This window comes from Chthoniobacterales bacterium (assembly GCA_039930045.1).
Taxonomy (GTDB): domain Bacteria; phylum Verrucomicrobiota; class Verrucomicrobiia; order Chthoniobacterales; family DASVRZ01; genus DASVRZ01.
In genome coordinates this window covers 1-210,914 of record JBDSQB010000017.1, presented here as the reverse complement: position 1 = coordinate 210,914, position 210,914 = coordinate 1, and the positions used below count along the sequence as shown (strand labels likewise).

Below are 210,914 nucleotides of genomic sequence, written 5' to 3'. Positions count from 1 at the left end.
GGAAGTCGGTTGCCCGTTGGGGGAAGTCGGTTGCCCGTTGGGGGAAGTCGGTTGCCCGTTGGGGGAAGTCGGTTGCCCGTTGGGGGAAGTCGGTTGCCCGTTGGGGGAAGTCGGTTGCCCGTTGGGGGAAGTCGGTTGCCCTGATAGTGGCGTGTTCAGATAACATCGGCAAAAGCACGTTCTGTTTTACGAAAATACCAAATTCCGCTCACTGCCACAGCCAGCACCACTCCCATGGATAACGCAAAACCGGGAAGATAAATGGCTGTTTTGGAGCCAGTTACACAGAAACGGAAGCCTTCAATAACCCCCACCATGGGATTCAACGAATAAAGCAGTCGCCATTTCTCGGGAACGACGATGCTGCTGAATCCCACTGGTGAGACATACAGTCCGAACTGCACAATGAAGGGGATGACGTAACGAAAATCGCGGTATTCCACATTGAGTGCGGCCAGCCAAATGCCCGCACCAAACGCAGCTATGAAAGCAATGAATGTGAACACCGGCAGCAGCAGAATGTGCCAGGTGGGTGTGAATTGGTAGTAGATCATCATCACTGCCAGAATGGCGCAGGAGATGAGGAAATCGACAAAGGCCACGATGACGGAGCTTGTGGGCACAATCAGGCGAGGAAAGTAAATCTTGGAAACAAGATTGGCGTTGCCGATCAGGCTGTTACTGGCCTCTGAAAGGGCAGAGGCGAAGAATTGCCAAGGCAGCATGGCGGAGAAAACGAGCAGGGGATAAGGCACTCCGTTGGAAGGCATTTTGGCCAGTTTGCTGAAAACAAACACGAATACAACGGTGGTGAGCACTGGGCGAAGAATCGCCCAGAGGAGGCCGATAACAGTCTGTTTGTAGCGGACCAAAATATCGCGCCAGGCCAGAAAGGCGAGCAACTCACGAAAACGCCAGAGATCTCCCCAGTAATGGCGTTCCGCGCGGCCTGCTACGATGTGTATGGTATTGCTTCGCATGCGATTTCGTTTAACTAAGCAATCTTTAGATTTTCGCGATATTGGATTAGAGAATTTTTAAGCATGCTAAAAAGGCCGCTTGTGAATAACAGATCCGGGAAGGCACTTTCATAGCCACCAAAAATAAAGATAAAAAATAGCGGCAAGTATATCATGGGCATAATGAGAAAAAGAGTGGCAGGGAAATAAGGAGTGCCCCGTGCCAGCCGGATCAATTTGGGCGCTTGAAAACTGAGGTGGAAATTCCATGCCAAAAACAAGATCAAGCCAACGACGCCTGCATAGCGGATAGTGGAGAGAGGACCGCTGTGGAACGTGCCATTAATCATAAACGCCTCCTGAACCGCTCCGCCTATGAAGCCAGTGCCGCCAAAATCCGCTTCAACCATGATATTTAATTCATAGGCTGTGAACCCAAAGCCATCGCCCCAGACCTTGTCGTTAATGTATTTCTTCTCATTCAACACCATCTTCCACATGTCGATGCGCCATTGAGACGAGTCGTCTGCATCTGCCTTGGCCTGCTCATTCCACGGAATGAGGGGAATAAAACTCAATGCCCGTTGAGCCTGTAGCGGCAACCCAACGAATAATTGAAAAACCAATAGTAATACCAGGCCGGAAATTCCAACGAAAATGCTATTAAACAGGTCGCGAGTCCCACCTTGAAAATAGGCTGCAAAAAGAAAGAAAAATCCCGAGGCTATGATGGAGCTTCGGAATCCCGAATAGAGCATTCCAAGGCCGCCGAGAAAAAATAGTATTGTCCTAAAGGGATGGGTGGGTACCAATAACGAGAGCGGGCGAAAATAAGAGCATAATATCTGTAAGATAGTCGAGCCAGGCCCTACGAGTTCGCCATAACGCTTTACAGTGGGATCAGCTGCACTTTTATACCCCTCTGCCTCCATATACCCCTGCACATTGATTCCAGAATATAAAGGAGCAATGATCGCAACGAGGGGCGGGAACAACCTTACAATTAGATTGAGCACCGTTACCATCAACGAACCCGCCAAGAGGAAAAAAGGAAAGATTCTGGCTTGCCGGGGAGAGATCGTGACGCTGCGCAAAACCAAGAAAGTGATCAGCGCGATTAATATGTCAAAATAGGGGCGCCCGCCCACCATGACTGAGCCAAATGCGCTAGTCCCAACCGGGTGCCTAATAAACATGGACGCGACGTAGGTCACATTGATCGCGACTAAAACCTCCAACCATCCTGTCTGTGACTTAAGACGCACCATTTTCAGCGCAAACAAAACTCCAAACATTCCGGTGACGAGAAGCACACTCAAATCGCGGACGCTGAAGGGCAGGGGAAGGAGGCTGATTTTCCCCGTCAGCCCCCAGCAAAGGGGGATAAGCAGCCAAATGCGGGTTTTAAGCCAAAGGCAGACACAAATGACTGCGATACCGCCAAAAATCATGGCCAGCATCCTTGTGTTGGATTCACCCACAAGTCGGCCTAGGAACAAAGCCAAAAGCAGGCCGCCAGCAGTGATCAAAAAAGGAAAAATCCGGAAATTAGAATTCACAAGATAAATGCAACGTCGGAACGACAGGGTGGCGAGATTTATTCCACGTCTTCATTCATCGCGCTACTCGTTTAGTCGCAAGTATGAGTTAGCGAGCGTCCTCCCATATCGTGAACGACTGCAAAGTAGCGGTTTGTTTCAGCGGCACATCATGCAAGTAGCGCAGGAGATCACCATGTGAATCGTAAACATCGGGCTTGGATAAAAGGATCAGATTTGGAAGGGGGGATTTCGCGAAATCCTCGAAACGGCTTTGTCGCACATCCACAGCAGACCCGGCTCCCGTGAATGGGATTTGGTAATATTTTGCTGCGGCAAGATCGGCCGCCCACCAGACAATTTTATTTTGTGCAAGAGCTGACTTCGCCAGTTTCGCCGCCCCCCGGTAGTTGTCTTTTCCATGGCGCGGACTCAGGCGAAGGCACAGCGAGGATGTTAGCATCAGGAGAAGGAGCAACGTGCCTAACCCTATCGCAGACCGGGGGTTTTTACGATGCCAGACGGCCAGGCAGCTTGCCCAAGCCAGAAGAATAACCGGGAGAACGGGTGTGAAATGCCGCCCCAAAACACGAAAATCTTTAAAGACTCCAATCATTAGAATCAATAAAACTGGTGGCAACAAATAGGTCGCCCAGACGACGACCATCTTTGAACCTAACTCTCGGACAGTGGCCACAAGCATCACGCAGCTGGCGAGGCCGTATAAGGCAAGTTCAGGCAGATAGGGACGCAAGGCACCCGCGCCATTTTGCCGCAATTCGATGCGAGAGGGGCCCACGCCAGAAAACCCTAAAAGCTCATAGCTCACATAGAGAAGGTTGCTCCATCCGGTGCCGCCGGTTCCATTGGTGGCCCTCGCGCCAATGCACAACGTCCAGAGGTAATAAATGCCGGTCGCCGAAAAAACAGCCAGCGCGGGCACGATGCGCAGCCAAGTTTTTGGCTGGCGGGTTGATCGTTCAGACAGAAGCAGAAATGTCAGCACGATCAGGCCAGTTCCCGAAAACAGAAAAGCTAGCAAACTGGTAATCCCCATCAAAACGGCCCCGCAGCTGCCCCACAAAAACCAATTTTTAATGGAGCGCTCCGGGTTTTGAGCCTCGAAAATTCCGATGGCCAGCAGAGTCGCCCCTGCCATTTGCATCGCATAGGGACGGGCTTCATCCAGATAGTACCAAACAAAGGGATGCAGCAGAAAAAGTAGGCTGCCGACCCAAAAGAAGCCGGATTTTTTTCCAAAAAACCGGATTGTCACCCCTTGTGCCAGCAGCCACCAGGGCAGATTGGCCAGACGCAGCGCGTACTCGCTGTGACCGAAGATTTTTTCCCAACCCCAGAGCCAGAGCATGTATCCGGGCATTTGCAGGTCGGAGCCGCCATCTGAAACCAGCGTCCGAAAAAATGAGGCGAGATCGGGTTGCATCGCCTTCAAGGCACTATGAGCCTCATCGATCCAGAGGCTTTGCTGGCTGATGATGAAAAATCCTGCTGCCAGGCTAACGCAAAAAAGAATGCGCTCCTTCACAGGCCCCCACGTCATCTGGCCACTGCCCGTCATGGTTCGCGCCGGAGACGCTTCAAATCCCCCAGCATCTCCCATCCGAGGCTGATAATATTCAGATAATTGATACTGTTGGAGCCGCCCTGCCTTGGACGGAATTTGATGGGGATAAATTTCCAGCGCACCTCCTTCTGGCGAAATAAGCGGAGGGTGAGCGCGATATTTTGCAGGTTAAAATCTGCGGGTATTCCCGCGATGGCTTTTTCCATCACCTCCCGGCGCATGAGACGGTATGGAACGTTTGGATCTTTCAAGTCTTTCAACGTAGCAAAACCCGTGGCCCAGCGGCAGCAGATCTGAATGAGCTTCCGACCCATGCCATCGCCGCGTTCCGAGCGAAACCCAAAAACGCAGTCATGCCCGTCCTTCTGCGCCCAAAATTCGGAAAAGTAGGATGGGTCGCATTGTCCATCGGAGTCGATCTGGAAAATCCAGCGGGCTCCTTCCCGAAGCGCCATTTCGTATCCGTGACGGCAACTGCGCCCGTGGCCTGAATTCGCCTTGTGGATGGCGCGGATCGCGGGGATTTTTGCGGAAAGCTGGTCAATCACAGCCGCTGTGCCATCGCGTGAACCATCGTTGATCGCCAGAATCTGAAAACTGGCACCCGTTGAAGCCAAGGCAGTGTTCCATTCCAATGCGACCTTCTGGATATTGGCTTCCTCATTATAGATAGGAATCACCACGATAATGTCTGGGCCGGGCTGGGTCATGAAAAAGGGGGAGAGCCAATAGAGAGGCTTGCCGTGAGGATGCCAAGCAATTTGCAGCAGAATCCGTGTTACGTTTTCGTCGCAGCCGGCTTGCGGGCCACGACGAGAAACTGGCGGCCAAACCACTTCCAGAGAAATGGCAGTTTCAGGAAGAGTGCCACAAAGGCGAGCGGGGGCTGCCAGCCGCGCGCCATGGTGTAGGGGAGGAAACGCGGGATCGATTTCTCGATGGCCATCGTGCGGTTGGTGAGGGCTTCCTCAAGGGAAAGTTCAGTGAGGGCCAGATGGTGATCCCAGAAATCCCAATACGTGCCGGGGAGATATTTGATATTGGGGCCCAGCGCAATCAGGCGTCCGCCTTCTTTGAGACAGCGGCACGCTTCATCGAGAGTGCGTCCGAGGGCGGATTTATCCGGCAGATGCTCGAAGAAATTGCTCGTGAAGACGACATCCAGCGAATGGTCCGGCAACGGCCAGCGGGTCGAGCAATCCTGCTCCAGAAAGGTCACCTCTGGCGACAGTCTCTGGCGTGTGTCCGGGTTCAAGTCCATGCCGTAACGCTGGGCGGCCTGGACTTGATTGATAAATTCTCCGTAGCCACAGCCGAGATCGAGGACCACGGCGTCGGGACGAAGATATTCGGCAAAAAAGCCGGAGATCAAAGTCTGCCAGATGGCTTTGCGGTAGGCCAGGCTGGCCTCGAAACGCTGCTGGTAAATTTTGCTGAGATCGGTCGGTGAATTGGCGCTCATGGTTTTTTGTAGTCGCCGCGGCTGAAGTATTTTTCCAGCCAGACGTAGAGACAGATGAAGAGGTAGCGGCTGCCCATTTCGCGGATTTTGAGTTTGGCCACGCCGTGTCGGCGGTTGCGCCAGGTAATGGGCATCGTGGTATAGCTGTAGCCGCGGATGATGGCTTTCAAGGGGAGTTCCACCGTGATGTTGAAGTGCGGCGAAAGGATCGGGCGCACGCCGTCGATGACGGTTTTACGGTAGGCTTTGAAGGCGTTGGTGGTGTCGTTCAGGCCGTGCCGGAAAAGGATGCGGATAAAGGCGTTGGCCATCCGGTTCATGAAAAGTTTGATCCGGGGATAATCGATGACGCCGCCGCCCTTGGTGAAGCGGCTGCCGAAGACGCAGTCGTAGCCTTCGTTGAGTTTCTCCCAGTAACGCACCACGTCGCGGGCATCGTCGGATTCATCGGCCATCATGATGACCACCGCGTCGCCGCGCATGGCATCGAGTCCGAAGGTGATGGCGCGTCCGAAGCCGTGCAATCCGTCATTTTGCATGGGACGCAGCTCGGGCATTTGCGCGGCTTCGGTTTGTAGAATCTCCCAAGTTCGATCGGAACTCCCATCATCGACGACGATGATTTCATGGGGAACGCCGCGGAGTTTCAGTTCCAAATGCAGGTGGTGAACGGTGGAGGCGACGCAGCCTTCCTCGTCGCGCGCGGGGATGACGATGGAGAGGAGTTGCAGTGGAATCGGGGTGTTCATGGGGAGGAAAGTTGCATCCAGCCGGGGTGTTGCTCGGCGTGCGCGGCGATTTCCTCGAGGATGTCTTGAATCGGAGTCGCAGGCTGCCATTGCCAATGCTCGCGGGCGGCGGAGGAATCCAGCACCATCCAGCCGATGTCGTAGGGACGCGGAGTGTGGTCGGAGGCGATGGCGTGTTCGCCGAAACGCTGGCGGCACCAGTCGCTGAGTTGTGCGAGGGAGATGGAACTCGCCTCACCGCCGCTGAGGTTAAGTGTGCGCGGACGAGTCCGGTCCAGGCCGGCGGTGAATTGCTGCGTGAGCACAGGCAGGAGATCCCGCGGATGCAGGCAATCGCGCACCTGATGTCCGTGGCCGCCGAAGCCGATGTATTTCAATGGCAGCTGGCGCAGCCAGGAATTTAGCCAAAAACTGAAGATTCCCTGATCGGCGCGTCCGAATTGTCCGGGGCCGGCGAGGACGCCGCAGCGGTTGATCCAGACGGGGAAGGAAAAGGCCTCGCCGTATTCGAGCGCCAGCGCCTCGGAAGCGAGCTTGGTGCTGCCGTAGAGCGAGACCGGAGCGGCAGTGGAAAATGTTTCCGAAATGCCTCGGACGGAGGCGCCAGGCGGAAGCGATTGGGTGTCATCGAGGGCGAGGGCGTTGTTTCTGGCAACGAGTGGGAGATTTGCCAACGGCGGAATGGAATAGACCCGGCTCGTGCTCAAGAGAGTAAAAGTCGCCTGGTGGCGCTTGCAGTATTCGAGGAGATTGATGGTTCCGAAAAGGTTGTGCTCCATGACTTGGCGGCTGCTGCTGCCATCGACGCCGGCGAGCACACTGGGATTGGCGGCGGCGTCGATCACCCAATCGGCCTGGGGCAGGGCGTCGATATCGGTGCTGTTGCGGATGTCGGCGTGGAAAACGGAGATGCCCGCGAGCCGCAGACGCTGGCGATTGGTCTCGCTGCCGGGGCGGATGAAATTATCGCAGCCGAAGACCTCGATGCCTTCGACAGATTCGCGGAGGGCGAGGGCCAGGGTGCTTCCGACGAAGCCGCAAATACCGGTGATGAAAACGCGCATGGGGAGATAACAATGGAACTCAGCTCATCCGCTTTTTCCAAGCCTCGACGATTTGGCCGATGGTTTCCTCGACTGAGATTGTGATGTCCCACGACGGATAATGGGAGCGCATTTTGCGGAGGTCGCTGTAGTAAACGATGTGATCGCCGATGCGGTTTTCGTCGAGGTAAGTCGAGTGTTGCTCCAGTCCGGTGAAGCTCGTGGTGATCTGAAACGCCTCCAGGATCGAGACCGAGTTGGCCTTGCCGCCGCCGAGATTGTAAACCTCCGCGCTCCGGGGATTTTCCACAAAGGCGTGCATGAAACGGCTGACGTCGAGCGAATGAATGTTGTCGCGCACCTGCTTTCCCTTATAGCCGAAAATCTTGTATTCGCGACCCTCCAGATTGCAGCGCACGAGGTAGCTCAGAAAGCCATGCAACTCGACTCCGGTGTGATTTGGCCCGGTGAGACAGCCGCCGCGCAGACAGCAGGTCGGCATTCCAAAATAACGGCCGTATTCCTGCACCATCACATCGGCCGCGACCTTCGACGCTCCAAAGAGCGAATGCTTCGACTGGTCGATGCTGAAAGTTTCCGCGATGCCACCCGCGTATTCCGGATCGGCGAAATCCCAGCGCGTGTCTTTTTCGACGAGTTGGATTCGATTCGGGGCGTCGCCATAGACTTTGTTGGTGGACATGTGAACGAACGGCGCTTCCTGCGCAAACTGCCGGGCGGCTTCCAATAGATTCAAAGTCCCGACGGCGTTTGTGTCGAAGTCGTCGAAGGGAATCGCTGCCGCCCTGTCGTGCGAAGGCTGCGCCGCCGTGTGAATGATGACATCGGGCCGGAGAGTTTTCACTAAGTCCAGCACGCCCGCGCGATCGCGAATATCGAGTTCGTGATGCGCAAAGTCGGGCAGATCTCTTAGCAGCCGCTCCTGATTCCAGCGCGTATCGCCTTGGGCGCCGAAAAAAACAGCGCGCTGATTGTTGTCCACGCCATGGATGGCGAAGCCCATTTTGGAGAAATAAGAACAGACTTCGGAGCCGATAAGGCCGGAGGAACCCGTGACGAGGAGACGCTGCATCCCTTACAAAAAAACCAAAAGAAACTTTTCTGCGAGGGAAAACGCTCCAAGCTTCAAGCGAATGAATTTTGTCAGTGTCGAATTTTGGCTTCTGCTCCTGCTCTGCCTGGGCTCGATCCTATCCTTCCGCGCCGTGTTGGCGGCCCGGGGATTTTCTCATCTGGCGCAGTTTGACCGGGCCAGTCTGCTAGGAACGAGCCTGCTCCTTTTCTATTTCGCGGACCGGCTCTCTTTTGCGATTCACGTCGCTGAGTTGGGTTTCAGCTTCATCGTGCTGCAGGCCGCGCTACGATCCGGCAAACGCCGTCGGCTGGTTCTGGAAATCCTATTTATCACTGTGAATCTGCTGCCGCTGGTCTGGTTCAAATACGGCGATTTCCTGCTCAACCGAGTGCTGCATCTGGGGTGGAATGCACCGAGAAATTACATCCCGGCGGGTATCTCCTTTTACACTTTTCAATTGATCGCGCTCGGCGTGGACACCTTGCGCCGGAATGAAAAACTGCCGCGGCTGCTCAACTTCTTTAATTTCGTCACTTTTTTCCCGCAGATCGTGGCAGGGCCGATCGAACGGCGTGCCTCGCTGCTGCCGCAGATCACCGGTTTTCGCTGGAGAGTCTCGGTGGCTACCCTGCTAGACGGCTGCCCCTGGCTGGTCCTCGGTTTATTCTACAAGCTCGTGCTGGCGGACAATCTCAGTCCGTTTATTTTGCGCGGGGTGAGTGATAATCCGTGGACAGTCTGGCTGACTTCGATCCTGTTCGGGCTGCGAATTTATTTCGACTTTGCCGGTTACAGCTTTATTGCACTAGGCGTGGCGAGAATCCTCGGTGTGCGGCTGACAATGAATTTCCTTGCGCCGTATTCGGCCTGCAGCATCCGAGAATTTTGGCAGCGCTGGCACATCACGCTGAGCACCTGGTTTCGCGATTACGTCTATTTTCCGCTCGGCGGCAACCGGCGCGGAGTCTGGGAGTTCAATATTTTCGCCGTCTTCCTTATATCCGGCATGTGGCACGGCGCGGGTTTTAATTTCCTGCTTTGGGGCGCGGCTCATGGAGCGTTGCTGGTGATGCACGGATGGTTTTCCAAGGTCGGATATGCGATGCCGCGTGTGATCGGCTGGCTGCTCACATCGGTGGCAGTGACCTTTTCCTGGCTGTTCTTTTACGAGTCTGATCTTTCTCTTCTGGAAAAAAAAATCCGCCTGCTGCTGACGCCGTCCGCCTATTCAACGGGCAGCTTGCGCGAGGTCCGGCACGCCTATGCCATCACGGATTGGGCTCCGCTGATCGTGATCTGCTCCCTCTGCTTTTTCGTTCTGCTGATCGAAATGCTAGGGCGCAGGAAGGCGGAAAATCCCTACGCCGCGTTGCTCTCGTGGCCTGCATGTTTGGGGCTTGCGGCTGTCGTCGCCATCGGCGCCGCGAGCGGCGAGGGGCAATTTATTTACTTCGCCTTTTAGCCATGAAACGCCTGTTGCTTCTTCTTCTTGTGGTCCTGCTGGCGTGGTGTGCAGGCGCGGCATTCAACCTCCGGGTGAGCCCTGACACGCGCTGGCTGCTCGATCTGGTCCAAATCAAGGCGGATGCTTTGAAAAAAAGTCAGAACGCTCCCCAGCGGATATTGGTCGTGGGCGGCTCCAGTGTCCTCTTTGGAGTCGATGCCGTCCTCCTTCAAAAAGAGACGGGCCGAAGCAGCATCAACCTCGGGCTGGCGGCCAATCTCGGTGCCTTGTTCATGCTGGGCTACGCAGAGGATTCGGCAAAATCCGGCGACTTGGTCGTCCTCTCGATCGAGCCCGATTTGTTTGATTCGGCACCCGCCGCCACCCGCGATGCGGCCAATTTCACTGCTTCGCTGGGCAAGCGCCAGTGGATGTTCGGCGGCGATCCGGGTTACATCACTATGTCACCAGCGGAAACCCTCGGCTCCTGGTTCAGCGTCACCACCCCCGGTTTGCGGCGGATCGTTAATTACACCGCGCGACGCGGAATGCATCTCCCGTTGTTTCGCTATCGAGGCAAGCGGGTCGATGAGTTTGGCTATGCTGTGGAAAAAGTGACGTTTGAGCATCCGTTAGCCAGCGGCCAGCCTGTGGTCGCGATGCATCCAGGCTGGAAACCAATCTTGCGACAATTCCGCGAACGTATGCAGGCCAAAGGTGTGGAAGTCGTCTATCGGCTGCCGTGGTGCGAAGTCGCGCCGGAACACTTGGCGGAGGTTCGCCAGCAACTGGCCACCTTCCAGGCGAACATTTCAGAAGTGCTGCCGGTTTTGGCCGAGCCTGATTTCGGCCTCAAAACCGACCGGGCCTTGTTCTCCGATTTCATGCTTCATCTCTCCACGCGCGGCGGTAAGGAAAACACCCAATCGCTGGCGTATCTCATCCCGCCTCTTCACAAAAAATGAGTTGCGGAGGACTTTCTACCGGATGCCGTATTTCAGGATGCAGCGGATGGCGCTGAGGCCGTCTTTCCAGCCGATCTTTTTGCCTTCGGCGTAAGTGCGGCCGTGGTAGGAAACGGCGACTTCGTAGATGCGAACGTTCATTTTCGCGACTTTGGCGGTGATCTCCGGCTCGAAGCCAAAACGATTCTCTTCGATGGTGATGCGCTGGATGATTTCCCGGCGGAACACTTTGTAGCAGGTCTCCATGTCGGAGATGTTCAGGTTCGTGAACATATTGCTCAAAGTCGTGAGAAATTGGTTCCCCACCGAGTGCCAGTAGTAGAGCACGCGATGCTCTTCGGAGCCGAGAAACCGCGATCCAAAGACCACATCGGCGCGTCCTCGCAAGATCGGGCCGAGCAGTTTCGCGTATTCGCCCGGATCGTATTCTAAGTCGGCGTCCTGGATTAAAACGTAGGGCTGCGTGGCATTCTCAAAGCCAGTGCGCAAGGCTGCACCTTTGCCGGCATTCGTCTTGTGCTGATAGGCCTTGATCCGGGAGTCCTGCGTCGCCAGTTTTTCCAACACACCCCAAGTCCCGTCGCGCGAGGCGTCGTCCACGATGATCAGCTCGCCGACCATCGTTTGCGCGAGCACGGCGGCCACCACTTCGGCGAGAGTCTTTTCCTCGTTGTAGGCGGGCATCACGACAGACAGGCACGGATTCATGCGGGAAATTTCTACACGCTCGTTCACAACTGCGGCAAGTGGGAATGTCCGCGCTTGATTTGGCACGTCGGCTGCTCATACTTAAGACCCGATGATACAAGCTAATTGTCGGTCGCGGTTCACGGCGGAAGATTTCAGTTACATCGTCCGCACACTCTCCCAATCAGCGGAAAGCGAGGTCTCCCTCGTCGAGTTGCTCACCGATCAGGAGGCGCGGGATTGCATCCTCGATCACGATCGATTGCGCGACGCCGTCCTCAGTGGAATGGGCCATCTGACCATTTCGCCCCAGCTCTACTTCTACATTTTGACCAGAGCTGTCCTAAAAGACACAGCACTCGGTGACCGCGCCCTGGCCGACTACGTCGCGTCGCTGCTCACGGCGTTCTCCAACTCCAGCCAAATGGAATCTCCCACCGGCGGTGGAGTTACATACTTATCGGACCTTATGCTCGCCCTGCGCCGGGCCAACGATCACCAGACCTTCCAGATTCGTGCGCACGTCGGCAATTACTCGCTCTTCATCTCCGGCATCCTCCACGAGAATGTTCGCCGCCGTTGCGAGCGAGGCGCGCCGGATGTCAGTTTCTACGAGGAAATGGGCAGCGCCAGCTACAAAGTCGCCGCCGAGCACAGCGTTGCACGCCGTTGCGATCTGACTCCGATCTACCGAAACCTCGCCGAGCGTTTTCACGATGTCCGGCTCGCGCTCAACCGCTTGGCCGACCAATTCATCAATCTGGGCGACGACACCCATCTGCCTCTGATTTCCTAAAACCATGAGCACGCTCTTCAGCGAGATTCAGCGCCTCTTCGAGCGCACCTACGCCAGCGTCGGGATCAACCTCGAAGATTGCCTCATCGACACGCGCCGCTGCCAGCAACTCACCCGCCTCGCCGGAGCCAGTGCCGTGGAACTCAGCGAACTCGCCCGCACCTTCCTCCGCACCGCCGGCGACCAGCTTCACATCGGCATCTACTACTCCGGCTGGCTCATCGGGCAACTCGAAAAAAACGACCCGCGCGCTGGCATTAACAACGCCAACATCCAATCCCTCATCGCCTTCGTGGAAGAAATCAACCACGCTCTGCACGCCGCGCTCCAGTTCAAAAACGGCCAGCGCGTCATCACCGACGAAAGCTTCATCCGCAACCTCGAACTTCAGGCCCAGGTCGATACCTATCTCGTCCTTTTGATGTTCGTCGCCTTCTTCCGCAAAACCCAGCGCACCTCGCAGATGGACCGCCGCTGGCTGCGCTTTCATTTGTTTCAAAGCCAAACACCCCACGCCTACGCCGATCCGAATCTGCGCGGACGCTACCTCGAAACCGGCGAACTCGCCGAGACCTACACCCGCCACCTCGACACGCTGAACGGCGTCCGCCGCATCGAAGAAATCCGCCGTTTTCACAGCCTCACCTACGGCGAAAAGCAGACCCACATCCTCGCCCTCATGGACCGCCCGACACAGGATTGATCCGCAGTGGCCTGAAACTCGTATAACTCGGGAATATCTCGGGCGTTTGTCGCTCAACTCCAGTAATCATCCAACTATGAATCCATCACGCTCTTGGGAATTGCCTGACTCCGCCGTCACCTCGCACTCGGATTTTTTGCGACGGCGCGAATTCCTCGTCCGCGTCGGCATGGGACTCGCTGGCACCGCCCTCTTCCCATCGTTCGCCGACGCGGCTTCCCTCAATTCTTCCTACAAACTCGACGGCACCGCCCTCACCAAGGAATCCGACGTCACGAGTTACAATAATTTCTACGAATGGGGTCTCTCCAAGGAAGAGCCCGCCACACTCGCCAACCAAGGCTGGAAAACCCGCCCGTGGAGCGTCGCCATCGGTGGCCTTTGCGACAAGCCCGCCACCTTTGCCATCGACGATCTCCTCGCCGCCCTCGGCACCGTCGAGCAGCGCAACTACCGCCACCGCTGCGTCGAGGCCTGGTCCATGGTCATTCCTTGGGATGGCTACCCGCTCGCCCGGCTCGTCGATCTGGCCGCGCCCAAGCCCGAGGCGAAATACATCCAGTTTACCTCCTTCCTCGACCCCGAGCATTGCCCCGGCCAGCGCAATGGCAGCTTCCACTGGCCCTATACCGAGGGGCTCACCATTGCCGAGGCCCGGCACGAACTCGCCTTCCTCGCCACCGGCCTCTATGGTAAAAAACTGCCCAACCAAAACGGCGCGCCGATTCGCCTCGTCGTCCCGTGGAAATACGGATTCAAAGGCGCGAAATCCATCGTCAAAATCGACTTCGTGGACAAGCAACCCGACACCCTCTGGAACACCATGGCTCCCTCCGAATACGGCTTCTACGCCAACGTCAATCCCGAGGTCGATCATCCGCGCTGGAGCCAGGCCAGCGAACGCGTCATCGGCGGCGGTTTTTTCTCCAGCAAGAAACCCACGCTCAAGTTCAACGGCTATGAAAAGGAAGTCGCCGCGCTCTACACCGGGCTCGACCTCAAGAAAAACTTCTAACTCCGCCGCTGGATGCTCCTCCTCTCGCGCCTCATTGGCCACAAACTCACCGCGCTCGTCATCCTGCTCGGGCTCGGCATCGGACTCCTCATCGTCCCGCTCCTCACCGGCCATCTCGGAGCCAATCCCCTCGAAAAACTCCTCCACCAGTCGGGTCAGATCGCCATCTGGCTCCTCGTCGCCGTCCTCGCCCTCACCCCGTTGCGCGTCCTCTTTTCGAAATCGCCCCTCGTCGCGGCTCTCAACCGCCACCGCCGCTGGATCGGCGTCGCGGCCTGCATCTACGGCGTGCTCCATTTCGCCTGCCATGTGCTCTATGAGGGCGACCCCGCTGCCATCTTGAAAAGCTTCTCCAAGCCCTTCATTTGGTTCGGACTCGCCGGGCTCACCCTCCTCATCGTCCTCGCGCTCACAAGCAACAACTGGTCCATGCGCAAACTCGGCGGACGCACTTGGAAACGCCTCCACCGCCTCGCCTACGTGGCCGCCGCACTCCTCCTCTGGCACCAAACCATCGCCGGCAAGGGCCACTGGCACGACTCGCGCTGGCTCATTTTTCCGCTGATTGCACTGGAACTCGCCCGCGTCCTGAAGCCCCGCCTCTTCCCCAAATCGCCCGCGTCCAGCCCGCAAAAAGTTTAGTCCCGAAGAGCGCCGCGATGGGGATTTGCTCACTGGCCAACGAGCCCAGTCGCGTGCACAGTCTGGCCCATGCCTTCCCAAGAACATTACACCGTCGAGGACCTGGCCGAAGTTTTTGCCAAGAGTCATGAAGAGATCATTGCCGAATGGCGCTTGCAGGCTGGCAAGCTCCTCAGCGATCTGAATCTCGACAAACCCACGCTCACCGATCACATGCCCGACATCGTGGCGGAGATCACGCGCGCCCTCACACTGGTCCGCGAGGGCGACGTGTCCGCCCAACCCACCAACGGCAGTTCACCCGTCCACGGCGTCCAGCGTTTGTATGATGGCCTGGACGTGGGTGAAGTCGTTGCGGAGTACAATATCCTGCGCATCGCCTTCATCACCATTGCGGAACGACACGGCCTCTGCGTCGTCGGCGAGGCCGCCCGCATCATCCACCGCCAGATCGATGAAGCCGTGCGGCTCGCCGTCATGGGCTACGTGGCGCAGCAGGCGCACATCCGCAAAGAGCAGGAAGACGAGCACCTCGCCTTCATCGCGCACGACCTGCGCACCCCGCTCAACGCCGCCTCGCTCCTCGTGGACGAGTTGAAACTAAGCCTCCCCGCAGAGACCCTCGCCGACACCAGCGACCTCTTTGAGATCCTCTGCCGCAACCTCCAGCGCGTCGAAGACCTCGTGAAACGCGTGCTCGAAACCAACGTGCAACCCTCCGGCACCGGCACGGTTTTTCAACCCGACTGCCGCACCTTCGAGCTCTGGCCCCTTGTGCAACGCCTCATCATCGACCTCCGATCCATCGCGTCCAACCACGCCATCGACGTCATCAACGAGATCCCGCGCGCCCTCACCATCTTTGCCGACGCCGGGCTCCTCTCCCAAGTCTTCCAAAACCTCCTCGGCAACGCCTTCAAATACGCCGCCCAAGGCCGGGTCATCGTCAGCGCGAGCGCCGAAGCGGGCGCCGTCACCTGCGTCGTCCACGACAACGGCGCCGGAGTCCCCTTGGAAATGCTCTCCCGAGTTTTCGACAAAATGTCCACCGACCCCGAGAAGGAAGGCACCGGACTCGGCCTCGCCATCGTGAAACAAATCGTGGAAGCGCACGGCGGCACCGTCGCCGCCGAAAGCACCCAAGGCGCAGGCGCCACCTTCACCATCCCCGCCCCACCAGCGAGCTGACACTTCCATTTTCATCCTGCCAGCACCCGTCTGGTCCAGCGGAACCCCTCTTTCATTCCCACAAATGCCATTCCTATGGCCGGTTAATGACTAAATCCTAATGATTAATGACCAAGCTGTGGCCGGTCATTTCCTTGGGCTGGGCGACTCCAAGGAGCGCTAGCAACGTGGGGGAGACGTCGGCGAGGATGCCGGGTTCCATTTTGATCTGACTTGAATCGGCTCCGACGTAGATGAAATGCACGAGGTTGGTGGTGTGCGCGGTGTTCGGGCTGCCGTCGGGGTTGCGCATGAGTTCGCAGTTGCCGTGGTCGGCGGTGATGAGCAGTTTGCCGCCGAGCGCGAGCACTTTTTCCACGACGCGCCGGACGCAGTCGTCGATTTTTTCCACGGCTTTGATGCCCGCTTCGACGACGCCGGTGTGGCCGACCATGTCGGGGTTGGCGAAATTCAGGATGACGAGGTCGTAGCGGTCGATGACGGCGAGGAGTTCGGTGGTGACTTGTTCGGCGTTCATCTCGGGCTGGAGGTCATAGGTGGCGACTTTCGGCGAGGGGACGATCATGCGGTCTTCGCCGGGGTAGGCGATCTCCACGCCGCCATTAAAGAAGTAGGTGACGTGCGGGTATTTCTCGGTTTCGGCGATGCGGAGTTGCTTTAGCCCGGCGTCGGAGACGACTTTGCCGAGGATGTTGTCGAGGGTCTGCGGCTGGAAGAGGACGGGGACGTTATATTTTTTGTCGTATTGCGTGAGGCTGACGAAGTGGACCTTGGGAAAGACTTCACGCTCGAAGCTGAGGAAGTCGGGCACGAGGAGGGCGTCGGAAAGCTGGCGCGCGCGGTCGGCCCGGAAGTTAAACCACAGGACGACGTCGCCGTCGCGGATGCGAGTTTCATTTGGATGGGAGAAGATGGTGGGCGGGAGAAATTCGTCGCCGCGCGGTTCGCTGGCGTAGAGGAAGCGGACGGCCTCGGAGGGCTGCTTTTCGGAGAAGGTGCCGCGGCCGAGAACGATGGCGTCCCAGGCGAGTTTGTTGCGGTCCCAGCGTTTGTCGCGGTCCATGGCGAAGTAGCGTCCGATGACGGTGGCGATCTGTGCGCCGGTGCCGGCGATGCCCGCTTCGACGGTCTCGAGATAACCCGCGCCGCCGGTGGGCGAGGTGTCGCGTCCGTCGGTGATGGCGTGGATCATGATGTCGGTGACGCCGTTGGCGGCGGCGATCTTCGTGAGGGCGATGAGGTGGTCCTGGTGGCTGTGGACGCCGCCATCGGAGACGAGGCCGATTAGGTGGAGTCGGGTGGTTTTGGCCTGGCCGAGCGCGGTGAGGAGGACGGGGTTTTTGGCGAGTTCACCCTGCTGAATGGCGAGGTTGATGCGGGTGAAGTCCTGATAAACGATGCGCCCGGCACCGAGATTGAGGTGGCCGACTTCGGAGTTGCCCATCTGGCCCGGCGGCAGGCCGACGTCGAGTCCGCTCGCGCTCAAAGTCGAGCCGGGATAGGTGGCGTAAAGTTGGTCGTGAAACGGGGTGTGTGCGAGGAGGGTGGCGTTGCCATCTTCGGCAGCATGTTCTTTTCCACGGGGATTAATGCCCCAGCCGTCGCGAATAATGAGGACCACAGGTTTTGCCATGGGGGGAGTTTCCTCATTCGGGCGCGTCGGGCAAACTTAAAAATCGTCTGTTTACAGGGATGATGGAGTGGTGAACCATCCGACTTCCATTTGTATGAAGACCCGGAACCTGCTCATCGCCCTCACTTGCATCGCGCTCTTCATTCTGGCCGGCGTGCTCTATTTCAAGTCGTGGGTGGTGCAAAAACCCTTCGCGATCATCCTCATTACCGGCGACGGGCTGAATACGTCGTCGCTCGCGGCGGCCCGCATTTACGAGGGCGGCGCGGACAAAAATCTCGCGCTGGAGTCGCTGCCGCACCTGGGTTTGCTAAAGCTGACTTCCAATGAATTCGCGGTGCCCGACGCTGCCGCCGCCGCCTCGTCGCTGGCGACCGGTCGCCGGGTGAACCAGAACGGACTTTCAGTCGATTCAGACGGCAAAAAGATCGCCACTCTCCTGGAACTCGCCGCGCGCGCCGGACGCAAAACGGGCGTCGTCACGAATGCGTCGGTGGTCGATCCCGCCGTCGCGGCCTATTTTTCCCATCAGACCGACGGGCAAAATCGCACGGGAGTTGCATCCGAATTGCCCGACTTGGAGAACGTCGATCTGCTCCTCGGCGGCGGTGAGAAATATTTTCTCCCCGTGGATAAAGGCGGCGTGCGCACCGATGGCCAGGACCTCATTTTGGCCCTGCGCCAGAAGAACTGGACCGTGGCCCGCACCAAGGCCGAGCTGACTGCGATTCAGTCGTGGCTCGCGCCGCGCACGCTCGGGATTTTTAATCGTGGGGAACTTTCCAACAGCCGCGCCATGGCCACCGAGGAGCCGTCGCTGGAGGAACTCGTGAAATCCGCCATCTCGCTCCTGCAATACAATACGAAAGGTTATTTCCTCGTGATCGACGCCGGGTTGATCGAAAAAGCCGCGCGCGGCAACGACGGTGAAAACTTTCTCGCGGAAACCATCGCCCTCGACAACGCGGTCGCCGTGGCCCGGCGTTATGCGGGCGACAGTGCGCTCATCGTGGTCGCCGGCAAGCAGGCTCCGGGCGGTTTTCGGATGAATGGCTATCCGTTTCGGCAGGACCAAGGCGCCGCCGTCCTCGGCGTGAACGCTCACGGGATTCCGAGTCTCACCTGGAGCACCGGGCCGCACGCGCTGCCTCCCGCGCCTGCCGCGAAGCCGACGCCGAAACGCGAGGGTGAGGTGTTGCCGTCGCTGATTGTCCCCGAGCCGCCGTTGCCGGAACATCCGACGCCGGAGCCGACGCCGCCCCAGCTCCCGCCGAGCGCCGCCGTGGAGCCGTCCACGGTTTTCACGCCCGAATCGCTCAATGTGGTGGATGATCCGCTTATTTTCAGCAGCGGCACGGGCTCGGAGAAATTAACGGGTTATCTGGACGCGAAGGACGTGTTCACGGTCGTGCAAACGCAGCTCTGAGGAAGTGGAGCGTTTTTTGCGGTGACATTTTGGGTGGGCTTCCCTACGCTGCCTCCACCCCGCATGAGCAAACCCAAGAGCCCCACTCTGGCCCAGAAGAAGAAACGTCTGGTGCAACTTCGCGACGCGCAACGCCGCCGCCGGGAGCGTCTGCGGGCGGGGAAACAGTTTTTCGTGCAAATCATTTTGCCGGAGAAAACGCTCCAGCAACTCACCCGGATGATCGAGGAATCTGGCGAAACGATGCAGCAAATCATCGCCCGGCTAGTGCAATCCACGCTGCCAGTCGAGTCAGATTCGACTCTGGCCCAAGCCGCCGAGCCGATTGCCATGGAAGTCGTCCCGGAGCCCGAGGAAGAAATCGTGGACTTCCCCGAGGTGGAAGAGATCGAGGAAATGATTCCCGAGCCAGCCTTGGCGGCGGCGAGTGTGGAGGCGGAAGATTTTTCCACCGAGGAAGAACTGGAGGAAACTCCGCTGCCGGAGATTCAAGAGCCGCTCAGCCCCACGAAAGCGGGGCAATTGGATCTCTTTGGTTGAACATTTTCCGAGCAGGAATCGAAGCGCGGCGAGCCGTCGCACGGCTGGAAGAGAGACGGGAACCCTTAAAAACGCACGTATTTTTCGCTTCCGCAACAATTTTTGAACGAAAAGGCTTGGCGTGCGTCGAATCTTTTTGATAGTTAACATCCTTAACTAATTTGGAGATCGCACAAATAGCCAACGAAAACACCAAACCAAACGTATAACATGGTGAGAGGTAATCCCATTACTCTCTGAATTGAGCTAAACGCGAAACAAGAATATGGCTGCTGAAGATACAGATTCCGGAATTAAGATCTACCTGCGCGAGATCGGGCAAATCGCCCTTTTGACCCCAGATCAGGAGATCGAACTGGCCGCAAAAATCAAGAAAGGCGACAAAGAAGCCCGCTCTTTGATGATTCGCTCGAACCTCCGTCTCGTGGTCAAGATCGCCCACGATTACGCCAACTTGGGCCTGCCCCTGCTCGACCTCATTTCTGAAGGCAACATCGGTCTGATGAAGGCCGTGGAGCGTTTTGACCCAGCGAAAGGAGGCAAATTGAGCACCTACGCCGCGTGGTGGATCAAGCAGTCCATCAAACGCGCCCTGGCCAACCAGAGCAAAACGATCCGACTTCCAGTTCACTTAGTGGACAAGATTTCCAAAATGCGCCGCGTCTCGCTGCAAATGAGCGAAGAACTGGGCCGCGAACCGACCGATGACGAGCTGGCCGAGGAAATCGGCATCGCTAGCGGCAAGGTTTCGCAACTCAAGACCGTGTCGATTCGTCCAGCGTCGCTCGACGCGCCGATCAGCGACGACGATTCCACCGAATTTGGTGAGATCGTGGGCGATGAGGACGCGCAGACGCCGTTTGAATTGCTCCGCGACAAGGATTTGCGCGACGAGGTAGGCGACCTCCTCGATGTGCTCGACGAGCGCGAGAAGAAAATCATCTTTTCCCGTTTCGGCCTCGACGGGGGCAAACCCAAGACGCTGGAGGAAGTCGGCAAGAAATTTGGCGTCACCCGCGAGCGCATCCGGCAGTTGCAAAACATCGCGCTCTCGAAACTGCGCCGCGCGCTGGGCAAGAAAGAAAAGCCCATCGAAGCGTTACAGGAAATGGGCGTCGAATACTAAGTCCGGCCCCGAAATCACATTCAAGTCACAGGCGAATCGCGAGATTCGCCTGTCTTGTTTTACGGCTGAAGCCGGAAGGCGAGCAGGTAATCTTTTGCTGTATCCGACCGGCTCAGCGACACCGCCGCGCCCAGCAGACGGACGAGTTCCATCGCTATCTGGAATTCAGCCGAGGCCGTTTTCGGAGATTCCAACGGATTTCTGCCCTTAAAATGCACCAGCAAACCGCGGTCCGGTCCCTCGCCATAGAGCGAGCGCAACGCGTGCTGGTATTGACGCGGCGGCAGCAGACCAATGGAAATCTCCACCGATCCGAGTTCGGTTTGCATGTCGGTGATCAGCTCGGAGATGATCATCGGAAGCCAGGCCAGATTGAGTAAGACGCGTGCATCGCCGTCGGCTTTCGACTGTGCATTCCAGCCCTGGCCATCGCCGACAGCCCCGATGATGGCCTCGACGGCTTCCTGCAAACTGACGCTTTCCACCTCGACGGGGTGCATTTTGCGAATGGCATTGAATTCGGCGCAAGTGGCGGACAAACGATGAATCGAGCCGAAGAGCTTTTGCAGAAACTCCGCGACCTCGGGCGAACCCGTGGCCGGCAGGAATAATTCCGAGTTCGAGAGGACGGCCATCTGATTGTTCAGATCGTGGAGCTGGCTGGTAAAATACGCCCCGAGCAGCTCGAGCGAACTCAAACCCGGCTCTTTTTCGCTCTGCCAAGATTCTGGGGGCCGGGAGATCATGGGCTAAAAAACCGTCCGCTCTAGGGCCGTGCGGAAGACGCGCTCGATGCGGTCGCCGAGTTCGTCATTGCTGTTTTTGTCCACGATCACGCCCAAAGTCGTCCCTTTGGCGCTGATCATGCAGAGCACTTTTACGCGCTCAAAATTCCAGCTCATGCGCGGCGAACCCAGCTTGTGCAAATGCGCGACTTGGATCGTGTCGGCGAGGGCGCGCCAGATGGTTTCATCGATCGCCTGATCCGCCGGACTCTTGAAATCGGCGAAAATAACCATGCGATTGTGCAGGCAAATGCCCGCGCGCAGCACGCCCGGCAGCATCTCGATTCGGCGTTGGAGTTCGATGAAAGTCTCTCTCATGCCAGCGTGTTGGCTTGGGTAAATTCCGGTAAAACCTGCACCGCGTTGGCGACGGACGCGCGCAGATCGGCCGGGGGAACGCCCGCGCGGCGGACGAATCCAAACGCACCGATGCCGGTGGGAAACTCAACCGTGGCCGTGTAATCCCGGCCCTGAATGGCGAGATATTCGAGCTTGCCCCATTCAGGACGTCCCCCGAGCTGGCGCATTTTGTTGCTGAACAACTCTAGCAAATCGATCCGGCGTTGCGCGTTCATGCAGCCGACGTTTTTCAGAAGTTCGCCATCGGGCGAGCAAATCACGAGTTCGTCTAGACGCAGAATCGCGGGTGCGGTGGCGGGTTTTTGCGCCAGCCGTATCGGACTGAAAGCAATCGGCACGGTCTCGCGTTTTCGCTCGGGTTTGAGTGCGGTCGCGGTCGATTCTTCCTCCATTCGACTGTAACTCGGCACGGACGGCAGGCTGCCGTTTTCCAGAGGCGAGCGCACGAGCTTGATCAGCGGACTGGAGATGCGCTGGGTTTTTGGAATTGGAATGTGGCCGACGTGGGCCGGGGGTGCGCTGTCCTCCTGATCGAGTGCGCCACTCTCGTCGAGCAAACGGGCGGATTCCATCAGGAGATATTCCCAGGAATTCGAGATCGTGCATTTCGGCGGATCGGAATACGGCTGGGTGTGAAACTCGCCACCCCGGAGGGTCATCACGTGGTAAAAAGCGTCGTAGCCGTCCACGTTGCCGGAGGTGGCATGAATGACGGAACCCTCGCGAATGTAGATTTCTGCGATGCCGTCCTGCGATTTCACCTGAAGAATGAGCGAATTGCCGCCCGTGCAGAGCATTTGCAGCATGTCGGCCAGACTCGCCTGCTGAATGACGCCGCTGAAACCGCGTGTCTGCGGAAATTCCAAGAGCTGGACGAGCGCCGCATAGACGCTTTTCATTTCATCCGTGTTGCGTGGTTTCTCAAGAAAGAGAGCCGCGCCATGCGCTAGACAGGCCGTGCGGTAATCCTCTTCGGCATAGCCGGTGAGGATGGCTTTTTGCACATTCGGGTGCTTGCGATTGAGCAACCGAAGAAATTGCAGGCCGTCCACGACCGGCATCCGGATGTCGATCACGACCACCGTGACCGGCATTTCCTGGAGAATCATGATCGCGTCGCCCACGCTGTGCGCCGTCTGGATCACCAGCGGCGTGCCCGCGCTCCACGTCTTGAAAACGCGCTGGACCGATTCCAGAAAGGCGAGGTCGTCATCGACGAAAAGTAAGGTGCTCATTTAAATTCGGAGTAAATCTGCGCGGTCGAAGCCATCTCCAGCCACGGCAGCACTTCTTACATAGCAACTCGCAAGCCACCCGGCGGTTTATGGCGAGGTTTTGCAGAAATTTCGTTCTAGCGCGCTTTGCCTTTTGGTCCGGGCGGCGGATAATGCGACATGGCTGGCTGGCTCAATTCCCTCAAAGACACGGCTTTAGGTGCGACCGTGCGGCAATTTCTCGGCTCGAAACTCGAAGGCTACGGCAAGATCGAGCAATTCAAAATCGACACCAAAAATCACCTCATCGAAGTCGAAATCCGTCTCGAAGGCGAGAATGCGCCGGTCCACGTGACCCTTCGTGACTATGAAATCGTCGAAAAAGACGGTGTCACCCAAGTCTCCGCGCCAGCCGGCTCATTCACCGCATCGCGTGCTTGGCTGGGGAAATTGCTCAACGCCCAAGTCGCCGGACGCGCCTTCGCCATTCCCGAAAAATACGCCAAATACGCCCGCAGCCTCATCGGCTAAGATAAGTGCCTAACTCAAATGGAAGACCTCCTCAAAGCCCTTCAGCAACCTGAATACGTCCACGTCATTCTCAACCACCTGCCGATCACCGGGCTCCTCGCGGGCTTGCTCGTGTTGGTGATCGCCATTTTTCAGAAAAGCCGGGCTACCGCCATCGCGGCTTACAGCGTGATCTTTCTCATGTCGTTGAGCGTCATCCCCGTCACGGAATATGGCGAAAAAGCCGAGGACAATGTCGAAAGTCTCCTCGACGGCCCCGCTCACAAATGGCTCCACGAACACGAGGAGCGCGCGGAGAAAACGAGCTGGATTTTCTACGCCACGGCGGCCGCAGCGGCGGGCGGATTGTTTCTCCCGAGATACGTCCCCAAGTCCGGTCTGTTTTTTCTCTGGGTCACGCTTTTTCTGGGTGCTGCCGCTGTCGCGGGTGGCATGTGGGCCGCGTCTGCCGGGGGAAAAATCATGCATCGCGAGTTCCGGTATTCCCTGCCTCCCGGCGAGGCTTCGGCGGAAAATTGAACTGGCTGGTTTCGCGTTGATGTGACCCGGAGAGCGTGACACTCTAGTCGTTTTTTATGCTTCTTCTCGTCCTCGGAATGCCCCAATCCGGCGCCTCAGTCGCAGCGGAATGGCTCGGGCAAATGGGCGGGCAGCGACCGGACTTGCGTCGTCTGCACGAGGAGATTCTGCATTCCTGCGGCACCGAATGGCAGAAAATGGACGAGTCCGCCGCCCGCCAACTCGCCACAGTGGTGTCGTATCAGGATCGCGCTCGGGAAATATTGGACGAACTGGAGCCGCATCGGCCTTGGGTTTTCCAAGAGTCGAGTTTGAGTTTTCTCCTGCCATTCTGGCGGCCATTTTTGGAAAACCCGGTCTGCCTGCACATCGTGCGGAATCCCATGGAAGTCGCCTCGGCACTGAAAAAACACCACGGGCTCACCCTGCAGCACGGCCTCGCGCTTTGGGAACTTTCGACGATTTCCGCCCTGCAAAATGCCCGCGGTTTGCAGCAGATTTTTGTGCGTTACGAGGATCTGCGTGACCCGGCGTGTCTGGGCGAGCAACTGGCAGCCGCCGGCATCGAAGGCTTCCTTCAACCGCCGGAAAACAGAATCGAGTTGGAGTCGAATCTGGCATCGCAGAGCGGAGATTTTCTGAACCAGAAACAGCTCGCACTCTACTCAGCGATGCAAAACCCGTCGTCGACGCTGGCGGATGATTTTTCCCGCATTTCCGAGGGAGCCGCCGAGGTGCTGGCCCTCCAAAAAACCATCTGGAACACGTCGCAGGCCAATTTGCGCACACTTGCCGAAGTCCAGAAATCTTCCCGCACTTCGTGGAAAACCCATTGGAAGCTGACCCGGCTCCAGGAATCCGCCAAAAACAACCTCGACGACTCGCTTTCGCTCCTGGAAACCTTCCGCCAGGAACACCTGAAAACGCTCAACGCGCTCCCTTGGATCTTGGGAAATTTGCTCCATTTTCGCTGGCAAATCCTCAGCCGCACGAAGCGCCTCCGCCGGTTGCGCGAGTTGGAAACGTGCATTGAGGATCAGCGTTACAAAATCCAGCAAAGCAGTTCCATTTCGATGTCGGAAAGTGAGCAGTCGCGGCGCAACCGGCAGAAAAAACCACGTCCCGTGGCGGTCGTCATCCCGGTCTTCAACGCCTACGAGGAAGTCGTCACCTGCATCGAAAACCTCCTCCTCCACACGCGGCATCCGCACGAAATTCTCCTGATCGACGACCGCAGTACCGACGAGCGCGTCTGGCCGAAATTGCGGTCGTATGCGCGGGCACACGATCACATTCGCGCGATTCGGAATCGCAAAAATCTGGGCTACACGAAAACGGTAAACATCGGCTGCGAGTTTGCCCGGCCCTGCGATGTGATTTTGCTGAACAGCGATACGATTGTAACTCCGTTCTGGCTGGAAAAATTGACCGCCGTCGCCTACAGTCGCGCCGATGTGGCCACGGTGACGGCAGTGTCGAATGCGGCTGGAAATTTCTCTGTTCCCCTCAATAAAATCGACAATCCGATGCCCGACGACCTGAGCCCGTCCGAACTCGCGGGCTGGGTGGAGCGCCTGACGCGGCGGCGGCGTCCAGTGGTGCCATGCGGCAATGGATTTTGCCTGTTTGTGCTGCGCGCCGCGCTGGAAAAAGTGGGGCCGTTTGACGAGGTGTCGTTCCCGCGCGGCTACGGCGAGGAGAATGATTTTTGCATGAGGGCACGCAAGCTGGGCTTCCTCAGTTTGATCGACGACGCGACTTTCATTTATCACAAGCGCACGGCGTCGTTTGGCGCTGCGAAGGCTCCGCTGCTCGAGGCGAGCAAGCTCAAGCTCCAGGAGTTGCATCCCGATTACAAGGAACTGCGCAAGCAATGGCTGAAAAATGACCCCGTGGACGATCTGCGGGCGGAGCTGCAAAAAGCACCCTGGCGCTCCGGCTTTCCCCAGCCGGAGACGAAGCCGGTGCTGCTCTACGTGATCCATGCCAGCGGTGGCGGGACGCGGTTTACCTCGGAGGATTTGATCCGCGGCATGATGGATCATTACGAAGTGCTCCTGCTGGAAACGGCGGAATACCACTGGACGCTGCTGAGGGCGTCGCGCACGAAATTGACCCCGCTGCGGCGGTATCATTTCGCCGAGCGCTGGGAGTATTATCAGACTCTCAACGGCGAGCGGCTCGACGTCTGGGCGGAAATCCTGAGTGCGATGAAAGTCGGCCTCGTCCACTTCCGGCACCTCGTCGGCAATGGCCCGGAGTCGCTCGCCGTGGCGCGTCAAAAAGGCCTGCGCGTGGTCCTGTCGCTGCACGATTTTTACACGATTTGCCCGACGACGACGCTGCTCGACGAGAAGCTCCAATTTTGCGGCGGCCATTGCACTCCGGGGCAGGGAAAATGCGAATTGCGCGGGCGCTGGTTCGACAATAGCGGCCCGGTTTTGAAGCACGCCTATGTGCATGTGCATCGGAAATTGATGTCCGACGCCATCGCTTCGCACTGCGACGCACTGGTGACGACCTCGCTGTTTTCGCGAAATTTATTCGTCGAGCACTTCCCTCAAATCGCCTCGCGACTGCATGTCATCGAGCATGGCCGCGACCTTCAGCGCGAGGATTTCGTGGTCGCACCGGTGGCAGGACAGCCCGCGCGGGTCATTTGTCTGGGCAATATGAGCGTCCCGAAAGGCATGAATCTCATCCGCGAAATTATGGCGCTCGACCAGGCGGGCGCGGGCCGGTTCGAGTTCCATTTCCTTGGAAGTTTGCCCAAGGAAATCACCGATCTGGAGCCGCTCGGCGGCATTCTCCACGGGAAATACAAGCGCGAGCAGCTCAACGATCACCTCCGGAAAATCGGCCCGTCGTTCTCCATCGTTTCCTCGATCTGGCCGGAAACCTACTGCCACACGCTCACCGAATCGTGGGCCGTCGGGCTGCCCGTTTTCGCCTCAAACATCGGCACGCTTCAGGAGCGCGTCGAGCAGCACGGCGGCGGCTGGCTGCTGGATCATCGCAGCGCCGAGGCGTGGTATCGCGGCATGTTGGCGGCACTGGAAAACCCGGCAGAGTTTGAGCAGAAGCGCGAGCAAATCCGCCAGATGCCGGAGAAAACCGTCGCTGAAATGACTGGCGAATATCTGGAAATTTACCGTGCGCTCGAACCCGTTACAGGCGGTGGAAGAGAAAATCGAGCACGCCGCGTGGACGATGATCCTGCCCCGGCTCGGACGTAAATTTCCGGTCCTGCTCCTGCGCCAGCCACCAGGCGCGGACGATTCCAGCGCCGGATTGAGCGAGAATTTTTCGGCCGAGTTGGCGTCCATTCTCCTGAATCAGCCGCAGGCGTTCCGGGTCGGCGAGCAGCGCGGCGCACTTGGCCACGGCTTGTTCCGGCGTGATGAACAGGCAATTCACGCCGTCGGCAAACCCCAGTTTCTCCAAGATCACGCTGCGTTCCGTCACCAAGCCACTGCCATCCAGCAGGATCTCCAAAAATGCAGGCGCGAAACGTCCCTCGCTGCCGCCGCAGAGCGCAGTTAGATCGCATTGGGCGCGATATTCCCGTGCCGAGCGGCTGCAATTTTCGAGATAAGACAGACACGGAAACGTCTTCATCAGCGGCTCCACCACCCGGTTTCTCCACGGGTGCTCCGATTCGACTGCAAAATGGAAATCGGGCCCGACCAAGCCGAGCGGGAATGGTTTTTCCCGAGCCTCTCTCCGTAATATTCCGGGATAGTTGGCAATGTGAAAAACCGGGATGGCACCATTGGTTTTCAGGGCGGTGTCGCCGGCGAAGATCGCACTGCAACCCAGCTCGGCGGCGAGGCGGAGTTGCATCTCATTCACGCGACCCTCGGAGTCCGGCGGGAGCCAGGCAGCGCGGGTTTCTGCGGGCAATTTCTCCGTCACGCGCTCCGCATCGGGGGAAATGAGAACGAGTTCCAGTGCATTCGAGTCAGCCGTCTCCGTGAGCCCGGCCAATATCGCAGGCGGAACCGGCCAGTCGCAGACGCCGGAGAAATCCTTTCCGGTTCGACTTAGACTCAAATGGAGGCGCGGCAAACTCATGGTCGTGTCTGGTAAGCGGCAGCCAGAAAGGACTGCAACTCGTCTGTGTTGTGCCACGGCGGCAGCACGGCGGAAGGCGTCGCGTGGAGGGGAGTTTCAGTCGATTCACCGCCCCGGATCGCCTGCCGGACAGCATCCAAAGCCGGATGGCGAACCTCCGGGAAAGTCTCGCTGAGCGACTGCGACTGGGCCGTGTTTCCAGACAGATGCAAGCCCAGCAAATACGCGGCCCAAACGAGCGGGTCGGGGTTGGCCGCACCCCATTGGATGCAGCGAAGAATGATGGTTCTCAACGGCTGCAACGCTTCTGTCGCGTCGCCTTTTTTCAATGCCGCATACGCCAGTAACAGCAGAGGTTCGATGGTGAAGGAGAGCAGGTCGGTGGCCGCTGTGGCGGCGGTTTGGCAGGTGGCGAAATCATCTCGCCGCCACGCTTCCGACGCCTCGCGCATGGCCACGGTGAAGGGCGCATGCGAACTGAGCAAAATGCTGGTGCGCGCGCTCTCCGCGGGGACGAGTTCGAGTCGATTCATGACGTCCGGCTGAATGATGCGCTCGCCCGGTTTTTTCTGATTCCGGAGTTCCAGCCAGTCGGCGATGACGCGCCGGGCTTTGGCGCTGTGCCGCTCGAGGACGAAGGCGCGGCCACGGTCGGTGATTTTCTGGAGCGCGTCTGGGTGATCGAGAAGATGGCGGCATTTCTCGACAACGTTGTCGGGTTCGGCAAAAACGCAGTTCTCCATGTCGCGGAAGCCGAGGTGAATGAGCGTGTCGTTTGGCTCGGTGAGAAGGCAGCTTCGAGAAGCGGGAATCTCGAGGTCTTTCTTCATGAAAATATGCCGCGACGCCCCGCAGGCGAGTGCGATGGAACTCCGGTTGAGCATGCGTGCGTAGGCTTCGCCGACCATGCGGTGCGAGTAGCCGCGCGTGGGCCGGGGCGAACTGAAAACGGGAAATGCCTCACGCAGACGCGCGGCCACGTTGCGCCGCCACGGGTAGCGCCAGTCTTTGCCCGTGGAGACGAATCCGTCGCCAATGAGGGCGACGGGGATGACTTTTTTCTCGCCGAAATCGCGGCACATGTCCTCGTTGACGAACCACGGACAATAAAAAACCTGCTCCGCGAAGTCGCCGGCCATCTCCCTCATGCCGGTGTCGATGGTGAAGACGGCCTCGACACCGAGCCGCCAGGCGTGCTCGAAAAAGGGCTGCTTGGCCGGGCTGTGGCCATCCATCAAGGTGAGAGCGGCGATGGGAATGCCGAGCAGAGTCTGGAAATTGTGGGCCGGGCCGTCGTAGAGAAGCTTGTATTTGGCCCCGAAAAACAGCACGAGATCGGGCGCGAAACGTTCCGCCGCCGGGATCACATCCTGCGCCGCCGCCACGACTTCCACTTGAAAGTGATGCCGCAATCCATCGACCCACGGCAGGACGCCGGAGAGATAGAAATATTCCTCGATGCCGGATGTGGAGCCGGTGACGAAGAGGAGCCGGGGCAGACTGGAGGCGGCGACCTCGGGCGCGCTCATGCGTGACGGCCTTTCCGCAGAAAGCTCAGGTAACGACGACGGCGGAAGAGTTCCCAAAGCTGGAAATCGGCGATGTTCGCCTCGCGAATGATGCGCTTGTCCGCCGCGCTGAGAGAGGTTTTCGGCCCGCGATGGTGGGCGACAATGGGCGGGGAAACATTGAAAATGCCCGTCCGCAAGGTCCGCGCGAGCTGGAGTTGCGGTCCCATGTCGATGCCCTCCAAGCCGACCCAGGCGAAATGCTCCAGACGCCGGCGCGCATGCTCGAAGAGCCACGCGGGTTCCGTCTCCTGGCTGGCGGAGATGGTCAGGAGCTTGCTGCTTTGCCGGTTGCGTATCGGCTTGGAGATGGAGGAGGCAAAAAATTCCCCGATCGAGAGCTGCGCGCCGGAGATTTCCCCGTGCAGCGGGTGTTTAGAGTCCTGAAGAATGTGGCGATAGCTGTCCATCGCCCGCCAGAGTGGATTGCCGAGAAAAGTGATCCACGAGGAGCCGGCGAAGAGCTGCCAGAACCCCATCACTTCGCGGCCATGAATGATGTGCCCGCCGGATTGGTTGACGATGGCCCAGAAGCCGATGATCTGGTCGATGGCCGTGGCGCGCTGCTTGTCGCTGGAGAGCAGTCCTTCGTTCGCCCAATGGAATTCGGCGTCCGGGCAGGCTTCGCGCAGGGCATTTCCCAGCAAAGCGGGTTTCACGCCTGGAAGAATAAGGGAAATTACCACGGATTCTCTGGCCAGCTCATGCAGGTTAGCCTTGGTTGAGGGCAGAACCTGAATTGGTGGCATAAGGGGTTTTCATCTGGCAACACATCGGAAGCTCCATGGCAGGCGAGTTTTTTCAGAACATGCCCTTTCTGGCAAGACGGCACTTCGTTTCTTCTGCATGGACGGGGAACTGGCTGGATCGGAGTTAAATATTTATTGCGACTTTCAGGGGCGATTGCAGTTATATCCGGCGTATGCAACCTCATGAGGATCCCGCTGATCGCCCGCTTTGGGACTTGCTCGACCGCGCTCTGAATCCTGCGGACGAGGTGCGGGTGCCGGGGAGTTTTGCCAATGATGTGCTGCGCCGGATTCGCCTGGAGGCAACGATGGAACCCGTCTGGAGCTTCCACCTCTGGCTCGCGCAATCTTGGAAAGTACTCGTCGGTGTGACAGCGGCTGTGGCGCTGCTCGTTTCCGCGATCCCCGTGCAGGAAAATCAGACTCGCGCCCTGGCGCAGAATGCCGTGCCCGAGATGTCGCAATTGCTCGCGTCGGTTCCGGCTGGCGAGCTGGCCGACCTCGGCGACTTGGATACGTCCCTCGACGACAACGAATTATGGCTCGGCACCGCTTCCTACTAACTCTCGCCGCCTGCGCGGCCTGGCTCTCGTCGGTCGTTTGTGCCCAGGAAACTCCCACTCCCACGCCAGTGGAGCGTCCCGTGGCTCGTCCGCCCGATCAACGTCCACGCCAGGGACGCGATCCGCGTTTCCGGGAAATGCGCGAGGGTTTGGAGAAAATGCCCGAGGAGCAGCGGCAGCGGATTTTTGATAAATTTCGCAAATGGCAGCAGATGCCCGCCGACGAGCAAGCGCACTTCCGTTTCATGCAGGAGGAGCGTGAAAAACGCGCCCGCCAGGCCGTGGATGACACGATTCAGGCGAGCGGCTTGAAACTCGACGACGCGCAAAAGGTGAAGTTCACGGAAGTTTACAAACGCGAGCGCCGCAAGCTCGAGGAAGAATTGCGCGCCGAAATGGACAAGCGCCGCCAGGAACGCCTCCCTGAGTTGCAAAAAACTGTCATCGCCACCTATCAAAAAGAAGCCGCCGAGCCCACTCCGGCCGCCAGTCCGTCGCCGAGCGCGACTCCTTAGTTGGAACGTGGTTAGCTGGCGACGATGTTCACCAGCTTGCCGGGAACGACGACGATCTTCCGAATGGTTTTCCCATTCGTATGCTCCAGCACTTTAGGAAGTTCCAACGCCAGCTTCTCGATTTCCGGCGATGGCAGATCCTTTTTGATGGTGAGACGATCCCGCAGCTTGCCGTTGACTTGCACCGGTATCTCCACTTCATCCTCGATGAGGTAAGTTTCATTCCACTCGGACCAGGACTGTTCGCTAACCGTTTTCTCAAATCCGAGCCGCTGCCAGAGTTCCTCGCTCAGATGCGGCGCAAATGGATTCAGCAATACTAGCAACGTGCGAATTGCCGAAAGCGGGCGCACTCCAGTTCCAGTGAATTCGTTGGTGTAAACCATCATCGCAGAGATCGCGGTGTTGAAAGCGAGCGCGTCGATGTCTTCCGTTACTTTCTTGATGCCGGCGTGAACTACTTTGCGCTGGCGACTGTTTAGGTCCACGTCTTCTAACAATGACGACAGCTCCCATTGACCTTCCTGGTTTTCCTCCATCACGAGACGCCAGACGCGAGCTAGAAAACGATGCACGCCTTCCACGCCGCTCATGCTCCAGGGCTTCACTTGTTCGAGTGGGCCCATAAACATTTCGTAGAGTCGCAGCGAGTCGGCACCGTATTCGGAAATGATGTCATCAGGGTTGACCACATTGCCGCGGCTCTTCGACATCTTCTGTCCGTCGGTGCCGAGAATCATCCCTTGGTTCACCAGCTTCTGAAACGGCTCCCGCGTGCTAACATGACCGAGATCGAACAAAACCTTGTGCCAGAAACGCGCGTAGAGCAGATGCAAGACCGCGTGCTCTGTGCCGCCGACATAGAGATCGACGCCATTCTGCATCCAGTAGTTTTCGGCTTCGGAACTAACAAACATTTCACTGTTAGTCGGATCGCAGTAACGCAGATAGTACCAGCACGAACCCGCCCATTGCGGCATCGTGTTAGTCTCGCGAGTGGCCGTTTCACTATAACGAATCCAGTCAGTTGCGCGGGCTAGCGGCGGCTCGCCACTTCCGGTCGGCTTGAAGTCGTCCAGCGGCGGAGGAGTGAGTGGAAGTTCCAGTGGAGTTAGGGCGTGATGTTGTCCATTTTCCCAGACGATGGGGAAAGGTTCGCCCCAGTAACGCTGACGCGAAAACAACCAGTCGCGCAGCTTGTAGTTGATCATGCGTTTGCCAAGACCCTGACCTTCCAGCCACGTGGTCATGAAGCTTTTCGCCTCGGTGGTGGGTTTGCCGTTGAGAAACTTGGAATTGAATGCAACTCCGCTCTCGGCGAAACATTTCTCCTCGGTTTCCACAGGGCCGACCACGAAGCGAATGGGTAGATCGAACTTCTTTGCAAACTCCCAATCGCGTTCGTCGTGCGCGGGCACGGCCATGATCGCGCCGGTGCCGTAGCCTGTTAGTACATAGTCGGCGATCCAGATCGGGATGCGTTCTTCATTCACTGGATTCACAGCGTAGCTACCGGTGAAGACTCCGGTCTTTTCCTTGGCTAGTTCCGTGCGATCCATGTCGGATTTACCGGCGATGGACTTGCGATAGTTAGAAACTGCTTCCTTCTGCTCGGGCGTGGTGATCGCATCGACAATCGCGTGCTCGGGTGCGAGCACCATGTAAGTCGCGCCAAAAAGTGTGTCGGGTCTAGTTGTGAAAACCGAGAGGCGCAAACCACAATCTGGAATCTGGAATCCCACCAGTGCGCCTTCGCTTTTTCCGATCCAGTTTTTTTGCAGGAGCTTGATTCCTTCCGGCCAGTCGAGCGGAGCCAGCTCATCGATCAGTCGTTCGGCGTAGCTGGTGATTCGCAGCATCCATTGGCGCATGGGTTTTCTAACTACTGGAAAACCGCCGACCTCGCTTTTGCCATCGATGACTTCCTCATTGGCTAGAACCGTGCCTAACTCCGGGCACCAGTTCACGGGAACTTCGGCGACGTAGGCCAGGCGCACATTGTTAACATCCGTGCCGGTGTAAGTCTCGACCGGCTCGGCTTTGTTAGTCGTCGGATTAAACCATGAATTGTAGAGCTTCAGGAAAATCCATTGGGTCCACTTGAAGTAGTTGGGATCGGTGGTGTTAACCTCACGACTCCAGTCGTAGCTGAAGCCGATGCGCTGGAGCTGTTTTTTGAATCGAGCTACATTCGTTTCTGTCGTGATGCGCGGATGTTGTCCGGTCTTGATTGCGTATTGTTCAGCGGGCAAACCAAAGGCATCCCAGCCCATCGGATGCAGGACGTTGTAGCCGCGCATCCGCTTGTATCGGGCGATGATGTCGGTCGCGGTATAACCTTCCGGATGACCTACGTGCAGACCCTCGCCGCTGGGATAGGGAAACATATCCAGCACGTAGTATTTCGGCTTGCCGGCATCGAAACTTGGCTCGCCAGGGTTTGGCGTTTTGAAGGTCTCGTTGGTTTCCCAGAACTCCTGCCAGCGCGGCTCAAATTGATCGTAGGGATACGGTTTGCGTTTTTCAGAGAAGGACATGGCTGGTAAAATGGACGGGGGTTCAGTAAAGAAGTGCCGCCATGCCTGCGCAACCCCTTTTAATCGCCACCCGCAACGCCCACAAGACGGACGAAATCCGCCAGATGCTCGGCAGCGGCTTCGTGGTGGAGGATCTCAACTCCCGCGCCGACTGGCCCGATATCGCTGAAACTGGGCTCACTTTTTTGGACAATGCCACGTTGAAGGCGCTCGGCATTTCCGCGATCTACGACGGGCTAGTGCTTTCCGACGACTCCGGGCTGGAAGTGGATGCGCTGGAGGGCGCGCCCGGAGTTTTCTCAGCCCGTTTCGCCGGGGAAAAGGCGACCGACGCGCAAAACCGGACGCTGCTTCTGGAAAAAATGAGCGGAGTTGCAGTGCGCTCGGCGCGTTTCCGCTGCGTGATGGTCCTGGCCCGTGGCGACGCGGTGCTGGGGAGTTTTTCCGGCGCGGTCGAAGGCCAAATCATCCACCAAGAACGCGGCGGCCACGGCTTCGGCTACGATTCGCTCTTTGTCCCCGAGGGATTTGACCAGACCTTCGCCGAACTCCCCGCTGCCACGAAAAACCAGCTCAGCCACCGCGCCCGCGCCCTGGAGCAAGTTCTCGCCTATTTAAGGGAACTCCCGTAGGCACGCGTTCGGGATCGGCTTGGATGGAGTCGTCCATCGCGGCGGTGGCCTGCTGTTGGCCGAATTATTTCCTCAACAGACAAATAATCATCGCCCCCCAGTGTCGGGCCTGATAGCGTGCGCGCCATGGCTGCCCATGGCTTTCGTGCAAAACGTCCCGTTCGGTAAAGGCGGCCCCCGGCATCCCTGCCACCAGTGGCAGAATCGGATGCAACTCCGCTGGTTTTCAGTTTACCGGGGGCTTTCTCGCCGGCCAGATGACCTCTTTCCATCCCACCAGCACCGTTCCGGTCGGCCAGACGGCGCATTTCCATCCTGCCAGCACCGTTCGGCTGGAGCAGATGGCCTCTTTCCATCCTGCAAGCACCGTTCCTGTCTGCCAGATGGCCCATTTCAAAACGGAAAATGCCATTCCTGTGGCCGGGTCTTGCATTTGTGGGAGGAAACGTGTCCAGACTGCGGACTTTTTCGCCCATTCTTTGTCCAAACCGCTGCATTTCGCCCAAAACAACCATTTCGTCATTTCAACCTAACCCAACTCAAAAAACACCATGCCCAATCGTCGCCTGCCCAATAGCACCCCTGCCGTCCTCCGCACCTTCCAGACCGCCCACGACACGTATCTGCTGACGCCCGTCGCCAGCGAACGCGCCATTACTGCCGAGCAATTTGCCCAGCTCGATCTCACCGTGCCGACCTCGCTTTTCAGCCGGTTTAAGAAGGAAGCCAGCGAAGTCGATCTCGCGCTCGCCGCCCAAGCTCCGCTCAGCAGCGACCTCGCGGTGAAAGTGGCCCGCCTCACGCTTTTCGTCTCGCACTTCCATCAAGTGCTCGACCTCGGCATCGTGCGGGGCGATTTCGCCGTCGGCGCGCGGACGTTCTATGGGCGCGACATCACCGCGACCACGTTGCCCGACCTCACGACCTACGTGGCCGTGGCCGAGGCCGCGCAAAAGATCGTCGATGGAGAAACGGCGCGCGCGACTGCCGAAGGGGCGAGTTACCAAGCGATGGCGCTGCCCAGTGCAGCCGAAGTCGGCTCAGTTTTGACCGCCTACAAAGCCGCCGCCAGCGCCTCGCAAACCGCCACTCTGAAGACCGACCAGGAGCGCGAAAACGTGAGTGAACTCTACCCCGAAGCGCAGGAATTGGCCGTGGACCTCTGTGACACAATCGAATTCTTCTACCGCAAAGACCCATCCGATGGCTCCCGGAGAACCAAATGCCAACGCTGGGGCGTGGTCTATCTCTTCGATACGGCTGCAACTCCGGTGGTGACGCCGCCCGTGGTGGTGCCGTAAGAGGCAACAGAGTTGCGGGGACAAGTGCGTTCCCAAATGGAATTTGGGAACGAGGGGCCATCATTGGTGCACCACGATAGTGCTGTGCCAATGACGTCCCTCAGAACCTTCTCCCACGTCCCATTGCGGTAGCTGCCCAAGATACGAACGCCTGGTTTGATTGTCATAAGAGTCAGTTGTCTCCGAATAAACTACCTTTAGCGGAGTTCCTGCGAGGCTGACTGAGCGGGCAACATTGGTGGCAAATCGGATCGTGAAAGCGGCTTTGCCATTGTCGTCAGTCGTGACGGTGTGATCCTTAAGGATAGTACTGAAAGGGCCAAAGGGAACTAAGGTGATTATGGGAACTACCTCGAACTCCTGATATGCAACGACTGCGTGACAAACTGGCTGTTTGTTCTCATCCACGACTACAATTGTGACCGCACGTGGCTCTCTGAAATACGGAGCGTATTGGTTTACGACGATGGAAGCGAAAAGGAGCACGCCACACACAAGCGCCACCCATCCAAAACCAACACTTTGCCTCGTTATGGCAGGGCGTTTTGGTGCTTGGGAAAAATCATATCCGCAGTCGCAGAAAAGAAAAGCGACTGGAACCATCCGCTGACACTCAGGACATTGTTTCTTCAGGGCAGGACGACTCACGATAAACCAGCAGAGATGCTACACATCGACGTCCCAGAAGGACACCAGCCGCTTAAAGCCGGGCCTGGATGAGTTTTTCCAGCTTCACGATGTCGGCGCAGAAGGCGCGGATGCCTTGGGCGGTTTTTTCGGTGGCCATGGCGTCGTCGTTCAACTGCAAGCGGAATGATTTCTCGTCGAGTTTGATTTCGGGGATGTCGAGGCTCCTGGCGTTGGACTCGTTGAGTTTCTCGGTGAGCGGATCGGTGCTGGCTTTGAGTTCGGCGAGCAGGCTGGGGCTGATGGTGAGGAGGTCGCAGCCGGCGAGTTCGACAATTTGACTTTTGTTGCGGAAGCTGGCGCCCATGACTTCGGTCTTGTGGCCGTATTTTTTGTAGTAGTTGTAGATGGTGGTGACGCTTTGCACGCCGGGATCTTCGGCGCCGGTGTAGTCGCGTTTTTCGGAGGCCTTAAACCAGTCGTAGATGCGGCCGACGAAGGGGGAGATGAGCTGCACTTTGGCGTCGGCGCAGGCGACGGCCTGGGTGAGGGAAAAGAGGAGGGTGAGGTTGCAATGGATGCCGTCGCGTTCGAGGATTTCGGCGGCTTTGATGCCTTCCCAGGTGGAGGCGATCTTGATGAGGATGCGATCTTTCGAGATGCCGGCTTTTTCGTAGAGGGCAATGAGTTCGCGGCCTTTTTTCACGGTGCCCTCGGTGTCGAAGGAAAGGCGGGCGTCGGTCTCGGTGCTGACGCGGCCGGGGACGATCTTCAAAATTTCCAAGCCGAAGGCGACGAGGATGTGGTCGGTGATGGTTTCGACGGAGGCGTGCTGGGCTTCGAGGTCTTTGAGGACCTTTTGCAGGAGGTGGTCGTAGGCGGGTTTGCTAACGGCGGCGAGGATGAGGCTGGGGTTGGTGGTGGCGTCCTGCGGGGTAAATTCGCGAATGGACTCGAAGTCGCCTGTGTCGGCGACGACGGTGGTGAAGTTTTTGAGGGCGGAAAGTTGGTCGGTGGCTGTGCTCATGGGAGGTCTTTACTAATGTGGGATGACGGGGCTGGAAAGGGAATTTTACCGGTGCCACATTTTCCAAGCGAGTGCGATGGCGCTGAGGAGGACGAAGAGAGCGGCGACCAGGAGGCAGGTGAAGAGGGCGAGTGCGGCGAGGTGAATGCGGAGGGTCGGCGGGTGACTGAGGGAATAGGTGAGCTGGAAGTCAAGGTCGGTGATTTTTTCGCGAAGCGCGAGGACTTGGGTGAGGACTCCCGGCTGATTGAGCGGGGCGATGCCGACGTCGGCGAGTTCCTGGCCGATGTGTCCGAAATGGATGGTTTTCTTTTCGAGAAGCTCGCGGAGCTGGGCTTCGAGCGTGCGCAGATTGGTCTGGAGGAGGTCGAGTTCGGTCCGAATGTGGGCTTCGTCGCGAGCGAGGATTTCCTGCAAGCTCTGCAGCCGGGCGCGGGTATCGCGCAGGGCGGCCTCGTCGGCAGCGAGGGCTTTTTCGTCGCTCTCGATGAGGTAAAGGGCGGCTTTGCGAGCGCGCTCGGCCTCGAGCACTTGAGCGAGGCGCAGGGCGTGAGCTTCACGAGCAGCGGCGTCGGTTTCGCAGGTTTCGATTTGCTGATGAAGCTCGCTGAGGCGGGTGCGGGAGACGGATTTTAGCTCGGCGATTTGTTCCTTGAGTTCGGCGATGTCGAAAACCAGCCGGGCCTGTTCCTGCTCCTGAGCCTGCAATTCGCGCGCACCGCGGTCATTGGGATCAAAGTCGGCTTGCTGCCAGCCGAGTTCGCCGAGTTGACGTTCCGCCACACAGAGCCGGCGACGCAGGAGCCAAAGCTGCGAGCGCCAGGAGAAGCGCGCAGCCAGGCGGCGGCATTCCTGCCAGCAGACGGGCCAGAGGTGGTTCATTTTCGGGAGGGACGACGGGACGAGGCTAGCTGATTCGCCACGCAGAAGAAGCAAAACGTTTCGTTGCGTGCCAGGAAAAAGATCGGAGTTTGAACCCGATGGAACCCATGATCTGGCTCGTGATCGTCCTGCTGATGCTCGCCGGCGTCGCAGGAACGCTGCTGCCGCTGATTCCGGGTCACGTGCTAATCTTGGCGGGCGCGGTGGTGCATCGGCTGGCCTTTCACGAACGCGGGGTGAGTTGGATCGTGATCACGATTTTAGCGGCGTTGGTCTTGGTCGGACTCGCGGTGGATTTCCTGAGCGGCGCGGCGGGAGCGAAATATTTCGGAGCCACGAGATGGGGCGCGCTGGGTGGAATCTTCGGCACGATCGTCGGGCTGTTTTTCGGTCTGATCGGAATGATCGCGGGTCCGCTGATCGGCGTGCTCGCGGGGGAATTGCTCGGAGGCAAAGGGCTGCTGCCCGCTGGCAAATCGACTTGGGGCACATTCCTCGGCGGCGTCGCGGGGGCGGTGATCAAGTTTACGGTCGCCTTGTTAATGGTGGCGGTGTTTGCAACGGCGGTTTTTCTGATAAAGTAACGCCGTCCGACAGACGATCGCTGGTTCCGCGCAAGCGGGGCTGGAGGAAAGTCCGAACACCACAAGGCAGTCTGCCGCGTAAAGTGCGCGGGAGTTTTCAGCGAAAGCTGGATTCGACGGAAAGTGTCACAGAAAACAAACCGCCCCAGCGAGCAGTCGTCGGGGTCAGGGTGAAAAGGCGGGGTAAGAGCCCACCGGGCGCGTTGCAAAATGCGCCGCATGATAAACCCCGGACGGTGCAAGACAAAACAGGAGACCGGGCCGCCTGCCCATCCGCCGCAAGGCGGGATCTCCGGGTAATAGTCGCATTCGAATCGCAAGATTCAGCGGCGGGATTCGTTCCGCTGAGATAAATGATCGTCACGACTGCGGGCAACCGGAGTTGGACAAAATTCGGCTTATCGTCGGACAAAACGGCGGCCATTCGGAGCGATCCGGGTGGCCGCCACCTTTTTTAAGAGCGGAGTTCCATCGCATTCGGCGCGAGGATTTCTGTCATCCAGGTAAACATCGTTACCCAAAACGTCAGCGCCAGACAGAAGATCGGGATTTGCAGAATCTGCGGCAGGCAATAAACGATGCTGACAACAGGAATCCACACGCTCCAGGTCGCGATCAAACCCGGAAAGATACGGGTACGATACCAGTGCCATGTAAGAAATTCCCGCGACCAGCGGTAACCGCGATGTTTCCATTCGTAGAGCGTGACGCCGAAGGGTGCGGCGAGCAGGGGATTGTAGAGAAATTGATCGACGCAGACTTTTTTCAAGAGCGTGAGCGGATGGGCGTCGTTGCCAAACCAATCGGCCTGGCCGCGATAAAGCAGATCGACCCAGATACCTTGAACGCCCCAATAAGGAACAGCGAAGGCGAGATTCGCCCAGTTTCGGCGCAGCACGCGGCCTTTTTGGAAGAACACCACCCGCAAAACCTCCGGCAGCACGCCGCCCGCGATCATCGCCGAAACGGAGGAGAACAGCAGCCCTCCGTGCAGTTTCCAGAGCCCAATTTGATCAAAGACAGGCCGCGCCGTCGGCACGAAATAATAGACGAGCACGACACAAATCATGACGCTTTGCACCACCAGGCCGGGCAGAAAAGTGGCTCGCGCCGCCTCCCATCCTGCTCGCAGCGGATGAATCGGAGCGGGCGTGGACGACATGGCGCGGAACCTTGGCGTGAATCGAATGGAAGTCCAGTTACCGGCGAAAAATTTGCCGCCTATAAGATTCTTTAATAAGAGGCCGTATTTCAAATTGACCGGCGGCAGGAGCCCGGAATAAAAAAGAAAAATCCATCTTGGAAGAAATTTTATTGATAATGAAAAGCGGATTCATAATCTCTGGCGCGGCAACTGAAGCGATTCCTTGATTCTTCTGCTGAGCCAGCCTAAAAACACCATCTCAATTGTGAAAACCACCAGCCAAACCTTCATCAGCTCCCCGGTCGGGCTTGCGTGTTTCACGGTCGAGTCCCGCGGCTCCATTCAATAAGTCATGGCCAATATTTTTCCACGCTGGTCGAATCAGCTACCTCTCAAAGTCCTCGTCTGCGTAGCTGTCCTTGGCGCAGCCGTGTCTGCCGGAGTCGCCTACTACTTTACCCCGAAATACACCCGCGTCGGTTATCAGCCGATCCAGCCGGTGCCCTTCCAGCACGACATCCACGTCAACCAGCTCGGGATGGATTGCCGTTACTGCCATTCCAACGTCGAAGTCTCCGCGCACTCCAACATTCCCACGGCGCAGACCTGCATGAACTGCCACTCGCAGATCCAGAAAAACAACCCGAAACTCGCCGCGCTGAGGACTGCTTGGGAAACCGGCCAGCCGCTGCCTTGGGTGCGCATCCATTACGCGCCAGACTACGCGTATTTTAACCACTCCGTGCACGTCAATCGCGGCGTCAGTTGCGTCAGTTGCCACGGCCAGATCAATCAAATGGAAGTTGTCAAGCACGACCAGCCGCAGAGCATGAGCTGGTGCCTCGACTGCCATCGCAATCCCGAAAAACAAATTCGTCCGATGGAGCAAGTCTTTAACCTCGACTGGAAACCGGAAGGCAAGGACCCGCAAAAAGCTCAAAACGAAATCGGCACCCAGCTCGTGAAAGAATGGGCCATCCGCCCGCCGCAAAACTGCGGGGGCTGCCACCGCTAATCACCAGGTCAATGAAACGTATTTTACAACATCCAACCGAGGCCGCGACCGGCAAGAAATATTGGCGCAACGTCGAGGAACTGGCCGACACGCCCTCCTTCCGCGGCTGGCTGGCGCGTGAATTTCCCCAAGGCGCCGCCGAGTTGGAACTGGATGGACCCGATGGGCTGAGCCGTCGCAGTTTCGTGCAAATCATGGGCGCCTCGCTGGCGCTGGCCGGTTTTGGATTCAGTGGCTGCCGTCGTCCGGAAATCCAATTTGCCGCACTCTCGAAGAGCGTCGAATGGAGCATTCCTGGCAAGGCGCTTTACTATGCCAGCGCGATGCCGCGACGCGGCGGCGCAATGCCGCTAATGGTGACCACGAATGACGGTCGTCCCACCAAAATCGAGGGCAACCCGCTGCATCCATCGACTGGCGGTTCGACCGATTTACAGGCGCAGGCGACGATTCTCGACCTCTACAACCCAGAGCGCTCCCGGACATTTGTTGCCCACGGTCAAAAAGCCGAGCGAGCCGAGTTTGAGTCATATCTGAAGGATCTTCTCAGCAAAGCCGGCGCCGGCGAGGGAATGGCTTTCCTCTCCGACGTCAGCAATTCGCCGACGCGCGCCCGACTCCAGCGGGAGATTGCCGCAAAATATCCCGGCGCGAAATTTCACGTTTACGATCCCACCGGCAGCCTCCGGCACGAGGCAGTCGCCGCGTCTTTCGGTGATGGCGTCGCGCTGAAATACAATCTCGAAAAGGCAAACGTCATCCTCGCCGTGGACTCCGATTTCCTCGGCATCGACGCCGTAGGAACGGACGCGACGCGTCAATTTTCCCGCCGCCGCGATCCGGCTGGCAAAATGAACCGCCTCTACGCGGTTGAAAATCGCTACACAATTACTGGCGGCATGGCCGACCATCGCCTGCGTCTCAAGGCGGGTCTGGTTCCGGCCTTCCTCGTGGCTCTTGCCAAGGAATTGGGAGTCGCCGCCACTGCGACGGGCACTGCCGATCTGGGAGCCAGCGCCGATTGGATCAAGGAATGCGCTGCCGATTTGTTGACGGCGAGAGGGGCGAGTCTCGTTTTCGTCGGACCCCGCCAGCCAGTCGAAGTGCAGGCGCTCGGGTTTGCCATCAATCAGGCATTGGGCAACGTCGGCTCCACACTTCTCGGAGTCGCGATTCCTCCAGTCGCTGCTGGAACCTTGGCCGATCTGGCAGCCTCCATCAAAGCTAAGACGGTTTCGGCGCTTTTCGTTCTTGAGTCCAATCCGGTTTACACCGCTCCAGCCGACTTCCAATTTGCCGAGTTGCTCAAGTCTGTCCCCGACGTGATTCATGTCGGCCTCCGCACCGATGCCACAGCGCAAGCCGCCAAATGGCACGTTCCCGGCACGCATTTTCTCGAAAGCTGGGATGACGCCCTGACTCCCGATGGGACTTACGTTCCCGTGCAGCCGATGATTCTGCCGCTTTTCGGCGGGCTTTCTATTAATGATGTGCTTTCGCTGGTCGCCGGGCTTCCTGCCCCGACTGGAGCGGAACTCGTCCGTGCGACTTTCGACACGCTCGCTGCCGGAACTGACTGGCCAAAATTTCTCCAAAACGGTTATCTCGACATCCCGCCCGCAGCGGCTCCGCTGGCTTTCCGCAGTGCGGCGACGGCCATCACCTTGGCCGAAAACAAGGGCATCGAGATCGTTTTCCCGCCTGACTACAAAATTCCCGACGGCAACAGTATCGACAACGGCTGGCTTCAGGAATTGCCCGATCCAATCACCAAGCTGACTTGGGACAACGCGGCCCTCATCAGCCGCAAAACGGCCACGGATCTGGATCTCGCCCGCGCGAGCGATCCGCTAGTGCGTTCCGACGAGTCGCACCTCGATAGTGATGTGGTAAAAATCACGGTGAATGGACGCAGCCTGGAAGTGCCCGTTCTGGTCTGCCCCGGACATGCCGACGAGTCGATCACCCTGCCTCGCGGCTATGGTCATGCCCCCGGCACCGCTGGCAAAATCGGCACCGGAGTCGGGTTCAATGCCTTTCAGCTGATCAGTTCCACCGCTCCGTATGTCGCCGTGGCGGCTGTGGAAAGAACTGGCAAACAATACAAGCTGGCCCTTACCCAGGAGCACAATCAGATGGAAGGCCGCGCGCTCGTTCGCGAAGCTACCGCTGAGAAATTTGCTGAGGACCCAGAGTTTGCCAAAACGATGCACATCGACGGGCACATTCCGCCGAACATTTCGCTCTATAAATCGCCGCCTCTGAACATGCCTGAGCAATGGGGCATGATGATTGATCTGAACACCTGCACCGGCTGCAGCACCTGCACGATTGCCTGCCAGGCGGAAAATAACATTCCAATCGTCGGCAAGCAGCAGGTGATGAATAACCGCGAAATGCACTGGCTGCGCATTGATCGCTACTTTGCCACCGCTGGCGATGAGCACAATGAGACGGAACCCGAAATGATGATGCAGCCGATGGGTTGTCAGCATTGCGAAAACGCCCCGTGCGAGACGGTTTGCCCGGTCAACGCCACGGTTCACAGCGAGGACGGCCTCAATGTGATGGCCTATAACCGCTGCATCGGCACCCGTTATTGCGCGAACAACTGCCCGTTCAAGGTGCGCCGCTTCAATTTCTTCAACTACAACGAGCGCCCGATCGAGAAGATCAAGGTCGGCATCCTGCCCGAGGCCAGCGGTCTTTATTATGGACCTCTCGCGCCGAAAGGCACCGAGGAGCTCACCAAGATGCAGAAAAACCCGAACGTCACGGTCCGCATCCGAGGCGTCATGGAGAAATGCACTTACTGTATCCAGCGCATCGAGGAAGGCCGCATCAGCTCACGCATCAAGGCGGGCGCTTCGGATAAATTGAGAATCCCAACGGACTCGATTCAGTCTGCCTGCATGCAGGCCTGCCCGACGGACGCGATCACCTTCGGCGATTTGCGCGATCCGGACAGTGCCGTGGCCAAGCTGCTCGACAACCCGCGCCGCTATCGTTTGCTGGAGTATTTGGACGTTCGCACGCGCACCAGCTATCTGGCGCGCATTCGCAACCCGAACCCGAAAATGCCCGGTGCTGACAAAGTGGCCGACATTTATCCGGACGAATACGAGTCTCTCCACGGCCAGGGCGCTCCCGGTGGAAATGGACCCGCTAAAAACCCGGACGAGTTGCATCCTAATCACGAACCCGCAGGAGCACATCACTAATGGCTACTTCCGAAATGCTTGTCATGGGGCCCAACCCCACCGCCGAGGAACCGCTTCCGCGCATTCCTCTCGTCCTTAATAACCGCTCGATGGCCTGGGTCACCCAGCGCATCTGCGGCATCGTCGAAGGCCCGACTCCTGTCTGGTGGCTTGTCTCGCTAGCGATCTGCGGCACGCTGGCCCTGGTCTGTTTCTCCTGCATCGCCTACATGATTTCCACAGGCGTCGGCGTCTGGGGATTGAATCACCCCGTCGGCTGGGCGTGGGACATCACGAATTTCGTGTTCTGGATCGGCATCGGCCACGCCGGAACTCTGATCTCGGCGGTTCTCTTTCTGACTCGTCAGAAATGGCGCACGTCGATCAACCGCGCTTCCGAGGCAATGACCCTTTTCGCGGTGGTTTGCGCTGGTATTTTCCCCGGCATTCACGTCGGCCGCATCTGGATGGTCTGGTTCCTTGCGCCGATTCCGAATGCGAATGGCATCTGGCCCAACTTCCGGTCTCCGCTGCTCTGGGACGTGTTTGCGGTATCCACTTATTTCACCGTGTCCGTGATGTTCTGGTTTGTCGGCCTGATTCCCGATCTCGCCACGTTGCGCGACCGGGCCACGAGCAAAATTTCCCGTTTCGCCTACGGCTTTCTCGCCCTCGGTTGGCGCGGCGGCAACCGCCAATGGCGCCACTATGAGCTGGCTTATTTGATTCTCGCTGGCATCTCGACTCCGCTCGTGCTCTCGGTGCACTCGGTCGTGTCCTTCGACTTCGCGACTTCCGTCATTCCCGGCTGGCACACGACGATTTTCCCTCCGTATTTCGTTGCCGGTGCCATCTTTGGCGGCTTCGCCATGGTGCTCACACTCATGCTTCCAGCGCGGGCGATTTACGGGTTGCACGATCTGATCACCCCGAAACACGTCGATGTGATGTGCAAGATCATCCTGCTCACCGGCACCATTGTGGGTTACGCCTATTGCATGGAATTTTTCACGGCAGCCTATTCGGGCAATCCGTATGAAACCTGGCTCTTCCTGCGCAACCGCATGGCCGACCCTTACATTTTCAGCAAGCTCTACAACGTCCCGGTCGCCCCGTATTGGTGGGCCTACTGGGCCATGATGTCGCTCAACGTCATCTCGCCCCAGATCTTCTGGATTCCGCGGATGCGCTACAACATCTGGGTCGTCTTCGCCGTCTGCATGTGCGTCAACGCCGGCATGTGGTTCGAGCGCTTCGTCATCATCGTCACCTCGATTCACCGCGACTTCGTGCCATCCGCTTGGGGCATGTTCCATCCGACTTGGGTTGATATCTGGACTTTCACCGGCACGTTTGGGTTGTTCATGACGCTGTTTCTGCTCTTCATTCGTTTCCTGCCGATGATTGCGATTTCCGAGGTCAAAGGCGTTCTGCCCGAGGCCGACCCGCATTATCATCTGAAGAAGGGCGATCACGAAACCCAGCCTGTCACCACGGGATTGCATTACTAATTTTATGGCCGCCATCGCTGAACGACGCAAAATTTACGGACTGGGTGCGCGCTTTTCGAGTGCCGCCGAGATTTACGAAGCCGCCAAGAAAATCCGCGACAAAGGTTTTCGCCGCTGGGACGTGCATACACCGTATCCGGTGCACGGCATGGATGCGGCCATGGGCCTCGGGCATTCCATTTTGGGTAAGATCGTTTTCTGCGGCGGAATAACGGGATTTACCACGGCTGTTTGCTTGGAGTTTATCCCTTCCAAAATCCTGTATCCGCTCATCGTTCATGGAAAACCGACCGGTCTCTTCACGGTGCCAGCGTTTTTCCCGATCATGTTTGAGCTCACCATTCTTTTTTCAGCGTTCACTGCTGTTGGGAGCATGCTGGTGCTGAACGGACTGCCTCGCTGGCATCATCCTGTTTTTAATTGGGATGGTTTCGGCCAGTTTAGCGACGACGGTTTCATGATGATCATCGAGGCCGCTGATCCGAAATTTACCGAACAGGGAACCTCGGAACTCCTCGCCGAGCTGGGCGCCAAGGATATCACCCTGATCCACGAATAAACGACGATGCGTTACTTTTTTCTCATTCTACTTCTGGTCGGCATCGGCGTGGTCGCTGGCGCAGGTTTCCGTGGGGACATCTCCCGCAAACCGCCCACGGAGATTTTCCCCGACATGGATCGTCAGGCTAAATACAAGCCGCAGAAGACGAGCGAGTTCTTTGCCGATGGACGCGTCGAACGCCCGCCGGTCGCCGGCACGGTTCCGTTCGGATATAACGAACCCCGCAAACCCACTCCCGGCCAGGAAACCGGCCCTGGTCTCTACAAGGGATTCAGCCAGGGTGACGAATACATCGACACCGGTAAAATGGGTGCCAACTGGGGCACCGGCATACCTCTTCTTGTGAATGAGGCGCTCCTGAATCGAGGTCATCAGCGGTTCCAGATCAACTGCGCCGTTTGCCACGGAGCCACGGGTGCTGGCAACGGCATCACCACCCAATACGGGTTGGTCGGCGTCCCGAGTTATCATCAAGACCGTCTGCGCAACATGGCCGATGGTGAAATTTACAACACGATTGTACACGGTAAAAACACCATGATGCCCTATGGCGACAAGGTCACTCGTGAGGATCGCTGGGCCATTGTGGCTTACGTCCGCGCCCTGCAACGTGCGCAAAATGCTGCAAGAACCGACGTCCCAGCCGACGTCCTAGCCAAATTGGAGGCCAAGTGAGCGACCATTCTATTACCTTACCGAAAGCGGAGCAATTTGACTCCAAAACCACCAGCCGCCTCGGCTTTTCCGCCGCAGTGGTGGGAATCGTGGGGCTGATTATTGCCGCGATTTACGGGTTCCGGGCGACTCACGACGTGCTGCTGGCCAAGCAGTTTGCCTTTTCCGCGCTCTTTGGCTTCCTCTTTTTCTTCACCATCCTGGCGGGATCGCTCTTTTGGGTCATCCTCCATCACGCCACCGATGCCGCCTGGTCGGTCGTAGTGCGTCGGCAGATGGAAAATCTAGCGTCCTTGATGCCTTATCTGGCCATTTTCTTTATTCCGCTGGTGCTTTTTCGCACCACGATTTGGGAATGGATCAACGTAAATCCGGAGCATGATCCGGTCTTCGCGAGCAAGACTTGGTATTTCTATCCCGTCATCGCCGGGGTCAAAATCCCGCTCTTCTGGATTCGCTCGGTTTTTTACTTCGCTTTCTTTACGTTTTTCGCCCGCACTTTCCGCAGCCATTCCGCAGCGCAGGACGCCACAGGTGACATCAAGCATAGCTTGAAAATGCGCACGAAATCATATCGCGCCCTCCCGTTTTTCGCCCTCTCCATCACCTTTGCCGGCATCGATTGGATCATGGCTCTGAATTACAAATGGTACTCGACCATGTGGGGCGTTTACATCTTCGCGGGCTCGGCTTTGAGCTCGATGGCGGTCCTGATTCTCGTGATCACTGGGCTGCGCAAACTGGGCTACCTGCAAGTCGTGAACATGGAGCATTACCACATCATGGGGAAATTCCTTCTCGTGTTCTCCATTTTTTGGGCCTACATCGGCTTCTCGCAATACATGCTCATCTGGTATGCAAACATCCCCGAGGAAACTGAATACTTCCTCCTCCGCAATACCGAGAGTTGGAATACGCTCAACATCACTCTCGTCGTCGGGCACTTTTTCATCCCGTTCCTGATGCTGCTCTTCCGGTTTGTGAAAAAGATTCCGACGGTCCTCAGTTGGATCGCCATCTGGATTCTCTGCATGCACTTCCTCGATATTTACATCATCGTGCTGCCAAACATTCACACGACTGGATTTGCGCCGCACATCCTCGATCTGATCTGCCCGATCACCATCGGCAGCTTCCTCATCGTCGCGTTCCTCTACGAAGTCGGCAAACGCTCCCTCTTCCCGGCTCGCGACCCGCGACTAGTGGAATCCCTTAAACTGACCAACTAATCCTGTCACCATGGTCTCTTCTGAATTATCCGATCACAAACCTGGCGTCCTGACCGCGTTCCGCGTCTTGTTCGCTTTCGCCTCGGCGGCGGTCATCGTGGCCTTGATCCTCTATGCGACTCGCGGCACAACGACTTACGATCCCGCCCGCGCCACTAAGCGTTACGAAAACCTGAAAAAACTGAACGACGAGAACGCCAAAAAAATTGGCGAATATGGCGTGGTCGATAAAGCCAAGGGCATTTACCAGCTCCCGCTGAAAGCCGCCATCACCTTGACCGCCAGGGATTTGGCCAAAATCCAGCCGCATTCAGCTTATCCTGTCGCCACGACTCCTGCACCTGCTGCTGCCGCCGCACCTGCCGCTCCAGTTCCAGCCGCAACACCCGCCGCACAACCATGAGTTCCATTCTTGCCGAACCCGATTTGACCCCGACTCTGACCTCCTATCCGAAGGTTAGCGAGGCCGACATGCGCGCCCGTGCGGAACTCGACGCCTCCGCCTCCGGTCCGGTCGCACTCCTTTTCACCTTCGGCATTCTCTGGCTCGTCGCCTGGAGCGTGCTCAATCTCGTGTTGACTTGGAAACTGCTCTCGCCCGACTTTCTTTCCGATTACAGCTTCCTCACTTTCGGTCGGCTGAGTCCCATCGCGACCAGCATGTTTACCTACGGCTGGGCGTCCTGCGCCGGAATGGGCGTCTCGCTTTGGCTGATGGTCCGCCTCTGCCGAGTTAAACTCGGTTCTCCGCTTGCTGTCGTCATCGGAACCCTGATCTGGAATGGCGGCCTCTTCGCCGGGCTCGTGGCGATTCATCTCGGCTACGGACGTTCGCTGGAATCCATGGAACTCCCGATTTGGTCGCAACTCACCATGTTGGGTGGATTTTCCATCATCGGCATCTGGATCGTCGGCCTTTTCTACAATCGCCTGGAGGGCACGGGTTTCATCACTCAGGCCTACATCACCGCCGCCTTCATCTGGATGGCCTGGACACTGCTGGCCGCCAACATTTTTGCCGCGATGCCTTGGGTCCACGGCGTTATCATTGCGATTAACAACGCTTGGTTCATCAGCGCCATCGCGCATTACTGGTTCACCGCCATCGGACTTGGAGCCGCCTTTTACTTGATTCCCAAAGTCACGGGACGTCCGATTCACAGCTACTATTTGGCCAACCTCGGCTTCTGGGCCTTCGCGTTTCTCGCTGGCTGGGGCGGACTGCAACGCTACAACGGCGGCCCGATTCCGACGTGGCTGATCACCTTGAACATCGTGGCCACGGCTCTCACCATCATCCCGGTCGCGACAGTGGCGGTGAATCATCATCTCACGATGGCTGGCGGCGCACATCAGATGATGCACTACAGCCCGACCCTGCGGTTCACTGTAGTGGGCGCGATGGCTTACACGGTTTCCTCTTTGACTGCGATCATCCTGTCGCTGCGCACCGCCGCCTCGGAGGCAGGTCTGACGTATGTCACCGTCGCCCAGAGCCACTTGGTCCTTTACGCGTTTTTCACCTTCATCATGTTCGGCGCGATCTACTTCATCGTCCCGCGTTTGGTGGGTCGCGAATGGGTTTCCGCGACCTTCATTCGATTCCATTTCTGGGGAACGGCTTACGGTATCGGTCTGACCATTATCACGCTGACCATCGCCGGACTTTTCCAAGGCAAAGACTGGGGCAACGCGCAGATCGACAACATCACCGTCATGCAAACCACCCTGCCGTTGCTCCGTGGCTCGATCATCGGCGCTTTGCTCCTGCTCGGCGGCCACCTCATTTTTGCCCTGCATTTCTTGCTGATGATTCTGCGCCTCGGCCAGATCAGCGACGAACCCACGCTCATCGCCCCGCTGCACCCGGAGGAGGCTCACTAAAATGAAATATTTCTTTCCCGGCATCTTCGGAGCCTTTTTCCTCGGCTGGCTCGTCCAGATAGGAATCCCTTACGCCAGTCTGGCCAAACTCGACCCTGTCGTCGATGCGGACACCAACGAACCTTATCCCTACAACGTCTCCGGGCTCGCCCAGCAAGGCCGCGCCGTTTACGCCGCCAACGGATGCGTGAGCTGCCACACCCAGCAAGTGCGCGCCGCCTACATGGGAGCCGACGTGGATCGGCACTGGGGCACCCGCCAAAGCGTGGCTCGCGATTACCTTTACGAGGACGCCGTTTTCCTTGGCTCGCTGCGGGCTGGCCCCGATTTGAGCGGCATCGGTGCGCGTGATGTCGCAGGCACCAAAGCCGAGGACCTCGGCTCCGTCGAGGCTCGCAAAAAGAATACCCAGTGGCATTTCGTCCATCTCTACAACCCACGGATCGTGCAGCCGAAGTCGAACATGCCGTCGTTCTCCTATCTCTTCGACACCAAGAAAATCAAGGGCCAGCGTTCCGACAAAGCCCTCGACCTGCCCGCCCCTTACACGGCGGCGGACGGCTACGAAATCGTTCCCACACCGGAAGCTGAGGCCCTCGTTGGCTACCTGCTTTCCCTGAACAAAAATCACGACGTGCCCGAAATGAAAGGTGCTCCCGCCCCAGCCAAGGCCAAGTAAAGCCATGAACGAGCCTACCAATAAGATCCCCGAATTCCTCATTCCTCAGAAATATCCGAAGAATGAAATGGGTGGAAAAATGGATTACGACGAATCCTCCGACATCGCGCGTCTGCATGGCGCGGTCGGCCGTGAAAAAAACGAGCCCGGCTACGGTGGCGTCAATAAAGCCATTCCCGGCTGGCTGACTTCCATCTTCTGCGTGTTGCTTTTCTGGTCGGGCGGCTATCTCGGGGCATTTTCCGGTGGTTTTAAAAATGATGTCTTCAATGACGAGACCGGCAATTTCACTTCTGGAAAAGCAGGCAAGGCAGGCGAAGTCGCCGCCGTCGAAAAAACGCCAGTCGAGTTAGGGAAAATTGTCTTCACGGGCAACTGCCAGTCCTGTCACCAAGCCTCGGGCTTGGGCGTCGCTGGACAATATCCGCCGCTCGCCGGCAGCGAATACGTGCTCGGCACGGAACGCCGCCTCGGCATGATTCTCCTCCACGGATTGCAAGGTCAGGTAAAGGTCAAAGGAGCCACTTTCAACGGCCAAATGCCTGCGTGGGGTGCGTCTTTAAGCGACAAAAAAATCGCTAATGTCCTCACTTACATTCGTCAGGAGTGGGGCAACAAGGCTCCCGAAGTCAACGAGGCTGGCATCAAAGCCCTTCGTGCCGAGATCGCCGCTCATGCGGATTCCTTTACCGAGGCCGAATTGCTGGCTATCCCAGCCGACGCTACGCTGCCGAAATAGCTGGGCGTTTTCTGGAGCACGTGAGGCGTTACTCCTCCGTAGCAAAATGGCGCTGGAAAAACTCCGCCACGGCTTTGAGTTGAGTTTCATCCAACTGAAACCAGTGTCCTTTGTCTGGAACCACGATAATCCGTGATTCGACTCCAACTCGTCTCAAGTCTCGGTCCAATTCGTGGCTTTGCCCTATCGGCACTAGCGTGTCCTGCGCTCCGTGAATGATCAAAAACGGCGGCGCATCCGCTGAAACCCGATTCACCGGACTCGCCTCTCTCGCCAGCGCGAGTTTGGTTTCAATCGGACCGCCCAGCAGCCGTTCGATGTCGCTCCAGCGATCCGGGTTCTTGTATTTGCGGCCGAGAGAAACCAAGTTCGTCGGCGGATAGAGCGCGCAGACAGCTTTGATTTTCGATTTTCCTTCCAGGGTTCCGAGCAGCGCCGCCAGATGGCCTCCGGCTGATTCGCCGCTGACTCCGATGCGTGTCGGATCGATCCCGTATTCCGCTCCATGGGCGCGCAGCCAGGCGAGCGCGCTCTTGCAATCCTCCAGTTGGGCCGGGTAAACGGCGGTGCCGCTGAGGCGGTAATCGATCGAGGCCACGGCGATGCCGGAGCGGGTGAGGTCACGCAGATTGACGTGATACCCCTTGCTCCCAAATTTCCAACTGCCGCCAAAGATCCACATGACCACGGGGACCGGCTTGTTGGATTTTGGGAGATAAATGTCGAGCCGGAGCGACTGACCGCCCGGAGTCGCGAACTCGACATTGCGGACGATTTTTTCGTTCGGCCTCGCCAATCCATAAGGCGCGCACGCCACCACCAAACAGGCCAGAGATAACACTGCAAGTCGAATCCATGAAATCATGCCACTGATACGGTGGGCAGCGTCGTATGGATGGAAATTCAAACCCCTTTGGGCACGAGCGCCGCCACCGCGCGAATGAGTTGGAGTGGCTCGATCGGTTTCGACAGATGGAGATGAAACCCGAGTTCCATCGCCCGGCTGCGATCCTGCACACTGGCAAATGCAGTGAGCGCAATCGCCGGAATCCGCCGCGCGTGGTCGGCCTCCATTTTTCGCAAGGCTCGGATCAGCTCATAGCCGTCCGCGCCGGGCATGGCGATGTCGCTGATGAGCAGTTGCGGAAAGCCTTTTTCCAACGATTCCAGCGCGTCGGCAACATTGCTGGCGCACTCGACTTGGGCACCAAATTTCCGCAGCGTGAGCGCGATCATTTCCCGGGCGCTCTCGTCATCATCGACGATGAGGATTTGCAGGTTTTTTAACGCTTCTGCGGCGGGTAAAACCTGATTCGCCTCCTGGCTTTTATTCGCGGAGCGCAAATCCACCGCAACCACTGGCAGCAGCACGGTAAAAGTGGACCCTTTACCCGGTCCATCGCTGGCGGCGCGAATGATGCCGCCGTGCATTTCTACGAGGTGGCGCACAATGGCGAGACCGAGGCCGAGGCCGCCTTCCTGCCGCGTGTTCGAGCTGTCGGCCTGCTTGAAGCGGTCGAAAATATAGGGCAGAAACGCTGGCTCGATGCCGCGTCCGGTGTCGCTCACTTCGATGCTTGCAAAGGATTGCGCACGGGTGAGACGCAAGTCGATGCGACCGCCCGGCGGCGTGAATTTGACCGCGTTTGCGAGCAGATTGGCCACGATTTGCTGGAGTCGGCCGGGATCAGCTTCGACGAGTAAATCGGTGGCCTCGACGGTGTGGGCGACGCGCAGTTTGGCCTGGGTGGCGACGGGGCGAATGGCGTCCGCCGCTGCTTTCACGACATCGGCGAGCTGCAGGACGCGTTTTTCGAGCCGGAGTTTGTCATTGATGATCCGGCTAATGTCCAGGATGTCCTCGATCAACTGCGCCTGCGCCTTCGCGTTGTTTGTGATCGAATCGATGGCCTCAGGGAGTTCGTCCGGCTCCAGCAGGCCCTCCTGCATGAGGCGCGTCCAGCCGAGAATCGAGTTCAATGGCGTTCGCAGCTCGTGCGAAAGCAGGGCGAGAAACTGGTCCTTCTGCTCGTTGGCCGAAGCCATGTCGTCGCGGGCGGCGCGCAGTTGTTCCTCGACCAGTTTTTGCTCGTGGATTTCGGTGCAGGTGCCAAACCAGCGAATGATTTTCCCATCGGCGTCCTTCTGAGGCATCGCGCGCCCGAGAAACCAGCGATACTCCCCATCGCGCGAACGCAGAAAGCGGTATTCGATCTCGTAGGGTTCGCCGGTTTTCAGGGAATGCTGCCAGCGTTCAATCGCCCGGTCGCGATCCTCCGGGTGCAACAAAAGATTCCACCCGTCGCCGCGCGCTTCGTCCCACGTCATCCCGGTAAAATCCCACCACTGCTTGTTGTAATACTCGTGATACCCGTCGGGCCGACTAATCCAGACAATCTGCGGCATGGTGTCCGCCAGATGCTGCAAAGTGGCCAGGTCCGTGTGGTAGGAATCTGTGGAATTTTTAGGCATGAGCGGCACGAAAAACAGTGTCTTATGCTACGCCTTTCTGCCTATTTATGACTGTAAATAGAATTGAACGCAGTCAGAAAACGTCCGACTGGACGTCCTTTGGAATGCCGTAGGATAAAACTCAGGCTTCTTGCCGGGCAAATCGCTTGCGCTGGCTCCACGCGGCGAGTCCAAAAATTACCCCGCCGCCGATCCATGTTGAAGGCTCGGGAACGGCGATCGTATCGGCATACAACTCGAATCCGTTCGTAACAGTTGTGAACCTCGATCCGTAAAGAGTCCCACCAATGTTGAATTGAATATTGGTGAATGTGTCGGTGGTATTCGCTCCAGCTAGATTGGCGAAGAAAATGTTGTCTCCACCACTGGCAGATCCACGAGTGCCTTCCCAATTGTAAATGGTCAGCACCCCAGTGAATGTTGACAGATCGGTTGCCAAGTCGCTGAAAGCCAGCGTTTCGATTCCAGCGATGCTACCCAAGGTGATGGAAGAATTACCAGAAAGAGTGAGTGCTCCCAAAGTTGTGGGAGTACCAGTAGAACCTTGCGAAAAACCGCCCGTTGACAAGTTTCCCCCTGCGAGGGCTACCGCTGTGCGGGTGGAATCGCTAGTGCCAGTTTGAAGCGTGTTGTTTTTGCCAAGTAAGAGGGTGCCTTGATTCACGGTCGTCACGCCGGTGTAAGTATTACTGCCGCTCAGGACCCATGTATTCGAACCGGACTTAGTCACGGCGGTTTTGCCGCCGCTAGGATCTGCAATCACGCTCGAAATAGAATTTTGCGCGGCGGCCGATGTGCTGCCTTGCAGCGTTAGCGTGCGGTCGCCCGTCCCAGACGCTCCCAGCGCGCCGGTGTTTGTGAAGACAAGTGCAGTATTGTCGGAGGAAGAAGCGTCAATCGTTGCGCCGCCGACACCAACTGTGAAACGTCGATTGGTGCTACCGTTTCCGGTTGTGCCGATGAATTTAAGCGTCCCACTGTCAATTACTAGCCCCGTCGCCCCAGCGTCGCCACGGTTTCCGATGCTGCTGGTCGAACCCGCGTCTGCCAATCTTGTGACGCTCAAAATACCTCCACTGATCGTGGTAGTGCCTGTGTAGGTATTGGCTTGATTAGAAAGCATCAGCGTTCCTGCGCCACTTTTGATCACGTTGCCGCTTGCCCCCGAACCATTGAAGTTCGCGATGACCCCGCTGATGTTCGTTTCACCATTACCATCGATAGTCAGAGAGCGACCGGTGCCGCTTGAGTTCGATAGGAACACATCTCCGGACAACGTCAGGCCCTTCCCCGCGTTCAAGCTATTTGTTAGGGAGGAGCTATTGCTCGTGACAGTAAACGCTCCCGAAAATGTAAGATTATTCGAACCAGATACCGTTGCCCCCGCGCTGCTGTTAATTGCAACGGAATTGGAAATGGAACGATCTCCCCCGCTGGCTTGTAGCGTGCCTCCGGTGAGGGTGAGGGTTCCAGTGCCGATCGGGCCTGATGTCACCGTTCCCACGCTGCTGCTGCCTAGCCCCAGCGTGCCGCTACTTAGAATTGTGCCGCCCACGTAAGTATTTGCCCCGCTCAGTGTTAATGTCCCGGCTCCACTCATGGATAAGCTTCCGCTTCCGGCGAGAATAGCACTAACAGTGGCACTCCCCGCGTTGGTCGCTGTATAAGAGGTGCTTGTCAGCGTGCCGTTTTGGATTGTGCCGCCGGAGATGGTCGCAGCCCCGGTCGTCTGGGTTGTCGTTCCCAAATTGAGTGTGCCGCCAGAAACATTCAAGGTTCCAGAAGTGCTACCCAAAGTTCCTGATCCGCTAATATTTAGTCCGCCAGCGCTGAGGAATGTTCCACCGGAATACGTGTTGGCCCCTCCGAGGATCAAGGTCCCCGCTCCCGATTTCGTCAGCGACTTGCTGCTCCCGGAAACAATAGATTGGGAACCAAGGGTCAGCGTAGCATTTGCATTCTCAACATTAATACTACCACTGACGCCAAAGGCGATCGTAATTAGCCCCGTCGAAGTCGTTCCTCCTATTGTTACCGAGCCGTTTGTCGTGCTGCTAAGGTCGAGAAGATCAGTATTGCCGAGCGCATTCGTTCCTCCATTCAGCGTTAAGGTTCGACCGCCAGTAGCGGTGGTGGTGGTCGAATTTATTGTGATCGCATTGGATCCAGTATTAAAGCTGAGCGTCTGAACGCTCGGTGAGGAGGCAAGACCGGATGTGGTCGCAGAACTCCCGTCGAGTAAAAGAGCATCGGTGGCAGCAGGGGTGGTGCCGAGGCTCCAATTTCCTGAAACACCCCAGCTTAAATTGGTGCCGGGCTTAAGCGTGTTGGTAGCTGCCTGTGACGAAGGGCAGAACACCAGCCCCACTCCATACGCGATCAGCCCTACGCACCACGTTAAGCGGCTTTTCTCCGAAATCCCCCAAATACCATTGTTTAGGAACGTCGCCCTCCATCCTCGCGAATGCCCAGAAGCGTTTGCCTGAATTCTAGGTACGTTTGCAGAATGGCTGGAGGCATTCGCGCGAATGGTCTTGGACGTTGCGGGGAATGGTTTGGTGCGTTGCATGGTGTGGTGGTGTGCGTTGGGCAAAAGGTGTCGAGCGTTGAAGCGAAGGGTGGTAGGCACTAGAATCATGTGCTTCTGAGCGTTCGTGGGAAGGCTATGGAACTCACCTGCGAAGGCGGCAGGGCGTTCAGGTGTTGGGGTGGTAAGTTTTAGGCGAAGCGTGGAAAGCATCATGGAGTGACGGGTTTGGCCTTCGGTTTGGCGCGGCGGACGCTGCCGAGAGCCTTGAGCAGGGCGTCGAGAGAGGGTTTGAGCTTGTTGAGCGCTTTTAGGAAGGTGACGCCGATGATGGTGTTGGTCATTACGTCGCTGGAAAGCGCCTTGAGGGTGTCGTCAAGTTTTTCCCCGAGCGTGAGGTAGCGGGTGTAAAAGGCGTCGAGCGCTCCAAAGTCGGCGAGGTCCTGCTGGAGCGCGGGGATGTCGAAATCGGGCGTCATGCTGGCGGCATTAGCGGCAATGCCGGGGACAGCTTGCTCGCAGAAGGTGCGACTTTTCGGTCCCATCTTGATTAGGCTCTGCCGCTGCTGCGGAGTGAGGCTGACGAGGCACCCCGCGAGAATAGACTCGATGCCCGCAAGGTGGGCATCGAGAGCGGCGTTGTCTGCTGTGGTTAGATTGAGGCTGGCAAGGTTTTGGGACATGATGAAACAGAACGGTGATGATGGACTTTGTGAAAGTGACGAATGGCAACGTTTGGATGTGCGCGCTCGATCTGCTGCAACCTTAGCAGCGCATGTGCCAAACTGTTCCAGACACGGAAAGTGGCGCGAACGCTTTGAAGATCAGTTGATTTAATCGTTCACATGCCGCCCAGAAACGGCAACATTTAGCCACTCAAGAAAGTAAGTGGCTATTTTTTAGTCGCGTTAGTCGTTATTTAGCCTGCTCGGCCAAATGCGACAGTTCAATTAACCAAGACGGAAGTCGAGGCAGAGCCCGCAGGGGGCAGTATGACTATTTTACCGCTGCACGCGACCGGAGCCGTCGCCGCCCACGAGGGCTTCGACTTCTTTGAGGGTCACCAAATTGTAGTCGCCGCTGACGGTGTGTTTCAGGGCGCTGGCTGCGACGGCGAAATTGATCGTGTCGGCAGGGGATTTTCCATTGAGCAGGGCGTAAATGAGGCCGCCGGCAAAGCTGTCGCCGCCGCCAACGCGGTCCACGATTTCGATTTCGTAGCGCCGGCTGAAATAGTCCTGGCCATCGGTGTAAAAGAGCGCGGACCAGCCGTTGCGCGAGGCGGAAAAGCTTTCCCGGAGTGTAATCGCAACGCCTTTGAAGCCAAACTTATCGGTGAGCTGTCGGGCCACGTCTACATAGCGGTCGTGCTCCAATGAACCGGAAGTCACCTCAGTTTCGCCAGCTTTGATGCCGAAGACTTTCTCGGCGTCCTCTTCGTTGGCGATGCAATAATCGACGTAAGGCATGAGGCCGCTCATGACGTCGTTGGCTTTCTGCGAGGACCAGAGTTTTTTGCGGAAATTCAGATCGCAACTGACTAGGACGCCCGCGGCTTTGGCGGCTTGCGCGGCTTCGAGGCAGACAGCGGCGGCGCTGTCGGAGAGCGCAGGCGTGATGCCGGTGAAATGAAACCAGCCCGCGTCGGCAAAGACTTCGCTCCAGTTGACCTCGCCCGTTTTAATCTCGGAGATGGCACTGTTGGCGCGATCATAGAGGACGTTGGAACCCCTCTGGGCGGCGCCGCTTTCGAGGAAATAAATGCCAATGCGCTCGCCGGCGCGAACGATCTTGGTGGTATCGACGCCCAAGCCGCGCAGGCCGTTGATTGCGTCCTGACCCAGTTCATTTTTCGGCAGGCGCGTAATGAAGCGCGCGGGCAAGCCGTAGTTCGCGAGGGACACCGCGACGTTTGCCTCACCGCCGCCGAAGGTTTTTTCAAGAACGTTGGCTTGGGCGAAACGCAGGTGATCTGGAGTGGCGAGACGAAGCATGACTTCGCCAAATGTGACGGTGGTTTTCATAAGTTGGATCAGATGGGGGGGGAAAGCGTCCGCTGGGACCTGGATAACTATGGGGTGGGTGCAGGCACGACGGCTTTCATCGCCGGACTTGAATACGCTTCTGCGACGAGGTCTGCCCCGGAAATGACTTGGACGGCCCAGCCGGTGAATTTATCTCCGGCGGCGTGGACGTTTTCTGGTTTGTCTTTGGAGCCTTTTTTCGGCAGGGTCCGGTGAGCCGGGGTGAAGGTGGCGGTGGCGACTTTCGACTCAATAACGACCGGTGTGCCGGGGGCCACGTCTTGGGTTTTGGTGTCCGAATCCAGCACTTTCAGATCGTTCGCGCCCGCGCTTTTGCCGATGAAATAATAGTGAACCTGCAGACCGGTGACGGCTTCAGAGGAGGTGTTTTTTAGTGTGGCCTCCAGTTTTCTTTCGTCGGTGTCGGCGGGATCTTTCTTTTTATCCTTGGGATCGGCTTTTTTTTGCTGAATGGGAATCGACCGCACGGTGAGTGCGATCTTGCTCAGGGCAAAAGCGTTGGTGTTGAAGCAGAGGAATCCGACCAGAAAACTGGCGACGACTTTATGGGTAAATGAGGAGAGCATGACTCACAAATAATGCCTGGCCGTCGTCGTTGCGAGTTAGAATTCTATTCCACTCGAAGAGCTATTTCGGACCGCGAACGCTCTGTATCTCTGTAACGGCAGCATGAGCGAGAGCGGTTATGCCTTTCCAATCCTGGGCATTGATGAGATCGCGCGGCGCGAGCCAGCTTCCGCCTAGCGCGGAGATGAGCGGGTCGGACAAATAGGAGGCCATGTTTTTGCCGTTGATGCCGCCGAGCGGGACAAATTTCACGCCGAGATGCAGGTAAGGCGCGGCGGCTGCTTTTAAATAGGCAAGACCGCCCATCGGTTCAGCAGGGAAAAACTTCAGCAACTCGCAGCCGTTTTCGATGGCGAGTTCCATATCAGTCGGCGTGCAAACGCCCGGCGCGAACGATAGTCCGGCCTCTCGCGCGGCGGCGAGAATGCGTGGATTCACTCCAGGTGCGACGCCGAACGCAGCCCCGGAAGCGACCGTTTGCGCGAGTTGATCGAGCGTCAGAATCGTGCCGACGCCAGCGATCATTTCGGGGACTTCCGCGCGAATGCGTTTCAAGGCTCCGAGCGCAGCGGGTGTTCGCAAGGTGAGTTCCATCACATTCACGCCACCGTCGAGGAGCGCGCGGGCGAGCGGCACCGCGTCGTCTTCGCGGTCAACAATGAGCACGGCGATGATGCCGGTTTTCTGGATTTCGGCGGCGAGCGACGGATCGAAGGCGGGTGTCATATTTTAGATTCCGGTTCCAGTGTTATCGGGTTTAAGCGGTCAGTTCGGGCAGATCGAGCCACTTGCGTTGCTCACTGCTTTGGATGCCGAGTTCGGCGAGTTGCACGCCTTTCGCGCCTTCGAGGAGCGTCCAGCGGAACGGCTCGTCGAGCACGACGTGACGCAGGAAAAGTTCCCACTGAATCTTGAACGCATTGTCGTAAGTCTCCTGCTCGGGGACTTTGCTCCAGCCGTCGAAAAAGTCGATGGGTTGCTTGATGTCAGGGTTCCAGATGGGCTTCGGGGTGTTGCCGTAATGTTGAATCCAGACGTCGCGCAGACCGACGATGGCGCTGCCTTTCGTTCCATCGACTTGCATCGTGAGAAGGTCGTCGCGGCGAACGCGCACATTCCAGCTCGAATTGAAATGGCAGATCACACCGTTCTCCAACTCGAATGTGGAATACGCCGAGTCGTCCGCCGTGCAAACGTAGGGCTTGCCCTCCTCGTCCACGCGCTCGGGGATGTGCGTCGCGGCGAGACAGGAAACGCTCTTCACGTTGCCAAACAAATTGTCGATCACGTAGCGCCAGTGACAGAGCATATCCACGATCATGCCGCCGCCGTCTTCCTTGCGATAATTCCAGCTCGGACGTTGCGCGGGAATAGTGTGACCCTCGAAAACCCAGTAGCCAAATTCGCCACGCACGCTGAGGATTTTTCCAAAGAAATCGTTCTCTTTCAGGCGCATAAATTTCACCATGCCGGGCAACCAGAGCTTGTCCTGGACGACGCCGTTTTTCACTCCGGCGTTGCGGCAGATCTCGTAAAGTTTGTAAGCATTTTCGGTCGTGATCGCGGTCGGCTTCTCGCAATAGACATGCTTGCCGGCCTCCGCCGCCTGCTTCACCGCGTCGAACCGGCGGAGCGTGCTCTGCGCGTCGAAATAAATCTGGTAAGCCGGGTCGTTCATCACGCTGTCGAGGTCGGTCGTGTATTTTTTGACCGACGTCATGGTGCACAATTCCTTCAGCTTCGTCTCGCTGCGTCCGACCAGGATCGGATCGGGCATGATGACTTCCTCGGCGCTAATTTTGACGCCGCCTTGTTTGATGATCGCATCGATGGAACGAATGAGATGCTGGTTTTTGCCCATGCGTCCGGTGACGCCGTTCATGATGATGCCGATTTTGTGAATTTTCATAGGAGTTGGATTCGAGTCTAAGTTTGAGGGGAGTTAGGGTTTAATGGTGCACTGCGGCTGCGCGCCGGGTGGAAGTGGAGGCGTGTCGCCGACACCGGCGGGCGGCAAAGTGCCGTCGAGTTCCTGCCGCCAATGTGCGACATCTCCCGCGGGGCCGTAGCAATAAATCATCCGCAACGGCGTGTCGCCGACGTTGGTGAGCTGATGAAAAATGCCCGATGGAATGTAAGCCATCTGGCCGCTCGTGAGGATCTGGCGTTCTTCGCCGAGACACATTTCGCCAGTGCCTTCGACAATGAAATAGACTTCCTCCTGCTCCTGATTATGCCACGGTACCTGGCCGCCATTCGGGTCGAGTGTGACGTTGCCCATGGCGAAATTCGTCGCCTGAATCGGGGCGACTCCGCCAGCGAGATTTTGGGTGCGGCGGCGCGCCGGATAACGGCGGCCTTCCATTTTTGCGAGGTCAGTGATGGTCATTCGAGTTAGATAGTTATGTTAGTGGCTGGCGACGCCGTTGAAGAAGCGGTGATAGGTTTTTCCGTCGATCAGACTTTGGATGAGAATGGCGAGTTCGCGGCCATGGTAATCGCCCCACATGGAGGATTCGCCCTGAGCGATTTTCTTGCCCGGCGGCACGTAATCCCAGCCATTCGGCTGATGGTAAATACTGTGCAGCAGCAGTCCCTCGTGATTCGGATCGTGCGAGAGATAAGTGCCGCCAAAGAGGCTGCGGGCGATGGTGAGTCCGGCCTGGAAATACCGATGACCGCGTTTGGTGTCACCGCGTTTCTCGAGGAATTTTCCGAGCCGCAAATAACCCTGCGCTGCAATCGCTGCCGCAGAACTATCGACCGGCTCATGGTCGTTGTCGGGCTCGGCGGGACGATTCAGATAATCACCTAACTTGTGAAGGTTAGGAGCGCCGGTGTCCCAATAAGGAATGCCGTCGGTCGGCGTGTGCTCGATAAAGAAATCCGCCGTCGCGAGCGCGGGTTCGAGGAAGCGGTCGACCCATTTTGTCTTGCCGCCATACGGCTCAAACTCCGATGGAGACATCACGTCGAAAAGCTCCAACTCCTCGGCGTAGCCCAGCAAAATCCACGACAATCCGCGCGTCCAGGTGGAGAACGGCGAGTAGCCCTGCTGCGTGCTCGGGCAGCGGTAATTGCCGTCGTTCAGATTGAAAATCGACTCGTGCACGGTACGGCCCGAGATGTCGTAAAAGTCACGGCCCTGGCCATAATAGACGTTATATTTCGCGGTCGTCTCGGCGTGTTGCAGGAGACGTTCTAACAAAGACGCCGGCTTGTCGCCTTCGTGCATGAGACGATGTCCCAGCAGGTGACTCACTGCCAGCGCGCGCAGCGAACGAACGGTGTCGGAGAACAACGAATGCGGTCCATTGAAGGAATAAATGTAGCCGAGATTGCCCGGAAGCGAGGTCCAGCGCGCGGCTTGAATCGCGCCGGTGGTTTTCAGCGCAAGCTCGTAGAAATTTTTCTCCCATTCGTTGTGCGGGATTTTTCCGAGAGCCATCAGGCGCAGGAGATTTCCGTAAGTGCTGACGTTGTTAAAACCGTGATCGTGCACTCCGATGTGAGTCAGATGCGACGCCATGTGATCGAGCGTTCCCTGGCGACCGATGGTTAGAAATTCTTCATTTCCATCAAACTCGAATTGCAAAATGGCCGCGCCAAATTGGAAGCCCTGCGTCCATTCCGTCCAGCCGCGTGCGGTGTATTCACCGGCGATGGTGAAGACGGGAGTTCCACTTTTATCGGCCCAGCGATTTTGCAGTTTGCGAATCTTCGGAGCGGAAACGGCGAAGACATCGGCGACGGCCGTGGCCAGCGACGCGGGAGTGAGAGTCGAATCGATTTGGATCATGGGGAGTTAGAGTTTTCTGAGGTGGAAACCGCCGTCGATATTGATCACGTCGCCGGTGGAAAATGGGAAATGACCCGCGAGAATACTGCTGACCGCGCGCCCGAGATCGTCCGGCGTGCCCCAGCGTTTCTGCGGAACAAGACCGCTCTCGATCAGCGCGTCGTATTTGCCTTTTACGCCCGCCGTCATATCGGTCGCCATGATGCCGGGGCGAAGTTCCAGAACGGAGACGCCCTGATCGGCAAGGCGGTTGGCCCAGAGTTGCGTGACCATCGCGAGCGCGGCTTTCGAGATGCAATATTCGCCGCGATTCAGCGATGGCACGGCGGCGGAAAGGGACGAAACGAAGATCAGTTTGTAGCCATCGGGCAGCAAAGATTCGCCGGGGTGGGCCAGAAAATAATTGGCCGCTTTTTGCGAGAGAAAATATGGGCCTTTAAGATTCACATCGATCACTTCATCAAAAACATCCTCAGTCGCTTCCGTGATGTCGGCGCGAACACGGGGGGCGATTCCAGCGTTGTTCACCAGCGCGTCGAGGCGTCCGAATCCACTCAAAGTCGCATCAAAAAGCTGCGTCCGGCCTTCTTCCTTCCCGATGTCGCCCTGCACGGGAATGAAACGTTGCTCGGGAGAAATCGCCGCCTTTTGGCAGAGCGCGACGGTTTCCTCCGCTGCTGCGCGATTGAATCCATAATGAATGGCGACGCTGACTCCGAGCTTCGCGAGGGATTCGGCAATACCGCGGCCCAGACCACGACTGGAGCCGGTAACGAGAATGACACTTAGGGGGTTCATGTGAGTCGAATGTAACTCGCATGAAAAAAGGCCGTGAGGACAAACGCCGCAGAAATCAGCACAAATCCGACTTTCTTTTTCGGAACATCGAAAATAGTCTATCTCCGCCGATGCAAATCCGAAACGTCCGCCACATTTACTCGCAGGCGCTGGACATCCGCGTCGGCCCGCTGCGCGTGCGGCGGTTCAACTTGAATCGTCACCTGCCGGAGAAAGATTGGGTCGCGGCCCACAAACACCGGCACTCCCAATTTCTGCTCTATCTCACCGGCAACGGCAGTCAGCGCATCGGCGCGACGACCTATGAAGTGAGGCCGGGGAAATTCTTTTTCCTGCCGCCGCGCTGCGAACATTCCTTCGTCGAAGGCGATGGTCGGCGTCCGCTCTGCCTGACGCTCGACCTCGAATTGCCCGGCGCGAGCCAGGCCATTCGAGCAAATCTCACGCAGGCCGACCTGCAAATCATTCGCCAGGCGCTCTCCGTGTTGCACGATTGGCAGCCAGGAAATGAAAACGTCCGCCCGCGCGAGGCGGCGGCGGTGTTGCAAATTCTCGACGTCCTCATGCGCACCTCGGGCTTGCAGCAAAACGCCGTCGCGCACGCCACTTTGCCCGTCGTGCGTAGAGTCCGCGAAGTGTTTCGTGAAAACCAGCCGAGTTCCAACGCGGTCTCGCAAGTCGCCGAAATCGTCGGCTACCATCCCGATCATCTCACGCGCATTTTGCGGCGCGAAACCGGCATGTCCACCGGCCAGTTGCGCGCGGCTGAGACGCTCAAGCGTGCCCACGGATTGCTCGCGGGCACCGACCCAATCGCCACCGTCGCGGAGAAATCCGGGTTCACCGATCCGAACTATTTCACCCGCTGGTTTCGCCGCCAGACCGGTGTCACGCCCACGCAATGGCGCGCGGGTGCTCGTTAGGAAATACGGTTTTTTCGTTGTCACCCGCCCGATGCTGCCTTAGACCAAACACATGATTCAATATCTCCCGATTCTCGTCCAGATCGTGATCGCACTCGGCTTCGCTGGCGGCGCGTTGCTTTTCAGCGTCCTCATCGGACGGGTCGGCAAAAAGAACGACGTCAAAGAGACCGCCTACGAATGCGGCATGATTGCCGAGACCGGGGCGCAACCACGGTTCAGCGTGAAATTTTACCTCGTGGCGATGCTCTTCATCCTCTTCGATATCGAGATCGTTTTCATGTATCCGTGGGCCGTCGTTTACCGCGATTTCCTGCGCGACCACGGCCGCGTCATCCTGGTGAGCATGAGCAGTTTCGTCGGCATCCTGCTGGTCGGTTACATCTACGCCATCAAAAAGGGCGCGCTCGATTTCAAGGGCTAGATCGCAGCCGCTCAACGACGCGTCTAGTCGCGCCGAAGTGGGCGCTGATCGATGCAATGGCTTTCGCAGCGAACGACTGGCGAAGTTCAGAATTTCCCAAGAGTCGCTCAACTTGGATTGCCAGCTCAGATTCGTCTGCGACTTGAAGCGCTGCATCTGTCGCCAGCCATTGACGCACAATCGGCGCGAAGTTTTCCATGTGTGGTCCGAAGACGACCGGCTTCCCGAGCAAGGCGGGTTCCACCGGATTCTGACCGCCGGTGGACGCGAGACTTTTGCCAATGAAAACCACCGTCGCGAAAGCATACCAGTCGCGCAATTCGCCCGTGGTATCGACCAGCAGCACGTCGGCTTTTTTCGGTCCGGTGCGCCGCGCGACCTCCAGCGGCAGCGAGGCGAGTTCCAATAATATCTCCGGCGTGCGCTCGACGTGGCGCGGCACGAGAATCAAAAACAAATCGGGAAACGACTCCCGCAGTTTCAGGTAAGTCCGCGCGAGAATCAGTTCCTCGCCGGGAAACGTGCTGCCCGCGAGAAGAATGGAACTCGACTCAGTCGCGCCGAGCGTTTCCAGAATCGATTGGAACTCCGCCCTTTTTTTGATCGGCGCGGGCGGTTCGTCGTATTTAATCGCTCCGCAGCAATGGATCGCGCCGACTCTGGCCCCGAGCGTTTCCCAAGTGATTTTCTCCTCTGGCTCCTGGACAAAAACGTGGTCGAGCAAGGCAAAAATCGGGCCGCTGAATCCACGAAACTTCCGAAACCGCCTAGCCGATCTCGGGGAAAGTCGTGCCACCAGCGAGACCGGAATCCCGCGCCGCCACGACTCGACGACCAGCACCGGCCATGTTCCTTCGATGAGAACAAGCGCTGCGGGTTGCACCGCATTCAAAGTCCGCCGTACGATCCCGGCGAGGTCGATGGGATTGTAAATGACGTGCAAGTTTTTCCCAGCCACGCGACTGGCGAGATCGAATCCAGTCGAGGTCGTCACGGAAATCACGATCTGCAAATCGGGTTTCCGCAGCGTCCATTCGCGGGCGAGTTTGAGCGCAACCTGCGTTTCCCCGACCGAGATCGATTGCAGCCAGACGGTTTTTTTCCCGCGCAGACTCGATTGGAACTCGGCTGTGAAAAACCCAAAACGCTGGCCGAGATTGCGCCGAAAATTTCCCCGTTTCACCATCCGCCGGATCATGCTCGGAAGCAGGAAAATCAGGATCAGCGGAAAGAGAAATCGATAGATCGCCAGCCGGAAAACAACGGCGGAAGGAAGCGCGCGTTTCATGGATGGGCGAGCAAAAGCACCTCGGTCGCGCCGTAGGTTTTCTGGCGGATGAGCCGGAAAAGCGGCGTCGGCAAAAACGAAGCCGGGGCGCGTTCGAGGACGAAAAAACCCTCGGGTGAGAGGGCGCGGGCGAGGTCGGGCGAATGCAAAAGCTGTTCGCCGAAATCCGTAGCGCCAGGCGTTTTCGCATACGGCGGATCGGCCAGAATCAAATCAAACTCGCCTGTGTTTCGCTTCAGGAAATGGAAGACTTCCTCGCGGCAAACCGTGGCTGCGAGTTGCGTCTTGCGCAGGTTTGCGGCGATGGCGTCGAGGGCTTTGACATGACTCTCCACCAGCGTCGCCTGCGCCGCGCCCCGGCTCATGGCCTCGATCCCGAGCGCACCGGAACCAGCGAATAAATCCAGCACGCGCGCTCCGGTGACGACCTCGCCGAGACTGGAAAAAATCGCGCCCTTCACCTTGTCCATCGTCGGACGCAGATCGTGTTTGGGGAGTTGCAGCGGAATGCCGCCCGCGCAGCCAGCGACCACTCTCATTTCTTCGGCGTGGGCTCGGAGTTGCCGAGGAAGTTTTTGAATTTCTTCTGCAATTTCTCGCCGATCAGCCGATTGACGAAGTTGCTTTCGGGCGCGGAGAGCGTGCCGTTGATCGCGAAATCGAGCGCCTGCTGGCCGCTGTCGGATTGCTTGACGAAATTTTCTCGCGCCTCGCTGGGCAGCTTTTTGAAGAGGGCTTCATCCAGCAAAAGTTGCGCGCGCAGATCGAGGTTCTGCCGCGCATCGACGGGACCCGAGAAGGTGATTTTCATGTGGTCGCTCTCCATCGCGGACGGCGTGATGTGAATGAGTGGTCCGGTGATGTCGGCCTTGATCTCTGTTTTCCGAATGCTGAATTTTTTCAAATCGTCGGAGCGCATTAGCTGGCTGGCGAGTTCCAGAATGGGCAAATGCGTGACCCGTGCCTTGGAAATTTTCAGCTCGGCGTGGCCTTTGTTTTTGTCCTCCTGCGTGGCGAAACCCTCATACTCCAGCCGCGCATGGACCATCCCGACGAGCTCGCGCGCCATGTCGGAATCCTCCGGGAAAAATTTCCCGAGTTCTCCTTTGCTCAGGCGAAAATGCACGCTATAGGGCTGGCCCTCGGCGGCGAGATCAGCGTCGGCACCGCCTTCCAATCGACCCTCGCCCATGTCGGCCGCGAGTTTTTGGATGTGGAGTTGGTGGTTTTCGACTGTGACGGCGGCTTCGAGATTGGCGATTTCCCAGCGGTTGAGAATGACGGCCTTTTTGATTTCCAGAACGCCGATGAAGGTGCCGGGGGCGGTCCTGGCGTTGAGCGAGCAGCGCACCATTTCGAGGCGGATGAGCTCGCTGCCGTCCTGCGCGAGGAAGCGGAAGGTGCCGTCGCGGAGGAGGAGTTTGCGGATGTCGGCGTCGGGGAGCGGGGCTTTTTTCGCGGTCGCGACTGCCGGAGCGGTCGCTGGAGTCGGTGTGGCAATGGGCGTGTGAGTGACCTCGGGGAGAGTCGCCCGGGGAGGCACGCGCGCTGAAGGTGCGACGACGATTGGCATGGAAGTCGCATGGCGCGGGAAGCGAAACTGGCCCCGGTCATTTTTCTGAAAGACGAATTGCGGCGCATCCAGCGCGACGCGGCGAATGACGATGCGGCCTTGCAGCAGCGGGATGAATTCGCAGCGGACTTCGAGGCAGTCGGCGGTGAGAAAATTCGCGCTCGCCCGTGGGAGATCGGAGGTGATTTTGATCTGGTCGAGCCGGAAGCCGCCCCACGGGGAAAACGTCGTGCGAAAGACACCGACCGGCATTCCGACGGCTTGGCTGAGTGCGGTGCGGAGGCGGTTTTGGATGCCCATCGACTGCACGTAGAGGTTGACGGCAAGGATGAACGCGGCGAAGAGGAGCACTCCCAGGCTCAGAACGGCAACAATCACCCGGAAATGCTTTTTCACGACGTGAAGCTAAACGACCTCGACCAAAAGTGAAGTAGAATGGAAGACACCCTGATCATCATGAATCCCGCCGCGAAAGGCGAGAAAGCGGCGCGTTTTGTGGAGCGCATCGGGCAGCTCGCCGCCGGGGCCGAAATCCGCCTGACCACGGCCGTCGGCGATGCGGAAAAGATCGCGCGGGAGGCGGCGCAGTCGGGTTACAAAACAGTCGTCGCGGCAGGCGGCGATGGGACGATCAATGAGGTCGTCAATGGAATCGGCGAGAGCAGGGTGAATCTCGGCATTCTCCCGGTTGGGACGATGAATGTGCTCGCGGCAGAACTGGGATTGCCGGTGAAAGATCTCGCCGCCTGCTGGAGCGTGATCACCGATGGCCACGTCCAGCGCATCGACCTCGCGAAGGCCAACGATCGTTATTTCGTGCAGCTCGCCGGCGTCGGTCTCGATGCGCAGGTCGTGCGCGAGACCGATCTGCAATTTCGCAAACATTTCGGGCCGCTCAGTTACGTCGTTTCTCTAGCGCAAATCGCCGCGCGCATCCCGCCCAAACTCGAGATCCACACCCCCGATGGCGCTACGCGCAACGGCTGCTTCGTCCTCATCGGCAATGGGCGTTACTACGGCGGGCCGTTCCACGTTTTCTCCGATGCCGCGATCGACGACGGCCTCCTCGATGTCCTCATTTTTCACGACCTCGGCTACCTCGATATCGTACGCTACACCCAGTCGCTCCTCTTCGGCGGCCTCAGCAAACTCTCCGACGTGGACTATTTCCAGACGCCATCGCTGCGCGTGACCAGCGAGGAGGAGGTGCCGGTGGAACTCGACGGTGAGGTGGACTTCGACGTGCCGGTGGAGTTCTCCATCGCCAAAACGAAGCTCGGCGTCTGCGCCCCGGCGAAATAACCCATCCCTTTTCCTCAGCAGCAGATCAGGACGTTCCCGGAGCGCCCCGGCGGGATTCCCCACTGGACAAAACCGCAATTTCTCCATTCCATATTCCCTTATGCGCTTGAAACACAGCCGCCGGACCGGGCCCCGCAAACGCTGGACTCCGCCGACGATCAGCCTCACCGCGCTGCTCACTGCCTTCTTCCTCACCTGTCACGCTTCGCAGGAACTCTTTTTCGCCCAGACTGGCCTCGGTTCCGCTTCCGCCTGGCTCGCCCTCAGCTCCGACGGCATTCGGCACGGCTACCTCTGGCAATTTCTCACCCACACCCTCGTCGCCTCCTCCCTCGGCCAGCTCCTCGCCAGCCTCATTCCGCTCTTTCTGATTGGCCGCGAACTCGAGCCCATCCTCGGCCCTCGCCGCCTCGCCGGAGCCTTCCTCCTCACCCTTCTGCCGTCCAGCGCGCTCTCACTCGCCTGGCCACCCGACAATGGCCAGATGGGACTCTGGCCCGCTGTCTGCGGCTGGCTCGCCATCTTGGGAACCATGATGCCGCTGCTCGAATTTCGCTCCCGCTTATTTCGCAGACGCCTCATTGTCCGCCTCCGCGTCCTCACCTGCCTGCTGCCCGCCGTCCTCGCCTGCGCCATCCTCGCCGACTGGATCCCGCATTGCTCGCTCATCACCCTGCCGCCCGCTCTTTTGATCGGCTACCTTTACGCCCGCTGGCTGGGCTACGGACTTCCCACGCGTCTGGAACGCCTTCACCACGAACGCCGCCAGCAACAACAACGCTGGCACCGCCTCGCCCACCGCGTTTTCATCGTGCAGGAAGTCGATCCGATTCTGGAAAAAATCACCCGCCAAGGCTGGAAAAGCCTCACGCGCCGCGAACGCAAAATCCTCCGCCACTCGGCTGATTCACTTCGGAGTTAAAGTCTTAGCTAGGGTTTCCAGCGGGCGGCATCAACGATGGACCAAAGATGCACCAGCCAGCCGAGCAGGATAAACCAGAGGACGCCCGCGAGCACAAATTGGATGACTGCCGCCAATACTCTTCCCTGCACCAGTTGGCCGAGGCCGGGAATGAAGAAACTACAGACGGCTGCAATGACATTACCAGTGGAACCTTGGCTCATAATCGAAGGGTTTAGTCAAAAGAACGATGCAAGGCAAGCCGACTCAGACTCAGCTCGGAGTCGAGCGGGGTGCCTGCGACGAGGTGATCGGCGAAGTGGTCGCAGACCCACGGGGCCATCAGGGCGGCCTTGGACCCGAAGCCGTTGCAGATGCCGAAGGGGGTGTTGGGTTCCATGCCAATGACGGGACGCGCGTCTTGCAGGATGGGGCGGATGGCGGTCTGCGCGTCCAGTATTTCGAAGGGCAGCGGGATGAGGGCGGCGAGTTTTTGACGGAGAAACTCGATCCCAGCCGGAGTGCAATCAGGGGTGAGATCATCCCATTCGTAGGTGGCGCCGACGCGGTAGCGGTCGAGTCCGAGCGGGATGACGAAGATGCCGCGCAGGAGAATGGAATCCAACTCAAGCCCGGGGATGCGAACGGTGAGGAGCTGGCCCTTGGCCGGTTTCCAGGGGAGCGGGGTGTGGGAGGCGTGAGAGGGTTCGTAGCCTGTGCAGAAGATGACGCGGTCGAAGGCGTGTCCGCACCAAGTGAGGCCGTTTTTTTCGATGTCGGAGCGGGTGATTTTTTCAGGGACGACTTCCATTCCCATCGGCGGATGTGCGAGGTGATGTTGCAGCCAAGGTGCAAGGTCGGCCCAGCCGCCGGAGTGGAATTCGATGCCGCCAAGATTGGGTGCTGAGTCGAATGTGACTCCGCTCTGTTTCGGCGCGCCGGGAAATTCTTGGGCGACGTAGCCGCGAACCTCGGGCTGGAGACGTTTTTTGTTCCAGCGCGGGAGTTCGTCAGCGCCCTGGAAGAGGCGGATGATGGGTAGCGGATGCCAGATGGGCTGGCCGATGTCGGCGGCGAGCGTCTCGTAGAGGGCGATGCAACTCGGCAGGAATGTTTCCACGCGCCACGAGGGGACGAAGCGGATGCCGGTAACGGGGTTGATCATCCAGGCGGCGACTCGGCTGGCTCCGGCGATGGCAGGGTCGTGGGCGAGGGTCACTCGTTCGCCGCGCTCAAGAAGGGCGCGGGCGAGGAGTTGCCCGGCGAGACCCGCGCCGACGATGAGGGTGTGCATGGGAGAATGTTTAAATCCTAATGGCTCATGACTAAGAGCGTAATCGGCGCGTGCGTGAGCTTTTTTGCGCGGACTTCGATTTTTATCGCCCGTGGCGGGGGAGGTTGGCAGATTCGCTGCGATGCTCGCCAAAATTTACTCAGCCGCCGTGCAAGGCGTGGAGGCGATGGAGGTCGAGATCGAGGTGAATGTGGCGCGCTCGGGCGATCCGATCATTGTCATCGTGGGGCTGCCCGACACGGCGGTGAAGGAGAGCAAGGATCGCGTGACGACGGCGATCACGAACAGCGGATTCTATTGGCCGCGGAATCGAACGACGATCAATCTCGCACCCGCCGACATCAAAAAAGAGGGCCCTAGTTTCGATCTGCCGATTGCTCTTGGACTCGTGGTTTGCGGAGGCGAAGGCGAGCCGCCGGAGCTGGACGACTGCACGTTTGTCGGCGAACTGGCGCTGACTGGCGCGGTGCGTTCGGTGAAGGGAATTTTGCCGATAGCATTGGCGGCACGACGCGCGGGGAAACGGCGTTTGTTCGTTCCGGAAATGAATGCGCTGGAGGCCGCCGTGGTCGAGGACATCGAGGTCTATGGCGTGCAGAATCTGCGTCAGCTTTATGAGTTTCTGACAGACGGCACGGGGATGAAGCGGGTGACACAGGATTTGGCGACGGTGTTTGCGAATCACGAGGTTTACGAAAACGATTTTGCCGATGTGAAGGGTCAGCAGCAAGTAAAGCGCGCCATCGAAGTGGCGACTGCGGGAGGCCATAATTTGTTGATGCTCGGCCCGCCGGGATCGGGCAAGTCGATGCTGAGCAAGCGGATCGTGAGCATCATGCCGTCGCTCACGCTGGAGGAGGCAATCGAGACGACAAAGATTCACAGCATTTGCGGCTTGCTGGAGGGGAAACACAACTTCGTCTCTACGCGTCCGTTTCGCTCGCCGCATCACACGATTTCGGATGTCGGCCTGCTCGGTGGCTCGGCAAATATCACGCCTGGCGAGGTGAGTCTGGCGCACAATGGCGTGTTGTTTCTGGATGAATTGCCGGAGTTCAAACGCTCGACTTTGGAAGTGATGCGCCAGCCGCTTGAGGACGGAAAAGTCTCCATCTCGCGTGCTGCGGGGACGATGACTTTTCCTGCAGAGTTCATGCTCGTGGCGGCGATGAACCCCTGTCCGTGCGGCTATTTTGGCGATCCCAAACGCTCGTGCCGCTGCGCTCCGGGCCAGGTCGAGCGCTACCGCCAGCGCATCTCCGGGCCGCTGCTGGATCGGATCGACATTCACGTGGAAGTGCCGGCGGTGGAGTTTAAGGAACTTGCCAGCCAGGAAACGGCGGAGCCATCGGCAAACATTCGAGTGCGAGTCGAATCTGCGCGGGCGATTCAGCAAAAGCGCTATCTCGGCTCGACGACGTGCAATGCGCGGATGAGTTCCCGCCAAATCAAAACGCATTGCGCACTCAGCGAGGATTCCACCGAACTCCTGAAAATGGCGATGAGCAGCCTCCATCTCAGCGCCCGCGCCTACGACCGAATCCTGAAAGTCGCCCGCACCATCGCCGACCTTGCGGAGAGCGAATCCATCACTACCGAACACTTGAGCGAGGCGATCCAATATCGCACACTCGACCGAAATTTATGGGCATAAACCAACCACTCTGGGGTATCGATCTCGGCGGCACGAAGATCGAGGGCGCGATCCTGCATTCAGCCAATACGAGCGACCATAGCAGCCGGCTCCGGGTTCCGACCGAGGCTGGCGAAGGCTACGAGCACATCCTTTCACAGATCGAAAAACTGGTGAATCTAATGCGCGAAGACAGCGGTCTGACTCCGGCTGGGATTGGCATTGGCACTCCCGGCGTGCTCGATCCGAAGACGGGATTGCTGAAAAATTCCAACACGCTTTGCCTTAACCAGCGACCGGTGCGCGACGACATTTCCCACCGGTTGGGAATTCCGGTTCGGATGGCGAATGACGCAAATTGTTTCGCTCTCGCCGAGGCGACTTTGGGCGCGGCGAAGGGTGAATATTGCGTCTTTGGAATGATCCTCGGCACCGGCGCGGGCGGTGGTGTGATCGTGAATGGACACGCCCTCGGCGGTCGCCATGGCATCGGCGGCGAGTGGGGTCACAATGTGATCGAACCCGGCGGCGCTCCGTGTTATTGCGGGCAAAATGGCTGCGTGGAGACGGTCATTTCCGGAACCGGGTTGCAGCGTTATTACGCCGAGATTTCTGGCCAATCGCGCAAGCTTCCCGAGATTGTGCGTCTCGCGGAAACGGGCCAGGACGAGCACGCGGTCGCCACCATCGAGCGGCTGAAACATTACTTCGCCAAAGGCCTCGGCGCGATCATCAACATCCTCGATCCCGACACGGTCGTGATCGGCGGCGGTGTGGGAAATCTCGACCTGCTCTACACCGACACCGTGCGCGAGGACATCCTGCGATACGTCTTTAACCCGACTCTGGAAACGCCGATTTTGAAGCCGACGCTCGGCGATAGCGCGGGCGTTTTCGGCGCGGCTTTATTGCTGGCCTGATTGGGTTGAAATCTTCGCCGAGATGGGCAAACGTCACGCACTATGAATGTGGGCACAGAAGTCGTTTGTATCGATGATCGGTTTTCGCCGGAAGTGGCGCAGGATTACGCCGCGCTGCCGGTGCGCGACACGCATTATCACATCAGGCACATTTACGATGGCCGCACGCCGGGCCACAAAACTGCGACCGGAGTCCTGCTCGTCGAATTACACAATCCGCCCGATGTCGTGCGCGGGCTGAACACAGAACTGGGCTTTGCCATGTCGCGTTTTCGCGAGGTGGAGGAAGTGCAGGAAGAAGAGGAAATGCACGCCTACGAGACTGAGCCCGCGACGGTGAGTTTTCCTTAGCCAGAGGCGAGTTCCTCTCGACTCAGGCAGATGGCAACGGTGCGGATTTGCCCTCGAATTCCTCGAAATCGCCCAAAGCCGAGACGGCAAAAAGCTCGGGATTTTTCGCAATCGCATCGGCGATGACTTGCAGAAATATCTCGCCCCGGAAGTCGGTGTGATTGCCGAAAAGCCGTTGCAGATAAAGCCGGAACCGCTGGCGCAGCGCGGCGGAGGCAGCCAGTTCCGGCGCGAGACTCGCCATCAGATCGAGATGCATTTGGACGGTTTCGGCGACGACTGCGCGGCGTCCATCGGCTTTGATCGTGTTCGTTTGATGCACCCGATAACCGAGCAAATCCCCGGCAACGACGCCCATTTTTCCCGGCAGCGCCGCCTGTAGAAAGCAATGGTAGTCGTGCACGTAGCGGTAGCCGCCAAATGGGTGCGCGAGAAGAAACGAGCGACGCGCGACGAGGTTGCTAGTGGTCTTGGCGAAGTTGGAAACGGCCAGCGAAAGCAGCGGATCGTTTTCCTTTTCCACAAGGCTCCAGACTTTGAGATGACGCCGCATTTTCGGAGCATCGTCGGCAAGACGAGCGCCCACCGGATCGATCAAATGCAAGCCAGTGCAAACCGCATCCAACTCTGGTCGCATGTCGAACGCCTTCCGGCAACGCGCCAGCCGCTCCGGATGCCAGAGATCGTCGGAGTTCAAAATCGCGACCAGATCGCAATCGGCAGCCATTTCGATCCCGCGATTCAGTGTGGCGTGCGCGCCGCGATTTTCCTGACGCAACACCTCCGTGCCGGACGCGGCCGCCGCCTGTGCGATGGCAAATGAGTCATCGGTCGAGCCATCGTCGATTACGATTACGCGTTGCGCGGGCTGTGTTTGCGCCTGCACCGATTGCAATGCAGCTCCGATGTAGGCGGCATGATTGAAGAGCGGAATAATGACAGCCAGGAAGGACATTTTCACGAGCATAAACGCCCCGCCCGACCCGGCAAGCCCGGAACAAAGATTGCCAGAAACGAATCCCGGATTCAGATTGTGAGCGTGAGCCAGCCAGCCGATCCAGCCAGCCCGACACCCAGCGTGACGACTCCCATCGAGGTCATGTTTTTCGACACGGATTGCGCCGCCGTCGTCCACAACATCGCCTACCTGCGCTTCATCGAAACCGCCCGGACGCATCTCGCGGAAAAAATGGGCATGAGCCTGCGCACAATGTCGGAGTCGAAGGAATTTCCCGTCGTCGTCCGCACCGAGATCGACTACCGCTCGCCCGCCGTCCTCGGCGATAAATTGGAAGTCCGCGGCACCCTCGAAAAAATGGAACGCAGCCGGTTTTGGTGCAGCTTCCAAATCGTGCGGCTGAGCGACGAAAAAATAATCGTCACCTGCCGCCAAATGCTGGCCCTCATCACCATGCCCGGCGCGAAAATTCTCCGAATGCCGGTCGCCTGGCTGGAAAAATACGCCCACCTTCGCTGATCCATGAGCCAACCCACGGCCGCCACGCTCGAAGTGATCACCGCGGGCCCCATCGCCCTTCCGCCCCAGCGGCGGCTGATGATTTTCTTCATGCTGGCGCTCGCCGCGCTCCTCCACGTCGCCACCTGCGGCTGGGGTCCGATCAACAACGGCAGCGACGGAATGAACGCCGCCATCGCTCGCGAACTCGCCCTCGGCTTACGGCCCGCGCAGATCAGCCAGTTGTGGAATCAGCCCGTCCAGGCCGGCCCGGTGCAATGGATCACGGCGGAAAGTTTCCAGATTTTCAATGTCAACGAACTCGCCGCGCGTCTGCCTTTTGCCATCGCGAATCTGCTGGTCGTCGCGCTGGTTTTCCTCATCGCGGAACGCATCGGTGGCTTCTGGCGCGCGCTTTCATCCGGGATCATCGCAGCGACCATGAGCGGGACGATTCTCCACGGTCGCGATGGCGGAGGCTCGGCTCTCACTGTCCTTTGGCTCACGCTTTCCTTCTACGCTGCGGTCCGAATGCTGGAGCAAAAAAGCCGACCGCAATGGCACCTGCTCTACTGGTGCTCGGCGGGCGGTCTGCTCGCCCTCGGCCAACCGGCGGCTGCCATCCTCAGCATCGCCAGCGTCTGGGCGCCGTTTGCGTTTTTTCGTGAGGCACGCATTCGACTGCGACTCCCGTGGTGGATCACTTGCAACCTACTTTTTCTCGCCGTGCTAATCCTCTTTTTTCACAGTCATTGGATCGTGCTCCCCACGTGGGCTCCGGCGAATGCAGGCCGCGTGTTCTGGATGCTTTTCCCGTGGTCCATCGTCATGCTGCCGCCGTTTTTCTGCCGCATTCGCAAGGTGCTGCGGCTCAAGGAACTCACGCCAGCCGAGTCGGTGCTCTGGTGTTTGTTCGTCCTCGGCACGAGTTGGGTTTTGCTTTTTTCCAAACCCGACGAATGGCCCGCGAGCAGCGCGTGTCTCGGTCCCATCTTCGCCCTGCTCTCCAGCATCATCTGGGAGCGAACCAGCAGCCGCATACGAATGTTAGGAGTCGGGCTGCTCATCGTGCTCGCCATTATGGGTCTCGGCTTTTGCGGACGCATTGCGGGCCGCGAATGGCTCAATCTGCTCCAGCCGATCTGGTGGCTCTCGCTGGGCGTCATCATTGTCTTCTGCATCTCCGCGATGGTCGCGCTTTTCTACCGTCACAGCCGAGCCGCGCTCCTAACTATCGCCGCGTCTACCATTCCACTTGCATTCAACTTGCTGGACGCCAAGGCGCGCTACGACTGGCAGCGCACGATGAAGGATTTCGGGAAAAAAGTAGAGGTGGGTTACATGCCTTCCTCCCGGATTTTTCTGGCGGATCAACTACCCGCCGCCAGCAGCTTTCTCTTCTATGCGCCACATGGTTTGAGCCTTCACACCATCCAGTCGAAGTCGGAAATTGCCGCCTCCCCCAGCAACTATCTCATTGTTAGGAGAAGTGACGCAACAAATTGGCCGAATGCCCGCAAACTAGGCGGCAATGTAACCCACGTTCTGTTCGTGCTCGGCGAACGCTAGCCTCCATCATGAGATTCAAGTTGGAAGCACACCAGAGCCGGCTGGTACTCGCCTTGTTTTTTGTAGTCTCTTTTCTAGCCTACACCTGGGCCAACCACTTTCCCTACTTTTATCATAGTGACGAGGAGAGCAAGGCGCTGCAACTCCTTTACGGCTATCGCAACTATTGGCATCCGATGTTGATGCTTAACGCCACTAGCTTGCTGGGACAACTTACAGGCCAGCTAGACAATGCCCAGTTTATTACCATGGTGGGGCGCACTCTTTCCGCCTTCTTCTCGTCGCTGGGAGTCGTCTGCTTTGTGCAATTTGCCTGGAGAAGAAAAGGGCCGCTGGTGGGAATTCTCACGGGCCTTCTACTGCTAACACTCCCCCTGCTTTTCGAGGTTAGTCATTACTGCAAGGAAGACCCCGCTCTCTTCATGGGACTTGCACTCGGCTTGCTGGCGCTCGACTACTTCCTAACCACACCAGACGTGCGCCACGTAATCTTTCTGGGCATGGCGGCGGGCATCGCCACGTCAGCCAAATATCCAGGCGCACTTCTCATCGTCGCCTTGCTTCCAGTCGTCTTCCATCGGACTCGCAAACTCTCATTTTTATTTCTCCTAACAGTCACTCTCACAGTGCTGGCGATCAACTGGCAATGGCTAACCCATATTCCAGAATTGTTCGCCGGCATCCGACGCGAAAGCGGAATGCTGGCACTCGGTCACGACGGCGTCTCCGGCGAATTTCCGCACTCCGACTACTGGCAGATTCTAGTCTATCAGCACGGCTGGCCCATGCTAATCACCGCCCTGCTCGGATTGGTTTTAACTCAACGCCACGGAGAGTTTTTTTCAGTCGAGTTTGTCCTCGGATTTACTGCCTTGGTCATTTTGGTCTTCATGAGTTACTCACCCAAGATTTCCGATCGCTACGTTCTTCCAATCATGGCGATTACCATCTATCTCGCAGCCTGCGGAGTCGATATTCTCGCCAGGTTCGCCACTCCGAAAAGCCGCCCTTGGGTCACCGCCATACTGATCGCGCTCGTCGGATTTCACCCTGTTTACATGCTAGCCGGCTGGGTCCAGGATTTTCGCGGGGACAGTCGCGCGGATCTCACTGCGTGGGCCGCCTCACACCTTTCTAAAAACGACCGAATAGCCACCAGTCTCTGGACGCGTTTGCCCGGTTTTTACCAAGGCCAGTTTGCCGCAGGCACGCCGCCACCCGACTACGTTGCCGACCTCGGAACGCTCGATGAGTTGCGCAAAATGGGCTACTCCTGGGTCGCTGTCGCCGACGTGGAATGCCGCCGATTCGACAATCCGCTCCAGGCTGGCAGCGCCGCGTCGCAAGCCACCTTTCTCCGCCGGCGCAGCTTCTATCAGGACCTCCAGTCCCAGGCCGATCTGCGCTGGAGCGAGCCGCTCGGAATGGTCTATAACCTGCACCCCGGGCTGCAGCTTTATCAGCTTCGCCGCTAGAAAATTCCTGTTCACGCCGCTTTGTGAATGCCATGCTTAAAGGCATCAATGGACAAGGACCTGCTCACCACCAATCGCAAGGCGCTCCAGGTTAATCTGGATCTGGCAAAATACGGCACACTCGCCGAGATCGGCGCCGGACAGGAAGTCGCCCGCTATTTTTTCCAGGCGGGCGGAGCGGCGGGTACGATCGCCAAATCGATCTCAGCCTACGACATGAAGTTCAGCGACGATATCTACGGAAAATCGGCGCGCTATGTTTCCCGCGAACGGCTCGACATGATGCTGGATCGAGAATACGAACTGCTCGTCGAGCGACTTGGCGAGACGCGTGGTCCGACCACTACTTTTTTCGTCTTTGCCGACACCGTTTCCGCCCGCAACTTCAAAGGGACAAATGAATGCCACGGTTGGATGGGTTTCCGATTTCAGAAGGCCCCTCACGCGGAGCCGAGCGACATCTGCATCCATGTCCGCATGTGGGATCGCGAAAATGTCTTGCAACAACAAGCCCTCGGCATCGCGGGAGTCAACCTAATCTACGGCGGATTTTTTTATCGCGATGAGCCGGAAACTTTCATCAAGTCGCTCATCGACAATCTTTCCACTGAGCGAATCGAAGTGGACATGATTCGGTTCAGCGGCCCGGACTTCACCAGTGTGGACAACCGGCTGATGTCGCTCTTGTTAGTACAGCACGGACTCACCAATGCCGTGCTCTTCGGACCCAACCACGATGTTATCCAGCCATCCGAGTTGCTCTACAAGAAAGCGATCCTAGTCGAACGCGGCAGCTTCCGTCCGGTGACGAATGTTAACATGGACATGCTCGATTGCGCCCTGGCTCAATTCATTCAGGAACCCGCCGTGAAGGACGCAAAGGTGGAAGTCTTGATGGAGATCACGATGCACAATCTCCTGTCGCTCGGATCACTCGATCATCTGGACTTTCTGGCTCGTGTGGACGCCATTTCAGCACTTGGACACAACGTCCTGATTTCCAACTACTCGGAATACTATCGCCTTACTTCCTACTTCCGCCGCTACACCAAGGAAATGATCGGCGTCGCGCTGGGAATTAACAATCTACTGGAAGTCTTTAATGAGAAATACTACGAGTCACTCGAAGGCGGAATTCTCGAATCTTTCGGCCGTCTCTTCCGCAACGCCGTCAAACTTTTTGTCTATCCCATGCGGCAGAGCGCCTACGACTACTACACGCGAATGCAGGGAGAGGAGTTGAAAGATTCACCCGCTTCTAACATCAATCACGCACTCACAAAAACGGTCCTCATCAAGGCGACCAACCTGCAAGTTCCTTCCAATCTTTCCAACCTCTATCTCCATCTGCTGGAGAATGGTTATATCGAAAACATCGTCGGCTACGACACCTCGATTCTCGACGTTTTCTCCCGCGACGTGCTCAAGAAAATCGCCGCGCAAGACGCCACTTGGGAGCAGATGGTGCCGCAGCCCGTCGCCGATCTAATCAAGCAACGCCACTTGTATGGCTATCTCGATGCCGTTCCAGCCGTCACCTAACTAGCATGAACCCCCTGGAAGAGCGCATTGGGTATAAGTTTCGCAACAGCCTGTTGCTGGCTGAGGCGCTGACGCATTCCAGTCTCGGACACGAAACGCGCAAGCGTCATTTCGATAATCAGCGATTGGAGTTTCTTGGCGACGCTGTGCTGCAACTCGTTATCACCCAGCATCTCTACAACCGGTTTCCCGAGTTCACGGAAGGACAACTAACCAAGCTGCGCTCGCGGATTGTTTCGCGCGAAGGCTTGAAGGTTCACGCGCTGCAAATCGGGTTGGGCAACTATCTCATGATGGGCCGTGGCGAAGAATCGAGCGGCGGTCGCGAGCGTGCCTCCATCCTCGCGGACGCCTTCGAGGCTTTGTTAGGAGCCATCTATCTCGACAGCAATTTGGACGAGGTTAGACGCGTCATTCTGGAGATTACCGAAGAGGATCTAGCTCCAGTGTTAGACGAACCGGTCGAGATCAATCCGAAGGGTCAGCTCCAGGAAATTCTTCAAGCCATCTCTCCGCAAAGTCCGAAGTACCGCATCGTCTCGCAGCAAGGACCGGAGCATGAAAAAGCCTTCGTCGCTGAAGTGCATTGGGAAGGAATCTTGATGGGCCGCGGCGCTGGTCTGAGCAAGAAGCTGGCAGAGACCTCCGCCGCATTGGATGCGATGGTAAACAAACGCTGGGCAGCGCCTTGGGAGCATTCCCAAGACGAGGCGGTGCCAACATGATTCTCGCCAATGCTATCCTGGTCCTGCCGGGTCGATTGATTCCGCAGGGCTGGATTTCGTTTACACCCGAGGGAATTATTCTCGATCTGGGCCAGGGAACACCGCCACCGGACCCGATCACGATCGATGTTAGGAGCCATTATCTCGCGCCCGGTTTCATCGACCTGCATGTCCATGGAGCCCAGAATCGCGACACGATGGAGGCGACGCACGAGGCATTTGCGGCCATCGCGGAGTTCCATGCGAGTGGCGGCACTAGCAGTCTGGCGCTGACCACGATTTCGTCGAGTGAAATGGCACTCGTCTGCGTGCTGGAGGCGGCCCGGTCTTTTCCTAACATCCACGCTGGAGCGCAGGTTTTGGGCATTCACATCGAGGGACCTTATTTTTCTCTCAACAAACCCGGCGCTCACGATCCGGCGCTGTTGCATCCGCCGACGGACAGAGACGAGTTGGATCGCATTCTGGCTTTTGGCGATGTCGTCACGCAGATGACGCTGGCGCCCGAACTACCGGGCGCGCTGCCTTTGATGGAGCGGCTTTCGGCGCTGGAAATCATCGTCAGCGGCGGACATTCGGATTGCTGGGCCGAGGAGGCGGAGGCGGCGCGAATTCACGGCATGTCGCAGGTGACGCACACGTTTAATTGCATGTCGTCCCTGCGGAAACGCGGGCCGTTTCGCGAGGCCGGTCTGCTGGAATACGCCCTGTCGGAGCCGGAGATTCTCTGTGAATTGATCGCCGATGGCCGCCATGTGAGTCCCACTTTAATGCGGGCGCTTTACCGCGCGAAAGGCTCCGATGGCATCTGCCTCATCACCGATGCGTGCGCCGGTGCCGGACTGGCGGAGGGCGTCGGCTACCAACTGGGCGAGTTCGAGTGCGTCGTGCGGGGCGGCGTCGGAATGCTCGCCGACGGCAGCGCGATCGCGGGCAGCACCTGCCGCATGATCGACGGCATCCGCAACCTGGTGGAACTCGCCGAAGTGCCGCTGGTGGAGGCGGTGCAAATGGCGACGTTGAACCCGGCGAATGCGCTGCGTCGCGAGCGAAACATCGGCCGTCTGCAAGCCGGTTGCCGGGCTGATTTCGCGATCTTTTCCACGGATTTCAAGATTCGGCAGACATGGGTGGGCGGTCAGATCGTTTTCGAAAACTGGGACGAGTAAGGGCGGAATCACCGCCAGAAGGCGGCCTATTTTCGCATTTGCAAGCGCGGCGGAAGGTGGTCTTTTGTGCTGATTGCTACGCCATGAAGAAACAAGCCAAGCGCAAGGTTGCCGTAGTCTCGCTGCCAGTGCAGCGTCAGCTTTCCCTCGCGCATGAGGGCCGTTTCTTCGATCTTCGCGCCATCTTTAACCGGCTAAATGGCCGTCATTTTCGCCATCGGCTGTCCGGCTATCGCATCGTCTGGGGACGGCGGCGGAGGCTACGTCCGGTCAGCTATTTCGTCTATGGCACGATCCAGGAGGAGGACCGCGTGATCCGGATTCATCCGCTGCTCGACGCGGCGTTTGTGCCGGAATGGTTCCTCGAATACGTCATTTATCACGAAATGCTGCACGCGGTCGTGCCGGATATCGTTTATCCCTCGGGGCGGCGGAAGGTGCACACGGAGGAGTTTCAGCGGAAGGAAAAGAAGTTCCGCCATTACGCGCGTGCCCAGCGCTGGGAGGCGCAAAACCTCGCTCGTTTCCTGCGCTAGTTAGCGTGCGCCGTCGGGCTGGGTCTCGCGCAGAAGCGCATCGCGGCTCTTGCGGTTCAGCTCGCTTTCCTGGGCTTTTTGATAGTACTCGAGCGCCTTTTTATTGTCGCCCTGGATTTGGAAATGGGCGGCGTAATAGGTGTTCAACGCCGCCAGATTCGGGTCTAACTCGCGTGCTTTTTCCAGACTGGCGAACGCTTCTTCGTGACGCCCGAGCATGTCGAGCGACTGGGAGAGTTTCACCCAGACTTTCTCGTCCTGCGGGAAGAGGCGGATGGAATCCATGAAGGCGTTGTGCGCGGCGTCGTTCATGGAGGCGCGGGCGGCCTCGCTCGACCAGGAATTGCCCAGGAGCCGGCGCGATTCGCCGAGATAATAATGCAAGTCGGGGTTGGTTTTCTCCACTTCGAGGCCGAGCTGGGCGGCGCGCATGGCGGCGAGATAACGGTTGTCGCGCAGGGCGACGCGAGCTTTTTCGGAGTACCATTCGCCTCGCAGATGCGGCGCGGCATCGACGGCGATGGCCACCGCGCAGACAGGAATGAGGAGCTTGAAAGGGAGTGCCAGATGCGGGCTCAACTCGACTTTGCGCGACCGGAAGGTGGGCGGATTCGCCAACATGCCGAAGAGCGCGGCGAGCACGAGGGCGTTGCCGGGAATGTGAACGTTAAAATCGACGACCGAATGCGCCAGAATCGCGGCGATGGCGGCGAGCGCGCCGATGTTCAGCGCGAGGGCGTTGCTGCTCATGTCGCCGCCTTCGAGGAGGCGTTTCTTGATGATTTGCCTCAAACCCAGAACGCCGTGCCAGAGGTGACTCCCCAAAAACAGGGCGCAGGCGGCGGCTCCGAGCCAGCCGTATTCGGCCAGGAGATGCAGGTAATCGTTGTGCACCCAGACAGGGTCGGTCTGGACCGACGGAGCGCGAAATGTGCGGCCCAGATAGAAATACGTCCCGGCTCCGGTGCCGGTCGCGGGCTGGGTGCGATACTGGTGGAGCGCGGCCTCCCAGAGTTGCAGGCGCATGTTTTTCGGATCGGAAATGGCGTTGATCCGGTTGGAAAGGAGGATGTCTTTCTTCATCAGGCCGACGCCCGCGAGTCCGGTGAGTAAAATGAAACTCGCCACGGCAGATGCGACGAAAAGCGTCTTTCCCGGACGCGCCAGACGCACGACGAATACGCTCAAAGTCGCCAGCACCACCAGCGCGATGGCCACGCTCAGATAACCGCCCCGGCTGCCGGAAATGGCGAGGCCACCCAGCGCCATGAAGGCGAAATACAGGACCACCATCCGGGTTTTCAACCCGACCCGCGCCCAGCTGCCGATGGCGGCGGCGATCATGATGAGCATTTCCAGCAAGCCTGCGTAATGGTTCGGACAGACGTAGAAGCCGCTCGCCCGCCGCCCGTAATCGGCGCGCAGATAGCCGAACGGGAGGAAGTTTTCTCCCTTGGAAAACTGAATCGCTCCGATGGCGATGTGACCCAGCGCGAGCAGAAAGAGCCCGTAGAAAAGCCAGAGCCGCGTCCTCGGGTCGGTGAGATAAAGCGCGAATGACAGGTAAACCACGACGCACGCCAGGACCATGTAACGATCCGGGCGGGAAATATATTCGACTGGCGAATGATAGGCCCGCCAGAGGATGTAGCTGAAGAAAATGAGCGAGCTACCCAGGCAAACCAGCGACGGCAGCGGGCGGTTTCTGCGGATGAGAACGATGGAAGTCGCCCCGGCGAGGGCGATGATCAGGTAAGCCGGAATGGCGAAGACCGGGCGCATTCCCCCGATGAAAACTTGGATCGCGGCTGTGCCGAGAAAGAGCAGAAACAGAAGAAGGGCATTCACCGCGGCCAACAAACGGTGCCGCAGGCGGATGAGTCAAATGGTTTCAGGTCCGCATCGTCTGGCGCAGCGGCAGGATGACCTCAAAGGTCGCGCCCTCGCCCCGGCGGCTGGCCACCTCCACCGTTCCGCCGTGCGCCTGGACGACGTGTTTGACAATGGAAAGCCCAAGCCCGGTGCCGCCGACCTCGCGCGAGCGGGCCTCATCCACCCGGTAGAAACGCTCGAAAATGTGCGGCTGGTCCTTCGCCGCGATGCCGGGCCCGTGGTCGCGCACGGAAATAGAGACGCCCTGCGGCCCCACTTTGCCGATGACCTCGATGGGAGCGTCGCCGGCGTGGCCGTGTTTGATCGCATTCTCGAGCAGATTAAAAAACACCTGATCGATGCGGCGTGCGTCCACCTCCAGCTCGGGAAAGTCTGCGGGAAAATCCAGCTTCACCTGCAAGTCGCGCGCGGACAGGGCGGGTTCGAGTTGTTCGACGATCTTTTGTAGATTCGACTGTAACTCGACCGGGCGAAATTCCAGCGCCACCCGCTGCGACTCCAGCGCCGAGATCGTGAGCAAATCCTCCACCAGCAAATGCAACCGCTGTGTATGCCGGTGCATGATCCGCAGAAATTTCCGGCCCGACTCCACGTCCTCCAGATCGTCGTCGAGCAGCGTCTCGATGTAGCCGCTGATGATCGAGAGCGGCGTGCGCAATTCGTGAGAGACATTGGCCACGAAATCCTTCCGCATCCCCTCGAGTTCCTTCACCCGCGTGAGATCGTGGAAAACAGCCAGCGCGCCTACGATTTCGCCGCCGCTCCCGGGGATTCCGATGCTGGTGACTTCCAATGTCTTCGCCACGAGGCGTCCATTTTCGCTCACATCCACCACGTATTCGGTGGTCTGCGGCTCGGGCGTGGTGAAGCTCGTTTCGATGGCGCGTTGCAGGACGTGATTCCGAAAAAGCTCGAGCAAAGTGCGGTTCACCGGCGATAAACCGGCGGGTAGCAGCCGGTAAATCGCCCGGTTCGCCAGCCGGATGCGCTTCTGGTTGTCGAGGAGAACGACCCCCTCCCGCATGCTTTCGAGGATCGTCCGCAAGTTCAGCCCCTCGTCTCGTGCGCGTTGTTGCGAAACGTCGTTTTCATCGAGCAGTTCGGCCACGGTTCCGGCGATTTCGCGAATGACTGCCGCTCCCGCGAGGGTCACGCCCCGTTTTTTCCCGAATCGAATGGAACTCAACTCTTCCTGCAACCGGCGCAGGGGCAGGGCGTAGCGCCAGAGGAAAAAAATCCAGCTCGCCCCCAGAGCCAGCGCCAGAAGAAGCGCGGTCATTTAGCGCAGCGGACGGGCGACGAGGATGCCCGTGTCGGTGGTGTAATGCGCGACGTAATCGGAGAGACGCTGATCGACGACGACGCGTCCGTAATTCCTCGGAGCCGAGGCGTGCATGAAGTGGACGACGCCCTTTTCATCGCGCACGGCGAAACCGACATGCGACGTGCCGACGCCGGGACCATCGCGCGCGGTGATGCCGATGATGTCGCCGGTTTGAAGGTATTTTTCGATGCTGGCGATCTTGTTTTTCGGGATGTGATAAAACGGGGTCGAGGCGATGCGGGCCTCGTGCTGGGCGATGCCGGTGCGCAGGTCGGGATTGCAGCAGAGATAGCGGTAATTTTTCCAGCCAACGGTCATTTCGCGGGCCATATTCATCACGCGCACGCCGCCGAGCCGCCGGGTGAGGTCCTCGACGAGTCCGCGTTTGTCGTTATCCCAGAGCCAATCCTCCAAATAATGCAGGCGCGAAAGGTAGGTGCCGTCGCACTGGCCGCCGCGATAACGATCCAACTCGATGTAGTGCAGCATCCGCTCGGGAGTCCAATTCGGACGCGGCTCGGCGATCATCCGGGCAAAGGCGAGTGACGCCTCAAAAAATGTCCAGCAGTCGAGCCCGTTCAGATTCACCGACGGAGCCTCGATGTGGTCGTCGATCTCCAGGGTAAATCCCTTGTAAGGCGTGCCGACGAGGGCGTGCCCGACAGTGGCGGCGCGGAGTCCGATGGGAAGCGAGTTCCAATGCTCCGCGTCGGCTCGGGCGACGAGCCGGTCGAAAGTTTTTTGCCCCTGAAAGACGGTGCTGAAGGGCAGGGAGGCTGCCGACAGCGCACTCTGGAGCACGCAAAAGAGGCCGAGGAGCAGGAGGCGAAATGTCACGCCGCAAACCATGCCTGCATTCGACGTGAGACGCAAAAAATAGCTGAAAAAAGTTCCCCTGAGGGCCGGGAACGGGCTTTTTGGCCATCCAAAAGCGTCTGCGCTAGTGAATGGCAATCATTTCGGAGACCCGGAAATGTTCCCGACAGGCTATCGCGATCATTTTAGGCACCGAAAAATCTCTTCAACAGGCTATCGCAGTGCTTTCCGGGAGCTGGAAAAAGTTTCGACAGACTGTCGCAGTCGTTTGGGGAGCCGCCAGAAGGCTAGATACACTATCGCGGGCGATTTTTGGAGGAGTGAAATGGAGTTGCTCTGGCTCCCAAACTCTCGGTCGAGAATGCCATTCTCTCGTTCCCAAACAGGAGTTTGGGAACGAGACCGAATAGACCCGTAGGGTCGGTATCTCTAATCAGTCGAGTAGCAGTCGAATCAGGTCCGTAGCACCGGCATCTGGCGGCACGGAATCCGGTGTCGCACCTACGGCGCTCATAATGACTCGCATGTCTTCTATAGATATCAGGCTCCTACGGAGCCAGCGGCCTCCACGGAGTTTAGAATGCGCTCCATTCAGATTTTCCCGGCGCCGGGGCAGAGGTCGGCTAGTTCGCAGAGGGTGCATTTTGGGTTGCGGGCGGTGCAGATGCGGCGTCCGTGGGCGATGAGCCAATGGGGGAAAAGGGTCCATTTTCCCCGAGGAATGAGGCGAATGAGGTCGCTCTCGATCTTTTCGGCGTCCTTTTTCGTGGTCAGTCGCAGCCGGGTGCTGAGCCGGGTGACGTGCGTATCGACGACGATGCCTTCCTCGAGTCCGAACGCGTTGCCGAGGACGACGTTGGCGGTTTTGCGTCCGACTCCGGCGAGGGTGACGAGTTCGCCCAAGGTCCGGGGAACGTCGCCGCCGAATTTTTCCACGATGTCGCGCGCGGCGAGGCGGATGTTTTTGGCTTTGTTGCGAAAGAAGCCGGTGGATTGGACGAGGGATTCGAGTTCCAATGGATTCGCGGCGGCGTAATCGGCGGCGGTGGGGTAGGCGGCGAAGAGGGCGGGCGTGATTTTATTCACCTGCACGTCGGTGCATTGCGCGGAAAGGATGGTGGCGACGAGGAGCTGGAGCGGGTCGGCGAAAACGAGTTCGCAATGGGCGTCGGGGTAGAGTCGCGGGAGGCGCTCGACGAGCAGCGCGGCGCGTTCAGGGCGGGTCATTGGGATGTTGAATTGGGGCGCACTTTCTTGAAGAGGCTTCGCCTGGGTGAGGGGAATGTCTTCGGCGGGACGCCAAAGACTGCACGCGGGACGCGTGCGCTCTCGGAACTGCAGCGCTTGTCCTGAACGTTGAAGCTGGGAGAAAGGCGGCTCTCAACTACAGGCTCTCAACCGCAGACTACTTCCCTTTGGCTTGCGCGGCGAAGGGGCTGTCGGGGTATTTGGTCTGGAGGTCTCCGTAGTATTTCTTGGCCTTGGCGGCGGAGTCGGCTTTGGTTTTCGGGTCTTTGGCGGCGGCGGCCTTGGCCTCCAGGGCTTGCGCGCCGAGGAAGAGGCCCTCTGCGGCGACGGTCGGGACGCCGCCGTAGAAGTAGTCGGTCTTGATGAAGAAATCGATGGCCGAGTCGAGGTCGCCAGCGTCGCGGCGGATCTTACCGCCGAGCACCATGGCTTTGGCGCGCAGGTCGTTGGCGGCGGTCTGCGCCTTGACGATGCCTTGAACGAGCGCCATGGCGTCGTCGAATTTCTTCTGGTTGTAGAGGCCGATGGCGATGCCGAGGTCGGCCTCAAAGATTTTCGTGGACCACGGATAGAGCGCCTTGAGTTGGGCAAAATTCTTCGCGGCTCCGGCGGAGTCACCCTTGGCTTGCAAGACCTGGCCCTGGCCAAACATCGCGGTGGCCTGCGCCTCTTGGACGGCGAGCGGGGCCTGCTTCGGATCGGTGCCGGGGAGATTCGGGTAATCAGTGGCGAGCTTGGTATAAATGGCGGCGGCCTCGTCGATTTTCTTCTGGCCGAGGAGGGCGGTGCCGTAGAGATCGAGGTCGCCCGCGGCATAGACGAGCGTGGGGTCGTAGGCGGTGGTCATCTGGGCGAGGGCTTTGGCCGGGTCACGCTCGTAAATGAAGGAGGCAAGGGTGAAAAGAATCTTGCTCTTGGTCTTCGGGGCGGCATCGAACTTGGCCGCGAACTGGGTGAAATACGACTCGATGTCGTCGTTTTTCTTGAGGTTGGCGGAGACGAATTCTTTCTGCGCGGTGAGAATGGCGCGGGAGGCGTTGGCGACCTCGGCGCTCTCGGGATATTTCACGATCACGCGCTCGGCGTCGCCGATGCTTTTCTCGAGGGACTCCTTCCAGATGGCGCGGTCGGCCTCGGTCAGCCCTGCGTAACGCCCAAGGGTGGTGGCGATGCCAGCCCACTGGCCGCTGGTCTGCATGAGGACGGTGGGAACGAGCGGGCTGTCGATATTTTTGTCGATGAACTCGTAGTAAATGTTGATCGCGTCCTGGATTTTGCCTTCCGTGATGCGGTTCTGAGCGAGGTTGGCGTAGGCGTTGAAGAGCTTGTTGTCCTTCGGATACGCGTCGATGAATTCACGCATCGCAGCATCCATCGCGGGCACGTCGTTCTTTTCCTTGGCGATGTCGAACCGCTGGAAAAAGGTGAAAGTCGCCGCGTCGGATTTCGGAAACTTCGTCACCAGAGTCTTGAAAGTCTGGATCGCCGTGTCCACGGCACCCGAGCCGCGCTGGGCCTGGCCGTAGGTGAAATAAGCATTCGGAGTCAGATTCGCATCATCGGGATAAACGGCCACAAACGTCGCGAGCGCCTTCATCGCCTCGGGATATTTCTGCTGCTGCACGAGGATGAAGCCGCGCCAGAAGCTGGCCTCTTTGACGAGTGGCAACTGATCGGCAAAGTCCTTCTGGATCTTCGCGTAAAGCTGGTCGGCCTCGGCGAGTTTGCCCGTGTTGCGGTAAACCTCGGCGAGCCCCGACGTGGCGCGGGCGGCCTGCGATTTCTCCGGGTTGGAGGCGAGGAACGTCTGGTAAGTCTTGATCGCCTCGTCGAAACGCTGCATCTGCGAGAGCGCGCGGGCCTGCTCGGACAGCGCGACCGCCGTGGCCTCGCTCTTCGGATAAAGCTGCGACTGCTGCTGGAAATATTCCAGTGCCTTCACCGGGTTCGGCGGAGTTCCGGGGGAGCCGGCGGTGAACATCGCGCCCATCGCGAGAGGGAGATTTTCCGCCATCGGATCGCCCTTGTATTGGCTCTGGAATTGATCGTAACCCGCGATGGCCTTGGCGGTGTTGCCCTGGAGCGCGTAGGTCATTGTCTTGAAATAAAGGACGGTCTTTTTATCTGTGTCGCTGGTGACGAACGGCTCGAGGTAACTCAGCAAGACACGAGTTTCATCGTAACGCGGCTGGGTGGGCGTGCTGAGCTGGTAGAAAATCTGCGCCATCTTCAGGTGCGAGGCCACGCGCTGGCTGCCCTTGTTTTTCAGGGTCTCCAGCTTGCCGGTTTCGCGACCGATGAGGCTCTGCAATTTCTGGACGGCCTTGATGTTTTTCGTGGCGAGAACGGCCGTCGTGCGGCCTTTCAACGCGTCGATTTTTCCCTGCTGCTCGCGGGCCACCACGTCGCTCGCCTCGACAGCGCGATAGGCGGAAAGGGCGTCCTGGAGGTGCTTCGCGTGGTCCGGTCCGGTGGTGAAGACGGCCCGGTTAAAGAGCACTTCGCCGAGCTGGAATTGCGCGTCGCTGATCAGCGGCAGATCGGTGCGCTTGGCAATGATGTCCTGGAGAAACTTCTGCGCTTCGTCGTAAAGCGGGAAGGCCGTGGCGGTCGCCGTGCGATCTTTATTGAGGGTGAGGTTCGCCTTCGTCGCGAGCATCAGCGCGAGCAGATACTGGCTGTCCTGAATGGATTCGCTCTGGGCAAACTCGGCCAGATTCTTCCGCAGATTGTCGATCGCTGGATCGTATTGCTGGGTCTGGTAATAACAAAGCGCGAGGGTGTAACGGTTGCTCTCGACGAGGTCGCTCTTCGGATATTTGGCGAGGAAATCGGTGTAGGCCTTGATCGCATCGTTGAAGAGAGTGGTGCGCTGGGCGTCGCCCTCGGGCAGCGAGGAGGCTTTTCCCGAGAGAGCCTGTGGGAGCAAACCCGAGGCGAGTTCGATAATTTCCGGGGTCGCTGGTGGAGCGAGAAGCTTTTTGTATTCGGCCAGCGCCTCGTCGAACTTGTTGATCGCCATGTCGCTGTAAGCCAGCTTCAACTGCGCGTCCGGGATCACGGTGGAAGTCGGGTAGTCCTTGACGAATTTCCCGAACTTGGCAGCAGCGTCGGGGTAATTGCCCTCGTTCAGCGCCTGGTTCGCCGCCGCCAGATCAGCGGCCTGGTCTTGCGCTCGGAGAGTAGTGGCCGTGGCCGCGGTAAAGAGAAGCGCTCCGAGCAACGCGAGCCTGGGGGAAAGGGAGGATGATTTCATGCGTTGGCGAGCATACAGAGGCGGCGACTCTGATTCCACTGTAAAAACCGCCGCGCGGTTATTTCTGAATCAAGTTTTGCTCCACCAGCACATCGCGCAGGCTGGCGGAAGCTTCCGGTGGGAAAAAAGTCTCACTCTGCTTGAGCCAGTCCTGGCCTTTGGCCTTGTCGCCGGCGGCAAACTCGATCGCGGCATTTGCAAAATAATAAGCCGCCGTCTGCCCGGGGTTCGGCAGTTTCTTCGCGCGCAGCCGGGCCTCGTCGAATTTCTTTTCCAAGGCGAGAACGATCACTATGCGATACTGACAGATCTCGTCGCCGGGCCGCGCCTCCAGAATGCGCTCAAACCCGGCCAGCGCCTCGTCGTATTTCTTCTGCGCGAGCAGAACCTCGGCGGTGTTGAAGTAGCCCGGATACGAATTCGGGTCGCGGTCGATCAGGGCGCGAAACGCCGCGAGCGCCTCGTCGTATTTGTGCTCCTTGTAGAGCAGCGCGCCGAGCAAATTGAGCGTCGCCGCCTGGTCGGGGAGCAACGCCTCCGCCGCGTCCACATGCTGGCGGGTGGCGGTGAAATCTTTTTTGTCGAACGCCGCCGCCGCCTTGTGAATCTCGATGTCGAACATCCGTTGCTTCTTCGGATCGGGACCGGCCTCTGGTTTAGCCTGCAACCCGACCATGGGAATGAGCAGCGCGACGAGGAAGAGAAGAATGCAACGGATCACAGTCGCTACGATGACAGACCTCCCCGCGTTCCTCAACTTTTCCTCCTCGCAAACTTGCCAGCCAGCGCATTGCCACTCACCTTCGCCCCCGCACATGAGCCGTTTCCGCCTTTTCGACCTCAACCCCGCCCAGCTCGAGGCCGCCACCTCCATAGAGGGACCGCTCCTCATTCTCGCCGGGGCCGGGACCGGAAAAACGCGCGTCATCACCGCCCGCATCGCCGTCTTGATGTCCAAGGGCGTGCCCAATTCGCAGATCCTCGCCGTCACCTTCACCAACAAGGCCGCCAACGAAATGAAGGAGCGCATCAAAGGCATGGTCGATGACGCCAAGGGCCTGAACATCTCCACGTTTCACTCGCTTTGCCTACGCATCCTCCGCGTTTCCATCGAGAAACTTGGCTACAAAAACACCTTCTCCATCTACAGCGAGGGCGACCAGCTCGGGCTCATCAAAAAAATCATCAACCGCACCGCCGCCAGCGATGAAAACATGGACCCCGGCGCGGCCAAGGCCCTCATCAGCAAGGCCAAAAACAACGGCTGGCGTCCACCTGAGGACGACGAAACCCTCATCGGTGCCATCTACCGCCAGTATCAGCAGGACTTGAAACACCTCAACGCCGTCGATTTCGACGACCTCCTCATGCTCGCCGTCCAGCTCCTGCGCGAGCACGACGACGTGCGCGACCTCTGGAGCGGGAAATTTCGCTACCTCATGGTCGATGAATTTCAGGACACGAATCGACTGCAACTCGACTTGGTCTCCCTCCTCGCCGGCAGCCCGCCCAACGTCTGCGTGGTCGGCGACGACGACCAATCCATCTACGGCTGGCGCGGCGCCGAAGTGAGCAACATCCTCGAGTTTGAGCACCATTTCCCCAATCCCCACGTCGTCAAGCTCGAGCAAAACTACCGCTCCACCAACGCCATCCTCAACACGGCCAACAGCCTCATCAAAAACAACCCGCGCCGCCGCCCCAAATCCCTCTGGAGCGACAACGGCCCCGGCGACAAAGTCCGCCTCATCCAGATGCCCGACGACCGCGTTGAAAGCCAGTTCGTCGTCGAGGAAATCCAGCGCATCCAGATGGAAACCCTCGCGCCTTGGGAGGAATTCGCCGTCCTCTACCGCATGAACGCCCAATCGCGTTTGCTCGAGGAAAACTTCCGCCGGCTCAAGATTCCCTACCGACTCATCGGCGGCAAAAGCTTCTATGACCGCCGCGAAGTGAAGGACATTCTCGCCTATCTCAGCGCGATCATGAACCCGAGCGACGACGTTTCCCTCCTCCGCATCGTCAACACCCCCGCGCGCGGCATCAGCTCCGCCACCACCGCCCGCGCCCTTGAGCAAAGCATCGCCGACAGGTGCAACATCTTCGAAACCCTCCGCAGCGACGCCTTTCTCGCCACCTTTTCCCAGAAAACCGCCGGAGCCATCCGCAGTTTCGCCTCGCTGCTAGATCGGTATGAAACTCGCATCCTCGAGCCCCGCGCCGACTACGCCAGCATCGTCAAAGCCCTCATCGAGGAGACCGGCTACCTCGACGACCTCAAACGCTCTTGCAAAACTCCCGCCGAACTCCTCCAGCGCGAAAGCTCCGTCCACGAACTCCTCAACGCCCTCGGCGAATACCAAAACCGCTCCTCCGACAACAACGGCCTGCAAGGTTTCCTCGACGAACTCACCCTCGACCAAAAGCGCGAGGAAGAGGACCAGGACGACAACCAAAAAGGCGTCACCCTCATCACCCTGCACGCCGCGAAGGGGCTCGAGTTTGGCCACGTCCACCTCGTCGGCCTCGAGGACGGCATCATCCCCCACTCGCGCTCGAAACTCGAAGGCACCCTCGACGAAGAACGCCGCCTGCTCTACGTCGGCATCACCCGCGCGCGGAAAACGCTCACCATCACCCACTGCGCGAACCGCTTAAAATACGGCAGCGCCAGCAGTTGCACCCCCAGCGAATTCATCAAAGAACTCGCCCCCGACGACCTGGAAGTCACCAACTACCACACGCTCATGACGAAACCCGTCACCGAGGAAGCCGCCAAACTCAGCTTCGCCCGGATGAAAGAAATGATCCGCGGCAGCTAGACCACGTCTCGCATTTCATCCGCACTCTGTAGCGGCGGTCTGTGACCGCCGAATCGTCACCCTATCCGCAGACTCCACCTGCGGCAGATCACTTCCCCTGCCCGCCCACCGTCTCGTATTTGCGGACGTAATCGATCAGCACATTCGCATACGGCTGAAGCGTCTCGACCTTGTAGCTCAGATCGCTCGTGCCCATTGGGGCCGCCAACATCATCAATACCTCAAAGTCGATCCGAACTGGACATAGCTTGACATGCTTTGTGTTCGATAAGTTGCCCAAATGATTTGACTAAGAGGCAACTGCAAGGAGGCTTCTGGAGGACAGAAGAGTCCTGAATGGCTACAATAACTCTGTGTATAATTTGTGATTTTTCAGCCATGAAAGCAACTTCGCCGGCCACTCCTTGATTAAAGGCAATCGAAAGTTGAATGCCATGTGTCCGCCTTGATCGTACGGCTCGAAACGAATCGGCACCCCAGCCTGCTTGAATGCCCTCGCAATTTCCTCCGCAAAAGAGAAGGGCGCTGTAGAGTCATCGCGTGCGTGGGCGATGAAAGCGGGAGGCATGGCTGGTTTTATTTTGAAATCCTCAATGCGCTGGTTGAAAGGCCAAGGTGCGAACAAACCTATAAAATCAGGCCGGGAGCTTTGTTTCTCTACTGGATTGGTGCTGGCGGGATCACCCTTATCGCTGTCGCAAGCGAGATTCAGGGCTAGGTTTGCGCCAGCCGAGAACCCGATGATGCCAATGCAGTCACGATTAACATGCCACTCGGCGGCACGGCTACGAACCGTTCGCACAGCGCACTTCGCGTCCGCGAGCGCGTCGCGAAGAACATTCGTGGAGGGAGGTGCCAGCCGATACCTGAGCGAAAAAATCGCGATGCCTTTCTGCAGGAATGCATCGGCTGCCGCGCGCCCTAACGGTCCTGATGCGAGATGAATATACGCGCCGCCGGAAAAGATGATAATGGCCGTGCCGCTCGCGTGCTCAGCTTTCGGCAGGTAGGCAGTGAGAGTTGGTATGCTAACATTGGAAACCCGGCCACTCGGCTCTACCATTTCTTCGCCGGGATTGGCTGCTACACCGGGCGCTGGACCTTCCCACAACCGCATTTCCATTCCAGCGTGGGGAGTTTCAGAAAGAATTGCGGCGTTCATCTCAAAGTGGGAAAGGTGCAGATGAAGTAGATTACAATTCGCGTCCCAGACATCCCGTTTTTATAGCAGGAGCTGAAGTCAGACAACGATGTCCTCGAACCTGCGATACCTGAGTTGGGGGTTTGACTCCGTTCTTTGATTTGGCAGGTTCTTCACAAATGAGACTCGCCCTGCTGAAAGCGGAACACGACTACGGTGGAAGGAGCCAATCACTACTCATTGAAGGTTGGACGGGATGATAATCCCCATCTTTTGCAGGTCTCGCAAGGAATATATTGTTTTACTTTAGTCGCTATCTAGCCAGTACAGCATCGCTCTAAGCGGACGCCATCTGCTAGGCAGCTTTGCGGATGACCTCCACCTCGCAGATCAGAGGTTGGAGTTTTCATAAAGAGCGCCGCAGATGGCTCCCGTGTTTCCGTGGTGAACCCAAGAGCAGCGGGTAAGATTTCGCAAGCGGATACATCCTCCGGCAGAGCTTCTCCGGCGATCTGGACTCGCATCGGATCGTCGATAAAGTTGGCGGCGGCTTCGTATCGATCCGGTGCCGCTAGTAAGGAAAATAAGAGATTGCCGCCTGCGGCCTGCGGCGAACTTCCATTGAGCCAGGGCGTTGACGTTGGCATCGTTCATCAGGGTGGCGGGATGCCGAATCGCCCTTGATGGAGCGAACTAGGGGAAAGTGATGTCAGGCAGGTAGGTTGGATGGAGTCAGCAGGGTTCCAGATTGGGAGTCGAGAGGGTCGCCACGAACAAAGCCAATGCGTAGCACGGCTTCCTCTGACGGCAGGAAGGAAGCCAGAGTCCAGCAAAGCGTCTGGAGTAGTCGTGGGAAAGCGAGCCAATTCGACCGGCAGCGATTCTCCGTTCCAACCCCAAAAATCGAGTCATGAATTATCCTGTCACACTGATGTCTCGATTTAGTCCGCTCGAATAAGTAGCGCTCTTTGTTGAAGAGAGGATGCCTCCCTTTTTGATGCCGTCGAGGGCAGTCCGAATCTTCTGAAGAAGATCTTTTCTTTCTGCGCGCACGAAAATTGGAATTCCTGGGCAAGGAGCGGGGTATTGCAGCAAGTGTTTCTCCTGAATCAACTCCCCGGTCCATGCATCGCGCCAATTGCCCGATGGCAGAAAAATATCTCTCGCCACTTGATATTCTTCGAGAACCGGCGCCACCAAAAGATCGTTTCCTAGCAGAAACTCATCGTCGATAGAATAAAAGTCGGCCTCGTCAGGGTTATCATACCACAATGGCCGTAGAAGTGGTGCACTACGATTGAACGCCTGCTCCACAAGATAATCTTCCAAGCTTTTATGAAGCAGCGCATATTGCCTGGCTATGCTGGATGTGGTTTCAGCGTAATTCCATGGGTAATAGGAGAATTGCATCAGTGGCATCAGCGCGGAAGCCTCGACCCATCGAACAAAGAGTTCATCGCTCGGGAGGGGCGTGTTCGCGTCCATCGTTTGCACCCTTCCGGGAATCATATCCGGAATAAGCGTGTCATAACCCAACAGAGCAAGGTGAAGGCCGAGGTTCACCATAGCCTTGAGGCCGTTGTCGACTCCCCAATGCGAATCCTTGCCTCCTTCTCTCCACAGAATGTTCCGGCCCTGCGAGAGCCAAGCCGTTCGGCTTTCACATTTGCCGGGAGCGACCTCTTCATAAAGCGACAGATACAGGTCGACATAACCAGACGGCCCCACATTTCGATGCCAGGCTGTTATCGACGGCTCCGGCATGTACTTCGCATCTCCACCGTCGATCTTGAATCCATCAACTCCTATCTCGTCCATCAGCCGCAGAAGCCGGGTTCGATACCATTCCTTCGCTTCCGGATTCGTGATATCGACGATTCCAGCCGTGCCTCCCCACCATTTCAATAGAGCCGGACCCGAGCCATCGTACCTTGGGGCGAGCCATCCTCGCTCCGCCAGTTCGCGATATGACGCTGCCTCTTGATTGACGAATGGCGTCGTCCACAGCAAAACGCTGAACCCCATTTCGTGCAGTTCGCGCACCATTCCGGCAGGATCTGGAAAATCATCAGAAAACGTTAATTCGCCAAAAACCGATTCCCATCGGTCGTCGATGGTAAGCATCGAACATGGAAAGCCATGTTGCCTGATTGCCTTGGCCATTTCCAGAACCCGCCCCTGCAAGACAGCCCGTGGGTGCTGTGTCCAGGTGCAAAAAATGGAGTCGCCGAACATCCGTGCTTCCGGGCACGGAGGCGGCCAATGGAGATGCTTCATCAACTGGCCATGCGCTTCTGGAAGGCTCTTTCCTTGAAAAACGCGGACCGTTACCGCCGTCTCAGAACACATAATCCGCAGCCAGCCATCACCCTGTTCGTTGCATCGCACCTCAAGGCTCTCCGTCGTGTCGATCAGAAATGCATAACCCTCTGAGCACATCCAAATGGGACTCTGGATGTTGTTCACCGCGAAACGCGTGTTAACGATTGCCTCCGCATTCAATGGATAAGGCTGTCTATGCGAAAAGCCATGTCCATACCAACAGCCGCCAGAGGCCAGGTTAAATCGAATCCAGCTTCCTCGAGGCACCGAAATCTCACTGGTCATCAAGAGATTCACAGTCTCGTTTTCGATCGCACAAACGAGCCGACAGACAAGACGGTCCCGAGAGTAATTCATATCAGTATTGATATAGTGAAAAGGGTGAGTGGTTAAATGGAACAGAGCAAAGATGAAATACCTTCTATCGAGCCACTGGCTGTAGTTGAGGTTCGATCTCCGCCAATAGTCCGGTCCGGTGTCGCCAATTGAAGCAAACTTTCGTGAAAATTGCAGCGGCGAGGAATTGGGCCACTGCAGACCACAAATAGACATAGGTGTAGTCCTTGATCCAATCGAAGAACAGACCGGCAAGTGGAGTGATAAGGAAGCAGAAGACCTGCTGCGAAATGGAGTTGGCCGAGCAAAATTGTCCTATTTTTTCCCTCGGAAAAATTTCGACTGTGGCCACGCTTGCACATATACCGAAAATGAAACTTGCTATCATAATCGCCCCTATGCACAGGAGCAGCGATGTCGCTCCTCGCAAGAAGAAGAAGCTTGCTACGTTGCAAAGCGCCCAAAGGAGGAGCGAGGGACCAAGCACACGCATCGGATTGAGCCGGTCAACCAGAGCACCCAGCGGGTATCCTAATAGAACGATGACAAGGGAAGGCCATGCCTGCATTTTCCCGATGGTATCAAGACTCAGGCCTAAAGTCTCATTCCAATGAAAAATGCGATACATGTTGCTGATGTTTCCGACTTGATAAGCGATGTAACCCGCGAAAAACCACAGATAGTAGCTTTCGCTAAAACAATCGACGAAATAGCCTTTTATCAAAGCTAACGGATTTTTTTTAACGATTGGTTCTGGAGGCGGATATTCACCTTCCTTCACCGTGATCACACTGCCTACGTATGCTATCAGGAATAGACTTGCCAGCACTGCATAAATCAAATGCATATGTTTTTCAGCCAGACCAAATATCCAGTAATTCCAAATGAACGACTGTATGGTGGTAACGATTTTGCCGATGGCGTTAAAACGACCTAGCAATGATTTGGGCACCACGTCCCAAAAGTAATATGTGAATATCGACAGGAGAACCGCGTTGAACATCGAAAATATCATGCTGCACACGCCAATGGCGAGTACGGCTCCACTAATGGAACCGCCACCAAAGCGAGCGGCAACCCATGGGACTCCCATCAGCCATCTCCATCCGTCCGGTGCCCATGGAATAAGGGCGAGGAACAGCGCCGCAGGCGGTGCGGCGGCCAGGAGATACGGACGCCGCCGACCCAAACGCGTACGCGTGCGATCCGACGCGGTGCTGACGACGGGATTTATCCAGATGGTAAATACTGCGCTTAGAGTGCCAAGGTAGAGAGCAATTTCGGTGTTGGTCGCGCCATTATCGCGCATGAGGATGCCGTTGAGCGCGGGTTTCACCGCTTCCATCAGCATCAAAAAGAAATCGTTGAACATCAACCATGCGAACAGAATTACTAAGCCGCCCTTGGTATAGCGAAGCGTACCAACGCACCACAGTGTCTGACCCGTTTGGGGATCCTTAATCACGTCTCCAAGGGGCGCTGCCAGAGATGAAGTCTTTGTTACATTGCGTTGCATAAGCGGGGGGAACAGGCTGCCATCGACAAACTTTTGGGAAAGAGCGCTACCTTTGAGCGCGGACCATTTCCACAAAGAAGCAACTTTCCTCCATTGAGAAAGTATTCGGCAAGCAGATGATAAGCCTGCTGGATTTCGTCCACGCACTTCGAAAGACAGGAATTAGATTGATGATATCCTCGAGATGCGAAAGCGGGGTGAAAGAGGGGCGGCTCATAGGGAAATACACATATATCACGTGTTGCTCGGAAGGCAGCATTTCCAGTCTATACACAATTCATACACTAATTAGGACCTTTCCTTCAGAGACGTTCATCGTATCCGTGATAAACAATGCTGCGCTTCCCCTTTCTTTTGGGCGCTTCCCTACTGTTTGGGATCGCCTGCTCTTTTGCCGAAGGAAAAACCGCATCGGTTTTCACAGAGGAAGAGTTTATCCGTCTTTCTACAGCGGTGGACCCGAAGCTCGCGTTTGCGGCGCATATCTCCGAGGAAGACCTTGAAGTTGCAGTCGATGTCGAACGGTTCGGAACAGACGGCAAGCAGCCCATGGCCGAAGTTGTTGTCGGGGCCGGGAAGAATCTGCGCCAGGACAACTCACAGGCGAACATAGTTTCCCTCGGCAATGTCCTGCGCATGGTGTTTCGTTTTCCACGAGAAGCTTTGCATCTTCCTCCAGACGCCGCTGGATTTCGCATGGCTCTGCGGGTGATCTGGCCTGGGAAAAATCCTTCGACGCCGAGGCTCATCCAACGTTATCGGGACGGCGGACCGGGTGCTGGGTTCGACCCGCTCTCCACGGACGCATCCCATTGGGAATTCTTCGATCTAGCCGGGCATCAGGAAGCAGTGGCGGCGACACAAAATGAAATCGCCATCGAATTTGAGCAACCAGCTGCAGGGCTAATGTCGCTGGTGATCGAAACTCCGGAGGGAAAAAGAGTTCGAAGTCTCGTGAGTGCCCTAAAATTGCCGGTGGGCATGCGTCGCCTGGTCTGGGACGGGCTGGACGATTCCGGCACGCCTGTCCTATCAGGGATCTACCGCTGGAAGGCTATCAGCCACGCAGGCATTCATCCAAAGTATCTCTTTTCATATTACAACGAAGGCAAGCCGCCTTTTGGCTTGGATGATCCGAAAGGCAGCTGGGGCGGCGATCACTCGAACCCCACCGCTGCAGCCGCCTTCGGCGAGGATGTCTATTTAGGATGGCCACTTGCGGAGGCGGGATTCAATATCGTCCGGACGGACCTGCAAGGTGCGAAACAGAGCCATATTCGTATCCCTCCCCACGTTTCGAGCGGGAAGCTGATGCTCGCCGCAGCCGCCGATCGCGTGTTTGCGGCAGTGGAAGGGCGTCCCGGTTACACGCCCTTCGTCCTGCGGCCTGATGGGACGTGGAGTTGCCCGCGTCCATTGAACATTCTCGCCTGGACCAAGGAAGGGAAGTCGCTTTCTTACGGAGGTCCGAAAGGCGAGCGAGAAGTGGCCGTGAACCCTTTCGAGGGTAGCGGCACTGTCCCTTTCTGGGTGCCTCCCGCAGACAACCTGGCCGGATTCGCAGCAATCGGAGAATCGTTGTTTGTTTCGCTAAAAAAGGAAAATCGCATCGTTATCTTGGACGCCCGCACAGCAAAACAGACCCGGGAAATCCAACTGCCGAATCCCGGTTTGCTGGCAGCCGGGCCGGACGGGAATTTAATGGCGTTTTCCGGAGACCGTTTGGGCATGCTGGAAGTGAAGGGCGGAATATTCCATCCGTTGAGCACCCCTGCGGTGGCCGCACCACGCGGGATGACCGTTTCTCCGCGAGGGGAGATTTTGATCAGCGATAATGGCCCTGACCAGGATATCAAGGTTATGTCTGCTCGTGGGGAGTTGCTTCGCACACTGGGTCGCAAGGGCGGGCGGCCATCTCTCGGAAAGTGGCAATCAAATGGTGTCTATCAGCCCTTTGGGATCGCAACGGACAAGGAGGGAAAGCTTTGGGTAACAGAAGATGATCGTACGCCGCGCCGGATCAGTGTCTGGGACGTTGCCTCGGGTCAGCTCGTTAAAGAATTGTTCGGCCCGACGGATTATGGCGCGCCGGGCGGCAGCTTTGATCCCGATGATGCGACGCACTGGATCGGAGCAGGAGTTCTGTGGAGCTTGGATTTTGCGGCGAAGACGGCCCGCCCGCTCTCTACTCTCTATCGTCCGAAATCCGGGGCGGCACTGATTCGCAGGTCCGACGACTACAGGCTCGAATTCGTCCGGGAGGGAGGAAGAACCTTCGTTTTTGGTCAATCGAAACAAATTTCGCTCTTCGAACTGATGGACGATCAGACGCTCAAACCGCTCGCGCTACTTGGACAGCTAACCGGCATGGCGAACTTTTTTCGCTGGACTTTGCCTCGCTCGATTGCGGAGGTGACCGAGGTTAAGGCAGCTCTCGTCGATGCGGCCCGTGAATTGCGGGAAAAGCCTGAGGAGATTTTTCAACCGTCTCCCCGCAATCCCGATTGGATTGAGGTTCCTCAAAAGGTCTTACAAAAAGCCGACATCCATTTTCTTTGGAAAGACATCAATGGTGACGGCCTGCCGGAAAACGAGGAATTTGAGTTTTTGCCAAAAGAGACGCGGTGGGCGTTCGGCTCCTGGGGAAGCGGGCAGTCCGGCCTCTCGATGAAAGTGCTAGTGGAGTCGCCGTCGGGAACGCGGCTGCTTCGGCTTAAGCCGCATGGATTCTTTCCCTCTGGGACGCCGGACTATCGGCTTGCTGAAGCACTGAAGGAATCCGTGGAGGCACCAAGCTTCGCCAACCTTCAAGCTACGGCCACGGATTCGCAGGGACGGCTTCTGATAAACGCCGAGCCGATAACGGCCCTAAACGCCCAAGGTAATCTGGATTGGACGCTCCCGGGCAAATGGGCGGGCGTGCAAGGATCGCACAAAGCCCCCCTGCCGAAATCTGGAGATTTACAAGCGGCGCTGTTTTTTCTTGGTGTGGCGCCTCTTGACAAGGAGGGAGACGTCACCGTGCTGAACGGCAACTACGGACGGGACATGATCCTGACTACGGACGGGATCTATCTCGACGAATTTTTTTCCGACATTCGCATGTCCGTGGAAACGGGTCCTTACCGGACGGAGGGCGAACCTTTCGGAGGTTACTTTGGGCGATCTCGGAAGGACGGAAAATATTACCTGCAGTCCGGCAAGCCAGATTACCGGCTTTTTGAGATGGAAGGACTCGACACACTCCGGCGCAGCCGTGGGGAGATCACCGTCTCGGACGCGCAAGCGACGGCAGCCCGATCCCACGCTCGCAAAGAGGCGGAGATCGCACCGTCACCGAAGACGCTAACGGTGACGGATATTCCTGCTGGGCTAACGCAGGATCCCGACTCATGGGGAGGGGAATGGCAAGCGGAATGGGGAGAACGCGGCGCAGAATATCCTTACGCGCGGGTCAAGCTGGCACGTCAGGGGAAACGGTTGTTGATCGCATGGAAAGTTAAGGATCCTTCGCCGTGGATTAATCGCGGTGCGGATGACAAACAGCTTTTCAAAACCGGCGACGCCGTCGCTTTTGAATTTTCCACCGACGCATCGGCCCCGGTCGGTCGCAAACGCCCGACGCGTGGCGATCGGCGGTTGCTGATCGCTCCCTTCGGAAAGAAAACCATCGCGGTGCTTTACGACTATCAAAATCCCGACGGAAAAGACCCCGTGCTGTTCAGCAGTCCCTGGCGGACGGAAAAGATCGACGCGGTTCGGCAGGTGACGGAGGCAAGCGTCACCGTTACTCAAGGAAAGGGCGAATACACCGTCGTCGCTGACATTCCCGCGAACGCCCTTGGTCTGCCTGGCACTGGGCAGAGCGAAACGCTGGCGGGTGATTTCGGTGTGATCTACGGCGACGCAGCAGGAAGTGTGGATTTGCTGCGCTCCTATTGGTCAAACCATGAGACGGGTCTGGTGAACGACGTTCCTGGCGAGGCGACCATTCAGCCAGCGAATTGGGGAACCCTCATTTTTCCATGAACGCACTACACTTTCTAACAATTTCGGCGACGCTCCTCGCTGCAAACCTCCACGCAGAACGCATTATATTTTCGGGAGTTCTGGGAAACTCTGGCGAGGCAGGCGGAACGCTCGTGAAATTTTCAGAGGTGGCCCCGGTGGGAGCCGGGGTTGGGGTGGACGCGGCCGGTTTCATCTGGGGAACCGGAGGACGCGGCCAAATCAACAAATATGCCGCCGATGGTCGCCTAGTCGGTACCTACCAGACACCGGAGCCGGAGAATTTGCCGAAGGCGATCATTGCTGCCGGGAACCAGATTGTGCTTCTCGCCGATGGCTCGCTCTCGATGCTGTCTGCAGATGCTGCGCCGGGCGCGAGGTTTAAAGGCCTCGGTGTGGCTGCGGACATCCTAAGCAAGAATTCGACAAATGGCCGCGTTGCATTGGGAAGAAACGGCAAATTATTTCTGGTGAATCTCACGGATAAAACCGAGGTCCCTCTGCCTGATGCACCTGCAGCCTCCATTGATCTCGGGCCCGACGGTTCGGTTTATGTCGAAAGTCCTATGCGGATTTCTGCTCGAGCCATGCAACCGCGGGGACGTGTTACGAAGTTTTTGCCGGACGGCAAACCCGATCCCAACTGGCCCAGGGACATCAAGGGCAGAAATCCAGTCCGGATAGGGGATTTCTTTTTTAGTTTTGACCCCAACGGCACCATCAACCGGCTAAATGCCTTGTTGGAGGCCGATCCCGGACCGGTTATGGGCGGAATGACAGGAACCTTTTTTGGACGGCTCAAAGTGGATCCAGACCTCGGATTGGGTATTGGGCTGGCTCGGCTTCACAACGAGACTTATGCTATCAGCGGAGAAAAGGGGGCAATCCTACTAGCCTCTTGGGACGAAAGCCGGGGCGACCTGACCATCGGCCGCCGCTTGGGCGCGCTGCCGACCTGCGCAGGTCTGAACATTAGCGCGAATGGCACTGTGCTCGCGGCCGGGGGCGTCTGGAAACCGGATGCGCCACCCGATGCACCCTTGCAATTCGGGCTTACGTTGGACGCCACCGGCTTCAAGCAGCCTTGCGAACGCGCCGATGGCAATTTCGTCGTTCCTGTCTTGGGCGGAGGGAGGGCAGGCTTCGCGGTTTATGATTTCAAAACCGAACCGAGATTCTGGGATGTCGCCACGGATCCCTTTTCCCGCGACGCGGTCGGAGCCGTCGAAGTTTTGGTCGAGCGCACGAAGGCAATAGTCGTGATCGAGCCAGACGGAACCGGACGTGCTTATCAACTGCGCGCCGACGGAAAGTTGCTCAAAAATCTCGGGGAACTTTCCTTCCGAACTTCCATTCCAATCCGGCGGCTGACGGCCATTTCAAAAGCCGGAAACGGAAAATTCTTTGCCTCTTGCGACGGTCGCGTGGTTGAACTCGAATTACAGGGGCGAGAATTCGTGGAAACCGCCCGATGGGATGCATTGGCTTCCTCCGAGCCAATCTACTTGAGCGCCGATGGCTCCGCGCTCTGGGTGTGTGACCCATCGGGGAATCGCGTACTTTGCTACGACATCGAAACCCGCCGCCCGCTCGCCGTTTACGAATTCGATCTCGACGGGCCAACCATAATCGCGGCCCGCAACGGCAGTGCCGTCGTTTACGACCACGGCCATCAGCGAATTCTTCGCCTTCAACTCCAAAAATAAACCATGAACACACCCACGAAATCCTCCGATCCTTTCCTTATCCACCGCTGCAAGCAGACCCAGGAACTGGCAGCGATATGGATCCCGCGCTGGTTCGATGCGGACGGCGAATGGACGCTCACGGAAGAAAGGCCCGCCACCCTCACGCGCACGATCTTACAGCTTTGCTTCGGACTCCTGGCGGGAGAGCCGCCGAGCGTCGAACTTGCAAACCGCATTCTGGAAAAGCTGGAGTTCCGCCTGCATGTCCGGCCGCGCAGCGAGATGGAAATCACGTCCCCCTTCGATATTTTTGTCACGAATCACACTACCCAGATGCTCGTCTTGCACGGCGCGAAGCTGACGGAAGCCGTGCGCGGGAAGCTGGAAGGCTGGGCACGGGCGGGCCTGGAGGATTTTCCTGGCAACCGGCAGGCGGATTATCAATTTCACGGTTTCAACGACAACATGCCGGCCAAGGCCTCGCTCGGCATGATCCTCGGCGGCGAGTATTTTGGTGACGCGGGGGCGGTAGAACACGGTCTCTGGAATCTTCATCAACTCGGCGACCTCCTAAGCCGCCGAGGCCTGATGAGCGAATATACCAGTCCGGTTTACACGCCCTTAACTCTGGTGAATCTCACGGAGATCGTCCAGCATGCCCGCCATCCTGAGGCACGCGACCTCGCCGCCCGCTGCGTGGAACGAATCTGGGCGGACGTTCTCGGCCATTTTCATTGGCCGACGGGACTGATGGGCGGCCCTTATTCGCGGACGTATCAGCAGGATCGGACAGCCCACCTCAGCGGAATGAATTTTTTTCTCTGGTTGGCGCTGGGCGACGCCGTCATTCCGAATCCCTTGGAGGAATTGGGCCGCGATCCTATCCGATTGCTCCATCAGCACAACGAGCGGCCGGTCGCGCTCGGCTCGCTCTGCTGGTCCGCTTCTGCCCAGGCGGAGGCTCCCGCCCATCTCGTTGAGTGGAGCCGAAACCGGAAATATCCGTTCCATCTGCAAGCCACGGCCGAGCGTGGTTGCGGTTTGCCAAATTACCGCTCGTGTGAGCCAGTACTGACGCACTATCAGGAAGAAGATTTCGCGCTGGGTTCCGCTCTGGGCGAAAGCTGGACGGACGGTTTTTTCCTTCAATACCGGCGGACTGCTCCGGCGCGCGGCCCAGAGGATGTGCGCACCGCCTACGTGAGCTACTTCACCGATGACGATGTGCCCACCGACGAGCATGCCCAGCCCAACCACCTGAGAATGACTGTCGCGCAGGATGGACGCACCGCGCTGTTGCTCGCCCGGCCCAAGCCCCAGCTCGCGGAGCGCGAAGTGACCCGGCTCCGGCTGGCGTTGGTGCTGCCGAGCCATTTCGGGCGCCCCGAGCAGGTCGAGATACGGGACGGACACGTCTTTGTACGCGACGGCCGGGTTTACTTGGGGTTACGGGCTCTGAATATTTCGAACTGGGGGGGGCCGGACTCCCTCCGAATCGAGGAGGTTCCTGGTTACACGCAGGTCTCGCTGTTCAACTACGAGGGAGCACCGCGCCGTTTCACGAAAGACGAACTGGCACGCACCCTCAACGGCTTTGCACTGACGATCGGCTTGCCCGCCGAGGAAAGCTTTGCCGCTTTTCAGGAACGGATTTTGGCTGCGAAATATGTCGATTACTGGCATTTCGGCGTCCGGAACACTCGTTACGCTGTCGGCGACACGCGCTTGGAGATTAGCTATTCGCCAGAGGACGATTCGCTCCGCTACGCAACGGTCAACGGCCGTTCCTACCCGCGTCCCATTTGGGAGGCCGATGGTTTGCCAGCCGAACAGCTTCCTTTTCTCGATGGATCCTGGACGCCAAACGAACTAACGATTCCCTATCGGCATTTAAGAGTGATCTGGCGTCCGGATGCGCCTTGGATGATTGCATCGGACGGGCGGGGTGAATCAGCTTCGAGTGGTCCTGGCTGGAGGAAAGATGAATAGTCTTTGGTTGATCGCGATGACCGTCAATCTCTTCGGCCCTTATCAGGCGGCGCCCTCTCCACCGCGCTCGCGGGACGTGGTTTTTTTCGCTCCAGAGAGCGACACCTTCCTCTTTCCCGGGCCGCCTTCCCCTCGCATCATCTGCCGCACGTTTCAACGCGCGCTCAGCCTGGAATGGAGCGTGTCGCGGAACCGTGTGGACATACCTTTTCTTTCCGGCTCGGCGAAGATTCGTTTCGACAACAGCTTCGAGATCACGATTCCCGGGGATAAACTCGAACCTGGTTTCTTCGATTTGCGGGTTGCGGTCAAACTTAACGAGCATGAGACGCTGCCGGCGGCGACCACATTTGGGTGGCGTGAGACGGAGACCAAAGTCCATCCGCTTCTGCCCGCAGATTTTCTGGCATTCTGGAGCGCCGCTCGCAAGCATCTCGAAGCGATCCCGCCCGACCCGCAAGTAACGTTCGAGCGCGTGTTACGAGGCGATGAACTTGGCAGGTATAACGTCACGTCGGCCCGCATGCCGGAGAACTACGATCCGGAAGGCGAGCGAGTGAGCGAGGTGGAGGTTTACAAAGTCCGCTTTGCATCATACGGCGGCAAAACAATCGAAGGCTGGTTCGCAAAACCTCCCGGGCCCGGACCGTTCCCGACTTTGCTCGTGTTGCCCGGCGCGGGCAACGTCGCACGTGCAATACCAATCGAACACGCGAGACACGGATTCGCGGCCTTGGACGTCCAGATTCATGGTTTTCCGGTCGATGCGACCGAATACCCTCCTGTTCCCGACGACATGGGGGCGAAACATCCAGAGGAAAAAGCTCACTTTGGCCTTTATTTGCACGCTCTCCAGGCGGCGAGAGCCCTGAAGCTATTGCCAGCAGTGGATCGAAGCAGGCTTGCGGTCCTTGGAGGAAGTCAGGGAGGGCGTTTGACTCTGATTGTGGCAGCCTTTGATTCGGATTTTCGAGCTGCCATTCCCGCCATCACCCATTTTGCCTATCTCCCTTGGTTGCGGGACACGGATCGACTCAACGCGGCGAAATTGCCGGGTGACGGTCCTTTTGTCGGCAACGCCGATCCATCGCCGAGCTTGCGCATTGAAGGCTATTTCGATGTGCTCAACTTCGCTCCGCTTGTTCGTTGCCCGGTTCTGATGAACGCAGGCTTGATCGACCGTGTTTCCCCGCCGACCGGCATCTACGCCGTTTACCGGGCGCTTGGTGGGGAGAAGCAGATTATCCCGCTGCCGAACACCGCTCACGACTGGTCCCCGGCTTTCGACCGTTACGCATGGCGATGGCTCGAGGCAACACTAAATCCCCGCAAATAAACTCTTATAGAATATGAAAACAACCCCCTTCCGTGCCGTCGCCTTTTTGCTAGTTGTTCTGGCTCCACGTCTTTTTGCGGAATCCGCGCTGAAGGCCAATGACCGCGTCGTTTTTATCGGAGACAGCATCACCGCTCAGGGTGCGAAGGCGGCAAAAGGCTGGGCGCCCTTAATCCGGGAAACGCTCGGGAAGACAGGAAAGAAGTGTGATTTTATCTCACTCGGCGGTGGCGGGCAGACGCTGGAATCCTGGCAAAACGTAGAACTCAAGAGTCGCACGGAGCCGTTAATTCTGGATGTTCCGAATGTAGATGTGAAAGAGACTCTGGACCGGGGGGCGGAAGTGATCGTCGTCATGCTGGGCATGAATAACGTGCTGTCACCGCGCCTCACCGAAAAACCGGAAGCACTCGATAAATGGGCCGAGAATTACCGAAATTTCATCCGCGACTTGCGGGCGCGGGCGCATCCGAGAGTTTTCGCCATTGCCACGCCGACCCTTTGCACCGAAAACGAAAATTCGACCAAGAACCGGGTAATGCGGTTGTTGATCGAACGAATTCAGGCCATCGCGAAGTCGGAGAATTGTTTGGTTCTGCCAACACACGAAGCCATGAACCGAATGCTGAACGAAGGCCGGCGGCGCGACCCGGAATTTTCCGTGACGGTCGACCTCGTCCATCCCAATCAGGCTGGACATGTTTCCATCGCCGCTGGAATGCTGGAAGGACTCGGGGAAAGCAAGGCGGCGCAACTGCTGCTGGCCGAGTGGATTCCGAAATTCTGGAACGACAAGCAGGAAACGCTCTCTTGGTGGGTCGAAGAGCAGGCCGCCTCTGGCTCGGGTGAGACCGCGACTTTCCGAATCTCCTATGAACATCAAATTCCCGGCGGCAGCAGTGCCGGGGCCTCCTTGGAGCCGCCCGACGGCTGGAAGATCGTCACCGCAGAGAAATCCGCGGCCACTGGCTTTTTCGTTGTGGAAGGAACTCCCGACCGCCTGACGAACCGGTTTGCACTTAAGGCGGGGTCCCTCTCGCGCACGGTGAGCATCCCGGCACCCTGGATCGTGGGCGTCGGCAATGCGGGAGGAAACGGCTGGAAGGGAATCGAATTCAATCCCAAGGGGGGAGCTCTGCCGGTGGATGACGCCTTCTCGCGCGGCGAAGGATTCGGCGCCCTCCAAGAGGTTATCCCTGGCCATCCGATTCTCTGGAAGCGGTATTTTGCCGCCACGGGTTACGCTGGCGGCCCTGCCGAGGGGGCGTTGGATATCTCGGCGGTCTCATTCTTCCAGACGAACGATGTTTGTTACGGCGCGCGCTGGATTTACAGCGACCGTCAACGTTCGGTCTCGTTGCGCGTGGTATCGCTGGGGATTTCCGGAAAAAATCATCTCACCGCCTGGATGAACGGACACGAAATTAGCTCCGGCATGATCGCAGTAGCGCCTGTCATGGTGAAAACAGAGCTTGAGAAAGGATGGAACCGCCTTGTTTTCAAAAGCAATCACAGGCAATGGCGCTGGCAATTCGCCTTGGATATCGTCCCTCAACAAGGCGACGTTCTCGAGGATTTGCGCATTCGCATCCACCCTCCCGAATAGCGAAGCCGGCGCTTGTCACCAAGCGTCGCCGCCTCGAAGCCGTGCCTGTTTCCACAGAAGTGTATGAGTTCTGTATACATGGTTATCTCTTGTTGACGATGCAAAGTCAAATGAGGCTGAGTTTGTGAAAATTCTCCCTCCATTCATTCGCGTCTCGGCTGCCGTTGCAGCGGTTCTGGGCATTGTAAATTCCGCGCAGGCTGTTGACGCCACGTGGACCGGTTTAAGCTCGCCAAGCAACAATGCTTGGAGCACTACAACAAACTGGTCCACCTCACCCGTGCCTACATCGGCACAAACAGCGACCTTTGATAACGCGGGGAATGGTAACACTGTGATTGCCACTGGAAACATTCTCATTCTTGGCATTGTTTTCAATACTGGCGCAGCAGCCTATACACTCGGCACCGCGCCGGGAACCGGATCAATCACTTTCAACAGCAGCGGCACTCCAAGTCCAAATATAACGATCAATTCTGGCGTGACGAATAATCAAACGATCAACGCCAATTTGTTAAACGGTGGTAATACTAGTTTCGTCAACAACAGCACCACCGCCACTCTGAGTATTGCAGGAAACGTCGCTTTGACGGCCGCCGTGGGTGCCAGTCGCACCGAGACCGTCAGAGGTGCCGGAAACACATTGATTTCAGGCTCTGTGTCAAACGGCACAAACGTCAGCGGTTTTACCCTTTCGCTCATCAAATCGGAAACCGGCACCCTCACCCTTTCCAACAACAACAGCTACACTGGAATAACGACCATCAACGGGGGCGTGTTAGAAGCAGCCGTTCTGGCCAGCGGCAGTAGCAACAGCAGTATTGGCGCTTCCTCCAACGCGGCTGCCAGTCTTGTTTTCGGTGCGCCCGCAGCCACTTTACGTTACACCGGGAGTTCCAATGTAACCATCGACCGGGGATTTACCCTCAGCAGTGGCGCGGGTGGCGGTGCAACGATTGAGTCATCCGGCACTGGAACACTCTCCATCGATAATACCGTGGCTTTGGCCTACGGCACCAGTTCAGGGAGTGCGGGCACCCAAACCCGACTCCTCACCTTAGGTGGCACGTACGTGGGCGCGAACACGTTTTCGAAAGTAATCGCCAACAATAGTGGCACCAGCAATCTCACCAGTGTCACCAAGGCCGGTGTAGGCACCTGGGTGCTTTCCGGGGCGAATACATTTACCGGCGCGACCACGATCGGCACGTCAGCGGCCGGAGCCCCTCTCATTACCAGTGCGACCGCGAATGGCGGCACGCTGGACTCCACTTCCAATAACGCATTGGGCAGCACTTCTTCAATTACGGTCAATAACGGCGGCACTCTGCTCCTGACCGGTGCTACAACTACAGGAGGAACGCCTGGCGGCATCTCCAATCGGGTCAACAACTCGGCGGGAGTCTCGCTGGGCACTGGTGGCGCGACTACTGGAAGCATCGGAGGCACCATCGCCATCTCTGGAGCCAGTCCTGTCCTGGAAGGAACGGCTATTTCCAAGAGCGGAGTCACCACCACAAACAGTGCTTATGCAACTGCTTCTGCAACCAGCGTCGCGGGCTTTGGCGCGTTGACCTTAACCAGCAACTCCACGCTGGACTTCGGCAGCAGCACCATCGGCACCATGGTCTTTACCAATTTCATCGATCCGAGCAACGCCTTCAAGCTGAACATCATCGGCTACACCAACACCACCACGAACGGCACTACGATCAGCGGCGTGGATGGGACCGATGATCGCCTGGTATTCAATTCCGATATGTCGTCATTCATTGCCGCTGGTGACTTCACCTTCAATGGCTCGGCCGTTGGAGTTAGCCAGATTGCTTTGGATTCCGGCTTCTACGAAGTGACAATGACGGCGGTGCCCGAGCCTGCTACTTGGGCAGGCGGTATTCTTCTACTCGCAGCGACGGTTTGGACGCAGCGGCGACCGATTCGCGGATTATGTGGTGCTCTCCGCTATTCCAGAGGTTGGACGCCGACCTTTGGTGTCAAAAGTGTATGAGATCTGTATACACGGTTATCACTTGCCCCCATAGCAAGAAAAAGCGAGAATTGGATTTATGAAAATCCCCCCTCCATTCATTCGGGTTTTGGCAGCCGTCGTAGTGGTTCTGTGCATTGTAAATTCCGCAGAGGCTGTTGACGCCACGTGGACAGGGTTAGGCGCGCCGAGCAACGCTTGGGGCACTACAACAAACTGGTCCACCTCACCCGTGCCTACATCGACAAATACAGCGACCTTTGACAACGCAGGGAATGGTAACACTCTGATCAACACTGGAAACCTTGTCCTTCTTGGCATTGTTTTCAATACCTCAAACGCAGCAGCCTATACACTCGGCACCGCGCCGGGAACCGGATCAATCACTTTCAACAGCAGCGGCACTCCAAGTCCAAATATAACGATCAATTCCGGCGTGACGAATAATCAAACGATCAACGCCAATTTGTTAAACGGTGGTAATACTAATTTCGTCAACAACAGTACCACCGCCAACCTGAGTATCGCAGGAAACGTTGCTTTGACGGCCGCCGTGGCTGCAAGCCGCACCATCAACGTCAAAGGTGCCGGAAACACTTCGATTTCGGGTGCTGTGTCAAATGGCGCAAGCAATATTAATTTTATCCTTTCGCTCGCCAAATCGGAAGCCGGCGCTCTTACCCTTTCCAACAACAACAGTTACACGGGCACAACAACGGTCAGTGGGGGAACCCTGCTGATAAACGGCGATCAAAGCCTTGCCACGGGTAATGTGTCCGTCGCCTTAGGCGCGAAACTTGGCGGCACGGGGATTATCGGCGGCGCAACGACGGTGAACGACGGCGGTATTCTTTCCCCCGGCACAAGCCCCGGCACACTCACCTTCGCTTCCAGCCTCACTCTCGCGGGTGGAGCCGGCACGGCGGGAGCCACGGCGATCTTTGAGGGTGGCGACCTGGTGCAAGCGAATACTACGTTGACGCTGAACAATGATTGGAACCTCACCTTGGCGAGCGGATTTCAGGACGGTGGAACCATGACGTTGTTCACCTTCACGACAGCGGGAGCAACGCTTGATCTAACGCCGGACTTCGACTACTCAGGGCTGGGATTTACGCCCACTGTCACTCCCACCTTGTCGCTGGTGGGCAATTCGATCGTGCTTAACGGCATTTCTGCCATTCCTGAGCCTTCGACTTGGGCGATCTTGATTTTAGGAATGGTTATGATGTGGGTTTTCCGCCGAAGGTTGCAACGGGGAGCGCGTTAGAAAGGCGTCTCCCGTGATTTCCTCTCCCCAGAGACAAAAATCTTCCCTCGTGTCAGCCCGGAAGCTGCGCATCGGGGTATACGGTGCTAACGGGCACCCGTTAACGAGGTTCTTCAAAGAAAACCCCGTCGTGGAAATCGGAGCGGCAGCGCTTATCGAGATTCCGCAGGAAGCCCGGGGCGTCGTGAGTGCTAAGTCTCTGGGTGAGCTTCTCGCGGATGATTCGCTGGATTTGATCTCATTGTGCTCCCCCCGGCGTGCGGATCAGGCGGAGGACGCGATCCGCTGTCTGGCGGCTGGAAAGCATGTTTACGCTGAGAAGCCGTGCGCATTGAACGAGCGGGATCTTGATCGCATCCTGGAAACTGCGTCCCGATTTGATAGATCGTTTCGCGAAACGGCGGGCACGGCTTTCGCCCAGCCTTGGCGGGCCATGCGGGATGCCATTGCCGCCGGGAAAATCGGCGGAGTGGCCCAAGTCTTTGCGCAAAAATCCTATCCGTATCATGCGAACCGGCCTGACGATGAGGACATCGATGGGGGATTAACCCTTCAGGCAGGTATTCATGCGGTGCGCATGATCGAGCAGGTGTCGGGCCTCCGGTTAAAGACTTTAAGTGCCCGCGAGATCCAACTCGCAGGCTTCAGCCGGGGCGGCCTGCGGATGGCTGCGGAACTTTCCGGCACTCTGGAAAACGGTGCCCTTGCCTGTGCACTAGTGAACTACCTGAATCCCCGCGGCACGGGAGTCTGGGGGAATGATCACCTGCGAATCTTCGGCACGAAAGGTATGATTGAGTCCGTCGATGGCGGAACCTCGGCGCGCCTTTTCGCCGGAGTGGATCTCGGGATGGTAGTAGCGCAAGCCACACCTTCGCTGGACTATTTTCTCATCTACGCCAGAAGCCTGCTGGGGGCTGCGGAGATGCTACTGCCTCTGGAAGAAGAAATGCATTCTTTGCGGATGCTCCTGCGGGCAAAGCAGGCCCTAATCGCACGTCCGGGGGGTGCTCATGACTGATTCGAAATCCAATCCCCGGTGCGGGTTTTCCCTCGTTGAACTTCTGGCTGTGATGGCTGTGATCTCCATTCTGGGTTCCCTGACTGTGGCGGGCCTAGGCAGCTTTCCAGCTCGAAATGTTTCGAAGGCCGTCAGCGTCCTCAACAGTGTCGCTGTCCTCGCGCGCCAGGAAGCCATGAGTAAGGGAACGCCTGTCGCTCTGATCGTCCTTACTGGCACCGCACATGATGTCGAGTCATTGGGTCAGGCGGTGCTGCTGGTCTCTTTGACCCGGCAAGCGGGAAGCGCGGTACAACTTAAGGCCGTGACGCCTTGGATGCGCCTGCCAGTGGACGCTCTGATGGAGCCTTATAAGAGGGATGGCGACGCGACTTTCTATATCGCCGGCACCGGCAGCCTGCCCGCCGGTGCTTTGCCCGCGAAGCTGAACGGCGGCTATGTCGATGCCGGCTATTCATATATCGTTTTTCAGCCAGACGCCGCTGTGGACGCTGCGGGAATCGGCCCGGCCCTGACCTTCCAGCGTCGTCATCCTGCAAACTCGCGAATAGACTACACGATGCTGGTTCAGGAAAACTCGGGAAGAACGAAAGTGATTTCTGAATAGCCGCCGCGTCCGAGTGGCATGACCATGAGAAACCATCAACGACCTTGGCCGACATTCCGCGGCATGCCCGCAGGTTTCACCTTGATAGAGGTCGTGATGTCGATCGGCCTGTTTTCATTCTGCATCGTGAGCATCATCTTTCTTTTCGGGGTGGGGCTGGATTCCTCTCGCGAGTCGCAGCGGGACGCTGCTTTCGGCGCAATCCTTCGCGAAATGGATGTCGAACTGAGATCCAAGTCCGTATCCCTCACAGCATCCAACGATCTAACATTGTTTTTCAATGCAGTCGGCAGCACAGTCGCGAACACTTCACCGGAAGCCGCTTTCCGTGCAGTCTCGCACCGGGTTGCAGCGAACAAGGCTGGCGTTACTAACACGAACAGGCTCTCGATATGGAAGGTAGAGATTTCCTATCCGGCTCCTTCCTATCCCTCGACCTCACGGCCCTACCTGATCGGCAATGCCCTTTATGAATAGTCGTCGATTGCGTCCGCCACAGGAAAACGAAGGCTTCACTCTCATCGAAGTGCTGGTTGCCTCCACGATCTTCTTGTTGCTGGCCGTCCTTCTTGCCTCGGTCGTGGAAGGCGTCGGACGGGTTTCGTCCCAAGCCTCCACGCGCCTTGAGGTGGAGCGTATCAGCCGGGAGGCGTTCGATCTCATCGGAAGAGACATCGCGATTGCGTCCCTGCCCTGGTCGAGGAGCGCGACCAACAGCTTGCAGTTCATTTCAAATCCGGACGGGCTGGCAGGAGAGCTTTGCCAACCCCATTCAATCTTCTGGCAAGCTCCGCTGGCGCACGGCGGTGCGGCCACGAACGGCAATCTGGCGATTGTGGGATATTGCGTGCTGAGCGACTTGCAAGCCAACGGCTCTCAATCCCGCTTTCAACTCCGGCGCGTCTTCATTTCCCCGGAAGTGGCGGGTGCTTCTAGCAATTACCTCATCTACGACAAGCCGAATGAGTGGATTACGCCGACCATCGTGCGCGAGTTCGCCCCGCAAAGCGCGCAGACAGACAAGGACGACGCCTACAAGGGATGGATTGCCGATGGCGTGCTGGCGATGTGGGTGCGGTGCTTGGATCGCACTGGGAACCCCATCGTCCTCAATGCGGCTGGAAGCACTGCGGGCTATCATTTCGATTCGCGCGCCGGATACCGGTCGGACGGCATCAATCGCTACCCGTCCGGCTATCTCACACTGCCTCCGTTTGTCGAGATCGCGCTGGTCTGCGTGGCTCCCACCGACGTGCTGCGCATTGTGAGTCTGCCACCGACTGGCGCGACTTCCCCATCGAGCTTTGAGCTAGAGACCAATGCTTTTGCAGACGCGGTGCGGCAGGCCAATCCCGGGGTCAAAAGCCTTCGGGTCTTCACTCGGAAGTTCCGCATTTACGGAGGATATTGATGCACCCAAACAGGCATTATAACGCCAGCGCCCTTATCGTCGTTCTGGCCGTCATCGTCCTGATCACCGTGCTTGCCGTGACGCTGCTGACTGTAGCGAAATCTGAACGGATGTCGTCTTCTCTGAATTTGGCCCGCAACCAAGCCGGGCTATTCGCGGATTTTGGCGCCGATATCGCGCTCGAACGCATTCGCGAAGGCACGGAAGCAGGCTTGCAGCCAAGGCATGCCTGGGCGTCGGAGCCGGGACGAGTTCACCTTTTCACGATGGATGCGAGCGGGCAAATCACCCAATCTGCCGTCGATCTCTTTTCCGGTCTGCCAGGAGCGGACGATCCTATAACGAAAAATCTTCGCAATGTGGATCTCAACGAACCTTCTTTCTCCGGTTCTTACCCCATCGCGGCATCGGGCAATATGAAAGTGGGCTGGATTGAACTGACGGCTGACCCCGACGTGCCACCGGCCAGGAACAATCCTTTGGTGGGGCGAATCGCATTCTGGGCGGATGACGAGAGTTGCAAGGTGAATATCAATACGGCGGACGGCAGCAAAAAGGAGGACCGGACGCAAAGTTTCGGCTTTGGCACGCCTTCTGAAATTAGTCTTGCGGGCCTGCCCGGCTCGAGTCAGACGATCGCCGCGGCCATCGCGAAATATGCCACAGAAAAGGGGTTTAACTCCACTGCGGAAGTGGGCCGCGCCGACAGCGTGCCGCCGGGTTTTTTCGAGGAGAATAAATTTAACATCACCAATTACAGCCGCAGCCCGGATTTGAATATCTTCGGAGAACCTCGGATTCAGCTCTTCCCAGGCATTCGCACCGCAGCGGGTGAGACACGAAACATGATGCTCGGTTATTACGCTCCGCAGGGAAGTCCGGACGCTTATTGGACCGATACAGCAATCATCGCCGCTTCTGCACCGATAACTCACGTCTACCCCACAAGCACCCAACTGCCGCCTAGTACGGTCACAGGCTCCTCGGCATCCCTCGGTCAGTATTTCGTGGAGTTTCGCAAGCCGAATGCTACCCAGTCCTTCTCGTCCACCAGCCGAAATTTCCCCACAGCGATGCGGGCCGCCGCATATCTCGCGGGCCAGAATTCCCAGAATCAGGCGGTCATCTGGCCACGCTTCAGCGGTGCAGCGGGGGGTTTTTCCGCAAAGTATACCGCTCGCCAGATCGACAGCATCACCCTCCAGATTCACGATATCGTCGCATCCTGCTGGATGGCGGATCAGGGCAGGAATTATACTTTGCCGTCGATCATGCCGCTCGGTTTTCGCAGTTCACAGCTTGTCAGCGGGATAGGCAGATCGCCCTTGTTCAACGAGGTATACATGGAGGTATCGGGCACGCCCAGCAGCGTCTCGGGCACGCCGATCGTTAGCGCGCAGTTTCGCGTCAATGTAGAGATGTTGTTTCCTCGCTACTACGAAGGGGCACCCCTCCAATCTCCCTACGGCACCGACCCTTCTCTCTGGAATGTCGGCAACACGTCATCCCCCCATACCCTTAACTCCCAAGACCGTCCCACGGTAACCTCGTCGCTCACCACGGCCGATGCCGCGCTTGGAGGCAGATGGGGAGACAATTTACTGAGAATTCAGGATGGCTCCTCGGCCACAGCCGGTTTCGATCTCGTGGGAAATCCAGGAGGGATTCCATCCGGCGTCGCCGATCCGGATCAGGCAAAAGCGGCGGCCTATCATCCTTACCGTCTGAATGCGGCTACCACAAAATATGACGGGTCCCTGCTCGGACAGACCGGCGTGCGCCCGGCCCTGACGATGACGAGCATGGCTCAGACGACGCAGAGCTGGTATCCTGGATCGTATCACGCAATTGCAAATATCAATCGCTCATTTCTCTATCCGTCCAAACCCGGTTTATCGTCAATGAAAGCGGTAGGAGGCTTCGCCCTGTGGTCCCATAACGAATCAAGCGGGACGTGGCGACAAATCGATTTTGCGCCGCTCGAAAGTCTTCGAGGTCCTACCTATACTGCAGAATCAGCCACGCTGATTTCTGCCTCCATCCTCGGGGCAGTGCTCCCGGTGGATTTCAGCGTCACTTCGCCGGGCATCGGCGGTTATCTGCTGCGGGTGAGAGACCCGCTCGTGAACAAGAATCCCGGCGATTGGGAAGCCGTTCCCAATCCCTCTTCCTCCGAGATAACGATGTTGGCGAACGTGACCACCAGTTCCTACGACCGGCGTGGCACTGGCGCGGTGGACGCGAATTTTCCTCCCGGGAGTATCGCCGCACCGCAATCCTTTGATGGCGACAACCCCGGTTACAAACCAAGTGCAGGAGGCGACCCACTGTCGCTTTGGCTTCCGAGGCAGGATATCCAAATGCCCAAGCTCGCCCGTTTTCCATCGGTCGGGGCCTTGAATTCCGTTCGGACCGGCATTCTACCCGATTCGGGCAACGCGGGCACCCCGTGGCGTTCCCTTTCCTTCACACCCACTTCTGGTTCGGGCCAGGCGACAGCGCTGGGACGCTATCCGGACTGGGCCATGCTCGACCTCTTTACCGTACCCTTTCTTCCACAGCGTCCGGCGGTGGCTGGGAGCGGAGCGCTGCCCCAGATCCGTATGCTGACCGGCGGAGGATCTACCGAGGGGCGCATTAATATCAACAATCCGCGAGTTCCTTATCCCTTTGGAGAATCCGTGCCTGGTGTTTCTCAGACTCCCCCCCAACGCACGGCCCCACTCGAAGCGCTCTTTTTCGGAATCAAGGCATCCACGCAATACGATACGTCCGGCGAATCGATCCAGAAAACCGTCAATGAAAAAGCACTGGCGGCCGGAGTACAGAATTATCTGGCCTCGAATGGTTCTATGATGATAGCGGGCGAAATTTCGAACATCCCAGAAATCGCCGCTTACACCTATGCCGGGGTCGATACGAACGCTCGCTCACGAAACGATGTCGTGCGTCAGATCGTCGGCGGACTGACGACACAGAGCAATGTTTTCTCGGTTTGGGTGGTGGCACAGACCATCAGGAAATCGCCGAAGAATTCCGATTACGGCCATTTCCAAGCGGCCGATTCGGTGACAGGCGAAATCCGACGCCGCTATGTGATCGAGCGTTACATCGAAACCGGAAAGGACGGCGTACCAGGCAACTCGGTCAATCCCGGTCCCGATGGCATCGTGAACACCGAAGACGATCCAATAGACGCCGACTACCATCCGGCGATGACCTACCCCCTCCCATATCGCTGGAGGATCGTGCAAGTGGAGGATGTCCCTTTATGATGAATATGAAGAACCTTTTTTTGGCCATTGCCTGCCTAACTGTCGTGTCGGCTCATGCTCAAACAGCCCGATTCACTGTAGCAAAAGCCGCGCACGCCGGGACCGGCGAGCTTGTAGTGGCGGTGCAAATTTATGCCGTGGGAAATCAACTCGCTCTGCATGGTGTAGCGCCCAAACCCACCTCCGAAGACCCCGATCCCTTGGCGCCGGCTTTTTCCTTGGCGGGTGCGTGGCTACAGGATGCCGCGACGGGAAAGAAAATCCAGGCTCTCTCGACGGTCCCTCGCAAGCCGTACTTCGGTCCGCTGGATGTCGTGACCGTCCTAAGTAAAGGGGATTCGATTCAGATGGGGGTGGCGTTTCCGTTTCCCCCTGCCGCGGACGGAAGCAAATGGCTCCTCTATCTGCCGCTGGATGCGAAGCCTGTGCCCGTGGAGTTGCCGTTACAGTAATAAAACGATCTTTATGCGATTATTCTTTTTTTCTCTTTTCTCATTCTCCGCGCTCATCGCCACTGCTTGCCTTCACGCGCAGGAAGACGGGATGCGAGGCCTAAACATGATTGGCTCACAGAGCCAGAATACCGGTCTTCCCGCCTTGCCTTCGCAAGGCCCTGTTACGATTGACGGCAGCCTGAACGATTGGGATCTCAGCGGACGGATCCAAAGCTTCAGCGACATTCAGATACGCAAAGAATATTCCGTGGAAACGGCGGCAATGTGGGACGCGGAGAACCTTTATCTCGCCCTACGGTGGCGCGATCCCTCGCCCCTTCACAACGAAATCGACCCAAAATATGATCCGAAAGACGGCTGGAAAAGCGACTCCGTTCAGATGCGTGTCCTGACAGATCACCCGCTCTGGATCACGGCTTGGCATTTTAACAAAGAAGACACCTCCAACATCCTGTTGGAACGCTGGAAAAACCCAGACAAGGTTCGGGAGGGCATGGACGCGACCCAGTATTTCGGAAAACCGGGAAATGTGGAACTCGGCGACGGTGTCGCAATGGCCTTTCGCAAGGAAGAAGGCGGCTACACGCAGGAAATTCGCCTGCCTTGGAAGCTACTTTACAAGGACAAGCCGGAAATGCGGGCGGGATCGAAGATTCGGGTCGGCTTTGAGTTCATCTGGGGGGATGTCACCGGCAAAGGCTGGCCGATTTCCCGTTATGCGGACAATATGCAGGAGGGGATCACGAAGCGGCTTTTCTTCTGGTTCACGAAAGAGGCTTGGGGTGACATCGAGTTGCTCGCGAAAGGAAATCTGCCCCTGCGCGAATACCGTGCGGCGTCGGTCGCGGAAACCGGCGCGCTAACAACGCACGCGGATATTCCTAAGGAAGCGAAGAAATTTACCCTCGTCATCGAAGACGAGAAAAATCATCGCATTCGCAATCTAATCGCCGACCGGTCACCCGAGGAATTCGCCGCGTTGGAAAAAGACGGCAACTTCCACATCAAAGCCGGGTGGGACTGCCGCGATGACAACGGCAACCTCGTCAAACCCGGGACATACCGAGTGCGAGGCTTGTGGCATAAAGGTCTGGATGCGATCTACGACACGACCTACTACAATCCGGGGACGCCGCCTTGGGAAACATACGATGGAAGCGGGTCTTGGGGCAGCAATCATCTGGAGCCGAAACACATCGCCGCAGCGGGAGACCACATGATCGTAAGCTGGAACTTTTCCGAGGGCGGCAGTGCTACCATCGGGATCGGTCCCGATGGCCGGAAAATCTGGGGCGAACTGCGCGGGGCAGATCCGTTGGCCGCGGACGGCGATGCGGTTTATGGCATCCTGAATCCCGAAATGCAAAAGGAAACTGGTGGGGTTAAACTTTTCCGCCTCTCGGCCAAAGATGGTGGCTATCACCCATTCCGGCTCGACGGCAAGGAGCGCCCGTTTCCCTTGCCGCTTGCGGAGGCGATTGGAACAGGCGAAGAAAACATTACCGCTATGGCCGCGGGCAAGGGAGAACTTGCCCTGGCTTTCGCGTCAGGCGAGGTGATTCTGCTCGACGGCGAATCCGCGCAGACGCGCTCTCGTATCGCGACGGGAAAAACCATTTCCTCCCTCGCTTATGACGCGAATGGAACGCTAGTCGCGATCATGGACGGAGCGCTCGGTCTTCTTGCCAAGGATGGCGCGTTTTCTCCGATTGTGACGCCCGGTATGAAAAAGCCTGGTGCCCTAGCCGTGGATGCCGATGGAAATGCACTCATCTTCGATGCAGGAGAAGATCAGCAAATTAAGGCTTACAACCGCGACGGGCGGCTAGTTTACACGGCCGGACTAAAAGGCGGACGCCCCATCCGGGGAAAATTTCTGCCCGAAGCATTGAACAGCGTGACGTCGATCGCCGTCGATGCGAAAGGCCAAATCTGGGCCACCGAGCACACGCTCTATCCGCGCCGCGTTTCCGTGTGGAATCGCGACGGCCAACTCGTACGCGATTATATCGGCCCCACGGGCTACAATGGCGTCGGGGGTTATTTCGCCGACGATCCCGATACCGCCTACATGGGACCGATGGAAATCAAGCTTGATCGCAAAAACGGCGGCTATGCGGTGGCCCGCATCCTCTGGAAATCCGACCCGGCGCGAGCTGACGAGCCGCCGACCTTCGACGTCAGTCCGCGCACCAACGCCATGCCCGTGCGATTCCGCAGCGCAGCGGGCGGCGTGGAACGCGAGTTCCTTTTCAAGATTCCCAGCTACAGTTACGCCAATCCGAGCGTGCTTTTCATGGAGGACGACGGCGGCACGTGGCGCCCCGTCGCCGCGACCGGGCTGGTCGGTCAGATTTCCGGCGACGTGGGGCCGAAAGGCATCGAAGTGATCGCCGCACCCTCTGGAGAATTCGCTGGGCTCAGCGCCTGGGACGGATTTTTCTGGAATGACAAAAACGAGGATGGTCGCCTGCAGCGCGACGAATGCGAGATCATCCCCGCCGCACCTTTCAAGGGCGCGCGCCCGATAACACCCGCCATCCCCGTTGGCTCGGGATGGAACACGGCCATCGACCCCGTCACGCTCGCCTTCTACACGCAGGGCATTTACCGGATACGTCCTATCTCCTTCACAAAAAAAGGCGCGCCGGTTTACAGTTCGGCCGGAATCGAACTCGTCACCGATACCTCCCCCGACCTCGTTCCCATGCCCCTCTCCGGAGATAAAACGCTCATAGGAATCAAGACCAACGGACTCGCGAAAAACGCGGGAGTGACTTTCGCCGGAATCAATGGCAAAACCGGAGAAATAAAGTGGAGCTATCCAAACCGCTATCCTGGCGTGCACGGTTCTCATCTCGCGCCAATGCCGGAGCCAGGCCTTATCATCGGCCCGCTGAAAATAATGGGTTCCGCGAAAATTTCCGACGAGATAGGAACTGTGTTCGCGATTCGGGGGAACCTCGGCGAAGACTACTTCTTCACCGCGGACGGATTGAACGTCGGCGCGCTTTTCCGCGACCGGCGGTTTCCGACGCAATCCCTCCCGAATACAATAGCTAAGATTCAGGGAACATCAGTGGCCCATCTAAGCGAGGGAGGGGAACCATTTAGCGGTTGGTTCGGGAAGCTGAAAGACGGCTCTGTGAGGATGAATACCAGCCTTTCCCACTTCGCCAGCCTGGTGGTGAAGATCACCGGCCTCGATACGATCCGGCACTTCGATGGCACCACGTTCACCGTGACTGAGGCGGACCTAGCGGTCGGGAAACAACCAGACACCGCGCCGGAGACGAAGCCCGCCTCCTGCCACATCACTCGCTCGACCCTGCTGAAAGCCAGCCCCTTCGAAACCAAATCGTGGAGCGAGGTTCCGTCCATTCCCATCAAAAAGGAAGGTTTCCCCGAGAGCGCGGCAGTCCGACTCGCGTATGACGACGAAAATCTCTACGTTCGCTTCGAAGTAGCCGACACCACGCCAATGGCAAATCGAGGCAAAGACCCGCTCCGCCTTTTCAAGACAGGCGACGCTGTCGATCTCCAAATCGGACCGCTTGGCAACCGCAAAGATCCCAACGAAGGCGACCAACGGCTCCTCATCTCATTTTTTGAAGGCAAACCTGTCGCCATTCTCATGCGTCCGTTCGACTCAGGTGCTCCCGCCGACGCCGCAAAAACTTATTCTTCACCAGTTGGAACTCGGCGATTTGCCCGTGTAGAGCCCTTGAGGACCGCGAACCTCAATGCAGAAAAGACCGCGACCGGTTATCAGGTTAGCGCCGTTGTCCCGTGGCGTGACCTGGCGATCCAACCTAGATCTGGCACCCGTCTGAAAGGCGACTTTGGCTGGATTTCCTCTGACTCTTCCGGACTTGCAAACATCGCCCGCACTTATTGGTCAAACAAACAGACAGGTCTCGCGGATGATGAACCCATGGAAGCATGGCTCTACCCGCTCACCTGGGGCGAATTTATCTTAGAATGAAAAATATAAAACAAAACCTCCTTCTCGCGTTGATGGTGGCTAGACTGCTGGCAGTCCCCGCGTCAGCTACCGCCAACGAACTTCTCGTCGATACCACATTTCGTGAAGCGGACGGCAAGAAGATCTCCGTCGAAAAAAAATCGGAGCCTCCGCTAGAACGTCCGACCGCGCTCCTCATCGTGCCGCCCTCCACAATCGCTTTGGGCACGGAAAAGCTTGGACAACTAGCGCCTCCTTATGCGCTTGTGACTGTCGCCGCTAGCGAGAAGAATCCCGAGGTGGTGGCGAATGCCAGCGTCCTTTGGGATCTCCGGTCGGCTAACCTGACTTCTGGAAAATACATTGTTACTTACAAAACAGTGCTTTTAACAGAGGCTGCTCAAGGGGGGACGTTCATCGTGGTGCTCGGAGACGGAGGCAAACGATTGCCGCAACATTGGACTCAGGTCCCGCTGACCGTTTCTTTCCGGAACGGTAAAATGTGGGTTCCCGGAAAAGACACCTCGCCGATGCCCGTGATCTCCGGCGAAACCTACGAAGTTACGATCCGTTTCGACCTCGACACCAAGACTTGGAGCGCCTCCGCCAACGGTGCTGCCCTCGTGGACGGGCAACCGTTTCCCGAAGCTTTCCAAAGCCTTGGGAATCTTCAAGTTATCGGTCTGGAATTCGGCTGCATTGCCGGCCGGTTTGACCAGCCCGGCGGCGTCTATGCGATTAAGAACGTGAGAATGACGCGCGGTGACTGAATGCAAATCTGTATGCGTTCTGTATGACGCGGATGCCTTTGCCTTCTCCGTCTGAGCAGGAATGATGAATGGTTCATCCTATGAAACCTGCTTTTTCCTCTCCTCGAATCCGTGTCGTCCCGCTCGAAGCGGACTTTGTTGTCGTTGGTGGAGGAATGGCAGGTGTTTGCGCCGCCCTCGCCGCCGCGAGGAACGGGGCTTCGGTCGTGCTGATTCAAGACCGCACCGTTCTCGGAGGCAATGCGTCGAGCGAGATTCGTATGCACATCGTGGGCGCAGACTGCCACGGGCGACGGCCGGGCGCGCGCGAATCAGGAATCATTGAAGAATTGCGGCTGGAGGATTCTTTTCGTAACCCTCATCGCAGCTATTCTCAGTGGGATCTCCTGCTCTATGAGAAGCTAAAGACCGAGCCTCGCATTACGCTTCTTCTGGACACCGCCCTTGTCGCCTGCCGCAAGAAGGATACCCTAATTTGCTCGGTTTCAGCCCTGCGGCATTCGACCGAGGAATTGTTCGAAATCAAAGGCACCATTTTTGCGGATTGCTCGGGAGACTGCGCCCTTGGTGCCGAAGCCGGGGCCGATTTTCATGTCGGTCGAGAGGCGCGAGAGCAATATGGTGAAAGTCTGGCGCAGCCGACAGCCGATAAACAGACTTTGGGCAGTTCAATCCTGCTGACCGGGAGGGAATACTCCTCCGCGCAGCAATTTCATACTCCCTCTTGGGCGCGGCGCTTTCAGAAAGAGGATCTTTTTCGCCGTCCCATTCAGGGCTTTGAGTATGGATACTGGTGGTTCGAGTGGGGCGGACAGCTCGACACGATTCGGGATAATGAAGTGATCCGGCACGAGCTTCTGCGCATCGCGGTTGGAATCTGGGATTACATCAAGAACTCAGGCGACTACCCCGCCTCTGCAAACTGGGCACTCGACTGGGTCGGAATGGTGCCGGGAAAGCGAGAATCGCGCAGGCTGCTCGGACCCCATGTTCTCTCGCAATCGGACCTCCAGTCAGGCCAAATCTTTCCCGATGCGGTCGCTTACGGAGGCTGGGCGATTGACCTGCATCCTCCTCTCGGTGTGGACGCAAAAACGGAACCGCCCTTTACGCCCACGCATCTGCCACATTTGTATACGATACCGCTCCGCGCACTTTTCTCACGGAACGTTTCAAATTTGCTTTTTGCCGGTCGCAATATTAGCGCCACGCATGTGGCGTTTGCGAGCACTCGGGTGATGGCAACTTGCTCCATCGTAGGCCAGGCCATTGGCACAGCGGCTGCCTTGGCTATTCGCGAGGGCTGTGAAATGCGACAGCTTATTGGAGCCCCCTTGATGACAAAGGTTCAGCAGATGTTGCTAAGAGATGACGCTTTTATCCCTTCGCTCTACAACCATGATCCAAACGACTTGGCGCGAGCGGCAAAGGTTAGCGCCTCGGATTCAACTGAGGGGTTTGAGGCCGGACTGATCCAGGACGGCCATACGCGCGATCTGCCACCAGAGTTCGGTTCTTGGTCCGACGGGCTGATTCACCACTGGCGCTCACTGAGCCTGCCGGCTTGGGTGGAACTCGAGCTTCCTAAAGAATCTGAAATCAGGGAAATCCATCTTACTTTCGATTCCGGCTTTCAGCGCGAACTCACACTCTCGCTCAGCGTTTCGACCAATCGGGCTATTCTTCGCGGGGCACAGCCTGAGTTGGTTCGTTCTTACACTATTTCGGTGGACGGGTGCGAGATCGTGAAGGAAATGGCTAATTTTCTAAGAAAGAGGACGCACAAACTGGAGACCCCGGTTGTGGCCAGGCGCATCCGCATCGACGTCCAGCAGACACACGGCGTGGCCGAGGCGCGCCTTTTCGAAGTCCGCCTTTATTGACACGCTTTCCTCAGTGGAATGTTTTTGTTTACGGCTCCACCCCGCGAGGCGTAGATGTCGCGTCGTCCTACTTACGTCGTGTGGTTTGATGCTCTGTCAAAGATTCTCGGACGCGATTGGAAGTTCCGAAGGCTCACTTGGTTTTACCCCCTCATCACGCGCTCCGTATGACCGCTTTGTTCCGACCTGCGAATGGCATCAATCACCCGCAAGCCTTCCGCAACGACTTCTGTGTCGGGCATAAAGGACTGCGATTTTTGGGCTATCGCTTGATACAAGACCTCCCACGGATATTCCCCGATGGAAATCGGTATTTCCATTTGGGCTAATCGGCGTTCCCCTCCTTGCGAACAGACGAGATTCAACGACACGCCCTTAGAAGGTGTGCCGCGCACGGCACGCATCATGTTCCGGTAAATCGTGCCCCTCTGGAAATGAAGAATCAGAGACGATTGATAAGGCTCGGTATCGTCCACGCAAAAAGAAGAGGTAAACGAGGCCAGCATGCCGTTTAGAAACTTCATCTGCGCGCAAGCGTTGTCGGGGGTCGGGCGGTCAGTAAAACGCCGCGCCGTCAGCACGCCTACCGACTCCACCTTGCCAAAGAGGGAAATCAAATCGTTGATGGCATAAATCGAGAGCCGGAATAAGGGGGCAGCGGGACAGGTTCGAGGATCATCCTGCCAGCCGCCGTCGGCCTTCTCGCAATAGGATGCCCAGACTTCCGAATGCACTGCGATGGGTTCTCCGAGGGAAAATTCCACCTGCCACTCACTGATCGCCGTCAGATCAACTCGGCACTCCGGTCTTTGCGGAGAGTTCATCATCACCACGCAGCCCCGCTCCTTGGCAAGTTCCAACACATCCGCAGCTGCCGGATCCGTCTCGAAAGGCTTTGTGGTCATGACGTGTCGGCCTGCCGCAACGATTTTCCGAATTAACGCCGCACGGCCCGTCGGCCCGGTGAAAAGGCCGATCACCTCGATAGTGCTGTCTCTGAGAAGCCGGTCTAGCGAGGACTCCGCCCGGACTCCGTATTCGGCGGCGACTCTTTTTGCCAAATCCAGATCGAGATCGCAGACGGCCTGGAGCTTGAAAAATGGATCGGCCTTTGCTCCGGTCAGAAAGTCTTTTAAGACCCATTGCCCAAATCCGAGTCCAACCAGCGCAAAACCTTTAGTCATAGACCGATGAAGATACAGCTTGCCTGCAAAAGAATGTGAATATACACATTGCATAAACTATTACCGTTTCAACGGTTAGGCTATCCGTGTTTCATGGCGCGAAAAAAAATTCAACGCTCCCTTTCTCCTCTTACGGAAGTTTTTTCGGATTTTGTCGGCTTCACGGGTAACGATAGCCAGCAGGTCGCCTTGATCCGGTTGTTGGAGTTCGTGAGTAAGCAGCAGCGAAGAGAACATTCTCAGCCGTTCTACTCGATGCGAGAGATCACAGACTTCTTCCACGTTCCGTTGCGTACTGTCGCCTTATCGTACGAGGCCCTTGAAAGAAAAGGGCTTCTAATCCGAATTCGGGGCTCGCAGACTTTGCTGTCAGGCCGGGCGGTTCCTTCGCGGAGAGAAGTGCGCGCAGTGGTCGGAGTGCCGGTGCGTCTGCATACGTTTGTGGCCTCCCCATATTCGCGAAGCTTCTACGTCGAATTAGAGGAGGGCTTGCGTCGAAGCGGATTCGTTGCAGACCTCATTTTTTATCGTGGCGAAGAAGTGGAAAGACCGGAATTCACGGAGCGGTTGATTCATCACCGACTTGATTCGGTCTTGTGGCATACTCCTCCCCCTGCCGCGCGTAGTGCCATCCTTTCATTGAGGGACTTGGGAGTGCAACAAATTCTCATTCAACCAACTGACTGCGTGTCTGACATTTTGCTCCCAACGTACCTGCAAGACTGGCAGGCAGGTTATGAAGAACTAGCGCGGAAATGGAAGGAAATCGGAATTCGGCACGTCGTTTTTCCGAAAGCGAAACGGTCACTAACAGCGAAGGCAGAGCGAACTTTTCTTGAGATATTTGCAGCCGCGGGCATCAGCGGACACTTTTTTTCAGGACAGCCCACAGAGCTTTCAGACCTTTTCAAAAGACTCGAACGGAGTGGAATTCCGGCCTTGGCGTTTATTGACCAGGAAGGATCTGATTCGATCTGCAATGGCGACCCACTTGTTTTGGAGGACTTAATCCAACGATATCGGGTTGCTTTTTGTCGTGGAATCCTTCGAATCCCTTATTTTCATAGAAAGGATGTCAAAGTGGATGTTGTGATGTTTTCCGCAGGAGAGATGGCGGCTTGTATCGCGGATGATGTTCGCCGAATGCCGATAATAGATCACGTAATACGGACTTTCAAAGCCACCTATAAGCCGCAGGTTTCTCTTCGTTCCTCAATTGAAGCATTGTAGGAGAATTCACCGCAACAAGCTCACGAGCGGTTGGCCACAAAAAATCATTGATGCCGCGCGCAGCGGTAATGGACAAAGTTCGAGAACAGGTTTCGCCAAATGGCTACTTTGTCTCGTCCCGAAGCGACACTAGCGAACGATCCGTCAAAAACAGCGGCGTGTTGCTGATCGGCAGCGGTTTAAAGATGCGCACCCCTTCCGCATCCGGATCGGGCGACATCCACGTTTCCGCGCACGTCCGTTTGTCCATTTCAAAGGAAACCGCATAAACCTCCTGGGTCAACGGATCAATCAATACAGGCTTATCCAATTTCAGCCCAGAGGCGATCCAATACGTCATCTCCATCGGCTGGACCTCCGGATCAGTCTCCACAGATTCCGGCAGCCACCACGCATGAACCGGTACGTCGCCGCAGACGAAGTTTTCCTGCCACGTGGCCACCTTCGTCGCACGCGGGTCGGCTGTGTCGCTCAACACGCTCATATGGCAGGAAGTGCGGCCGTGGGCTGGCTCCATCGGATCACTCAAGAGCGTAGCCAGCGATTGAAGCGCGTAATAAGCCGGCTTCAGTGACCCGTCCTCCAAACGCACCAAGCCGTAATGGAAGGTCTCCTTTAAGTCTGAGTAGTGGGCGAAGTCCGCCATGTGAAAATAACTGCACATACCTGTGTCGTTCCCAAGTTCCAGCAGAAAGCGTCGAAGCAGCATCCGGGCCTGAATCGCCTCGCTGAACTTCATCGTCGATAGAGCCCCCACGCCTCGCGCCTTTTCCGGCACATACGACTGCACCCCCGACTCACCCTGCCATAAGCCGAGCGTCGGCTTGTATTTGTTTAAGATATGCCGAAAGGCCGGGAACTCCTGCATGCTGTGACGTTCCGGGATCGACTTGTAGCCGTGGTAAGAAACAATATCGACCCACTCGTGGATACCTAGCTTCAGGCAATCTTCCAAGAATTTGATGCTCCACGGCGTCATTCCCCAGGCAATCGCTCCGCCGATCATCTTGGCCTCCGGCTGGTGCTTCCGTACCGACTCGGCAGAAAGGCGCACCAGATCGACGTATTCGGACGCCCGCGGCAGCGGCTTCCAGAATGACAGCAAATCAGGCTCGTTCCATACCTCGTAATGGTCTAGGCGGTTTCGAAAATGGCTCACCACCGCTTCCACGTAATTCTGCCACGCTCGACGTTCTTTCTCCGTGTGGATCGGCGGAAAGCCGACTCCCGCGGGCGAGGCTGACTCCGTATAAAGTCGGTTACCGTAACTCAGGCTCAGCCAAGGCTTCACCCCACGCTCGATCAGCTTATCCACGATCTCGTCGAGCCAAGCAAACTCATAGACGCCTTCCTGTTGCTCTGTCTTTGCCCATCCTGTCTGTACCCGTGCCCATTTCACCCCTAGAGCGCTCAGCACAGGCCAGGCCTGGTCTGGGTTCCACATATCCCTATCCAGCGTTTCAAAACCAACCCCCAGCCGGGACGAAGCGATCTCCCGGCTCGTGCGTGTTTTCAGTCGGCCCAAATACGTTAAGTTTGGATAGGAGGCGTAGGCGGATGTGTTACTCATTGTTCTCGGGTTATGTTTAAGGAAAAAATCACGCACCTGCATCTTTCGGCACTTGCTGAACGCTCAGGCCCCCGTCGATCACCACGCGAGCACCTAGCAGTGTGGGCCCTTCGTCCAAAGCCAGGAATAGTACTAGTCGCGCGATTTCTTCCACAGTAGTCGGTACTCCAACAGGGATGTTTTTTCGACGTCGCGTGGTCGCCTTACTTCCGATCTTCTCCCAGCGCGGCGTCCATACGTAACCTGGCACCACAGTATTGATCCGAATCCCGTGCTCTGCGAGTTCCAGCACCATCGAGCGCGTCAATCCGTCCAGCGCCGCCTTGCTCGTATTGTAAGCACTGCGTCCCCAGACAGCCCGCTCCCCGGCTAACGAGGAAATGTTCACGATCGAGCCCCGGCCCCGGCGCTTCATTTCCGCCGCCGCCAATTGAGAGCAGTAGAAAACACCGAACAGATTTACTTCCAGCACCTTCCGAAAGAATTCTGGACTTTGTTCCAGAAAACCGGAATCGCCCAGGCCCAAATTGGCCGCATTGTTTACTAGCACATCAGGTAACAGGCCTCGTTTTTTCAGCCCAGCAAATCCTCGCTCGATCTCCACACTCTTTCCCAAATCAAAGGCCACCGCTTCCACTTCTGCCTGCGGCGCTCGTTCCTTCAAACGCCGCCGAGTATCCGTAGCTTCGTCCTCGCACTGTCCGTGAACCACCACACACGCGCCCGTGTCGGTGAAAGCCGTCGCAATGGCAAATCCCAGATTTTGCGTGGAACCAGTCACCAACACCGTCTTCCGCTTTTCCGATGCCTTCATTTTTGGTTCTCGAAAATGTAGCCCGAATCCACGGGGCGAATGTCCGTCAGGGTTCCAGCATAGTGCCGCAGCGGATGCGGCTGATATGGATATTTCTTTAGTGCGGCCACGTCGATGTCCACTCCTAGTCCCGGCGTATTCGGAATTGTCAGACTGCCGTCCACGAAGCGCGTATCCTCCCGACTAACTTCTTTTCGCCACGGCACGTCCGTTGCCATCGTTTCCAGGCGAGGGATATTGTGGGAAACCGCCGCGACGTGCAGCGTGGCAGCATTCGCCACTGGCCCGCAGGGATTGTGAGGACAGCAGGGAATAAAATGTGCCTCCGCCATTTCGGCAATCCGCCGCAATTCGGAAATTCCTCCCGCATGGATCACGTCCGCCTGGGCGAAATCCGCGCACTTCGACGCAAAGAACGGCACATAGTCCCACCGGCTGTAAAGACGTTCCCCGGCCGCAATTGGCACCTGCGAACGCCGTCGCACGTCGGCCAGTGCCTCCAGGTTCCCGGGCGGCAGCGGTTCCTCAAACCAGCCCACGCCGAAAGCTTTCAGCATATCGGCTGCCCGCACCGCCGCGGGGACATTGAAACGCCCGTGCCCCTCAATCAAAAGCTCCGCGCGCCCGTCCACCGCTTCCGCCACCGCCGCCACACACGCCTCCGCTGCCCGCAGCCCCCCGGGCGTTAAATCCAAATAGGCATCCCCGAACGGATCCCACTTGAGTCCCTTGTAACCGGCCTCGACTGCCGTCCGGGCCTTGGTCGCAAATTCCTCTGGCTTTCGCGCCCCGGTGAACCACGCATTCGCGTAGCACGGGATAACGTCCCGCACTTTCCCGCCCAGCATCTCGTACACCGGCACCCCCAGTGCCTTGCCCTTGATGTCCCACAATGCCATCTCCAACGCGCCCAGTGCCGACATGTAAACTGGTCCACCGCGGTAATACACCTCCCGATTCACTTCGTGCCAAAGCGCCTCGATGTCCCCGGCCCGGCGTCCGATCACTGTTCGGCCAATCTCGCGCATTGCCTCTGCCACGGTCAGCTCGCGATATTCGAGCGAGGCCTCCCCCCAACCGTAAATACCGTCGGAGGTTTCCACTTTTAGAAAAACCCAGTTTGTTCGGAAACAATCGACAATATATGGCGTAAGCGAAGTGATTTTCATGAAAGTCAGAAGCATCCTAATAGCCATCATCGCCGAAGGCACGCGTATGTGCTTTACAGCCTTGGGCATAAAGTTAATAAATATGGGCCTCCTACCGTGAAGGAAATCGAACCTTTTCTCTTTGACTGGCAAGCTCTCCATGTCGTTCTCGACCGCTGCTACGAGGGGCCTCCCTCCGGGAAATCCGGCACTTTTCAAGGCACGGTTTTGACCGTCTGCCACCTGCTGGAAGGCAGCGTGACCATGCACAAAGACGGTGTCACTGTTGACACTTGCGCCGGGAAAAAAGAATGGATCGTCTGCATTCCCGGCGAACGTACACAGCACTTTTCTGACAACGCTCGTATCATCTCCATCCATCTCGCCGTTAAAAGCCCTGAAAACGGGGCGGAGTGGCGCGGGATTCCCATTGTCCGTTTTGCCCCGGACCGAGTGGCTTCGCGAGCAATGACGCGGTTGTGTGGGGCAAAAGTTATCCGACGCCTGACTCGGGAACAAACTTTAAAAATCTACGGGGTGCTTCTTTCATTGCCGGAGATGCTAGAGATTCAGGAACTGACTCTTGCGTTTCTTCGTAATCTCTTGCGAATTGCCGCGTTGCACAAATTTCGCTTCGAACCGCCACTTATTCATGACCCTCGCGTTCGCGAAAGCCATCGAAGTTTGTCCACGATTGATTTACGCGAGCGATACCTGCGGCAAACATTCGCCGCAAAGTACGGCCTTACGGCTGGTCAATTGGATCGGCTCTGGCGCCACGAACTCGGAATGACCCCGCGGCAATATCATGAATGCCGGCGGGTAGCATTCGCTAGCGAGCAACTCCGCAGGCAGGGAACTTCTGTCAAATGCATTGCTGTGGATCTGGGGTTTCGCCATCTTTCTCAATTTTCCAACTGGTTTTCCGCCCACCAAAACGAGTCTCCTCGGCAATTCCAAACTCGCCCTGAGTCGAATTGACGAACTTCGCCGATTCAGTGATGTCGGCGAAGACTTCCTCATTACAGGCTCCGAAAATCCCGCGCTTTTCATAAACCGCTTGCGCTCTTTTATCCGTTACGAGAAGAAAACGTCTTCGTCACACACATTTTCGCTAGACGGCGTTTTCTTTGCGCGGCCGGAATCAATATCTCATAACGTATAAGGCTCGAATTTCTGTATGGATTGTGTATCCAACGGAAATGCTGTCATCGGGGCGACCCGTGATACAATTACCTTATCGAAGTGGCAACCGGCCTTCATCCCGCTCCGCTTACTTAGCTTTCTCCGATGGCCCTCAGTTGTTTGAAGAACCCGGTTGTATAAACAAAAAATTTATGGGTAAAAATTCTTGGTTTCACGAAGCCCGTTACGGGATGTTTATTCATTGGGGGGCCTACTCAGTTGCGGGCCGTGGCGAATGGATACGTAATCGAGAGAAAATCCCGCAGGACGAATACAAGCGGATGTATGCGGAGAATTTCCGCGCGGAAAACTACGATCCCGCCTCGTGGGCGAAACTCGCAAAAGAAGTCGGAATGGGGTATGCGATACTGACAGCACGTCATCACGACGGGTTCGCTCTCTGGCCTACCAAAACAGGGGATTTTCATGCCGGTAAGATCGGACCGAAACGCGACTTGGTGGGACCCTTCGTCGAGGCGTTTCGTTCAGCGGGCCTGAAGGTGGGATTGTACTACTCTCCGGCCGATTGGTCGCACCCGGACTATCCAGGAGCTTACTTTCGTGATTGGCCTGGGGTAGAAGACTGGACAAGCAAAGCCGTTCGCGAACGATTCATAGCCTACTATCGTTCTCAGCTTATCGAACTAATGACCGGCTATGGCAAAATCGACTATCTTTGGTACGACGGCTGCATTCCTGAAAATCTCCAGAGCCGTGAAGTCAACGAGGAATTGTTGCGTTTGCAGCCACATCTGCTGATCAATGAGCGCAACGGTCCGCCGTCACATGTGCGGATCAGCGAACAGGCAATCCGCGCCCCCAAGGATGACGTGCTGTGGGAAGCGTGTATGACGCTTAATGACAACTGGGCTTATCACGCAGGCGATACAAATTGGAAATCCGCTCGGCAGGTTGTCCAGTTACTCACAGAAACGGCTTCAAAGGCCGGGAATCTGCTGCTCAACGTCGGTCCCAAGGCCGATGGCACAATCCCCGCAGAGTCCGAACAAATTTTGCGCGAAGTCGGAGCCTGGCTAAAGCGCAACGGCGATACGATCTACAGCAGCAGTCGTTCGCCTTTTACGTGGAGCAATTGGGGCCGCGTCACTACGCGGGGAAATACCGTTTATCTACATATCTGGAACAGCACCGGAGTCGAGCTTTGCTTCGCGGAAATCAAGAACCGCGTCCTGTCCGCACGTTTGGTAGCGACCGGCGAATCGGTCGATTTTCAGCAGACAGGAGATCGATTATTTTTAAAAAATCTTCCTGTTCCCTTGCCCGATCCACTGGATACGGCAATCGCCTTGGAACTCGACGGAATCCCCGAACCCTCCACCCCGTGCACTACTTTTTGGATACCTGAATAAAATTATGATAATCAAACCCACCGACACCATTCTTTTCACTGGCGACAGCATCACCGATCGAGGGCGCAAACGCGATGCCGCCCTAAACGACCCCCTCGCTCTGGGAGTGGGCTACGTGCGTCTGTTGAGCGAACGCATTCGCACAGAACTGCAATCACCCGAACTCACCATTATCAATTGCGGCATGAGCGGCAATCGCATCTACGATATTGAGGATCGCATCGAATCCGATCTGCTCGCTTTCAAACCGACCGTGGTTTCTATTCTGGCGGGAATCAACGACACCTGGCGTCGTTACGACAGCAATATCATCTCCGAAACTGGAGCCTTCCAAGCCAGCTATCGCCGCATTTTGGAACGTGTCCGCGATGAACTCGGAGCGCGCATCATCATTCTGGAGCCGTTCCTTTTGCCCGTTGGGAAAGATCGTCGCACTTGGCGCGAGGACATTGATCCAAAGATCACGGCCATTCGGGAACTCGCAGCGGAATTTGCGGTCGCTTATATCCCATTCGATGGAATTTTTGCCGCTGCCTGCTGTCAGTCGCCTGCCGAACATTGGCTGCCCGATGGGGTGCATCCTTCACCTGCCGGTAATGCCCTCATGGCGGACATGTGGATGGCTGCCGTGAAATAATCCGACAGTCACTCGGCCCTGTGACGATCAACTACAACGCCCATCACGCGGCGCCGGGCGCTTACGGCACGTTCACACTCGGGCACTTTCACACTCGCGGCGGATTCGGCGTAAACGACGGACGCGCGCCGGGGAATCAGCACGTTTACGCCGGCTATACGCGCGACGGCGCGACGCTGCAATGCCTGCCGTTCTTTGAACCGGAGCACGCCAGCGCGACCGCCGCGTTCCTCGGTGAGCATGGGACTGCGGAAGTCCCCAGAAAGCTGCAGGCGTTCGCGGAAGCCGACATCCAGCGCAAACTCGGATGGGCCGCGGACGAGTGGACTGTGCCCGGCTTTCGCCTGCGAATCGATTCTCCTTTCGGGCCGATTCCCGAGCCCGCGCCAGCAACCGTGGAAGCTTTGCGCCGATCTTTGCTGCCGGCTGTCACGGCCGAGATCGAGTGGGATAACTCCGACGGCACCACGGAGATGACTGGCTTTTTCGCGATCCATTTCGCCAAGGCCGGAGTCAACTTGCTGTCGGACGACAGTTTGACAGGTCTGGAGTTCACCGGTTCGCTGGGCGTGGCGACGCCGGCCAGCGCTGGCGTGCGCGTGATCGTCGGCCCTGATTTGCATGAAGCTTTGGCCGCGCGCGTGCCGCATGTCTTGTTCAGCACCGCCGGCATTGCGGTCCTCGTGCCGGCTGGCGAAAAGCGCACCTTGCCGCTGGTTTTGAGCTGGTTTGTGCCGGGCATCGTGACCGGCCGCCTCGAGGGCTCCTACTACTATACGCGCTGTTTTGCCTCGCTGCTCGACGTGACGCACTACGCGCTCACTCATCATGCTGAACGCGCCAGGTGGGCCCGCGAACTCGACAACGCGCTCGAAGCCGCGCCGCTTAACCCATCGCAGCGCTTCCTGATCGCGCACTCCACGCGCAGCTACTACGGCTCCTCCCAATTGCTCGAGGTCGCGGGCGAGCCGTTCTGGATCGTGAACGAGGGTGAATATTGCATGATGAACACGTTCGATCTCTCCGTGGATCAATTGTTCTTCGAGATGCGCACCAACCCATGGGTCGTGCGAAACATCCTCGATAGCTTTGTCCGGCATTACAGCTACGTGGACGAACTGCGCGAGCCGGCGGGCGAAAACCTATTCCCCGGTGGTATCTCATTCACGCACGACATGGGGGTGTTGAATCGCTTTTCGCCACACGGTCATTCCTCCTATGAAATGCCGGACAAGCCGGGCTGTTTCAGCTACATGACGCAAGAGCAGCTCTGTAATTGGATCTTGTGCGCTACGACCTACGTCGAAGGCGAGGACGACGACGCGTGGCTGCGGCAGAACGAATACGTTGTGCGGGCGTGCCTTGAGAGTATGCGGCGGCGCGATCATCCGGATCCGGCGCAGCGGAATGGCATCATGGGATTGGACTCATCGCGCTGCGTTTCAGGACAGGAGATCACCACCTACGATTCGCTCGATGCTTCGCTCGGCCAGGCTCGGAACAATCTCTATGTCGCAGTAAAATGCTGGGCCTCCTACCTTGGCCTCGCACGAATGCTCCACCGGCTCGGCGATCACGCAACCGGCGACCAGGCAGAAGCCGGCGCTGGACTGGCGGCCCAAAGTATCACCGCGAAATTCGATCCAGCCCTCGGCTTTATCCCTGCGGTCTTTGAAGGTGCCAACCAAAGCGCCATCATCCCCGCCATCGAGTGCCTCGTTTTCCCGTTGGAATGGGGCGACGCCGACGCCGTCAGCTCCAGCGGACGATTCGGGAGTTTGATCCAGGCTCTGGAACGGCACCTCGGCACGGTGCTTCGTCCCGGCCTCTGCCTCTGCGATGACGGCGGTTGGAAACTCTCCTCGACGAGCCGCAACACCTGGATGAGCAAGATCGCCCTTTGCCAGCATGTCGCGCGCATCGTGTTTCACGTTGACCAGCCCGAAGCCGATGCCGCCCACGAGAAGTGGCAGAAGGAAGGGTGCGGCTATTGGGCCTTCTGCGATCAGATCATCGACGGGAAACCTGTGGGCTCGAAATACTATCCGCGCGGTGTCACCAGCATCCTGTGGATGGAAAACTTTAGTTGCAAGGTTCTGGGTCTGATTACCCTGCAAGTCCGGCGGCTTCGCGTTCTTGAAACCACGTGATGTGTTCGGCAGCGATGACTTCCAATTCGCTCAAACTCGACACGCTTTGCAGGCGGCTGCGGAGGTGTTTGCCGCCGGGCATCCCGCGTGAATAGGCCATGAGGCGCGCGCGCAGGGAGTGCATGGCGGGTTGTTCAGGGCGGCCGGTGGCAATGGAAGCGGCGACGACGGCGCGGGCGTGGCGTTGGACGAATTCCCATTTGAGTTCCAATGCGATGTCGGGCAGGACTTCGCCGGTGGCGAGGTAGTGTTTGATCATTCGGAAAATCCAGGGGGCGGTCATGGCGGCGCGTCCGATCATGATGCCCGCGACGCCGGTTTGCGCACGGCGGAGTTCCACGTCGATGGGGCTGGCGATGTCGCCGTTGCCGATGACGGGAATTTGGACGCTGGCGGCGACTTCACCGATCACGTCCCAATCAGCGCGTCCGCTGTAGCCCTGCTCTTTGGTGCGTCCGTGGACGGCGATGGCCTGGATGCCGCTGTCCTCAAGGACATGGGCGGTTTCGGTGGCGTTGATGGTGGTGGCGCTCCAGCCGATGCGGATTTTGCCGGTGACGGGGACGTTTCCCGCCGCCCGGACGACGGCGCTGGCGACGCGGCCGAGGAGGGGGCAATCGCGCAGGAGGGCGGAGCCGCCGAGTTTGCTGACGACTTTATTGACGGGGCAGCCGAAGTTGAGGTCGATGAAGTCGGGTTGCACCCAGTCGATAACGGAGCGGGCGGCTTCGCCGAGGTGCTCGGGGTCGGCTCCGAAGAGTTGCACGCCGAGGGGGCGTTCGTCGGGGGTGAAGGCGAGGTATTCGCAGGTGCGTTCGTTGCGGCGGAGGATGCCTTCGGCGGAAACGAACTCGGTGACCATGACGTCGGCGCCCTGTTCTTTGCAAAGCTGGCGAAAGACGTGGTCGGTAACTCCCGCCATGGGGGCGAGGTAGAGCGGGAATTGGTTTTGAAACCAGGGAAGCATGGGGAAGATTTTAGCAGAAAGTCCCGGGAGCGCACGGTTTGCCTCGGTGGGAGAGATTGGCGAGGCGATCTGTCGATTCGCGTGTTCTTGCCGGCGTCCCGCCGGGAAGTTTGCCTGCCATAGGGCTTGTAGTGATCCATCGCTAACTCCGTCGCTGTGGAATCTAACGCCACCGGGCGGGACGCCCGCTGGATGCACGCGAGACGCGTGCGCTCCCGATGGAAGTGCGATGACGTTTACCCCTGCGTCAGCAAGTCGTAAACTTCCTGCTGGATTGTCTCGATCTGGTCCAGGCGCAGCATGGGGTCGGTGACGATGAAGGCTTCGCCGGTTTTCGCGTGCTCGTAGATGAGGAGGCGGCCTTCGTCGGAGGGTTTTTCGTCGATGGGCTTGAGGATGCGTTTCCGTTCGAGCATGAGGACGAGGATGTAGCGGACGTTCTGCGTGTGCGGCTCGTCTTCCAGAATCAGGCGGCGAAGGAGGCTCTCGACGCCCTGGCGCGGCATGGCTTCGGGAGCGGCCTCGGCGGGTTTCTCGTAGCGGGATTTCCAATAGCAGAACGGCACCAGCTCGGGCAGCCGTTTGTTCCAGGCTTCCTCGCAAAGGTCCTCGCGGCGCAGGCCCTCTTTCTCATGAAAAAGCAGCGTGTGAAAGACCTCGCCGTCGGTGAATGGGATGTCGGTCACCGAGCAGCGGCTGGCCCGGCGCTGGATATGCCAGTCGGTGGGAAGCGCCATTTAGCTGAAACGGTAGAAGGGGAGGTTGCCGCCGGAGCTGCGTTTGACGAGCAGGACCAGGCCGAGAAACGTGAAAAACGCCACCGGCAACCACGCGGCGTAGAGCGCGGGGATGCGTCCGCCTTGGCCGAGTGAGAGGCAAATGCTGCGGACAAAAAGCATCGCAAAAAAGAGCACGAGCGTGGCGATGACGCCATTGAGGACGCCGCGCCGGGAAAACGCGATGCCTAGCGCACCGGCGAGCAGGAGCACGATCACGCACATCCAGGGCATGGCCCAGCGATAGTAGAAATGCGTTTGGAATGGGGCTTTTTGCGCGGCGGGCAGGTCGCTGTTGAGCGTGAGATATTCTTTTAGTGCCGGAACGCCGAGGTTTTCCGCCTGGAGGTCCATCGTGGCGATCCGGTAGGGACTCTCGGTGAAGAGAGGGAAGACGCGTTTGTCGAAATTGCGCTGGCGCTTGATTTTACCATCGGGGGCGAGCTCGAGAAATTCGCCGCTTTGCATGGTCCAGAGGTGTTCTTTTACGTCGTAGTGCGCGGCCTTGGCGAAGATCTTCCATTTGGCGTCGCCCTTTTCATTTTGCTGGAGAATCTGGATGCCGCGGGCATCGGAATCGACGCGGGAGAGTTTCTCAAAAAACCACGTGCGCGACTCGGCGCGGTTGCGGAAAAGCACGGCGTAAAGGTCGTTGGACTTCTTGCGGTTCTGGGTCAATTCGTCGAAATAATCCTTGCGAACGGTCTCCGATTCGGGCGCGAGCTGGTAATTTAAGACCAATGTAACTCCGGTTGCGATGAGGCCGAAAACGAAGATCGGCACGAGAATGCGCACGATGCTGATGCCGGCCGTGACCATGGAAACGATCTCGTTGCTCCGCGACAACCGACTGAGCGAGTAGAGCGTGGCCAGCAGGAGTGCGATCGGCAGGCAAAAGACGACGATCTGCGGAAGCTGGATGCGATAGAACCGGAGGATTTCTTTGATGGAGGCGTGGGCGTCGATCAAGCTCGGGAGTTTGTCGCCCATGTCGAGGATGAGCCAGATCGCCGCAATGCCGAGGAAGCAGTAGAGAAATGGCAGAAAAAAGCTCTTGAGAATGTAACGATCCAGCAGTCGCATAGGACGGACAAAGTAACCGGCAAACGGAAAAGCGGGAAGCCACTTTTTTGCGCCGGGCGGAGTCGGGGAGCGTCCTCATGAGGCAGCGACCGGGGTGAGGGGAGTGGCAGTTTTCTTCTGAAACCGGGTCGTCCAGTCGATCTTCGCCGTGGTCACCATCAGAATGGCCAGCGTCGCGATGGAGCCCAGAGTGACCGTCAATCCCGTGAGTCCGTCGAAGAAGAAGCTCGCGCTAAAGAGCACCATGTAAGCCAGTTGCGCGACCACGACCCATTTCGTAAACGCCCAGCCAAAGGCCAGCCGCAGGTAGCCGCCGACCAGCCCGAGCGACACCGCCGCCGCCACGATGAAGGCGGCCAAAAGTGGAATCAGGTCCACCAGATAGGCGAAGAGCAACTGGAAAGCGAAGTAACCCGCCGCCAGAAAAAAGAAGTGCATCGGGTGCATCGCCGTCCGCGAGACCAGCGACCAGAGCACAACGACCGCGAAGAAAAAGAGCAGCGACACTGGCGCAAAAAACGTAATCCTCGCCGCCACCGGGCCGGGGTTCAACTTCACCGGGACTTCCACTCCGATGGCCTGCGCGCCGATCACATCCGGGTAGCTCCAGGTGAAATCGCAGCCCTTCGCCGTGTCCGTCCGCGCCGTCGGCGAACTCGTACCCACGGGGAAATTATAGTCGCGAAAATCCGTGCTCATCCGCATCTCGAAATTCCGAATGCGCGTCGCATCACCAAACGAGTAACCCCACGAATCCAGCCCGCGCGTGCGGTAGGCGATGAGGAGTTTCGCCGATTTTCCAGCAGGCACACGGACCGATTCGGTGAGCGGTTCGCCGCGCTTAGGATTTTGCGTGCTGGGCCGACCATCGATCACGAAGGCAAAGTTTTCATAACCCGCGTCACTCGCGGGAAACTTGAAAACGACAAACATCGTCTGGTCGATCGGGCTCGTGTTCTCCAGCCGATACTCGCCTTTGAAATCGACATTGTAAGTGCGATTCCAGAGCAACCCCTTGCGCTTCGGATCGTTGTCGAGATTCACAGTCACATGCGACTCCGCTGGCGAGAAAAAACGTTTCCCGCCCGTGGCGTCCGGCGCCTCGATAAAAATCTCGGGATGCACCTGCTGCAGCGCGCCGCCCCATTGGTTCGCGACCTGGCCGCGCAAAACGGAGGACGACCACTCGGATCGCATGGAAAGACTGGTGCCCAGGATCACCCAAGCGATGCAGGTGCAAAGGAAAATGATGACGATGGTGAGAAGTTGTTTGATGCTCATGTTAGTTAGTTTTGCGGGTGGTGGTTTTCTTGCGTTTGGAGGTGAGGAGTTTGGCGAGTCGGAGTTCGATGTTAGTCAGCTTCATTTGATTTTCTTTTGGTAGAAGAGAACGGCCAGTGGCGCAGTGTCGCGATAGAGTTCCTGCCGGAAACGCAGCCCTCCAGTTCCTCCCGTGGCGTCGGCGGCCACGCTGCCATCAAAGGCGCTCAGGGAAAGTCCGTCCGGCAGGCGAATGGCCCAGCTCGCGACTTTGGTTAGCAGCGGCGTCTGCGGCATGGTTAGTCGCACCTGACCGCTGGCCGGATCAAACGCGGGAAGCTGTTGAGAAAAAGTGAGTTCCACCGCAATGCGACCCTTGTTAGCAGGCAGGCTGAGTTGGATTCGACCCTCACCCAGATCCACGGGATTTTGACGTTCCCCGGCGACGCGGCAGGAAATAATGCGCGTGTCTTTTTCAAATTGCAGATCGACCGTCGTCTTCTCTGTCGCGGCAATTTCCAGGCTCGCGTCGGTGAGCATTCCACCACCGGCGGCGAGCTCGCTGGAGAACTTTGCCGACTCGATCCTCGCCTCAGCCAGCGCGACGGTTTTCAATGGAATCACCGGGATGGTAGCGCCCGCCAAAGCTTGGAAAACCGGGGCGTCATTTTCTCCTAATTTCCCCTGCATCCAGGTGGAGAGCGACGCGGCCAGCGGATGTTCCGCCGGAACCGTCGAGCGCAATCCGGCTGGAATGGTTAGCTGCCAGACTTCCGGTTGCGCCGGGCCGACTTGGGGTGAAATCAGCGGCCAGTTCGACGTGATGTTAGGTTGCGAACGCGCCACATCAACAAAGAGAATCCGCTGGCGCACGCCGGGCTTCTTCCAGTCGAGTTGCAGTGCTATGTGGTCGGGCGCGGCGGTCGCCTCCCAGCGATCCAATTCCTCGCCGCCAACTCGCAGGACAATGCAGTCTGCAGGCAGCGTGAGCGTGGCTGCGGAATCGTTGCCGCTGGTGCAGAGCAGGACGACGCGATGGTGGTAGTTCAGCCGCCCGTCCCAAAATAGAGACTTTCCTTCCCCCTTCGTTACCCAGTTGCACTTGGTAACGCCCTTGTTCCCGCAGCTTGGCTGCCTTCCCGCTTGGAGCGAGACCTCAGAGGCAGTGCCACTGCCGGGACAATCCCGTTCCCAAGTGCTCGCAGCGTTTTCCCCCTCGTTCCCAAACTCGGTTTGGGAATGCCTTGTGCCCGAAACTCTGTTTCGTTTTGGCGATTCAGACAGGGAAACAAGAGTTTCCCGAGCAAGTGCATTCCCAAACCGGAGTTTGGGAACGAGGGAAGCGCCGGGTTTTTGATTTATTTTTGGGGAAATGGTCTTTGTTCCTTGACCATTCCTCTGCAAAACCCTCCACTCGCGAGCGAATGGAAGCGCCTGCGTCGTTGTCGTGCCGGACTTCACTCATCCTGCGACACCGCAGATTGGGCGCGGCTCACCGACTCTGGACGACGCTGGCGGCAGCCAGTTTGAGACGACTCGCCACCAGTCCAACGGAACTCGCTTCCCGCCCGACGCGACCCGCTTCCCTTTCCAGCCGAGCCGATGCCGCGCTATTCCCAGTCGCTGGATCCATAACCGTCGTCGCCGGAACCCTAACACTCGTCACTGCAACAATAACGCCCATCGCTGGAGCGATAGTAACCGTCGTTGGAGCCATAACTATCGTCGCTGGAACGCTAAACCGAGTCGATTCGGCCTAATTCTCGTCGATGGAAGACTAATTCACCTCATTTCCGCCTAACTCCTGTCCAAACCGCTCCAACCACTCCACTCAACAACACCAAACCAACACACATCCATTATGTCCGAACCAACTCCAACGCCAGCGCCCACTCCAGCCACCACCCGCGGCCCACGCGGATTCATCAGCCAAAGCCTCGAAGACGACATCACCCTCGCCGACGACTGCCGGCAGGAAGCCGCCAAGACCGACATCGCCGCCGCCCTCGACATCCGCGAGTGGAGCGCCGCCGACCAAACCCTCCTCACCGCCTCGCTCGGCGTCTGCACCGGCTACAAAGCCCGCATCAAAGAACTCCGCACCGGCAAACTCACCCGCACCGCCGAAGAGGACACCGCCCGCAAAGCCATCGTTCACGCCCTCGACCCCATCTTGAAAGGCGCTCGCCGCACCCACGCCAGCGGCAGCGCCGAGCGCAAAGCCTACGGCATCGGCGAAGCCATCTCCAGCCACAGCACCCAGGAACTCCTCGACCTCGCCGCCTACGCCTTTGGCCAACTCAGCGCCGGCCCCGGCGGCACCGCGCCCAAGGATAAACTGAAAGGCGTGCTCCCCGCCGAAATCACCACCCTCGACACCCTGCGCATCACCTATCAGGGAGCGAACTGGGCCCAAGGCGACGCCGAAACCCAAGCCGTCGCCCTCCTGGCCTTGCTCAAGAAAGAAATCCTCGAAGTGCTCAACCCCCTAAGACGCGACCTGCAAGGCACCGCCGACCAAGTCTACACCCACCGCGACCCCATCAATGCCGCCCAACGCACCGCGTTTGGCTTGCAGCCCGACCGACCTTTGGTGGATTGAGTGGTTATTTATCTACGCAAGATCACCTCTAATTTTATGGAAACAAAGTTACCGGAAAATGCTCCCGATGATGAACCAGAACCCTCGCAGAAAATTGCAACTGCTCTCGAACGGTACGTTTCCAAATTGCAAGGAATCAAGCAGGCAATGGAAATTGTCATGCCGCTCATTTCCGAGGAAACAGACCGTGCGTCTGAGACGTTCAAAAATTTCGTATCGAAAAGTGGCGTGCAGGAAGCTGTAGGAGAAAAGAAAACAACATATACAATTCCTATGCGCAAAGTGGCTACATTCGAGCTACTGGATCGCAAACGAGATAACTTAAATGCCGCGTATCATCAGACACCCAAAGCCTTTTTGGTCGCCATGGTAAGTTGCTATGATGCCTTTTTGGGAGATCTACTTAAAGCGGTCTTCTACCTAAAACCAGAAATGTTGAATGCATCCCAACGGTCATTAACATTTGAGGAGCTGGTTAAGCTGGGAGATATCCAAAATGCACGGGAATATCTAGTCGAGAAAGAAGTAGAATCTGTTATTCGCGAAAGTCATAACAAGCAATTCGACTGGATGGAAAAGCGCCTCGACATTGTGCTGCGCAAAGATTTGCAAGCTTGGCCGATCTTTTTAGAGATGACTGAAAGAAGAAATCTGTTTGTCCACACTGACGGAGTAGTTTCGAGACAATATGTTGAAGTGTGCAGAGCCAACAAAGTTGATATTACTGAAATCGCTATTGGTGATAGGTTGAATGTGTCCGCAAAGTATTTTACATTGGCCTTTATTTGTTTGTTCGAGATTGGAGTAAAGCTGAGCCAAGTTTTATGGCGCAAATTCGCTCCTTCAGATCTCGAAAAGGCAGATGATGCTCTGATTGATACCACTTTTAATCTACTAAAAGAACAGCAGTATCGCCTTGCAGCGTGCTTATCAAAATTCGCCAGCCAAACCATTAAGAAGCACCACTCTAACGTTACCAAGCGAGTGTTTATAATAAACTTGGCGATAGCGTATAAATGGGGCGGCGTTCCTGAGAAGGTAGAGAAGCTAATTACTGATCAGGATTGGTCTGATTGTTCTGATAACTTCAAGTTAGCTGTAGCGGTTCTTACAGATAGATTTGATGATGCTGAGAAGGTTATGAGGGAGCTGGGGGCCAATGCGAAAGGAGTGACTCGTGTGGGATATGAGACATGGCCTTTATTTAATGAATTTCGCAAGACAGATCAGTTTCAGAACGCCTTTAGAGCTATATATGGAGAAGCTTTTGTAATCGAAGTGGAGCCTAAGGATGATGAAGGTGTTTCAGAAAAGCTTGTAGTAACAGAGTTATCTGGAGATAATCAATCAGCCCGAGATGAAGCACGAAGAAGTTCTTCTTCGTTCAATGAATCAACGGCCGTCAACCCATCACCCTGATGTTTGAGCTAACGACTCAGCTGCCGTATTCCCCGCAGCTCGATGCCGGAATAGTTCATTGTGTCCAACTGGCGCTCTTGGAAGGCACTTGCGCGTGTGCAGTGATTAAAAGTTTTCTCGATGTTAAACCGCGATGAGTGGTGTTAGATACGATCGGACGCAGTGCAACTTGGGAACCAGAAAAATGGAGCACTTATATACGATAGTAGCGCAGCTTAATAGACGTCTAACGCCTCTTCTGATCTCCGTGGCACACCATGTCGATGACGACGGTGCTAGCTAGGATGAGGACGGCGTCTGCGTCGTCGGCGATCTCGACGCCGTAGCTGTCGCGCAGGGCAAACCATTTCTTGGAGACTTCCGCGACTGGTCGCGATCCGCAGCTAAAGGTGTAGTCGTGATCCATGAAGTCGCCTTGTGCTTCCAAGTCATCGGGGCCTTCCACGTCGACGGTGAAACGGCAGCGGAAGAGGGTGAAGATTTCTTTCTTCACCACGGCTACTAACTCGCCGTCGCGGTGGATCTCGTAGGTGGGTCCCCAGGCGAAGAGTTTTTGGCGGATGAAGGCGAGTTCGCGACCGGCCATATCGAGGAAAGAGAGTTTGTCGCCGAAGCTAAAGGCTTTGCCATCGACGAGATAGACGTCCTCGCCCGCCTCGTTGCGAATGGTGAAGTCGTCGCCGAGGCAGAAGAGTTTTTGGTTCATCAAGTAGCGCATGGGAGCAAACTAAATGACGAGTCACAGAGGCTGCGAACCTATTCCATCGAGTGCAGCCGAACATGTTGCCATCGGGGTCGGTGACCAGGGCGATGTGGTCGTAGTCGCCGATGGAGAATTTTTCGCGGACGACGTGTCCACCGGCGGGGGTGACGCGAGAAGGGGCGTGACGCCTAAAACACCATCGGCTGGCCTTCGCGCATGATGCAGATTTTCTCTGCGATCCCCATGCGACTCGCCTCTTGCAGCAGGCGCTCCGGTGGCTCGTGCACGGGCTCGTAACTCAGCCGAAAACTCCCGTAGTGCATCGGGATCAAAGTCCGCGCGCCGAGTTCTTGAAACGCCTTCACGGCCTCCTCGGGATTCATGTGGACCTCGCGCCCGCTCGGCGGGTCGTAGGCCCCGATCGGCAGCAGCGCGATCTCGATGGGACACCGCTCGCCGATCTCCGCAAACCCATCGAAATACGCGGTGTCGCCGCAGTGGAAGATGCTCCGGTCGCCAATTTTGATGTGAAACCCGCCAAAGCCGCGATGCGAGTCGTGGAGCATTCGCGCGCCCCAGTGATGGCACGGCGTCAGGGAAATTTCCAGCGGCCCGTGGGTCATCGTTTCCCAATAATGCAGCTCGTGCACCCGGTTGAAACCCAGGTCGTGCACCAGGTTTCCCACCTCAAACGGCACCACGATGGGCTGATCCGCCGCCACGGCGCGGAGACTTTTCCGGTCGAGATGATCGAAGTGGGCGTGCGTGACGAGGACGAGATCGATGTCCGGCAAATCGTGCAAATGGACGCCCGGATGCTTGATCCGCTTGACGACTTTCAGCCAGCTCGCCCAGTTCGGATCGATCAGGATGTTCACCCCGGCGGTCTGAATGAGAAACGACGCGTGCCCGATCCAGGTGATGCCGATTTCATTCTCCCGCAGCGCCGGAAAGATCACCGTTTCGGGCATTCCCTCGCGCTTCGAGAGGAGCGTCGGCAGAAAGACTTCCGTGAGGAAATTGCGCTTGTTCCAGCCTTTGCCGGGACGCAGGCCCACCTTGCGTTTGGGGGTGGAATCGGAGGAGCCAGGAGACGGAAATTCGTTCATTGCCGGGACAGGCGAAAAGGATATTCGCAAACGCCGCCCGCGCAATTAGTTTACCGGCAGATGACGAAATCGCTCCTGCGCCAGACGATGCGCCGCACGCTGGGCGAGTTTGATTCCGATCACCGGATCGCCGCCTCGCATGCCCTCGCCGCCCGGCTGAGCGCGCTCGCTGCGTGGCAAAAAGCGGAGGTCATCGGGCTTTTCGCGGGCCGCTCCGACGAGATGGAAACCACGATCCTGTGGTCCGATCTGCATTGCGGCGGGAAGACGTTTCTTTACCCGAAAGTGGCGGGCGATGATCTGCATTTCCTCGTGGTCGAGTCGCATTCGGATCTGCAACCCGGCGCCTGGAACCTGCACGAGCCGACCGGTGACGAACCGCGCGTGCCCGATCTGGTGCTGGTTCCGGGAATGGCCTTTGAACCCAATGGAAGTCGCCTCGGGCGCGGCAAAGGCTTCTACGACCGCTGGCTCGCGGCGCATCCGGCAGTGGTCACGGTGGGCGTCTGCTTCGACTTTCAAATCGTTCCGCAGATCCCGATGGAACTCCACGACCGGCGAATGGATTTCGTCGTCACGGAGGCGAGGAGTTTCCCATGACGCCGGTCGCGCTGACTATTGCCGGCTCGGATAATTCCGCCGGGGCGGGCATTCAGGCGGACTTGAAGACGTTTTCCCATTTCGGCGTTTACGGGCTCACCGCCGTGACCTGCGTGGTCGCCGAAGTGCCGGGTCGCGTGACGGCGATCCAATCGATTGAAACTCGGATCGTCGCCGAGCAAATCGCCCTCAGCTTGGAACATTTCCCGGTCACCGCGCTGAAAACCGGGATGCTCTTTTCGACGGAAATCATCGAGGCCGTCGTCGCCGCGTTGCAGTCGAGTTCCATTCCACTCGTGGTCGATCCGGTGATGGTCGCGACTTCGGGCGACACGTTGTTGCAGGCGTCGGCGGTCGAGGCGTATCGCACAAAACTGCTGCCGAGGGCGACGCTGATCACCCCGAATCTGGACGAAGCCACCGTTCTCTGGGGTCAGGGAAAAATCACCAGCGTGAATCAAATGGAACTCGCGGGAAAAGCGCTCAGCGCCGAGTTTGGCACCGCGATCCTGATGAAAGGCGGCCATCTGCCCGGCGGCTCAGCGGTCGATTTGCTGATCAGCGGAAACGAGGTCTGGCGCTACGAGGCGCCGTTTGTCGAGGGTGTGACGACCCACGGAACGGGCTGCACGTATTCGGCGGCCATTACCGCGCAACTCGCCTTGGGCCAAGAACTTCCGCAGGCGGTGGAAGTCGCCAAAAGCTACATCACCAGCGCGATCCGCCAGTCATTTCGCTGGAACTCGACTCTGATGGCGCTGAATCACTTTCCTCAGCGCGACGAATCCTGAAGCGGGGCGGAGTACATCTGCTGCGTGGAGATTTTCTGGGAAAAGCGCGCCAGCAAAACGGCGACGATGAGGATGAGCAGGATGATGCCGACGGCCTTGCGCATGTTCGTCCCTGGAGCCTTGGCCTTGAAATTGGCGCTGTATTTTTTCCCCGAGGGAATGCGCGAAAAATTAGGAAACATCTCATCGACCCGGAACCAGTTGGGTGAACCGGAGCGGCGGACCTGCGAGTCGAGGTGCAGATACCCGGCGCGATACAGATTCCTCAAATCCCCTTCATCCACACGCCTTTCGAGGCCGCGGTCGGATTTTGCTTCATAGAGGTCCATAGTCACTTCTTTCTTTAGCAGAGGGGGTGCCCAATGTGGCACAGGAGAGGGCGGCGGGCTGTTTTCTTTTGAAAGAAACTCGCTTCGGGCTTGGCTTTTCGGATGCCGCAAATACGGTTTTGCCGAGTGAAAATACTAATCGTAGGAGGAGGCGGACGTGAGCACGCGCTCGCATGGAAAATAAAACAATCACCACGTGTAACTGAGGTGATTTGTCTGCCAGGAAATGGTGGGACGGCAAATAATTCGCATATAAGTGTATCAGATTTGATAAAGTTGCGGGATTACGCGGTTTCTGAGGGGGTGGATTTGACGGTAGTCGGACCAGATGATGCATTGGCTGGGGGCATCGTGGACCTTTTTATAGAGGCGGGGTTAAGAGTATTCGGGCCGCGGCAGGCCGCTGCGCGTCTGGAATCTTCGAAAATTTTTGCCAAAGAATTTATGGAGCGTCATGGCATCCCGACGGCGCGGTCCGGTCAATTCACCGATCCGGCGGCGGCGCGGTCATTTGCCTCGCAACTGGGCCTTCCAGTCGTGATCAAGGCCGACGGTCTGGCGCTCGGCAAGGGTGTCATTATTGCGCAGACAGCGGCGGAAACAGAGGACGCGATTCATCGAATGATGGAGCTGCGGGAGTTTGGCGAATCCGGCGCTTCGGTGGTGATCGAGGAATTTCTAACGGGCGAGGAATGCTCGATTCACGCGCTGGTGGATGGAAAATCGTATCTCTTGTTTCCGGGGGCGCAGGATCACAAGCGCGCCTTCGATGGCGACGCTGGCCCGAATACCGGCGGCATGGGAACGTGCAGTCCGGTGCCGATCCTGGACGCGGCGATGCAGGAACGCGTGCGGCGCGAGGTGATGGATCGCTTCATCGCGGGCATTCAGGCCGACGGAATCGAGTTTAAAGGAATGCTTTTTCCGGGGCTGATGATCACGGCAGACGGACCGAAAGTGCTGGAGTTTAACTGTCGTTTCGGCGACCCGGAGACGCAGGTCTTGCTGCCGCGCTTGCAGTCCGATCTCGTCGATCTGCTGGAAGCCACCATCGACGGTCGCCTGAATGAAATGGAACTCGACTGGGATTCCCGCGCCGCCGTTTGCGTGGTGATGGCCTCGGGCGGCTATCCGGGAAATTATCCAAAAGGATTGCCGATCAGTGGGATCGCCGATGCGGAGGCCAGTGGCGCGCTCGTTTTTCACGCGGGAACCCAGCGTGCGGGCGAGACGGTGGTCACCTCCGGCGGACGCGTTCTGGGAGTTACGGCGCTTGCGGCGGATGTAAAATCAGCCCGCGAAAAGGCGTATCAGGCGGTGGCGAAAATCCATTTCGACGGACAATTTTACCGTCAAGACATCGGGTTGAAGTCGATCTAAACTGCCCCTGCAACCGGGTTGCATTGCCATGAAACTCCTTTTTTCGCTCCTTTTTCTGGGTCTCACCGGCTGGCTGGCTGCGGAGGATATCCGGCCCGTGATCGACCAACTCACGCCAGCCGAGGTGAAATCCACTTGGGAAAAACTGAATTCCCTGATCTCCAAATCCGGCGGCATCGACCCTGCGGAACTCGAGCGCGCGCGACTGCAAGGCGTGCTGCAAAAGCTCGGCAGAAATGCCCGTCTCACCGCCCGCGAGGGGTCTGGTGAGATTGCCATCGGAGTCAACTTCAAGGAGGAAATCCTGCCGCGCTCGATCTTGTATGCGCGGCTCGGCGATTTGTCCGAAGACAACATCTCGCAACTGGCAGATTCGCTGCGAAAAGCGCCGAAGACACCGGCGACGATCCTCGATCTGCGGGCGACCCGCGGCAGCGCTGGCTATGAGCAGGCGGCCCAGGCGATTGGGCTGTTCACCGGCGGCGGGAAGAGTCTTTTCAGCCTCGTCGGCAGCGGATCGAACACCGGAAAAAACTTCGCTGGCCAAGGCGAGGCGCTCTTTAACGGCATCCTCGTCGTTCTCGTGAATGAGGATACCAACGGTCCTGCGGAGGTCGTGGCCGCGGCGTTGCGGCAGCAGGCGCACGCCTTGATCGTGGGGAAAAAAACGAAGGGTGAGGCGCTGGAGTTTACCTCCTTGCTCGTAAATGACCGGGTGAATCTGGAAATCGCCGTGGGCCGGATTGTGCTGCCGGGGCTGCCGGGGGATTTTTTGCAAAATGGCGTTGCGCCCGATCTTGCGGTTAGTGCTGATCTGAATGAGGAACGCGAGATTCTCACTCGGAGCGAAAAAGAGGGTATCGCGTCGTTCATTTTTGAGATCGAGCGCCCGCACATGAACGAGGCTTCGCTTGTCGCGGGGAGAAACCCGGAGTTGGATAACTATCAGGCTCGCAAGGCGGAGAAAGCGGGCCGGCAACCGTCCGATCCCACGCCTTTGCTCGACCGGACTTTGCAACGCGCCCTGGACACGGCGACGTCGCTCCTGATTCTGCGCGAGCCGGGCAGGACAGACAGTTAGATTACGCTCAAACTCACTCGACTTCCTGGCACCAGCCGGGCTGCCATTTCGCGTCGGCAGGCACGCGGACAAACATAACTTCGCCCGTGGCCGGATGGCAGCGATGCCGGAAAACATGCTGCCAGTGGCCGTGGTGTTCGGAGGCCATGTATTGCCAGGTTTCGCCTTCGTTTTTGCAGACCGGATCGACGAGTTCGACCCAGGCACGAATGAGTTCGCTATCTTTTTGATTTTCGATCCAAGAGACTTTCATCTTGGTACTCTAGGAATAGCAGCGCGCGTGCCATCCGTGCTGCCGGGGCAAGGAAATCCGCCGTTGCCCAATAATCGCCAGAACGCGCGACCAGTAACCAGCAGTCTGAACCAAATCCAGCACCACGGGAAAATGGATGCGAGAAGCACGCATCACCAGTCTTGACACTCTCCCGAGTTCCTCCAACATCCGCTTCGAAAATTGATTCGGGCCGCGCACGATGAAACCAAGGAAACACTAAAATAAACGTGCTACGACCCGAATCGCCTTAACCTGTATTCTTTGACCACCTAACCAAGCCACTGTTCAAACAAATCTCTCTCATTTCGCCGCTTTTATTTCTGCCATGAATCTATCCCAACACGCCCGCTCCATCGCCGTCCTAACATCCGGCGGCGATTCGCCCGGCATGAACCCAGCCGTGCGCGCCGTTGCCCACATCGCGATCCGCCAGGGCTACCGCGCCCTGGGTTATCAGAATGGCTATGACGGTATTTTCGACGACGAAATTGTGGATCTAACCAGTGAGACTTTGAGCGGACTCCTTGAGCGTGGCGGCACCGTCCTGCATACCAGCCGCTGCCAGCGCATGATGACGCCCGAGGGGCAGGCGGAGGCGGTGCGGAAATTGCGCGCGCAAAACGTCGAGGGATTGGTCGTTATCGGCGGTGATGGATCATTGACTGGCGCGCTCAAGCTCACGCAACTCGGATTTCCCATCGTCGGCATTCCCGGCACGATCGACAACGATATCTATGGAACTCAAATGGGCGTCGGCGTGGATACAGCCTGCAACACGATTGTCGAGATGATCGACAAGATCAAAGACACCGCCCGCTCGCACAGCCGCTGCTTTCTCGTCGAGGTCATGGGCCGGGGGAGCGGTTATCTGGCGCTCACCACCGCCATTTCATGCGGGGCCGAGGTGGCCGTTATTCCCGAGTATCGCTATAATATGCCGCGCATTCTGGAGATGCTGGCGAAGCGCTACGCCAAAAGGCAAAAAAGCAGTCTCATCATTCTCGCCGAGGGCGTTTGCTCTGCCGAGGAACTCATCAATAAAATGAAGGAAGTCGGCGGTGAAAACATGCTGCAACAGGAAGTGCGCCGCACGGTGCTGGGTCACGTCCAGCGCGGGGGAAGCCCGAGTCATTACGATCGAATGCTGGCCACGCGCATGGGCGAGCTGGCGGTGATGGGTTTGCTGCAAAGCGAGACCGGCACGATGACGTCGTTGCGCGATGGAAAAGTAACATTGGTCGATCTTGAGAAGGTGCTTTCGAGAAAGCGCCCGATCTCCCCCACGCTCACCCGGCTGGCCAAAAACTTGGGCATCGAGTTTGGCGACACCGTGGAAGTCTAACTCGGCCGTGAGTCGAGTTAGATCGAAATGTTAGTCGGCTGTTAGTTGTTGCGCCGTCCGCCAGTCAGCATCGGCAGCAGATACCAGAGGAAGTAGGCGAGCGACGTTATGAACGCCGCCACGTAGGTCCAGCCTGCGGCGTTGAGAACGCGTTTGACGCCCAGCATTTCGTCCGCCGTGCCGATGTAACCCATGTCGCCCAGCAGGATTTTTGCGCGGCGAGACGCATCAAACTCGACTGGCAGCGTGATGAGGTTGAAGACCATGATCACGCCCCAGGCAATGGCCATAATGAGGATCATCGTCTGCCCGCGAAACATTCCGGTCATCAAGCCGATCAGTGGCAGGATCATGACAATCTGACTCGCAAAATTCGTCGCCGTCACCGCCGCCATCCGCAGATGCAGCGGCGCGTAGGCCTGCTGATGTTGAATCGCGTGGCCGCACTCGTGCGCCGCCACGCCGAGAGCCGCAGGCGACTGTCCGTAATAGTTCGCCTCGGAGAGCACGAGCCGTTTTTGAGTTGGATCGTAATGGTCGCCCATCTGCTCATTCAGTGGCACGATTTCCACATCGCTGATCCCGGATTTCGTAAGAATGGCTTGCGCGACTTGCGCCCCCGTCACGCCCGAGGCGCAGCGCATCTGGCTGTAGCGATTGTAAACGCTTTTCACCCGCCACATCGCCCAGAGCGACAGCAGCATGGTTCCAGCAAAGAGAAAGAGTCCGTAAAACATAGCGAGGAGTTAGAGTGCGATCTGACTCGTTATGTTCGATGAAAGTTGAAAATACCCCCGAATCTCTTCGACCAAACTCCGCGCGCAGCCTACATCTGGCATTCTCATGAACACCGTCGATCCCGCTGAGTTTGAGAAACTGAAAGCCGAAGTTGCCGAGTTGCGCACGCTGCTCAACGGCATCCTCCACATCACCAAGGACGACGAGGGAAAAATCACCCGCCGCGCCATCACCTGCAACGATCTCCACACGCACAGCCTGAACATTCTCGACCAGGAACGCCGCACCCTCGCTTACTTTGGAGTCGCTGACAGCGGACCCTATCTCGTTTTTCGCGGCGACGACGAGAAACGCCGGCTAGTCCTCCGCGCCGCGGAAAACTTTGGCGAAATCACCCTTTACGGCAACGACGGGCACGCCACCGTCCACATGCAGACCGATCCCGATGGGCACGGCAACCTCCTCGTGCATTCGCCCGGCGGCATTCCACGGGCCGGCATCAAGGGCATCGCCGACGCAGGAGTCGTGAGCGTCTGCGCACCGGACGGCTCACCGCGTGTCGTCATGCATTCCGGCAACGAAAAAGGCGAGGTCGGCATCCTCAACGCCGAGATGCACATGATCGCCCGCATGAGCACCACCAACGAAAACGCCGGCACCATTGGCGTCACCAGCGCAGAGGGCGACCGCGCCATTATCCTCATACCGTCGCCCTCCGGCAACGGCTTGCTGCTTTATCCGCCGGGCAGCAAGGACGCTGGCATCACTCTCATGGCCTCGAAGAGCGGCAGCATGGTTTTCATGGGCGAGGACGCCGGAGATCGCGGTGGCAACGGCATCAGCATGATGGCCCTGCCCGACGGCAGCGGCAACATGCGCTTCGGCACCGGCGAGAGAAAGGTCGTCCTCGAACTCGGCAGCGACGCAAATGGCGGCCTCGTGGAAATCACCTCCACAAAAACCGGGGCCATGGCCCAGCTCCATATCAAAAACGAGTCGGGTCACATCGAACTCACCCACGGCAGCGGCAGCGGAAAAGCCGTTGTCACCGCCACCGCAAACGGCGCCGGCTTCGTCGCCAGCGGAGGGGAACACCGGGCAGCGTTGCAAGTCAGCGCCGAGGGCGGCTCCTTTTTCCTCTCGCACCAGGAGCACATCCAGGCCGTCATCGGACCCACCGCCGACAAAAACCACATCGGCTTCCTCCTCACCAACCCCGACAACACCCCCGCGATCAATCTCTACGCTGGACCCAACGGCGGCGTCGGCCTCTTCGCAGGCAGCGACGGTACCACGCAACTCGGCCTCGGCACCGGCGAGGAAGGCGGACGCCTGACGGTTTTAAGCGAACTCGGCATCGAGCGCGCCACTTTGCAAAGCAAGCTCGACGGCGGCGGTCTCAACCTGAAATGGGGCGGCACCAACGGCCTCATCGCCGGAGCCACCGAGGCGGGCGGTTGCATCGTCGCCTACGATCAGGACGGCAAAACCATCGCCACACTCCCCAGCCCCGACGACATGCCCGACTCCGGGTGGGATGAGAAAGATTAGAACCTAACTCGACTGCCACTCCCTGGAAAGCAGTCGCCCGGCTTCGACTCTCAATCCTTCGGATGCAGCAACTGGTGCAGCGTCTGGAGGAGGGTCTCGGCGTTGTAGGGTTTGGGCATGAAAAACTTCACCCCCATCTCGGCGACCTCGGCTTCCATGGTTTTCGAACTCGACCCGCTGGCGATGATGATCTGCACCTGCGGATCGAGCCGGAGCAACACGCGCACCGTCGCCGCGCCACCCATCACGGGCATCATCATGTCGGTCAGCACGACGGCGATCTCGCCCGCGTGCTGCGCATAGGTGGCCACACCTTCCGCGCCGTCGCTCGCGCTGAGCGTGCGATAGCCGAAGGCGGCCAGCGTTTCCCCGGTGATGGAGCGGATGGATGCCTCGTCGTCGATGATGAGAATAAGCTCGCCGTTGCCACGGGGGAGATCCAATGGAATGGCCGGGTCTCCTATTTCAATGGGGGCTATTTCGGCAGGCAGAAAGACTTGAAACGTGGTGCCCTTACCCGGCTCGCTCTGCACGATGACGAAGCCGCCGTGATTTTTGATGATTGAGTCGGTCGTGGAAAGCCCAAGCCCGGTGCCGTGGCCGAGTTCCTTGGTGGTGAAAAACGGCTCGAACATCCGCGCGACGACCTCGGGTGCCATGCCGATGCCGGTGTCGCTGACTTCGAGTGCGACGTAGGAGCCCGGGTGGCAGGTGAGCTGCGTGGCGGCAAATTGTTCGTCGATCTGGCGATTGTGCGCGCTGATGCGCAGGCGTCCGCCAGCAGGCATCGCGTCGCGGGCATTCACGCAGAGATTCAGCAGCACCTGGTGAAACTGCGTTTTGTCGCCCGGCATATTCCACGTGTCCTCGGGAGCTTCGACTTCGATGGTGATGGATTTGGGAAACGTCTCGCAGGCGATGGTTTCGAGGTCGCGAACGAGTTGGATCGCACTCACCGAGCCGCGCCGTCCCTCGATGCCGCGGGCGAAAAAGAGCACTTGCCGCACGAGGTCCACTCCGCGCTGGCCGCTCATTTCCATGAGGTTGAGAATGTTGATGTCCTGTGGATCGGTGGCGCGGACTTTCATGAGATCGACGCCCATGATGATGGGGCCGAGGACGTTATTGAGGTCGTGCGCGATGCCGCCGGCGAGGGTGCCGATGCTGCCCATGCGCTGGGCGCGAAAGAACTGGACCTCCATCTGTTTCTTTTCGGTGACGTCGGTGTTGATCACCAGCACGGCCTGCGGCTCGCCCGAGTCGTTGCGCAGGAGAGTCCAACGGGCTGCGACGAGCACCTGACCGCCGGTCTTGGTGAGCTTGCGTACTTCGCCAACCCAGTCGCCGTCCAGCAGCGTGGCGTCGAAGGCCTCGTGGTAAATGACTGGATTCTCGTAGAGCAATTCCGGGGCTTTGCGGCCCAGAGCCTCCTCCGCTGTCCAGCCGAAGACGCGCTCGGCGCTTTTGTTCCAATACGTGATATCGCCCTCGAGATTCTGCACGACGATGGCGTCCTGCGCGTGGTCGAGCAGGGCGGCCTGCTCCCGGATCTGGTCGGCGGCCCGGCGTGCCTCGGTGATGTCCGCCGCCTGCACGACGCGGGCGGTGACGCCATTGAAGGTGATCGCCTGGTCGGCGATTTCCACGATGATGATGGTGCCGTCTTTTTTGCGATGGCGGCGCGTGGCCTGGGGCAGATAATCCGAGTCGTTTTTCATGGAGGAAAACGACTGCAACAGCTCGGCCACGTCCTCGGGCAGGCGCAAATCCCGCAGGCTCATCGCGAGATATTCTTCGCGGGTGTACCCGTATTCGCGCACGGCCATTTCGTTCACGGCCAGATAATTCAGCGTCTTCGGATCATAGACCCACATCGGCAGCGGGCTCCGGTCGAAGAGCACCCGGTGGCGCTCCTCGCTTTCGCGTAGCGCGATAGTGGCGGCCTGGCGTTCGCGGCGAAGGATCGACGCAGCGAGTTCGCGTTCAATGGCCGGGACGATGCGTTCGATGTTGTTTTTGAGAACGAAATCATTCGCGCCCAGCCGCATCGCCTCGACCGCGACTTCCTCGCCCGCCTGGCCCGAAACGACAATCGCCGTGAGCGTGTCGCCCGTCTCGCGAAGGATGCGCAACGTCCGCCGCGCGTCCAAGTCCGGCATGGAGTAATCGCAAAAAACCACGTCCCATTCCTTCGAGACCAGCGCCTTGCGCAGGGCGGTCTCGGTCTCGACCCGCTCCCAATCCGGCTCATAACCGCCGCGCTTTAAAGCCTCAATCAAGGGTGTCGCATCCTCGTTGGACTCGGCGACGAGGAGGGCCCGGAGAAGTTGGGGGATGACTTTCATGCTGATCTAACAGCGACGGCTGATGGGGTGCAGAGTCATAAGAAAACGGGACAAAATCAGGAAGCTTGGTTCCAGACGCCGAGGAGCATGACGCCAGTGCTTATTTATAGCCAGCAGGAAATCCATTAAGTCGCAGAAAAAATCCGCAGCCGCTTCTAACCATTAAAAAATTCGCGCTCATACAACCGGATCGCGCGGAGACATCGTTACCTAGGCAGGCGAGCGACGTTCGTTTGCCCAACCCCACATCACCCATGAAAACTCTCTTGAGCACTCTGGTGGCCCTGTCTCTGGTAGGCGTCGTTTACGCCGAGGACAACACCAACAAAGCCGTTCCCACCACCAATAGCGATACCACCGCGCCCGGCGTTTCCAGCGCGGATAAATCCGCCGAGGACCAGCCGGACGCCCCTAAGGACAAGGACAACACCGCGCAAAACCAGCGCGACAAATCCGGCGAAACGCTCACGCCCGAGGACCAGTCGAATACGCCCGAGGACATCCAGCTCACCGCCGCCATTCGCCGCTCGCTCGTGAAGGACGACGCCCTTTCCATGAACGCCAAGAACATCAAAGTCATCACCATTCAGGGCGCGGTGACCCTGCGCGGCACGGTCAATTCCGAGGACGAGAAAAACAAAATCGCCGCCACCGCCAAGGGCGTTCAAGGCATCAAGGAACTGAAGAACGAACTCGAAGTCAAAAAGGACTAACTCCATTCAACCCCAACTCCAATCCAACTAGAAAAACTAACATTATGAACAAGGCAGTATTCGGCATCGCCAAAAACTTCGACCAGGCCAACACCATCGTCATCGATCTCCAGGAAAGCGGATTTCCCACGAGCGACATCTCCATCCTCGCGCCCGACACCGAGGGCCGGCACGACTTCGGTCACGTCAAGGAAACCAAAGCCCCCGAGGGCATCGCCACCGGAGCCTCCACAGGTGGCGTGATCGGCGGGGTTCTCGGTCTGCTTGCCGGCATTGGCGCGCTCGCCATTCCCGGCGTAGGCCCATTCATCGCCGCCGGTCCGATCATGGGAGCGCTCAGCGGACTCGGCATCGGCGCGGCCACCGGCGGCATCGTCGGCGGACTCGTCGGGGCGGGCATCCCGGAGTTTGAGGCGCGTCTCTACGAGGAGAAATTAAAGAATGGCCACTACCTCATCTCCGTCCACGCGCACGACGACAAGGAGCTGGAGCGTGCGAAGGAGTTGTTCAAGAACGACGGCGCTGAGGACATTTCCACGACCTACATGCACAACGTCGAAAAGAACGATCGCATCACCACCAATAGCTAGCGCATGGACAACGAGCAACCTCATCTCGACCGCTTCGAAGTGCGCGGTGCCGGCGCGGGAGAAATCAGCCGCGAAACCATCGAAACCCGCGCCGGGGAACTCGCCCGCATGGACGGACGCGGCACTTGGAACGAGATCGACCTGCAAACCGCTACTCAGGAACTCGGCGGCACCTGGCACCCGAGCATCGAGCCCGAAGTCGTCGATCCGGCGCTGGTCGATCTCGCAGCCTGGGACGAACCGCCCACGAGCAGCGGGACGGCGGTTCCCCGGACGCCACTGGAGAACGAGAGTAGTTTTTCGGAGATTCTCGTGCAGGAAGGCGTCGAGGAAGCCGAGCACGAGCGCCGTCTCGTCGCCGAGGATGATCTGGCGAGCGAGGAGCGGGAAGTCGAGTCGGCGGACGATGCGGATTGAACCGGGCTCACTTTACATTTCTTGCAAAAAACTAGACGAATCTAGCTTCCAGAGTTAGGTGTCAGTCGATTGGAGCCAGACCTGGTCCATTCGACCCTGACTCCCCCATGGAAGAATTTTTTCGTAAGCTGTTCGATACGACTGACTTTCCAGCCCGCTGGCATTGCGGAAACTGGTCCGACTTCCTCGGCTGGCTTTACATACTTTCCGATCTCGCCATTTTCGCGGCCTACGTGGCGATCCCGCTGGCTATCGTTTTCTTCATTTTTGTCCGGCGGCAAAAAATCGTTTTCCCGACGCTCTACTGGTTTTTCGCCGCGTTCATCCTTTCCTGCGGGCTCACGCATCTCATCGACGCCACGATCTTCTGGCATCCGTGGTATCGCCTGTCGGCCTTGGTAAAATTCATCACCGCGCTCGCCTCGTGGTCCACTGTCATCCTCATTTTGCGCTCGCTGCCCCACGCGCTGGCATTGCCGGGAGCGGCCCTGCTAAACAACCAGTTGAAGCGCGAAATCGAGGAACGCAAACGCGCCGCCACCGCGCTCCAAGCTTCCACGACCCAGCTCAAACTCGCCATGGAGCACTCGCGCCTCGGCGACTGGAGCTGGAATCCGGCGACCGATCTTACGGTGTTTTCGGAGCGCGGCTGCGAAATCTTTGGCCTGCCGCCGGGCAAGATCGAGACGTGGGCGAATATTCTCACCAAGCTGCATCCCGACGATCGCGAGCGCGCCGTTCTCGCTGTGCAAACTGCCGTCGAGCAGCACGGCGATTACGACATTGAGTATCGCGTTCTCCACGACGGCGGACGCGAGGCCTGGGTCTCCGCCCGGGGCCGGGCCGAGTACGATTCCGATGGGAAAGTCACCGTCATGCTCGGCACCGTGCAGGACATTACCGAGCGGAAACTTATCGAGCACGAACGCGAGCGCCTTCTCGCCGGAGAACGCCACGCCCGCTCCGAGGCCGAGCGCGCCGGGCTCATGAAAGACGAATTTCTCGCCACGCTTTCGCATGAGTTGCGCACGCCGCTCAACGCCATTCTCGGCTGGACGCATTTGCTAAAAAACGAGACCGACGAGGAGCAGCGCCAGCAGGGACTCGCCGTTATCGAGCGCAACACCCGCGTGCAAAGCCAGCTCGTGGACGACTTGCTCGACATGAACAAAATCATCACCGGCAAGATCGGCCTCGTCGTTCAGCGCATCCATTTGCGCGACGTGATCCAGGCCGCACTCGACTCGGTCCGATTGTCCGCGCAGCCAAAGAACATTACCTTCGAAGCGCACCTCGACGCCAACGCCCACCTCGTGATGGGCGACCCGTCGCGTCTCCAGCAAATCATCTGGAACTTGCTCACCAACGCGATCAAATTCACGCCCGTCGATGGCCGCGTCGAGATCCGCCTGGAGAACGCCGGGGACAGTGTGGAAATCAGCGTCACCGACTCCGGAGCTGGAATCTCGCCCGAGTTTTTGCCGCACGTTTTCGACCGTTTCCGGCAGGCCGATTCGTCCATCACCCGCAAACACGGTGGACTCGGACTCGGCTTGGCGATTGTCAAAAATCTCGCCGAAATCCACGGCGGCAGCGTCTCGGCGGAAAGCGCTGGCGACGGCCTCGGCTCCACCTTCCGCCTGCGCCTGCCCGCCGCCTCGGAAGAAACCAGCCGCACCTCCATGTCCGAGCTGGCTTCCAGTCCACTCGTCGAACCGGTAGCAGCCCTGCCAAGGCCGTGGGCGGGTCTGGATCGGACGCGCGTTTTGCTGGTGGAAAACGACGCCGACTCGCTGGCGCTGCTCACGCAAGTTCTAAAAAAAGAAGGTGCCACGGTTCACGCGACCGGCTCGGGAGCGGAGGCGCTGGCCGAACTCGAGAAGCGGAGTTTCGACCTTATCATCAGCGACATCGGCATGCCGGAGATGGACGGTTTCGCGCTCATTGAGAAGCTGCGTCGCTGGCCTGCGACCAAAAATGGAGCGATCCCGGCGATAGCGCTCACGGCCTTTGCGCGGCCCGAAGATCGCGACCGAGCACTCGCTTGTGGCTTTAATGTTTTCCTCTCGAAACCGGTCGATCCCACGGATTTGCTGAACGTCGCCAGCCGCTGCATCGCTACTCCGCCAGAGCGCTGAGCCGCACGGACGGGCTCTCGTTCATCGGCGAATGCAGGCCGCCGGTGAGGAGTCGAATCCAAGTCCACGCGCAGCCGGTGATTACGATCAAAGTCGCCAGCAAAAACCCGGCGGTGACCACGGCGTCGATCCGATAATTCAAGGCGACGGTCGCCGCTTTCAAGTCGCCGATCTTTTGCAGATTCAGATTTGCGCCCGCCAGAAATCCGATTCGCGGATCAGGCGAAAACAATTTCTCCCAGCCTGCGGCGAACGTCACCGCGACCATGAAAACGAGCGGTACTAACGTCACCCAGAGATAACGCGTCTTCCCCATTTTGATGAGCAGCGTGGTGCCAAGGCAAAACGCTAGTACGGCGCGTTCCGGCGTCAATCGTGGTTAGAATGAACAACGCCTCGAACATGATCGCGAAGTGATACCCACGAGCGGACCCGGACCGGCAATCGCCGCGAAGTGGTGGCCGAAAACCATCCAGCGATGCGTGGGCACGAAGTCTTTCCCATCGCGCAAACGCACCGCTGGCGGCGCGCGGTGTTCATCGACTTCGAGCACTTTCACGGCGAGCCATTTGCTGTGGAAACGGTAGGCGATCATCATCGTGCAAACGCCGGCGACGACGAGCCAGACGGCGTTGATCGTTTCGCCGCGATGCAGCGCCAGCAGGCCGACGGCGAAGAGCGCCGCGAGCGCGACTAACATCCATCCGAGCGAACGAAATATCCGGGGAAACATCGCGTTACTTTGCGGCAAAACCCATTAGGATTGAACTCGAATGTCGCTCGAAGAAAACATCGCCGACTGGATTCGCGAAGATCTTTCCGAGATCATCGGGGGGCGCATGCCGTTCGGGAAATTTGGCCCGAAATTTTTCCCGCCCGTGGGCGTGCCGCTCTACGATCTCCCCGTGGAATACCTCGAGTGGTTTGCGAAAAAAGGCTTTCCGAAAGGACGCCTCGGCGAGCTGCTGAAGATCGTGCACCAGCTCAAGGTCGATGGCTGCGATGAGATTTTCGATGCGACGCGAAGACGACGGGGCGGTCGAACCTCGTTGCGCCCGGCGTCAGAAAAGCCCATGATCCATCCATGATTCTGCCCGGCCTCTGCTCTGTTACTTTTCGCCAGTTTGAACCGCAGAAAATAATCGAACTCGGCTCTGCCGCCGGCCTGCGCGCCATCGAGTGGGGAGGGGACATTCACGTGCCGCATGGCGACGAGGACGCGGCGAAACGCGTGCGCGATCTCACCGCCGCCGCCGGACTCCAAGTGTCCTCCTACGGCTCGTATTATCGCGCGGCGGGCACGGATGTGAGCTTCGACGCGACCCTGCGCAGCGCCGTCGCTCTGGGCGCAAAAACGATCCGTGTCTGGGCGGGTAACGTGCCTTCCGTTGAAGCGTCGCCGGAACTCGTCGCGTCGATTGTGGACGACCTGAAAACCTGCGTCGCTCTGGGCGCGGAGAACGATGTTTCCATCGCGCTGGAGTTTCACGACGGCACGCTCACCGATGGCAATGAGGCCGCGCTGCGCCTGCTCGACGCCGTGCCCGGAGTCTCGATCATCTGGCAGCCGAAGACGCTTTTCGACGTGGACTATCGGCGCGAGGGATTGGAAAAACTGCTGCCGCGCGTTAGCAATCTCCACGTTTTCCAATGGGCGAAAGATTTCTCGCGCCTGCCGCTGGCCGACGGCGCATCGGAATGGAAGTCGTATCTGGTGCTGGTGAACACCCTGCCGGGCGACCGGTTTGCGCTGATGGAGTTTGTCGCCGCCGACTCTCCGGAAGCGTTCCTCGCCGACGCCGCCATTTTACTCCAACTCCTCTCGTGAGCGACCTCCAGGAGCTCGTCGAGAGCATTCGCGCCTGCACGCTTTGCCCGAAAATGATCCGCCCCGGCGTCTCCGGCGGCGCGGTTTTTTCCAAGGTGATCTCCGTCGGCCAGGCACCCGGAACGAAGGAGCCGCTAGCCGGCAAACCCTTCGCCTGGACGGCGGGCAAGACGTTGTTCAAGTGGTTCTCCGAGAGCTGCGGCGTGGACGAGGAGGAGTTTCGGCGGACGGTTTACATGGCGGCGGTCTGCCGTTGTTTTCCGGGCAAGACGAAGCAGGGTGGCGACCGCGTGCCCGATCCACTGGAAATCGCCACCTGCCGCCGCTGGCTGGAGGGCGAGTTCGCGATTCTAAAGCCGAAATTGATCCTCCCCATCGGCAAGCTGGCGATCCGGCAATTTCTCCCCGAGTCGCCGTTGTCCGAGACGATTGGGAAAAGTTTCCGGGTCGATCTGCCGAGCGGAAAGGTGGACGTGATCCCGCTGCCGCATCCGTCCGGCGCTTCGCCGTGGCATCGCATGGAGCCGGGCAAGACCTTGCTCCAAGAGGCGCTGGCTCTCATCGCGAAGCACCCGGCCTGGAAGAATCGAGTCTAACTCGACCGTGCCTTTTTATCGCGCATCACCCACAGATTGCAGGGGATGACTTGATAGAGCCAGTCGAGGCTCGGGCTCAGCACCGGGTCCGATTTTCCCGGCATCCCGGTGGGCACCACGAGCAGATCGGCACCGATGGACTGAAGATGTTCGCAGGCGGCAAATCCGGTGTTTCCGCGAATGCAGAGCGTCTCCACCGGCACATCGAGCGGCGTGGAATCGAGGACAAATTGATCGAGCCGCTCGTCGGCATTTCCCTGGAACCCGGAGCTGCGCAGACGATGCTCGTCGAAAGTCGTGAGCACCTGGATTGCGGTGACTTTTTCCGCACCGCGCATCTTCGCCACTTGCACGGTCTGGCGCAACGCCTCGGCAGAAGTCTCGCTGAAATCCACCAGCACCGCCGGGCACTGGAGCGATTGGTGGGTTTCCTGCGGCTGCAAAAAGAGAAACAAATCGAACGGCGCCTCGGCGATGAGCTTGCGCGCGATGTCATTGGCAAACGGCCGGTAGCCCGTGCCGCCGTCCGCCGCTCCCTGCACCGCGCCGGCCACCACCAGATCGCAGCCAAACTCCGCCGCCAGCTTGCAAATCATCGTCGCCGGATCGCCCGGGGCCCAATGGATGATCGTTTCCGCCGCCAGTTTCAACTGCGCGAGGCCGTCGGCAATGCGCGACTTTTTCTCCGGCGTCTCCTCGCCCACGTGAATCAACTGCAACTCGCCCCTGAAATATTCCGCAATCCGCCCAGCCTCGCCGAGAACAGCGTGGAAGCGTGGCGAAAAAGTCGTTGCGGCGGCGATGGAGCGATACATGGGAGACGCGCAAACGGTCGCACCAGCCTCGCCGGTCGCCAAGTCAAATGAATCCAAAGCACCCGCGCTGTCCTCAAAAATGTTGGCTGCTGAAGACATGGCAGATTGGACAGTCCGGACCACCTCTTGTTCAAAGCGGACGGGCGCTATCCGCCGACGTTCGTTTCTGGAAATGCTTCTCGTTAGCGATTGCTAAATCTTGCCCTCAGATACCGGTCGCGTTCTGCCGTAAAGACGTAGCTCGGCGCGTAGCTCACATACTTTCCGTTCTCTCTCCAGCCTATAAATTTGAATCCGGGTTTCGGCGTTGACCGCAGCACCACCGTCCTGCCGACCGTGTGATACGCCGAACGCGAGACCCGCCCTTTGCTGGAGGGACTGGCCAGCGCTCGAATGAAAAATCGGGGCTCCCCCAGGATCGTCACCGTGATTGTGCTCGGCGTCCCCACGGTGTAATTGCCCACCAGCAGCCCCGTGTCGATCGTGATCAGAAACGTCTTATCGACGACGCTGCCTGTATATTTGATAAACAGCGGCAGCTCCAGATTTCCCGCCGTGCCCTGCGTGTCGAAGTTGCCGTATTCCTCGTAGTCCCCGCTGTTCGTGGTCACATCTTGAAATCGGAACGCCACCAAGTCGGCCGTGAACGCGGAACTCGGCAGCGGATTGCCAGTCACTTGAAAGGGAACCGTCACCCTCCCATCGTGCTGGCTAAAAGTGATGCTCGTATTCACAAAGGCCACCTGCGTGCCGAGGTTGGTGGGAGTCGTATTCCCGCCTGCGTGTAAAAGACCCGGCATGCACACAAACCAAGCGAGACACCACAGGAGGAGATTATTTTTCATGGCCCAGCGTGGATATTGACTCGGACACGGTCAATTCATTCCGGTAAATATAATTTCTCGCCCCATCACCTGGCCCGCGCGCCACCCCGCAGTTGCCTCCCGCCGCAAAAGCTGCTCCACTGCACGCGCATGATCACCTCACCCGACGTCGTCGAACATCATCTTCCGAAGCGCAACCTCGTCCGCCGGTTCTACGACTGGACCATGCACTGGTCGGAAACGAAATACGCCCTGCCTGCGCTCTTCGCCATCTCCTTTGCCGAGTCGTCGTTCTTCCCCATCCCGCCCGACGTGCTGCTCATGGCCATGTGCTTTTCCACGCCCAAGAAATGGTGGCAATACGCCCTCTGGTGCACGCTGGCTTCCGTCCTCGGCGGCATCCTCGGCTGGGCCATCGGCTTCTATCTCTGGGACATGGTGAAAGGATTTTTCTTCGGCCACATCCCCGGTTTCCACGAGGCTGCCTTCAACAAAATGGGTGCCTGGCTCCAGCAAAACGGCTTCTGGCTCATCGTCGCCAAAGGCTTCACCCCGATCCCCTACAAACTCGTCACCATCGCCGCCGGCGCCTTCAAATACCCGCTCGAATCGCTCATCCTCGCCTCCATCTTCTGCCGGGCCGGACGCTTCTTTCTCGTTGCCGCGCTCATCCGCTACTTTGGGGTCAAGATTCGTCCCTTTCTGGAGAAATACCTCGACCTCGTTCTCTTCGGCATGTTGATCCTGCTCGTCCTCGGCTTCGTCGCGCTGAAATACCTGCATTAGAACGGAAGTCCGCTCAAAACGAACCGATCCGGCTCCGTCCCGTGATCGTTTCTCCGGCGCGACAACGAATGCTGGCTGCTTTTTAGCAGTGCAGCGCCGCTATTTAGCACCTCCACGCCACTATTTAGCGTCGCCCCGCTGCTTTTTAGCGCCTCCACGCGACTATTTAAGACCTCTCCGCCGCTTTTTAGTGAGTCCGCGCCACTAATTAGCGTCTTCCCGCGACTATTTAGCAGCGCCCCGCGACTTTTTAGAGGCTCCACCGGTCTGCATAAGACTCCCGACCGGCTTTTTAGCTGCCTTTCAGCCAAAAAACAGCCCGATGACGAGATAATTTTCTATTCAACGAAGCAAAAGATCGGCGTTCTCAGTCCCGTTAGAGGAGTTGGACCCATTTCTCCACCTCCCGCATTTCACTCGCAACCTCTCAATAAAACATCATGGCCAACGAAAATCCCACTCCTACTCCTGACGACAACAACAACAAACCCAAGCGCAAACGCTCCGTGCAAAACCAAGCCATCGGCGCCTACATCACCGACTCGCTGGCCACCCTCAACACCGCTCTCCAAAATCCTGAGATCGCCGCGAAACTCATCGACCCCGGCTACACCGCCGCCGCCATTCAAGAAGGCATCGTCCTGCAAGCGGCCGCCAGAGAAGCCTTCAACAAACAGCTCCCCGGCATCGGCGCCGACCGCAGCCACACCTCCCTGCGCAAGCAAGCCATCGCCGACGCCCGCGAAGACTACACCGACTTTCGCGGCATCGCCCGCGCCGCCTTCCCCGGGCAGGGCGACCGCGTGGCCCTCGGCGTCACCGGCGACATGCCCGACGACTTTGGCAAATTCGTCGCCGCCGCCGGAGCCTCCTACGCCGCCGGCAAAAAAGCGCCGCACACCGCCAAACTCACCCTTCGCGGCTACACCCCCGCCCGGCTCGACACCCTCATCGTGGCCCTCGGCAAACTCACCGAACCCGACCTCGGCGAAGAAGAACCCGACCCCGCTCCCGAACCCGACGAACCCGAGGACGACCTCAGCGACCTCCAAGCCGTCACCACCACCTACAACGCCTTGAAAGAGTGGATGAAAGAATTCAAAGGCATCGCCAGAGTCACCCTCCGCAAACGCCCTGACTTGCTGAGAGAGATGGGGTTATAACGCATTCTCCCGGCTCAGCGAGACGCCAAAGGCTGGAAGCTTATAGATTTAGAATCTAAGCGGATTCTAAATGTCTTTCTGCAGTTCGTGTTCATTGCTACAGATGATCGCGATGAAATCGACCGCTTACGTTGCCCCGCTCAGGATTCAGCCGGCGCTGCGGAGCGACTCCAATCGCCTTGAGGCAGGCGACCGTCCGGCGCACGATTGGTACAGGTTTGTGTTGTCCTATCCGCCGCATCTGGTGCGTCAGTACGTGGAGCGGTTCGGTCTGGGTAGTAAAGCAGTGGTGCTCGATCCTTTTTGCGGCACAGGAACAACGGTTGTTGAATGTCAAAAACTCGGACTGCGGGGCGTGGGAATTGAAGCGCATCCAATGGCTTTCTTCGCCAGCAACACAAAAATCGATTGGTCTCCTGATCCTGATCAAATGGAGTTAGCGGCTGCCAGAATCGCCGAGAGATCACTGGAAATACTCGAGCGAGAAGGAATCACGGACGATCCACAGCCTTGTTTGCTGCGGGAAAGTTCACCAGCAATCTTGCTCAGGCATTTATCGACTGATGCTGCGAAACTGTTACTGGCAAACTCCATTAGCCCTCTGCCGCTTCACAAGACTCTGGTGCTGCTCGACTGCATTGATAAGTCAGGCAAATTCGTAGCGCATTTTCGTCTGGCTCTGGCCCGCTCGTTAGTTACTACCATTAGCAATCTCCACTTTGGCCCAGAAGTAGGCATCGGACCGGCTAAAGATGATGCCCCCGTTGTATCCACCTGGCTTTCTCGAATTTGTCAGATGGCGCATGACATTCGCTTGCTTAAGTCGCTGCCCAAAGTGGCGGCACGCGTTCTTCATGCAGATGCACGCACCGCGCCCTCGTTGCTAAAATCATCTTCCATTGATGCGATCATTACTTCGCCTCCATATCCTAATGAAAAGGATTACACCCGAACCACACGACTCGAGAGTGTGATACTAGGATTCTTTCATAACCGCTCCACGTTGCGTGATCTTAAGCGCACCATGCTTCGCTCGAATACTCGGGGCGTCTATAAAGGAGACGATGATGATCGCTGGGTGGCTCAATATCCCGAGATAGAACGTATCGCTCAAGAGATAGAGCGGCGGCGGATTGAAATGGGAAAGACCAGTGGCTTTGAGCGACTCTATGCTCGTGTGACCAAACTTTACTTCGGAGGGATGGCCCGGCACTTTTCCGAGTTAAGGCCTCTTTTACGTCCCGGAGCTCAACTGGCGTATGTGGTCGGCGATCAAGCATCTTACTTGCGAGTGATGATTCGCACGGGCCAGTTGTTAGGCTCGATTGCAGAGCAACTTGGTTATGAGGTGATCAATCTGGATCTCTTCCGGACCCGTCTGGCCACTGCTACGAGGGAGCAACTTCGCGAGGAAGTCCTGGTGCTCCAATGGAATGGGAAAAAATAATATGGCTACTAAAAAGCAATACGCTCAAATCATCGTCCACATATTTAAGTCACACTACAGCGAAGGTCTGACCTCACTGGAGTTTGATCGTGAAGAGATTGTTCAGGCTGCATCCACCCTTGGGTTGGAGAGACCGAAGAACATTGGTGATGTAGTTTACTCCTTTCGGTTCCGCCAACCTTTCCCTGAGGAAATCAGGTCAACTGCACCTGCTAAAAAGGAATGGATACTTAGAAAGATTGGTAACAGTCGTTATCGATTTGTGCTGGCAGCACAGTGGACATTAAAGGCCAATCCCGCTCTAAGTGTGATTAAAGTTCCAGATTCTACTCCAGGAGTTATTTCCCGCTACGCACTAGGAGACGAACAAGCTTTGCTGGCGAAGCTAAGATATAATCGGCTCGTCGATATCTTCACGGGCATCACTTGTTATTCCTTGCAGAACCATCTTCGGACTGCTGTCGCTGATATAGGACAAGTGGAAATTGATGAACTCTATGTAGGGTTGGATCGCAGGGGATGCCATTACGTTTTACCAATACAAGCCAAAGGTGGCCGAGATCGTCTCAGTGCAGTGCAAATAGAACAGGATATCGCAGCATGTGCTGAAAAATTTCCATTGCTCATTTGCCGTCCTTTAGCAGCACAATTTATGTCGGACAAAGTAATCGCGCTCTTTGAATTTGAAGATACGGAAGCCGGGGTGAGCGTTCGCGAAGAAAGGCATTATCAGCTTGTCCCTCAAGAGCAATTGTCCACAGAGGAGCTTAGTCGTTATCGAGAGGCGGCAGAGGCGCGCAACTTGTCTTGATTCAATCTAACAAATTGCATCTCTGATGAGTAACATTCCACTTTACGCGCAAGGCACTTATGACCGTGAGCTTAATTATAAGCTTTGGTCCACTTACAAAAGCCGCTTCAACGCAGCTTCGCGACTCCGCAAGAAGCATGAGCTATCCACAAGGGCCGTATCACTCCTCTCGGCCTATGTGATGATCTTTTCTCTAATTACCACAATGCTGCCGCAGTTCTCATTAGGCAGCACTAGCCAGGTGATTCTTTTCATCAGTTCGGCTCTTTCGATCATCATTCTGGTAGTTAGTCAGCTTGAGGCATCGCAGAACTATAGCGTGCGTGCTTACACCTTTCATCAAAGCGGCCTCCAAATTGCAGAGTTATATAAAGAGCTTCGCGCATTGAAAACACGCTATGGTAATGAGAAGGGCTCCGATTTTCTGACGAGTGTAGAGAATCTCTCAAAGCGGTATGATGACATCCTGCAACGTTCCGATAATCACGACGATGTGGACTTCGCCTGCTTTCGGGCGTCCAAACCGAACTATGACGATCATGCTCTATCGAAGTGGGATGTCTTCTACACACATGCCAGCCTCTTCACCCGAGAATACCTCTTTTATTACATGTGTATGGCCATGCCTCCTCTACTATTCGCTCTCTTCGCATACTTTACTTTCCCTGTGAGTAAATAGGCTAAAAGAATCGATTCTGGATGCAGATTAAAACGTATTGCTGTCAGTCCCCGAAGTCCGCGTCTACAGCACGGCATTCTCAAACAGCTCCACGATTTCGCCGTCGGGGCCTTTGAAGAAGGCGATTTTCACCGGCACCGGGCCGATGTTCGAGGCGATGGTGATTTCCTTGGGCTCCATGGTGATTTCTGCCCCAGCCGACCGCACGGTTTCCAGCATCGCCGAGCAATCGTCCGTGCGGAGTGCAAAGTGGAGGATGGTGGCCTCCGAAGGGACGGTGGCCGCGCCGCGCTCGAAGACTTCGATGTAATTTCCATCGCCCGCGTCGATCATGGCGGCGCGCTCGTTCTCGGCCCCCCAGGTGATCTTGACTTGGAGGCCCAGCACTTCGGTGTAGAAGGCGATGCTCCGGTCGAAGTCTGCGGAGCGGATGGCGGTGTGATGGAAGCCGAGGATTTTTGCCATGCTCGGAAAGTTGCAGAGGCGCGTGGGCGTTTCAATAGGTTTCGCCAATTCGGTCGCTGCGCCACTTACTCGGGCGGCCCTTTGGTGGAGCGAGTTAGGTTTTTATGCGGCGAATCGTTTTGCAGAACGCGCTTTGGCTTTGGCGGCTTCTTCGGCGCGGTCTTTGGGCGGGGCGACGGGGTGCAGGCTACTGAGCAGGTGGCCGGAGAGGTGGGCGATTTCTTCGACGGCGGCGTGGAAGGCGGCTTCGTTGGCTTTCGAGGGATAATGGAAGCCGGTAATTTTGCGGACGAATTGCAGGGACGCGGCGCGGACTTCGTCGTCGGTGACGGGCGGTGCGAAGTTAAAGAGCGGTTTGATGTTGCGGCACATGCTGGGTTGCATAGCGGTGGAGGGTCGGCTCGTCAAAAACCTTCTCCGCAGGAAGATCCTGCACGGCGGGAGCCGGAGAAAGCAGTTGCCAACTTTCGGGGCTAACGGTATTGATCCCGCTGCGACTCAAGCCTGGGTGGCGAAATTGGCAGACGCGCCAGACTTAGGATCTGGTTCCGAAAGGAGTGAAGGTTCAAGTCCTTTCCCAGGCACTTCGCTTCCATTGGCCGGACCGTTTCCTCACGCCACATGCTCTCTCCCCGCCGTTCTTTTAGGCTGCTTGTTCTGCTGGCATGTGCTGCTTTTTTCGCCCATGCGGGAGCGGTCGATCTGCAATTTCGCTCCGTGCCCGCTGGAACGCAGTGGGCGGATTTGCCAAAGGTGCTTCCGGCGACGGCGATCAGCCCGGAGAAACTAACTGATGCCGGAGATTTCTATCTCACTCCGGGCCAGAGCCGGGTGAGTTTGCTGCGCTCGGCCACCAGCACGGCGGTCGAATTTGCGCCGGAGGTCACCACGACTGCTGGTCTCAAGAAACTCCGCGCGCGCCGTGGCGTGCCGTTGCACACGCAGATCGGCGAGGTGCGGCTGCGGGGCGGGCGGCGGCTGCAAATCCTCCGGGCGCGCAACGCAGCGGAGACAATGGACACCGCAAAAATGCTCGCGGAGCCAGCGGTGAGCCGCGCGTTTCCCGTGCTGGTGGATCGCAAAACGCATCGGCGCATGATTCTGACCGATGAATTGCTCGTGCGTTTTGCGCCTCATTTCACTGCAACTCAAATCACCGCTTGGGCGCGCCAGAATGGAATGGAACTCGTCCCCAGCCCGACGCCGAATCCGCTCCATGTGCATTGTCTGCGGATCAAAAGCGCCCGTCGCGCCGATCCACTCGCGCTCTGCCGTCGGGCCGCCGCCTCGGGCGACGTGGTCTGGGCGCAGCCCAATTTTGTCCGCGAGATCCGACGCGAACTGGAGCCGGCGAATCCATTTTTCCCCGACCAGCAGGCGCTCGCCAACACGGGCCAGAATCACGCCGTCGCCGGAGCCGACGTGCAGGCGACCCAGGCTTGGGACCGGACGACGGGAAAGGCCTCGACCGTGATCGCGATCATCGACGACGGCGTCGATCTGACGCATCCGGCGCTGCACATTTTCACCAATCCCGGCGAGTCCGGCGACGGCAAGGAAACCAACGGCATCGACGACGATGGCGACGGTCTCATCGACGATGTGCACGGCTGGGACTTCGCGAACAATGATAACAATCCGACTCCCATCGGCACGAACGGCCACGGGACGGGTTGCGCTGGAATCGCTGCGTCGAGCTTTGGCTCCGGCGCGCCGACGGCTGGCATCGCGCCGGGTTGCACCATTCTCCCGGTGAAGATCGCGGACGACAGCGGCGATTTTACCACCGACCAGATCATTGGCGACGCGCTGCTTTACGCCGCGCATTTTGCCGATGTCCTGAGCAATAGCTGGGGCGGTGGCAGTCCGAGTCCCTACATTGAGGCCGCGCTCGACTACGCGGCGACTCAGGGCCGCAGCGGCAAGGGCTGCCCGTCGTTTTTCGCCACCGGCAACGCGGCGAGCACGTGGTATGAGGGCGGCGGGCGCGCGCGGATTTTCCTGAATGGCTTCGGCGGCAACTACTCCATCGGGTTTGCCTATTTGCAGGGCGCTGCGAGTGGCGGCGAAAACGCGGTGCGCGTGGACAATGTCTGCCTGCTCGGCAGCGACGGCTACACGCACCTGACCGCGAAGCTGCCGGACGAGGATTTCGAGGGCGATGTCCCCGGCTGGTTCGTGTTGAGCAGCTTCGGAGTCACGTCTAACTGGAGCCTGTCTTTTGAAAATGCGCTCACCGGCACGGGCGGTTTCTGGTCGGCGGTGTCGCCGAAGCTGAAGGCGAAACAGTTGGCCGTGCTGGCGAGCCCGTATGTGGCGTTGACCGGACAGGAAACGCTGGCGTTTGCGACGTCGGTTTCGATTCCATCGGACCCGGATGCCGGCCTCTATTTCGTCCTGTTGAATGCCAGTTTCCAGATCATCGCCGGGGCCGGGCCGCTCAATGGCGTGCCGGATGTCACCACCGACACGACCTATCCGGCGAGCTACGCGAGTGCCATCGCGGTCGGTGCCTCGACCGATGCGGACTTGCGGAGCGACTACAGCGAATACGGTGGAAAAATTGATTTCGTCGCCCCGAGCAACGGCGGTTGGAATGACATTGCCACGCTCGATCCGGTCGGCGCGGTGGGCTGGACGGCGCAGGATTACAAAATGAACTTCGGGGGCACGTCCGCCGCAACGCCGCTCGCTGCCGGGATCGCCGCGCTGATGATTTCGGAAAATCCGAGTCTGACCGCACTCGAAGTCCGCACGCTGCTGCACCAGACTTGCGACCAAATCGGCGGGGTCGCCTACGACGCCAACGGGAGAAATCCCCTCTACGGCTACGGCCGCGTGAACGCCCGGCGCGCCGTCGGTAGCGCACTTCCGATCCTGTGCATCGCCAACGCCACCGTCGCGGAAACCGCCCCCGGCACGGACGCGGTGGCCACGTTTTCCCTGAGTCTTTCCGATCCGGCGATCCGCGAGGTGACAGTCGATTTCTCGACTTTGGACGCGACGGCTTTGGCTGGAATCAACTACGACGCCGCGAATGGCGCGGTCACGTTTCCCGCCGGAAGCACGACGCAAACGCTGAACGTGACGGTGCATGGCGGAATCCTGAGCCGTCCGTCGGCGAGCTTTCTCGTGCAGCTTGCGAATGTCGTTTCCGCTGAGTTGGTGTCGAATCCGGCGACCGGAAAAATCTTCGCATACGACTCCGACTCCGATGGAATGCCGAACTTTTGGGAGGCGGAGCAGCAGTTAAACTCGAGTGACGCCGCCGATGCTGCGCTCGATGACGACGGCGACGGTTTCACCAACGCCCAGGAATTTCTCGCCGGCACCGACCCGCATAACACTGAAAGTCGTCCCGGGATCAGCCAGTTTTTCGCGGATGCGAGTGGCTTTCACATTCAGTTTCCGACCGCTCTGGATCGTTTTTACAAAGTGGAGTTTACCGACGATCTCACCGGTTCGTGGCAGCCGTTGCAGTCGGAGATTCCCGGCACCGGCGCCACGCTGGACGTGATCGATCCCTCCACAATGGACACGCTAACGAAGCGTTTTTACCGGGTCGAGACGCGGCCCTGAGTGCTATTGAACTCCGCTCACCAAGGCGCGTTCCTCGGGGAGAAGCTGGTCCACTTTCACGTCTTGGAGCACGGATTTGGCTTGAGATTTCTGATCGTTGGCCCAGAGCGCGGCGGCTTGCACGGCGCGTTTGCGGCCTTCCAGCGGGCCGAGGTTGCCGGTCAGTTTATCCAAAACCTGGGCCGCTTCTGCTGCGTTTCCCGTGCGCAAGCGAGCGAGTGAGAGTGTGATCCGATGCGGCAGGCTGTTCGGCTCCTTGGCAAAGAGTTGCTCGGCAATTTTGGTCGATGCCTCGATGTTTTTCTGAAGCAGCAAATCGGTGTAGGCGAGGTCGTTGCGGACCGCCGCCTCGTCGGGCCAGCGGGCGGACATGCGTTTCAAAGTCGTATTCAACCCAGTCGTGTCGCCCTCGGCTTGGGCGAAGGCGAGCAGGCGCTGATAGGCGGGCAGGAAGTCGTCGCGCGCCTCGGTGGCGGCTTGAAAACCCGCCTTGGCGATGGCGATATTTCCGGCGCGCGCGGCGTAATCGGCGACGAGGGCGAGCTGCTGCGCGTTGCCATTGGCGGCGTCAAGGGCGGTGCGCCAGTGCGAATCGGCACCGGACGTTTCGCCGAGTTCCTTCGAGCAGCGGGCCAGATACATTTCCGCCGTGACCTTGTCGAGGGCGAAGCTCGCGCCGTTGATTGCGCCGGCGACTTCCTTCCAGCGGCCCATCGCGGCGAGGGCGTCGAGGCTTTGCAAAAAGAGCGAGCGCCGGTGCGCGGCCACGTCGGCGGGCAAATGCACGAGCACCTTGCGGAATTCGCCCTTGCCGTAAAGCCAGGCGGTCAGCGCCTCGAGGTCGTCGTCGTTGCCAGTGAATTTTTCCTCAGCGGACGTGATCATCTCGGCCTTGCGCAACGGCTCGACGAGCAGTCGCAGGTCCATCGCGAAAAGCAAATGCTTGGCCTGCGCCTTTGGGTTGGCCTCAATCGCATCGGCTACTTCCTGCGGCGACAGCGCCGTTTCTCCCTCGGACAGCGGAGTTTGTTTCGAATGCACCGAGGCTGCACGACGCGCCAAAGTGACGAGCGCCTCGAGTCCAGTTTCAGTCTTATCGCGGCTGAGGGTTTCGATCAGTTTCCAAGCCTCCGTGCGCTGGCCCGGATTGGACGAGGAAGTCATCAAGGTCGCCGCCTTCAGACGTTGATCCGCCGTGGCCGATGTGCTGGCCATGAGTTTTTGCGCAAGGTCCACGGCGGCAGTTTCATCGCGCCGTTGGAGGGCGAGATTGAGCGCCAGCATCCAGTCATCCGGCTGGCCGGGCTGACCTGCGGGCCACGAAAGTTTCGCGTGATTGCCCGCCTGCAAAAGGTCGCCGGTGGCGAGCAGCGAGGTGGCGTATTGCCGCTGATCGGCGGGAGACAGCGGCCCCTTTTCCTCGAGTTTTACCCAGAAGGCGATGGCGTCCTTGTGAGCGCCTGCCGTGGTGAGGAAATGGGCCGCAGTGAGCATGGCGGCCGGGTTTTGCGGGCTGAGTGCAAGTGCGTCCTGCACTTTGCCCTGGGCGGATTTGTAATCCTTGGCGGCGAGAAATTTCTCCGCCTCCCGCGCCGCGCGCTCCGCCTGCCAACCCTTGATCCCGCGGGAAATAGAGCGGGCGTTGAAGGCGACGATGACGCCGGCCACGATGATCACGCACATGCAGATGATCCAGATGCGCTTGCGACGTTTCTCGGCGATTTCCTCCGGCGTGCGCTCGTCCTCGTTCTCAACGCGCGGGACGATTTTCTGGAATGAGGGGGTGGTCATCGCTGGTTAGTACGCGATGGAGCGTCCATCTTCAAGGCGCGAAACGCGAGCAGTAGTTTCACGCCGACGAAGGTGAGTTGCAGCGGAATCCAGAGGGCGGCGGCGAGGACAAAGACGGCATACGCGATCCAGTATTTTCGCCGAATGCGCTGCGGGAAAAACCAGATGATGAGATGCGTCGGCCAGGCCCAGAGCAGGTTCCAGTTGTCGTGCAAAACCCAATGGCGCGTGCCGAACCAGACGAAGGCGATCGCGCAACCGATCAGTGCAGTGAGGATGAATAAAATCACGTCGAGCCAGAGCGGCCAGCGGCTGTTGCGGATGAGCGCGACCATGGCCAGCACGGCGGCGAGATAGGTTCCTAACACGAGCCAATTGGTCACCGGTGCGGGAAGCTTCGGGCCATCTAACAAGATCTGCGTGCTGCGTACTAACCTGCGACCATCGTTAATAGTCGCGCGGTCGAAGGCCAGCTTCATGTCCTCGGGCAGAAACATCGCCTCCTGACTGGTTGCGGGATGATCCATGTTAGCACCGAAGAGGAGATTGATGCCGGTCTGGATCGCGGGACGATCCGCCACATAGGGCTGGACCATTTCGCGAAGGGTGGGGGAGTTGCTGGCGAGCGGCTGCCACTGGACTTTGGCCACTTTGGCGACGGCGTCGCGGATGCGAGTCGTGCAGTTATCGCGGACGAAATCGTAACGATAGGCGGCGTTCCCCGGCTGAAGGTTGGATTCCATCGCGAGGAATAATTGATCCAGCTCCGCCGGAGTTAGATTCAACTGCTGCTCGACTACCAACTGATGGTGATCGCGATATTCCTCGATGATTTCCGGTGCGATGGCGGCAGTTAGATAGTAATCCAAGTCGCCGTGGATGAACTTCAGGTAGAAGTTGGGAGTCGCGAAATCAAACGTCCCGAAATTGTAAATGCGATCAAACCCAATCACCGGATCGGTGATCCGCAGCGCGCTGTGACCGAAGGCCGCATAGAGTTCGTCGCCGGGTCCAACCGTCCAGAGGGCTGCGGTGGCTTCGTCGGAAAGGACGTGCGCCGCGCTGGCGTTGGTTAGTAAAACGATGGCCGCCAACAGCCCGGCCAGCCAGCGGGAAATCACGTGCGGCGCTGGCGGCGCTCGACCTTCTTCGGCTGCGGATCGAGCGCCTCCTTGAGGTCGCGCGCATAGGAGGTGTTCACGCGAAACTGGACTTTGGCAATGTCGCTGCTGCTGTGAAATGTCTCGTTGTCCGCGACGACATAGCCAAGCGCGATGAGGTCCTTGAGCGACTCGATAATCTCCGCGTCACCCATCCCCGCGCAACGCTCGATCAGAATCTGGCCGCTGATGGCCGAGCCGGAGAGTCCGATGTTTTTGATCATCGTGATGTCGCCGCCACTCAGATTGATGTCGTGTCCCATGCAGAGGACTTAACGAGCGAGAGGCGCAGATGTCCAGCCGAGTTTCGCTGGATGGAAAAGAATCTGCGATTCCTAACCTACTCCGGCTGAGCGAGTTCCTCAGCTTTGCGGGAGAGTCGATTGGAGAGAATAAAGAAGCTCGGAACCCAGAGGCCGACAAAGATCCCGAAGCGCTCGCCGTGGGCGCGGTTTTCTTCTTTGGCGGTAAACCAGGTCACAATGGACAGGATGATCGATGCGAAACCGAGAAAAAGCGACAGATCGGAGGCCGACTTGAGATTTTCTGGGGTGACTTTGAGTTCAGTGAGAGTTTTCATACGAGATCAATTCGCTCCGCTTCGCTGAACGGATGAATCTATCTCTGAAAATCTACCAACCTCGAAATCAGGCCGGAATCATCCCGCTGGCGCGGGCGTAGTTGAAGAGGCCGCCTGCGTCGATCACGGGGCGAACTTCACCGAGGGGTTTGAGCTGCACCACGAGGTCGCCGACGGTGAGCGTGTCCTTGTCGAAGTCGAGCGTGCCGATTTGGCCCGTCTTCAAAAGATCGCAGAGACGGTCCGGGCAATCGTAGGGATAGAGCTCGCCGGTCGCGACGCAATTGCGAAAAAAGATGCGCGCAAACGAGGTCGCCACGACAGCTTCGACGCCCGCCGCGCCCATCGCAATCGGAGCGTGCTCGCGGGAACTGCCACAGCCGAAATTTTTCCCAGCGACGACGATTTTGTAGGGAGTCTGTGTCTGGCCTTCCTGCACGAAACGCTCGGGATAAAGCGCGTCGGGAAGTCCGATCAAAGCATAGGAGCCGAGCTTCTCGTATTCATCGGGAATGGTAGGAACCAATGTTAGATACTGCGCGGGAATGATCTGGTCGGTGTCGATGTTATCCTGAACGACGTAGATGGGGCTGGTGATGGTATGAGCCATAATGTTAGTAGCGGAAGTCGGGTTTGGCGATGACGGGAGTCGGCTCGGGTTCGAGGCGCGGCTCGGGCAGCTCAGGCGCGGCCTCGGCGTTGCCGGTGCTGACGGCGGCGGAATGCTCGGCTTTCTCGGCGGAGTAATGTTCGACGATGGCGCTGTTGTTCTCGATGTTAGTATTGATCGTCGGCTTCGGCGGATTGATCAATTCGGCGGGAGCCGGGCCGAGATCCTCAGTGGCGACGTAGCCGTTGATGCCGTTTTCGAGTTGCACACGGCTGAAACCGAAGCTGCGCTTAAGCAAGGTGACCAGTGTGTTCTTTGGCAGGCTCTGGTCGGGACCGTTGGGCTGCTGCGGACCGGTGCGATAGAGCGGGGTGAAGTCCGCTTTTACGATGCAGTAGTTTTTGTTAGCATCCGACGCAGCGCTGGCAGTCGCGGGAGTTGCATCCGACTTGGCGGGATCGGAAAACCACGCGCAACCGCCGAGTGTTAGCACGCCGCAAAGGGCGGTCAGTTGAATGGACAAACGACGCATACGACTTGGTTAGGACAAATACTCCCGAGGATCGGTGATGTGACCCGTGAGTGCGGACGCGGCGACGGTATAGGGGCTGGCGAGGAAAACCTTGCTCTCCTTGCTGCCCATGCGACCGGGGAAATTGCGGTTCGTCGCGCTGATGCAATTCATCGGCTTGTTCATGCGGCCAAACGTATCCACCGGACCGCCCAGACAGGCGGCGCAGGAGGCGTTTTCGGTCATGAGCACGCCGGAATTCGTCAAAATATCCCAGACCGTCACGCCGTTCCAGCGAGTCGTCTGCAACTCCTGCACGACGCCCGGAGTCGCGGGGACGCCGAAGGTGTCGATCTTCACGGATTTGCCGTTGACGATGTGGGCGAAGGCGAGGAAATCGCTCGTCTTGCCGCCGGTGCAGGAGCCGATGTAAGCGCGGTCCAAGTGGATGTTGCCGAGGTTCTTCGCGAGCTCGCGTTGACCCGGATCGGGATGCATCGCGACGGTCGGCTCCAGCTTGGAAAGATCGAACGCCTTGTCATAGACGAACTTCTGTTCCTTATCGAGAAACACCGGGTCGTAATCGGCCTTCGTTCCATTGGCAGCGGTCCGCTCATTCACGTAGGCGAACGTCGTTTCGTCTGGCGCAAAAATCCCATTCTTGCCACCCGCTTCGATCGCCATGTTGGCGATCGTCATGCGGTCGTCCATATTCATCGCGTTCGCGCCGGGACCTTCCCATTGCATCGCACGATAAGTCGCGCCGTCGAAGCCGATCTCGCCGATCACGTGCAGAATCACGTCCTTCGCCATCACACCGGGAGACAACGTGCCTTCGAGATAGAAGCGCATCGTTTCCGGGACCTTGATGAGCAACTTGCCCGTGCCCAAAATGAAGCCCGCGTCGGTGTTGCCGATGCCGGTGGCAAATTCCCCAAACGCCCCCGCCATGCAGGTATGCGAGTCGGTGCCGAAGAGAATCTCGCCGGGCCGGGTGTGACCTTTCGCTGGCAACGCCGTGTGGCAGACGCCGGCAAACTGCGAGCCGTATTGTTTCTTGAGTTGACCCTGACTCGCATCAAACTTCCAATGACCGTCCGGGTCGTCGATCACGTCGTAGAAATAGGGCAGGCCCTGTTCGCGGACGAAGTCGCGCAGGATGTCCACATTGCGGTTCGACATGCTGTCCTGCGTGAAAATGTAGTGGTCGGGAATGATGACGATCTTGTTCTTGTCCCAGACCTTGGCGGTCTTGCCGAATTCGCGCTTAAACACCCCGATCGTGCCGGGTCCGCAGACGTCGTGGGTGAGCAGGACATCGACATTCACCCAGACATTGTCGCCGGGTTCGACGTAGGATTTGCCACTCGCTTTGGCAATGATTTTTTCGGTCAGCGTCATATAAAAGGACGGGCAACGTGCAACGAGTCAGAGTCGAATGCAAATGGATTCCCCCTTGTCAAAACGGGCCGCTCCGCTGACTTTAAAAGCCGATGAGCGCCGGGAAATGTCCGATCCATTGGCTGCGGAACCTCGCCGCCATCTTCGGCCTCTTCGCCGTGAGTCGCATGGAACTCCCGGCCTGGACACTCCAGACGATCCAAGACCGCGAATACGTCCCCATGTCGGAGGTGCAGACGTTCTACGATTTCACCTTCGGCACCACCACCGCCGAGTGGATCAAGTTCGTTAAACCCAACAAAATCCTCCTCGCCCAGATCGGCACCCGCGAGCTTTACCTCAATAACCTCCGCTTCCACCTCAGCCTGCCCGTGTTGAAAGAGGGCGGAGTCACATGGCTATCGCGGCTCGACCTCTCCACCACCATCGACCCCGTCCTGCGACCGAGCTGCATCTGCGGCGGGGCGGTTCGCACCATCGTCCTCGACGCGGGCCACGGCGGCAACGACCAGGGCACGTGGTCCTATTATGGATCGGAAAAAACCTACGCGCTCGACGTCGCCCAGCGCGCCGCTCCCCTCCTGCGCGCCCGCGGCTTAAACGTCGTCCTCACCCGCCGCGACGACAGTTACATTCCCCTCGACGACCGCGTCGCTGCGGCCAACCGGAACGCCGACGCGCTCTTTATCAGCATCCATTTCAATGCCGGTGCGCTCACCCGTGGCATCGAAACTTACGCGCTCACCCCGGCGGGTGTGCCCTCCACCGACAACCCGCCGACGCTCCTCGACTGGGTTTCCTGGCCCGGCAACGCCCACGATTCGGAGAACGCCGCGCTCGCCACTGCCATCCACGGTTGCATCTTGCCGCGCGTCCATTCGCCGGATCGGGGCATCCGCCGGGCGCGATTTCACGTCTTAAAAGGCATCCACATGCCCGGCGTCCTGATCGAGGGCGGCTACCTCGCCGGGCAGGACGCATTCGCCATTTCGCATGCCGATTATCGGCAGGCGCTCGCGGAATCCATCGCCGCCGGCATCGTCCGCTACATCGCCGCCGTGCCGGAGAATGCAATGGAACTCCCCTTACCGCCGCCGCCAGCCGCGACGCCCGCTCCGACTCTCGCCGCGCAGCCGCCGCCCGCCGCCACGCCGCCTGCCATTTCGCCCGTTTCTCCGCCGCCCGCCCGCTTGCCAACTCCCGACAAACCCACCACTCTCGTCCAGTCCGAACCTCATGCCGCCGCCCAGCCCTGATCTCCCCCCGCACCACCACTCATCCGTCATAGGCGTCTTCGACTCAGGCATCGGCGGGCTCACCGTCGTCGCCGCCCTCCGCCAGCATCTGCCCAGCGAACACATCTTCTACGTGGGCGACACCGCGCGAGTCCCTTACGGCGGCAAAAGCCAGGAAACCGTCACCCGCTACTCCCAGGAGATCTGCCAGTTTCTCCTCGCGCAACGCTGCAAAGCCATCGTCGTCGCCTGCAACACCGCGTCCGCCCTCGCCGTCGGCACCCTGCGGGAAACGCTCGACGTCCCCATCGTCGGCATGATCCAGCCCGGAGCCGAGGCCGCCGTCCGCGCCACCCGCAACGGACGCATCGGCATCATTGGCACCCGCGCCACCGTCCTCAGCCGCGCGTATGATTTCGCCATTCGCGCCCTCTCGCCAGAGGCGAAAACCATCAGCCACGCCTGCCCGGTGCTCGTCCCCATGATCGAGGAAGGCTGGCTCGACGACCCGCTGACCGACGCCGCGATCGAGCGTTACATTCGGCCCTTACTCGACTCGCAAATCGACACGCTCGTCCTCGGTTGCACGCATTATCCGCTGCTCGGCGCGGCCATTTCCCGCATCGCCGGCCCCGGCGTGCACATCGTCGATTCGGCGGAAAACTGCGCGTCGAGTTTGAGTCGATTGTTGCAGGAAAAACACCTCGCCGCCCCGGCGAACCAGGCGGGAACCTTGCAAGTGAGCCTCACCGACAACTCCATCGCCTTCCTCCCGGTATTGGAGCGTTCCCTGCACCTGCAAGTCGGCCACCCCAGCATCATCCGCATCGGACTTTGAGCGGAATCGGTTAGGAAGTCTTTGAACCCTCGTTCCCAATCTCCCGTTTGGGAACGCACTTGCTCGGGGAATTATTGCGAAGAAATGGTGGACAACGATTTGCCTCGGTGGGGCAGATTGGCGAGGCTATCTGCGATTCGTCCGACTCGGGTCCTGTTTCCCCGCAGATACCGTCTCCCAGCCGAAACAGAGTTTCGAGGACAAGGCATTCCCAAACGGAGTTTGGGAACGAGGAGGAAAAACAGGCCGCCACACTCCATGCGGATACCTGCGGCCTTGCGCCGATCTGTCTGACTTTGTATTTTCCAGTCAAGCGGTTGCAGTAACGATGCCACGCCGCCAAATATCCGTGAAATGGGCACTGGATTGCCCAAGATTTATCTCCTGACGACCATTTCGCGCAATATTCAGTCTCAACGGGGCCCGTTTCGCCCAAACATCGCGATGTTTGCCCGATTCTGTTCTCACGGCTGCAAACACAGATGAGAATCGCGCAGAATCTTCGCAACGATGAGGATTCCCGGCCCATTGAGAGTTCCGTCGCCATTTTTTCCGCCCAAATATATCTGTCGAGGTCGAAACGGGCTCCGTTTCGCTCATTTACAGTCCAGTTTTCAGTACGTTGTAAAACCACAGAGACAATTCGCGATTTGAACTTTTGCCACCAACCCGTTTCGCTGCATCACGGCATTTCACGTCCATCGCGAGACTCCTCCGCCTTCATTGCAGTCTCCTTGCGTTTTGCCAGAAGCCATTACCCCTATTCTGGCACACCCGAACGAGCCTCCGTGCCAAACAAGTGCGTTCCCAAGTGCAACTTGGGAACGAGGGGAATATCCATTCTCCAGACATTAGGAATAGACGAAACAAGGATTCGCCTATTCCTTGTTTAAGGCGACTCAGCACGCTTGTCAGAACACTGCGACCCAAAAAACAATCCAATGACTAAACTCCGTGTAGCCAGCTTCACCATTTCGATTGATGGCTTTGGCGCAGGCCCGGATCAAAGCCTGGAGAATCCGCTGGGAGTCGGCGGACCTAGCCTGCATGAATGGCTTTTACCGACCCGCACATTCCAGACGAAGCTCTTCGGCAAGGACGACGGGGAGAAGGGGATCGACGACGATTTTGCCGCGCGCGGTTTCCACAATGTGGGTGCCTGGATTTTGGGCCGAAATATGTTTGGCCCCGTGCGCGGCCCCTGGCCCGATGAGAGCTGGCGAGGATGGTGGGGTGAGAACCCGGTTTACCATACACAAGTCTTCGTGCTCACTCATTACCCCCGTCCGCCACTCGTGATGGAGGGAGGCACGACGTTTCATTTCGTGACGGACGGCATTCGCGCCGCATGGGAACGCGCTCGCGAGGCGGCGGACGGTAAGGATGTGCGCATCGGCGGAGGCGCGGCGACGATCCGGCAATACCTGCAGGAACGTCTCATTGATGAACTCCATATCGCCATCGCACCGGTCGTATTGGGCGCGGGTGAGCGGTTGTTCGAGGGGATCAATCTTGCGGAGTTGGGCTACACTTGCACCCAGCATGTGGCGTCGGAGCGAGCGAGTCACATCGTGCTGACGCGGAGTTGAAGGTCGTTTGAGTTTAACGTAGCTCTCGTTCCCAAGTTCGATGCCAGCCTACGATCCATTTATTCCGTAATTAAAATGAACGAGCAGATCCCTCCTCCTTTGCCCATCAGTGCCTCGCCTTGGCGCACCTATCTATACGCTTTCGCCCTGCTGTTTCCGTCGCTGGCGATCTGGAGATTCACCCTTGTCTTTCTGTTCCCGAAGATGGAGCAAGTCTGGAAACTGGCTGGGCTAACTCACTCCAAAGCTCAATGGCTCATGGATACTTCGTATGCTCTCTCCTATCATGGGCGGATACTTTTATACTTGGCTGTCGCTTTGCTTATCGTCATGGAGCGCTATTACAAAGCCTGGCCAAGATATCGTAGCCCAGTGGTGATGAGCCTTACGCTTCTCTTTTATATTTTCGTCCTTGTCACTGTGACAATGGTATCCACCACGGTCCTGCTTGCTGCACCACTTCTCACTCGGGCACACTAACCACGACCGCAGCTCCACATGAGAGACTTTGCAGAAGAACTTTGCTTCGACATGGCCTTCGCAGGTTTTTACCAGGTGCTCTTTGCGCTGGGGTTGATGATTCCGTTCTTACTCTTTGAGAGAAACGTCTTCGGAAAACCGCTCAAGCTCGTCCTCAGATGCTTTGCTTTATTTAACCTCTTTCTCTTTTCCTGGAGCGTTGTCGGTAATGGTGCGTGGCTGCTCCTAACAAAGGATCGCTTCAGCGTGCAGGACGACGCGCCGATCTGGACTTCGTTTCTGCCGATTGGGCGCTACCTGCTCGATCATGCCGCGGGTGATAGCGACGGCTGGTATCTCTTGGGTGATACGACTCTGACTCAGCTTAGAATCATCTGGACCGTCACCGCAGGGGCCGTCTGGTTAATGACCGCGCTCAGCCTGCATCTGTATCTTCGGAGGCAATCTGCCAAAGCAGCACGGCAAACAGTCTCGCTCTGATGCTGGATCGCCGCCTTTACCCCACCGCGTTCGCCTTTATTCGGCGGGCGACTTCGAGGACATTGGCGCGGCTGTTGAAGGCGCTGATGCGGAAGTAACCCTCGCCATTGCTCCCGAAGCCGGCTCCGGGGGTGATGACGACGTTCAGGTTTTGCAGGAAGTGATCGAAGATTTCCCACGAGCTTTCGCCATTGGGGGTGCGCACCCAGATGTAGGGGGCATTGACGCCGCCGAAGACGGTCATGCCAGCGTCGCGGGCGGTGGTGGTTAGGATCTCGGCGTTGCCCATGTAATGCTCAATGAGCGCGGCGACTTGCGCCTTACCTGCGGTCGAATAGAGGGCCTCGGCTCCGCGTTGCACGGGGTAGCTGACGCCGTTGAATTTCGTGCTGGAACGGCGCGACCAAAGCGGGTGGAGCGGAAGTTTTTCGCCGGTGGCGGTGCTGGCGAGGAGCGTTTTGGGCACGACGGTAAACGCGCAGCGCGTGCCGGTGAAGCCGCCGTTTTTGGAGAAACTGCGGAACTCGATGGCACATTTGCGCGCGCCGGGAATCTCGTAGATGGAATGCGGAATCGCGGGGTCGGAAATGTAGGCCTCGTAGGCGGCGTCGAAGAGGAGGAGCGTGTCGTGTTTCAGCGCGTAGGCGACCCAGGATTCGAGTTGGGCTCGACTGGCGACTGCGCCCGTGGGGTTGTTGGGGAAGCAGAGGTAAACGACATCCACGGCCTCGGCGGGCGGCTCGGGGACGAAGCCATTTTCGGCAGTGCATTTCAGGTAAACGAGGCCGGCGTAAGCGCCCGATTCGTCTGCAACTCCGGTGTGGCCGGCCATGACGTTGGTGTCCACATAGACGGGGTAAACGGGGTCGGTGATGGCGATGCGATTTTGGCCGCCGAGGATGTCGAGGATGTTGCCGCAGTCGCATTTCGAGCCGTCGCTGATAAAGATTTCGTCGTCGGCGACTTCGATTCCTTTGGCGCGGAAGTCGTTTTCGGCGATGGCGTGGCGGAGAAATTCGTAGCCCTGCTCAGGGCCGTAGCCACGGAAGGTTTCGCGCGCGCCGAGTTCGTCGATGGCGAGGTGCATGGCCTCGCGGACGGCGAGCGGGAGCGGCTCGGTGACGTCGCCGATACCGCAACGGATGAGACGTTTGGCGGCGTCCGGGTTTTTCTCGCAGAAAGCCGTGACGCGCCGGGAGATTTCGGGAAAAAGGTAGCCGGCGCGGAGTTTGAGGTAGTTGTCGTTGAGGAATGCCATGGAGCCGCAGAATCAATAGAGGGATGGCCCAAGCGTCAAACCGGAACTTCGTCATGGCGATGGAAGTCGGATCACTTTCCCACTTTCGCCGAGGCTCGGATGTGGTCTATAATGCCGCCTCATGCGTCCCACTTTGCTCCTGCTGATCGCGGCTTTTTTTCTCAGCACGTTTACTGAACTTCGCGCCCAAGACAGCGTCCCGGCCAATCTGCCCAACGGCGAATACGTGATCGTTACCGGCGGCGTTTCCGTGATGATGTGGGAGAAATACAAGCGCGAGCCGCACGATAATTGGTGGCTGAATTTCATCCGGGCGAGTCGCATTCGGATCGAGGAATTGCGCACGCAGTATCCCAACATGCCGATCACATGGATGGTCTATGCGCCCGCCTACAAACGCCGCGAGGCGCTGATGCACGAGGGCGATCTGTTTGGGATCATCCGATCGATTCCCAAGGCGTTTCATGTGAAGCTGGTGCTCTTCGACAAGCAGTCGGAGGTGATCAATTACCTGAACAACCGCAACGCCGGGCGGCTCGCGGGCTTTGAGTATTTCGGGCACTCGAACAAGGCGTGTTTCCTCTTTGATTACAGCAACGAGATCGACAGCGCATCGAAGGTTTGGCTGCACGAGACCGACTTGGTAAAGCTCAACCGCGGCATTTTCGCGAACGGCGCCTATGTGAAAAGCTGGGGCTGCCACACCGGCGAAAGCATGTCGCAGAAATTCAAGGCGGCAACCGGCGTGAAGATGATCGGGGCCAACGGGAAAACGCAATATATGACGGAGACGTTGCCCATTATTTCCACACCCGGCGGCAACTGGGTGGGGCAGTAGAAGAGAACAAGTCCCTCTTGTTTTTTTGACTGCCAACAGGCTGAAAGCTTGTTCTACTATTCCACTCGCATGAAACTCGCCGACCTCGAACGCCTCTACCACCAACCCTTTTTCCAGCTCATCTCGCAAAGCCGCGACGTTTATCTGGAGCATTGGACCGGCAACGAGGTGCAGCTTTGCACGCTGCTTTCGATCAAAACGGGCGGCTGCTCGGAGGATTGCGGCTACTGCGCCCAGAGCGCGCGCTACACGACTGGTGTGCAGGCCGAGCGCCTGATGACCACCGAGCAGATACTGCCGATTGCCCGGCAGGCGAAGGAAAATGGCTCGACTCGTTTTTGCATGGGAGCCGCCTGGAAGGGCGTCCGCGACGGCGACTCGCGCTTCGAGCAGGTGCTGGATTCGATTCGCGAAGTCAGCAAACTCGGCATGGAAGTCTGCGTGACCCTCGGTAACCTCACCGACCGCGAGGCTGAGCGGCTGAAGGACGCGGGCGTGACGGCTTACAATCATAACATCGACACGTCCGAGGATTTTTACCCGGAGATCGTCACCACGCACACCTTTCAGGACCGGCTCAACACCATCGGCAGCGTGCAAAAAACCGGGATGGCCGTCTGCTGCGGCGGCATCATCGGCTTGGGCGAAACCATCACCGACCGGCTGAAAATGCTGGAGACCCTTTGCAGTTTCAATCCACCCCCGGAGAGCGTGCCGATCAATTGCCTCATGTCCATGCCCGGTACGCCGCTGGAGACCCAGCCACCGGTGGACATTTTCGAACTCGTCCGCCTTATCGCCGTCACACGGATCGCCGTGCCGAAAGCCAAAGTCCGCCTCAGCGCCGGTCGCACCCGGCTCACACCCGAGGGCCAGGCGCTGTGTTTCTTTGCGGGCGCGAACTCCATTTTCTACGGCAACAAACTCCTTACCGCCGCCAACCCCGGCAAAGACGCCGACCTCGATTTACTCGCGAAGCTGGACCTCATTCCGCAGCAGCCGTTTGCAGAAGAAACGGTGAGTGCAACAGCCGTTTAGAGCGGAGTTTCAGGCGAATGCAGAGGTGATCTTAAAGCCGCTGACTTTGCTTTCCCGCACGCCCATTCTGGCGAGCAGATCGTCGCCGCCATCGCTGAAAGAGAGTTTCCAGATAAAAACTTGAGCGCCGCGATCCTGGAGTTCGCCCAGAAAAATCTCATCGCAGCCAGAGGCTAATCGGGGCTGAAGATCGGCAGAAACGCGCCCGAAGATTTCAGCGGTGATGGCACTTCGAAATCCCGAGTCGGCGTCGGCTAGAAACTGCGAATGGTTGTCATCGCGCAGGGAGACGAGGAGGTTTTTGAACAAAACGGTCGTATTTCGATGGCTCATAAAAGGTTAAATTTCCACGCTGACCTGCTCGGTGTAGGGCAGAATGAATTTGCGGACTTTCACGCGGGCGGAGGCGACGTTGGGAAAAGTCAGGATTTGTTTTCTCACATCCGCAGCGAGAGTTTCGATGAGACGCCATTGGCTGCTCGTGGCAAAATGGCGGATCGCTTCGCAGACGGCGGCGTAATCGACGGTGTTGCAAACGTCGTCGCGCATGTCGGAAAAAAGTGATTTGGGTTGGATCGCAATGTCGAGGAGGAGGCGCTGCGGATGGGCGATTTCCTCGTCAGGCACGCCGACGCGGGCGTCAATTTGCAGGCCGTCGATACGAATGCAACTCCGCTCATTTCCGATGGATTCCATGAGGATTTGCAGGTCGCCGAGGTCACGAACGATGACATCGGGACCGGCGGCGGCGAGCTTGGCGTGATCGTCAAACCCGCTGAGCAACGCGACGGCCAGCACTCCGGCGTGATGCGCCGTGGCGACATCGTGGACCATGTCGCCAGCGAAAAGCGTCTCGTGCGCCTGAAGCCCGTGAACGCGGAGGATTTCTCCGATCTCGTGGCGTTTGTCGATGATTCCGGTGTAACTCCGCTCAAAAAATTCCGTGAAGCCAAATTTGCCCGCCTGATGCTCGAAATGGCTCGGGCTGATGGTGCTGAGAACGAAAAGGCGGCGGCCCGTTTTCTGGCAAAATTCGAGGAAGGCGCGCGAGTTCGGCAGCGGTTCGACGGCCTCGGCGAAGGGGACGAAGTGGCGGTGATAGGCCTCATTGATGACGTCCATCGAGTGTGCCGACATGCGTTTTTCGTAAAACGGATCCATCGGAAGGCAGAATTCGGCGCGAAATTCTTCCAGCGTGATCGAGGGCAACTCGAACTCAGCAAAGACGGCGTTGGTCGCCTGGACGACCGGGCGCAAATCGTCCACCACCGTGCCGGACCAATCGAGGATGACGTTTTTGATCATGCCTGCATCGTGTTTATGACAAAGGGAAAATACGACGCAAATCCTATGGGTCGCAGGAATTTTGACACCCAAATCAGCAGGAGAGATTTCAACTAATACTTGTTCGTATCAATCGCGGGCTATAAACGTTCTTTCATGATCAGTAAGCTACTTGTCGGTGATTATCGAAAGGGGCTTCCATGGTTGGCTTTGTTATTGGCGAATAGCCTTTTTTTTACTTCTTGCACCCGGCAACCATCTGTTCCGCCATCTGAGGAGACGCCGACACCGGTGCCGATCATCGAAAAACCGATTCTCGAGGCTTCTCCGACTCCGACGCCGGAAGAAACGCCTCGCGTGGAGGAGACTCCGACTCCCATTGCCACACCGACACCTATCGCGCGCGCTCCACTGACCTTGTCGGATGTGGTGCGGGATCGATCTCTTTGGCCCAAGGAAGTGGTGCTCACTAGGCCCGCCCAATTTCCGCTAATGCTGGATGGTAAAATAGTGGGAGCCGCAACGAGGCCTGCCGGCTCCGTCGTGCAAGTCATCCGCCCGACCCTCCAAGGTCTTGAAGTGAGCTTCAACAACACCCCCACCACCATCCCGGCGACCTCCACCGATCTGCTGGCACGTGCCGAAAAGCTGCGTCCTGCCGCAGAGGGTGTGGCCCCCGTCGCGACTATGATTGGCAAAACGAATTTGAATGCCGCGAGCACTCCCGGAAGGACGGCAGCTACTTCCGTTTCCACAATATCCGCCCCTGTAAAACCATCCGGTTTTATAGCTCCATCAAAGCTGCTGGTCGAAATGGTCCGTCTTCGCCGAAGCCGCATCGAGGGAGGCGACTACGACGATAAAATCGACCACATCCGTTTGAAGGCAAAAATCTCGAACACCGATCCGCAGCTCGCCACGGAGCCGTTGAAAGCCACGGTCTTTATTTTTGCCGACAGCATTCTTTACAGGGGACATCGTAAGCTGCTGGGCCGCGGCTCGTTCGATCTGAAACTCGCTCCACGCACGGAAAAAGAATTCACCACAGATGAATTTGACACCGCTTATGACACGACCGACGCGCGATTCGGCTACAAATACGGCGGCTGGATTCTCGACGTATGTGACGCGTCCGGCAAAAACGTTCTGTCAAAAACCTCGTCGCCCTCATTGGAAAAGGCTCTGCCTGTGGTGACTTCGATGCGCGACACAAACGTTTACGACAAGGACTTCAAGCCCACGAACGATATCCGCTAAGTTCCATTTCATCCGGCGCAGAAACGCACATCCTTAATTTTCTTGGGTCCGTATTTGGCCTTCAGCTTGCGCAAAACCTCGGGTTTCCAGACGCGGTCGAGCTCGTAGAGCAGCGTCGGCTGGATGACCCGGACCCAGAGCACGCCGTCCTTCAGCCGGTGCGGCTTCGAGTGACTTCCAAGGAAATCACCGACAAGCTCGCCCCACGTGCGGGTGATTTCCGCCTCGTCGAGCCGGTCGCCGAGGCCGAGTTTTTTCATGAGCGGCCCGAGAACATTGCCCACGGTGACGCAGCGGTCGGGACGTTTCTTGGGTTCCCAATAACCGCGGAAGTCCGCCAGCAGTTCGGCGCGCAATTTCGGATTCATCGGCAAAAGAAAACCCCCATTTCCCGAAGGAATGAGGGTTTCAAATTTTCATGTGAGCGGGAGTTAGACGCCGTCGTTGCCGATGGCCTCGACCGGGCAGCCTTCCATGGCTTCCTTGGAGAGCGCCTCCTCCTCGGGAGTCTCGGGCTGCTTATGCACGTAGGAATGGCCGCCGTCGTCGTTGCGGGTGAAGTTGGCCGGTGCGGTCTCGCGGCAGAGATCGCAGTCGATGCATTGGTCGTCCACGTAGTATTTGCCGGTGACGTTGTCTTCGTATTTGTTCGCTAGGTCTGCCATAAATTGAGTGGGTAAAATCGAGCGAGAAAATAAGGGGCTCACCGGGGTTTGCAATCCTTTTTTGCAGGGCTGCCCGGCTGAGTCGAATGCAACTCGAATTTGGCGGCGGTTCGCTGGCCCGGAGTGTCTCAGGCCATTACGGTTTCTTTGGCTTTGGCGGCGCGGCGGTTTTCGAGAGCCTTGCGGACGCCGTTCATGGATTCCTCGTTGAGCTTAAAGAGGCACGACATGACGAGGGCGCAGAAGGTGAAGAAAATGCCGGGCCCGATGGCGAGCCAGAGGAGTTTTTGCAAGACCTCCGGGTGCTGGAAGGTGGTCTTAGGATCGACTCCGGAGAAGTTGACCAGCCAGCCGACGATGAGCACGGAAAGGGAGATTTCCAGTTTGTTCATGAAGGCCATCACGGAGGTGAAAAGGCCCTCGCGGCGTTCGCCATGCTCCATTTCATCGAGGTCGCAGATGTCGGGCACAATGGCGTTCATCATGGTGGCGCTGATCACCGAGAGCGGCGAAAGGATGAGGAGCGGCACAAGGAAAAGCCACGGGTGCGCGGGCGTGAGGAGGAGCGGCTGGCAGAGCAGCAGCATGAGGGCGATCAGCGATGGAATAATGAGCCCGGCGCGTTTGCCGAGTTTCACGCTGATCGGGCGGATGAGCGGGAGCACGCAGAAGCCGAGGATGCAGGCGTAGAGACCGGCGTTGCCCGTGAGTGCGCCGGCGGCATTTTTGTCGCCGCTGAAGATGTAATAGATGCCGATGTAGAAGAGGAGACCTTGGAAAACGCGTTCCCCGAAAAGCTGGAACAATTTATAGAGCATCAGGACGACGAACGGCCGGTTTTTGAAGGTCTCTCCCAGAGCCGTGAGGATGGGAGTGTGGTTGAGTTTGGCTGTTTGCTTGAAGCGCTCCGTGCAGTTTCGCGTGGTGTAAAAGGCGGAGGCGAGGGCGGCCAGAACGACGACGCCGGCGATCCAGCGGATGCCGTTCACCTCATTGGCTGGCGCGCCCTGGACGGTCTTGAAGGCTGCCGCGAGAACGCCGTTCATATGGGCGAAATCCATTCCTCGTGAGAATAGATCCCGGATCGTGGCGATCACGCCATGGTGGAAAATCGGGCGCAAGGCAAACCAGTAGGTCCAGGCGTTGAGAAGCAGCACGCCGGTCGTGAAATAGCCGGAGAACGCGGCGATGCGGGAACGCTCGTTGTAGTCGTCGGTCAACTCATAGCCGAGTGCCGTCCAAGCCATCGCGTAAACGCCCCAGGAAATGTAAAAGAGGGTGCCCAGGATGGCGAGATAGGCGAGCTGGGCGTTTTTGCTCCAACTGCTGTCGCCCCACCAAAGAGCGAAAATGAAGAGGCTGGCGAGGACGGAGCCGATAACGAGAAAGGGCTTGCGTCGGCCCCATCGGGTGTTGGTTTTATCGGAAAGCTGCCCCATGAAGGGATCAATGATGGCGTCGATGATCCGGGGAAACGCCATGGCGGTGCCGACCACCGCCGCGCTCCAGCCGAAGCCGACGGTGAAGAAATTCATGGCCTGCCCATAGAGGCAGATGAGGACATTGGTCGCGATGCCACCAATGGCCCAAGCGAAAATTTCCTGGCGCGAAGCCACATAAGGCTGGTGGGACGATGCCGTCGAAGAACTAGCGGTCATGGATAAGGGGAGACACGTTGTTAGGGGAGATCACTGTAACTAAGAGAAATGTATAGAAGCCGCGACACTTTTTAACCACCATAAGATGAGTTAACCGGGTAATTCACTTGCGACTTGTATCTATAATGTAAAGACATAGATTTTGGATGTGAAAAATGTCCCCCAGGCAAGATTGGCGCAGCATTGTCTTCGCAGCGTGGTGAGTCCAGATCGTTGCCATCGTAAAATTCCTGGATTCACGCTGGTCGAATTGCTCGCTGTGTTGGCGATCGTTATCTTGATCATGGCGTTGGCGGGTCCAACCCTTCTCAAATTAAAGGGAGCTGGTGATGTGACCAGTGCGGCCTATGATATTTCCGGTTTGGTTGAGAATGCACGCGCCTTCGCCTTGGCGAACAATACCTACACATGGGTCGGCTTTTACGAAGAGAACAATACGGCTCTTTCAGCTCTTCCCGCCACGCCAAGTCCGACTCCACCCTACCCTGGCAAAGGGCGAGTCATCATGGCCGCCATTGCCTCCAAAGATGGCACGACTATTGTTAATGATAGTGTGAGTGGAACTTCTGTTCTTGACCCAACAAGGTTCTATCAAATTAACAAAAATATTAAACTCGAGAACATTCATCTGGTGGATATCGGCGCCCCGGATCCTACTCAAGATCCTAATGCCTTGGGGAGCCGTTCTTCGCTTCCGTATAACAACACTTTGCAAGGTCCGTTTAGTAGCCAGACGCGCATCAGCAGTGAGGGAACTGAAGTCACTCGCCGTCCCTTTGTTTCCCAGGGATATACCTTCTACAAAACGATTCGATTTAACCCGCGTGGCGAGGCTCAAATCAATAGCACCTATACTCCCAAGCGTTGTGCGGAAATCGGCATCATTCCTACCCACGGCATCATACCGGACACTGCCAGTAAAAACGTGGTGGCCATTCAATTCACTGGCATTGCTGGAAACGTGAAGATCTATCGCCGATGAACCACAAATTTTTCCAACGCACTTCTGCGTTCTCCCTGGTCGAGGTCGCTGTCGCCGTGGGCATTGCCGGCTTCTGCTTGATGGCCATCTTTGGTTTGTTGCCTGTAGCCCTGAAGAGCAATCAATCTGCCGTGGAGCAAACTTCGGCCAACGCGATTATAGCCACAGTCGTTTCCGATCTGCGCGCCACTCCGCCGACTTCTCCTCCAGGCACTGCGGCCACATCCAGTCTCTATTCCATTTCCATTCCGGCCAGCAACTCGCCTGCGACCCAAACCTTGTATTTTGACAGCGATCGCAAGCAAGTCGCCTCGGCCAATCTGGGTCGATATCGCACCACATTAAATTTTCTAGCAGCTCCTGCAGGCTCAGGAGTCAGATCGGCCACGGGGATCAATATCAAAGTAAGCTGGCCACCCGCGATTGATCCCTCCACGGGTAACCCTAATGGATTTGTGCAGGCATTTGCCGCGTTAGACCGCAATTGAGATGAAAAGAATCCCCTCTAACTCCAGCCGAGGCGCGGGCTTCACCTTGGTGGAGGTTTTAGTTTCGATGTCGGTCCTGACCATCCTGCTGGTTTTGATCATGCAACTCTTTAGTGCGACGACCACGGTCATTAACCTGGGCAACAAGCACATGGATACCGATGCTGCGGCTCGCGCTTTGCTGGACCGCATGAGCATGGATATTGGAGCCATGGTAAAACGCTCGGACGTTGATTATTATTTAAAGGGACGCCCGGCCTCGAATGATCAGAAAAACAGCGACGACCAACTCGCTTTTTATAGTGAGGTGTCAGGGTACTATCCGAGCAACGGTTCTCCAAGCCCAGTGTCACTGGTGGCTTACCGAAAAAATACTACCTCCTTCCGGCTGGAGCGCCTCGGCAAAGGGCTCGTCTGGAATGGAGTCTCTGCCACAGACACGCCAGTCGTTTTCCTGCCTATTCCGCTCGCGGCTCCATTGCCAATCCCATCGCCTGCGCCCAGCCCTGTAGCTGCCGTTTATGCTCCAGCCTGGCCTCAAGCCGCTAACATGACGGACGATCCACAAGGAGACTATGAACAAATCGGGCCGCAAGTCTTTCGCTTCGAATACTACTATGTCTTAAAAGGCCAGGGAGCCAATGCCTCCATCCTTAGCGACACGCCTTGGGATACCCGAGCCAGTCACACAAGTATCAACGGCCTTCAGGATGTCGCGGCCATCGGTGTCGCGATCGCGGTGATCGACCCAAAAAGCCGCGTCCTGGTCACTGATACCCAATTAAAAACCCTCGCCGACCAGATGAACGACTTCTCCACTACTCTTAAACCCGGTGAATTGGAGGCCCAATGGCAGGCCGCCGTGAACGCCAGCGCCATTCCCCGTGTGGCAGCGTCTGCCATCCGTGTTTATGGCCGCACTTTTTATCTGAATTCCCCCACCTCCGCCCATCCATGAAAGCTTCCTCTCATTCTTCTGCCCAGCGTCAGCGGCAAGGCGTGGCGCTCGTCATCATCCTCTGCTTCATCGTCCTGCTCACAGGGCTGGTCGTGGCTTATTTTTCGCGCTCGATGACCGACCGCCAGCTTTCCAACAGCAGCTATAATGGCGGCAACGCCGATACCTTTGCCCAAAGTGCCGCCGACATCATTATCGGCGATCTCAAGCAAGAGATCGTCGCCGGGTCTTCCCCCACACCCGCAGGAAACATTCCACTCTATGTCCCCACTGCGGCGGCAAACATGCTGCCTGCAAGGAGTGGAAATCCGGCGCTAGTTGCAGGTGTCGATCCAATCCCTAACTTGGTTCGTCGAAGTGTTAAATCAGATACGATGGCTAGCCCGGGAATCAAGAGCCGCGCCGTGGATCTTAGTTCTTCTCCAGTGGATGCAACGACTGTGGCAAAAAAGGGACAGATTAGTTTTGCGCGCTGGAACAAGCATTATCTTATTCCTCAATTAACTCCCGGAACTCCTACTGACACTACTCCGGCAGCAGCTTTTGTCCCGCCAGACTGGGTCTTCGTTACTTCTACAGAAGGTCCCAAAACGATTACCACCACCGATTTTCCAAAAGTGGTGGGGCGATACGCCTATGCGGTTTACGACGAAGGTGGACTCCTCGACTTGAACGTCGCTGGCTACCCTTCCATAAGTTCTACAACGCAGGCTGCTAGCAAATCCTCCTTGGCTTACGCCGACTTAGCCCAAATCGGACTCACGACCACCTCTTCCGGCTTTGTTAATGATTTAGTCGGTTGGAGAAATTACGCCTCTTTAAAAATGGGTGGGGCATTTTCCGGATTTACCGCAGCAACGTTTCCAGCAACAGCGGGAGCGGACTATTTCAATTTGGTTTTATCGAACAACTCAGGTTTTTTGAAAGTAAATACCGCAGTCTGGAAAGAGCGGACAGACCAACTAATCACAAGTCGGCAAGAACTTCTCGCACTTCGCCGCGTTCTTAGCCCTTCGGGGAGTTCATCCCCTCTTCAGTATCTCACCCACTTTAGCCGCGACATTAACCAGCCTTCTTATATTTCGCCCGTGCAGTTGCCGAGCAGCACAGCCCCGGTCGTCCTTGCTGCAAATCTCGGCGGCAACAATACTGTCGGCGGTGACAAACTCATCAACCCGAGCTTCCCCGCAGTCCGAGCAACGACGACTTTTCAGCGATACGACTCGTCGAAGTCAACCGGGTTTGGAGATAATGCTGTCGTAGGCGAACCGTTTGTCAAAAAACGTTTTTCCCTCCAACGCCTTGCCTGGATCACTTACAAAGGTCCTAGCGCATCTCGGACTCAGAGCGATGCGGATATCCAGGCGATTATTAACAATGGCATTCCCTGGACTTATCTCCAGCAAGGCACCGCTACAAATATTCAGAATTATTTCGGCCTGACTTGGGACTTAACGAATAGCAGGTGGACTTACGACATCCATAGAGGCACGGCGGCGTCCAATCGCATTATCAAGTTCGTCGGCAGGCCTGCCAGTGTTTCGGCTGCGGATTCCACCAAGTATGTTCAGGATTCTGGGCGCGAGCCCAATTTCTTTGAGCTGCTCAAAGCCGGGATTTCTGTCGGGTCACTTGGTAAAGCAGCTACGACTTCGGGAACCGACGTTTCCTCCGTTCCAAATGGCTATAATGTTAATGGTTCGCAAATTCCGCTTAACCTGCGCTACGCTTTCGATAGCTCGGTGGATTATCATGTCATTCAAATTGGGGCCAACATTCTAAGTGAAATCAATCCGACGAGTTATCCGATTCGAATTGCTTTCGACGATGCTAGCGGCCGCTCCTTTGACGGCAAGACTGGGTGGGAATTCCAAGGGGTCACTGATCTTCCTTATCTTAACTACGTTTTCAATGGCGTGATCCGAACGCTGGCACCGGCTCCGGCACACCCACTGGGCGGCAACCAGGCTGTTGACGGTTCGCCCCATCAAGCCCCGACAGCGCAATTGGTGACGCTTACCGAGCCCGGAAATGCCTATATCGTCCAGGTTCCGGGCGTGTGGAATCCGTATGATCCCAATGGCACGCCAGGCGTCCTTCGCCCGGCAAAATTCAGAGTCGTCATCGACAGCAATGATCCCTTGTCACCCCCCGGCAGTGGTGATCTGCAGATCTGTCGTTTTGCGGCAGGTTCCAAAAGCACGACGGCCAGCGCCGTCAGCAGCGATGGATTGGGACCTCCCAACGCAAAGTATTCAACAGACAGCGACGTGGCGGTGGGAAAGAGCGCTGATATACTCAATGGAGGGCCCGGAACGGCTATTTATGATGCCGTGACGTTCAACGACAGTAATGGCACACTCTATCGCGAGCCGACGCTTATTTTCGATACCACTGCCCCCGGAAATGCGACGCGGGTGAGCGCGCTGAGCGGCGCAAACCCTGCGGCGAATATCAAATCCATCGACGATAATCCTCTTGCCGGCTCGTCGATTCCGAAAGGAACCGACCTGGCTCCCCTCGTTTTGGGACCAATGCCTCTGGCGTTTTCTTTCCCAGCCCCGGCTCCTACTACCACTGTTTACTCCTCAACCGGCTATATCGCCCTCGCCCAAGGAACCGGGGACAACCGGGTCTATTTTACTTATCGCCTTCAATATGAGTATCCCGCCGGCAGTGGCACGTGGATTACTTATGACATGAAGTATGGACGGACGAGTTGTGGGCTGACCAGTTTTCAAAATAACTGGAATCAAAACGCCGGCCCAGGATTTTCCTCCTGTGTAGTCAAAGGCGCGGACGGATGGAATGCCTATAGCTGGGCTTCCGCCATCGATCCGCGCACCGCGCGATTCGGATTAATCATGGATACTTTTAATGGCGCGAAATCCGGCGCGGCGTTCGGCAAGGCCCCAGCCGATACCGGTTGGATATTCGAATCAACCGGGGCAACGACGACTGTTGGGATCACTTATCCTATTCGGCAGGATAACTCCGTTGGCTTTGGCTTTGCCAATCTGGATTTAGCCAACCAGCCTCTAGGTGGGCGGCCCGGTAACAACCAAACCCTTCTGGGCCTCCCCTTCGGCACGAAAGACATCCCATATCCTTCCTTTTCTGCCGGGTGGACTGTCCCTGCAATCCTGGACAATAACGGTGGTCGGGTGATGGACATTTACATGTTCGCTCCGGGGATGTATGCGCAGAATAATCCCAGCGCTCCTTTCTATAAGACAATCTCCGGCGAGGCGGACGTCCAGCCATGCTACTATGCCGACGCAGACGGTGTGGTTCGCCGCGCGACAGGAGCTTATGTGCCCTCCAGCAGCGGCAACAGCGCGACTACTCCCGTGGGATTGCCGACATCGAGCATCAATGGATATTCCGGCTCTCCGTCGGTGTATCCGGCCAGCAAAACACCATTCACCCAGTCCCAAAGCCGTCCGTTGTTGCTCCACCGTCCTTTCCGGACGGTCGCAGAGCTGAGCTACGTCTTCCGCGATGTGCCTTGGAAGAACCTCGATTTCTTCACGCCGGAGAGCGGAGACGCAGCCTTGCTCGATCTGTTCTGCATCAATGAAACAAGCGACTCGAATGGCCTCATTGCCGGCAAGGTAAATCTCAACACACGCCAAGCTCCCGTTCTGGCGGCGATCGTCGCCGGTGCCTACGTTGACGATCCGAAGGTGACGGACGCCACAGTTGGCTCGGTTGCACCAACATTATCCACAGCCATTGGAACCGCGCTCACCGCGCGCACAGCCGATACCATCAACTACGGCCCGCTTCAGAATGTCTCCGAGCTCATAGGTAAATGGAAGAGCGCTGTCCCTGCGTCGGGAACCACCTATGGGATTGCATCGTATCAACCGAGCAATTCCGCCAATAAGTGGGGAATAGATTTGCCGTTTAATTCCGGAATCGATGGATACAAAGATGGACAGCAATCTTACATCGGATTTAGCGGCGCTACTGCGACTCCATCAGGTGGAACGCTTGGCGACGCTTACGTCAGCATCTCAAATGCCTCGCTGAAAACGAGCATGAGCCAGGTTCAGCGTTTCCGAGAGGCTCCGATCCGGGCCTTGGCGAGTGTCGGACAGACGCGGGTCTGGAACTTGATGATCGACGTGGTGGCTCAGACCGGACGTTATCCGCAATCGGCCACTGCTCTCGACAAATTCGTCGTCGAAGGCGAGCAACGCTACTGGGTTCACGTGGCAATCGACCGGCTGACCGGCCAGGTCATCGACAAGCAAATTGAAGTGGTAAAAGAATGAAAACTAAAGTCGCTCTCACGCTTATTTTCGGTTGGGCATCTTTCGTAATGGGCCAGGCACCGACCCCCATGCCCAGTCTTCCGCCTTTGCCTTCCGGCCCTTTGCTGAAGAGGGCTCCCGATTTCTCAACATGGACCGTTACATTCAAGGGGCACGTTATTGAGCAGACGGCACCTTCCGCAACCGCTACAACCGGCGAAGGCGGTAAAAAGGAGAATGAGCCTGTGTTGAGTGTCTCGACGGTAGTGAAGACTGGCACCACGATTGTTGAGCAAAATGTCGAAGCGAACGGGCAGCGGCGTCAGATCTGGCACTATTCCGGTGCGCGAATTGTGCAGGCTCCCGGCACCTCCAATCCCACGATCTGTTCCGACTACGGAGGCGGCGACATTTTCTCCATCAATTTCGCCTCTACTGATTTTGCAGGTCTCGACTGGCTCTCACAAAAAACGTATTCGGGCATCGTCAAATACCAAGGGAATGACTGCATCATTTTCAACGGAACTGTCAGTCCCCTGAGCGTCAGGGCCAAGGTCGATGAGCAAGCGGATATCCAGATCGCAAAGGACTTCGGGCAGCCGCACGCGGATAAAGTAATGGTGGCGGCGACGGCTTGCATTGATCTCGCAACCCGGCTTCCCGTTTTCGTGCAGTTTGGGCATGAAAAGCGCACCTACCAATACGGCACTCCTCCCACGAGCCCGCTTGCTTTGCCGACGGAACTGGCGGGTCCCTTGCAGGCTTACGTCAAGCACATGCAAATACTCTCCGCGCCCGCCGCGAGGGCTTACTAAGCAGCACTCCAGAGCAAAGTTACAGAGAAGCTCTTAAGTTGGCCGATGGGCAAGGGCATCGTTGAAGCTGATTCCGCGGATTCCTGATACCAAGCCTTGGAGGCTCGCAGCAGCAATCGCTACCTGAAACGAGCGGCAACTTCTCTCGAAGCTTTACTCAGTTGCTGCGGCGAGGCATCATTTCTCCCTTTCACCCATCCCTATGTCACAACCCCTTACGCTCCTCGTTCTCGCCGCCGGCCTCGGAAGCCGGTTTGGCGGGTTTAAACAAATCGCTCCGGTCGGCCCGAATGGCGAAGTCATCCTCGATTACTCGATCTTCGACGCGCTGCGCGCCGGGTTTGATCGCGTCGTCATGGTCATTCGACCCGAACTCGAGCAGCCGTTGCGCGAGCATTTTGCGGAGTTTCTCACGCCGGACTTGCAGGTGGATTTCGTCTTTCAGGAAATGACCGACCTGCCCGAGGGCTTCTCCGTTCCTGAAGATCGCAAAAAACCCTGGGGCACTTCGCACGCCGTCCTCGCCGGGCGCAAGGTGATTAGCGGCCCCTTTGGCGTCATCAATGCCGACGATTTCTACGGGGAGGACTCCTATCGCGTCCTCGCCGACAACCTCCGCACCCTCCCGCTCAACACCCAGTGCCTCGTCGGATTTAACCTCCTGAAAACCCTCTCGCCCAACGGTACCGTCTCGCGCGGTCTTTGCCAGGTCGATGCGGCGGGCAACCTCAGCGATGTCGTCGAGCTGACCAAGATCGAACCCGACGGTGCCGGCGGCGCGCAAGCCCTCGACAGCGGGACGCCCGTGCCATTGAACCCGAATGACGTCGTTTCCATGAACATGTGGGGCTTCGGCGCTGAGGTATTGGACGATCTCTGGCGGCTCTTCAGCGATTTCCTCGCGGACAACATCGGCAATCCGAAGGCCGAGTTTTACATTCCCACAGCGGTCGATGTGCTCATCAAGGAAGGCAAAGCCACCTGCCGCGTGCGCCCGTCGGGTTCGCCCTGGTTCGGCATCACCTATCCCGAGGACAAGGCCGAAACCGTCGCCAGCATCCAGGCGCTGGTGAACGCTGGAAAATACCCGAGCCACCTGCGGTAAATCATCCGCTGGAAACGCTACTCCCCCAGACATCATCCCGCTTTTCCGAGTCGATTCGCGAGGGTTCGTGAGCTAAGGTCCCGCCCATGATGACACCTGCCGCACGCGACTTTCTTTACGATCTCCTCGACACTCCGAGCCCGACCGGGTTTGAAATGCCCGGCCAGCGGAAATGGGCGGGTTACATTCGACCCTTCGCCGACTCGGTGGAAAACGACGTTTACGGCACCACCTGGGCCACACTCGATGGCCAGCCGAGTCAGGGCCAGTCTCAGTCAAAAAGCATCATGCTGGAGGCGCACGCCGACGAGATCGGGTTCATCGTCAAGCAAGTGACCAAGGAAGGCTACCTGCGCCTCGACCGCGTCGGCGGCTCCGACACCGCCACAGCCCGGGGACGCCGTGTGCAACTCCTCGGCGATAAAGGCCCCGTCCTCGGCATCATCGGCAACACCGCCATCCATCTGCGGAAAGATTTGTCCGACGAAAAAGCGCCGAAGATTCACGAGCTTTACGTCGATATCGGGGCCAGCAACGCCGACGAGGTCAAGGAACTCGGCATCCGCGTCGGCCACCCGGCGGTTTACAGCGACTCGGCCCTGCCCTTCGGCAAAAACCGCATCGTCGGGCGCGCCCTCGACAACCGCATCGGCGGTTTCATTCTCACCCAAGTCTTCGAGCGGCTGGCGGCTGAGCGCGGCTCGCTGGCGTCCACCGTTTACGCCGTCAACGCCGTGCAGGAGGAGATCGGTGGCAACGGCGCGCGCATGATCGCCCACCGGCTGGCGCCGGATATTTGCATCGTGCTCGACGTCACCCACGCCACCGACACCCCGGGCATCGACCAGGCCGTCCATGGCGAATGCGTCCTCGGCGGCGGCCCGTCCATCACGCATGGGACTTGCAATCACCCCGTCGTCATCGCGCGCCTGCTGGAGTGCGCCGAGGCTGCGGGCATCCCGATCCAGCACGAAAGCAGCTCGCGTTACAGCGGCACGGACACCGATGTGATCTTCAATTCCCGCGACGGCGTTCCCAGCGCACTCATCAGTCTGCCATTGCGCTACATGCACAGCATCGTGGAAATGGCGAGCCTCGACGACGTGGAAAAAGTGATCGCCCTGCTCGTGGCGTTTGTAAAATCGGTGAAGCCGGGAGACGATTTCTCGCACCGGTTGTAAGTCACGGCTCTCGGGCGGCCTTCCAGCGCCTGCAAACCGACCCTGGGCGTGGTTGGAATGGAAAGCCGCGAGTTGCAGTGTTATCGGCCAAAGAGGCGTCCCAAACGGCGCAAACTCCCGAAAATGGCGAAGTCGCGGCGGTTGAGTTTTCCCAGTTCGTGCTCGTGCAGGACCGAAACCAGCAGGGTAGTGACGAGGATCAACGCGGCGATGAGGAGGAAATAGAGCGAGTAGTGGTTGACCGACCACGCGCCGATCTGACCCGCCGTTTGCCGGAAGGCGTCGAGTAAAATGCCGAAAAAGATCGGCGCAAACCCGGTCAGCGCGCTGGTGGTCACGGTGAAGAGGGCGAAAAAATGGTTGCGGCCCATCGGGGGCATCACGCCCATGGCGAGAGTGGCGTTGGCGACGGCAAAGTTTGAGGTCGTCATGCCAAAAAGGCCGTTGAGGAGGGCTACCATCCACCAAGTGCCGGGCAGAATGTTGGCCGCGAGGCCGAGCCAGCCGGCCACGGTGACGGCGGTGAGAAACGTGCTCAGGCGCAGGGCGTTCTTCGCTCCCACCTGATGCAAAAGGCGCGCGGTAAAAGGGAGCGTTGCGAGTGCGCCAGCGAAGGTGCAGAGCGACAGATAGATGATGCGACTTTCAGGAAAATGGAGGCTTTCGCGGGTGTAGGCGACGGTGAACGTGCCCAGGCTGCTCGTGGCCACGCACCAGAATCCGGTGAAGAGAAGGAGCTTCTGGAAAGGGGGAAACTGGACGATGGCCTTCCACGGAACGGGGTGCGACGACGTGCTGACGGCATTTCCCATTTCGGCATCGGGCATTTTCCGCAGGGCAAAAAGCGAAGTGACGCCGGCGAAGGCGCTGAGCAGAAAAACCACGGAATAACGAGCCGGGTGGGGGAGGAATTGCAGGGTGATGGCACTGAATCCGAGGGCTGCGAGACTGCCACTGTGAACGGACATTTGTTCACGGGAAAGATAGGCTCCCCGCTGATTGACCGGGAGCAATTCGGTAATCCAAGGGAGCCAGACTCCCATGGCGATGCCGCGCATAATGGCAAAAACAACGAGCAACAGGAGGACGAGAGCGACTTTGGTGGGTGCGTCGATGAAGCTGAGCAGCGGCACGACGGACAAGGCGAATACCATGGTCGTTCGCAGGCCCCAGCCCCCGAGCATGAACTTCCGGTAGCCGAATTTCGCAAGGTATCCGCCCGCAAAAAGCTGGAGAAAAGTGAAGAGAGAAAGAAGCGCCGAGAGAATACCGAGGACGGTGGCGGAAGCGCCGAGGCTCTTGGCGTAAAGGATGACCGGCGTGCCGGTGGCGATCTGGAAGTTGATCGCGTTGCAGAAGGCGAACTGATAGCCGTGCCGCATGCCCGGAGGCATCTCGGCGCTAGGCGCGTCCACTGCCTTCGTATTTTTTCTTTTTGCGAAAGCGGAACCAGTTGCCCCAGGTCTTTTTGAAGTTCTCCTTGGGAGTCAGATAGCTCTGGTTGAGGTCGTTGCCCTTGGTAATCTGCTCAATGATCCCCGCTACGGAGAAATCGGTGGTCTTCAGGATGGTGTAAGCGGTGCCGATGGCGGCCTCGTGGTGCGCGTCGCTGGCGGCGGTCATGGGCAGCTTGCGGGCTTGGGCGTAGGCAAAGGCGTTGTGATTGTAGCGCTTCAGCGTGCTGGCGGCGTTGAAAACCTCCAGTGCGTCGATCGGCAAAACATCGAGCACATTGGACCGAATCCCGGCTCGAAAGAGATCAAACGGATGCGGCGGAATGGCCAGGCCGCCCGCCTCGTGAATGAGTTCACAGACGTCGAGAGCCGGTTTGCCTTTGAGATAGGGCAGGGTGGCTCCAATGCAAAGCAGGTGGCCCTCGGCGGTGGTGACTTCGACTCCGGGAATGATCAGAAAATTATTTACTGGCAGGCCGTCCTCGCGCATCAAGCCTTTGTCGATGAGGTATTTGACGGCGTCGCACGTGTTGTGGTCGGTGATGGCGAAACCTTGGAGACCCTTGCGTTTGGCGGAGGCGATCATGTCCTCCAGGCTGCTCACGCCGTCGCCCGAATAATGGGAATGAGAGTGCAGGTCGATTTTTAGCGCCATAAATTTACAACGAAAAAGCAGGGGCTCATCCGTTGAGGAGGTTGCACCGAAAGGGAAACTGCGTCAATCATGCGATATGACGAACGGATTCAAGGAATGGGCGCTGGTTTGCGCGGCGCTGGCGGATGGGACGACGAGTCTCATCCTTCGCAAGGGCGGGATCGCGGAGGGTCGCGACGGGTTTCGCTTCAAGCACGATGCGTTCGTTCTCTATCCGACACTCTTTCACGAGCAACTCGCCAAGACCCGGCTGCCGGCCGAGACGCCTGCTCCGGTGCTGGAGGAGGGGCTGGTGACCATTCAGCTCTGGGCCGTGGTGGAATGGACGGAACTGATCACGGATCGCGCCATTCTGATGCAACTCGAGCCGCACCACATCCTGCAACCGGCGGTGGTGGAGGACCGCTTTATTTACGATCCCAAACCGGGCCAAACGATGCAGTCTGACGGCGTGAATGTAGCCTTTCTCCGTGTCTGGAAGGCGAGCCGCCCATGGCAATTTCCCGATGAGTCGAAATATGGTGGTTGCCGGAGCTGGCTTGAGCTGCCCGATGTGCCGGAAGACATCACTTGGACTCCGGTCTTGAGCGATGAGGAACATGCAGCCCGGCTTGCGGAGTTGCGGGCTACTTTGTCTTCATCGTAAAGACGCCGTCCCAGTCGGGGCCGGGTGGATTCGCCATGAATGCCTCGCAGCGACTTAGATAAAGTTCGCAGACCGGGTCGCCCGGGTTTTCCAGCAGAGTCTCGGTGAAATGAATAAGAGATTCGATGAATTGCCCCGCGCGATAGAGATGGATCGCGTCGCCAAATCGATCCAGATAACTCGCCAACTTCGGGGGCATCGGCGCGTCGGAAGGCTGATGCACCGCGAACACTTCCGTCGGCGCGCCTTTCCCTTTCACCCGCACGCGGTCGATGCTTTGCAGGACAAATCGATCTCGCACCAGCCCCGCCACGTCCTCGCCGATGAGGATATCGATGCCGTAGTTTTTTGTGAGACCTTCCATGCGCGACGCGAGGTTGATCGGGTCGCCGATGACGGTGAATTCGCTTTTCTCGGGCGAACCGATGTCGCCGCGAATGACTTCGCCGTGGTTCAAGCCGATGCCGAAACGAAACTCCGGCAGTCCCGCCGCCCGCCAGCGCTCGTTCAGTTTTTTCAGCGCCACGCGCATGTCGAGAGCGGAGAGCACCGCACGCCGGGCGTCTTCCGCGTTGCCGTGGCTTTTCACGTTTCCCCAAACAGCCATGACGGCGTCGCCAATGAATTTATCGAGCGTGCCATCATGGGCAAAAACGCATTTCACCATCTCAGTGAGATATTCATTGAGCTGGACCACGAGCTGGGCGGCGTCGGCATTTTCCGTCATCGAAGTGAACCCGCGCAGATCGGAAAAGAGGACCGTCACCGGGGTGCGTTTGACTCCCATAAACTCGCCGGGATTGTCCAGCAACTCGCTCACGAGATTGCGCGAGACGTAGCGTTCCAGGGTGCGCCGGGTGCGGGCGCGCTCCAGTTGTTCGACGACGAACTGGTAAACGATCGACACGATCCCGCCGCCGTTCAGAGCGAGCAGGGGCGCGATGGTGATCGGATAACAATGGAACTCGTTATAGAAAATCCACGAGAGCCCGACGAAGCCGCCGCTCCCGGCCAGCAACGAGAGAAACTGCCGCACCGGTTTGTGAAAAACACAGCTAATCGCAAACGCCAGCGCCGCCGCCAGTGCGATCAAGAGCGTCGCGGCCCAGGAAGAAATGCGCGTGACGAAGCCGTTTTTGAGTGCCGCATTTAGCACCTGGAGATGCATGTGCGGGCCGGGAACGGCATCGAACGGCGTGCGCATCTCGTCGTGCATCACCCGCGCATACGGGCCGATGATGACGATTTTGTCCTTGAAGACCGCGCCGTCCTTGAAGTTGCGGCTCCAATAGCGCGGCACGAAAAGCTGATAGATCGGACGCGGGCGGAGTCGCGGTGTATTCGGCTCGGCGAAATGAATCGGATAATCGCCGAGTCCGTGCGGAATCTTGTCGGCCAAACCCGCCTTCGCCAGCGTGCGGGCGGCGAGCGATTGGTAAATCTCCTGTCCGGGCTCAAATCGATAGCCGTTGTAAATCTCCAGCGTCGTCCGAAATAGCGCACTGCGGACCACGCCATCGAGTTCGCCGCTGTAATTCACAAAACCCACCCGGTCGTCCACCGGCGTCGTCTGCGGAATGAGCGAGTCGCTCGGCATCGTCTGCGTCCAGGTTTGCTGGCCGTCGGGCTTGATCAATTTGTCGAAATTGCTCCCGACCACGACGTGGTCCCGGTACTTCTCCAGCATAAGCCTGAAGCCCGGATCGGCCGTCGTCTCGCTGCCAAAAACCAAATCGAAAACCACCACCTTTGCACCGGCGCGCACCAATTTATCCAGCACCAGCGCATGAACCTCGCGCGACCACGGCCAGGGGTGAGTCATCAATTCCAGCGCGCGATAATCGCTGCCCGCCGGGTCCATTTCCCCGGCGAAATCTTGGAGATCAATCTCGTTGATCGAAGTCGAGGCGTCGTCGATTCCGATGGCGACAAGCTGATCGGTGACAGGCGCTTTTTTCCCGATGCGAACGAACCGGTCGTTGGTCGAGTTCTCCCACGAGACCAGGATATCCGGGAAAACGTGCCGCCAAAACGTGTAGAGCCGAATGAAAGTGGGCTGGTTTCCGAGACGTGGCCCCAGAACGGCGATGGTGACAAATTGCGACCAGTAAAACGCGATCACGAGCAGCCCGATGCCGCCGCAAATCCCCGCCAGCCAGAAGGAACGACGCAGGTGTTTGGCAGCCACCCCTCTGAATTAAACGCGCAAACCGCCGTTGACGAGCCCGATTTCCTGCCGCCAGATCGGCAAAATTCAGGCGAGCATACCCAAATCGAATGGAGCCGAGGGAATTTTCAATGGACGCGGGCCGATTTCAATGGAGTCGTCGCGAATTTCAATCGCAACACGTCCCATTTGAATCGCCACGAGTTCCATTTCAATGGAGCTGCCAGTATTTTCGATGGCGACAGAAGAATTTTCAATGGACGCGCGGGAATTTTCAACAGCGATGTCTCAAAGTTCAATCGCCACGACTAGAAATTCAATAGACTGGCCGCGAATTTCGATAGTTTGCGTCGCAATTTCAATAGATTTGGGCCGGATTTCAATAAACGACCCTTTCTGCATCGCAAACCTGCGAAACCCGCTCAATCTTTCTTTATCTGGCAGGCACGACCACGAACGATCTCTGGCGTCCGCGCACGACGAACAGGACCTGACTCGCATTCGGATCGAGCGTGCTGACCAGCGCGCGGTATTCATCCACCGAATGAATCGGGTTGCGGTTAATCTCCTGGATCACGTCGCCCTCCTTCAACTTCCGACCGGCAGGCGTGTTTTCATCCACTGCCGTCACCACCACGCCGCCGCCATCCTCGGCATCGGCGACTTCGATGCCGACCATCGCCTGCGCCGGTGCGGGCACATTCGGAGTGGCGGACGAACGCGGATTGACCGGAGCGGGCGCCCGCCGTTGACGAGCCGCCAGCGCGGCGTAATTCTCCGGTTGCTCGAGGATCTTGGCGGTCAGTTTTTTCTCCTGATTATCGCGCAACACCACCAACTCGACCTTCGAGTCGATGGGCATTTGCGAGACGTTGTTGCGCAGCGCCACCGGGTCGGCGATCTCCTTGCCGTTGAATTTTTTAATGATGTCCCCCGGCTGCACCCCGGCGATGTCGGCGGGCGAACCGTCCATCACTTCCTCGACGATCACGCCATCGAGCCCGGTCGCGCCCACCTGGCTGGCAAGCTCGGGGGAGACGACTTGCATGGTGACGCCGAGGTAGCCGCGCACGACTTTTCCCCGGGAAATGACGCTTTCGACTGTGTTTTTCACCGTGTTCGAGGGAATGGCAAACGCGATGCCCTGGTTGCCGCCCGACTCGGAAAAGATCGAGCTATTCACGCCGATGACCTCGCCGCGAATGTTCACCAGCGGCCCGCCAGAGTTGCCGCGATTGACCGCCGCATCGGTCTGAAACGCCTCGACCATACTGTCGGAAGTCGCCTTGCGTCCTTTGGCGCTGATAATTCCCTGACTCACACTTTCCTGCAATCCATAGGGGTTGCCGATGGCAAAAACGAGCTGGCCGACCTCGACTTCGTCGGAGTTGCCCATGGCGAGCGGCGTGATGTTTGGCAGTTCGATCTTCAGCACCGCGAGGTCGGTCACGGGGTCGGCTCCGAGGATTTTCGCGGGAGCGGTGCGGCCGTCGGCGAGTTGCACCTGGATCTCGTCCATGTTTTCGATCACGTGATTATTCGTCACGATGTGGCCTTCCTTGCTGACGATGAAGCCGGAGCCGAGCGACGATTGCACCTGCTGCCGGGTGCGTCCCTGGCGGCGGCGTCCGAAGAAAAATTCCAGCGGGTCGATTTGCTGCTGCTCGATGCGTCGCGACGTGGTGATGCTGACCACGGACGGCACGACGGCGCTGGAGAGTTTTTTGTATTCCGAGTCGAGTCGCGAGAGGATCTCGAGGTCGCCTTCCCCGAGCTTCGGCTTGTCGGCGGGGGTAAATTTCTCCGGCCGCCAGTTGGTGGAATGCCGCGTGAGCTGACCTTGTTTCTGGTAATAGAAATAGCCGAGCCCTAGGCCGAGCAGGAGGACGAAGAGGAGAAATCTTTTCATGAGGTGAGGGAAAAATCAGGCAATGTGCTCCATTCGACAAGCGTCGGCGGGAAAATGTTGAGGCGGGTTTTTTTGGAAAGGATATGGAGCAGAAGTTTCCCGGGAGCGCACGCGTCTCGCGTGTTCCAGCGGACGTCTCGTCCGATGGCTGGGACGAGCTCTTTCGCGAGACGCAAAAGGGAACACGCGAGACGCGT

Annotated in this window: 186 protein-coding genes, 1 tRNA gene and 1 other RNA gene; 103 read left to right on the top strand and 85 right to left on the bottom strand. The window is 57.9% G+C overall.

Annotated elements, in window-relative coordinates; all coding sequences use genetic code 11:
• Nucleotides 1-155: 155 nt before the first annotated feature.
• The 8 genes from ABIT76_14140 to ABIT76_14105 form a co-directional block, all read right to left on the bottom strand.
• Nucleotides 156-980: an ABC transporter permease gene (locus ABIT76_14140; GenBank protein MEO7934290.1), complete on the bottom strand. Its 825-nt coding sequence runs from the start codon at nucleotides 978-980 to the stop codon at nucleotides 156-158.
• A gap of 14 nt (nucleotides 981-994) precedes the next feature.
• Complete coding sequence (locus ABIT76_14135) at nucleotides 995-2,518, bottom strand: hypothetical protein (GenBank protein ID MEO7934289.1); 1,524 nt, start codon at nucleotides 2,516-2,518, stop codon at nucleotides 995-997.
• Nucleotides 2,519-2,606: 88 nt separating this feature from the next.
• Entirely contained in the window at nucleotides 2,607-4,043 is a 1,437-nt protein-coding gene (locus ABIT76_14130; GenBank protein ID MEO7934288.1) for a hypothetical protein, read from the bottom strand.
• 29 nt (nucleotides 4,044-4,072) lie between these two features.
• The gene (locus tag ABIT76_14125; protein MEO7934287.1) at nucleotides 4,073-4,792 is read right to left on the bottom strand and encodes a glycosyltransferase family 2 protein; all 720 of its coding nucleotides are present in this window, start codon (nucleotides 4,790-4,792) and stop codon (nucleotides 4,073-4,075) included.
• 68 nt (nucleotides 4,793-4,860) lie between these two features.
• Nucleotides 4,861-5,544, bottom strand: coding sequence for a class I SAM-dependent methyltransferase (locus tag ABIT76_14120; protein ID MEO7934286.1), 684 nt, complete (start codon nucleotides 5,542-5,544; stop codon nucleotides 4,861-4,863).
• Nucleotides 5,541-6,293, bottom strand: coding sequence for a glycosyltransferase family 2 protein (locus ABIT76_14115; GenBank protein ID MEO7934285.1), 753 nt, complete (start codon nucleotides 6,291-6,293; stop codon nucleotides 5,541-5,543). The genes ABIT76_14120 and ABIT76_14115 overlap by 4 nt, the downstream gene beginning before the upstream one ends.
• Nucleotides 6,290-7,357, bottom strand: coding sequence for an NAD-dependent epimerase/dehydratase family protein (locus tag ABIT76_14110; GenBank protein MEO7934284.1), 1,068 nt, complete (start codon nucleotides 7,355-7,357; stop codon nucleotides 6,290-6,292). The genes ABIT76_14115 and ABIT76_14110 overlap by 4 nt, the downstream gene beginning before the upstream one ends.
• A gap of 19 nt (nucleotides 7,358-7,376) precedes the next feature.
• Entirely contained in the window at nucleotides 7,377-8,429 is a 1,053-nt protein-coding gene (locus ABIT76_14105) for an NAD-dependent epimerase/dehydratase family protein (protein MEO7934283.1), read from the bottom strand.
• Between the two features lie 61 nt (nucleotides 8,430-8,490).
• Here ABIT76_14105 and ABIT76_14100 point away from each other — a divergent pair, with 61 nt between their 5' ends.
• Together ABIT76_14100 and ABIT76_14095 are read left to right on the top strand one after the other, a co-directional pair.
• Nucleotides 8,491-9,894, top strand: coding sequence for an MBOAT family O-acyltransferase (locus ABIT76_14100; GenBank protein MEO7934282.1), 1,404 nt, complete (start codon nucleotides 8,491-8,493; stop codon nucleotides 9,892-9,894).
• Nucleotides 9,895-9,896: 2 nt separating this feature from the next.
• Nucleotides 9,897-10,841, top strand: coding sequence for a hypothetical protein (locus tag ABIT76_14095; protein ID MEO7934281.1), 945 nt, complete (start codon nucleotides 9,897-9,899; stop codon nucleotides 10,839-10,841).
• 15 nt (nucleotides 10,842-10,856) lie between these two features.
• Here ABIT76_14095 and ABIT76_14090 read toward each other — a convergent pair whose 3' ends face one another.
• Nucleotides 10,857-11,549, bottom strand: a complete 693-nt coding sequence (locus tag ABIT76_14090; GenBank protein MEO7934280.1) for a glycosyltransferase family 2 protein — start codon at nucleotides 11,547-11,549, stop codon at nucleotides 10,857-10,859.
• Nucleotides 11,550-11,640: 91 nt separating this feature from the next.
• Between ABIT76_14090 and ABIT76_14085 the strand changes: the two genes are divergently transcribed.
• From ABIT76_14085 to ABIT76_14065, 5 genes are all read left to right on the top strand, one after another.
• A complete protein-coding gene (locus ABIT76_14085) occupies nucleotides 11,641-12,324 on the top strand; it encodes a hypothetical protein (GenBank protein MEO7934279.1) in 684 nt (227 codons plus the stop codon).
• A 4-nt stretch (nucleotides 12,325-12,328) separates the two neighbouring features.
• Nucleotides 12,329-13,027, top strand: a complete 699-nt coding sequence (locus ABIT76_14080; protein MEO7934278.1) for a hypothetical protein — start codon at nucleotides 12,329-12,331, stop codon at nucleotides 13,025-13,027.
• A 76-nt stretch (nucleotides 13,028-13,103) separates the two neighbouring features.
• Nucleotides 13,104-14,042 (top strand): protein-methionine-sulfoxide reductase catalytic subunit MsrP, encoded by a 939-nt coding sequence (gene msrP / locus ABIT76_14075; GenBank protein MEO7934277.1) that lies wholly within the window; start codon nucleotides 13,104-13,106, stop codon nucleotides 14,040-14,042.
• A 12-nt stretch (nucleotides 14,043-14,054) separates the two neighbouring features.
• Nucleotides 14,055-14,684, top strand: a complete 630-nt coding sequence (locus ABIT76_14070; protein ID MEO7934276.1) for a ferric reductase-like transmembrane domain-containing protein — start codon at nucleotides 14,055-14,057, stop codon at nucleotides 14,682-14,684.
• Between the two features lie 69 nt (nucleotides 14,685-14,753).
• The gene (locus ABIT76_14065; protein MEO7934275.1) at nucleotides 14,754-15,872 is read left to right on the top strand and encodes a HAMP domain-containing sensor histidine kinase; all 1,119 of its coding nucleotides are present in this window, start codon (nucleotides 14,754-14,756) and stop codon (nucleotides 15,870-15,872) included.
• 97 nt (nucleotides 15,873-15,969) lie between these two features.
• Here ABIT76_14065 and gpmI read toward each other — a convergent pair whose 3' ends face one another.
• Nucleotides 15,970-17,505, bottom strand: a complete 1,536-nt coding sequence (gpmI, locus tag ABIT76_14060) for a 2,3-bisphosphoglycerate-independent phosphoglycerate mutase (protein ID MEO7934274.1) — start codon at nucleotides 17,503-17,505, stop codon at nucleotides 15,970-15,972.
• Between the two features lie 94 nt (nucleotides 17,506-17,599).
• On the opposite strand from gpmI, the gene ABIT76_14055 reads away from it, so the two are divergent.
• The 3 genes from ABIT76_14055 to ABIT76_14045 all read left to right on the top strand — a co-directional run bounded on the left by ABIT76_14055 (nucleotide 17,600) and on the right by ABIT76_14045 (nucleotide 20,597).
• Nucleotides 17,600-18,931: an alkaline phosphatase gene (locus ABIT76_14055; GenBank protein MEO7934273.1), complete on the top strand. Its 1,332-nt coding sequence runs from the start codon at nucleotides 17,600-17,602 to the stop codon at nucleotides 18,929-18,931.
• A 63-nt stretch (nucleotides 18,932-18,994) separates the two neighbouring features.
• Nucleotides 18,995-19,471 (top strand): hypothetical protein, encoded by a 477-nt coding sequence (locus ABIT76_14050; protein ID MEO7934272.1) that lies wholly within the window; start codon nucleotides 18,995-18,997, stop codon nucleotides 19,469-19,471.
• A gap of 265 nt (nucleotides 19,472-19,736) precedes the next feature.
• Nucleotides 19,737-20,597, top strand: a complete 861-nt coding sequence (locus ABIT76_14045) for an RNA polymerase sigma factor RpoD/SigA (GenBank protein ID MEO7934271.1) — start codon at nucleotides 19,737-19,739, stop codon at nucleotides 20,595-20,597.
• A gap of 59 nt (nucleotides 20,598-20,656) precedes the next feature.
• On the opposite strand, the gene ABIT76_14040 is transcribed toward ABIT76_14045, so the two are convergent.
• Genes ABIT76_14040 through ABIT76_14030 form a run of 3 tightly spaced genes read right to left on the bottom strand, consistent with a single transcriptional unit; the run spans nucleotide 20,657 to nucleotide 22,977 of the window.
• Nucleotides 20,657-21,343, bottom strand: coding sequence for a hypothetical protein (locus ABIT76_14040; GenBank protein ID MEO7934270.1), 687 nt, complete (start codon nucleotides 21,341-21,343; stop codon nucleotides 20,657-20,659).
• 3 nt (nucleotides 21,344-21,346) lie between these two features.
• Nucleotides 21,347-21,700, bottom strand: coding sequence for a hypothetical protein (locus tag ABIT76_14035; GenBank protein ID MEO7934269.1), 354 nt, complete (start codon nucleotides 21,698-21,700; stop codon nucleotides 21,347-21,349).
• Nucleotides 21,697-22,977 (bottom strand): response regulator, encoded by a 1,281-nt coding sequence (locus tag ABIT76_14030; GenBank protein ID MEO7934268.1) that lies wholly within the window; start codon nucleotides 22,975-22,977, stop codon nucleotides 21,697-21,699. Before ABIT76_14030 ends, ABIT76_14035 begins: the two co-directional genes overlap by 4 nt.
• A gap of 159 nt (nucleotides 22,978-23,136) precedes the next feature.
• Between ABIT76_14030 and ABIT76_14025 the strand changes: the two genes are divergently transcribed.
• Genes ABIT76_14025 through ABIT76_14015 form a run of 3 tightly spaced genes read left to right on the top strand, consistent with a single transcriptional unit; the run spans nucleotide 23,137 to nucleotide 27,242 of the window.
• On the top strand, nucleotides 23,137-23,487 hold the full coding sequence (locus tag ABIT76_14025) for a hypothetical protein (protein ID MEO7934267.1): 351 nt from the start codon (nucleotides 23,137-23,139) through the stop codon (nucleotides 23,485-23,487).
• A gap of 18 nt (nucleotides 23,488-23,505) precedes the next feature.
• A complete protein-coding gene (locus ABIT76_14020; protein ID MEO7934266.1) occupies nucleotides 23,506-24,006 on the top strand; it encodes a hypothetical protein in 501 nt (166 codons plus the stop codon).
• Nucleotides 24,007-24,062: 56 nt separating this feature from the next.
• Nucleotides 24,063-27,242: a glycosyltransferase gene (locus ABIT76_14015; protein ID MEO7934265.1), complete on the top strand. Its 3,180-nt coding sequence runs from the start codon at nucleotides 24,063-24,065 to the stop codon at nucleotides 27,240-27,242.
• On the opposite strand, the gene ABIT76_14010 is transcribed toward ABIT76_14015, so the two are convergent.
• The 3 genes from ABIT76_14010 to ABIT76_14000 are packed head-to-tail and all read right to left on the bottom strand — an operon-like array spanning nucleotide 27,175 to nucleotide 30,307.
• Nucleotides 27,175-28,080: a glycosyltransferase gene (locus ABIT76_14010; GenBank protein MEO7934264.1), complete on the bottom strand. Its 906-nt coding sequence runs from the start codon at nucleotides 28,078-28,080 to the stop codon at nucleotides 27,175-27,177. The genes ABIT76_14015 and ABIT76_14010 overlap by 68 nt on opposite strands.
• Nucleotides 28,077-29,609 (bottom strand): glycosyltransferase, encoded by a 1,533-nt coding sequence (locus ABIT76_14005; GenBank protein MEO7934263.1) that lies wholly within the window; start codon nucleotides 29,607-29,609, stop codon nucleotides 28,077-28,079. The genes ABIT76_14010 and ABIT76_14005 overlap by 4 nt, the downstream gene beginning before the upstream one ends.
• On the bottom strand, nucleotides 29,606-30,307 hold the full coding sequence (locus tag ABIT76_14000; protein MEO7934262.1) for a hypothetical protein: 702 nt from the start codon (nucleotides 30,305-30,307) through the stop codon (nucleotides 29,606-29,608). Before ABIT76_14000 ends, ABIT76_14005 begins: the two co-directional genes overlap by 4 nt.
• A gap of 263 nt (nucleotides 30,308-30,570) precedes the next feature.
• Here ABIT76_14000 and ABIT76_13995 point away from each other — a divergent pair, with 263 nt between their 5' ends.
• Nucleotides 30,571-30,960, top strand: a complete 390-nt coding sequence (locus ABIT76_13995) for a hypothetical protein (protein MEO7934261.1) — start codon at nucleotides 30,571-30,573, stop codon at nucleotides 30,958-30,960.
• On the top strand, nucleotides 30,936-31,475 hold the full coding sequence (locus ABIT76_13990; GenBank protein ID MEO7934260.1) for a hypothetical protein: 540 nt from the start codon (nucleotides 30,936-30,938) through the stop codon (nucleotides 31,473-31,475). The genes ABIT76_13995 and ABIT76_13990 overlap by 25 nt, the downstream gene beginning before the upstream one ends.
• A gap of 11 nt (nucleotides 31,476-31,486) precedes the next feature.
• Here ABIT76_13990 and leuS read toward each other — a convergent pair whose 3' ends face one another.
• The gene (leuS, locus tag ABIT76_13985; GenBank protein ID MEO7934259.1) at nucleotides 31,487-34,012 is read right to left on the bottom strand and encodes a leucine--tRNA ligase; all 2,526 of its coding nucleotides are present in this window, start codon (nucleotides 34,010-34,012) and stop codon (nucleotides 31,487-31,489) included.
• A 41-nt stretch (nucleotides 34,013-34,053) separates the two neighbouring features.
• Here leuS and rdgB point away from each other — a divergent pair, with 41 nt between their 5' ends.
• Nucleotides 34,054-34,644: an RdgB/HAM1 family non-canonical purine NTP pyrophosphatase gene (rdgB, locus tag ABIT76_13980; GenBank protein ID MEO7934258.1), complete on the top strand. Its 591-nt coding sequence runs from the start codon at nucleotides 34,054-34,056 to the stop codon at nucleotides 34,642-34,644.
• Between the two features lie 551 nt (nucleotides 34,645-35,195).
• Nucleotides 35,196-35,945, top strand: coding sequence for a hypothetical protein (locus ABIT76_13975; GenBank protein ID MEO7934257.1), 750 nt, complete (start codon nucleotides 35,196-35,198; stop codon nucleotides 35,943-35,945).
• Between the two features lie 700 nt (nucleotides 35,946-36,645).
• On the opposite strand, the gene tal is transcribed toward ABIT76_13975, so the two are convergent.
• The gene (gene tal / locus ABIT76_13970) at nucleotides 36,646-37,599 is read right to left on the bottom strand and encodes a transaldolase (protein ID MEO7934256.1); all 954 of its coding nucleotides are present in this window, start codon (nucleotides 37,597-37,599) and stop codon (nucleotides 36,646-36,648) included.
• 45 nt (nucleotides 37,600-37,644) lie between these two features.
• A complete protein-coding gene (locus tag ABIT76_13965; protein MEO7934255.1) occupies nucleotides 37,645-38,481 on the bottom strand; it encodes a hypothetical protein in 837 nt (278 codons plus the stop codon).
• A gap of 98 nt (nucleotides 38,482-38,579) precedes the next feature.
• Between ABIT76_13965 and ABIT76_13960 the strand changes: the two genes are divergently transcribed.
• Nucleotides 38,580-39,065: a DUF456 family protein gene (locus ABIT76_13960; GenBank protein MEO7934254.1), complete on the top strand. Its 486-nt coding sequence runs from the start codon at nucleotides 38,580-38,582 to the stop codon at nucleotides 39,063-39,065.
• A 4-nt stretch (nucleotides 39,066-39,069) separates the two neighbouring features.
• An RNA gene (gene rnpB / locus ABIT76_13955) (RNase P RNA component class A) lies at nucleotides 39,070-39,479 on the top strand.
• 40 nt (nucleotides 39,480-39,519) lie between these two features.
• Here the strand turns inward: rnpB and ABIT76_13950 are convergent.
• Entirely contained in the window at nucleotides 39,520-40,227 is a 708-nt protein-coding gene (locus ABIT76_13950; protein MEO7934253.1) for a hypothetical protein, read from the bottom strand.
• A gap of 334 nt (nucleotides 40,228-40,561) precedes the next feature.
• Between ABIT76_13950 and ABIT76_13945 the strand changes: the two genes are divergently transcribed.
• Genes ABIT76_13945 through ABIT76_13900 form a run of 10 tightly spaced genes read left to right on the top strand, consistent with a single transcriptional unit; the run spans nucleotide 40,562 to nucleotide 51,703 of the window.
• On the top strand, nucleotides 40,562-41,224 hold the full coding sequence (locus ABIT76_13945; protein MEO7934252.1) for a cytochrome c3 family protein: 663 nt from the start codon (nucleotides 40,562-40,564) through the stop codon (nucleotides 41,222-41,224).
• Nucleotides 41,225-41,235: 11 nt separating this feature from the next.
• On the top strand, nucleotides 41,236-44,445 hold the full coding sequence (locus tag ABIT76_13940) for a TAT-variant-translocated molybdopterin oxidoreductase (protein MEO7934251.1): 3,210 nt from the start codon (nucleotides 41,236-41,238) through the stop codon (nucleotides 44,443-44,445).
• Nucleotides 44,446-44,468: 23 nt separating this feature from the next.
• The gene (nrfD, locus tag ABIT76_13935; GenBank protein ID MEO7934250.1) at nucleotides 44,469-45,935 is read left to right on the top strand and encodes an NrfD/PsrC family molybdoenzyme membrane anchor subunit; all 1,467 of its coding nucleotides are present in this window, start codon (nucleotides 44,469-44,471) and stop codon (nucleotides 45,933-45,935) included.
• Nucleotides 45,936-45,939: 4 nt separating this feature from the next.
• Entirely contained in the window at nucleotides 45,940-46,494 is a 555-nt protein-coding gene (locus tag ABIT76_13930) for a DUF3341 domain-containing protein (GenBank protein MEO7934249.1), read from the top strand.
• A gap of 6 nt (nucleotides 46,495-46,500) precedes the next feature.
• Nucleotides 46,501-47,172 carry a cytochrome c gene (locus ABIT76_13925; protein ID MEO7934248.1) on the top strand — a complete coding sequence of 224 codons (672 nt, stop codon included), beginning with the start codon at nucleotides 46,501-46,503 and terminating at the stop codon, nucleotides 47,170-47,172.
• Nucleotides 47,169-48,401 (top strand): hypothetical protein, encoded by a 1,233-nt coding sequence (locus ABIT76_13920; protein ID MEO7934247.1) that lies wholly within the window; start codon nucleotides 47,169-47,171, stop codon nucleotides 48,399-48,401. The genes ABIT76_13925 and ABIT76_13920 overlap by 4 nt, the downstream gene beginning before the upstream one ends.
• Nucleotides 48,402-48,411: 10 nt before the next feature.
• A complete protein-coding gene (locus ABIT76_13915) occupies nucleotides 48,412-48,804 on the top strand; it encodes a hypothetical protein (GenBank protein MEO7934246.1) in 393 nt (130 codons plus the stop codon).
• On the top strand, nucleotides 48,801-50,285 hold the full coding sequence (locus ABIT76_13910; protein ID MEO7934245.1) for a cbb3-type cytochrome c oxidase subunit I: 1,485 nt from the start codon (nucleotides 48,801-48,803) through the stop codon (nucleotides 50,283-50,285). The genes ABIT76_13915 and ABIT76_13910 overlap by 4 nt, the downstream gene beginning before the upstream one ends.
• A 1-nt stretch (nucleotide 50,286) precedes the next feature.
• The gene (locus ABIT76_13905; protein ID MEO7934244.1) at nucleotides 50,287-50,964 is read left to right on the top strand and encodes a cbb3-type cytochrome c oxidase subunit II; all 678 of its coding nucleotides are present in this window, start codon (nucleotides 50,287-50,289) and stop codon (nucleotides 50,962-50,964) included.
• A 4-nt stretch (nucleotides 50,965-50,968) separates the two neighbouring features.
• Nucleotides 50,969-51,703 (top strand): cytochrome c, encoded by a 735-nt coding sequence (locus ABIT76_13900; GenBank protein ID MEO7934243.1) that lies wholly within the window; start codon nucleotides 50,969-50,971, stop codon nucleotides 51,701-51,703.
• A 28-nt stretch (nucleotides 51,704-51,731) separates the two neighbouring features.
• Here ABIT76_13900 and ABIT76_13895 read toward each other — a convergent pair whose 3' ends face one another.
• The 11 genes from ABIT76_13895 to ABIT76_13845 form a co-directional block, all read right to left on the bottom strand.
• The gene (locus ABIT76_13895) at nucleotides 51,732-52,568 is read right to left on the bottom strand and encodes an alpha/beta hydrolase (GenBank protein MEO7934242.1); all 837 of its coding nucleotides are present in this window, start codon (nucleotides 52,566-52,568) and stop codon (nucleotides 51,732-51,734) included.
• A gap of 38 nt (nucleotides 52,569-52,606) precedes the next feature.
• On the bottom strand, nucleotides 52,607-54,175 hold the full coding sequence (locus tag ABIT76_13890) for an ATP-binding protein (protein ID MEO7934241.1): 1,569 nt from the start codon (nucleotides 54,173-54,175) through the stop codon (nucleotides 52,607-52,609).
• Between the two features lie 121 nt (nucleotides 54,176-54,296).
• A complete protein-coding gene (locus tag ABIT76_13885; GenBank protein ID MEO7934240.1) occupies nucleotides 54,297-56,744 on the bottom strand; it encodes an autotransporter-associated beta strand repeat-containing protein in 2,448 nt (815 codons plus the stop codon).
• 170 nt (nucleotides 56,745-56,914) lie between these two features.
• The gene (locus tag ABIT76_13880) at nucleotides 56,915-57,385 is read right to left on the bottom strand and encodes a hypothetical protein (GenBank protein ID MEO7934239.1); all 471 of its coding nucleotides are present in this window, start codon (nucleotides 57,383-57,385) and stop codon (nucleotides 56,915-56,917) included.
• A gap of 318 nt (nucleotides 57,386-57,703) precedes the next feature.
• Complete coding sequence (locus ABIT76_13875) at nucleotides 57,704-58,726, bottom strand: sugar kinase (GenBank protein MEO7934238.1); 1,023 nt, start codon at nucleotides 58,724-58,726, stop codon at nucleotides 57,704-57,706.
• A gap of 47 nt (nucleotides 58,727-58,773) precedes the next feature.
• A complete protein-coding gene (locus ABIT76_13870) occupies nucleotides 58,774-59,313 on the bottom strand; it encodes a hypothetical protein (GenBank protein ID MEO7934237.1) in 540 nt (179 codons plus the stop codon).
• 61 nt (nucleotides 59,314-59,374) lie between these two features.
• Nucleotides 59,375-60,040, bottom strand: coding sequence for a bifunctional 4-hydroxy-2-oxoglutarate aldolase/2-dehydro-3-deoxy-phosphogluconate aldolase (gene eda / locus ABIT76_13865; GenBank protein MEO7934236.1), 666 nt, complete (start codon nucleotides 60,038-60,040; stop codon nucleotides 59,375-59,377).
• Nucleotides 60,041-60,071: 31 nt separating this feature from the next.
• Nucleotides 60,072-61,223, bottom strand: coding sequence for a Gfo/Idh/MocA family oxidoreductase (locus tag ABIT76_13860; protein ID MEO7934235.1), 1,152 nt, complete (start codon nucleotides 61,221-61,223; stop codon nucleotides 60,072-60,074).
• Nucleotides 61,224-61,256: 33 nt separating this feature from the next.
• A complete protein-coding gene (locus ABIT76_13855) occupies nucleotides 61,257-61,703 on the bottom strand; it encodes a cupin domain-containing protein (GenBank protein ID MEO7934234.1) in 447 nt (148 codons plus the stop codon).
• 18 nt (nucleotides 61,704-61,721) lie between these two features.
• Nucleotides 61,722-63,113 (bottom strand): glycosyl hydrolase, encoded by a 1,392-nt coding sequence (locus ABIT76_13850; GenBank protein ID MEO7934233.1) that lies wholly within the window; start codon nucleotides 63,111-63,113, stop codon nucleotides 61,722-61,724.
• Between the two features lie 6 nt (nucleotides 63,114-63,119).
• Nucleotides 63,120-63,911 carry a 3-ketoacyl-ACP reductase gene (locus ABIT76_13845; GenBank protein MEO7934232.1) on the bottom strand — a complete coding sequence of 264 codons (792 nt, stop codon included), beginning with the start codon at nucleotides 63,909-63,911 and terminating at the stop codon, nucleotides 63,120-63,122.
• 110 nt (nucleotides 63,912-64,021) lie between these two features.
• Between ABIT76_13845 and ABIT76_13840 the strand changes: the two genes are divergently transcribed.
• Both ABIT76_13840 and ABIT76_13835 read left to right on the top strand, forming a co-directional pair.
• On the top strand, nucleotides 64,022-64,834 hold the full coding sequence (locus tag ABIT76_13840) for an AraC family transcriptional regulator (GenBank protein MEO7934231.1): 813 nt from the start codon (nucleotides 64,022-64,024) through the stop codon (nucleotides 64,832-64,834).
• 52 nt (nucleotides 64,835-64,886) lie between these two features.
• The gene (locus tag ABIT76_13835) at nucleotides 64,887-65,258 is read left to right on the top strand and encodes an NADH-quinone oxidoreductase subunit A (protein MEO7934230.1); all 372 of its coding nucleotides are present in this window, start codon (nucleotides 64,887-64,889) and stop codon (nucleotides 65,256-65,258) included.
• On the opposite strand, the gene ABIT76_13830 is transcribed toward ABIT76_13835, so the two are convergent.
• The 3 genes from ABIT76_13830 to ABIT76_13820 are packed head-to-tail and all read right to left on the bottom strand — an operon-like array spanning nucleotide 65,248 to nucleotide 68,515.
• The gene (locus tag ABIT76_13830) at nucleotides 65,248-66,546 is read right to left on the bottom strand and encodes a glycosyltransferase N-terminal domain-containing protein (GenBank protein ID MEO7934229.1); all 1,299 of its coding nucleotides are present in this window, start codon (nucleotides 66,544-66,546) and stop codon (nucleotides 65,248-65,250) included. The genes ABIT76_13835 and ABIT76_13830 overlap by 11 nt on opposite strands.
• Complete coding sequence (rsmD, locus tag ABIT76_13825; protein ID MEO7934228.1) at nucleotides 66,543-67,085, bottom strand: 16S rRNA (guanine(966)-N(2))-methyltransferase RsmD; 543 nt, start codon at nucleotides 67,083-67,085, stop codon at nucleotides 66,543-66,545. Before rsmD ends, ABIT76_13830 begins: the two co-directional genes overlap by 4 nt.
• Nucleotides 67,082-68,515: an AsmA-like C-terminal region-containing protein gene (locus tag ABIT76_13820; GenBank protein ID MEO7934227.1), complete on the bottom strand. Its 1,434-nt coding sequence runs from the start codon at nucleotides 68,513-68,515 to the stop codon at nucleotides 67,082-67,084. The genes rsmD and ABIT76_13820 overlap by 4 nt, the downstream gene beginning before the upstream one ends.
• Before the next feature lie 39 nt (nucleotides 68,516-68,554).
• On the opposite strand from ABIT76_13820, the gene ABIT76_13815 reads away from it, so the two are divergent.
• The gene (locus ABIT76_13815) at nucleotides 68,555-69,421 is read left to right on the top strand and encodes a diacylglycerol kinase family protein (GenBank protein ID MEO7934226.1); all 867 of its coding nucleotides are present in this window, start codon (nucleotides 68,555-68,557) and stop codon (nucleotides 69,419-69,421) included.
• A gap of 100 nt (nucleotides 69,422-69,521) precedes the next feature.
• The gene (locus tag ABIT76_13810; protein ID MEO7934225.1) at nucleotides 69,522-70,343 is read left to right on the top strand and encodes a rhomboid family intramembrane serine protease; all 822 of its coding nucleotides are present in this window, start codon (nucleotides 69,522-69,524) and stop codon (nucleotides 70,341-70,343) included.
• 8 nt (nucleotides 70,344-70,351) lie between these two features.
• Here the strand turns inward: ABIT76_13810 and ABIT76_13805 are convergent, their stop codons facing one another.
• Together ABIT76_13805 and ABIT76_13800 are read right to left on the bottom strand one after the other, a co-directional pair.
• On the bottom strand, nucleotides 70,352-70,546 hold the full coding sequence (locus ABIT76_13805) for a hypothetical protein (protein MEO7934224.1): 195 nt from the start codon (nucleotides 70,544-70,546) through the stop codon (nucleotides 70,352-70,354).
• An 11-nt stretch (nucleotides 70,547-70,557) separates the two neighbouring features.
• Nucleotides 70,558-71,616 carry an FAD-dependent oxidoreductase gene (locus tag ABIT76_13800; GenBank protein MEO7934223.1) on the bottom strand — a complete coding sequence of 353 codons (1,059 nt, stop codon included), beginning with the start codon at nucleotides 71,614-71,616 and terminating at the stop codon, nucleotides 70,558-70,560.
• 121 nt (nucleotides 71,617-71,737) lie between these two features.
• On the opposite strand from ABIT76_13800, the gene ABIT76_13795 reads away from it, so the two are divergent.
• From ABIT76_13795 to ABIT76_13785, 3 genes are read left to right on the top strand one after another with little or no spacing between them, the layout of a single operon-like run.
• A complete protein-coding gene (locus ABIT76_13795; protein MEO7934222.1) occupies nucleotides 71,738-73,270 on the top strand; it encodes a YifB family Mg chelatase-like AAA ATPase in 1,533 nt (510 codons plus the stop codon).
• Nucleotides 73,261-74,169, top strand: a complete 909-nt coding sequence (locus tag ABIT76_13790; GenBank protein ID MEO7934221.1) for an ROK family protein — start codon at nucleotides 73,261-73,263, stop codon at nucleotides 74,167-74,169. Before ABIT76_13795 ends, ABIT76_13790 begins: the two co-directional genes overlap by 10 nt.
• 42 nt (nucleotides 74,170-74,211) lie before the next feature.
• Entirely contained in the window at nucleotides 74,212-74,520 is a 309-nt protein-coding gene (locus ABIT76_13785) for a hypothetical protein (GenBank protein MEO7934220.1), read from the top strand.
• Nucleotides 74,521-74,542: 22 nt separating this feature from the next.
• Here ABIT76_13785 and ABIT76_13780 read toward each other — a convergent pair whose 3' ends face one another.
• Nucleotides 74,543-75,475: a glycosyltransferase family A protein gene (locus ABIT76_13780; protein MEO7934219.1), complete on the bottom strand. Its 933-nt coding sequence runs from the start codon at nucleotides 75,473-75,475 to the stop codon at nucleotides 74,543-74,545.
• Nucleotides 75,476-75,559: 84 nt separating this feature from the next.
• Here ABIT76_13780 and ABIT76_13775 point away from each other — a divergent pair, with 84 nt between their 5' ends.
• The 7 genes from ABIT76_13775 to ABIT76_13745 all read left to right on the top strand — a co-directional run bounded on the left by ABIT76_13775 (nucleotide 75,560) and on the right by ABIT76_13745 (nucleotide 82,992).
• A complete protein-coding gene (locus ABIT76_13775; GenBank protein ID MEO7934218.1) occupies nucleotides 75,560-75,997 on the top strand; it encodes a thioesterase family protein in 438 nt (145 codons plus the stop codon).
• A gap of 3 nt (nucleotides 75,998-76,000) precedes the next feature.
• Nucleotides 76,001-77,545: a glycosyltransferase family 39 protein gene (locus ABIT76_13770; GenBank protein MEO7934217.1), complete on the top strand. Its 1,545-nt coding sequence runs from the start codon at nucleotides 76,001-76,003 to the stop codon at nucleotides 77,543-77,545.
• Nucleotides 77,546-77,553: 8 nt separating this feature from the next.
• Nucleotides 77,554-79,020 (top strand): glycosyltransferase family 39 protein, encoded by a 1,467-nt coding sequence (locus tag ABIT76_13765; GenBank protein ID MEO7934216.1) that lies wholly within the window; start codon nucleotides 77,554-77,556, stop codon nucleotides 79,018-79,020.
• 48 nt (nucleotides 79,021-79,068) lie between these two features.
• Nucleotides 79,069-80,562 carry a TonB-dependent receptor gene (locus ABIT76_13760; GenBank protein MEO7934215.1) on the top strand — a complete coding sequence of 498 codons (1,494 nt, stop codon included), beginning with the start codon at nucleotides 79,069-79,071 and terminating at the stop codon, nucleotides 80,560-80,562.
• A gap of 5 nt (nucleotides 80,563-80,567) precedes the next feature.
• Complete coding sequence (gene rnc / locus ABIT76_13755; GenBank protein ID MEO7934214.1) at nucleotides 80,568-81,287, top strand: ribonuclease III; 720 nt, start codon at nucleotides 80,568-80,570, stop codon at nucleotides 81,285-81,287.
• Nucleotides 81,284-82,456 carry an N-acetylglucosamine-6-phosphate deacetylase gene (nagA, locus tag ABIT76_13750; protein MEO7934213.1) on the top strand — a complete coding sequence of 391 codons (1,173 nt, stop codon included), beginning with the start codon at nucleotides 81,284-81,286 and terminating at the stop codon, nucleotides 82,454-82,456. The genes rnc and nagA overlap by 4 nt, the downstream gene beginning before the upstream one ends.
• Before the next feature lie 83 nt (nucleotides 82,457-82,539).
• Nucleotides 82,540-82,992, top strand: a complete 453-nt coding sequence (locus ABIT76_13745; GenBank protein MEO7934212.1) for a SprT-like domain-containing protein — start codon at nucleotides 82,540-82,542, stop codon at nucleotides 82,990-82,992.
• Here ABIT76_13745 and ABIT76_13740 read toward each other — a convergent pair whose 3' ends face one another.
• The 6 genes from ABIT76_13740 to ABIT76_13715 all read right to left on the bottom strand — a co-directional run bounded on the left by ABIT76_13740 (nucleotide 82,993) and on the right by ABIT76_13715 (nucleotide 92,250).
• Entirely contained in the window at nucleotides 82,993-84,840 is a 1,848-nt protein-coding gene (locus tag ABIT76_13740) for an O-antigen ligase family protein (protein MEO7934211.1), read from the bottom strand. It lies immediately after the preceding gene.
• Between the two features lie 43 nt (nucleotides 84,841-84,883).
• Nucleotides 84,884-86,164: an ATP-binding protein gene (locus tag ABIT76_13735; GenBank protein MEO7934210.1), complete on the bottom strand. Its 1,281-nt coding sequence runs from the start codon at nucleotides 86,162-86,164 to the stop codon at nucleotides 84,884-84,886.
• Nucleotides 86,165-87,082 (bottom strand): N-acetylmuramoyl-L-alanine amidase-like domain-containing protein, encoded by a 918-nt coding sequence (locus ABIT76_13730; GenBank protein ID MEO7934209.1) that lies wholly within the window; start codon nucleotides 87,080-87,082, stop codon nucleotides 86,165-86,167.
• A 534-nt stretch (nucleotides 87,083-87,616) separates the two neighbouring features.
• Nucleotides 87,617-88,252 (bottom strand): endonuclease III, encoded by a 636-nt coding sequence (nth, locus tag ABIT76_13725; GenBank protein ID MEO7934208.1) that lies wholly within the window; start codon nucleotides 88,250-88,252, stop codon nucleotides 87,617-87,619.
• 178 nt (nucleotides 88,253-88,430) lie between these two features.
• Nucleotides 88,431-91,529 carry a tetratricopeptide repeat protein gene (locus ABIT76_13720; GenBank protein ID MEO7934207.1) on the bottom strand — a complete coding sequence of 1,033 codons (3,099 nt, stop codon included), beginning with the start codon at nucleotides 91,527-91,529 and terminating at the stop codon, nucleotides 88,431-88,433.
• Nucleotides 91,530-91,587: 58 nt separating this feature from the next.
• Nucleotides 91,588-92,250, bottom strand: coding sequence for a tetratricopeptide repeat protein (locus ABIT76_13715; protein MEO7934206.1), 663 nt, complete (start codon nucleotides 92,248-92,250; stop codon nucleotides 91,588-91,590).
• Nucleotides 92,251-92,344: 94 nt separating this feature from the next.
• Here ABIT76_13715 and ABIT76_13710 point away from each other — a divergent pair, with 94 nt between their 5' ends.
• The gene (locus tag ABIT76_13710; GenBank protein ID MEO7934205.1) at nucleotides 92,345-94,351 is read left to right on the top strand and encodes a UvrD-helicase domain-containing protein; all 2,007 of its coding nucleotides are present in this window, start codon (nucleotides 92,345-92,347) and stop codon (nucleotides 94,349-94,351) included.
• An 88-nt stretch (nucleotides 94,352-94,439) separates the two neighbouring features.
• Here the strand turns inward: ABIT76_13710 and ABIT76_13705 are convergent, their stop codons facing one another.
• The 4 genes from ABIT76_13705 to ABIT76_13690 all read right to left on the bottom strand — a co-directional run bounded on the left by ABIT76_13705 (nucleotide 94,440) and on the right by ABIT76_13690 (nucleotide 99,741).
• Nucleotides 94,440-94,565 carry a hypothetical protein gene (locus tag ABIT76_13705; protein ID MEO7934204.1) on the bottom strand — a complete coding sequence of 42 codons (126 nt, stop codon included), beginning with the start codon at nucleotides 94,563-94,565 and terminating at the stop codon, nucleotides 94,440-94,442.
• A gap of 126 nt (nucleotides 94,566-94,691) precedes the next feature.
• Nucleotides 94,692-95,513 carry an alpha/beta hydrolase gene (locus tag ABIT76_13700; protein ID MEO7934203.1) on the bottom strand — a complete coding sequence of 274 codons (822 nt, stop codon included), beginning with the start codon at nucleotides 95,511-95,513 and terminating at the stop codon, nucleotides 94,692-94,694.
• An 894-nt stretch (nucleotides 95,514-96,407) separates the two neighbouring features.
• A complete protein-coding gene (locus ABIT76_13695) occupies nucleotides 96,408-98,111 on the bottom strand; it encodes a glycoside hydrolase family 31 protein (protein MEO7934202.1) in 1,704 nt (567 codons plus the stop codon).
• Nucleotides 98,112-98,235: 124 nt separating this feature from the next.
• Nucleotides 98,236-99,741 carry an MFS transporter gene (locus tag ABIT76_13690; GenBank protein MEO7934201.1) on the bottom strand — a complete coding sequence of 502 codons (1,506 nt, stop codon included), beginning with the start codon at nucleotides 99,739-99,741 and terminating at the stop codon, nucleotides 98,236-98,238.
• A gap of 258 nt (nucleotides 99,742-99,999) precedes the next feature.
• On the opposite strand from ABIT76_13690, the gene ABIT76_13685 reads away from it, so the two are divergent.
• The 16 genes from ABIT76_13685 to ABIT76_13610 all read left to right on the top strand — a co-directional run bounded on the left by ABIT76_13685 (nucleotide 100,000) and on the right by ABIT76_13610 (nucleotide 126,936).
• Nucleotides 100,000-103,695, top strand: coding sequence for a hypothetical protein (locus tag ABIT76_13685; GenBank protein MEO7934200.1), 3,696 nt, complete (start codon nucleotides 100,000-100,002; stop codon nucleotides 103,693-103,695).
• Between the two features lie 263 nt (nucleotides 103,696-103,958).
• Nucleotides 103,959-105,380 carry a hypothetical protein gene (locus tag ABIT76_13680; protein MEO7934199.1) on the top strand — a complete coding sequence of 474 codons (1,422 nt, stop codon included), beginning with the start codon at nucleotides 103,959-103,961 and terminating at the stop codon, nucleotides 105,378-105,380.
• 3 nt (nucleotides 105,381-105,383) lie between these two features.
• Nucleotides 105,384-107,351: a hypothetical protein gene (locus tag ABIT76_13675; GenBank protein MEO7934198.1), complete on the top strand. Its 1,968-nt coding sequence runs from the start codon at nucleotides 105,384-105,386 to the stop codon at nucleotides 107,349-107,351.
• Entirely contained in the window at nucleotides 107,323-108,687 is a 1,365-nt protein-coding gene (locus ABIT76_13670) for an acetylxylan esterase (GenBank protein MEO7934197.1), read from the top strand. The genes ABIT76_13675 and ABIT76_13670 overlap by 29 nt, the downstream gene beginning before the upstream one ends.
• A 13-nt stretch (nucleotides 108,688-108,700) precedes the next feature.
• Nucleotides 108,701-110,293, top strand: a complete 1,593-nt coding sequence (locus tag ABIT76_13665) for a GDSL-type esterase/lipase family protein (protein ID MEO7934196.1) — start codon at nucleotides 108,701-108,703, stop codon at nucleotides 110,291-110,293.
• A gap of 334 nt (nucleotides 110,294-110,627) precedes the next feature.
• Nucleotides 110,628-112,301 carry an autotransporter-associated beta strand repeat-containing protein gene (locus ABIT76_13660; protein MEO7934195.1) on the top strand — a complete coding sequence of 558 codons (1,674 nt, stop codon included), beginning with the start codon at nucleotides 110,628-110,630 and terminating at the stop codon, nucleotides 112,299-112,301.
• A 58-nt stretch (nucleotides 112,302-112,359) separates the two neighbouring features.
• The gene (locus ABIT76_13655; protein ID MEO7934194.1) at nucleotides 112,360-113,550 is read left to right on the top strand and encodes an autotransporter-associated beta strand repeat-containing protein; all 1,191 of its coding nucleotides are present in this window, start codon (nucleotides 112,360-112,362) and stop codon (nucleotides 113,548-113,550) included.
• 130 nt (nucleotides 113,551-113,680) lie between these two features.
• The gene (locus ABIT76_13650) at nucleotides 113,681-114,571 is read left to right on the top strand and encodes a Gfo/Idh/MocA family oxidoreductase (GenBank protein ID MEO7934193.1); all 891 of its coding nucleotides are present in this window, start codon (nucleotides 113,681-113,683) and stop codon (nucleotides 114,569-114,571) included.
• Nucleotides 114,564-115,178 (top strand): prepilin-type N-terminal cleavage/methylation domain-containing protein, encoded by a 615-nt coding sequence (locus ABIT76_13645; protein MEO7934192.1) that lies wholly within the window; start codon nucleotides 114,564-114,566, stop codon nucleotides 115,176-115,178. The genes ABIT76_13650 and ABIT76_13645 overlap by 8 nt, the downstream gene beginning before the upstream one ends.
• A gap of 63 nt (nucleotides 115,179-115,241) precedes the next feature.
• Nucleotides 115,242-115,655: a hypothetical protein gene (locus tag ABIT76_13640; GenBank protein MEO7934191.1), complete on the top strand. Its 414-nt coding sequence runs from the start codon at nucleotides 115,242-115,244 to the stop codon at nucleotides 115,653-115,655.
• Nucleotides 115,648-116,589 carry a prepilin-type N-terminal cleavage/methylation domain-containing protein gene (locus ABIT76_13635; GenBank protein MEO7934190.1) on the top strand — a complete coding sequence of 314 codons (942 nt, stop codon included), beginning with the start codon at nucleotides 115,648-115,650 and terminating at the stop codon, nucleotides 116,587-116,589. Before ABIT76_13640 ends, ABIT76_13635 begins: the two co-directional genes overlap by 8 nt.
• Nucleotides 116,589-119,864: a hypothetical protein gene (locus ABIT76_13630; GenBank protein MEO7934189.1), complete on the top strand. Its 3,276-nt coding sequence runs from the start codon at nucleotides 116,589-116,591 to the stop codon at nucleotides 119,862-119,864. The genes ABIT76_13635 and ABIT76_13630 overlap by 1 nt, the downstream gene beginning before the upstream one ends.
• A gap of 5 nt (nucleotides 119,865-119,869) precedes the next feature.
• The gene (locus ABIT76_13625) at nucleotides 119,870-120,316 is read left to right on the top strand and encodes a hypothetical protein (protein ID MEO7934188.1); all 447 of its coding nucleotides are present in this window, start codon (nucleotides 119,870-119,872) and stop codon (nucleotides 120,314-120,316) included.
• A gap of 106 nt (nucleotides 120,317-120,422) precedes the next feature.
• A complete protein-coding gene (locus ABIT76_13620) occupies nucleotides 120,423-124,304 on the top strand; it encodes a sugar-binding protein (GenBank protein ID MEO7934187.1) in 3,882 nt (1,293 codons plus the stop codon).
• Complete coding sequence (locus ABIT76_13615; GenBank protein MEO7934186.1) at nucleotides 124,262-125,053, top strand: hypothetical protein; 792 nt, start codon at nucleotides 124,262-124,264, stop codon at nucleotides 125,051-125,053. Before ABIT76_13620 ends, ABIT76_13615 begins: the two co-directional genes overlap by 43 nt.
• A gap of 80 nt (nucleotides 125,054-125,133) precedes the next feature.
• Nucleotides 125,134-126,936, top strand: coding sequence for an FAD-dependent oxidoreductase (locus ABIT76_13610; GenBank protein MEO7934185.1), 1,803 nt, complete (start codon nucleotides 125,134-125,136; stop codon nucleotides 126,934-126,936).
• Nucleotides 126,937-127,079: 143 nt separating this feature from the next.
• On the opposite strand, the gene ABIT76_13605 is transcribed toward ABIT76_13610, so the two are convergent.
• Nucleotides 127,080-128,120 (bottom strand): Gfo/Idh/MocA family oxidoreductase, encoded by a 1,041-nt coding sequence (locus tag ABIT76_13605; GenBank protein ID MEO7934184.1) that lies wholly within the window; start codon nucleotides 128,118-128,120, stop codon nucleotides 127,080-127,082.
• A gap of 93 nt (nucleotides 128,121-128,213) precedes the next feature.
• Here ABIT76_13605 and ABIT76_13600 point away from each other — a divergent pair, with 93 nt between their 5' ends.
• Nucleotides 128,214-129,350 (top strand): hypothetical protein, encoded by a 1,137-nt coding sequence (locus tag ABIT76_13600; GenBank protein ID MEO7934183.1) that lies wholly within the window; start codon nucleotides 128,214-128,216, stop codon nucleotides 129,348-129,350.
• 103 nt (nucleotides 129,351-129,453) lie between these two features.
• On the opposite strand, the gene ABIT76_13595 is transcribed toward ABIT76_13600, so the two are convergent.
• From ABIT76_13595 to ABIT76_13585, 3 genes are read right to left on the bottom strand one after another with little or no spacing between them, the layout of a single operon-like run.
• Nucleotides 129,454-130,920 (bottom strand): beta-galactosidase, encoded by a 1,467-nt coding sequence (locus ABIT76_13595; GenBank protein MEO7934182.1) that lies wholly within the window; start codon nucleotides 130,918-130,920, stop codon nucleotides 129,454-129,456.
• 28 nt (nucleotides 130,921-130,948) lie between these two features.
• Entirely contained in the window at nucleotides 130,949-131,734 is a 786-nt protein-coding gene (locus ABIT76_13590; GenBank protein ID MEO7934181.1) for an SDR family oxidoreductase, read from the bottom strand.
• Entirely contained in the window at nucleotides 131,731-132,903 is a 1,173-nt protein-coding gene (locus ABIT76_13585; GenBank protein ID MEO7934180.1) for a mandelate racemase/muconate lactonizing enzyme family protein, read from the bottom strand. Before ABIT76_13585 ends, ABIT76_13590 begins: the two co-directional genes overlap by 4 nt.
• A gap of 96 nt (nucleotides 132,904-132,999) precedes the next feature.
• Here ABIT76_13585 and ABIT76_13580 point away from each other — a divergent pair, with 96 nt between their 5' ends.
• The 4 genes from ABIT76_13580 (at nucleotide 133,000) to ABIT76_13565 (ending at nucleotide 138,224) form a co-directional block, all read left to right on the top strand.
• Nucleotides 133,000-133,863, top strand: coding sequence for a helix-turn-helix domain-containing protein (locus tag ABIT76_13580; protein MEO7934179.1), 864 nt, complete (start codon nucleotides 133,000-133,002; stop codon nucleotides 133,861-133,863).
• A gap of 356 nt (nucleotides 133,864-134,219) precedes the next feature.
• Complete coding sequence (locus tag ABIT76_13575) at nucleotides 134,220-135,437, top strand: alpha-L-fucosidase (protein MEO7934178.1); 1,218 nt, start codon at nucleotides 134,220-134,222, stop codon at nucleotides 135,435-135,437.
• 4 nt (nucleotides 135,438-135,441) lie between these two features.
• Entirely contained in the window at nucleotides 135,442-136,074 is a 633-nt protein-coding gene (locus ABIT76_13570; protein ID MEO7934177.1) for an SGNH/GDSL hydrolase family protein, read from the top strand.
• Between the two features lie 20 nt (nucleotides 136,075-136,094).
• Complete coding sequence (locus ABIT76_13565) at nucleotides 136,095-138,224, top strand: glycoside hydrolase family 52 protein (GenBank protein MEO7934176.1); 2,130 nt, start codon at nucleotides 136,095-136,097, stop codon at nucleotides 138,222-138,224.
• Here ABIT76_13565 and dusB read toward each other — a convergent pair.
• The 5 genes from dusB to ABIT76_13540 form a co-directional block, all read right to left on the bottom strand.
• A complete protein-coding gene (gene dusB / locus ABIT76_13560; protein ID MEO7934175.1) occupies nucleotides 138,181-139,191 on the bottom strand; it encodes a tRNA dihydrouridine synthase DusB in 1,011 nt (336 codons plus the stop codon). The two genes, ABIT76_13565 and dusB, sit on opposite strands and share 44 nt — an antisense overlap.
• 236 nt (nucleotides 139,192-139,427) lie before the next feature.
• Complete coding sequence (locus ABIT76_13555; protein MEO7934174.1) at nucleotides 139,428-139,928, bottom strand: hypothetical protein; 501 nt, start codon at nucleotides 139,926-139,928, stop codon at nucleotides 139,428-139,430.
• A complete protein-coding gene (locus ABIT76_13550; GenBank protein ID MEO7934173.1) occupies nucleotides 139,929-141,050 on the bottom strand; it encodes an LptF/LptG family permease in 1,122 nt (373 codons plus the stop codon).
• Nucleotides 141,051-141,125: 75 nt separating this feature from the next.
• The gene (locus ABIT76_13545) at nucleotides 141,126-142,331 is read right to left on the bottom strand and encodes an inner membrane CreD family protein (GenBank protein MEO7934172.1); all 1,206 of its coding nucleotides are present in this window, start codon (nucleotides 142,329-142,331) and stop codon (nucleotides 141,126-141,128) included.
• 81 nt (nucleotides 142,332-142,412) lie between these two features.
• The gene (locus ABIT76_13540; protein ID MEO7934171.1) at nucleotides 142,413-143,252 is read right to left on the bottom strand and encodes a hypothetical protein; all 840 of its coding nucleotides are present in this window, start codon (nucleotides 143,250-143,252) and stop codon (nucleotides 142,413-142,415) included.
• Nucleotides 143,253-144,171: 919 nt separating this feature from the next.
• On the opposite strand from ABIT76_13540, the gene ABIT76_13535 reads away from it, so the two are divergent.
• Complete coding sequence (locus ABIT76_13535) at nucleotides 144,172-144,912, top strand: hypothetical protein (protein MEO7934170.1); 741 nt, start codon at nucleotides 144,172-144,174, stop codon at nucleotides 144,910-144,912.
• A 36-nt stretch (nucleotides 144,913-144,948) separates the two neighbouring features.
• Complete coding sequence (locus ABIT76_13530; GenBank protein ID MEO7934169.1) at nucleotides 144,949-146,331, top strand: hypothetical protein; 1,383 nt, start codon at nucleotides 144,949-144,951, stop codon at nucleotides 146,329-146,331.
• Nucleotides 146,332-146,557: 226 nt separating this feature from the next.
• Here ABIT76_13530 and ABIT76_13525 read toward each other — a convergent pair whose 3' ends face one another.
• A complete protein-coding gene (locus ABIT76_13525; protein MEO7934168.1) occupies nucleotides 146,558-147,049 on the bottom strand; it encodes an LURP-one-related family protein in 492 nt (163 codons plus the stop codon).
• 173 nt (nucleotides 147,050-147,222) lie between these two features.
• The gene (locus ABIT76_13520) at nucleotides 147,223-148,143 is read right to left on the bottom strand and encodes an MBL fold metallo-hydrolase (GenBank protein MEO7934167.1); all 921 of its coding nucleotides are present in this window, start codon (nucleotides 148,141-148,143) and stop codon (nucleotides 147,223-147,225) included.
• A 60-nt stretch (nucleotides 148,144-148,203) separates the two neighbouring features.
• Between ABIT76_13520 and ABIT76_13515 the strand changes: the two genes are divergently transcribed.
• Together ABIT76_13515 and thiD are read left to right on the top strand one after the other, a co-directional pair.
• Entirely contained in the window at nucleotides 148,204-148,743 is a 540-nt protein-coding gene (locus tag ABIT76_13515) for a 5-formyltetrahydrofolate cyclo-ligase (protein ID MEO7934166.1), read from the top strand.
• Complete coding sequence (gene thiD, locus ABIT76_13510; GenBank protein ID MEO7934165.1) at nucleotides 148,740-149,534, top strand: bifunctional hydroxymethylpyrimidine kinase/phosphomethylpyrimidine kinase; 795 nt, start codon at nucleotides 148,740-148,742, stop codon at nucleotides 149,532-149,534. The genes ABIT76_13515 and thiD overlap by 4 nt, the downstream gene beginning before the upstream one ends.
• Here the strand turns inward: thiD and ABIT76_13505 are convergent.
• On the bottom strand, nucleotides 149,516-149,863 hold the full coding sequence (locus ABIT76_13505; protein MEO7934164.1) for a hypothetical protein: 348 nt from the start codon (nucleotides 149,861-149,863) through the stop codon (nucleotides 149,516-149,518). The genes thiD and ABIT76_13505 overlap by 19 nt on opposite strands.
• A 102-nt stretch (nucleotides 149,864-149,965) precedes the next feature.
• On the opposite strand from ABIT76_13505, the gene purD reads away from it, so the two are divergent.
• Both purD and ABIT76_13495 read left to right on the top strand, forming a co-directional pair.
• Nucleotides 149,966-151,243: a phosphoribosylamine--glycine ligase gene (gene purD / locus ABIT76_13500; protein ID MEO7934163.1), complete on the top strand. Its 1,278-nt coding sequence runs from the start codon at nucleotides 149,966-149,968 to the stop codon at nucleotides 151,241-151,243.
• Between the two features lie 28 nt (nucleotides 151,244-151,271).
• A complete protein-coding gene (locus ABIT76_13495; GenBank protein ID MEO7934162.1) occupies nucleotides 151,272-152,324 on the top strand; it encodes a S41 family peptidase in 1,053 nt (350 codons plus the stop codon).
• Between the two features lie 13 nt (nucleotides 152,325-152,337).
• On the opposite strand, the gene ABIT76_13490 is transcribed toward ABIT76_13495, so the two are convergent.
• Nucleotides 152,338-152,577 carry a hypothetical protein gene (locus ABIT76_13490; GenBank protein ID MEO7934161.1) on the bottom strand — a complete coding sequence of 80 codons (240 nt, stop codon included), beginning with the start codon at nucleotides 152,575-152,577 and terminating at the stop codon, nucleotides 152,338-152,340.
• A 346-nt stretch (nucleotides 152,578-152,923) separates the two neighbouring features.
• On the opposite strand from ABIT76_13490, the gene ABIT76_13485 reads away from it, so the two are divergent.
• On the top strand, nucleotides 152,924-153,940 hold the full coding sequence (locus ABIT76_13485) for an ATP-dependent 6-phosphofructokinase (protein MEO7934160.1): 1,017 nt from the start codon (nucleotides 152,924-152,926) through the stop codon (nucleotides 153,938-153,940).
• A 41-nt stretch (nucleotides 153,941-153,981) separates the two neighbouring features.
• Here the strand turns inward: ABIT76_13485 and ABIT76_13480 are convergent, their stop codons facing one another.
• Complete coding sequence (locus ABIT76_13480) at nucleotides 153,982-154,677, bottom strand: zinc metallopeptidase (GenBank protein ID MEO7934159.1); 696 nt, start codon at nucleotides 154,675-154,677, stop codon at nucleotides 153,982-153,984.
• Between the two features lie 106 nt (nucleotides 154,678-154,783).
• On the opposite strand from ABIT76_13480, the gene ABIT76_13475 reads away from it, so the two are divergent.
• Nucleotides 154,784-156,229 carry a hypothetical protein gene (locus tag ABIT76_13475; GenBank protein MEO7934158.1) on the top strand — a complete coding sequence of 482 codons (1,446 nt, stop codon included), beginning with the start codon at nucleotides 154,784-154,786 and terminating at the stop codon, nucleotides 156,227-156,229.
• A gap of 50 nt (nucleotides 156,230-156,279) precedes the next feature.
• Here ABIT76_13475 and ABIT76_13470 read toward each other — a convergent pair whose 3' ends face one another.
• The gene (locus tag ABIT76_13470) at nucleotides 156,280-158,574 is read right to left on the bottom strand and encodes a PAS domain S-box protein (protein ID MEO7934157.1); all 2,295 of its coding nucleotides are present in this window, start codon (nucleotides 158,572-158,574) and stop codon (nucleotides 156,280-156,282) included.
• Nucleotides 158,575-158,828: 254 nt separating this feature from the next.
• Here ABIT76_13470 and ABIT76_13465 point away from each other — a divergent pair, with 254 nt between their 5' ends.
• From ABIT76_13465 to ABIT76_13450, 4 genes are all read left to right on the top strand, one after another.
• Nucleotides 158,829-159,287, top strand: a complete 459-nt coding sequence (locus ABIT76_13465; GenBank protein MEO7934156.1) for a BON domain-containing protein — start codon at nucleotides 158,829-158,831, stop codon at nucleotides 159,285-159,287.
• Nucleotides 159,288-159,331: 44 nt separating this feature from the next.
• Nucleotides 159,332-159,877 (top strand): DUF3341 domain-containing protein, encoded by a 546-nt coding sequence (locus ABIT76_13460; protein MEO7934155.1) that lies wholly within the window; start codon nucleotides 159,332-159,334, stop codon nucleotides 159,875-159,877.
• A 3-nt stretch (nucleotides 159,878-159,880) separates the two neighbouring features.
• A complete protein-coding gene (locus tag ABIT76_13455) occupies nucleotides 159,881-160,294 on the top strand; it encodes a hypothetical protein (GenBank protein MEO7934154.1) in 414 nt (137 codons plus the stop codon).
• A gap of 107 nt (nucleotides 160,295-160,401) precedes the next feature.
• Nucleotides 160,402-162,432, top strand: a complete 2,031-nt coding sequence (locus tag ABIT76_13450) for an ATP-binding protein (GenBank protein MEO7934153.1) — start codon at nucleotides 160,402-160,404, stop codon at nucleotides 162,430-162,432.
• On the opposite strand, the gene ABIT76_13445 is transcribed toward ABIT76_13450, so the two are convergent.
• Together ABIT76_13445 and ABIT76_13440 are read right to left on the bottom strand one after the other, a co-directional pair.
• A complete protein-coding gene (locus tag ABIT76_13445; protein ID MEO7934152.1) occupies nucleotides 162,413-162,805 on the bottom strand; it encodes a carbon starvation CstA 5TM domain-containing protein in 393 nt (130 codons plus the stop codon). The genes ABIT76_13450 and ABIT76_13445 overlap by 20 nt on opposite strands.
• 6 nt (nucleotides 162,806-162,811) lie before the next feature.
• Nucleotides 162,812-163,165 (bottom strand): carbon starvation CstA family protein, encoded by a 354-nt coding sequence (locus tag ABIT76_13440; GenBank protein MEO7934151.1) that lies wholly within the window; start codon nucleotides 163,163-163,165, stop codon nucleotides 162,812-162,814.
• A gap of 40 nt (nucleotides 163,166-163,205) precedes the next feature.
• Between ABIT76_13440 and ABIT76_13435 the strand changes: the two genes are divergently transcribed.
• From ABIT76_13435 to ABIT76_13425, 3 genes are read left to right on the top strand one after another with little or no spacing between them, the layout of a single operon-like run.
• Entirely contained in the window at nucleotides 163,206-163,520 is a 315-nt protein-coding gene (locus ABIT76_13435; protein MEO7934150.1) for a DUF3820 family protein, read from the top strand.
• Nucleotides 163,517-164,260 (top strand): TIM barrel protein, encoded by a 744-nt coding sequence (locus ABIT76_13430; protein MEO7934149.1) that lies wholly within the window; start codon nucleotides 163,517-163,519, stop codon nucleotides 164,258-164,260. Before ABIT76_13435 ends, ABIT76_13430 begins: the two co-directional genes overlap by 4 nt.
• The gene (locus ABIT76_13425; GenBank protein MEO7934148.1) at nucleotides 164,257-164,856 is read left to right on the top strand and encodes a uracil-DNA glycosylase family protein; all 600 of its coding nucleotides are present in this window, start codon (nucleotides 164,257-164,259) and stop codon (nucleotides 164,854-164,856) included. Before ABIT76_13430 ends, ABIT76_13425 begins: the two co-directional genes overlap by 4 nt.
• On the opposite strand, the gene ABIT76_13420 is transcribed toward ABIT76_13425, so the two are convergent.
• Both ABIT76_13420 and ABIT76_13415 read right to left on the bottom strand, forming a co-directional pair.
• Nucleotides 164,853-165,770, bottom strand: coding sequence for a universal stress protein (locus ABIT76_13420; protein MEO7934147.1), 918 nt, complete (start codon nucleotides 165,768-165,770; stop codon nucleotides 164,853-164,855). The two genes, ABIT76_13425 and ABIT76_13420, sit on opposite strands and share 4 nt — an antisense overlap.
• Nucleotides 165,771-165,853: 83 nt before the next feature.
• Nucleotides 165,854-166,471, bottom strand: a complete 618-nt coding sequence (locus ABIT76_13415) for a hypothetical protein (protein MEO7934146.1) — start codon at nucleotides 166,469-166,471, stop codon at nucleotides 165,854-165,856.
• Nucleotides 166,472-166,645: 174 nt separating this feature from the next.
• Between ABIT76_13415 and ABIT76_13410 the strand changes: the two genes are divergently transcribed.
• From ABIT76_13410 to ABIT76_13390, 5 genes are all read left to right on the top strand, one after another.
• On the top strand, nucleotides 166,646-167,281 hold the full coding sequence (locus tag ABIT76_13410; protein MEO7934145.1) for a YqaA family protein: 636 nt from the start codon (nucleotides 166,646-166,648) through the stop codon (nucleotides 167,279-167,281).
• Between the two features lie 440 nt (nucleotides 167,282-167,721).
• Nucleotides 167,722-168,444, top strand: a complete 723-nt coding sequence (locus ABIT76_13405) for a hypothetical protein (GenBank protein ID MEO7934144.1) — start codon at nucleotides 167,722-167,724, stop codon at nucleotides 168,442-168,444.
• A gap of 103 nt (nucleotides 168,445-168,547) precedes the next feature.
• Nucleotides 168,548-169,891 (top strand): DNA methyltransferase, encoded by a 1,344-nt coding sequence (locus ABIT76_13400; GenBank protein MEO7934143.1) that lies wholly within the window; start codon nucleotides 168,548-168,550, stop codon nucleotides 169,889-169,891.
• A gap of 1 nt (nucleotide 169,892) precedes the next feature.
• The gene (locus ABIT76_13395; GenBank protein MEO7934142.1) at nucleotides 169,893-170,702 is read left to right on the top strand and encodes an endonuclease; all 810 of its coding nucleotides are present in this window, start codon (nucleotides 169,893-169,895) and stop codon (nucleotides 170,700-170,702) included.
• A 25-nt stretch (nucleotides 170,703-170,727) separates the two neighbouring features.
• Nucleotides 170,728-171,381 carry an SLATT domain-containing protein gene (locus ABIT76_13390; protein ID MEO7934141.1) on the top strand — a complete coding sequence of 218 codons (654 nt, stop codon included), beginning with the start codon at nucleotides 170,728-170,730 and terminating at the stop codon, nucleotides 171,379-171,381.
• A 63-nt stretch (nucleotides 171,382-171,444) separates the two neighbouring features.
• On the opposite strand, the gene ABIT76_13385 is transcribed toward ABIT76_13390, so the two are convergent.
• Together ABIT76_13385 and ABIT76_13380 are read right to left on the bottom strand one after the other, a co-directional pair.
• Nucleotides 171,445-171,846, bottom strand: coding sequence for a VOC family protein (locus ABIT76_13385; GenBank protein MEO7934140.1), 402 nt, complete (start codon nucleotides 171,844-171,846; stop codon nucleotides 171,445-171,447).
• A gap of 102 nt (nucleotides 171,847-171,948) precedes the next feature.
• Nucleotides 171,949-172,218 (bottom strand): DUF2277 domain-containing protein, encoded by a 270-nt coding sequence (locus ABIT76_13380; GenBank protein ID MEO7934139.1) that lies wholly within the window; start codon nucleotides 172,216-172,218, stop codon nucleotides 171,949-171,951.
• A 130-nt stretch (nucleotides 172,219-172,348) separates the two neighbouring features.
• Here ABIT76_13380 and ABIT76_13375 point away from each other — a divergent pair.
• Nucleotides 172,349-172,430 (top strand) — tRNA-Leu (locus tag ABIT76_13375).
• A 133-nt stretch (nucleotides 172,431-172,563) separates the two neighbouring features.
• The gene (locus ABIT76_13370; protein ID MEO7934138.1) at nucleotides 172,564-175,425 is read left to right on the top strand and encodes a S8 family serine peptidase; all 2,862 of its coding nucleotides are present in this window, start codon (nucleotides 172,564-172,566) and stop codon (nucleotides 175,423-175,425) included.
• Between the two features lie 3 nt (nucleotides 175,426-175,428).
• On the opposite strand, the gene ABIT76_13365 is transcribed toward ABIT76_13370, so the two are convergent.
• From ABIT76_13365 to ABIT76_13335, 7 genes are all read right to left on the bottom strand, one after another.
• Entirely contained in the window at nucleotides 175,429-177,216 is a 1,788-nt protein-coding gene (locus tag ABIT76_13365) for a tetratricopeptide repeat protein (GenBank protein ID MEO7934137.1), read from the bottom strand.
• Nucleotides 177,213-178,337 (bottom strand): DUF4105 domain-containing protein, encoded by a 1,125-nt coding sequence (locus ABIT76_13360; protein ID MEO7934136.1) that lies wholly within the window; start codon nucleotides 178,335-178,337, stop codon nucleotides 177,213-177,215. Before ABIT76_13360 ends, ABIT76_13365 begins: the two co-directional genes overlap by 4 nt.
• A complete protein-coding gene (locus tag ABIT76_13355) occupies nucleotides 178,334-178,639 on the bottom strand; it encodes a hypothetical protein (protein ID MEO7934135.1) in 306 nt (101 codons plus the stop codon). Before ABIT76_13355 ends, ABIT76_13360 begins: the two co-directional genes overlap by 4 nt.
• Before the next feature lie 77 nt (nucleotides 178,640-178,716).
• Nucleotides 178,717-178,956 (bottom strand): hypothetical protein, encoded by a 240-nt coding sequence (locus ABIT76_13350; protein ID MEO7934134.1) that lies wholly within the window; start codon nucleotides 178,954-178,956, stop codon nucleotides 178,717-178,719.
• A gap of 67 nt (nucleotides 178,957-179,023) precedes the next feature.
• A complete protein-coding gene (locus tag ABIT76_13345; protein MEO7934133.1) occupies nucleotides 179,024-179,566 on the bottom strand; it encodes a 3-isopropylmalate dehydratase in 543 nt (180 codons plus the stop codon).
• A gap of 4 nt (nucleotides 179,567-179,570) precedes the next feature.
• Nucleotides 179,571-180,098, bottom strand: a complete 528-nt coding sequence (locus ABIT76_13340; protein ID MEO7934132.1) for a hypothetical protein — start codon at nucleotides 180,096-180,098, stop codon at nucleotides 179,571-179,573.
• Nucleotides 180,099-180,107: 9 nt separating this feature from the next.
• Nucleotides 180,108-181,478 (bottom strand): aconitase family protein, encoded by a 1,371-nt coding sequence (locus ABIT76_13335; GenBank protein ID MEO7934131.1) that lies wholly within the window; start codon nucleotides 181,476-181,478, stop codon nucleotides 180,108-180,110.
• 92 nt (nucleotides 181,479-181,570) lie between these two features.
• Here ABIT76_13335 and ABIT76_13330 point away from each other — a divergent pair, with 92 nt between their 5' ends.
• The 5 genes from ABIT76_13330 (at nucleotide 181,571) to ABIT76_13310 (ending at nucleotide 186,100) form a co-directional block, all read left to right on the top strand.
• Nucleotides 181,571-182,734, top strand: a complete 1,164-nt coding sequence (locus ABIT76_13330) for an N-acetylmuramoyl-L-alanine amidase (protein ID MEO7934130.1) — start codon at nucleotides 181,571-181,573, stop codon at nucleotides 182,732-182,734.
• Nucleotides 182,715-183,551: a glutamate racemase gene (murI, locus tag ABIT76_13325; GenBank protein MEO7934129.1), complete on the top strand. Its 837-nt coding sequence runs from the start codon at nucleotides 182,715-182,717 to the stop codon at nucleotides 183,549-183,551. The genes ABIT76_13330 and murI overlap by 20 nt, the downstream gene beginning before the upstream one ends.
• 941 nt (nucleotides 183,552-184,492) lie before the next feature.
• On the top strand, nucleotides 184,493-185,140 hold the full coding sequence (locus ABIT76_13320; GenBank protein ID MEO7934128.1) for a dihydrofolate reductase family protein: 648 nt from the start codon (nucleotides 184,493-184,495) through the stop codon (nucleotides 185,138-185,140).
• Nucleotides 185,141-185,215: 75 nt separating this feature from the next.
• Nucleotides 185,216-185,620 (top strand): hypothetical protein, encoded by a 405-nt coding sequence (locus ABIT76_13315; GenBank protein MEO7934127.1) that lies wholly within the window; start codon nucleotides 185,216-185,218, stop codon nucleotides 185,618-185,620.
• Between the two features lie 18 nt (nucleotides 185,621-185,638).
• Nucleotides 185,639-186,100 carry a hypothetical protein gene (locus ABIT76_13310; GenBank protein ID MEO7934126.1) on the top strand — a complete coding sequence of 154 codons (462 nt, stop codon included), beginning with the start codon at nucleotides 185,639-185,641 and terminating at the stop codon, nucleotides 186,098-186,100.
• A 16-nt stretch (nucleotides 186,101-186,116) separates the two neighbouring features.
• Here the strand turns inward: ABIT76_13310 and ABIT76_13305 are convergent, their stop codons facing one another.
• A complete protein-coding gene (locus ABIT76_13305) occupies nucleotides 186,117-187,358 on the bottom strand; it encodes an LL-diaminopimelate aminotransferase (GenBank protein ID MEO7934125.1) in 1,242 nt (413 codons plus the stop codon).
• Between the two features lie 121 nt (nucleotides 187,359-187,479).
• Here ABIT76_13305 and ABIT76_13300 point away from each other — a divergent pair, with 121 nt between their 5' ends.
• A complete protein-coding gene (locus ABIT76_13300) occupies nucleotides 187,480-188,196 on the top strand; it encodes a hypothetical protein (protein MEO7934124.1) in 717 nt (238 codons plus the stop codon).
• 69 nt (nucleotides 188,197-188,265) lie between these two features.
• Nucleotides 188,266-189,234: a biotin synthase BioB gene (gene bioB, locus ABIT76_13295; GenBank protein MEO7934123.1), complete on the top strand. Its 969-nt coding sequence runs from the start codon at nucleotides 188,266-188,268 to the stop codon at nucleotides 189,232-189,234.
• 9 nt (nucleotides 189,235-189,243) lie between these two features.
• On the opposite strand, the gene ABIT76_13290 is transcribed toward bioB, so the two are convergent.
• Nucleotides 189,244-189,567 (bottom strand): hypothetical protein, encoded by a 324-nt coding sequence (locus tag ABIT76_13290; GenBank protein ID MEO7934122.1) that lies wholly within the window; start codon nucleotides 189,565-189,567, stop codon nucleotides 189,244-189,246.
• 6 nt (nucleotides 189,568-189,573) lie between these two features.
• Complete coding sequence (locus tag ABIT76_13285) at nucleotides 189,574-190,539, bottom strand: dihydroneopterin aldolase (GenBank protein MEO7934121.1); 966 nt, start codon at nucleotides 190,537-190,539, stop codon at nucleotides 189,574-189,576.
• 99 nt (nucleotides 190,540-190,638) lie between these two features.
• On the opposite strand from ABIT76_13285, the gene ABIT76_13280 reads away from it, so the two are divergent.
• Nucleotides 190,639-191,775 (top strand): hypothetical protein, encoded by a 1,137-nt coding sequence (locus tag ABIT76_13280; GenBank protein MEO7934120.1) that lies wholly within the window; start codon nucleotides 190,639-190,641, stop codon nucleotides 191,773-191,775.
• 8 nt (nucleotides 191,776-191,783) lie between these two features.
• Here the strand turns inward: ABIT76_13280 and ABIT76_13275 are convergent, their stop codons facing one another.
• The 3 genes from ABIT76_13275 to ABIT76_13265 form a co-directional block, all read right to left on the bottom strand.
• The gene (locus ABIT76_13275) at nucleotides 191,784-192,143 is read right to left on the bottom strand and encodes a DUF721 domain-containing protein (GenBank protein MEO7934119.1); all 360 of its coding nucleotides are present in this window, start codon (nucleotides 192,141-192,143) and stop codon (nucleotides 191,784-191,786) included.
• A gap of 63 nt (nucleotides 192,144-192,206) precedes the next feature.
• Entirely contained in the window at nucleotides 192,207-192,440 is a 234-nt protein-coding gene (locus ABIT76_13270; protein MEO7934118.1) for a ferredoxin, read from the bottom strand.
• A gap of 128 nt (nucleotides 192,441-192,568) precedes the next feature.
• The gene (locus ABIT76_13265; protein ID MEO7934117.1) at nucleotides 192,569-194,098 is read right to left on the bottom strand and encodes an MFS transporter; all 1,530 of its coding nucleotides are present in this window, start codon (nucleotides 194,096-194,098) and stop codon (nucleotides 192,569-192,571) included.
• Between the two features lie 148 nt (nucleotides 194,099-194,246).
• On the opposite strand from ABIT76_13265, the gene ABIT76_13260 reads away from it, so the two are divergent.
• The 7 genes from ABIT76_13260 (at nucleotide 194,247) to ABIT76_13230 (ending at nucleotide 203,886) form a co-directional block, all read left to right on the top strand.
• A complete protein-coding gene (locus tag ABIT76_13260) occupies nucleotides 194,247-195,080 on the top strand; it encodes a prepilin-type N-terminal cleavage/methylation domain-containing protein (protein ID MEO7934116.1) in 834 nt (277 codons plus the stop codon).
• Nucleotides 195,077-195,568, top strand: coding sequence for a hypothetical protein (locus tag ABIT76_13255; protein MEO7934115.1), 492 nt, complete (start codon nucleotides 195,077-195,079; stop codon nucleotides 195,566-195,568). Before ABIT76_13260 ends, ABIT76_13255 begins: the two co-directional genes overlap by 4 nt.
• A gap of 1 nt (nucleotide 195,569) precedes the next feature.
• Nucleotides 195,570-196,526 carry a prepilin-type N-terminal cleavage/methylation domain-containing protein gene (locus ABIT76_13250; protein ID MEO7934114.1) on the top strand — a complete coding sequence of 319 codons (957 nt, stop codon included), beginning with the start codon at nucleotides 195,570-195,572 and terminating at the stop codon, nucleotides 196,524-196,526.
• Nucleotides 196,523-200,806: a hypothetical protein gene (locus tag ABIT76_13245; GenBank protein ID MEO7934113.1), complete on the top strand. Its 4,284-nt coding sequence runs from the start codon at nucleotides 196,523-196,525 to the stop codon at nucleotides 200,804-200,806. The genes ABIT76_13250 and ABIT76_13245 overlap by 4 nt, the downstream gene beginning before the upstream one ends.
• A complete protein-coding gene (locus ABIT76_13240; GenBank protein ID MEO7934112.1) occupies nucleotides 200,803-201,600 on the top strand; it encodes a hypothetical protein in 798 nt (265 codons plus the stop codon). Before ABIT76_13245 ends, ABIT76_13240 begins: the two co-directional genes overlap by 4 nt.
• A 202-nt stretch (nucleotides 201,601-201,802) precedes the next feature.
• Nucleotides 201,803-202,705: an NTP transferase domain-containing protein gene (locus tag ABIT76_13235; GenBank protein ID MEO7934111.1), complete on the top strand. Its 903-nt coding sequence runs from the start codon at nucleotides 201,803-201,805 to the stop codon at nucleotides 202,703-202,705.
• Nucleotides 202,706-202,791: 86 nt separating this feature from the next.
• Nucleotides 202,792-203,886 carry a M42 family metallopeptidase gene (locus tag ABIT76_13230; GenBank protein MEO7934110.1) on the top strand — a complete coding sequence of 365 codons (1,095 nt, stop codon included), beginning with the start codon at nucleotides 202,792-202,794 and terminating at the stop codon, nucleotides 203,884-203,886.
• 80 nt (nucleotides 203,887-203,966) lie between these two features.
• On the opposite strand, the gene ABIT76_13225 is transcribed toward ABIT76_13230, so the two are convergent.
• Both ABIT76_13225 and ABIT76_13220 read right to left on the bottom strand, forming a co-directional pair.
• Nucleotides 203,967-205,301 carry an MFS transporter gene (locus ABIT76_13225; protein ID MEO7934109.1) on the bottom strand — a complete coding sequence of 445 codons (1,335 nt, stop codon included), beginning with the start codon at nucleotides 205,299-205,301 and terminating at the stop codon, nucleotides 203,967-203,969.
• On the bottom strand, nucleotides 205,288-205,995 hold the full coding sequence (locus ABIT76_13220) for a PHP domain-containing protein (GenBank protein ID MEO7934108.1): 708 nt from the start codon (nucleotides 205,993-205,995) through the stop codon (nucleotides 205,288-205,290). Before ABIT76_13220 ends, ABIT76_13225 begins: the two co-directional genes overlap by 14 nt.
• Nucleotides 205,996-206,071: 76 nt before the next feature.
• On the opposite strand from ABIT76_13220, the gene ABIT76_13215 reads away from it, so the two are divergent.
• Complete coding sequence (locus ABIT76_13215) at nucleotides 206,072-206,641, top strand: DUF1802 family protein (GenBank protein MEO7934107.1); 570 nt, start codon at nucleotides 206,072-206,074, stop codon at nucleotides 206,639-206,641.
• On the opposite strand, the gene ABIT76_13210 is transcribed toward ABIT76_13215, so the two are convergent.
• The gene (locus ABIT76_13210; GenBank protein MEO7934106.1) at nucleotides 206,622-208,829 is read right to left on the bottom strand and encodes an adenylate/guanylate cyclase domain-containing protein; all 2,208 of its coding nucleotides are present in this window, start codon (nucleotides 208,827-208,829) and stop codon (nucleotides 206,622-206,624) included. The two genes, ABIT76_13215 and ABIT76_13210, sit on opposite strands and share 20 nt — an antisense overlap.
• A gap of 412 nt (nucleotides 208,830-209,241) precedes the next feature.
• Nucleotides 209,242-210,717 (bottom strand): Do family serine endopeptidase, encoded by a 1,476-nt coding sequence (locus ABIT76_13205; GenBank protein ID MEO7934105.1) that lies wholly within the window; start codon nucleotides 210,715-210,717, stop codon nucleotides 209,242-209,244.
• Between the last annotated feature and the right edge of the window lie 197 nt (nucleotides 210,718-210,914).

Coding starts and splice junctions, on each gene's coding strand:
- ABIT76_14140 (MEO7934290.1), bottom strand. CDS start 980: ATGCGAAGCAATACCATACACATCGTAGCAGGCCGCGCGGAACGCCAT.
- ABIT76_14125 (MEO7934287.1), bottom strand. CDS start 4,792: ATGACCCAGCCCGGCCCAGACATTATCGTGGTGATTCCTATCTATAAT.
- ABIT76_14120 (MEO7934286.1), bottom strand. CDS start 5,544: ATGAGCGCCAATTCACCGACCGATCTCAGCAAAATTTACCAGCAGCGT.
- ABIT76_14115 (MEO7934285.1), bottom strand. CDS start 6,293: ATGAACACCCCGATTCCACTGCAACTCCTCTCCATCGTCATCCCCGCG.
- ABIT76_14110 (MEO7934284.1), bottom strand. CDS start 7,357: ATGCGCGTTTTCATCACCGGTATTTGCGGCTTCGTCGGAAGCACCCTG.
- ABIT76_14105 (MEO7934283.1), bottom strand. CDS start 8,429: ATGCAGCGTCTCCTCGTCACGGGTTCCTCCGGCCTTATCGGCTCCGAA.
- ABIT76_14100 (MEO7934282.1), top strand. CDS start 8,491: ATGAATTTTGTCAGTGTCGAATTTTGGCTTCTGCTCCTGCTCTGCCTG.
- ABIT76_14095 (MEO7934281.1), top strand. CDS start 9,897: ATGAAACGCCTGTTGCTTCTTCTTCTTGTGGTCCTGCTGGCGTGGTGT.
- ABIT76_14090 (MEO7934280.1), bottom strand. CDS start 11,549: ATGAATCCGTGCCTGTCTGTCGTGATGCCCGCCTACAACGAGGAAAAG.
- ABIT76_14085 (MEO7934279.1), top strand. CDS start 11,641: ATGATACAAGCTAATTGTCGGTCGCGGTTCACGGCGGAAGATTTCAGT.
- ABIT76_14080 (MEO7934278.1), top strand. CDS start 12,329: ATGAGCACGCTCTTCAGCGAGATTCAGCGCCTCTTCGAGCGCACCTAC.
- msrP (MEO7934277.1), top strand. CDS start 13,104: ATGAATCCATCACGCTCTTGGGAATTGCCTGACTCCGCCGTCACCTCG.
- ABIT76_14070 (MEO7934276.1), top strand. CDS start 14,055: ATGCTCCTCCTCTCGCGCCTCATTGGCCACAAACTCACCGCGCTCGTC.
- ABIT76_14065 (MEO7934275.1), top strand. CDS start 14,754: ATGCCTTCCCAAGAACATTACACCGTCGAGGACCTGGCCGAAGTTTTT.
- gpmI (MEO7934274.1), bottom strand. CDS start 17,505: ATGGCAAAACCTGTGGTCCTCATTATTCGCGACGGCTGGGGCATTAAT.
- ABIT76_14055 (MEO7934273.1), top strand. CDS start 17,600: ATGAAGACCCGGAACCTGCTCATCGCCCTCACTTGCATCGCGCTCTTC.
- ABIT76_14050 (MEO7934272.1), top strand. CDS start 18,995: ATGAGCAAACCCAAGAGCCCCACTCTGGCCCAGAAGAAGAAACGTCTG.
- ABIT76_14045 (MEO7934271.1), top strand. CDS start 19,737: ATGGCTGCTGAAGATACAGATTCCGGAATTAAGATCTACCTGCGCGAG.
- ABIT76_14040 (MEO7934270.1), bottom strand. CDS start 21,343: ATGATCTCCCGGCCCCCAGAATCTTGGCAGAGCGAAAAAGAGCCGGGT.
- ABIT76_14035 (MEO7934269.1), bottom strand. CDS start 21,700: ATGAGAGAGACTTTCATCGAACTCCAACGCCGAATCGAGATGCTGCCG.
- ABIT76_14030 (MEO7934268.1), bottom strand. CDS start 22,977: ATGAGCACCTTACTTTTCGTCGATGACGACCTCGCCTTTCTGGAATCG.
- ABIT76_14025 (MEO7934267.1), top strand. CDS start 23,137: ATGGCTGGCTGGCTCAATTCCCTCAAAGACACGGCTTTAGGTGCGACC.
- ABIT76_14020 (MEO7934266.1), top strand. CDS start 23,506: ATGGAAGACCTCCTCAAAGCCCTTCAGCAACCTGAATACGTCCACGTC.
- ABIT76_14015 (MEO7934265.1), top strand. CDS start 24,063: ATGCTTCTTCTCGTCCTCGGAATGCCCCAATCCGGCGCCTCAGTCGCA.
- ABIT76_14010 (MEO7934264.1), bottom strand. CDS start 28,080: ATGAGTTTGCCGCGCCTCCATTTGAGTCTAAGTCGAACCGGAAAGGAT.
- ABIT76_14005 (MEO7934263.1), bottom strand. CDS start 29,609: ATGAGCGCGCCCGAGGTCGCCGCCTCCAGTCTGCCCCGGCTCCTCTTC.
- ABIT76_13995 (MEO7934261.1), top strand. CDS start 30,571: ATGCAACCTCATGAGGATCCCGCTGATCGCCCGCTTTGGGACTTGCTC.
- ABIT76_13990 (MEO7934260.1), top strand. CDS start 30,936: ATGGCTCGGCACCGCTTCCTACTAACTCTCGCCGCCTGCGCGGCCTGG.
- leuS (MEO7934259.1), bottom strand. CDS start 34,012: ATGTCCTTCTCTGAAAAACGCAAACCGTATCCCTACGATCAATTTGAG.
- rdgB (MEO7934258.1), top strand. CDS start 34,054: ATGCCTGCGCAACCCCTTTTAATCGCCACCCGCAACGCCCACAAGACG.
- ABIT76_13975 (MEO7934257.1), top strand. CDS start 35,196: ATGCCCAATCGTCGCCTGCCCAATAGCACCCCTGCCGTCCTCCGCACC.
- tal (MEO7934256.1), bottom strand. CDS start 37,599: ATGAGCACAGCCACCGACCAACTTTCCGCCCTCAAAAACTTCACCACC.
- ABIT76_13965 (MEO7934255.1), bottom strand. CDS start 38,481: ATGAACCACCTCTGGCCCGTCTGCTGGCAGGAATGCCGCCGCCTGGCT.
- ABIT76_13960 (MEO7934254.1), top strand. CDS start 38,580: ATGGAACCCATGATCTGGCTCGTGATCGTCCTGCTGATGCTCGCCGGC.
- ABIT76_13950 (MEO7934253.1), bottom strand. CDS start 40,227: ATGTCGTCCACGCCCGCTCCGATTCATCCGCTGCGAGCAGGATGGGAG.
- ABIT76_13945 (MEO7934252.1), top strand. CDS start 40,562: ATGGCCAATATTTTTCCACGCTGGTCGAATCAGCTACCTCTCAAAGTC.
- ABIT76_13940 (MEO7934251.1), top strand. CDS start 41,236: ATGAAACGTATTTTACAACATCCAACCGAGGCCGCGACCGGCAAGAAA.
- nrfD (MEO7934250.1), top strand. CDS start 44,469: ATGGGGCCCAACCCCACCGCCGAGGAACCGCTTCCGCGCATTCCTCTC.
- ABIT76_13930 (MEO7934249.1), top strand. CDS start 45,940: ATGGCCGCCATCGCTGAACGACGCAAAATTTACGGACTGGGTGCGCGC.
- ABIT76_13925 (MEO7934248.1), top strand. CDS start 46,501: ATGCGTTACTTTTTTCTCATTCTACTTCTGGTCGGCATCGGCGTGGTC.
- ABIT76_13915 (MEO7934246.1), top strand. CDS start 48,412: ATGGTCTCTTCTGAATTATCCGATCACAAACCTGGCGTCCTGACCGCG.
- ABIT76_13910 (MEO7934245.1), top strand. CDS start 48,801: ATGAGTTCCATTCTTGCCGAACCCGATTTGACCCCGACTCTGACCTCC.
- ABIT76_13905 (MEO7934244.1), top strand. CDS start 50,287: ATGAAATATTTCTTTCCCGGCATCTTCGGAGCCTTTTTCCTCGGCTGG.
- ABIT76_13900 (MEO7934243.1), top strand. CDS start 50,969: ATGAACGAGCCTACCAATAAGATCCCCGAATTCCTCATTCCTCAGAAA.
- ABIT76_13895 (MEO7934242.1), bottom strand. CDS start 52,568: ATGATTTCATGGATTCGACTTGCAGTGTTATCTCTGGCCTGTTTGGTG.
- ABIT76_13890 (MEO7934241.1), bottom strand. CDS start 54,175: ATGCCTAAAAATTCCACAGATTCCTACCACACGGACCTGGCCACTTTG.
- ABIT76_13885 (MEO7934240.1), bottom strand. CDS start 56,744: ATGCAACGCACCAAACCATTCCCCGCAACGTCCAAGACCATTCGCGCG.
- ABIT76_13880 (MEO7934239.1), bottom strand. CDS start 57,385: ATGTCCCAAAACCTTGCCAGCCTCAATCTAACCACAGCAGACAACGCC.
- ABIT76_13875 (MEO7934238.1), bottom strand. CDS start 58,726: ATGAAAACCACCGTCACATTTGGCGAAGTCATGCTTCGTCTCGCCACT.
- ABIT76_13870 (MEO7934237.1), bottom strand. CDS start 59,313: ATGCTCTCCTCATTTACCCATAAAGTCGTCGCCAGTTTTCTGGTCGGA.
- eda (MEO7934236.1), bottom strand. CDS start 60,040: ATGACACCCGCCTTCGATCCGTCGCTCGCCGCCGAAATCCAGAAAACC.
- ABIT76_13860 (MEO7934235.1), bottom strand. CDS start 61,223: ATGAAAATTCACAAAATCGGCATCATCATGAACGGCGTCACCGGACGC.
- ABIT76_13855 (MEO7934234.1), bottom strand. CDS start 61,703: ATGACCATCACTGACCTCGCAAAAATGGAAGGCCGCCGTTATCCGGCG.
- ABIT76_13850 (MEO7934233.1), bottom strand. CDS start 63,113: ATGATCCAAATCGATTCGACTCTCACTCCCGCGTCGCTGGCCACGGCC.
- ABIT76_13845 (MEO7934232.1), bottom strand. CDS start 63,911: ATGAACCCCCTAAGTGTCATTCTCGTTACCGGCTCCAGTCGTGGTCTG.
- ABIT76_13840 (MEO7934231.1), top strand. CDS start 64,022: ATGCAAATCCGAAACGTCCGCCACATTTACTCGCAGGCGCTGGACATC.
- ABIT76_13835 (MEO7934230.1), top strand. CDS start 64,887: ATGATTCAATATCTCCCGATTCTCGTCCAGATCGTGATCGCACTCGGC.
- ABIT76_13830 (MEO7934229.1), bottom strand. CDS start 66,546: ATGAAACGCGCGCTTCCTTCCGCCGTTGTTTTCCGGCTGGCGATCTAT.
- rsmD (MEO7934228.1), bottom strand. CDS start 67,085: ATGAGAGTGGTCGCTGGCTGCGCGGGCGGCATTCCGCTGCAACTCCCC.
- ABIT76_13815 (MEO7934226.1), top strand. CDS start 68,555: ATGGAAGACACCCTGATCATCATGAATCCCGCCGCGAAAGGCGAGAAA.
- ABIT76_13810 (MEO7934225.1), top strand. CDS start 69,522: ATGCGCTTGAAACACAGCCGCCGGACCGGGCCCCGCAAACGCTGGACT.
- ABIT76_13805 (MEO7934224.1), bottom strand. CDS start 70,546: ATGAGCCAAGGTTCCACTGGTAATGTCATTGCAGCCGTCTGTAGTTTC.
- ABIT76_13800 (MEO7934223.1), bottom strand. CDS start 71,616: ATGCACACCCTCATCGTCGGCGCGGGTCTCGCCGGGCAACTCCTCGCC.
- ABIT76_13795 (MEO7934222.1), top strand. CDS start 71,738: ATGCTCGCCAAAATTTACTCAGCCGCCGTGCAAGGCGTGGAGGCGATG.
- ABIT76_13790 (MEO7934221.1), top strand. CDS start 73,261: ATGGGCATAAACCAACCACTCTGGGGTATCGATCTCGGCGGCACGAAG.
- ABIT76_13785 (MEO7934220.1), top strand. CDS start 74,212: ATGAATGTGGGCACAGAAGTCGTTTGTATCGATGATCGGTTTTCGCCG.
- ABIT76_13780 (MEO7934219.1), bottom strand. CDS start 75,475: ATGTCCTTCCTGGCTGTCATTATTCCGCTCTTCAATCATGCCGCCTAC.
- ABIT76_13770 (MEO7934217.1), top strand. CDS start 76,001: ATGAGCCAACCCACGGCCGCCACGCTCGAAGTGATCACCGCGGGCCCC.
- ABIT76_13765 (MEO7934216.1), top strand. CDS start 77,554: ATGAGATTCAAGTTGGAAGCACACCAGAGCCGGCTGGTACTCGCCTTG.
- ABIT76_13760 (MEO7934215.1), top strand. CDS start 79,069: ATGGACAAGGACCTGCTCACCACCAATCGCAAGGCGCTCCAGGTTAAT.
- rnc (MEO7934214.1), top strand. CDS start 80,568: ATGAACCCCCTGGAAGAGCGCATTGGGTATAAGTTTCGCAACAGCCTG.
- nagA (MEO7934213.1), top strand. CDS start 81,284: ATGATTCTCGCCAATGCTATCCTGGTCCTGCCGGGTCGATTGATTCCG.
- ABIT76_13745 (MEO7934212.1), top strand. CDS start 82,540: ATGAAGAAACAAGCCAAGCGCAAGGTTGCCGTAGTCTCGCTGCCAGTG.
- ABIT76_13735 (MEO7934210.1), bottom strand. CDS start 86,164: ATGACCGCGCTTCTTCTGGCGCTGGCTCTGGGGGCGAGCTGGATTTTT.
- nth (MEO7934208.1), bottom strand. CDS start 88,252: ATGACCCGCCCTGAACGCGCCGCGCTGCTCGTCGAGCGCCTCCCGCGA.
- ABIT76_13720 (MEO7934207.1), bottom strand. CDS start 91,529: ATGAAATCATCCTCCCTTTCCCCCAGGCTCGCGTTGCTCGGAGCGCTT.
- ABIT76_13710 (MEO7934205.1), top strand. CDS start 92,345: ATGAGCCGTTTCCGCCTTTTCGACCTCAACCCCGCCCAGCTCGAGGCC.
- ABIT76_13705 (MEO7934204.1), bottom strand. CDS start 94,565: ATGATGTTGGCGGCCCCAATGGGCACGAGCGATCTGAGCTACAAGGTC.
- ABIT76_13700 (MEO7934203.1), bottom strand. CDS start 95,513: ATGAACGCCGCAATTCTTTCTGAAACTCCCCACGCTGGAATGGAAATG.
- ABIT76_13685 (MEO7934200.1), top strand. CDS start 100,000: ATGCTGCGCTTCCCCTTTCTTTTGGGCGCTTCCCTACTGTTTGGGATC.
- ABIT76_13675 (MEO7934198.1), top strand. CDS start 105,384: ATGAACACACCCACGAAATCCTCCGATCCTTTCCTTATCCACCGCTGC.
- ABIT76_13665 (MEO7934196.1), top strand. CDS start 108,701: ATGAAAACAACCCCCTTCCGTGCCGTCGCCTTTTTGCTAGTTGTTCTG.
- ABIT76_13655 (MEO7934194.1), top strand. CDS start 112,360: ATGAAAATCCCCCCTCCATTCATTCGGGTTTTGGCAGCCGTCGTAGTG.
- ABIT76_13645 (MEO7934192.1), top strand. CDS start 114,564: ATGACTGATTCGAAATCCAATCCCCGGTGCGGGTTTTCCCTCGTTGAA.
- ABIT76_13640 (MEO7934191.1), top strand. CDS start 115,242: ATGCCCGCAGGTTTCACCTTGATAGAGGTCGTGATGTCGATCGGCCTG.
- ABIT76_13635 (MEO7934190.1), top strand. CDS start 115,648: ATGAATAGTCGTCGATTGCGTCCGCCACAGGAAAACGAAGGCTTCACT.
- ABIT76_13630 (MEO7934189.1), top strand. CDS start 116,589: ATGCACCCAAACAGGCATTATAACGCCAGCGCCCTTATCGTCGTTCTG.
- ABIT76_13625 (MEO7934188.1), top strand. CDS start 119,870: ATGAAGAACCTTTTTTTGGCCATTGCCTGCCTAACTGTCGTGTCGGCT.
- ABIT76_13620 (MEO7934187.1), top strand. CDS start 120,423: ATGATTGGCTCACAGAGCCAGAATACCGGTCTTCCCGCCTTGCCTTCG.
- ABIT76_13615 (MEO7934186.1), top strand. CDS start 124,262: ATGGCTCTACCCGCTCACCTGGGGCGAATTTATCTTAGAATGAAAAAT.
- ABIT76_13610 (MEO7934185.1), top strand. CDS start 125,134: ATGAAACCTGCTTTTTCCTCTCCTCGAATCCGTGTCGTCCCGCTCGAA.
- ABIT76_13605 (MEO7934184.1), bottom strand. CDS start 128,120: ATGACTAAAGGTTTTGCGCTGGTTGGACTCGGATTTGGGCAATGGGTC.
- ABIT76_13600 (MEO7934183.1), top strand. CDS start 128,214: ATGGCGCGAAAAAAAATTCAACGCTCCCTTTCTCCTCTTACGGAAGTT.
- ABIT76_13595 (MEO7934182.1), bottom strand. CDS start 130,920: ATGAGTAACACATCCGCCTACGCCTCCTATCCAAACTTAACGTATTTG.
- ABIT76_13590 (MEO7934181.1), bottom strand. CDS start 131,734: ATGAAGGCATCGGAAAAGCGGAAGACGGTGTTGGTGACTGGTTCCACG.
- ABIT76_13585 (MEO7934180.1), bottom strand. CDS start 132,903: ATGAAAATCACTTCGCTTACGCCATATATTGTCGATTGTTTCCGAACA.
- ABIT76_13575 (MEO7934178.1), top strand. CDS start 134,220: ATGGGTAAAAATTCTTGGTTTCACGAAGCCCGTTACGGGATGTTTATT.
- ABIT76_13570 (MEO7934177.1), top strand. CDS start 135,442: ATGATAATCAAACCCACCGACACCATTCTTTTCACTGGCGACAGCATC.
- dusB (MEO7934175.1), bottom strand. CDS start 139,191: ATGCTTCCCTGGTTTCAAAACCAATTCCCGCTCTACCTCGCCCCCATG.
- ABIT76_13555 (MEO7934174.1), bottom strand. CDS start 139,928: ATGGCGCTTCCCACCGACTGGCATATCCAGCGCCGGGCCAGCCGCTGC.
- ABIT76_13550 (MEO7934173.1), bottom strand. CDS start 141,050: ATGCGACTGCTGGATCGTTACATTCTCAAGAGCTTTTTTCTGCCATTT.
- ABIT76_13545 (MEO7934172.1), bottom strand. CDS start 142,331: ATGAGCATCAAACAACTTCTCACCATCGTCATCATTTTCCTTTGCACC.
- ABIT76_13535 (MEO7934170.1), top strand. CDS start 144,172: ATGTCCGAACCAACTCCAACGCCAGCGCCCACTCCAGCCACCACCCGC.
- ABIT76_13530 (MEO7934169.1), top strand. CDS start 144,949: ATGGAAACAAAGTTACCGGAAAATGCTCCCGATGATGAACCAGAACCC.
- ABIT76_13525 (MEO7934168.1), bottom strand. CDS start 147,049: ATGCGCTACTTGATGAACCAAAAACTCTTCTGCCTCGGCGACGACTTC.
- ABIT76_13520 (MEO7934167.1), bottom strand. CDS start 148,143: ATGAACGAATTTCCGTCTCCTGGCTCCTCCGATTCCACCCCCAAACGC.
- ABIT76_13515 (MEO7934166.1), top strand. CDS start 148,204: ATGACGAAATCGCTCCTGCGCCAGACGATGCGCCGCACGCTGGGCGAG.
- thiD (MEO7934165.1), top strand. CDS start 148,740: ATGACGCCGGTCGCGCTGACTATTGCCGGCTCGGATAATTCCGCCGGG.
- ABIT76_13505 (MEO7934164.1), bottom strand. CDS start 149,863: ATGGACCTCTATGAAGCAAAATCCGACCGCGGCCTCGAAAGGCGTGTG.
- purD (MEO7934163.1), top strand. CDS start 149,966: ATGCCGCAAATACGGTTTTGCCGAGTGAAAATACTAATCGTAGGAGGA.
- ABIT76_13495 (MEO7934162.1), top strand. CDS start 151,272: ATGAAACTCCTTTTTTCGCTCCTTTTTCTGGGTCTCACCGGCTGGCTG.
- ABIT76_13490 (MEO7934161.1), bottom strand. CDS start 152,577: ATGAAAGTCTCTTGGATCGAAAATCAAAAAGATAGCGAACTCATTCGT.
- ABIT76_13485 (MEO7934160.1), top strand. CDS start 152,924: ATGAATCTATCCCAACACGCCCGCTCCATCGCCGTCCTAACATCCGGC.
- ABIT76_13480 (MEO7934159.1), bottom strand. CDS start 154,677: ATGTTTTACGGACTCTTTCTCTTTGCTGGAACCATGCTGCTGTCGCTC.
- ABIT76_13475 (MEO7934158.1), top strand. CDS start 154,784: ATGAACACCGTCGATCCCGCTGAGTTTGAGAAACTGAAAGCCGAAGTT.
- ABIT76_13470 (MEO7934157.1), bottom strand. CDS start 158,574: ATGAAAGTCATCCCCCAACTTCTCCGGGCCCTCCTCGTCGCCGAGTCC.
- ABIT76_13465 (MEO7934156.1), top strand. CDS start 158,829: ATGAAAACTCTCTTGAGCACTCTGGTGGCCCTGTCTCTGGTAGGCGTC.
- ABIT76_13460 (MEO7934155.1), top strand. CDS start 159,332: ATGAACAAGGCAGTATTCGGCATCGCCAAAAACTTCGACCAGGCCAAC.
- ABIT76_13455 (MEO7934154.1), top strand. CDS start 159,881: ATGGACAACGAGCAACCTCATCTCGACCGCTTCGAAGTGCGCGGTGCC.
- ABIT76_13450 (MEO7934153.1), top strand. CDS start 160,402: ATGGAAGAATTTTTTCGTAAGCTGTTCGATACGACTGACTTTCCAGCC.
- ABIT76_13440 (MEO7934151.1), bottom strand. CDS start 163,165: ATGTTTCCCCGGATATTTCGTTCGCTCGGATGGATGTTAGTCGCGCTC.
- ABIT76_13435 (MEO7934150.1), top strand. CDS start 163,206: ATGTCGCTCGAAGAAAACATCGCCGACTGGATTCGCGAAGATCTTTCC.
- ABIT76_13430 (MEO7934149.1), top strand. CDS start 163,517: ATGATTCTGCCCGGCCTCTGCTCTGTTACTTTTCGCCAGTTTGAACCG.
- ABIT76_13420 (MEO7934147.1), bottom strand. CDS start 165,770: ATGTCTTCAGCAGCCAACATTTTTGAGGACAGCGCGGGTGCTTTGGAT.
- ABIT76_13415 (MEO7934146.1), bottom strand. CDS start 166,471: ATGCCGGGTCTTTTACACGCAGGCGGGAATACGACTCCCACCAACCTC.
- ABIT76_13410 (MEO7934145.1), top strand. CDS start 166,646: ATGATCACCTCACCCGACGTCGTCGAACATCATCTTCCGAAGCGCAAC.
- ABIT76_13405 (MEO7934144.1), top strand. CDS start 167,722: ATGGCCAACGAAAATCCCACTCCTACTCCTGACGACAACAACAACAAA.
- ABIT76_13400 (MEO7934143.1), top strand. CDS start 168,548: ATGATCGCGATGAAATCGACCGCTTACGTTGCCCCGCTCAGGATTCAG.
- ABIT76_13395 (MEO7934142.1), top strand. CDS start 169,893: ATGGCTACTAAAAAGCAATACGCTCAAATCATCGTCCACATATTTAAG.
- ABIT76_13390 (MEO7934141.1), top strand. CDS start 170,728: ATGAGTAACATTCCACTTTACGCGCAAGGCACTTATGACCGTGAGCTT.
- ABIT76_13385 (MEO7934140.1), bottom strand. CDS start 171,846: ATGGCAAAAATCCTCGGCTTCCATCACACCGCCATCCGCTCCGCAGAC.
- ABIT76_13380 (MEO7934139.1), bottom strand. CDS start 172,218: ATGTGCCGCAACATCAAACCGCTCTTTAACTTCGCACCGCCCGTCACC.
- ABIT76_13365 (MEO7934137.1), bottom strand. CDS start 177,216: ATGACCACCCCCTCATTCCAGAAAATCGTCCCGCGCGTTGAGAACGAG.
- ABIT76_13355 (MEO7934135.1), bottom strand. CDS start 178,639: ATGGGACACGACATCAATCTGAGTGGCGGCGACATCACGATGATCAAA.
- ABIT76_13350 (MEO7934134.1), bottom strand. CDS start 178,956: ATGAAAACTCTCACTGAACTCAAAGTCACCCCAGAAAATCTCAAGTCG.
- ABIT76_13345 (MEO7934133.1), bottom strand. CDS start 179,566: ATGGCTCATACCATCACCAGCCCCATCTACGTCGTTCAGGATAACATC.
- ABIT76_13340 (MEO7934132.1), bottom strand. CDS start 180,098: ATGCGTCGTTTGTCCATTCAACTGACCGCCCTTTGCGGCGTGCTAACA.
- ABIT76_13335 (MEO7934131.1), bottom strand. CDS start 181,478: ATGACGCTGACCGAAAAAATCATTGCCAAAGCGAGTGGCAAATCCTAC.
- ABIT76_13330 (MEO7934130.1), top strand. CDS start 181,571: ATGAGCGCCGGGAAATGTCCGATCCATTGGCTGCGGAACCTCGCCGCC.
- murI (MEO7934129.1), top strand. CDS start 182,715: ATGCCGCCGCCCAGCCCTGATCTCCCCCCGCACCACCACTCATCCGTC.
- ABIT76_13320 (MEO7934128.1), top strand. CDS start 184,493: ATGACTAAACTCCGTGTAGCCAGCTTCACCATTTCGATTGATGGCTTT.
- ABIT76_13315 (MEO7934127.1), top strand. CDS start 185,216: ATGAACGAGCAGATCCCTCCTCCTTTGCCCATCAGTGCCTCGCCTTGG.
- ABIT76_13310 (MEO7934126.1), top strand. CDS start 185,639: ATGAGAGACTTTGCAGAAGAACTTTGCTTCGACATGGCCTTCGCAGGT.
- ABIT76_13305 (MEO7934125.1), bottom strand. CDS start 187,358: ATGGCATTCCTCAACGACAACTACCTCAAACTCCGCGCCGGCTACCTT.
- ABIT76_13300 (MEO7934124.1), top strand. CDS start 187,480: ATGCGTCCCACTTTGCTCCTGCTGATCGCGGCTTTTTTTCTCAGCACG.
- bioB (MEO7934123.1), top strand. CDS start 188,266: ATGAAACTCGCCGACCTCGAACGCCTCTACCACCAACCCTTTTTCCAG.
- ABIT76_13290 (MEO7934122.1), bottom strand. CDS start 189,567: ATGAGCCATCGAAATACGACCGTTTTGTTCAAAAACCTCCTCGTCTCC.
- ABIT76_13285 (MEO7934121.1), bottom strand. CDS start 190,539: ATGATCAAAAACGTCATCCTCGATTGGTCCGGCACGGTGGTGGACGAT.
- ABIT76_13275 (MEO7934119.1), bottom strand. CDS start 192,143: ATGAATCCGAAATTGCGCGCCGAACTGCTGGCGGACTTCCGCGGTTAT.
- ABIT76_13270 (MEO7934118.1), bottom strand. CDS start 192,440: ATGGCAGACCTAGCGAACAAATACGAAGACAACGTCACCGGCAAATAC.
- ABIT76_13265 (MEO7934117.1), bottom strand. CDS start 194,098: ATGACCGCTAGTTCTTCGACGGCATCGTCCCACCAGCCTTATGTGGCT.
- ABIT76_13255 (MEO7934115.1), top strand. CDS start 195,077: ATGAACCACAAATTTTTCCAACGCACTTCTGCGTTCTCCCTGGTCGAG.
- ABIT76_13250 (MEO7934114.1), top strand. CDS start 195,570: ATGAAAAGAATCCCCTCTAACTCCAGCCGAGGCGCGGGCTTCACCTTG.
- ABIT76_13245 (MEO7934113.1), top strand. CDS start 196,523: ATGAAAGCTTCCTCTCATTCTTCTGCCCAGCGTCAGCGGCAAGGCGTG.
- ABIT76_13240 (MEO7934112.1), top strand. CDS start 200,803: ATGAAAACTAAAGTCGCTCTCACGCTTATTTTCGGTTGGGCATCTTTC.
- ABIT76_13235 (MEO7934111.1), top strand. CDS start 201,803: ATGTCACAACCCCTTACGCTCCTCGTTCTCGCCGCCGGCCTCGGAAGC.
- ABIT76_13230 (MEO7934110.1), top strand. CDS start 202,792: ATGATGACACCTGCCGCACGCGACTTTCTTTACGATCTCCTCGACACT.
- ABIT76_13220 (MEO7934108.1), bottom strand. CDS start 205,995: ATGGCGCTAAAAATCGACCTGCACTCTCATTCCCATTATTCGGGCGAC.
- ABIT76_13215 (MEO7934107.1), top strand. CDS start 206,072: ATGACGAACGGATTCAAGGAATGGGCGCTGGTTTGCGCGGCGCTGGCG.
- ABIT76_13205 (MEO7934105.1), bottom strand. CDS start 210,717: ATGAAAAGATTTCTCCTCTTCGTCCTCCTGCTCGGCCTAGGGCTCGGC.